This window comes from Myroides sp. C1519 (assembly GCF_038039755.1).
Lineage (GTDB): Bacteria > Bacteroidota > Bacteroidia > Flavobacteriales > Flavobacteriaceae > Flavobacterium > Flavobacterium phaeum_A.
Window position 1 is genome coordinate 115,343 of record NZ_JBBPHM010000002.1, and the last position, 169,056, is coordinate 284,398.

At 33.2% G+C, this 169,056-nt stretch carries 148 protein-coding genes and 8 tRNA genes (1 of these 156 running past the window's edge); 122 read left to right on the forward strand and 34 right to left on the reverse strand.

From position 1 onward, the window contains the following. The 3 genes in view from porN to AABL81_RS01930 are tightly spaced (at most 60 nt apart) and all read left to right on the forward strand, a layout consistent with a single transcriptional unit that may run on beyond the window. Positions 1-456 carry the 3' portion of a type IX secretion system ring protein PorN/GldN gene (porN, locus tag AABL81_RS01920; RefSeq protein ID WP_158209477.1) on the forward strand. Its footprint begins 429 nt before the window's first position, so the window shows 456 of its 885 coding nt (coding positions 430-885); its start codon lies beyond the left edge, outside the window; it ends in the stop codon at positions 454-456. A 60-nt stretch (positions 457-516) separates the two neighbouring features. Continuing rightward, positions 517-1,581 (forward strand): NAD(P)/FAD-dependent oxidoreductase, encoded by a 1,065-nt coding sequence (locus AABL81_RS01925; protein ID WP_090405079.1) that lies wholly within the window; start codon positions 517-519, stop codon positions 1,579-1,581. A gap of 9 nt (positions 1,582-1,590) precedes the next feature. After that, positions 1,591-3,504 carry an ABC-F family ATP-binding cassette domain-containing protein gene (locus tag AABL81_RS01930; protein WP_158209476.1) on the forward strand — a complete coding sequence of 638 codons (1,914 nt, stop codon included), beginning with the start codon at positions 1,591-1,593 and terminating at the stop codon, positions 3,502-3,504. A gap of 125 nt (positions 3,505-3,629) precedes the next feature. On the opposite strand, the gene AABL81_RS01935 is transcribed toward AABL81_RS01930, so the two are convergent. Together AABL81_RS01935 and AABL81_RS01940 are read right to left on the reverse strand one after the other, a co-directional pair. Continuing rightward, positions 3,630-3,702, reverse strand: a tRNA-Met gene (locus AABL81_RS01935). A gap of 353 nt (positions 3,703-4,055) precedes the next feature. Further along, positions 4,056-4,128 (reverse strand) — tRNA-Met (locus AABL81_RS01940). A 269-nt stretch (positions 4,129-4,397) separates the two neighbouring features. Here AABL81_RS01940 and AABL81_RS01945 point away from each other — a divergent pair. Beyond that, the gene (locus tag AABL81_RS01945; protein WP_341340244.1) at positions 4,398-5,240 is read left to right on the forward strand and encodes an HAEPLYID family protein; all 843 of its coding nucleotides are present in this window, start codon (positions 4,398-4,400) and stop codon (positions 5,238-5,240) included. A gap of 131 nt (positions 5,241-5,371) precedes the next feature. On the opposite strand, the gene AABL81_RS01950 is transcribed toward AABL81_RS01945, so the two are convergent. Together AABL81_RS01950 and AABL81_RS01955 are read right to left on the reverse strand one after the other, a co-directional pair. Then, a tRNA-Met gene (locus AABL81_RS01950) sits at positions 5,372-5,444 on the reverse strand. Between the two features lie 395 nt (positions 5,445-5,839). After that, positions 5,840-5,912, reverse strand: a tRNA-Met gene (locus AABL81_RS01955). 118 nt (positions 5,913-6,030) lie between these two features. Between AABL81_RS01955 and era the strand changes: the two genes are divergently transcribed. From era to AABL81_RS01970, 3 genes are all read left to right on the forward strand, one after another. Then, on the forward strand, positions 6,031-6,918 hold the full coding sequence (gene era / locus AABL81_RS01960) for a GTPase Era (protein WP_090405088.1): 888 nt from the start codon (positions 6,031-6,033) through the stop codon (positions 6,916-6,918). 66 nt (positions 6,919-6,984) lie between these two features. Beyond that, the gene (gene der, locus AABL81_RS01965) at positions 6,985-8,295 is read left to right on the forward strand and encodes a ribosome biogenesis GTPase Der (RefSeq protein WP_158209474.1); all 1,311 of its coding nucleotides are present in this window, start codon (positions 6,985-6,987) and stop codon (positions 8,293-8,295) included. 64 nt (positions 8,296-8,359) lie between these two features. Next, the gene (locus tag AABL81_RS01970; RefSeq protein ID WP_341340245.1) at positions 8,360-11,092 is read left to right on the forward strand and encodes a TonB-dependent receptor; all 2,733 of its coding nucleotides are present in this window, start codon (positions 8,360-8,362) and stop codon (positions 11,090-11,092) included. A gap of 101 nt (positions 11,093-11,193) precedes the next feature. On the opposite strand, the gene AABL81_RS01975 is transcribed toward AABL81_RS01970, so the two are convergent. From AABL81_RS01975 to AABL81_RS01995, 5 genes are read right to left on the reverse strand one after another with little or no spacing between them, the layout of a single operon-like run. After that, complete coding sequence (locus AABL81_RS01975) at positions 11,194-12,033, reverse strand: TPM domain-containing protein (protein ID WP_341340246.1); 840 nt, start codon at positions 12,031-12,033, stop codon at positions 11,194-11,196. 5 nt (positions 12,034-12,038) lie between these two features. After that, positions 12,039-12,479, reverse strand: a complete 441-nt coding sequence (locus AABL81_RS01980) for a TPM domain-containing protein (protein WP_158209471.1) — start codon at positions 12,477-12,479, stop codon at positions 12,039-12,041. A 2-nt stretch (positions 12,480-12,481) separates the two neighbouring features. Further along, the gene (locus tag AABL81_RS01985) at positions 12,482-13,078 is read right to left on the reverse strand and encodes a LemA family protein (RefSeq protein ID WP_090405102.1); all 597 of its coding nucleotides are present in this window, start codon (positions 13,076-13,078) and stop codon (positions 12,482-12,484) included. Between the two features lie 13 nt (positions 13,079-13,091). Further along, complete coding sequence (locus tag AABL81_RS01990; protein ID WP_090405104.1) at positions 13,092-13,421, reverse strand: MerR family transcriptional regulator; 330 nt, start codon at positions 13,419-13,421, stop codon at positions 13,092-13,094. Beyond that, the gene (locus AABL81_RS01995) at positions 13,421-14,398 is read right to left on the reverse strand and encodes a M23 family metallopeptidase (RefSeq protein ID WP_341340247.1); all 978 of its coding nucleotides are present in this window, start codon (positions 14,396-14,398) and stop codon (positions 13,421-13,423) included. Before AABL81_RS01995 ends, AABL81_RS01990 begins: the two co-directional genes overlap by 1 nt. A gap of 220 nt (positions 14,399-14,618) precedes the next feature. Between AABL81_RS01995 and alaS the strand changes: the two genes are divergently transcribed. The 3 genes from alaS to AABL81_RS02010 are packed head-to-tail and all read left to right on the forward strand — an operon-like array spanning position 14,619 to position 18,898. Then, entirely contained in the window at positions 14,619-17,246 is a 2,628-nt protein-coding gene (gene alaS / locus AABL81_RS02000) for an alanine--tRNA ligase (RefSeq protein ID WP_158209470.1), read from the forward strand. A gap of 60 nt (positions 17,247-17,306) precedes the next feature. Then, the gene (locus tag AABL81_RS02005) at positions 17,307-18,263 is read left to right on the forward strand and encodes a GSCFA domain-containing protein (protein ID WP_341340248.1); all 957 of its coding nucleotides are present in this window, start codon (positions 17,307-17,309) and stop codon (positions 18,261-18,263) included. Between the two features lie 2 nt (positions 18,264-18,265). Then, the gene (locus tag AABL81_RS02010; RefSeq protein ID WP_158209468.1) at positions 18,266-18,898 is read left to right on the forward strand and encodes a DUF4230 domain-containing protein; all 633 of its coding nucleotides are present in this window, start codon (positions 18,266-18,268) and stop codon (positions 18,896-18,898) included. On the opposite strand, the gene AABL81_RS02015 is transcribed toward AABL81_RS02010, so the two are convergent. Then, the gene (locus tag AABL81_RS02015) at positions 18,893-20,644 is read right to left on the reverse strand and encodes an aromatic amino acid hydroxylase (protein WP_341340249.1); all 1,752 of its coding nucleotides are present in this window, start codon (positions 20,642-20,644) and stop codon (positions 18,893-18,895) included. The genes AABL81_RS02010 and AABL81_RS02015 overlap by 6 nt on opposite strands. A gap of 357 nt (positions 20,645-21,001) precedes the next feature. On the opposite strand from AABL81_RS02015, the gene AABL81_RS02020 reads away from it, so the two are divergent. Together AABL81_RS02020 and AABL81_RS02025 are read left to right on the forward strand one after the other, a co-directional pair. Beyond that, entirely contained in the window at positions 21,002-22,132 is a 1,131-nt protein-coding gene (locus AABL81_RS02020; protein WP_341340250.1) for a hypothetical protein, read from the forward strand. Positions 22,133-22,850: 718 nt separating this feature from the next. Further along, positions 22,851-23,981, forward strand: coding sequence for a hypothetical protein (locus AABL81_RS02025; RefSeq protein ID WP_341340251.1), 1,131 nt, complete (start codon positions 22,851-22,853; stop codon positions 23,979-23,981). A 100-nt stretch (positions 23,982-24,081) separates the two neighbouring features. Here the strand turns inward: AABL81_RS02025 and AABL81_RS02030 are convergent, their stop codons facing one another. Continuing rightward, positions 24,082-24,630 carry a DUF4136 domain-containing protein gene (locus AABL81_RS02030; protein ID WP_158209465.1) on the reverse strand — a complete coding sequence of 183 codons (549 nt, stop codon included), beginning with the start codon at positions 24,628-24,630 and terminating at the stop codon, positions 24,082-24,084. Between the two features lie 19 nt (positions 24,631-24,649). Next, positions 24,650-26,635, reverse strand: a complete 1,986-nt coding sequence (locus AABL81_RS02035; RefSeq protein ID WP_158209464.1) for a urocanate hydratase — start codon at positions 26,633-26,635, stop codon at positions 24,650-24,652. A 178-nt stretch (positions 26,636-26,813) separates the two neighbouring features. Between AABL81_RS02035 and AABL81_RS02040 the strand changes: the two genes are divergently transcribed. From AABL81_RS02040 to hemL, 4 genes are read left to right on the forward strand one after another with little or no spacing between them, the layout of a single operon-like run. Continuing rightward, on the forward strand, positions 26,814-27,149 hold the full coding sequence (locus tag AABL81_RS02040) for a hypothetical protein (RefSeq protein ID WP_158209463.1): 336 nt from the start codon (positions 26,814-26,816) through the stop codon (positions 27,147-27,149). Then, positions 27,142-28,020, forward strand: coding sequence for a 1-aminocyclopropane-1-carboxylate deaminase/D-cysteine desulfhydrase (locus AABL81_RS02045; protein ID WP_158209462.1), 879 nt, complete (start codon positions 27,142-27,144; stop codon positions 28,018-28,020). Before AABL81_RS02040 ends, AABL81_RS02045 begins: the two co-directional genes overlap by 8 nt. A 12-nt stretch (positions 28,021-28,032) precedes the next feature. Then, positions 28,033-28,908, forward strand: a complete 876-nt coding sequence (locus AABL81_RS02050; RefSeq protein ID WP_158209461.1) for a glucosaminidase domain-containing protein — start codon at positions 28,033-28,035, stop codon at positions 28,906-28,908. 1 nt (position 28,909) lies between these two features. Then, positions 28,910-30,190 (forward strand): glutamate-1-semialdehyde 2,1-aminomutase, encoded by a 1,281-nt coding sequence (gene hemL / locus AABL81_RS02055; RefSeq protein WP_158209460.1) that lies wholly within the window; start codon positions 28,910-28,912, stop codon positions 30,188-30,190. Between the two features lie 231 nt (positions 30,191-30,421). Here hemL and AABL81_RS02060 read toward each other — a convergent pair whose 3' ends face one another. Next, positions 30,422-31,021, reverse strand: a complete 600-nt coding sequence (locus AABL81_RS02060) for a ribonuclease HII (RefSeq protein WP_158209459.1) — start codon at positions 31,019-31,021, stop codon at positions 30,422-30,424. 344 nt (positions 31,022-31,365) lie between these two features. Between AABL81_RS02060 and AABL81_RS02065 the strand changes: the two genes are divergently transcribed. The 7 genes from AABL81_RS02065 (at position 31,366) to AABL81_RS02095 (ending at position 48,394) form a co-directional block, all read left to right on the forward strand. After that, positions 31,366-34,413 carry a SusC/RagA family TonB-linked outer membrane protein gene (locus AABL81_RS02065; protein ID WP_158209458.1) on the forward strand — a complete coding sequence of 1,016 codons (3,048 nt, stop codon included), beginning with the start codon at positions 31,366-31,368 and terminating at the stop codon, positions 34,411-34,413. A 3-nt stretch (positions 34,414-34,416) separates the two neighbouring features. Next, the gene (locus tag AABL81_RS02070) at positions 34,417-35,916 is read left to right on the forward strand and encodes a RagB/SusD family nutrient uptake outer membrane protein (protein ID WP_341340252.1); all 1,500 of its coding nucleotides are present in this window, start codon (positions 34,417-34,419) and stop codon (positions 35,914-35,916) included. A gap of 591 nt (positions 35,917-36,507) precedes the next feature. Next, entirely contained in the window at positions 36,508-39,714 is a 3,207-nt protein-coding gene (locus tag AABL81_RS02075) for a SusC/RagA family TonB-linked outer membrane protein (RefSeq protein ID WP_341340253.1), read from the forward strand. A gap of 21 nt (positions 39,715-39,735) precedes the next feature. Continuing rightward, the gene (locus tag AABL81_RS02080; RefSeq protein ID WP_341340254.1) at positions 39,736-41,238 is read left to right on the forward strand and encodes a RagB/SusD family nutrient uptake outer membrane protein; all 1,503 of its coding nucleotides are present in this window, start codon (positions 39,736-39,738) and stop codon (positions 41,236-41,238) included. Positions 41,239-41,541: 303 nt separating this feature from the next. Then, complete coding sequence (locus AABL81_RS02085; protein ID WP_158209455.1) at positions 41,542-44,661, forward strand: SusC/RagA family TonB-linked outer membrane protein; 3,120 nt, start codon at positions 41,542-41,544, stop codon at positions 44,659-44,661. Between the two features lie 8 nt (positions 44,662-44,669). Beyond that, positions 44,670-46,322: a SusD/RagB family nutrient-binding outer membrane lipoprotein gene (locus AABL81_RS02090; protein ID WP_158209454.1), complete on the forward strand. Its 1,653-nt coding sequence runs from the start codon at positions 44,670-44,672 to the stop codon at positions 46,320-46,322. An 89-nt stretch (positions 46,323-46,411) separates the two neighbouring features. Beyond that, entirely contained in the window at positions 46,412-48,394 is a 1,983-nt protein-coding gene (locus tag AABL81_RS02095; RefSeq protein WP_158209453.1) for a putative porin, read from the forward strand. Between the two features lie 66 nt (positions 48,395-48,460). Here the strand turns inward: AABL81_RS02095 and AABL81_RS02100 are convergent, their stop codons facing one another. After that, positions 48,461-50,143, reverse strand: a complete 1,683-nt coding sequence (locus AABL81_RS02100; protein WP_341340255.1) for a GLPGLI family protein — start codon at positions 50,141-50,143, stop codon at positions 48,461-48,463. Positions 50,144-50,218: 75 nt separating this feature from the next. On the opposite strand from AABL81_RS02100, the gene AABL81_RS02105 reads away from it, so the two are divergent. From AABL81_RS02105 to AABL81_RS02120, 4 genes are all read left to right on the forward strand, one after another. Further along, positions 50,219-51,499, forward strand: coding sequence for a DUF2851 family protein (locus AABL81_RS02105; protein ID WP_341340256.1), 1,281 nt, complete (start codon positions 50,219-50,221; stop codon positions 51,497-51,499). Between the two features lie 34 nt (positions 51,500-51,533). Continuing rightward, entirely contained in the window at positions 51,534-51,755 is a 222-nt protein-coding gene (locus tag AABL81_RS02110) for a PspC domain-containing protein (RefSeq protein ID WP_158209450.1), read from the forward strand. A gap of 64 nt (positions 51,756-51,819) precedes the next feature. Then, positions 51,820-52,725 (forward strand): ComEA family DNA-binding protein, encoded by a 906-nt coding sequence (locus AABL81_RS02115; protein ID WP_158209449.1) that lies wholly within the window; start codon positions 51,820-51,822, stop codon positions 52,723-52,725. Between the two features lie 11 nt (positions 52,726-52,736). Beyond that, positions 52,737-53,879, forward strand: coding sequence for an acyl-CoA dehydrogenase (locus tag AABL81_RS02120; RefSeq protein ID WP_090405176.1), 1,143 nt, complete (start codon positions 52,737-52,739; stop codon positions 53,877-53,879). Positions 53,880-53,910: 31 nt separating this feature from the next. Here AABL81_RS02120 and AABL81_RS02125 read toward each other — a convergent pair whose 3' ends face one another. Together AABL81_RS02125 and AABL81_RS02130 are read right to left on the reverse strand one after the other, a co-directional pair. Then, on the reverse strand, positions 53,911-55,092 hold the full coding sequence (locus AABL81_RS02125; protein WP_199269104.1) for a dicarboxylate/amino acid:cation symporter: 1,182 nt from the start codon (positions 55,090-55,092) through the stop codon (positions 53,911-53,913). A gap of 38 nt (positions 55,093-55,130) precedes the next feature. Beyond that, positions 55,131-56,297, reverse strand: coding sequence for a dicarboxylate/amino acid:cation symporter (locus AABL81_RS02130; protein ID WP_158209448.1), 1,167 nt, complete (start codon positions 56,295-56,297; stop codon positions 55,131-55,133). A 536-nt stretch (positions 56,298-56,833) separates the two neighbouring features. On the opposite strand from AABL81_RS02130, the gene rpsU reads away from it, so the two are divergent. The 17 genes from rpsU (at position 56,834) to AABL81_RS02215 (ending at position 71,640) form a co-directional block, all read left to right on the forward strand. Beyond that, complete coding sequence (gene rpsU / locus AABL81_RS02135) at positions 56,834-57,028, forward strand: 30S ribosomal protein S21 (protein ID WP_090405199.1); 195 nt, start codon at positions 56,834-56,836, stop codon at positions 57,026-57,028. Between the two features lie 65 nt (positions 57,029-57,093). After that, entirely contained in the window at positions 57,094-57,990 is an 897-nt protein-coding gene (locus AABL81_RS02140) for a tyrosine-type recombinase/integrase (RefSeq protein ID WP_158209442.1), read from the forward strand. Between the two features lie 24 nt (positions 57,991-58,014). After that, positions 58,015-58,314, forward strand: a complete 300-nt coding sequence (gene hpf, locus AABL81_RS02145; RefSeq protein ID WP_090405205.1) for a ribosome hibernation-promoting factor, HPF/YfiA family — start codon at positions 58,015-58,017, stop codon at positions 58,312-58,314. Positions 58,315-58,409: 95 nt separating this feature from the next. Beyond that, positions 58,410-58,483: transfer RNA gene (locus AABL81_RS02150), tRNA-Thr, on the forward strand. Positions 58,484-58,516: 33 nt separating this feature from the next. Continuing rightward, positions 58,517-58,597 (forward strand) — tRNA-Tyr (locus tag AABL81_RS02155). Between the two features lie 18 nt (positions 58,598-58,615). Then, positions 58,616-58,687, forward strand: a tRNA-Thr gene (locus tag AABL81_RS02160). Between the two features lie 58 nt (positions 58,688-58,745). Continuing rightward, entirely contained in the window at positions 58,746-59,933 is a 1,188-nt protein-coding gene (gene tuf / locus AABL81_RS02165; RefSeq protein ID WP_090405208.1) for an elongation factor Tu, read from the forward strand. Between the two features lie 63 nt (positions 59,934-59,996). Beyond that, a tRNA-Trp gene (locus AABL81_RS02170) sits at positions 59,997-60,067 on the forward strand. A gap of 16 nt (positions 60,068-60,083) precedes the next feature. Beyond that, positions 60,084-60,281, forward strand: coding sequence for a preprotein translocase subunit SecE (secE, locus tag AABL81_RS02175; RefSeq protein WP_090405211.1), 198 nt, complete (start codon positions 60,084-60,086; stop codon positions 60,279-60,281). 18 nt (positions 60,282-60,299) lie between these two features. Further along, a complete protein-coding gene (nusG, locus tag AABL81_RS02180; protein ID WP_158209441.1) occupies positions 60,300-60,854 on the forward strand; it encodes a transcription termination/antitermination protein NusG in 555 nt (184 codons plus the stop codon). Between the two features lie 55 nt (positions 60,855-60,909). Beyond that, positions 60,910-61,347, forward strand: coding sequence for a 50S ribosomal protein L11 (gene rplK, locus AABL81_RS02185; RefSeq protein ID WP_090405216.1), 438 nt, complete (start codon positions 60,910-60,912; stop codon positions 61,345-61,347). A gap of 18 nt (positions 61,348-61,365) precedes the next feature. Continuing rightward, positions 61,366-62,055 carry a 50S ribosomal protein L1 gene (gene rplA, locus AABL81_RS02190; protein ID WP_090405218.1) on the forward strand — a complete coding sequence of 230 codons (690 nt, stop codon included), beginning with the start codon at positions 61,366-61,368 and terminating at the stop codon, positions 62,053-62,055. Positions 62,056-62,078: 23 nt separating this feature from the next. Further along, entirely contained in the window at positions 62,079-62,567 is a 489-nt protein-coding gene (rplJ, locus tag AABL81_RS02195) for a 50S ribosomal protein L10 (protein WP_090405220.1), read from the forward strand. Positions 62,568-62,653: 86 nt separating this feature from the next. Next, positions 62,654-63,022, forward strand: coding sequence for a 50S ribosomal protein L7/L12 (gene rplL, locus AABL81_RS02200; protein ID WP_090405223.1), 369 nt, complete (start codon positions 62,654-62,656; stop codon positions 63,020-63,022). Between the two features lie 128 nt (positions 63,023-63,150). Then, positions 63,151-66,963, forward strand: a complete 3,813-nt coding sequence (gene rpoB / locus AABL81_RS02205; RefSeq protein WP_158209440.1) for a DNA-directed RNA polymerase subunit beta — start codon at positions 63,151-63,153, stop codon at positions 66,961-66,963. 69 nt (positions 66,964-67,032) lie between these two features. Continuing rightward, positions 67,033-71,328: a DNA-directed RNA polymerase subunit beta' gene (gene rpoC, locus AABL81_RS02210; RefSeq protein ID WP_158209439.1), complete on the forward strand. Its 4,296-nt coding sequence runs from the start codon at positions 67,033-67,035 to the stop codon at positions 71,326-71,328. A gap of 3 nt (positions 71,329-71,331) precedes the next feature. Then, the gene (locus AABL81_RS02215; RefSeq protein ID WP_158209438.1) at positions 71,332-71,640 is read left to right on the forward strand and encodes a DUF3467 domain-containing protein; all 309 of its coding nucleotides are present in this window, start codon (positions 71,332-71,334) and stop codon (positions 71,638-71,640) included. Between the two features lie 179 nt (positions 71,641-71,819). On the opposite strand, the gene AABL81_RS02220 is transcribed toward AABL81_RS02215, so the two are convergent. Both AABL81_RS02220 and AABL81_RS02225 read right to left on the reverse strand, forming a co-directional pair. Beyond that, positions 71,820-72,197 (reverse strand): hypothetical protein, encoded by a 378-nt coding sequence (locus AABL81_RS02220; protein ID WP_341340257.1) that lies wholly within the window; start codon positions 72,195-72,197, stop codon positions 71,820-71,822. Position 72,198: 1 nt separating this feature from the next. Further along, positions 72,199-72,789, reverse strand: a complete 591-nt coding sequence (locus AABL81_RS02225; RefSeq protein ID WP_341340258.1) for a superoxide dismutase — start codon at positions 72,787-72,789, stop codon at positions 72,199-72,201. A 454-nt stretch (positions 72,790-73,243) separates the two neighbouring features. Here AABL81_RS02225 and pdhA point away from each other — a divergent pair, with 454 nt between their 5' ends. The 6 genes from pdhA (at position 73,244) to AABL81_RS02255 (ending at position 79,379) form a co-directional block, all read left to right on the forward strand. Continuing rightward, positions 73,244-74,242 (forward strand): pyruvate dehydrogenase (acetyl-transferring) E1 component subunit alpha, encoded by a 999-nt coding sequence (pdhA, locus tag AABL81_RS02230; RefSeq protein WP_158209435.1) that lies wholly within the window; start codon positions 73,244-73,246, stop codon positions 74,240-74,242. Positions 74,243-74,251: 9 nt separating this feature from the next. Continuing rightward, positions 74,252-75,892 carry a 2-oxo acid dehydrogenase subunit E2 gene (locus AABL81_RS02235; RefSeq protein WP_341340259.1) on the forward strand — a complete coding sequence of 547 codons (1,641 nt, stop codon included), beginning with the start codon at positions 74,252-74,254 and terminating at the stop codon, positions 75,890-75,892. Between the two features lie 143 nt (positions 75,893-76,035). Beyond that, positions 76,036-76,968, forward strand: coding sequence for a M28 family metallopeptidase (locus AABL81_RS02240; RefSeq protein WP_341340260.1), 933 nt, complete (start codon positions 76,036-76,038; stop codon positions 76,966-76,968). A 1-nt stretch (position 76,969) separates the two neighbouring features. Then, a complete protein-coding gene (locus AABL81_RS02245; RefSeq protein WP_341340261.1) occupies positions 76,970-77,647 on the forward strand; it encodes an SDR family NAD(P)-dependent oxidoreductase in 678 nt (225 codons plus the stop codon). Positions 77,648-77,659: 12 nt separating this feature from the next. After that, a complete protein-coding gene (locus AABL81_RS02250; RefSeq protein ID WP_341340262.1) occupies positions 77,660-78,283 on the forward strand; it encodes a SprT-like domain-containing protein in 624 nt (207 codons plus the stop codon). A gap of 7 nt (positions 78,284-78,290) precedes the next feature. Continuing rightward, entirely contained in the window at positions 78,291-79,379 is a 1,089-nt protein-coding gene (locus AABL81_RS02255) for a mannose-1-phosphate guanylyltransferase (RefSeq protein ID WP_341340263.1), read from the forward strand. Positions 79,380-79,593: 214 nt separating this feature from the next. On the opposite strand, the gene AABL81_RS02260 is transcribed toward AABL81_RS02255, so the two are convergent. The 3 genes from AABL81_RS02260 to AABL81_RS02270 all read right to left on the reverse strand — a co-directional run bounded on the left by AABL81_RS02260 (position 79,594) and on the right by AABL81_RS02270 (position 82,042). Beyond that, positions 79,594-80,370, reverse strand: coding sequence for an ABC transporter ATP-binding protein (locus AABL81_RS02260; RefSeq protein WP_341340264.1), 777 nt, complete (start codon positions 80,368-80,370; stop codon positions 79,594-79,596). Positions 80,371-80,373: 3 nt separating this feature from the next. Next, the gene (locus AABL81_RS02265; protein WP_158209428.1) at positions 80,374-81,120 is read right to left on the reverse strand and encodes an MlaE family ABC transporter permease; all 747 of its coding nucleotides are present in this window, start codon (positions 81,118-81,120) and stop codon (positions 80,374-80,376) included. Between the two features lie 67 nt (positions 81,121-81,187). Next, positions 81,188-82,042, reverse strand: a complete 855-nt coding sequence (locus AABL81_RS02270) for a glycosyltransferase family 2 protein (protein ID WP_341340265.1) — start codon at positions 82,040-82,042, stop codon at positions 81,188-81,190. A 121-nt stretch (positions 82,043-82,163) separates the two neighbouring features. Between AABL81_RS02270 and AABL81_RS02275 the strand changes: the two genes are divergently transcribed. After that, the gene (locus AABL81_RS02275; protein ID WP_341340266.1) at positions 82,164-83,633 is read left to right on the forward strand and encodes a lipopolysaccharide biosynthesis protein; all 1,470 of its coding nucleotides are present in this window, start codon (positions 82,164-82,166) and stop codon (positions 83,631-83,633) included. Positions 83,634-84,532: 899 nt separating this feature from the next. On the opposite strand, the gene AABL81_RS02280 is transcribed toward AABL81_RS02275, so the two are convergent. The 3 genes from AABL81_RS02280 to AABL81_RS02290 all read right to left on the reverse strand — a co-directional run bounded on the left by AABL81_RS02280 (position 84,533) and on the right by AABL81_RS02290 (position 87,973). Next, positions 84,533-85,450, reverse strand: a complete 918-nt coding sequence (locus tag AABL81_RS02280; protein ID WP_158209425.1) for a DMT family transporter — start codon at positions 85,448-85,450, stop codon at positions 84,533-84,535. Between the two features lie 302 nt (positions 85,451-85,752). Further along, entirely contained in the window at positions 85,753-86,958 is a 1,206-nt protein-coding gene (locus tag AABL81_RS02285) for an MFS transporter (RefSeq protein WP_341340267.1), read from the reverse strand. Between the two features lie 94 nt (positions 86,959-87,052). After that, positions 87,053-87,973 carry a helix-turn-helix domain-containing protein gene (locus AABL81_RS02290; RefSeq protein ID WP_341340268.1) on the reverse strand — a complete coding sequence of 307 codons (921 nt, stop codon included), beginning with the start codon at positions 87,971-87,973 and terminating at the stop codon, positions 87,053-87,055. A gap of 231 nt (positions 87,974-88,204) precedes the next feature. Between AABL81_RS02290 and AABL81_RS02295 the strand changes: the two genes are divergently transcribed. After that, the gene (locus AABL81_RS02295) at positions 88,205-88,384 is read left to right on the forward strand and encodes a hypothetical protein (protein WP_158209423.1); all 180 of its coding nucleotides are present in this window, start codon (positions 88,205-88,207) and stop codon (positions 88,382-88,384) included. A gap of 76 nt (positions 88,385-88,460) precedes the next feature. On the opposite strand, the gene AABL81_RS02300 is transcribed toward AABL81_RS02295, so the two are convergent. Together AABL81_RS02300 and AABL81_RS02305 are read right to left on the reverse strand one after the other, a co-directional pair. Next, positions 88,461-89,519, reverse strand: a complete 1,059-nt coding sequence (locus tag AABL81_RS02300) for a 3-oxoacyl-ACP synthase III family protein (protein WP_341340269.1) — start codon at positions 89,517-89,519, stop codon at positions 88,461-88,463. Between the two features lie 167 nt (positions 89,520-89,686). Then, a complete protein-coding gene (locus AABL81_RS02305; protein WP_341340270.1) occupies positions 89,687-90,754 on the reverse strand; it encodes an alpha/beta hydrolase in 1,068 nt (355 codons plus the stop codon). A gap of 139 nt (positions 90,755-90,893) precedes the next feature. Here AABL81_RS02305 and AABL81_RS02310 point away from each other — a divergent pair, with 139 nt between their 5' ends. From AABL81_RS02310 to AABL81_RS02325, 4 genes are all read left to right on the forward strand, one after another. Then, positions 90,894-91,196, forward strand: coding sequence for a hypothetical protein (locus AABL81_RS02310; protein ID WP_341340271.1), 303 nt, complete (start codon positions 90,894-90,896; stop codon positions 91,194-91,196). A 17-nt stretch (positions 91,197-91,213) separates the two neighbouring features. Next, positions 91,214-91,492, forward strand: a complete 279-nt coding sequence (locus tag AABL81_RS02315; protein WP_341340272.1) for a hypothetical protein — start codon at positions 91,214-91,216, stop codon at positions 91,490-91,492. A gap of 435 nt (positions 91,493-91,927) precedes the next feature. Continuing rightward, positions 91,928-96,340, forward strand: coding sequence for a DEAD/DEAH box helicase (locus AABL81_RS02320; protein ID WP_341340273.1), 4,413 nt, complete (start codon positions 91,928-91,930; stop codon positions 96,338-96,340). Positions 96,341-96,423: 83 nt separating this feature from the next. Further along, complete coding sequence (locus tag AABL81_RS02325; protein ID WP_158209418.1) at positions 96,424-96,912, forward strand: hypothetical protein; 489 nt, start codon at positions 96,424-96,426, stop codon at positions 96,910-96,912. Positions 96,913-96,984: 72 nt separating this feature from the next. On the opposite strand, the gene gcvP is transcribed toward AABL81_RS02325, so the two are convergent. Continuing rightward, the gene (gcvP, locus tag AABL81_RS02330; RefSeq protein WP_341340274.1) at positions 96,985-99,837 is read right to left on the reverse strand and encodes an aminomethyl-transferring glycine dehydrogenase; all 2,853 of its coding nucleotides are present in this window, start codon (positions 99,835-99,837) and stop codon (positions 96,985-96,987) included. A gap of 123 nt (positions 99,838-99,960) precedes the next feature. Between gcvP and AABL81_RS02335 the strand changes: the two genes are divergently transcribed. From AABL81_RS02335 to AABL81_RS02375, 9 genes are all read left to right on the forward strand, one after another. Then, the gene (locus tag AABL81_RS02335; RefSeq protein ID WP_341340275.1) at positions 99,961-100,797 is read left to right on the forward strand and encodes a hypothetical protein; all 837 of its coding nucleotides are present in this window, start codon (positions 99,961-99,963) and stop codon (positions 100,795-100,797) included. A gap of 57 nt (positions 100,798-100,854) precedes the next feature. Next, positions 100,855-102,246 carry a leucyl aminopeptidase family protein gene (locus AABL81_RS02340; RefSeq protein WP_341340276.1) on the forward strand — a complete coding sequence of 464 codons (1,392 nt, stop codon included), beginning with the start codon at positions 100,855-100,857 and terminating at the stop codon, positions 102,244-102,246. A gap of 574 nt (positions 102,247-102,820) precedes the next feature. Then, positions 102,821-103,228 (forward strand): hypothetical protein, encoded by a 408-nt coding sequence (locus AABL81_RS02345; protein WP_341340277.1) that lies wholly within the window; start codon positions 102,821-102,823, stop codon positions 103,226-103,228. After that, the gene (locus tag AABL81_RS02350) at positions 103,218-103,418 is read left to right on the forward strand and encodes a helix-turn-helix transcriptional regulator (protein ID WP_158209413.1); all 201 of its coding nucleotides are present in this window, start codon (positions 103,218-103,220) and stop codon (positions 103,416-103,418) included. The genes AABL81_RS02345 and AABL81_RS02350 overlap by 11 nt, the downstream gene beginning before the upstream one ends. A gap of 74 nt (positions 103,419-103,492) precedes the next feature. After that, entirely contained in the window at positions 103,493-104,026 is a 534-nt protein-coding gene (locus AABL81_RS02355) for a GNAT family N-acetyltransferase (RefSeq protein WP_341340278.1), read from the forward strand. Between the two features lie 188 nt (positions 104,027-104,214). After that, on the forward strand, positions 104,215-104,760 hold the full coding sequence (locus tag AABL81_RS02360; RefSeq protein WP_341340279.1) for a HugZ family pyridoxamine 5'-phosphate oxidase: 546 nt from the start codon (positions 104,215-104,217) through the stop codon (positions 104,758-104,760). Positions 104,761-104,870: 110 nt separating this feature from the next. Then, positions 104,871-105,185: a hypothetical protein gene (locus tag AABL81_RS02365; RefSeq protein WP_090405313.1), complete on the forward strand. Its 315-nt coding sequence runs from the start codon at positions 104,871-104,873 to the stop codon at positions 105,183-105,185. Between the two features lie 68 nt (positions 105,186-105,253). Continuing rightward, entirely contained in the window at positions 105,254-105,547 is a 294-nt protein-coding gene (locus tag AABL81_RS02370) for a hypothetical protein (protein WP_341340280.1), read from the forward strand. 47 nt (positions 105,548-105,594) lie between these two features. Then, positions 105,595-105,828, forward strand: a complete 234-nt coding sequence (locus tag AABL81_RS02375) for a hypothetical protein (RefSeq protein ID WP_341340281.1) — start codon at positions 105,595-105,597, stop codon at positions 105,826-105,828. Positions 105,829-105,905: 77 nt separating this feature from the next. Here AABL81_RS02375 and AABL81_RS02380 read toward each other — a convergent pair whose 3' ends face one another. After that, positions 105,906-106,805 carry a DMT family transporter gene (locus tag AABL81_RS02380; RefSeq protein ID WP_341340282.1) on the reverse strand — a complete coding sequence of 300 codons (900 nt, stop codon included), beginning with the start codon at positions 106,803-106,805 and terminating at the stop codon, positions 105,906-105,908. Between the two features lie 355 nt (positions 106,806-107,160). Between AABL81_RS02380 and AABL81_RS02385 the strand changes: the two genes are divergently transcribed. The 4 genes from AABL81_RS02385 to AABL81_RS02400 all read left to right on the forward strand — a co-directional run bounded on the left by AABL81_RS02385 (position 107,161) and on the right by AABL81_RS02400 (position 116,572). Next, the gene (locus AABL81_RS02385) at positions 107,161-108,726 is read left to right on the forward strand and encodes a M20/M25/M40 family metallo-hydrolase (protein WP_341340283.1); all 1,566 of its coding nucleotides are present in this window, start codon (positions 107,161-107,163) and stop codon (positions 108,724-108,726) included. Between the two features lie 122 nt (positions 108,727-108,848). Continuing rightward, the gene (locus AABL81_RS02390; protein WP_341340284.1) at positions 108,849-114,917 is read left to right on the forward strand and encodes an alpha-2-macroglobulin family protein; all 6,069 of its coding nucleotides are present in this window, start codon (positions 108,849-108,851) and stop codon (positions 114,915-114,917) included. A 120-nt stretch (positions 114,918-115,037) separates the two neighbouring features. Further along, the gene (locus AABL81_RS02395; RefSeq protein WP_341340285.1) at positions 115,038-115,913 is read left to right on the forward strand and encodes a pirin family protein; all 876 of its coding nucleotides are present in this window, start codon (positions 115,038-115,040) and stop codon (positions 115,911-115,913) included. A gap of 113 nt (positions 115,914-116,026) precedes the next feature. Next, the gene (locus AABL81_RS02400) at positions 116,027-116,572 is read left to right on the forward strand and encodes a hypothetical protein (RefSeq protein WP_341340286.1); all 546 of its coding nucleotides are present in this window, start codon (positions 116,027-116,029) and stop codon (positions 116,570-116,572) included. Between the two features lie 66 nt (positions 116,573-116,638). Here AABL81_RS02400 and AABL81_RS02405 read toward each other — a convergent pair whose 3' ends face one another. From AABL81_RS02405 to AABL81_RS02415, 3 genes are all read right to left on the reverse strand, one after another. Continuing rightward, positions 116,639-118,669 (reverse strand): M3 family metallopeptidase, encoded by a 2,031-nt coding sequence (locus AABL81_RS02405; RefSeq protein WP_341340287.1) that lies wholly within the window; start codon positions 118,667-118,669, stop codon positions 116,639-116,641. A 580-nt stretch (positions 118,670-119,249) separates the two neighbouring features. Further along, positions 119,250-119,729 carry a 5-(carboxyamino)imidazole ribonucleotide mutase gene (gene purE, locus AABL81_RS02410; protein ID WP_090405342.1) on the reverse strand — a complete coding sequence of 160 codons (480 nt, stop codon included), beginning with the start codon at positions 119,727-119,729 and terminating at the stop codon, positions 119,250-119,252. Between the two features lie 2 nt (positions 119,730-119,731). Further along, positions 119,732-120,886 carry a 5-(carboxyamino)imidazole ribonucleotide synthase gene (locus tag AABL81_RS02415; RefSeq protein WP_158209403.1) on the reverse strand — a complete coding sequence of 385 codons (1,155 nt, stop codon included), beginning with the start codon at positions 120,884-120,886 and terminating at the stop codon, positions 119,732-119,734. Between the two features lie 655 nt (positions 120,887-121,541). Here AABL81_RS02415 and hpt point away from each other — a divergent pair. From hpt to AABL81_RS02465, 10 genes are all read left to right on the forward strand, one after another. Next, entirely contained in the window at positions 121,542-122,078 is a 537-nt protein-coding gene (gene hpt / locus AABL81_RS02420) for a hypoxanthine phosphoribosyltransferase (protein ID WP_158209402.1), read from the forward strand. Between the two features lie 30 nt (positions 122,079-122,108). Then, entirely contained in the window at positions 122,109-122,684 is a 576-nt protein-coding gene (locus AABL81_RS02425) for an adenylate kinase (RefSeq protein ID WP_158209401.1), read from the forward strand. A 91-nt stretch (positions 122,685-122,775) separates the two neighbouring features. Next, on the forward strand, positions 122,776-123,783 hold the full coding sequence (obgE, locus tag AABL81_RS02430) for a GTPase ObgE (protein ID WP_158209400.1): 1,008 nt from the start codon (positions 122,776-122,778) through the stop codon (positions 123,781-123,783). A gap of 129 nt (positions 123,784-123,912) precedes the next feature. Beyond that, positions 123,913-126,066, forward strand: coding sequence for a S46 family peptidase (locus AABL81_RS02435; protein ID WP_158209399.1), 2,154 nt, complete (start codon positions 123,913-123,915; stop codon positions 126,064-126,066). Positions 126,067-126,231: 165 nt separating this feature from the next. After that, positions 126,232-127,158, forward strand: a complete 927-nt coding sequence (locus AABL81_RS02440; protein WP_341340288.1) for a hypothetical protein — start codon at positions 126,232-126,234, stop codon at positions 127,156-127,158. After that, positions 127,118-129,436, forward strand: a complete 2,319-nt coding sequence (locus AABL81_RS02445) for a hypothetical protein (protein WP_341340289.1) — start codon at positions 127,118-127,120, stop codon at positions 129,434-129,436. Before AABL81_RS02440 ends, AABL81_RS02445 begins: the two co-directional genes overlap by 41 nt. Before the next feature lie 470 nt (positions 129,437-129,906). Next, positions 129,907-131,265, forward strand: a complete 1,359-nt coding sequence (locus AABL81_RS02450; RefSeq protein WP_158209395.1) for a UDP-N-acetylmuramate--L-alanine ligase — start codon at positions 129,907-129,909, stop codon at positions 131,263-131,265. 1 nt (position 131,266) lies between these two features. After that, entirely contained in the window at positions 131,267-132,754 is a 1,488-nt protein-coding gene (locus tag AABL81_RS02455; RefSeq protein WP_341340290.1) for a potassium/proton antiporter, read from the forward strand. Between the two features lie 53 nt (positions 132,755-132,807). After that, positions 132,808-133,500, forward strand: coding sequence for a RadC family protein (gene radC, locus AABL81_RS02460; protein WP_158209393.1), 693 nt, complete (start codon positions 132,808-132,810; stop codon positions 133,498-133,500). A gap of 55 nt (positions 133,501-133,555) precedes the next feature. Next, entirely contained in the window at positions 133,556-134,254 is a 699-nt protein-coding gene (locus AABL81_RS02465; RefSeq protein ID WP_158209392.1) for a YjjG family noncanonical pyrimidine nucleotidase, read from the forward strand. A 30-nt stretch (positions 134,255-134,284) separates the two neighbouring features. Here AABL81_RS02465 and AABL81_RS02470 read toward each other — a convergent pair whose 3' ends face one another. Continuing rightward, positions 134,285-135,562: a replication-associated recombination protein A gene (locus AABL81_RS02470; RefSeq protein ID WP_341340297.1), complete on the reverse strand. Its 1,278-nt coding sequence runs from the start codon at positions 135,560-135,562 to the stop codon at positions 134,285-134,287. Positions 135,563-136,317: 755 nt separating this feature from the next. Between AABL81_RS02470 and AABL81_RS02475 the strand changes: the two genes are divergently transcribed. Next, the gene (locus AABL81_RS02475) at positions 136,318-137,145 is read left to right on the forward strand and encodes a rhomboid family intramembrane serine protease (protein ID WP_341340291.1); all 828 of its coding nucleotides are present in this window, start codon (positions 136,318-136,320) and stop codon (positions 137,143-137,145) included. Between the two features lie 30 nt (positions 137,146-137,175). Here the strand turns inward: AABL81_RS02475 and AABL81_RS02480 are convergent, their stop codons facing one another. Together AABL81_RS02480 and rlmB are read right to left on the reverse strand one after the other, a co-directional pair. After that, entirely contained in the window at positions 137,176-138,246 is a 1,071-nt protein-coding gene (locus tag AABL81_RS02480; protein ID WP_410505296.1) for a hypothetical protein, read from the reverse strand. After that, positions 138,221-138,955 carry a 23S rRNA (guanosine(2251)-2'-O)-methyltransferase RlmB gene (gene rlmB, locus AABL81_RS02485; protein WP_158209390.1) on the reverse strand — a complete coding sequence of 245 codons (735 nt, stop codon included), beginning with the start codon at positions 138,953-138,955 and terminating at the stop codon, positions 138,221-138,223. Before rlmB ends, AABL81_RS02480 begins: the two co-directional genes overlap by 26 nt. Before the next feature lie 457 nt (positions 138,956-139,412). On the opposite strand from rlmB, the gene rpsL reads away from it, so the two are divergent. The 42 genes from rpsL (at position 139,413) to AABL81_RS02695 (ending at position 168,955) form a co-directional block, all read left to right on the forward strand. Next, positions 139,413-139,793, forward strand: a complete 381-nt coding sequence (gene rpsL / locus AABL81_RS02490; RefSeq protein ID WP_090410210.1) for a 30S ribosomal protein S12 — start codon at positions 139,413-139,415, stop codon at positions 139,791-139,793. Between the two features lie 25 nt (positions 139,794-139,818). Next, positions 139,819-140,295, forward strand: coding sequence for a 30S ribosomal protein S7 (gene rpsG, locus AABL81_RS02495; protein WP_090410211.1), 477 nt, complete (start codon positions 139,819-139,821; stop codon positions 140,293-140,295). A 21-nt stretch (positions 140,296-140,316) separates the two neighbouring features. Next, positions 140,317-142,452: an elongation factor G gene (gene fusA, locus AABL81_RS02500; protein ID WP_341340292.1), complete on the forward strand. Its 2,136-nt coding sequence runs from the start codon at positions 140,317-140,319 to the stop codon at positions 142,450-142,452. Between the two features lie 16 nt (positions 142,453-142,468). Next, positions 142,469-142,774 carry a 30S ribosomal protein S10 gene (rpsJ, locus tag AABL81_RS02505; protein WP_006259497.1) on the forward strand — a complete coding sequence of 102 codons (306 nt, stop codon included), beginning with the start codon at positions 142,469-142,471 and terminating at the stop codon, positions 142,772-142,774. Between the two features lie 105 nt (positions 142,775-142,879). Beyond that, on the forward strand, positions 142,880-143,497 hold the full coding sequence (gene rplC / locus AABL81_RS02510) for a 50S ribosomal protein L3 (protein ID WP_090410213.1): 618 nt from the start codon (positions 142,880-142,882) through the stop codon (positions 143,495-143,497). Next, the gene (gene rplD / locus AABL81_RS02515; protein ID WP_090410214.1) at positions 143,497-144,126 is read left to right on the forward strand and encodes a 50S ribosomal protein L4; all 630 of its coding nucleotides are present in this window, start codon (positions 143,497-143,499) and stop codon (positions 144,124-144,126) included. Before rplC ends, rplD begins: the two co-directional genes overlap by 1 nt. Positions 144,127-144,133: 7 nt before the next feature. Then, complete coding sequence (gene rplW / locus AABL81_RS02520) at positions 144,134-144,424, forward strand: 50S ribosomal protein L23 (RefSeq protein WP_090410215.1); 291 nt, start codon at positions 144,134-144,136, stop codon at positions 144,422-144,424. 10 nt (positions 144,425-144,434) lie between these two features. Then, entirely contained in the window at positions 144,435-145,259 is an 825-nt protein-coding gene (rplB, locus tag AABL81_RS02525) for a 50S ribosomal protein L2 (protein ID WP_090410216.1), read from the forward strand. Between the two features lie 11 nt (positions 145,260-145,270). Beyond that, positions 145,271-145,549, forward strand: coding sequence for a 30S ribosomal protein S19 (gene rpsS, locus AABL81_RS02530; RefSeq protein ID WP_090410217.1), 279 nt, complete (start codon positions 145,271-145,273; stop codon positions 145,547-145,549). A gap of 9 nt (positions 145,550-145,558) precedes the next feature. Next, positions 145,559-145,969, forward strand: a complete 411-nt coding sequence (gene rplV / locus AABL81_RS02535; protein WP_090410218.1) for a 50S ribosomal protein L22 — start codon at positions 145,559-145,561, stop codon at positions 145,967-145,969. An 8-nt stretch (positions 145,970-145,977) separates the two neighbouring features. Further along, a complete protein-coding gene (rpsC, locus tag AABL81_RS02540) occupies positions 145,978-146,697 on the forward strand; it encodes a 30S ribosomal protein S3 (protein ID WP_090410219.1) in 720 nt (239 codons plus the stop codon). A gap of 18 nt (positions 146,698-146,715) precedes the next feature. After that, positions 146,716-147,135, forward strand: coding sequence for a 50S ribosomal protein L16 (gene rplP / locus AABL81_RS02545; RefSeq protein ID WP_090410220.1), 420 nt, complete (start codon positions 146,716-146,718; stop codon positions 147,133-147,135). Between the two features lie 12 nt (positions 147,136-147,147). Further along, positions 147,148-147,339 (forward strand): 50S ribosomal protein L29, encoded by a 192-nt coding sequence (gene rpmC / locus AABL81_RS02550; RefSeq protein ID WP_090410221.1) that lies wholly within the window; start codon positions 147,148-147,150, stop codon positions 147,337-147,339. Positions 147,340-147,356: 17 nt separating this feature from the next. Further along, positions 147,357-147,614 (forward strand): 30S ribosomal protein S17, encoded by a 258-nt coding sequence (gene rpsQ / locus AABL81_RS02555; RefSeq protein ID WP_090410222.1) that lies wholly within the window; start codon positions 147,357-147,359, stop codon positions 147,612-147,614. A 2-nt stretch (positions 147,615-147,616) separates the two neighbouring features. Next, entirely contained in the window at positions 147,617-147,985 is a 369-nt protein-coding gene (gene rplN / locus AABL81_RS02560) for a 50S ribosomal protein L14 (protein ID WP_090410223.1), read from the forward strand. A 12-nt stretch (positions 147,986-147,997) separates the two neighbouring features. After that, entirely contained in the window at positions 147,998-148,312 is a 315-nt protein-coding gene (rplX, locus tag AABL81_RS02565; RefSeq protein ID WP_090410224.1) for a 50S ribosomal protein L24, read from the forward strand. 2 nt (positions 148,313-148,314) lie between these two features. Beyond that, positions 148,315-148,866, forward strand: coding sequence for a 50S ribosomal protein L5 (rplE, locus tag AABL81_RS02570; protein ID WP_090410225.1), 552 nt, complete (start codon positions 148,315-148,317; stop codon positions 148,864-148,866). 2 nt (positions 148,867-148,868) lie between these two features. Next, positions 148,869-149,138 carry a 30S ribosomal protein S14 gene (gene rpsN, locus AABL81_RS02575; RefSeq protein WP_090410226.1) on the forward strand — a complete coding sequence of 90 codons (270 nt, stop codon included), beginning with the start codon at positions 148,869-148,871 and terminating at the stop codon, positions 149,136-149,138. Between the two features lie 22 nt (positions 149,139-149,160). Next, positions 149,161-149,559 (forward strand): 30S ribosomal protein S8, encoded by a 399-nt coding sequence (gene rpsH, locus AABL81_RS02580; protein WP_090410227.1) that lies wholly within the window; start codon positions 149,161-149,163, stop codon positions 149,557-149,559. Between the two features lie 17 nt (positions 149,560-149,576). Next, complete coding sequence (gene rplF, locus AABL81_RS02585) at positions 149,577-150,119, forward strand: 50S ribosomal protein L6 (RefSeq protein ID WP_158209388.1); 543 nt, start codon at positions 149,577-149,579, stop codon at positions 150,117-150,119. 11 nt (positions 150,120-150,130) lie between these two features. Next, positions 150,131-150,481, forward strand: a complete 351-nt coding sequence (gene rplR / locus AABL81_RS02590; RefSeq protein ID WP_158209387.1) for a 50S ribosomal protein L18 — start codon at positions 150,131-150,133, stop codon at positions 150,479-150,481. A 6-nt stretch (positions 150,482-150,487) separates the two neighbouring features. Further along, the gene (gene rpsE / locus AABL81_RS02595) at positions 150,488-151,012 is read left to right on the forward strand and encodes a 30S ribosomal protein S5 (protein WP_158209386.1); all 525 of its coding nucleotides are present in this window, start codon (positions 150,488-150,490) and stop codon (positions 151,010-151,012) included. A gap of 12 nt (positions 151,013-151,024) precedes the next feature. After that, positions 151,025-151,207, forward strand: coding sequence for a 50S ribosomal protein L30 (rpmD, locus tag AABL81_RS02600; RefSeq protein WP_090410231.1), 183 nt, complete (start codon positions 151,025-151,027; stop codon positions 151,205-151,207). Between the two features lie 11 nt (positions 151,208-151,218). Then, positions 151,219-151,671, forward strand: coding sequence for a 50S ribosomal protein L15 (gene rplO, locus AABL81_RS02605; RefSeq protein ID WP_090410232.1), 453 nt, complete (start codon positions 151,219-151,221; stop codon positions 151,669-151,671). A gap of 16 nt (positions 151,672-151,687) precedes the next feature. After that, positions 151,688-153,034 carry a preprotein translocase subunit SecY gene (secY, locus tag AABL81_RS02610; RefSeq protein WP_090410233.1) on the forward strand — a complete coding sequence of 449 codons (1,347 nt, stop codon included), beginning with the start codon at positions 151,688-151,690 and terminating at the stop codon, positions 153,032-153,034. Positions 153,035-153,040: 6 nt separating this feature from the next. After that, complete coding sequence (gene infA / locus AABL81_RS02615) at positions 153,041-153,256, forward strand: translation initiation factor IF-1 (protein WP_090410234.1); 216 nt, start codon at positions 153,041-153,043, stop codon at positions 153,254-153,256. Between the two features lie 13 nt (positions 153,257-153,269). Next, positions 153,270-153,386 (forward strand): type B 50S ribosomal protein L36, encoded by a 117-nt coding sequence (gene ykgO / locus AABL81_RS02620; protein WP_002987490.1) that lies wholly within the window; start codon positions 153,270-153,272, stop codon positions 153,384-153,386. Between the two features lie 2 nt (positions 153,387-153,388). Then, a complete protein-coding gene (rpsM, locus tag AABL81_RS02625) occupies positions 153,389-153,763 on the forward strand; it encodes a 30S ribosomal protein S13 (protein ID WP_158209385.1) in 375 nt (124 codons plus the stop codon). An 11-nt stretch (positions 153,764-153,774) separates the two neighbouring features. After that, entirely contained in the window at positions 153,775-154,158 is a 384-nt protein-coding gene (gene rpsK / locus AABL81_RS02630; RefSeq protein ID WP_090410236.1) for a 30S ribosomal protein S11, read from the forward strand. Between the two features lie 86 nt (positions 154,159-154,244). Next, the gene (gene rpsD / locus AABL81_RS02635) at positions 154,245-154,850 is read left to right on the forward strand and encodes a 30S ribosomal protein S4 (RefSeq protein ID WP_158209384.1); all 606 of its coding nucleotides are present in this window, start codon (positions 154,245-154,247) and stop codon (positions 154,848-154,850) included. Between the two features lie 25 nt (positions 154,851-154,875). Further along, a complete protein-coding gene (locus AABL81_RS02640; RefSeq protein WP_158209383.1) occupies positions 154,876-155,868 on the forward strand; it encodes a DNA-directed RNA polymerase subunit alpha in 993 nt (330 codons plus the stop codon). Positions 155,869-155,899: 31 nt separating this feature from the next. After that, positions 155,900-156,361: a 50S ribosomal protein L17 gene (gene rplQ / locus AABL81_RS02645; protein WP_158209382.1), complete on the forward strand. Its 462-nt coding sequence runs from the start codon at positions 155,900-155,902 to the stop codon at positions 156,359-156,361. A 97-nt stretch (positions 156,362-156,458) separates the two neighbouring features. Then, entirely contained in the window at positions 156,459-157,577 is a 1,119-nt protein-coding gene (gene carA, locus AABL81_RS02650) for a glutamine-hydrolyzing carbamoyl-phosphate synthase small subunit (RefSeq protein ID WP_341340293.1), read from the forward strand. Between the two features lie 103 nt (positions 157,578-157,680). After that, on the forward strand, positions 157,681-158,970 hold the full coding sequence (gene eno / locus AABL81_RS02655; protein WP_158209380.1) for a phosphopyruvate hydratase: 1,290 nt from the start codon (positions 157,681-157,683) through the stop codon (positions 158,968-158,970). Positions 158,971-159,344: 374 nt separating this feature from the next. Continuing rightward, positions 159,345-160,631, forward strand: coding sequence for a citrate synthase (locus AABL81_RS02660; RefSeq protein WP_158209379.1), 1,287 nt, complete (start codon positions 159,345-159,347; stop codon positions 160,629-160,631). Positions 160,632-160,751: 120 nt separating this feature from the next. Beyond that, the gene (locus tag AABL81_RS02665) at positions 160,752-161,666 is read left to right on the forward strand and encodes a dimethylarginine dimethylaminohydrolase family protein (RefSeq protein ID WP_341340294.1); all 915 of its coding nucleotides are present in this window, start codon (positions 160,752-160,754) and stop codon (positions 161,664-161,666) included. A gap of 14 nt (positions 161,667-161,680) precedes the next feature. Further along, entirely contained in the window at positions 161,681-162,616 is a 936-nt protein-coding gene (ctlX, locus tag AABL81_RS02670; protein ID WP_341340295.1) for a citrulline utilization hydrolase CtlX, read from the forward strand. 140 nt (positions 162,617-162,756) lie between these two features. Then, complete coding sequence (locus tag AABL81_RS02675) at positions 162,757-164,880, forward strand: TonB-dependent receptor plug domain-containing protein (RefSeq protein WP_158209376.1); 2,124 nt, start codon at positions 162,757-162,759, stop codon at positions 164,878-164,880. 12 nt (positions 164,881-164,892) lie between these two features. After that, entirely contained in the window at positions 164,893-166,329 is a 1,437-nt protein-coding gene (locus AABL81_RS02680; RefSeq protein WP_158209375.1) for an HmuY family protein, read from the forward strand. 353 nt (positions 166,330-166,682) lie between these two features. Continuing rightward, on the forward strand, positions 166,683-167,249 hold the full coding sequence (gene xpt, locus AABL81_RS02685) for a xanthine phosphoribosyltransferase (RefSeq protein ID WP_158209374.1): 567 nt from the start codon (positions 166,683-166,685) through the stop codon (positions 167,247-167,249). A 121-nt stretch (positions 167,250-167,370) separates the two neighbouring features. Then, the gene (locus tag AABL81_RS02690; protein ID WP_158209373.1) at positions 167,371-168,384 is read left to right on the forward strand and encodes an LLM class flavin-dependent oxidoreductase; all 1,014 of its coding nucleotides are present in this window, start codon (positions 167,371-167,373) and stop codon (positions 168,382-168,384) included. A 22-nt stretch (positions 168,385-168,406) separates the two neighbouring features. Then, positions 168,407-168,955: a hypothetical protein gene (locus AABL81_RS02695; RefSeq protein ID WP_341340296.1), complete on the forward strand. Its 549-nt coding sequence runs from the start codon at positions 168,407-168,409 to the stop codon at positions 168,953-168,955. Positions 168,956-169,056 lie beyond the last annotated feature (101 nt).

Sequence of the window (169,056 nt, forward strand, 5' to 3'; positions counted from 1 at the left end):
AACGCAGGAGAAGCTATTCCTGATGAGTACATTCAAAAGGTTGAATTACGTGCTTCAGATGTAAAAGAATATCACATTATGGGTATGTGGTATTTCGATAGAAATGAAGGACAATTAAAATATAGATTATTGGGTATTGCTCCAGTAGTTGCGGATTTATATACTAAAGGGTCAGCAAATGAGAATTATGTAGAGTTATTCTGGATTCTTTTTGCTGATGCTCGTGAAGTATTATTCCAGAATTATGCATTTAATCCTAAGAATCCAATGAATCCGATTAACTTCGACCATTTGTTGAATTCAAGAAGATTTAGTTCTACTATTTATAAGTCTGATAATGTATACGGAAACCGTCGTGTAGATGAATACATTAAAAACAATGAGTTAAAATCACTTATGGAAGGTGAAAGAATCAAAGAATTGATTCGAAACCTTGAAGATGATATGTGGAATTAGTAATTTTGTAATTCTAATTTAGAAAGCTCTTATCTATTAAATTAGATAAGAGCTTTTTTAATGCTTTATGTTATGGTAGATTATATTGTAGTAGGAACTGGTTTAGCTGGTATCTGTTTTACAGAGAAGTTAGCAAGCGAGGGAAAGAGTTTTATTGTTATAGATAATGAAAAACGTTCTTCGTCATTGCAAGCAGGAGGGATGTACAATCCTGTAGTGCTAAAACGCTTTACAGAAGTTTGGAAAGTAGGTGAGCAATTAGCTATAGCAAAGCCTTTCTATGCTAAATTAGAGGAGAAATTGGGTGCTAAATTTATGCACGAAATACCATTGTATCGTAGACTTGTTTCTATTGAGGAACAAAATAATTGGTTTCAAGCAGCAGATCGACCTAATTTAGAGAGTTATTTGTCATCTAATTTAGATCGTCAAGAAATCAAAGGAGTACTTTCTCCTTATGGTTTTGGTGTCGTAAATGAAACTGGTTATGTTGATACAAAAGTATTAATAAGTAAGTATAGGGCTTTATTGCATCAAGAAGGAGTCTATCGTGTAGAAGCTTTTGATTTTGATCAACTAAGTTTTGATAATGAAAAGGTAGTTTACAAGGACATAGAAGCAAAACATATTGTGTTTGCAGAAGGATTTGGAATGTTGAATAACCCATTCTTTAAAGAGTTGCCTTTAGATGGAACTAAGGGTGAGGTTATGGTCGTAAAGATTCCAGATTTGAATATCGATTTTATCTTAAAAGCAAATGTCTTTTTAATTCCTTTGGGAGATAATCACTATAAAGTAGGTGCTACTTATAATTGGGAAGATAAAACAGATGACGTTAGTAAAGAAGGTTTAGAAGAACTTATTGCTGGGTTAAAAGAAGTAGTGGACTTAGATTTTGAAGTAGTACAGCATAGTGCAGGTGTAAGGCCAACGGTTAAAGATAGACGACCACTTTTAGGAAGAAGTTTGCAGTCAGATAGAATTCATGTGATGAATGGTCTGGGTACAAGAGGTGTGCTTTTAGGACCATTTTTAGCAGATAAATTATATAATAATATTGAAAATAAAATGCCTTTAGAAGAGAATTTGTCAATTCATAGGTATAAAAAATTTAAACTTAAGTAGAATCATAGTATGTTAAATATACATAATCTTTCAGTTTCTTTTTCTGGAGAATTTTTATTCGAGAATGTAACATTCCGTATTGGAGCTGGTGACCGTGTTGGTCTTGTAGGAAAAAACGGAGCTGGAAAATCAACAATGATGAAGTTGTTATCAGGGGATATGGAACCTGATACAGGAAGTTTGGCGATGGAAAAGGATCTTCGCATTGGATTCCTAAGACAGGATATTGAATTTACGCCAGGTCGTACGGTATTAGACGAAGCATATCAGGCATTCGTTGAAATTAAAAAAGTTGAGGCGGAATTAGAGAAAGTGAACAAAGCTTTAGTTGAGCGTACGGATTATGAGTCTGATTCTTATTCTGAATTAATAGAAAAGTTAAGTGACTTAACGCATCGTTTTGAATTAATCGGAGGATATAATTACGTTGGAAATACGGAGCGTATTCTTCAAGGACTTGGATTTAAAAGAGAAGAGTTTAATAATCTTACAGATACTTTTTCTGGAGGTTGGCGTATGCGTATTGAGTTAGCTAAGTTATTACTTCAAAATAATGATGTATTATTACTGGATGAGCCTACTAACCACTTGGATATTGAAAGTATTATTTGGTTAGAACAATTCCTTAGAACTTACCCAGGTGCAGTAGTTATTATTTCTCACGATAAGATGTTCTTAGACAATGTAACGAATCGTACGATTGAGATTTCATTAGGGAAGATATATGATTTTAATAAGCCTTATTCAGAGTATTTAGTATTAAGAGAAGAGCTTAGAGAGATGCAATTGGCAGCTCAGAAGAATCAAGCTAAGAAGATCGAGGAAACAGAGAAGTTAATTGAGAAGTTTCGTTATAAAGCGACTAAAGCATCAATGGCACAATCTTTAATTAAGAAATTAGATAAGGTAGAGCGTATTGAAGTGGATGAAGATGATAATGCTGTAATGAATATTTCTTTCCCTGTTAGTATTGAGCCAGGAAGAGTAGTTCTTGAGATAGATAAGGTTACTAAGAAGTATGGAGAGAAAGTAATCTTTAAAGATATTTCATTGCTTGTTGAGCGTGGTTCTAAGATTGCTTTTGTAGGACAAAATGGGCAAGGTAAGTCAACGTTGATAAAAGCTATTATTAACGAGTTTGAGTATGATGGAAGTATTAAGTTAGGTCACAACGTTCAAATAGGATATTTTGCACAAAATCAAGCTGATTATCTTGATGGGGAAAAGACTATTTTGGATACAATGTTAGATGCTGCAACTGATAGCAACCGTGTTAAGGTACGCGATATGCTTGGTTCTTTCTTGTTTAGAGGAGATGACGTTGAGAAAAAAGTAAAAGTATTGTCTGGAGGTGAAAGAAACCGTCTTGCACTATGTAAAATGTTGTTGTCGCCAATTAACGTACTTTTAATGGATGAGCCGACCAACCACTTGGATATTAAATCTAAGAATGTGTTGAAGAATGCTCTTTTAAACTTTAAAGGAACATTAGTGCTTGTATCTCACGACCGTGATTTCTTACAAGGTTTAACGGAATTTGTTTATGAGTTCAAAGATCAACGTATTAGAGAGTATTTAGGAGATATTAATTATTTCTTAGAAGAGAGAAATGCTCAAGATATGCGTGAAATTGAGAAGCGAACAGATGCTCCAGTTAAAGAGAGTAAAGGTGAGGTTAAGAAAGAAAAAACACTTAGCTATGATGAGCAAAAGAAACAGAAGTCTTTGCAAAATAGAATTAGCAAAATAGAGAGTGAGATTAACGAGCTTGAAAAGAAAGTTGCTAAAGATGACGAGCGTTTGGCTGTTGACTATGAAAAGTTAATACAAGACACTGCTTTCTTCAGTGATTATGAGAAAAAGAAAAAAAGAATTAACGATTTAATGGAAGAGTGGGAACAAATCCAAGAAGAGTTAATGTAATAGCATAAGAGTAAAAATAACAAAGGGAGTACTTGTAAAGTACTCCCTTTTGTTGTTAGTAGGCGTTATAAAGCTATTTATTAAAAATAAAAAAGACCACTTCTTTTGAAAGTGGTCTTGCTTAGTAGCGGGAACAGGACTCGAACCTGTGACCTTCGGGTTATGAGCCCGACGAGCTGCCTACTGCTCTATCCCGCGCTATTGTGGTGCAAATGTAGAATAATTATTTGAATTGACAAAATAGGGCTATGCCTGAAGACGGTGTATTGTTCTTGTTGAGTAGTACTTTTAAGAGGTAATGTTGAGTTTAAATTGAAGTAAAGTGTATTGAATCAGGTAGGTGCTTTTTTACTTATACTTTTATCTTTTTAAAAATAAAATATAGAATTAGTGTGTTTATTTTTAAAAAGGATGAGTATTAATGAGAGCAGTGCAGTTTATTTTGACCTTGAAGCAGGAAGAAAGTAGGTGATATTGTATCAGTCTTTACAATGTACACAAGAAAAGTATAAGCATAAAAAAAGCCACTTCATTTGAAGTGGCTTACTTAGTAGCGGGAACAGGACTCGAACCTGTGACCTTCGGGTTATGAGCCCGACGAGCTGCCTACTGCTCTATCCCGCGATATAGTGGTGCAAATATAGTACGAATAATTGAATTGGCAAGAATTGATAGGAAATATTTTACTTTTTTTTGAGTCGTGTTGTTTTTGAATCAGAGAAAGCTCTTGTTTAAAATGAGTAATTTGTCTTATTTTTAAAAAGGATAGAATTATGTGTTGTTGATTTTTAATTAGTTAAGGTTTGTGAATTTCAAGTTTTGTATTAGAATAGAAAAGATTTGTACTATTTAGTAAGTAGGTTTGCATTGTAACTTGCGCCAAAATAATTTGAATGAGATATTACAGTAAGAAGTTACAAGTAGCACTATCAGTGCTTTTTTTATTTATAGGGTATGTTAGTATTGCTCAAGAAGCAAAAGATAGTCTAAGCGGAGAAAAGAAGTTACTACCTAAAGTTGAACACGCAGAGCCTTTGTTTAATGATTTGATGAGAGATTTAGGTGCTCGAAAGGGAGAGGCAGAGTTCAATATGGGGTTTGGTGTTGCAGATCATAAACATTATAACGAGTATTTTGGATTTATTGAATATGAATGGGCTGTTGCTAATAGGTTAGGAGTAGAAGTAGAGATTCCATTTTCTTTTAATAGTAAAGAAAAGGGGATAGGAAATCAAATGATTCCTAATAATCGAATAGAAGGGATAAAATTAGCTACTCAATATACTTTCTTGGTAAATGAAAAAGCTCAGACTTCGATGGCAGTAGCTTATATTCACGAATTTGAAATGAACTACTTGAAGAAATTAGATGGTGATGGGAAGTTTTTTACAGGAATGCGAATGAATCCTATTTTAGTTGTTGCTAAGAAGTTTAATAATTTCAATGCAATGGTATTTGGTGGACCAGTATTTGAGAATACATTTGATACAGGAGAGACGTGTGTGTTAGGTACAATTAATGCGAGTTTACTTTATGTTTTACCTAATTCTAAGAACTTTATTGGTATTGAGAATAATATTGATTTCAGACAAGATAGGTTCCAATATGTATTACACCCACAGATAAAAGTTGCTTTATTGCATAATCTTGCGGTAGGTTTTGTTACAGGGATACCATTGTCAAGTTATAAAGAGATGAAGATGGATTTCTTAACTCGTATTATTTGGGAACCGTAGAAAGAAGATAAAGGATATATCCTTTTTGTGTATATAGTTTTAAGTAAAAGCTGTTGTATTTTATATAACAGCTTTTTTTATGGTATATGGTAAAATAAAAAAAGCCACTTCGAATGAAGTGGCTTGCTTAGTAGCGGGAACAGGACTCGAACCTGTGACCTTCGGGTTATGAGCCCGACGAGCTGCCTACTGCTCTATCCCGCGCTATTGTGGTACAAATATAGAATGAATTATTCTAAAAAGAGCAACTAAAGGAGATTAATATTCTGTAATAGTTGAAGTTTAACATTTTTGGTTTTATAAGTTGTTGTATTGTAGTTTGTAAGAGTAATTTTGTTTTTAAATGTTAAAGCTTGTTTTATAAGCTATAGCTGTTCATAAATTGATTTGACGTATAATATTGAATTAAAAGTGATATAAAGTAAGGATAAATGAAGTGATATAAAATCGATAATTTGTAGGGAATATACTTGTATATCTCAGTACGTGATGTAAAGTTTACGCTGTTTTTGAAAAAGTGCGAATTAAGAAAGATGATTTTACTAAGTATAAAAGTATAAGCATAAAAAAAGCCACTTCATTTGAAGTGGCTTACTTAGTAGCGGGAACAGGACTCGAACCTGTGACCTTCGGGTTATGAGCCCGACGAGCTGCCTACTGCTCTATCCCGCGATATAGTGGTGCAAATATAAGATGATTATTTAGAATGACAAATTTATTCTGCTTTTATATTTTTATTTTTCCTATGTCGTTGATATAAACTACCTTTGCGCCAGAAAATAAATTAAATATGACGCATAAAGCAGGTTTTGTAAACATTATAGGTAATCCTAATGTAGGAAAATCAACGTTAATGAACGCATTAGTAGGTGAAAGACTTTCAATTATCACCTCTAAGGCACAGACAACTAGACACAGAATTTTAGGAATTGTAAATGGAGATGATCATCAAATTGTGTTTTCTGATACACCTGGTATAATTAAACCTGCATACGAATTGCAACAGTCTATGATGGACTTTGTGAAGTCTGCATTTGAAGATGCCGATCTATTAATTTATATGGTAGAGATAGGTGAGAAGGAATTGAAAGATGAAGAGTTCTTTAATCGTATCACTAAAACAAGTACGCCAATTCTGTTGTTATTAAACAAAATTGATAGATCTAACCAAGAACAGTTAGAAGAACAAATGCAAATGTGGCAAACTAAGGTTCCTAACGCTGAGATTATTCCAATTTCTGCTTTAGAGAAATTCAATACGCAAACTGTGTTTGATCGTATTGTAGAATTGTTGCCAGTTTCACCTCCTTATTATCCTAAAGATTCATTAACAGATAAATCTGAGCGTTTCTTTGTAAGTGAGATTATCAGAGAGAAAATACTTTTAAACTATGACAAAGAGGTTCCTTATGCTGTAGAAGTAGAAGTGGAAGAGTTTAAAGAAGAGGAAAATATCATCCGCATTAAGTCTGTTATTATGGTTGAACGTGATAGTCAGAAAGGGATTATCATTGGACATAAAGGATCTGCACTTAAAAAAGTAGGTATTGCCGCAAGAGAAGAAATGGAAAAATTCTTTTTGAAAAAGGTACACTTAGAGTTGTTTGTGAAAGTGAATAAAGATTGGAGAACAAACGATTTTCAGTTGCGTCGTTTCGGATACAATCAAAAGAAATAAGGAATAGTAAAATTATAATTAAAATATCGCATTGAAATACTAACTTTGCGACATATTTAGATATTTATGAGTAGTATAGTAGCCATAGTTGGTAGACCAAACGTAGGGAAGTCAACTTTTTTTAATCGTTTGATTCAAAGAAGAGATGCTATCGTAGATTCGGTTAGTGGTGTAACACGTGATAGAAACTACGGCAAGTCAGAATGGAATGGACGTGAATTCTCTGTTATTGATACAGGAGGATACGTAAAAGGTTCTGAGGATATTTTCGAAGGAGAAATTAGACGTCAGGTAAGTCTTGCAATTGACGAGGCAGACGTAATTATATTTGTGGTAGACGTGGAGCAAGGAATTACTCCAATGGATGAAGAAGTTGCACGTTTATTACGTAAAGAAACAAAGCCTATTCTTGTTGCAGTAAACAAAGTTGATAGTGCTAAACGTATGGATGATACTTTCGAATTCTACAATTTAGGATTAGGAGAAATTTATCCATTTGCAAGTATTAGTGGTAGTGGGACAGGAGATTTATTAGATGCTGTTGTTGAGGCATTACCAGTAGAAGAGGAAGTTGAAGCAGAAGAAGATGAGTTACCAAGATTTGCAGTGGTTGGAAGACCTAATGCTGGTAAGTCAAGTTTTATTAATGCTTTAATCGGGGAGGATAGATATATCGTTACAGATATTGCTGGTACTACTCGTGATTCAATTGACACTCGTTTTACACAATTTGGTTTCGATTTTAATATTGTAGATACTGCAGGTATTAGAAGAAAAGCAAAAGTAAAAGAAGATTTAGAGTTTTATTCTGTTATGAGATCTGTACGTGCTATTGAACATAGTGACGTTTGTATCTTAATGATTGATGCTACTCGTGGATTTGAAGGACAAGATCAAAGTATTTTTTGGTTAGCTGAGAAGAATAGAAAAGGAGTTGTTATTTTAGTGAATAAGTGGGATCTTATTGACAAGGATACAATGACTGCTAAACAGTTTGAAGAGAAAATTCGCGAAGAGATTGCTCCATTTACAGATGTGCCAATTATCTTTACTTCTACAATTACAAAACAACGTTTATTAAAAGCGTTGGAAGCAGCTGTTGAGGTTTTTGAAAATAGAAAACAACGTATTTCTACTTCGAAATTTAACGAAGCGATGTTGCCAATTATTGAGCATACTCCACCTCCAGCAATTAAAGGAAAGTATATCAAGATTAAATACTGTATGCAATTGCCTACAGATACGCCTCAGTTCGTATTTTTTGCTAACTTGCCTCAATATATCAAAGATCCTTATAAGAGATATATTGAAAACAAGTTAAGAGAAATGTACAACTTTAGTGGTGTGCCAATCGATATTTATTTCCGTCAGAAATAATAAGTTTCAACTTGAACAATATTCTAAGCGGTCTTTGTGTTAATACAAAGACCGCTTTTTTATTATGAAAAATATATTTTGTTTACTGTTTATACTTACATCTGTAAGTTTATTAGCTCAGAATACTACGTCTATTAAAGGGAGAGTAGTTGATTCGTTAAATAATCCTATTGAAGCCGTTACAATTTTCTTATCTAAGGAGAAGGATTCTACTTTGGTTGAATATACTGTAAGTGATTTAAAAGGCTATTTTGATTTGAAGTTTAATAAGGTAAATACACCTGTTGTATTTAAAGCCTCAATGATTGGTTTTAAAGAGTTCTCTAAAACGTTTAAAGAAGGAATAGAGCAAGAAGTTGATTTAAAAAATATCATCTTAAAAGAGTATGGTCAGAATTTAGATGAGCTTGTAATTGTTGCTGAAGCACCACCAATTCGCATTAAGAAAGACACTTTAGAGTTTAATGCTTCTTCATTTAAGGTAAGACCAGATGCTAATTTAGAGGAGCTATTAAAACAGTTGCCAGGAGTTCAGATAGATGAGAATAAAAAAATCACAGTAAATGGAAAGGCTGTCAACGAAATACTAGTGAATGGGAAACCTTTTTTTAATGAAGATGGGCAGATTGCTCTTGAAAACTTACCATCTGATATCATTAAAAAAGTACAAGTAACAGATAAAAAGTCTAAAAAAGAACGTTTTACAAAAGAAAGAAGCAAGACAAATGATGCGAGTATTAATATCACCATTGACGAGGATAAAAATAAAGGGTATTTTGGGCGAGTATCTGCAGGATATGGGTCAAATGATCGTTATGAAAGTGCTTTGTTCTTAAATAGCTTCAATAAGCGTCGACAAGTAAGTGTCGTAGGATCTGCAAATAACATAAACGCAAGTGGTTTCTCTATGAATGAAGTCTTTGATAATATGCGTACCGGTAGGTCTTCAGGAGGCATTACAGAGTCAAGGATGCTTGGAGTCAATTTTGTTGAGAATGTTTCTGATAAGTTAAATGTAAACGGTAGTTATAATTATAATTTTGCTGAAGTAGAGAATTGGAATAAGTCTATAATTACGAAGTTTCTTCCTTCAGGAGAGTTTACGAATAATTCAAATTCATCAAGCAATAGTGGCAGCGAAGGGCATAGAGGAAATGTGTCTGTAGATTACACAGGTGATAAAGATGCGTTTTATTTTAGTCCTACTTTTAATAAAAGTCATAATTACTCAAATAGTATAAGCGATCAAGTGTCTTTTGATGAAAAGGGAGAATTGTTGAATGAAAGCAATTCACGTTCTTATACTGTAGGAGATTCTTATAATTTTGGAAGTTCTGCACGTTATATTAGAAACTTTAAAAAAACAGGGCAGTTTTTAAGTATTGAATTAACTAATTCTAATAGTAATAGCAACAATGATATTTTGTCAGAATCTGATACGAAGTTTTATCAATCAGAGAAAGAAGATGATGAGCGTAAACAATATCAAAAAAGCATTAATTCCTCAGATAATTATGGAATATCTGTAGAGTATAGTCAACCGATTACAGATTCATTGGTTGTGTCATTCGGTTCTAATTGGAATCGAAATCAATCTATTTCAGATTTAAAGGTTTATGATTTTAGTGAACTTACTGGTGGGTATAGCGAATTAAACACATTACAGACAAATCATTATAATACAGTGCAAAACGAGGTCGTACCTTTTGTAAATTTCACTCTTGTTAAGAGTAAGTTTAATGCAAATTTAATGACGCAAACAAAGATTGTGAAGAATTCAGCAAGTGCTTTATATAATGCTAAGACGTATAGTTTAGATAAGTATTATATTGACCCTAATATTAATGCATTGTTTAATTATCAATTTAGTAAAAAGAACAATATTTTTGGATTTTATAATTACAATGTAACATATCAAAGTGCAGCTCAACTGTTAGATATTACAGATATTTCGAATCCCCTTAATACGTCTATAGGTAATCCTGATTTAAAACCAACGGGGACTCATAATATTAATATGAGTTATCGTTCGTATGATTTTCAAACTCGAGCAGGTTATACAATTTCGGCAAGTACAACAATTTATAATAATAGTATTGTAAGTGCTGTAGAGTATGACGAAGATAGAAAGAGTATATCTACTTTTAAAAATATATCAGGTAATTATCAATGGTCTGTTTCAGGTGATTGGTATCGAAGTAACAAGTGGGAAGAGCATAGTTTACGATATGGAGTAGGAGTGCGTTTTAATCAATCAATAAGTAAAGGATATATAGATGGTGAAACTTACGATGCAACTTCAAATACTATTTCGCCAAGAGTCTATTTGACTTATGATTATGGTGATTTTCTTACTTTAAGACCTTCTTATACTTACAATCACTATTCAAGTAGTTATACTAACTTCTCTGTAGATAAAGCAAGTAATTTTACGCACAGGTTTAACTTACAGACGACTTCTTATTGGCCTAAGAGTATTATTTTCGGAAATGATTTTGCATACACTTATAATTCACAGATAGCTAAGGGGTTTAAACGTGATTTCTATATGTGGAATGTAAGTTTAGCTTATGAATTCTTTAAAAAGAAATTTAGAGCAAAAGTTAAAGTGTATGATTTATTAAATCAAAATACTAGTTCAAGAAGAACAATTGATCCGATGCAAATCGTAGATTCAGAGAGTTTAGTATTAAAGAGATATGTAATGTTTTCTTTGACTTATAAATTAAATGAATTTGCAGGTAAAAGAGGAAAAGGAAGAGGAGGGATGCGTTCGATGCGCTCAATGAGAATGTAGTGAAATGATAGATATACCAATATATATAAAACAACAAAGGGCAGATAATTCTGCCCTTTGTTGTTTTATATATTGTTTGCAATAATATTATTTGTGTTAGGTTACCAGCTTCCGCTTGATCCTCCACCAGAGAATCCTCCTCCGCCAAAACCACCGAAGCCACCGCCTCCACCACCGCCGAAGCCGCCTCCGCCGCCGAAGCCTCCACCCCAGCTACTTCCGCCACTACGTCGGCCCATATTGCTTAATATGATAATATCAGCTAAGTCACTTCCAAAGCTTCTTTTTCCACGACCGCCACCGCCATTTCCTCCCCCATTATTTTTACTGAATATAATGGTTAAGAATATGATAATGATAATTAAAAATAAACAGCCTAATCCACCAACTTCGTTATCACCTTCTAACCGAGTAGGATTGTCATTAGTATATGTTCCTAATAGCATCTCACTTACCCCATCAACGGCCTCATTGATACCTCCGTAGTAATCTCCAGCTTTAAAATTTGGAATTACTCTACTTCTAATAAGGTCTCCTCCTTGACCTGCAGTAATTTTCTCTTCTGCTCCATAACCAGGGTAAATACCGATTTGGCGATCTTTTACTGCCATTAGAATAACTACCCCATTATCTTTTCCTTTTTGACCAACTCCCCATTCATGTCCCCAACGTGGACCAAGTAAACCTATGTTTTCTCCCTGTAGAGATGGGATGACAATAACTAGAATCTGTGTTGAGGTTTCATTGCTATAATCAATTAGTTTTCGCTCAAGTTGTTTTCTTTGTCCTCCATCTAATAAATTAGCATAGTCATAGACTAAAGTTTGTTCAGAGCGAGCAGGCTTAGCAGGGATATCAAATTGAGCATAGTTTACTTGCGATAGTAATAAGAATACTGCCGTAAAAAAGAAATGATATACTTTTTTTGTTAGTTGCATCATAAGTGCTATGCTTTTGAAATTTCGTTTGGTAATTCGTTTTTGTTATCTCCTTGTGAAGGGAAATACACTTTTAATTTACTACCTGCTTTAAGGATGCCATATATAAGTCCTTGTTTATATAATCCCTGTTTAAAGTGATTAATAACAAGTTCTTTAGTTCCTTCCCAAAAGTTTTCGTTTTTGACTTTCTCGTCTATTGCTTTATCTCCTAAGATTACGAAAGCTTTTGAGTTGATACAGATATAAAACAAAACACCATTTTGTTGTGATGTTTTATTCATGTCTAATTCAAAAAATACTTCCTGCGCTCTTTGCATAGCTTCTTTTTTAGTAGAAGTTTCTATGTGAACTCTTATTTCGCCTGAAGTATTTTTTTCTGCTTGCTCTATAGCTTTTATGATTTCATTTTCATCTGCAGTAGATAAAAAATCAGAGATTGTAGCCATAATTAAAATTCAAAGTTAACTTCTACTGGTTTTTCAGCACCTTCAACAGCATTAAAGAAAGATTTTTCTTTATAGCCAAACATACCAGCGAAAACAGAATTAGGGAATCTTAATACATAGTTATTGTAATTCATTACTGCATCGTTAAAACGTATTCTTTGAGTTTGAATAGTATTTTCTGTACTTGCAATTTCATCTTGTAATTTCAAGAAGTTAGTATTTGACTTTAATTCAGGATAGTTTTCAGAAACCACTAATAACTTTGAAAGACTTGAAGATAACTGACTTTGTGCTTTATTGAATTGCTCAAAGTTTTCAGGAGTCATATTTGTTGGGTCAATAGTTACTTTAGTAGCATTAGCACGAGCATTAATAACGCTTTCTAAAGTGCTTTTTTCAAAATTAGCTGCCCCTTGTACAGTTTTCACAAGGTTACCGATAAGGTCGTTTCTTCTTTGGTAAGCTGTTTGAACATCAGCCCATTGTTTTTGTTCTGTTTGTGTTAATTCTAAAGCGTTGTTTTTGATACCAACTCCATAACTAAATAGACCGATAAAGATTACAACTAATACGACGATAGGTACTAAAGCTTTTTTCATTTGTTTTTACTGTTTAAAGTTCATTTTTAATATTAATAAGGGCATTCTTAATTCCCTCTAACTTTTTTATAATTTCGAAATTGTCTGCAATTTCTTTTGGTTTGCTTTTAAGGTAATCTTTTGCACCATCAAGAGTAAATCCTCTTTCTTTCACAAGGTGATAGATTAATTGTAAGTTCTCAACATCTTGAGGAGTGAACATACGGTTTCCCTTAGCATTTTTCTTTGGCTTGATTATATCAAATTCTTTTTCCCAAAAGCGCAATAAGGAAGCATTTACATTAAAAGCTTTTGCAAGCTCTCCAATGCTGTAATAACGTTTGTCAGGTAAATTTAATTCCATTAGTCAAGTGATTGATTTTCTTGGTTAGCCTCTTGTGCCATAAGCTCAAATTCTTTAGCTGAAATTTCGCCGTAATAGTAATTAAGAGGGTTTACTACATTTCCTAAATAATGTACTTCATAGTGTAAGTGTGGTCCTGAACTACGACCACTACTACCTACGTATCCGATTATGTCTCCACGTTTAACGGTTTGTCCAGCTCTTGCATTATATTTGCTTAAGTGGGCATATCTTGTTAAGTATCCATAACCGTGGTCTATTTCAATAAGATTACCATATCCTGATAATTCATTATTAGCTCTAATTATTTTTCCATTTCCTGTTGCGAAAATAGGAGTGCCTATTTCTGCAGAAAAATCCATACCAGCGTGGAATTTTTTAATCTTTGTAAAAGGGTCACTTCGGTATCCATAACCTGAAGCCATTCTTTTCAAGTCTTCATTTTTTACAGGTTGAATTGCAGGAATAGAAGCGAGAAATTCTTCTTTCTTTTTAGCTAACTTGATGATGTCATCTAACGATTCAGACTGAATAGCAACTTGTTTTGTTAGCTGATCAATCTTCATATTTGTTTCTGTTAAGAGTTTTTCATTATTTAAGCCAACAAAAGAACGATATCTGTTTATTCCTCCTAAGCCCGATTTTCGTTGTTCTTCAGGAATTGGTGAAGTATTAAAATAAGCACGGTAAATATCGTTGTCTCTAACTTCTAATTCATCAAGAACTTCAGCTACAAGGTCTAATTTTTTATTTAGTAGAACATAATTTGTTTTAAACTCAGCAAGTTCTCTTTCTTGCTTTTTTTCTTTAGGCGTTTGTAATATGTTTGTATTGATCATGACAAATAGGCCTAAAACACCAAAAATAGCTGCAGACAAGATAAATAAGAAAATATTACTTATTTGTTTGAACTTTTTAGGGCGTATTTTTAGGAACGCTAATTTTTCGGGGTCGTAATAATATTTTACCTTAGCCATATTTTAAAAAAACACTATTTTTGCACTAAAATTTTTTAATCCTTCAGTTTTTAAATATCGTTAGCTAACAAATTTAAAAAATGTTTTTGGTTTATTGATGTTTTAAGTCAACAAGGATAGATAAAAGAAAAAGGTTATTCACTAATTTACAAAATGTTTAACAAGTAAAAGAATAGCTTTATATTAACAATAGAATAGATAAATTTAGTTTCCATAGGATATGAAATCACAAGAAATTCGTCAGAAGTTTTTAAGCTTTTTTGAAGAAAGAGAACATTTAATTGTTCCTTCTGCTCCGATCGTTTTGAAAGACGATCCAACTTTAATGTTTAATAACTCTGGGATGGCCCAGTTTAAAGAATATTTCTTAGGGAACGCCAAGCCAAAAAGTAATCGTATCACTGATACTCAAAAATGTTTACGTGTATCAGGAAAACACAATGACTTAGAAGAGGTAGGTATTGATACTTATCACCATACTATGTTTGAGATGTTAGGGAACTGGAGTTTTGGTGATTATTTCAAGAAAGAAGCTATTAATTGGGCTTGGGAATTGTTAACAGAGGTATATAAAATACCGAAAGACATTCTTTATGTTACTGTTTTTGAAGGTAGCAAGGAAGAGAATGTTCCATTTGACCAAGAAGCTTATGATATTTGGAAAGGATTAATTTCTGAAGATAGAATTCTTTTGGGTAACAAGAAAGATAATTTCTGGGAAATGGGAGATCAAGGGCCTTGTGGACCATGTTCTGAAATTCACGTAGATATTCGTTCAGCTGAAGAGAAAGCAAAAATAGCAGGTAAAGATTTAGTAAATGCAGACCATCCTCAAGTAGTTGAGATTTGGAATAATGTATTTATGGAGTTTAATCGTAAAGCAGATGGTTCTTTAGAGAAATTACCAGCACAACACGTAGATACAGGTATGGGGTTTGAACGTCTTTGTATGGTTTTACAAGGAGTACAATCAAACTATGATACAGATGTGTTCACGCCATTAATTGCTAAGGTTTCTGAATTAACTGGAGCTAAATACACTATAAAGGCTGCTAATGAGGAAGAAGATAAGGTAAATATTGCAATTCGTGTTATTGTTGACCACGTAAGAGCAGTTGCTTTTGCTATTGCAGATGGGCAGTTGCCGTCAAATAATGGTGCAGGATATGTAATCCGTCGTATTTTACGTCGTGCTATCCGTTATGCATTCACTTTCTTAAATAAGAAAGAACCATTTATTTACCAATTAGTTGATGTGTTGAGTACTCAAATGGGAGATTTCTTCCCTGAGATTACAAGCCAAAGAGACTTAGTTAAGAATGTAATTAAAGAAGAAGAAGCTTCTTTCTTAAGAACATTAGAACAAGGATTACACTTATTAGACAATGTAATTGCACAAACAGAAGGTAAAGTTGTTTCTGGAGCTAAAGCTTTTGAATTATACGATACTTTTGGTTTTCCAATTGACTTAACAGCATTAATCTTACGTGAAAAAGGATTAGAACTTGATGAAGCTGGTTTTGATGCTGCAATGACAGAACAAAAGAATCGTTCTCGTGCTGCTTCAGAAGTATCTACAGATGACTGGACAATGTTAGTGTCTGGAAATGTTGAGCAGTTCGTTGGATATGATCAATTAGAGAATGACGTTAAGATTACTCGTTATAGAAAAATTGATAGTAAAAAAGATGGTAAGTTATTCCAAATCGTATTAGATGCTACTCCGTTCTATCCAGAAGGAGGAGGACAAGTAGGTGATTGCGGAGTTTTAGTTTCAGCTAATGAAACTATTAAAGTAATTGACACGAAAAAAGAGAATAACTTAATTCTACATATAGTAAAAGAATTACCAAGTAATGTAAATGCAAGTTTAGTAGCAAAAGTTGATGTAGAGGCAAGAAAGCTTTCAATGGCAAATCACTCTGCAACGCACTTGTTACACCAGGCATTGCGTACAATATTAGGTACTCACGTTGAGCAAAAAGGTTCGTTAGTATCTCCTTCTCACTTGCGTTTTGACTTTTCACATTTCGCTAAAGTTACAGAAGAAGAGTTACAACAAGTTGAAGATTTTGTAAATGATCGCATTCATGAGCAATTACCTTTAGTTGAACGTAGAAGTATTCCAATGGCTCAAGCTATTGCAGAAGGTGCTATGGCGTTATTTGGAGAGAAATATGGAGATGAGGTTCGTGCTATTCGTTTTGGAGAGAGTATGGAATTATGTGGAGGAACACACGTAAATAATACAGCAGACATTTGGCAGTTTAAAATTGTTAGTGAAGGAGCTGTTGCAGCGGGTATTCGTCGTATTGAAGCTATAACTAACAAGGCAGCACGTAATTTCTATACAGAACAAGAAGATACGTTAAAAGAGCTTAAAATAGTTTTAAAGAATCCACAAGATACTTTAAAAGCAGTAGTTTCTTTGCAAGATGAAAATGCTAAGTTGAAAAAACAAGTAGAGCAGTTGTTGAAAGAAAAAGCTAAAAACCTTAAAGGAGAATTGAAAGGACAAATTCAAGAAGTTGATGGAGTTTCTTTCTTAGCTGTTGAGGTAGATTTAGATGCATCTGGAGCAAAAGATTTAGCTTATGAATTAGGTAATGAATTCACTAATCTGTTTGTGTTATTTGGAAGTGTTAGTAATGATAAACCAATGTTGACTTGTTATGTTTCAAAAGAGATTGTAGAAACAAAAGGATTAAATGCTGGTCAAATAGTACGAGAACTTGGTAAGTATATCCAAGGTGGAGGTGGAGGTCAAGCCTTCTTTGCTACTGCAGGTGGTAAGAATCCAGCAGGAATAGCGGAGGCTGTTTTACATGCTAAAGATTATTTAAAATAAAAACTTATTAAAAAAAGATTCTCATTGAGAATCTTTTTTTATACTTAATTATTTCAACTTATGAAGTTTAGTACAGTAGTTCCTATAAAATCAGTAAAGAAGCCAATAACATATAATGATAAAATAGTGTCATTAGGTTCTTGTTTTGCTGTGAATATGAGTGAGAAGTTTAAATCATTTCAATTTCAAAGTATAGTAAATCCTTTTGGGATCTTATTCCATCCTATTGCCATTGAGCGTATTTTAGAATATGCAAGCAATGGATACAAGTTTACTGAAGATGATGTGTTTTGTCATAATGAAGTTTGGAGTTCTTTTATTGCTCATTCAGATATGAATGAATTAGAACAAGAAGATATTATTACTAAGTTAAATGTAAAGTTATTTGATTTACAAGTAGCCTTAAAAGAGTCTTCTGTTATAGCTATTACTTTTGGAACCGCTTGGGTTTATGAACATAACGAAACAGGTGTAGTGGTAGCTAATTGTCATAAAATACCACAATCTAATTTTACTAAAAGGTTATTGACTTACCAAGAGTTACTAAATAGTTACTTGAAAATCATTAAATTAGTAAAAGAAATTAATCCAGGGATAGAAATAATCTTTACAATTTCTCCAGTACGTCATTTTAAAGATGGTATTGTTGAAAACCAAAGAAGCAAATCTTTATTGTTTACAGCATTACATGATGCTATAGAACAGGTAGGAGTTAATAGTATTAATTATTTTCCATCTTATGAAATTATGATGGATGAGTTGAGAGATTATCGTTTTTATAAAGCTGATATGTTGCATCCAAATGAACAAGCTGTTGATTACATTTGGGAGCGCTTTGTTAGTACATACATACATCCTGATATGATTACTATTATGCAAAAGGTTCAGGAGGTTCAAAAAGGACTTAATCATAGACCTTTTAATCCTACTGCTGAGCAACATTTAGCTTTTTTAGATACGTTGATTGCTAAGATTGATTATTTGTTAGAAAAATATCCTTTTATGAGTTTTAGATAGTTATGAGAAAAGTACTAAGAGTTATTTATGCACTATTTATAGTGTTGTTTTTTATGTTTTCAGGTGCAATATTATACAATTCTTTTTTTAAAAAGGACAGTGATAATATGCAGTACAATTCTATGTTGATTCAAGAACAATTGAAAAACGTAAGTAAATTAGTTGTTACAGAAGCCCACTACTCTCAAGTAATGACGTACAAAGATCAGCAGAAATATTTTTTAAACTTACTCTCTTTTGATAAGAAAGCTGTAGTCATAGTGAATGCAAAAGCAACAGTAGCATACGATTTAAGTCAATTAAAATATCAAATAGACGAGAAAAGGAAAGTAGTTCAATTGTTATATATTCCAGAAGCAGAAGTTCAAATTTATCCTGATTATAAGATTTACGATGTAGAACAAAGTACATTCAATCCTTTTATAGGAGATGATTACAACAAAATAAACCAAAAGATAAAAAAAGATATTGCAACTAAAATAGAAAAGTCCACTTTAAAAACGAATGCTGAGAATCGTTTAATAAGTGAACTTTCCAAGATATTAATTTTGACTAATACATTAGGTTGGACTTTAGAGTATCAAGGTAATGTAATAAGTACAGATAATGATTTAATGATGGATTTAGCTTTATAAATTATTTAAAATAATATCCATACCATCTTTTATTAAGTGAGCTACCTCAGGTCTTTTTAATTGTAAAGACTTCAGGTGGCTCATTGCTTTTTCCGTTAATTCGTTATTGTTGTTAGTATGAGCAAGCTCTAATATTTCTATTGACAATAACCAATCATTAGCATATTCGTTGATAACTATATCTAAAACATTGTTTAAATCACAAGAAGCTTGTTTCTCTCTATATTCTCGAATTGAGGCATACAAGCTTTCTAATTTTATTCTTTGTTCATCTCGTTTAGCTTTAATAGTATGAGATGATGGTACGTGGTTTATTAAATCGAAACTGTGGTAGTCAGCAGGACCTGAGAAAGCTGAGATAATATTGGCTCCTACGGCCATATCGTAAGTTCCCCATTCAGGTTGGAATAATACTTCATCGTAATGTTTAACAGTACAGTCTTTAAAACTAATTAAGATGATTTTACCATGAATATTTCTAATACCTGTAATATTTGTTCCAGAAACAGTAATTCCTCCTTCAAATTCTAAGGTTACAGGTTTGTTTTCGTATAGGTTATAAGCTTTTAAGTCACGAGGACTCATATCTTCAATAGCAAGGTTGATTCCTTTTAGTCTACCTAAAGCTGTTCCAAAGCCGTGAGGATGTGTTTCTGTACCGTGGCCTACTAATTCTTTTTCTCTATATGCTAATGCCGTTTTACCTGTTGTTTGTACGTATGCAGGTTTCCCTTCATCCTCTATAACTCTTGTGAAAACTCCAGAAATTTGTATACCAGTATTTAATTCAATAGTCCCTAAAGCTTTAGAATCAATTAGCTTTTTAATTCCCATTAAACCTCCTTTTCTCAAAGCCATTTTATTAGCAAACTCTTCCAAAACTTCACTTAAATAAGCAAAGTCAGGTGTAACATATAATTGAGGTTGAGGTTTTGTAATATCAAAACCTTGTTGAGCAGCTTCAATTGAATAAGGGAGCTTTTTTACATTATCTGTCATACACCAAGCGCTCTCTCCAATAGAAGAAAGTAATCCAGCACCATATATTTTAGGGTTGTTAACCTCACCGATTAAACCATATTCAACAGTCCACCAATGAAGATTTCGCACTAAAGCCATTTCAGAAGGTTCTCCTGCATTATTTTGTAAGTACTCAACTCTTTCTTCAGCAGCATCAATTTCTTTTTGATCAACACCTTCTGCTTCCTTTAAAATAGATAATAGACGTATTGCTTCATATATTTCATAGTCGCGACCAGAAGAAATGGCTTTACAACCAATTTCTCCGAAACGTCTTAAATATTCAGCATATTCTGGATTTGCAATAATAGGAGCGTGACCAGCACCTTCATGAATAATATCAGGAGCAGGAGTATATTCTATATTTTCAAGTTGTCTAATGTCTGATGCAATTACAAGAACTTTATATGCTTGAAACTCCATAAATGCATTGGGTGGAATAAAACCGTCAACTGCCACAGCAGCCCATCCTATTTCTTTTAGGATACGATTCATCCCATACATACTTGGAATACTTTCAACTGAAATACCAGTTTTTTCTAAACCTTCAAGATATGATTCGTGAGCAACTTTAGAAAGATAATCAACATTTTTACGCATCACATATCGCCATACAGCTTGATTAATCGGATTATAATCTTCATAATTCTGTGGTTTGATAAATTGCTTTAAATGATTAGGTAATCTTTCAATTAATTCATTGCTTTCATATTCTTGAGGTTTCATATGTGATATTTATTAATGTTCATTGTAAATATAGTAAAAAACAATAGTTAGTACTTTTATTGGTTATTTTTTTTGGCTTGTTGTTAGAATTTAAATTTATGATTTGCAATAGTTACCAATGATACTATTTTAATATTTTTTGTAATTAAGTTTGTTTGAGACTTTTGAAATGTATTAACTTTAATCAATAAGTTAATTTTTTAATTATATCTTTTATATAGTGTGTTTATTTTAATGTTTTTACTTTTAATAATATTTGGTAAAAACTTAATTAAGATATTTTTTAACTTAATATTTTGTAAAAGAAAAAAAGTTTATATCTTGTGATCGAATTAATTAACTAATAAACTAATACTTATGAAGAAATTATTTATGTTTTTAGCTGTAGCAGGGTTAGCTACATTTGGAGCATCTTGTAGTAGTGATGACAATTCAGATGAACCAGTTAAAGTAGAAGCAGGTCAATTAGCGGTTAAAGCTGATAAGACTGAAATTAATGCAGGAGAGTCTGTAAAGTTCTCAGTTACTTTAGATGGTAAAGAAGAAAAAGGATCGGAGCTTTTTATTGGAGATGAGCAAATTTACACACCTCATAAATTTGAGAAAGCTGGTGAATTTGAAGTTGTAGCTAAGAAAAAGGGTGCTAAAGATAGTGCTGCTGTAAAAATTACTGTTAAAGGTGAAAGTACAGGTGAACCTCAACCAGGGGAGGAAACTTTAGTTTTAAAAGGAGTAACTGAAGCTGGAGAAGTTAAAGTGGGTGCTAAGTTGGCTTTCTCATTTACTGATGCAGAAGGAGTTAATGTAGATGGTGCTAAGTTGCATAAGAATGGTGTTGAAATCGCAGGTACAGAATATGTAGTAACTGAAGCGGACGCTAAAACTACTTTAAAATTTACTGCTAAAAAAGGAGAATTAGTTAGTAACGAGATAGTTTATACTGTAAAAGCTCTTCCTACTAAACTTACAACTAACTTTTTTAGCTATGATGGAGTTCAATATGAAGTAGATAAAGCTCTTTTTTCATATTTAGGATCTCAAGATTTCCAAGGTACACCTATTGATTTGTATACTATGATTCTTGCAAAAATGAATGGTGATAAAATTGAAAATAGAATTATGGGTAATGTTGCTTTCAAAAGAATTGACGGGGCGGTACAAATACTTCCTATGGATGGTGATATAAAAATTGCTGCTTATGGAGGATTCTCTTTTGAAGGTGAAGGGGAAGATATTGCTACTCCTGTTGTTACAAATGAGACAATAATTACTCTTTCAGGAATGAATTTAGTTGATCTTGATACTGGTATTAAAGCTGCAAGTAAAGGAAAAGTTGTATTTGAATTTGGATTAACAGGTACTAATGATAAAGTTTCTGGTTTGTTTGAAGGACAAATAGTTGTTTTTACTGAAAAACAAAAAACTAATTCAATCAACGCTACTAATTTTAATGGAGTGAAAACAGTTGAATTATCAAGAAAAAAGTAATTTAAGATACTAAAAGTACTACAAGATAAACTTTTAAAGTAATCTGCTGGAAAAAGCTTAGGGAAAATTATAATTTTCTCTAAGCTTTTTTTATTTATAAAATTATGAGAGAGGTTAACATCATAATAGTTTTTTTTATGTTTATTAGCTTTGAAAATAGGTTTTATAGGTGCTATTGGAGAATTTAATTTATAAAGAGTATTCCTATTGTTTATTATCGATTTTTTACGGTGAAAGTACAAATACGTTGGCATATAAGGGGTTAAAATAATTCCTTAATACTTAGTTATTTGTTTTGTAATGTTTTTATTAGAGTAATATCTTTAAGGATTTAGTTAAATATCCTTTATGTACAAATTGAACAAAAAGTGAAAGGTAGTAATCGCTACGAGAATACGAATTATACAAAGAGTTTTTTAAAAATAATTCGTTATTTACTGAAGAACGAAGACCAGGAATTCTAAAGTAAATGTAATTTGATATTGATCGATTCATATACTTGAAGTGAATAATAATTGTATAGATTGTTTTGTTATAATAGTTTGAGTAAGATTTGTGTTTTAAATTTGTTTTTATATTGTTAAAACTGTGTGGTTAATTGTTTAAAAGTGGTTAATTTATTGTTTTTGTGTTTAAAACTGAATATTTGTCATTTCCAAACTGTTAATATTGGATTAAAAATTGTTAATTTGTACTTAAAATATATTAATTAATAATTATGAAAAAATTAGTAATGTTTCTTTTTGCAATGGGGTTAGTTGCATTTGGAACATCTTGTAGCAGTGATGATAATTCTGAAGATATTATCGTTACAATCAATCAATTAGAATTAAAAGCTGACAAAACTGAAATTAATGTTGGCGAGTTGGTTAATTTCTCATCTTCTGTAAATGGTAAAGACGTAAGTGACTCACAGTTATTTATTGGAGAGAAACAAATAAAAAGTACTCATTTATTTGAAGAAGAAGGAGTATTTGAAGTTGTAGCGAGAAAAGAAGGGTTAAAAGAGAGTATGCCTTTAAAGATTAAAGTTAATGCTGAAACTGAGTCTGATAAAGATAAAGAAAATAAAAAATTAGTATTAAAAGCTAATGTGTCAGAGATAATTGTAGGAGAGGAAGTTTCTTTTAGTGTGACAGATGGTGATAAAGTAGTTAATGATGCTGAAATCGTATCAGACAATGGTTTGCGTTTAAAAGAAGGTAAATGGAAAAGTAGTGAAGTTGGTGTGTTTAAGTTCAAAGCAAATAAAGAAGGGTTTGTCGATAGTGATGAAGTGACAGTTGTTGTTTCTGAAGCTCCTGGTACTCCTACTACCGAAGGTAACTTTGTAACAGTAGGAGATAAAGCGTATGAAATTAATAATGCTATTTTACGTGTAATTGGTAATGACCAAGGGCAAGCTCTTGTTTTTACTACAGAGTCGGGGATTGATTATTTAGAATATGTTCTATATACTAATTTTAACGAATCCGATTTTGCAGTTGTTTATTTAGCTGTTATTCTGCCTGAGAATGCCAAAGAAATAGTTTGGCCACAAGATGTACAGAAAAAAGATATTCAAATTATAGATGCCTTTGTTGCTAAAGATAAGAAACTTGTTGCTAACTTAGTAGAAGGCGAAGAAGTTAGTCTTAACTTTAATTGGGGTAAGAAGCCTAATCCAAGTACTGGTTTAGGTGGGCAATTTGCAATGACATTAAAAGCGTTAAGCTTCGCGGTTAATTATGATGGAGAGTATTCAGGATTATATATTCAGCCAAAAAAAGCTGGTAATGCTGTTGCAAATTTATCTTCATTAAATAAGTTTACAAAAGAACAAGCTAAGTATATTAAATTAGCGCGCTAAGTAAGTTGAAATGTAAATCTGTTAGATATTTTATATTTATAACCTTATAAAGCAAAAAGGTCGGTGTAATTATTACACCGACCTTTTTTATTTTAATAGATTACTTCCCTTTAGTTGGAGGAAAATTTTCTAAGATTTTTTGAGCAAACTCTTTAATCTTAGCTTCTTTTTTTTCAGTATTGTAATTTTTACCTAATACCCCGGTACCTATTCCTTGCCAAACAAGGGATTTTTTCTTTGTATCTAAAATATCAATATAAAGTATTCCTTGCGTTGATGTACTTACTGTTGTATTGTTAGGTCCCCAATAAGGTCCCCATCCATAGTAACCCCATGGCGAATAAAAATTGTTATTATTTGTAATATCAACTCGTTTTTGAGCCTTAGTGAAAATATTGATTAAGAAGTCAGGATTTGCATCTGATTTTTGTAACCCTTTTTCAGTTAAAGTTTGATCTATAGCATTTAGAATACGTTTCTTATCAATGTCGTTTAATTCAACATGATCAATTCCTTCTTTAAAAAAAGCGTAAGTCTTCAAATTATTAAAGTTTACGTCTTTGTCATAATCAGAAGTAACCTGTATACTACTACAAGCGGTTACAAACAGCATTATGAAAGCAACGGGTAATAATTTCAATGTTTTCATAAGATTTATTTTTTTGATATTATAAAAGTTTTTCGTCTACTATATTTGGTAAAGTAACTTTTAATAATGGTTCAGCTTCCATTGCTCTTTTAATAGCAAATATAGCCTCGTCATTTCGTGCCCAACTTCTACGTGCTATACCATTATTAACATCCCAAAACAGCATTGATTTTAATCTGTTCTCAGCATCTTTAGTACCGTCAAGTACCATACCAAAACCTCCGTTAATAACTTCTCCCCAGCCTACACCACCACCATTGTGGATAGAAACCCAGGTAGCACCTCTAAAGCTATCTCCAATTACATTATGGATTGCCATATCAGCAGTAAATTTAGAACCATCATAGATATTCGAAGTCTCTCTGTAAGGAGAATCTGTTCCTGATACATCATGGTGGTCACGTCCTAAAACAACTGGTCCGATTTTACCTGCCTCAATAGCATCATTAAAAGCCTTTGCAATTTTAATTCTACCTTCAGCGTCGGCATATAATATTCTTGCTTGAGAACCTACAACTAATTTATTTTCTTGAGCTCCTTTTATCCATCGAATATTGTCTGCCATTTGTTGTTGAATCTCTAAAGGAGAGTTAGCCATCATTTCTTCTAAAACTTGACAAGCAATTTCATCTGTTTTAGCTAAATCTTCCGGATTTCCAGATGCACATACCCAACGGAAAGGACCAAAACCATAGTCAAAACACATTGGCCCCATAATATCCTGTACATAACTTGGATATTTAAAGTCAATTCCATTTTCTGCCATTATATCTGCCCCAGCTCTTGAAGCTTCTAATAAAAAGGCATTTCCATAATCAAAGAAGTACGTTCCTTTAGCTGTATGTTTATTAATTGCTGTAGCTTGTCTTCTAAGAGATTCTTGTACGTGTTCTTTAAACTCAACAGGATTGTTTGCCATCATATCATTAGCCTCTTCAAATGACAATCCAACAGGATAATAACCACCTGCCCAAGGGTTGTGTAAAGAAGTTTGGTCAGAACCTAAATCTACATATAAGCCAACTTCATCAAATTTCTCCCATACTTCTACAATATTTCCTTGGTAAGCAATAGAAACAATTTCTTTTGCATCTTGTGCTTTCTTAACTCTTGTTACTAATTCATCAAGATCTGTAATCACTTCATCAACCCATCCTTGAGAATGTCTTGTATGAACTGCTTTAGGATTTACTTCAGCACAAACAGTAATACAGCCAGCAATATTTCCTGCTTTAGGTTGAGCTCCACTCATTCCTCCTAAACCAGAAGTAATAAATAATTTACCAGCTAAGCTTTCGCCATTTTTCGCTATTTTTCTACCTCCGTTTAACACTGTAATGGTTGTTCCGTGTACGATACCTTGAGGTCCAATATACATATAACTACCAGCAGTCATTTGTCCATATTGTGTAACTCCTAATGCATTAAATTTTTCCCAGTCATCTGGTTTTGAATAATTAGGAATCATCATACCATTTGTAACCACAACACGTGGTGCATTTTTATGAGAAGGGAATAATCCCATAGGGTGACCAGAATACATTACTAATGTTTGTTCATCTGTCATTTCAGATAAATATTTCATTGTTAGTAAATATTGAGCCCAGTTTGAGAATACACCTCCATTACCACCATAAGTGATTAATTCGTGTGGATGTTGTGCTACAGCGTAGTCCAAATTATTTTGGATCATTAGCATAATAGCTTTTGCTTGCAATGACTTTCCTGGATATTCATCAATAGGTCTTGCATATATTTTATAGTCAGGACGAAATCTATACATATAAATACGTCCATACTTTTCTAATTCTTCTTTGAACTCTGGCAATAAAGTTGCGTGATGTTCAGGTTCAAAATAACGCAATGCATTTTTTAATGCTAATTTTTTCTCTTCATCAGAAAGAATTTCCTTGCGTTTAGGAGCGTGGTTTATTGTGGCGTCATAATCTTTCTTCGCAGGAAGTACTGTTGGGATGCCCTGCTGAATAAGCTCTTTAAATGTCATTTTATATGTTTTTTGTTCGTTTATGTATTTTATTTGGTAAGTACGCCTATTACAGCAAATCATTAAGTATTTTTGTGTACAAATTTACTGATGTGATTTACTTCATATTTGTGATGGTAATATAGTAATAAAGTTAGAAAAAAAAGCAAGGAGAATTCTTAAATCTAAATTAAAGAAGATGGTTGTTGTATGTCGATTTATGGTGCCTAAGAATTATGATGGAATAACGCTTTTTCCATTTATATTTTTGCGTTCTCAAGAGATGAAGCAGGATGCGGTGTTGTTAAATCACGAGAGGATACATTTAAAACAACAAATAGAACTTTTAGTTGTGTTTTTTTACCTTTGGTATATCCTATCTTTTTTTTGGAACTTAATTAATAAAAAAGATGTCAGAGAAGCTTATAAAGCTATTTGTTTTGAAAAAGAAGCATATAGTTTTGAAAGTGATTTTACATATCTGCAAAGCAGAAAATCATTTGCTTTTTTAAATAAAAATAGAAACAATGTTTGATAATGAAAATGTGTATAACCAACATATAGCAATAGAATTGCCATATGATATTGAGTTATATATTAAGAGAGAAGACTTATTGCATAAAGAGGTTTCTGGAAATAAATTTAGAAAGTTAAAATACAATATAGCTAAAGCAAAAGAGTTAGGATATAATAAACTATTGACATTTGGCGGTGCTTATTCAAATCATATTGCTGCTACAGCTGCAGCAGGTAGAATTTGCGGTATTGATACAATAGGGATTATTAGAGGTGAAGAGTTGGCAACGAAGTACAAGGATAATCATACTTTAAGTAAAGCTGTAGATGACGGAATGGAACTCGGTTTCTTATCGCGTTCAGATTACAGATTAAAAAGCGAAGAAGAAGTGATTAATCGTTTACGTATTCAATATGGCGACTTTTATTTAGTGCCTGAGGGAGGTACAAATAGTGAAGCTATAAGAGGCACCGAAGAAATTTTAAAACCAACAGATTGTGATTTTGATTATGTTTGTACTGCCGTAGGAACAGGGGGTACTATAGCAGGAATTATTAATAGTTCACAAGCACATCAAACTGTATTAGGGTTTCCTGCTTTGAAAGGAGATTTCTTATATAACGATATAAAACTGTATACCGATAGAACAAATTGGGACTTAATATTAGACTATCACTTTGGAGGCTATGCTAAATATACAGATGAGTTAATCAATTTTATAAAGCATTTTCAAGAAGAAACAGGAGTCCTTTTAGATCCTATTTATACTGGGAAAATGATGTTTGGAGTGATTCAGAAAATTAAAGAAGGTTACTTTAAAGAAGGAAGTAAAATACTTGCAATTCACACAGGTGGATTACAAGGGTGGAGTAGTAAAATTAAAAATTAGCAACATTTATTTATGTTAAGAAAAATCGGCTTTTTATTTTGTATTGTTTTATTTGTTAACTGTGGAAGCAAAAAGAGCACATTAACAGGGAAAAAAATTAAAGAGAAGGAATTAGTGTCTAAGACACAGTATAGAACACAACTGAAAAAAGTTGAGGTAGAGCGCAAAAAAGAGGAACGTGAGATTTTAGAAGCTACTTCGAGATTGAGTGTAACAACTGATATGATTAGAGATTATATCATTAAATATAAAGATGTAGCTAAATCAAATATGACTGATCATGGTATTCCAGCGAGTATTACTTTAGCTCAAGGGGTTTTAGAATCAGGATCAGGACAAGGAACATTAAGTAGAAATGCAAATAACCACTTTGGAATTAAATGCCACCAAGGTTGGGAAGGTGAGTCAGTACGTCATACAGACGATGCTCCTGACGAATGTTTTAGAAAATATGCTAATCCAGAAGAATCATATCGAGACCATTCGCTTTTTTTAGTTGGTCGTTCACGTTATAATGATTTATTCAGATTAGAGAAAGATGATTATAAAGGTTGGGCGCATGGACTTAAAAAGGCTGGTTACGCTACTGATCCACGTTATGCAGATAAGTTAATTAGTATAATAGAACGTTATTCTTTATATGATTACGATATTGAAGTGGTTGGCAAAAGATCAACTGCTGCTGCTGTAGTTTCAGAATCAACTACTCCAGTAAAAGAAACAAAGAAACCTACGGTTGCGTCTAAGAGAAACCAACACGTAGTACAAAAAGGAGAAACGTTATATTCTATTTCTAAAAAATATAATATGACAGTAGCTCAAGTACAAAAGATAAATAAGTTATCAAGTACATCACTTTCAATCGGACAAATTTTAAAATTAAAATAATATGTTATACCAAAGAAGTAGTAAGCTTTTTGCAGAGGCTGAAAAAGTAATTCCAGGAGGGGTGAATTCACCTGTAAGAGCTTTTAAATCTGTAGGAGGAACTCCAATTTTTGTAAAAGAAGCTAAAGGTGCTTATTTATACGATGAAGATGGTAACAGGTTAATTGATTATATAAATTCTTGGGGACCTATGATTTTAGGTCATGCTTATGCTCCTGTAGTAGAAGCAGTAATAGAAAAAGCTAAATTGGGTACTTCTTTTGGAATGCCAACAGAAATCGAAACAAAGATTGCTGAGTTAGCTGTTTCTATGGTTCCTAATATTGATAAAATTAGATTTGTGAACTCTGGGACAGAGGCTTGTATGAGTGCTGTTCGTTTAGCAAGAGGATATACAGATCGTGAGAAGATTATTAAGTTTAAAGGATGTTATCACGGACACTCTGATTCTTTTTTGATTTCAGCAGGTAGTGGTGCTGTTACTTTTGGTTCTCCGAATAGTCCTGGTGTAACAGCAGGAACGGCTAAAGATACATTATTAGCTAATTATAACGATTTAGCAAATGTAGAGTCAATCTTAAAAGCTAATGAAGGGGAAGTAGCAGCAATCATTGTAGAACCAGTTGCTGGAAATATGGGGTGTGTGCCTCCTCAAAAAGGATTTTTAGAAGGATTAAGAGCATTATGTAATACATATGGAGCTCTTTTGATTTTTGATGAGGTAATGACAGGATTCCGTTTATCTAAAGGAGGAGCTCAGGAGTTATTTGGTGTAAATGCAGATATTGTTACTTTCGGAAAAGTTATTGGAGGAGGACTTCCAGTAGGTGCTTTTGCGGCAAGAAATGAAATTATGGATTACTTAGCACCAGTAGGACCAGTTTATCAAGCAGGTACATTGTCAGGAAACCCATTAGCTATGGCTGCAGGATTAACAATGTTGCAAGAGATAAATAAAGATGCAGAGTTGTTTAATCGTTTAGAAGAAAAAACAGCTTATCTTGAAAAAGGAATGCGAAAAGTACTTACTGATAATAATGTACCATTTACAATCAACAGAGTAGGATCAATGATTTCTGTTTTCTTTGATGAAAAAGAAGTAGTCGATTTTGAAACAGCAGGTTTTGGAAATAATGACACATTTAAAAAGTTCTTCCATGGCTTATTAGCTGAAGGAGTATATATTGCTCCATCATCATACGAAACTTGGTTTATTACTGATGCATTAACGTATGAAGATTTAGATTATACAATTAATGCTGTAAATAAGATTTTTTCATAATCCTTACAGTTATAAAATACAAAAGCTCCTCTTAATTTAAAGAGGAGCTTTTTTTTTGATATTTATTTTATACAAAGAGTAACATATAGTTGACATAGCTTTATGTGTGATTGGGATTAAGCTCGAGATAAGTTCGACATTCGTTCGGGATATCTTCGGAAAAAAGGCTTATTTCCGAAGGTCTGTGGGAAGAATGTCGAAGGAATGTCGAATTTGGTCTTAATAAAGCTTTTATAATTCTAATTTTAATTGTTCAGGTAGAAGTTTAAAAGACATTCTATGGTATTTACAAGGACCATATTTTCTAATAGCGTCTCTGTGTTCTTTTGTAGGATATCCTTTGTTCTTTTTCCAATTGTACATTGGAAATTCTTCGTGTATTTTATCCATATAATCGTCTCTATATGTTTTAGCAAGAATAGAAGCAGCAGCTAAGCTTAGATACTTCATATCTCCTTTAACAATTGTTTCGTGAGGAATATTTGGAATAGCTGTAAACTTATTTCCATCTACAATTAAGAACTCTGGTTGTGGGTCTAAAGCCAATACAGAATCTTGCATTCCCTTAATTGAAGCGTGTAAAATATTTAGATCTTCAATAATCGCTTCAGAAATATGTGTTACCTTATAGGTAAGTGCTTTTTCTTCAATCAGCTCTCTAAGAGAATAGCGAAGTTTAGCTGTGATTTTTTTAGAGTCATTTACAAATTCATTCTCAAAATCCTTTGGTAATATAACAGCAGCAGCTGTAACTGGACCTGCAATACATCCACGGCCAGCTTCATCGGTTCCGGCTTCAAGTATAAGTCCAGAAAAATTCTTTAATAACATATCTGTAATTTGGAAGAGCAAAGATAAAAGTCTTTATGAAATGTTGTGTAAGGGTACTCGAAGCTTTTGTTGTTAAAATTAAAGGTTGTTTTAGTTTTTTTTATCTTAATGTTAAAAATTGCAACATGAGATTTTTTTTGTTTAGATAAAATTAATTTTCTCATTTGATGAATTGTTTGTTTTAGAATGAGAATATTATGTAAAGTGTAACAATTTGTCATTATTTGTATTTTAGTTGGTATTTAGTTATGCTTTGAAAAGTGTCTTAAAGTTAATAAACATAAGGGTTTGTTAGTTTTTAGATTACTTTTTTAAGTTTGTGTACTAACTAATTCAATTTAATAATGATATCAAAGTTTAAGTGGACTTTAGCACTAATCCTGGTGCTATTTGTGCAGATTTCTTTTGCACAAACGAAAACACTATCTGGTGTTGTTACTGACGGTGATTTTCCCTTACCAGGAGTTACTGTTGTAATTAAAGGAACACAAGATGGGTTACAAACAGATTTCGATGGAAAATATTCCATTGTTGTAAAACAAGGACAAATTGTAACATTCTCATTTATTGGAATGGCAGATATTGAGTATAAAGTAGGAGCATCTACTACTCATAATGTTGTTATGAAATCAGATGAAGAGATGTTAGAAGAGGTTGTAGTATTGGCTTATGGTCAAACTAAAACTAAAAATGAAGTTACAGGTAACGTTGTTGCTGTTAAGGGAGATGTAGTAGCTCAAACTCCAGTAGCATCTGTTGACCAAGCTTTACAAGGACGTGTAGCAGGACTTCAAATTGCTACTACTTCTGGTTCTCCAGGAGCGCAACAAAATATTAGAATTCGTGGTCGTAACTCTATGTCTGCGACAAACGAACCATTATATGTAATTGATGGAATGCCTATTATCACTGAGAACTTATCAGGAGATTCTAAAGGAACAAGTTTATCTGCATTATCTGGAATCAACAGTGATGATATTGAGTCTATGACTGTATTGAAAGATGCTGCTGCTACTGCTGCTTATGGTGCACGTGGTGGTAATGGTGTAATTTTAATTACTACTAAAAAAGGAAAAAGAGGTGAACCTTCTTATACTTTTAAATCATCTATCGGTATTCAAAATTTTGCTCGTAAGGGGCCTAAATTTTTAAGTGGTGAACAGAAAAAAGAATTATGGTTAGAGGCTAACTATAATGCTTATGGTGAAGAAGATGGATTTACTAAAGATGAAGCTTTAGACTGGTATGTGGGCGAAAATGGTTATGGACCAAATAACGTTTTGTCTAAATGGGTTGCTAATGGATCTCAAAATTACGATTGGAGAGATGCAGTACAGAATAAAAATGCAATTATGTCTTCAATTAGCTTAGGTGTTAATGGAGGAGATGAGAGAGGTTCTTATTACGCAAGTTTAGGACACGATAAATACGAAGGTGTTGTTATCGGTTCTGATTTTAGAAAAGTAACTGGATCATTTACTATGAATCGTAAATTAAACGAAAAACTTGATTTAACGGTTGGTGCAAATGTTTCTAATATTAAACAAAATGGTATTCCAGAAGGAGGGGCATATTTTTCTAACCCTAACTTAACAGGTATGTTTATGAGTCCTTGGACTGCAATTTATAATGCAGATGGAACACCAAATTTAAGTACTTCAGCAGGTTTACATAACTCAATTTACACTATGGCAAATAATGTAAATGAGAATGATGTAACTCGTGTTATTTCAAACAATAGTTTAGGATATAAAATTTTAGATAACTTAAAGTTCGAGTCAAAAATTGGATTGGATTATACGTTAGCTAACTATAAAACATTTAGTAATCCAGTACACGGAGACGGGAAAGCTTATAAAGGTTCTTCAAGTCAAAACGAAAGAAGAATTTTCAACTACGTTTGGCAAAACTCTTTAGATTATAAATTTTATTTAGGAGATTCTCATCGTTTTAATGTAAAAGCGTTAGTAGAATACCAAAAAAATAAGTTGAACGAATTAGAAGGTCGTGGTGAGGTTCTTCCTCCAGGTATGATTAGTTTAGGTACTGCAGCTGCAAACTATACTGCTCATGCTGATTTCTATGATTGGTCACAGTTTAGTTACTTAGGTATGTTAAACTATGATTACCAAAATCGTTATTTATTAGATGTTACTTTCCGTAGAGAAGGTTCTTCAAGATTCTCTGAAGATGACAGATGGGGTAATTTCTATGCAGTAGGTGGGGCTTGGAATATTAGCTCTGAAACATTTATGCAAAATGCTTTTGCTGTAAGTTTATTGCGTTTAAGAGCTTCTTACGGTACAACTGGTAACTCATCTATCAGCCCTAACTTATTTATGCAACAAATTGCTGCAGGTACCTACAATAATGAGTCAGCTTTATTAGCATCTCGTTACGGAGGACCATTAGGTTGGGAGAAACAAGAGAAATTTGACGCAGGTGTTGAATTCGGATTCTTTAATAATAGATTATCAGGAAGTTTAACTTACTATAAAAGTAAGAGTAAAGACTTATTATATGCAGTACCATTATCTCTAACTTCAGGTTATGATTCACAATGGACTAACATTGGAGATTTATCAAACAGTGGTTTTGAGGCTGAATTAAACGTTGATATTTTCAGAGGAGATGATTTTAACTGGTCTGTAGGTGCAAACGTTGGTACTGTTAAGAACAAAGTTACTCGTATGCCTATCGTTAAAGGTGAGCGTTTAGAAGTGTTATCAAGTTTCACTGGAACTGTTGAAGGAAAACCTTACGGAACTTGGTATTTGCCTGAGTATGCTGGTGTAGATCTTCAATCAGGAAATCCTTTGTGGTATACTGCTGATGGAGGTACAACTTCTACTCATTCAGATGCTGAAAAACGTTTCCAAAATACAAGTGCTTTACCTAAAGTAACTGGAGGTTTTAATACTCACGTTGATTTCAAAGGTTTCTATTTAGATGCTTTATTCTCATTTGCAACTGGATATTCAGTTTATGATTCTTGGGCTGAATTTACAAATTCAAATGCTAAGAACTCAATTTATACTTACAACGGTACAACTGAGTTAATGGATAGATGGCAAAAACCTGGTGATATTACAGATGTACCTAAGTTAAGTACATCGAATTCTTCTACATATACAGCACCAAGTACAAGATGGTTGTATAAAGGAGATCATATCAGATTGAGACAAGTAACATTTGGTTACAATTTAAGCAAACAAGCTGTTAAATCTATCGGAGTTGATGCTATTAATATTTCTATGGCAGCAATGAATCCATTTGTATGGGTTAAAGATAATAGATTGAAATGGGATCCAGAGGTTGATTCATCAGGTTACATTGAGTTAGCTACTCCTCCATTAAAATCAGTAGTGTTTACTTTAAACGTTAAATTTTAAGAAATGAAAAGATTATTTAGAATATTATATATTGCTGGTTTTCTTACGCTTGGAGTAACATCTTTTACTTCTTGTTCGTTAGATCCGAAGCAATCGAATTATCAAGATGGTGAGGAGCCAATTAAGACTGCTGATCAATTATTGGCTACTTTGAATGGTGCTTATGCACGTATGACTAATTCTGCTTATTACGGAAGAGATATTATTGCTTTTTCTGAGGCAAGATCACAGTACATGTATTCAACAAATGCTACAGGACGTTTTGGTTCTGTTTCTGGTGCTACTGTACAGCCAACTCATAACTACTCTGTAGATACTTGGAAACAGATTTACAAAACTATTACTAATGCTAACAGAGTACTTGAAGCAAATCAAGTAGTTGTAGCTAAAAATGGTGATGCTGATTTAATTAACTTCTATAAAGGTCAAGCTTATATTTTAAGAGCTTTAGGACATTTTGATTTGGTTAAAGTTTATGGACAACAATATGTTGAAGATAAAGGACTAAATGGAATGGGAGTTCCTTATAAAACTACAACGAGAGATGCTAATGAATCTATTAGTCGTCCTACAGTTAAGGAAAACTTAGAATTAATTTTTGCTGATTTAGAAAAAGGTATCGCTTTATTAGAAGAAAGTACACCTAAAGTTAGTGGGAATACTTCATCTGTTCGTGCTCGTATTAATTTAGCATCAGCTTATGGTTTTAAATCTCGTATAGCATTATTTGCATCTCAGTTTGATAAAGGTTATTATGATGTAGTAATTACTGCTTCTGAAAAAGCTATTGATAGTTCAAAAAGACAAGTTGCAACACGTGCTGGATTTATCGACGGATATAAAAGTGAAGAGGTTATGACAAACTCATTGTTTGAATTGACTCAAACAGGAAGTGATAACCAATTTACTGCGAGTTTATTCTATGTATATTTCACAGATGGTTCTTTAGGATATGGAGACTTAATTTGTATGCCTGCAAAGGTTGATGCAATTTTCGATGCTAAAGCTGTTGCTGATGGTAAAAAAGTAGAAGATATTCGTAGAACTGTAATGGAAGAAGACGTTACGAGTGATAAAAGTTTACGTAATATGAAAAAGTATACTGCTCGTACATCTAACATTCGAATTATGCGTATTGAAGAGATTATGCTTAATTACGCAGAAGCTGCTTTAGAAGCGTCTAATGGAGATAAAGCAAAGGCATTAGCTTATGTTAATGAAATTGCTGCAAAACGTTATTTGATTGATGATAAACAAGATGATCAAATCTTCAAAACATTAGATTTAAAAACAGTTCGTTCTGAGCGTACTAAGGAGTTGATGTTTGAAGGATTCAACTTTGAAGACATAATGCGTTGGAGAGGAACTGTATCAAATCCTGCAATTAAAGGTAATGATGATATAGACGGAGATACTATTTCTTTTGGAAATCCATTGTTGGCATTACCGATTCCTCAAAAGGAAATCAATGTAACAGGTATTGATCAAAATAAAGGTTACTAAACTATAGTATAATTTAGAAAACTGTACAATTATTTATCCCCTTGTAGTAGACGTGAGTCTATTACAAGGGGATTTTTTTTGCTCTATATTTTGTAGAAATAGATTCGTTGAAGTACAGTTTTGTAGTATGTTATAAGTAGTTTATGAGTATTATCACTTGTAATGTGTAAAATTGCTTAGCTTGATTAAGAGCCTTTTGGCAATTTTTCTTAAATATTAATCTATCGCTTCAATAATTAGAACAATTTTAAATAATGTGCTTTATGCGATTATGTAAAGTGAATAGTTTCTTTTTTATTCGCTAATTATGCTTTTATGTTTGTGTAATTATGTATAATGAGATTTATTTTCTGTAATTATGATTTTATTTTTAATTTAATTTAAGATTTTAACTATTTTAATTATTAACATATTGAATGGCTTTGTGATGTTGTTATTTGGTAGTGTTTTAAAATATTATTTGTTGTTATTGTAGTGTTTCGGTTATTTTAATTGTGTTATTTATTGTTTTTTAACTTTTTTGTTTTGCTTGTTGTTGATTTATTGGTATAGTTTTTTCTGTTAATCAGTTTTACTAACTAATCAATTTATATGATGAAATCAAGACTTAATTGGTTTTTGACTATCCTATTTGTACTAAGCCTTCAAATGGGATTTGCTCAAAACAAAACACTTACAGGAGTTGTGAGTGAGGATGGATTGCCATTGCCAGGTGTTTCTGTTGTAATTCAGGGTACGCAAGAGGGTACGCAAACAGATTTGGATGGTAAGTATTCTTTAAATGTTAAAGCAGGAGATGTTCTTGTATTTTCATTTATTGGAATGAATGATGTTACGTATAAAGTAGGCGCTACACCTATTCACAACGTGACAATGATGTCTGAAGACAATATGTTGGACGAAGTAATTGTAGTAGGATATGGTACAGCTACAAAGGAATCATTTACAGGTTCTGCTTCACAAGTAGAAGCAAAGCAAATTGAAAAAAAGAATGTTTCTAATGCTGTTGCTGCATTAGCCGGTGAAGCTGCAGGTGTGCGTGTTATTGCCTCAACAGGACAGCCAGGTGCCGAACCTACTGTTCGTATTCGTGGATTTGGTTCTGTGAATGGTAATAGAAGTCCTCTTTATATTGTAGATGGTGTTCCATACTTTGGAAATATTAGCTCTATTAATCCTGCTGATATTGGTTCTATGACTGTATTGAAAGATGCTACTGCAACTGCAATTTATGGTTCTCGTGGAGCTAATGGTGTTGTTATTATTAATACTAAAACAGGTAAAGGAACTTCAGGTTCATTTATTGAAGTTGACATGAAAACAGGTGTTAACTGGAGAGCATTACCGGATTATGATGTGATAACTTCTCCTGAACAGTATATGGAGTATTCTTATGAAGGATTAACAAACTATGGTAAAATCAAAGGGAATTTTACAGATGATCAAGCTAATGTTTGGGCAGGTAATAATTTATTTGGACAACGTTACGGTATAGATCCTCGATATAATATGTGGAATGTAGCAGATGGAGGGGAATTAATCGATCCTGCTACTGGAAAAATACGTGAAGGAGTTACAAGAAAATATAATCCTGAAAACTGGAGAGACTATGCTTTTCAATCTTCAAGACGTATTGAAGCTAATGTTAATATGGGTGGATCTGCAGAAAAGACATCTTATTTTTCTTCTTTAGGGTATTTAAAAGATGAGGGGTATTCAGTAAATTCTGATTATGAAAGATTAACTGCTCGTTTAAATTTACAGCATAAACCAAAAGAATGGTTAGATGCAAAGATGAACATTGGTTATACACACTCACAAAGTAACAATGCAGGGCAGTCAAGTGATTCAGGAAGTGTATTCTGGTTTACCAATAATATTCCTTCTATATATCCTTTATTCTTACGCGATGAAGATGGAAATTTTGTAAAAGACGTTTATGGAGGTAATCAATATGATTATGGTACAGGACGTGGTTTTGGTGCTTTAACTAACGCTGTAGGAGATGCAACTTATGGTAAAGATAGAACCACGCGAGATGAAGTAAGTGCTAATGCTGCTTTTACTGTAAGTATTGCAGATGGATTAACATTTGAAACTAATGTAGGAGGACAATATTATAATAATACAAGAGATCGATTAAATAATAGATATTATGGTTCTGCTGCTACAATGGGAGGATCAATCTTTAAGGTTAAAACAGAACTATTTACTTATAACTGGTTAAAGTTATTACGTTATAAAAAATCTTTTGGTGCACATGGATTTGAAGTTCTTGCTGCTCATGAAAATAGCTATTATGAGTCAAGATATAACGATATAAGTAAAAATAATTTGGCTGATCCAAATAGTACTGAAATTAATAATGGATCAAGTTCAAGCCCTTCTTCAGGTTACAAAAATAGATATGCTATTGAAAGTTATTTTGGGCAATTGAATTACGATTATGCAGGAAAGTATTTCTTATCAGGAACAATTAGACGTGATGGTTCTTCAAGATTTAAAAATGATAAATGGGGAACTTTTGGTTCTGTCGGTTTGTCTTGGGTTGTTTCAAGGGAAGAGTTTATGCTTAATCAAGATTTGATAAGTAATTTGAAATTGAAAACAAGTTATGGTCTAATAGGAGATCAAGGTGTTGGGAGTAATCATCCAGGAGAGAATTTATGGCAAGTTGGTACTTATGGAGGTGATTTAGCAATTTATGAATCTGTTGTTGGGAATCCTGATTTAACTTGGGAAAAATCAAAAATGTTTCAGACAGGTGTTGAAGTTAGTTTGAAAAAATATTTAGATGTATCGGTTGATTATTATTTAAAAGATACTGATGATTTAATTTTTACCCGTAGAGTAGGTCCATCGGCTGGTTATGCATTGATGACAGTAAATGATGGTAAATTGAGAAATCAGGGGGTAGAATTTAATGTAGTTGGACACGTATTACAAACTAAGGATGCTTATTTTGATATTGCGATCAATGGTGAGTATTTAAAAAATAAGTTAATCAATATGCCAATAGACCCTTCTACAGGACAAGAAAAAGTGCTTGATATTGATGGCTTGTATGGACGTTCAGCGGGACATTCAATTGCTGATTTTTATATGAGAGAATGGGCTGGAGTTGACAGTGAGTCTGGAAGAGCACAATGGTATACATATACTTATACTGACGGAAATGGGGAAAAACAATATGTTGCTTCATTAACTGATTTCTTAGTAGCTAATCCAGATAAAGAGGGTCAGTTAACTAAAGAAAAAACTTTTAACTATGCTGAAGGTACACAACAGTATGTTGGTAAATCTGCTATTCCAAAAGTGCGTGGTGGGATAAACTTGAGTGGTGGATTAAAAGGATGGGAGTTATCTGTTCAAATGCTTTATAGTTTAGGAGGTTATTCTTATGATAGTGCTTATGCAAGTTTGATGCATAATGATAAAGTAGGTGGAAATAATTGGCATAAAGACATTGATAATAGATGGCAAAAACCTGGAGATATTACTGATGTACCTCGAATTTCAAGTGATGCTGATGCAAGTGTAAATGGTACCTCTACTCGTTTCTTAACTAAATCTGATTTCTTGAGCATTAATAATATTCGTTTAGGTTATACATTACCTAAATTATTTGTAAAACAATTGGGGTTAGCAGACTTAAGTTTTTATGTTTCAGGAGACAACCTATTCTTATTTGCTAAACGTGATGGATTCAACCCTGCTACATCTGAATTTGGACAATCTTCAACATATCAGTATGCTCCTTTAACTACAATCACAGGGGGAGTGAAAGTTAAATTTTAATCACTAATTAATCGAAAAGACATGAAAAAAATAATATTATTAGCTTTAAGCGTAGGACTTATGTTTGGAGCTTGTTCAAAAGATTTCTTAGAATTGTCAGCAACTGATACTATTTCAAAATCAGATATAGATAAAGTTTCTGAGAACTCACCTCACTTAGGAGCGGCTACTTTAAATGGTTTGTACGCTTATAATGTTAGAGCTTTTTCTGGTGGAACAACTGGACACGATGATTTTGGACAAAAAGGTTTTGACATTTATACAGATATGCTTGCTGGAGATGTAAATCTTAATAGTGCAATTTATGGTTGGTATAGCAGAATTGCTAATTTGCAAAATATAACCAACTTTACAAGTAATGAAAATTATAAGCCTTGGAGGTTTTATTATTATATGGTACGAGGTACAAATAATGTAATTGCACCATATGATGGAAAGGAACTTAATAATACAGAAAAAAAGGTTTTAGCTGAAGCAAAAGCTTTAAGAGCATATATGTATTATAATCTTGCTGTAATGTATACAAAAGGTTATGATGCAAATGAAAAACTACTTCCTATTTATGAAGCTCCTGTATTAGAAAATTTGGCAGCAAAGACTACTCAAGAAGTTTTTGATTTTATGATTAAAGATTTAAATGAATCGATTCAATTGTTTGAGGAGGCTGGTGCAGTTGGAAAAGAAAAGAACGTAAATTACTTGGTTACAAAAGGAATACTTGCCTATGTTTATGCAGCTAAGGGAACAAACGATGCTTTAATTGAAGCTGGGAAATTAACTGATGACATTATTCTAAGTGGTGCTTATCCTCTTGCTTCTAAAAATGGACTATTAGCAGGTTTTAATAAAATGTCAAGTAACCCTAACTGGATGTGGGGAGCTGTTTTGACTTCAGAGAACAATTTGGATTTGGTTTCTTGGTGGGGCCAAATGGATGTTTATACATACAGCTATGCATATGTTGGTGACACAAAAGGTATGTCAACAGAATTGTATAAAGCAATATCAGATAAAGATGTTCGTAAACAACAATTTGTTAGCAATATTGTAACAGATGTAACAGGAGAAGAAATGAAAATTGGAAAAGAGAATACTGTTCCTGCAAATAAATTTTATTCTGCTAAAGGGAAACTTTTTGGAGGACAACGTATCATTGAATCTGATTATGTATTTATGAGAGTTGAAGAAATGTACTTGTTAAATGCTGAAGTAAAAGCAAGACTTGGACAGGAAGCAGCAGCAAAAGAAATATTAAAAGAATTTTTAGCTGTAAGAGTTGCAGATGTAACATTCGTTGATAATTTAAGTGGTAATAACTTAAAAGAACAGATTTTATTACAAACACGTATTGAACTATGGGGTGAAGGGAAAGCTTATGCTGCTATTAAACGAAATAAGGCAGATTTTAACTATGGAAGCAATCACCTTTATTTTGCAAACACTAATTTTAGTTATGATGATTCAAAGATGACTTTTATGGTTCCGCAAAATGAAATATTGAATAATCCTGTTTATAATAATTAGATATTGAATTAATAATAAAGAAGCCACTCAATTGAGTGGCTTCTTTTGTTTTAGAGGGATTGATTTATTTAATATCAATTTTGTAATGTTTTTTATGTTAAAACCCAATGCTTGTAAGGGATTGGTGTGATTCTCGGTATTGTGTAATTTATATATTTATGATTGTATTATTGTTTTTTTGATACATATGGGTGTTTATCTTTAAACTATATTTATTCTGATTGCTAAAAAAATCTAACAAAAGTTAATGTTATTTAAAATCTTTTGTTAGATTTGTTATACTAACTAATCAAAATAATTATAATGAAATCAAAGTTTACTTGGATCTTTATGTGTATTCTGACCCTATTTGTACAGGTTGGTTTCGCACAAGAAAAGACTCTTAGCGGAGTTGTAAGCGAAGAGGGGCTTCCTCTTCCTGGGGTTTCTGTTGTAATCAGTGGTACTACAAATGGTACACAAACTGATTTAGATGGGAAGTATTCTCTTAAAACAAAAGCAGGAGATGTTCTTGTTTTTTCTTTTGTGGGAATGAAAGACGTTAAACACACTGTCGGTGCTGCATCAATTTTTAATGTTGCAATGGCAAGTGATGAAGAAATGCTTGATGAAGTTGTAGTAACAGCTTTGGGTATTAAGCGTGACAAAAAGAAACTTGGTTATTCTTCTCAAGAAGTTAAAGGAGATGAATTATCAGGAGCTGGACAAACAAATGCTGTAAATGCATTGTCTGGTAATGTTGCTGGTTTACAAGTAACTTCTCCATCTTCAATGGGAGGTTCTGCTCGTATCGTTTTACGTGGTATTAAATCTGTAACAGGAAACAACCAACCTTTAATCGTTGTTGATGGGGTACCTTTGGATAATAGTAACTTTGGGGATACTAATATGCAAAGAGGTGCTGGTGGACGTGATTATGGTGATACTTCTGCGGATATAAATCCAGATGAAATCGAATCTGTAACTGTATTAAAAGGAGGACCTGCTTCTGCTTTATATGGAAATAGAGGAGGTAATGGTGTAATCATTTATACTACTAAGTCTGCAAAGAATGGTCGTACAGATATTGAGGTTAACACTGGAATTACTTTTGAGAGTGTAAACATTATGCCGAAAATGCAAAACTCTTATGGAGGTGGTTCTTCTCCAGAGTGGTCACAAGTTGAGATTGACGGGAAAATGTATAACATCCCAGAATATTCTACTGATGAAAGCTGGGGACCTAAGTTAGATGGTACTATGTATTTACCATGGTATGCTTTTGATCCTGAATTTTCTAACGATTATATGAAAGAAGTACCTTGGGTAAAATCTAAAAATGATGTAAGATCTTTCTTTAGAACAGGTATTACACATAATCAATCTGTAGCTGTAGGTAAGTCTTATAAAGATAGTAATGTAAGAATGTCTTTTAGTAATAATGTTACTGAGGGGGTTGTTCCTAATTCTAAATTACAGAAAAATAACTTTACTGTAAATGCTTCTACTCAGTTAACGGATAAGTTAAAAGCAGAAACAAACATTAGTTATGTTTATACTAAAGGATTTAATAGACCTGAAGTTGGGTATGGAGATAACTCTGTTGCTCAGAAATTCTTCCAGTGGTCTCAAAGACAATTAGACTTTAAAAAGCTTAAAGACTATAAATTAGAAAATGGTAATCAAAGATCTTGGAATAGAAATGATTGGAATGATGCAAGACCTGCATATTCTGATAACCCTTATTGGGTAGTTCATGAAAATACTTCTCAAGATGTTCGTAATAGAACTTATGGAAATGTGAAGTTGACTTATAACTTTAGTGATAAATTATATGCTGTAGGTACTGTGTATGGAGATCGCTATAGTTTTACAGTAGAAGAGCAAGTTGCTGTTGGTTCTCAAGCTACTTCAAGTTATAGTATATTGAAACGTAATATTTCTGAATATAACTATGAAGGTCGTTTACATTATGATGATCATTTTGGTGATTTTGGGTTAAACGCTTTTGTTGGAGTTAATAGAAGTGAGAAAAGAAGAGATTATTTATATGGAACTACAGTAGGAGGTTTAGACTTACCTAACTTGTATAATTTAAGTAATAGTAACTCTCCTGCACAATCTTCAAATGATAAAACTCATATGAGAACAAACAGTGTGTTTGGTTCTGTTAGCTTAAACTATAAGGAGTTTTTATTCTTAGAAGGTACAACACGTACAGATTGGTTCTCTACTGTGAAAAAGTCAGTTACTTATCCTTCTGTAACAGGTACATTTATTTTCTCAACTTTATTACCAGAAGTTGATTGGTTATCGTTTGGTAAATTGAGATTAGGATGGGCACAAGTTGGTAATGATACTGATGCTTATAGAACAAATGATTACTTTAATTTAGATGGGCCTTTCTTAGGTTCTCCTACGTATTCATTAAGTGCTACGGCTAACAATCCTGACTTAAAACCAGAGATGATGACTACTAAAGAAATCGGTTTAGAGGCTGCATTCTTAAATAATAGAGTAGGTTTCGAGGTTTCTTATTACCAAATTGACACTAAGGATCTTATTACAAGAGTACAGTATGACCCAGCTACAGGATTTGCTTATAAATGGTTGAATGCTGGAGATATGAAAAACAAAGGGCTTGAGGCTACAGTTAATTTAGCTCCAATTAGAACACCTGATTTTTCATGGGATATTTCTTGGAACTTCTCTAAAAATAAAAATGAGTTAACAAGATTAGCTGATGGAGTTGAGTCAGTTGAAATAACAAGAGCTCCATTTAACGTTTCTTTACAAGGAAAAGTAGGTGAGGCTTATGGACAAATTTATGGTAAAGATTATGTAAGAGATGCAAATGGTAATAAAGTAGTAGGAGCGAATGGTTTATATAAATCAACAGGAGTACAAGCTTTAGGTTCATATTTACCTGATTATAATATGGGTATTCGTAACAGCTTCCAATACAAAAATTTCCGTTTAGGAGTTTTACTTGATATTCAAAAAGGAGGTAAATATTACTCTACTTCTCATATGTTCGGAATGTACTCTGGTATGTTAGAAGAAACTGCAGTTGATGGTATCCGTGAGAAAGGTGTGATTTTAGATGGTGTTAAAGAAGATGGAACTAAAAATGATAAAGTTGTAGATGCAATTGATTGGGCTAAAGCTCATCAAACTACAGTTGATGCACAGAACATTTTTGATGCAGACTATGTGAAATTACGTGAGATATCTTTAGGATATGATTTACCTACTAAGTGGGTTGGGCCTTTTAAAGGAATTACTATTTCTATGTTTGGTCGTAACTTATTTACTTGGAATCTTGCTTGGAAAGGTATGGATCCTGAAATGGCTTCATACGGAAGTGGAAACATCCAAGCTATTGAAGGAGCTTCTTTACCTTCTACAAGAACATACGGAATGAATGTTAAATTTAAATTCTAAAGAGTATTATGAAAAAGCTTATATATAAATTGTCTTTCATTGCTTGTGTACTTACTTTAGTAAGTTGTGATAAGGATTTAGAAGACATAAATGTAAACCCAAATAAACCAACAGAGGTTCGTACAACGGGAATTTTTAATGGTGCTAACAAGGCTTTAATGACTAATACAAGAGGAGGTTTCCCTTCTGCTCGTATGGCTCTACCTTGGGTGCAGTATTCAGCACAAAGAAACTATACAGCAGAAGATAGATATCAGTTTAGAGTTGGTGTAAATAATAGTTTATACCGTGATATCTTTTTAGCAGTAAAGAAATATAAAACAATTATTGATATTTTAGAAGATCCAGCAAACGAAGCAAAGATTGCAGCATATGGAGATCCAAAAAATCAATTAGCAGCAGCACGTGTTATGATTGCGTATGCTCAGTTACAAGCTTTAGAAATTTATGGAGATATTCCTTACTATTCTTATGGTAGTGATGATCCAGATTTCGAAGGAATGACTATTGGAACTGAAAATGAAAAAGCTACACCAAAGTTTGCTCCTCAAGAAAAAATTTATAAAGATTTGATGAAGGAGTTGAAAGAGGCTGCTGAATCTGTGAATTTACAAGCAAATAATGTGTTCTCAAGTGGAGATAACTTGTTTAGAAGACCAATCGTTTTAAAACGTTTTGCTAATTCATTAAGATTAAAGATTGCTAACCGCGTGAAAAATGTTATTCCAGAAGCTCAGGCTCATATTAATGAGGCTATAGCAAGTGGAGTGATGGAATCAAACGATGATAACGTAATCCAAGTATTTCAAAATGATAAGATAAATCCTGCACCATTCTATACAGCAGCATTTATTGATAATCGTAATGACTTTGCACCGACGAATACATTTGTTGAATTATTGAAAGGAGAGACTAATGTTTTTGCAGGAAAAGTTGATCCACGTTTATTTAGAATGGTTGCTCCTAAAACTAATCTGAAAAAAGATGATGATGGTGTAGAAAATGAAGTAAGAGTATTATTTTATTCTGATCCTGAAGATACAAGTGCTCCAAGCGTTGAGGTTGGAAACTATGTTGATCGTGAAGCAAGTTTCTATACAGGATTCCCTATCGGATTACAAGATAACTTTACTGGATCACAAAGAGGAGCTGCTTCTCAATTTGGTGCAGCAGTTTATAAAGCTGATTATGGTGAAGTTTTAATGGAGTATGCTGAGGTTGCATTTTTAGTTTCTGAAAATAAAAACTGGGATGATGCAGAGTATAAAAAAGGAGTTTCTGCTTCTATGGCTCGTTGGGGTGTGGCTCAAGCTGATATTGATGCTTATGTAAACACATTACCTGCAGCAAGTGAAGAGACGGTTTTAACACAAAAGTACATTGCACTTTATTTACAACCTTACGAAGCTTGGGCAGAGTATAGAAGAACAAAGTATCCTAAAACGCTACTTTTACCAGGTCAATCTCATGATTTGATTGCTAAAGGGCCTAATGGAGAAACGTCTTATACTTTTGTACCTTTAGAAAACTTAACTGATTTACCAGAGAGAATTACTTATCCAAGTGATTTAGATCTTGTGAATAAAGCTAATAAAGATGCTGCTGCTGCTCGAATGGGTGGTGACAAAATGAATTCTAAATTAATATGGGCTAAAAATTAATTAGTCAAAATGAAATAAGAAAGCCATCTTCGGATGGCTTTTTTTATTTAATTAAAAAATAAAATTACCTTTGTCCAAATTTAGTTTGTATGCGAAAGTACTTAGGTGTTTTTCTGTTTCTATTCTGTTTTATAACTTCTTATGGGCAATTCCAAAACTTGGGAGAACAAAGTAGTTATCGTCCAGACGAAGAACAAGATAACAATGGTAAAAAAGAAATAGGGAGTCTAAGAAAGAAAGTCAAGAAAGACTCTGTTGCGCCTATTCGAGATTATAAAATCATTTCAATTAAAAATGATACAATTGCTGTTGACACTGCATTAAGTGTAAAGAAATATTATACGTTTAATTATTTAAGAAAAGATATTTTTGGCTTGTTGCCTTTTGCAAATGAAGGTCAAACTTATAATGTCTTAAAGTATAATTATAAGGAGAACAATGTACTCCCTGGTTTTGGTTTTGAAGCAAAACAATTTGCATACTTAGATGCGGATGATATTAACTATTATTCCTCTCCTACGCCATATACTGATTTGTATTATAGAAGTGTTATGAAACAAGGCCAAAACCTTGATGCATTTATTACTCTAAATACAAGTGAGAATTTAAATTTATTTGTAGGGTACAAAGGATTGAGATCTTTAGGAAAGTATATTAATCAATTGTCTTCTACAGGTAATTTTAGAATAGGGTCAAGTTATATTTCTCCAAATAAAAAATATTTGCTTAGAACGCACTTTACTTTCCAAGATATAATGAATCAAGAAAATGGAGGTATCCGAGATTTAGATTTATTTGAAGAGAGTAAGGCTCCATATAATAAACGTGAACGATTAAATGTTTATTTCCGCGATGTAGAAACTATGTTAAAAGGGAAACGCTTTTATCTTAATCACCAGTATCAGTTAAACAAGTCTTTTAAGAATGGTATATTATTGACTCATGAGTTTACTTATGAAGATAAATTCTTTGAGTATAAACAAGGAAATGTCAATAGTCAGTATGATGATAAAACAAGATTCGGAGATGCTTTTCAAAGTGAAATAAGTAATAAAACACGTTATTATAATTTATTTAATCGTGTTGGAGCTGCCTATCAATCTGATGTTGTTGGACGTTTTCAATTCTTTACAGACTTCTATAAATATCGCTATTATTATAAAAGTATAGCTCATATTGAAGAAGGTATTGTGCCTGATCAAATTGAAAAGAATATTAATATGATTGGGGGTAAGTATACTTATCACAAGAATAATTGGAAAGCAAATCTATTGTTGAGTACCTCTTTGGGAGATGATAATACAAGTAATATAGAAGCTGATGTTTTTTATAAATTATCTGACAATATTTCTTTTGATCTTGGATATCAAAAGTTGAATAGAATGGGTAATTTAAGTTACTATTTATATCAAAGTGACTATGTTGGATACAACTGGTATAAAGAGTTTAATAACGAAAAAATAAATCAATTTGATGCTACTATTAATACACCTTGGGTTTCTATCTCAGGAAGCTATTCTGTATTAAAAGATAAATTGTATTTTTCAAATGATGCAACGGAGTATAATGATTTTGGAATTGCAAATCAATTGTTAGTTTCTCCTAAACAATATGGGAAAACAATAAACTATTTATCATTACAACTTTCAAAAGATATTCAAGTTGGTAAGTTTGGTTTAGACAATACTTTCTTATACCAAAAGGTAGATCAAGCAGACAATATTTTGAATGTTCCTGATTTTGTAACAAGAAATACATTGTATTACTCTGACGCTTTTTTTGATAAAGCATTAAAGTTTCAAACAGGTATTACTTTTAGTTACTTTACTAAATACTATGGAAATGATTACAACCCTTTGTTAGGAGATTTCTTTGTTCAGGATAAAGTAAAAATTGGTGGTTATCCAGTGTTTGACTTTTTTGTAAATATGAAAGTGCGTACAGCACGTATTTATTTAAAACTTGAACATTTTAATTCAAGTATGAGTGGGTATAATTACTACTCAGCACCAAATAATCCATATCGAGACTTTATGTTTAGATTTGGAATTGCTTGGAACTTCTTTACATAATTATTTCTTTACGTATTGGTAGTAAAAAAATACAAAAAAGGGACTTCATAAATGAAGTCCCTTTTTTTATTCGCTAAATAATACACCTGATATATTCCAGTAACTGAAACTTTTTCCTTCTGGTTTGCCCATTGGAATTTTGATTTGCAAGGTATGTGTCCCTTTTGGGATATCACCTAACGGAATCCAAATAGGTGGAGTAATAGTGCCAGGACACCAGTTTGATCTACTTAAATCAGATGAGGATAGTCCCGTCTCAAAATTACCTGAAGCGAGATTGTAATCTCTGTAAGAACCACAATCTTGTCGCCACGGTAAATAATCAAGAACTTTAGTGTTGTTTAAAAGGATTGTGTTTGGTTTAGGATTAAACTCATCTCCATTTGCCCAACCACCGTGACCTGTTGCAATGTAGCGTAAACGCACATTCTTCATATCTGTTGTAGCTGTGAATTCTATTTTAAGACCTTCTGAACTTGAAAACATTGTAGGGTAGTTTTGCCCTGCCATCTCCATTACATTTGTTGTATTGAAAAGAGGCATCATATTAATTACCTCACTTTGTTTACTTCCGTTGGGGTGAATTGTTATATCTGCACTTATTTTATGACCTCCTTTGTCGTAGTTTCCAATATATACACCAATATACCATTCACTATTGCTTATAAGTGGAGCAAACTCTGTAATCTCTTGTCTGTAAAAAGCCTTCTCTTGCCATTGGTAATCTAATACTTCAATATGATTAAAACCTTTTACTCCAAAAGGAGTAAAGAATCGCATTAGCTCAATTGGAGGAGTATAGTTGTTTGTAGCAACGACTCCTTGATATTTATTAGAAGACTCTTTGTTTTGATAAACGGGTAAAATATCTAAGCCTCTTTCCAAAGCATCCATCAATGATATTTCATGATAATAAGGTATCAAAAATAGACTACCAGTTCTATCATAAGCATCACCGTTTGATTGTTCTGTAAGGTTTACAAATACTTGATCTGTATTATTTATTTTAGGGAATTTTACTTTAGTTACGAGAAGTGTTCCTTTAGCAAATCGTAGTAAGTTAGGTTTGTTTATTAGGGTGTCAGAATAATTAACAAGGTCATTTTCAAAAAGAGGAATTGTTTTGAATCTACTTTCCCATAATTTCTTTTGGTAAAGCTTTAGGTCTACCATTTCGCTTCCCTCTAATTTTAGATACGGATTGATATCTATAGAAAGGTTTTGAGTTATTTTCTTAGCGGTTATTTTATAAGTACCATTTCTGTCTATTTCCAATACAAGCCCTAAGTTAGCCCCTAATAATAGTGGACTCCCTTTAGCTTTAATTACATCAGTATACCATAACGTATACTTGTTGGAGTTTATTTCTATTGTTGCTTTTTTACAAGTGTATCCTGCAATTTTTTTAGTTTCTCTACTCAGTAGAAAATTAGTATAGCTATTAGTTGCTGTTGTTTTGATTCTTGACTTTAAATCAAGTTGAGCAAGGGATAAGTATTCTTGCTTTTTAAAATCAATATAAGTTTGTTCGAACGGATAATTCTCAATACCTACATCAAGGTGCTTTTTCTGATATAAAAAAGCGTAATCTAAATTGCTAATAAGCATAAGTGGATTGTCTTGATTAACAATTTTATTATTTATAAAGCTTTCGTATTCAACTAATATATTTTGGTTAGGTTTTTGTGCAAATAAATTGAATGATAGACAAATAAATAGTATTTGAATAAAACTTAATTGTATTCTCATAATTAGAAGATGTTTGGAATAGTTTTATAAAAGTACCTAAAAGGAATTAGATTAACCATAATAGCCCTTTATTTTATGAAAGAAGCATTCCTTCACTATGTGTGGGCAAATCAACTTTTTAACTCAAATGAGTTGCGCACTGCTAATAATGAGAAGATAATAATATATTCAATAGGAATATTTACGGGATTAGATGGTCCTGATTTTTTTAATGCTAAACTAAAAATAGATGAGCAAGTTTGGGCAGGTAATGTAGAAATTCATAAATGTGCTTCAGAATGGTATGCGCATAATCACGAGAAAGACAATCGTTATAACAATGTTATTCTACATGTAGTTTGGGAGTATGATATGCCTGTTTTTAGGAAAGATGGAACAGAGATTCCTGTCTTGATTTTAGAGAACTATGTAAACGTTAAACTTGTAGAGAAAAGTAATCATTTATTGTTAGGTAGAAAGCCTTTAAAATGTGAGGAATTTATTAAAGAGATTGATGCTTTGAGTTGGATGTCTTGGCGAGATAGATTGTTTATTGAACGGTTAGAGTATAAAGCAAAACCGATAGAGTTGTTGTTAGCAGAGACGAATTATCATTGGGAACAAGTATTCTTTTGTTTTTTAGCGAGAAGTTTTGGTTTAAATTCTAATGGAGAGGTTTTTTTTGATGCAATGCGTCAATTGCCTGTGACTATAGTATACAAACAAGCTAATTCATTAATACAAATAGAGGCATTGTTTTTTGGTGTGGTTGGTTTATTGCATACAGGTGATGAGGTTGATGATGAGTATGTAAAGCTGTTAAGAAGTGAATGGCAATTTCTAAAGTATAAACATAATTTAAAAGAAAGACCAAGTGGTGAACTTCAGTTTTTTCAATTGCGCCCTCAAAACTTCCCTACTATTCGATTAGCACAATTAGCAAGTTGGTATTATCACCATAAGAGGGTTATTACGCAGATTTTAGAAGTCACTAATATAGAAGAATTATACCGTTACTTTAATGTTGAGATAAGTGATTATTGGCAGAATCATTATGTTTTGAATAAGGAAAGTAAAAGACAGGTAAAGCGGATGACAAGAAGTTTTATAGATCTATTAATAGTAAATGTAATTCTTCCTATGCAGATAGTATATAAGCGGAGTAAAAATATAGAAGATTATGATTTAGCTGAAATAATAGAGATAGGTATGAATATACAGGCTGAGCAAAATAGCATTGTAAGTTTGTTTGTAAAGAATAATATAAAAGTAGAAAATATTGTTGACAGTCAAGCGCTTGTTCATTTGAAGAAAAAGTATTGCGACGAGGGGAGGTGTTTAGAATGTATTGTTGGAAAGAGGTATTTGAAACAATAATTTGTATTTTTGATAAATAATTTAAAAAATAGATATGATAACCAACTTACGTCACTTTTTTGAAAGATATGGATTTAAAGTTTCTACGCGTGTTGCAGATAGACTTGGAATGAGGGCTACAAGTGTTAGATTGTTTTTTATATATCTTTCTTTTTTCACATTAGGTTTAGCTTTTGCATTATATGTTACATTAGCATTCTTCGCTAAAATAAAGGACTTTTTTTACACTAAGAGAACATCCGTTTTTGATTTGTAAAAGATATTTGATTAGTGTATTTTTTTGACAGATAGAATGATTAACTTTCTGTAAAAAGAAACCTATGTTATCTTCTGTCAAACAAAAGTTTTACTATTATTCTAAATCTCAAAAAAGAGGACTAATAATATTGATTGTTTTATTGGTTATTATTCAAAGTAGTTTATTGGTTTTATTCTTGTCTATTAAGAGAAGTGGCAATAGACAAGATGCTACCTTTATTTCATCATCTTATCAATCTAAAGTTCTATTGATAGATAGTTTATATCAATTACAAAGCTTTAAACAAGATACTATATACCCTTTTAATCCTAACTTTATTAGTGATTATAAGGGTTTTTTATTTGGAATGACTAAGGAAGAGATAGATAGATTACATCAGTTTCGAGATAAAAATTTATATGTAAACTCAGTACGGGAGTTTCAGAATGTTACACAGGTATCAGGTGAGTGGTTAGAAAAATATAGTCCTTATTTTAAATTTCCTAAATGGGTTAATCAACAGAAAGGGGAATTAAAGTATGAGAAAAAAGGGGATACTAAAAAGGATAGAGAAGAGATTATTGAGCCAATTTGTATTAATTCTGCTACTAATGATGATTTACAAAAAGTAAGAGGAATTGGTCCTGCCTATGCAGATAGGATATTAAAAGAGAGAGCACGCTTAGGAGGATTTGTGTCAATTGAACAGTTAAAATTTGTAAAAGGTATACCAGAGGAGACAGTGGTAGAATTATCAAAATATTTCATATTAAAGACCTCTCCGGCATACACTTTATTGAATATAAATGAAGCTACAATTAATCAAATCAAAGAATTACCTTATATGAATTACTTTATAGCAAGGGAAGTTGTAAAGTATAGGAGTATGAATGGAGATTTTGTTAATAAACAGGATTTAGTGAAAATTGAGAAATTCCCTATTGACAAAGTAGATATAATTAGTTTATATTTGAAATTCACGAATTAAAACTATCAACTATGAATTTTGAATACAACGAAACTCAAGCAATGATTGCGCAATCAATCAGAGATTTTGCAGAACAACATATTCGTCCAAATATTATGGAATGGGACGAAGCACAAATATTCCCAGTAGACTTGTTTAAGAAATTAGGGGAAATGGGATTTATGGGTGTACTTGTACCAGAAGAATATGGAGGGTCTGGACTTGGGTATCATGAATATATCACGGTAGTTGAAGAGATTTCAAAAGTAGATTCATCAATCGGATTATCTGTAGCGGCGCATAATTCATTATGTACAAATCACATCTTAACTTTTGCCAATGAAGAACAAAAGAAAAGATGGATTCCAAAGTTAGCAACAGGAGAATGGATTGGTGCTTGGGGATTGACAGAACACAATACGGGTTCTGATGCAGGAGGTATGAGTACAACTGCAGTAAAAGATGGAGATCATTGGGTATTAAATGGAGCAAAAAACTTCATTACACACGCAATTTCTGGTAACGTAGCTGTAGTAATTGTACGTACAGGAGAAAAAGGAGATTCACACGGTATGACAGCATTTGTTGTTGAGAAAGGAACTCCAGGTTTTTCAAGCGGTAAAAAAGAGAACAAATTAGGTATGCGTGCTTCAGAAACAGCAGAGCTTATCTTTGATAATTGTCGCGTACCAGATGCTAACCGTTTAGGTGAAGTAGGAGAAGGGTTTATCCAAGCAATGAAAGTATTGGATGGTGGACGTATCTCTATTGGTGCTTTATCTTTAGGTATTGCTAAAGGAGCTTATGAAGCTGCTTTAAAATACTCAAAAGAAAGAGTTCAATTTGGTAAACCTATTAGCTCATTCCAAGCGATTGGATTCAAATTAGCTGATATGGCTACAGAGATTGAAGCTTCTGAGTTATTATTACACAAAGCTGCATTCTTAAAGAATAACAACAAGCCTGTTACTAAATTAGGAGCAATGGCTAAGATGTATGCATCTGAAGTATGTGTGAAAGTTTCTAACGAAGCAGTACAAATTCACGGAGGATACGGTTATACAAAAGACTTCCCAGTTGAGAAGTTCTACCGTGATTCTAAATTATGTACTATTGGTGAGGGAACTACAGAGATTCAAAAATTAGTAATCTCTCGTAATATCTTAAAAGACTAAGTTTATTTTAAACAGCATAAAAAAAGGGAAGCTAATTAGCTTCCCTTTTTTTATGCTGTTTATCGTGAAATGTTGTTACCATTAAACTAAGTGCTCCATCTCCTACAATGTTGCAAGCAGTACCAAAACTATCTTGTAGTGCAAAAATGGTCAGTGTTAAGGCTATTCCTGCATCGTCAAATCCTAATAATTGAGTAATTAACCCGAGAGAAGCCATTAACGCACCTCCTGGTACTCCAGGTGCCCCTAAAGCAAATATTCCTAATAATACTATAAATAGAATTAGTGTAGTTACATCTGGTAGATGGCCGTATAAAACTAAGGAAACTGTCATTACAAAGAATGTTTCTGTTATCATAGCTCCACATAAGTGAATGTTAGAAAAGAAAGGTATTGTAAAGTTAGATACCTCAGGTTTCAATATTTTACTTTTGTGAGCAGATTGTAATGCAACCCCTAAACTGGCCGCAGATGACATTGTTCCTAATGCTGTTAAGTAAGTAGGGCCATAATGCTTTAATACTTCCCAAGGATTTTTACGCGCATATAAGCCTGCTATAGTATATAAGATCGCAATCCAAACAACGTGAGCAACAATAACAATAGCAATTACTTTGATAAAAACAGGTAACTGTGATTGTATTGAACCTCTATAGCTAAGTAATGCAAAGTTACAGGCGATGTATAGGGGGAGAAGTGGAACAAGAACTCTATTTACAAGTAAAAGAACGATTTCTCTAAAGTGATCAAAGGCTTTTTCTAATTCTTTAGACTGTATCCATAAAATTCCTAAACCAAGCATCAAGGCTAATACCAAAGAAGTCATTACATCGAATATAGGAGGAATGTCTAATTTGAAAAGCATAGCAGGTAATTCATTTAATGTAGAAGTAGATTTAGGAACATCTATCCATGGAAGTATATTATATCCTAAAGAAGCACTAAATAATCCGGCTCCTACACTTGAAGCGTAAGCAATGATTAATGAAAATCCGATAATGATCGAAGAGTTTTGATCTAATTTAGCAATAGAGGAAACAATAAAACCTAAAATGATTAAGGGAACTAAGAATAAGATTAGCTGGCCTAATATATGTTTTGCGGAAAGAATTATTTGCAGTAATCCATCCGTTAGATAAGGACCTACAATAAGTCCTAATACAACGCCAGTTAATAATCTGAATATGGTATTGTTTAAAAGTTTTTTAATCATTTTATGTCTATTGTAAACCACATAGTAATTTATAGAGACTATGCTGTTTGTTTATTATCACTATATTTTGTTACCATTAAACTAAGCGCCCCATCACCTGCGATATTACAAGCGGTACCAAAGCTATCTTGTAATGCAAAAATAGTCAATGTTAAAGCAATCCCTGCATCATCAAAACCTAAAACAGAAGCGATGATTCCTAATGAAGCCATTACTGTTCCTCCCGGTACACCAGGAGCTCCAATTGCAAATATTCCAAGAAGTACAATAAATAAAATCATTGTACCAATATCAGGTACTGAGCCATATAATACTTGAGATACTGTCATTACAAAGAAAACCTCAGTAAGAACAGAACCACATAAGTGAATATTTGAAAAGAATGGAATAGTAAAGTTAGTGATTTCTGGTTTTAGAACTTTGCTTTTATGGGCAGATTGTAAAGCCATACCTAAAGAAGCCGCAGACGACATTGTTCCTACTGCTGTTAAATAAGCAGGTGGATAATGTTTGATAACTTCCCATGGATTTTGTTTAGAATAGATTCCTGCGATAGTGTATAGAAATGCTAACCACACAAAATGCGCTATAATTACAATAATAATTACTGTTAAAAATACAGGAAGCTGTGATTGAATAGAACCTTCATAACTTAATAGGGCAAAGTTTGCCATAATATAAAAAGGTAAAATAGGAACAAGTACTCTATTTACCAATAGGAGTACAATATCTTTAAAATGATCGAAAGCTTTTTCTAACGGTTTTGATTGAGTCCATAAAATTCCAATACCAATCATAAGTGCTAATGTTAGAGAAGTCATAACTCCAAAAACAGGAGGGATGTCTAATTTGAAAAGCATAGCAGGTAATTCTTTTAAGCTATTCGCTTTATTCGCTATTTCTAAATGAGGGATAATGTTGAATCCTAAAGCCGAGCTAAAGAATCCGGCACCTATGCTCGATAGATAAGCAATAACGATGGAGAATCCAATTACCTTAGTCGAATTAGTATTAAGTTTTGTAATTGATGAAACAACAAAACCTAAGATAATTAATGGCACTAAGAATAAGATAATTTGTCCAAGTACGTGGCGAGAAGATAAGATTACTTGAAGTAAACCATCTGTTAAGTAAGGGCCAATGATTAAGCCAACTATTACTCCTAAAAGTAATCTTACAATTGTATTGTTAAGTAATTTTTTCATTTAAATTTTAAAGTGTTTTATTTTAACGGGGAGTTTCTAATTAATTGCAAAAATAAGTATTGTATCTTTTTTATAGGTAGTAGATAATGAAAATACCATATATATGGTAGAAAACGAAATTTTGTTAATCCATAAAGAGAGATCATAATTTACTGTGATAGAGTGTTATGGTTTGTGATAGAGAAAGAATAAGGTTACTTATAGACAATAGTATTTTTTATTTGAAGTATGCTTCGTTGGAGTTTTATTGTTTTGATGAGGTGAATTTGCTTTAAAAGTTAGTATCATAATGCTGTCTTTTTATGGTTAGACTATGGGAGTATTAAGTTTATATTGTGGTAGCATATGGATGTAGGTTGCTATAAATTTCAGGGAGTTGTCAGCTTGAGATTAGGAAATAATAATTTTCATAGAGGAAAGTAGGTTAGTGAATTTATAAGCTGATTAATAAATAATTAAAAAAAGTGTTTTTTTTATTGTGCTGTATAAAAAAAGGATTACTTTTGCACCACAAACGAGAGGAGGTGTATGAAAACATGTTGATCATTCCAATTAAAGATGGAGAAAATATTGATAGAGCACTTAAGCGCTACAAAAGAAAATTTGACAGAACTGGGACATTACGTCAGTTAAGATCTCGTCAACACTTCTCAAAACCATCTGTTTTAAAAAGAGACAAAATGCAGAAAGCTGCATACGTTCAACACTTACGTGATTCAGTAGAAATCTAGTAATGTGAACAAATTTATACTAAACCGTTATAATAAAGTACTAACTTTGTTGTAACGGTTTTTTTATGGATAAAAATTTAGAAAGATTTATCGAGTATTTGTATAAAGAGAAAAATTATTCTGCTGAAACAATTAAGGCTTATGAATATGATATAGTTACTTATGTGGATTTTTTAGCATTGAAAGATTTAGATTATTTGACTGTTAAGTATGATGGTGTGCGATTGTGGATAGTAGAATTATCTGAGCAGGGAGTTAGTAATCGTTCGATTAATAGAAAAATGAGCTCGTTACGTTCTTATTACAAGTTTTTGCAAAAAATAGAAGAAGTAGAGGTTAGTCCTTTGCAACTTCATCGTTCGTTGAAAGTAGAGAAGAAACTTCAATTACCTTTTTCTGTAAATGAAATTGATGCAGTGAGAGAGATGTTAGATGGGTTAGAGGATTTTAACTCGATTAGAGATTTACTAATTGTAGAAATGCTTTATTGTTTAGGTTTACGTAGAGCAGAGTTGGTAGCATTGAAAATAAGTGATGTGGATTTTTATCAGCATCAAGTTAAAGTTCTTGGAAAGGGAGATAAAGTCCGTGTTATACCTATGGTTCAGGTAGTTGAAAAAATACTAAAAAAATATATTAGTGTTAGAGGCTTGGTTATGAGTAATATGGCTAAAAATGACAGTTTGTTGGTTAATGAAAAAGGTAACAAAATCAATGAAATGTTTGTTTATCGGGTTATAAATCGCTACTTTAGTAATGCAACAACGAAGGAGAAGAAAAGTCCACACGTGTTGCGACATTCATTTGCTACACATTTATTAGAGAATGGAGCAGATATCAATTCGATAAAGGAGTTGATGGGGCACGAGAGTTTGGGAACAACGCAAGGTTATGCGCAAATAAACTTGAAAGAGTTGAAAAAAGTTTACCAAGGGGCTCATCCTCGAATGAAGAAAAAGTAAAATTAACCATTTAATTAGTTATTTATGAAAGTTAACATTCAAGCCATTAATTTTAATGTAGATCGAAAATTAGTAGATTTTGTAAATGAGCGTTTATCTAAACTTGAAAAGTTTTATGATAAGGTAATTTCAGTAGATGTGTTTTTGAAATTAGAAAATACCAATGAGAAAGAAAACAAAGTAGCAGAGATGAAATTACTGGTACCAGGAGATGAAATGGTTGTTAAGAAAACTTGCAAGAGTTTTGAAGAGAGTGTGGATGCAGGAACCGATGCCTTAGAGCGTTTAGTTGTGAAATTCAAGGAGAAAACGAAATCACATTAATGTAAAAAAATAAGTAAATTGTTTTTTTTAATCAATAAAATATATACATTTGCAGTCCGTTAGAAATAGCGGACTTTTTCTATTGAGAAGAAAAAGCCGGTGTAGCTCAGCTGGCTAGAGCAGCTGATTTGTAATCAGCAGGTCGTGGGTTCGAGTCCCTCCACTGGCTCAAAAGAAAAAAAATATCAAACAAAATGTTTGAGGGGAGATACTCAAGCGGCCAACGAGGACGGACTGTAAATCCGTTGGGTAACCTTCGCAGGTTCGAATCCTGCTCTCCCCACAGAAATAAGAGGCATTAGCCGGTGTAGCTCAGGGGTAGAGTGCTTCCTTGGTAAGGAAGAGGTCACGGGTTCAAATCCCGTCATTGGCTCAGGTTTTTTTATTATATTTGAACACTAATTATATAACTAAGATTAAATTATTAAATCATGGCAAAGGAAACTTTTGACCGTTCGAAACCGCACTTAAACATCGGTACTATCGGACACGTGGATCACGGTAAAACTACTACTACTGCTGCTATTACTAAAGTTTTAGCTGAAGCAGGATTTTCAGAAGCTCGTTCGTTTGATTCAATTGATAACGCACCAGAAGAAAAAGAGCGTGGTATTACAATTAATACTTCTCACGTTGAATACCAAACAGCTAATCGTCACTACGCGCACGTAGACTGTCCAGGTCACGCGGATTACGTTAAGAACATGGTAACTGGAGCAGCGCAAATGGATGGAGCAATTTTAGTAGTTGCTGCAACTGATGGTCCAATGCCACAAACTCGTGAGCACATCTTATTAGGACGCCAAGTTGGTATTCCAAGAATTGTTGTATTCATGAACAAAGTTGACTTAGTAGATGACGCTGAGTTATTAGAGCTTGTTGAAATGGAAATTAGAGATTTATTATCTTTCTACCAATACGACGGTGATAATGGACCAGTAGTTAAAGGATCTGCTTTAGGAGCTTTAAACGGAGAGCAAAAATGGGTTGATGCATTATTAGAATTAATGGAAGAAGTTGACAAATGGATCGAAGAGCCAGTACGTGACAACGAAAAACCATTCTTAATGCCAGTAGAAGACGTATTTACAATTACAGGACGTGGAACTGTTGCTACAGGACGTATCGAAACTGGAGTTGCTAATACAGGAGATGCTGTTGAAATCATCGGTATGGGAGCTGACAAATTAACTTCTACTATTACAGGAGTTGAGATGTTCCGTAAAATCTTAGACCGTGGAGAAGCTGGAGATAACGTAGGTTTATTATTGAGAGGTATTGACAAAACTGATATCCGTCGTGGTATGGTTATTTGTAAACCAGGTTCAGTTAAACCACACGCTAAATTCAAAGCTGAGGTTTATATCTTGAAAAAAGAAGAAGGTGGACGTCACACTCCATTCCACAATAACTACCGTCCTCAATTCTACGTTCGTACAACTGACGTAACTGGAACAATCCAATTACCAGAAGGAACTGAGATGGTTATGCCTGGAGATAACTTAACTATCACTGTTGAGTTATTAAGCCCAATCGCATTATCAGTAGGTTTACGTTTCGCTATCCGTGAAGGAGGTAGAACAGTAGGTGCTGGTCAGGTTACTGAAATTATTGACTAATCTTTCTGAGATTAAACATAAATTAGAAAGTCAGTGGTTTAGGCCACTGACTTTTATTAACAAACGGGTGTAGTTCAAGGGTAGAATAGCGGTCTCCAAAACCGTTGATGGGGGTTCGAATCCCTCCACCCGTGCAAAAACAATATAATCATGGCAAAAGTTTTTAATTACATATCAGAGGCTTTTACGGAGTTAAAAAGTAATGTTACTTGGTCTCCGTGGTCAGATGTTCAACGATACACTATAATTGTTGCTGTCTTTGCTATCTTATTTTCCCTTGCAACTTGGGGAGTAGATTCAGGGTTTGGTAAAGTTTTAGGAGTGTTTTATAGTTGGGCGAGAGCATAAGGAAATAAAAAAAATATTATGGCTGATACAAGTGTCAAAAAATGGTATGTGGTTCGTGCGGTAAGTGGACAAGAGAATAAGGTTAAAAATTATATTGAATCTGAAATCTCTCGCTTAGGTTTAGCTGATTACTTATCACAAGTTTTAGTACCAACTGAGAAAGTTGTTACAATTAATAAAGATGGTAAAAAGAAAACTACAGATCGTGTTTACTTCCCAGGCTATGTAATGATTGAAGCAAGTTTGACAGGTGAGGTTCCTCACGTTATTAAATCAATCAATGGAGTTATCGGTTTCTTAGGTGAGACCAGAGGTGGAGAACCAGTTCCATTGAGAGAATCAGAAGTAAACAGAATGTTAGGTAGAGTTGATGAGTTAGCTGTTAAAGTTGACAAAGGAGCAATCCCTTACACTGTTGGTGAGTCTGTTAAAGTTACAGATGGACCATTTAATGGATTTGATGGTACAATCGAAAACATTAATGAAGAGAAACGCAAGCTTGAAGTAATGGTTAAGATTTTCGGAAGAAAAACACCATTGGAGTTAAGCTTTACGCAAGTAGAAAAATTATAATGTTACATACATACACATCTTGCTTCCAATTGAGATGTGCCAAATTTTTTAAGAAATGGCAAAAGAAATTAGTAAAGTAGTTAAACTACAAGTTAAGGGAGGTGCTGCGAATCCTTCGCCACCGGTTGGACCTGCTTTGGGGGCTGCTGGAGTTAACATCATGGAGTTCTGTAAACAATTCAATGCAAGAACACAAGATAAACCCGGTAAAGTTTTACCAGTACAAATTACTGTGTACAAAGACAAATCATTTGACTTTGTTGTTAAGACGCCACCTGCTGCTGTTCAATTATTAGAGGCTGCGAAAGTGAAAACTGGATCTGGTGAGCCTAATAGAAAAAAAGTAGCAAGCGTTACTTGGGAACAAGTACGTGCTATTGCGGAAGACAAAATGCCTGATTTAAATGCATTTACTGTTGAAGCGGCTATGAGTATGATAGCTGGTACTGCAAGATCTATGGGAATAACAGTAACAGGAAATGCTCCTTTTTAATTGTAAAAGAAAGAAGAAATGGCAAAATTAACGAAAAAGCAAAAAGAAGCTGCTGCAAAAATTGAAAAGAATACTTTATATTCTTTGAAAAGTGCATCTGTATTATTAAAAGAAGTTGCTTCTGCAAAATTTGACGAATCTGTAGATATCGCTGTACGTTTAGGTGTAGACCCTCGTAAAGCAAATCAAATGGTGCGTGGTGTAGTTACTTTACCTCACGGTACAGGTAAAGATGTTAGAGTGTTAGCATTAGTTACTCCTGATAAAGAAGCTGAAGCTAAAGCTGCTGGTGCTGACTATGTTGGACTAGATGAGTACCTTCAAAAAATTAAAGACGGTTGGACAGATGTTGATGTTATCATCACTATGCCTGCTGTTATGGGTAAATTAGGTCCTTTAGGTCGTATTTTAGGACCAAGAGGTTTAATGCCAAACCCTAAGACAGGTACAGTTACTATGGACGTAGCGAAAGCTGTTCAAGAAGTAAAAGCTGGTAAAATCGATTTTAAAGTTGATAAAACTGGAATTGTTCACGCTTCTGTTGGTAAAGTGTCTTTTGATGCTGATAAAATTACTGAGAACGCGGCTGAACTTATTCAAACATTAATCAAATTAAAACCAACTGCAGCTAAGGGTACTTATATCAAGTCTATTCATATATCTAGTACTATGAGCCCTGCTATTGCTTTAGATCCTAAAGCAGTATAATTGGTAAATAAAAAATTTCACGTATGACTAGAGAACAAAAAGCAGTAGCGATTGAAGAGTTAAAAGCTAAATTAGCTGAATCAAACATCTTCTATATCACTGATATATCAGGACTTAATGCGGAAGTTACTTCAAACTTTAGAAAAGCTTGTAACAAAGCTGGAATTAAATTAGAAGTAGTTAAAAACACTTTGCTTGCAAAAGCAATGGAGTCTTCTGACAGAGGTTATGAGGAGTTACCTTCTATCTTAAAAGGAAATAGTGCTATTATGTTTGCTGATGTTGCTAACGCACCAGCTAAAGTTATTAAAGAGTTCAGAAAGAAAGCTGAGAAACCAGCTATCAAAGGAGCTTACATCATGGAAGAAGTGTATGTAGGTGAGAACTTATTAGAGACATTAGTAGCTATTAAATCTAAAGAAGAAGTTATTGGAGAAATCATTGGATTACTTCAATCTCCAGCTCAAAGAGTTATTTCAGCTCTTAAAAACCAATTTAAAGACGAAGAATAGTCCTTGTACTACACTAAGTTTTTAAATGTTCAAGATGAACGCACATTAATAAATTATATTTTTACAAATCATTAAAAGATAGAAAAATGGCAGATTTGAAACAATTCGCAGAACAATTAGTTAACTTAACAGTTAAAGAAGTTAACGAATTAGCAACTATATTAAAAGACGAGTACGGAATCGAACCAGCTGCTGCTGCTGTAGTAGTTGCAGGTGGTGCTGAAGGTGGTGCTGCTGAAGAGCAAACTGAATTCACAGTTGTATTAAAAGAAGCTGGTGCTTCTAAATTAGCTGTAGTTAAAGCTGTTAAAGAATTAACAGGTTTAGGATTAAAAGAAGCTAAAGATATCGTTGACTCAACTCCAGCAAACATCAAAGAAGGTGTTTCTAAAGATGAGGCAGAAGGTCTTAAAAAATCATTGGAAGAAGCAGGAGCTGTTGTTGAGCTTAAATAAGCTTTTTTCAAATAATATTTTAGGTTTAGGTCTTGGGATGCGTCCCAAAGGCCTAAACCATTTTGCGTCTAATATATTTTGGGCGCAAAATTCTATTTAAATTCTTAATCAAAATTTTTTGTCCATTGATGATCACAAATCAGACTGAAAGATTAAATTTTGCCTCTACAAAGAACATTCCGGCTTATCCAGATTTTTTGGATATTCAGGTAAAGTCTTTTAAAGATTTCTTTCAATTAGAAACTAAATCTGAAGAGAGAGGTAAGGAAGGTTTATACAATACCTTCATGGAGAACTTCCCGATCACTGATACAAGAAACCAGTTCGTATTGGAGTTCCTTGATTACTTTGTTGATCCTCCTCGTTATTCAATCGAAGAATGTATTGATAGAGGACTGACTTATAGCGTTCCGTTAAAGGCTCGTTTGAAGTTATACTGTACTGATCCTGAACACGAAGATTTTGAAACTATAGTTCAAGATGTTTATTTAGGAACAATACCGTATATGGCTCCAAGCGGTACTTTCGTAATCAATGGTGCTGAGCGAGTTGTTGTGTCACAGTTACACCGTTCACCTGGTGTTTTCTTTGGACAGTCATTCCATGCAAATGGAACTAAGTTATATTCGGCGAGAGTAATTCCTTTTAAAGGATCATGGATTGAGTTTGCTACCGATATTAATAGCGTGATGTATGCTTATATCGATAGAAAGAAAAAATTACCTGTTACAACATTATTCCGTGCAATTGGATTCGAAAGAGACAAGGATATCCTAGAGATTTTCGACCTTGCAGAGGAAGTTAAAGTATCAAAAACAGGTCTTAAGAAATACATTGGACGTAGACTTGCTGCACGTGTGTTAAACACATGGCATGAAGACTTCGTTGATGAGGACACTGGAGAGGTTGTGTCAATTGAGAGAAATGAGATTGTTTTAGACCGTGATACAGTCCTAGATAAAGACAATGTCGAAGAAATCATTGACGCTAACGTTAAAACTGTTCTTTTACATAAAGAAGACAATAATCAGGCAGATTATGCCATCATACATAATACATTACAGAAGGACCCTACTAACTCTGAAAAAGAGGCAGTAGAGCACATCTACCGTCAATTGCGTAATGCAGAACCGCCTGATGAGGAGACTGCACGTGGTATTATTGATAAATTGTTCTTCTCTGATCAACGTTACAATCTAGGTGAAGTTGGTCGTTACAGAATGAACAAGAAATTAAATCTTGATACTCCAATTGACAAACAAGTTTTAACAAAAGAGGATATTATCACTATTGTTAAGTACTTGATTGAATTGATTAACTCAAAAGCTGAGATTGATGATATTGACCACTTATCAAACCGTCGTGTTAGAACAGTAGGTGAACAATTATCTGCTCAGTTTGGTGTTGGTTTAGCTCGTATGGCAAGAACAATTCGTGAGCGTATGAATGTACGTGATAACGAGGTGTTTACTCCAATCGACTTGATTAATGCTAAGACTTTATCATCAGTTATTAATTCATTTTTTGGAACTAACCAGTTATCTCAGTTTATGGACCAAACGAATCCATTGGCAGAGATTACACACAAACGTCGTTTATCAGCTTTAGGACCTGGAGGTTTATCAAGGGAAAGAGCAGGTTTCGAGGTGCGTGACGTTCACTATACTCACTACGGACGTTTATGTCCTATTGAGACACCAGAGGGACCAAACATTGGTTTGATTTCGTCTTTAGCTGTTTATGCTAAAGTAAATAATATGGGATTCATCGAAACTCCTTACCGTCCTGTTGTAAACGGACAAGTGGATATCGTTAATGATCCTATTTATTTAAGTGCTGAAGAAGAGGAAGGTAAATTAATTGCGCAAGCTAACGTACCTGTAGACGCTGTTGGTAATATGACTGACGAGCGTGTAGTTGTTAAAGAGGAGGGGGATTTCCCAGTAGTTGAACCGAAAGATATTCATTTTACTGACGTTGCTCCTAACCAAATTGCTTCTATTTCTGCATCTTTGATTCCTTTCTTAGAGCATGATGATGCCAACCGTGCATTGATGGGATCTAACATGATGCGTCAAGCGGTTCCTTTATTACGTCCTGAATCTCCAATTGTAGGTACAGGATTAGAAAGACAAGTAGCTTCTGATTCTCGTGTTTTAATTAACGCTGAAGGAGAAGGTACTGTTGAGTATGTTGATGCTCAAAAAATCATTATTAAATATGACCGTACTGATGAAGAACGTCTAATTAGTTTTGATCCAGATGAGAAAACATACAACTTAATTAAGTTTAGAAAAACTAACCAAAGTACAAGTATCAACTTGAAACCGATTGTAAGAAGAGGTGATAGAGTTACTAAAGGTCAAGTACTTTGTGAAGGTTATGCTACTCAATTAGGAGAGTTAGCTTTAGGTCGTAACTTGAAAGTGGCGTTTATGCCATGGAAAGGGTACAACTTCGAGGATGCTATCGTAATTTCTGAGAAAGTAGTACGTGAAGATATCTTTACATCTATCCATATTGATGATTATACATTAGAGGTTAGAGATACTAAATTAGGTAACGAAGAGTTAACTAATGACATCCCTAACGTTAGTGAGGAAGCAACAAAAGATTTAGATGAAAACGGTATGATCCGTATCGGTGCTGAAGTAAAACCTGGTGATATTTTAATTGGTAAGATTACTCCTAAAGGAGAATCAGATCCAACTCCAGAAGAAAAATTACTTCGTGCAATCTTCGGTGATAAAGCTGGAGACGTTAAGGATGCTTCATTAAAAGCTTCACCATCTTTAAGAGGGGTTGTTTTAGATAAGAAATTGTTCGCAAGAGCAGTAAAAGATAAACGTAAACGTTCTAAAGATAAAGACGAATTGGCTTTATTAGAGACTAAGTTTGAAGTTAAATTCAACGAGTTAAAAGAGCGTTTAGTTGAAAAATTATTCTTCATCGTGAATGGTAAAACATCTCAAGGTGTATTGAATGATTTAGGAGAGGAAATTTTACCAAAAGGTAAGAAATTCACTCAAAAAATGTTATATGCTGTTGATGACTTCGCTCATTTAACAAAAGGACAATGGACAACTGATGAGGATACTAATGGTATGATCACAGACTTGATTCACAACTACAAAATTAAATTAAACGATCTTCAAGGAGTTCTTAGAAGAGAGAAATTTATGATTACTGTAGGAGATGAGTTACCATCAGGAATTTTGAAATTAGCAAAAGTTTATATAGCTAAGAAACGTAAATTACGTGTAGGTGATAAAATGGCAGGACGTCACGGTAACAAAGGTATCGTAGCGAGAATCGTTAGAGACGAGGATATGCCATTCTTAGAAGATGGAACACCAGTTGATATTGTGTTGAATCCACTTGGGGTACCTTCTCGTATGAACATCGGTCAGATTTATGAAACAGTATTAGGATGGGCTGGATTAAAACTTGGTAAAAAGTTTGCGACACCTATTTTTGATGGTGCTGAATTAGATCAGATTAATGCGCTTACAGATGAGGCAGGAATTCCTCGTTTTGGACACACTTATCTGTATGATGGTGGTACAGGAGAAAGATTCCACCAAAGAGCAACAGTTGGTGTTATCTACATGCTGAAATTAGGACACATGGTTGATGATAAGATGCACGCGCGTTCTATTGGTCCTTACTCATTAATTACGCAACAACCATTAGGAGGTAAGGCTCAGTTTGGTGGTCAGCGTTTTGGAGAGATGGAGGTATGGGCTTTAGAAGCATACGGAGCATCAAGTACACTACGTGAAATCTTGACGGTAAAATCGGATGACGTTATTGGTAGAGCGAAAACTTACGAAGCAATCGTTAAAGGAGAAACTATGCCAGAGCCAGGATTACCTGAATCATTCAATGTATTGATGCATGAATTAAAAGGTCTTGGATTAGACATCAGATTAGAAGAATAAACTAAGATTATAGGGTAAGCAGTTAACGCTGCTTACTCTTTATCATACACTTTAACAAGTAAGTTTACCATGAATAAAAATAAAGAGAAAAATACCGTAAAAAGGTTTAATAAAATCTCAATAGGTTTAGCTTCTCCAGAATCTATTCTAGCAGAATCGAGAGGTGAGGTTTTGAAACCTGAAACAATTAACTATCGTACTCATAAACCAGAACGTGATGGTCTTTTCTGTGAACGTATTTTCGGTCCTGTAAAAGATTATGAGTGTGCTTGTGGTAAGTATAAAAGAATCCGTTACAAGGGGATCGTATGTGACCGTTGTGGGGTTGAAGTTACTGAGAAGAAAGTACGTAGAGATAGAGTTGGTCACATCAATTTAGTTGTGCCTATCGCTCACATTTGGTACTTCCGTTCTTTACCTAACAAAATTGGTTATATCTTAGGACTTCCGTCTAAGAAATTAGATATGATTATTTACTATGAACGTTATGTAGTTATTCAAGCTGGTATAGCTAAGAACGTTGATGGTGAACCTTTAAATCGTTTAGATTTCTTAACTGAAGAGGAGTATTTGAATATCTGTGATACTCTTCCGATGGAAAATCAATATTTAGATGATACAGATCCTAATAAATTCATCGCTAAAATGGGTGCTGAATGTATTATGGATTTATTAGCTACTACTGACTTAGATAAGTTATCTTATACTTTACGTCACGCAGCTAATAATGAAACATCTAAACAAAGAAAAACTGAAGCGTTAAAACGTCTTCAAGTTGTAGAGTCTTTCCGTGAGTCTAATTTAAACCGCGAGAATAGACCTGAGTGGATGATCTTGAAAGTAATTCCTGTTATTCCACCAGAATTACGTCCATTAGTTCCATTGGATGGTGGTCGTTTTGCTACTTCTGATTTGAATGATTTATATCGTCGTGTAATCATTAGAAACAACCGTTTAAAACGTTTAATGGAGATCAAAGCTCCTGAAGTAATTTTACGTAATGAAAAACGTATGCTTCAAGAAGCTGTAGATTCATTATTTGACAACACAAGAAAATCTTCTGCTGTTAAAACTGAATCTAACCGTCCTTTGAAATCTCTTTCTGATTCATTGAAAGGTAAACAAGGTCGTTTCCGTCAAAACTTATTAGGTAAGCGTGTTGACTATTCTGCTCGTTCGGTAATTGTTGTTGGACCAGAATTGAAATTATACGAATGTGGATTGCCAAAAGATATGGCAGCTGAATTATACAAACCTTTCGTTATTCGTAAGTTAATCGAAAGAGGAATTGTTAAGACAGTAAAATCTGCTAAGAAAATTATAGATAAGAAGGAACCAGTTGTTTGGGATATCTTAGAAAACGTGATTAAAGGACACCCGGTATTATTAAACCGTGCTCCTACGTTACACAGATTGGGTATTCAAGCTTTCCAACCTAAGTTAATCGAAGGTAAAGCCATTCAATTACACCCATTAGTGTGTACGGCATTCAACGCCGATTTCGATGGTGACCAGATGGCAGTTCACTTACCTCTTGGACCAGAAGCAATCCTTGAGTCTCAATTATTGATGTTAGCTTCTCACAATATCTTGAACCCTGCGAATGGTGCACCTATTACTGTACCGTCTCAGGATATGGTTCTTGGTTTATATTACATGACTAAGTTACGTAAGAGTACTCCAGAAGAAATTGTGTTAGGTGAAGGATTGACTTTTTACTCTGTAGAGGAAGTACATATTGCAATTAATGAAGGTAAATTAGAATTAAATGCTGGTGTTAAAGTTCGTGCAAAAGACTATAATGAAGCAGGAGAATTAGTTTACCAAATCATAGAAACAACTGCAGGTAGAATTTTATTTAATGAAGTTGTACCAGAAGTTGCAGGTTATATTAATGAGGTATTGACTAAAAAATCTTTAAGAGATATTATTGGTCGTATTCTTAGTATAACTGATGTACCAACAACTGCTGCGTTCTTGGATGATATTAAGAGCATGGGATACGGTTATGCATTCCGTGGTGGATTATCATTCAGTTTAGGAGATATTATTATTCCTCCACGTAAGCAAGAGTTGATTGATGATGCTAACCAACAAGTAGATCATATTACTATGAACTATAATATGGGGCTTATCACAAATAACGAGCGTTACAATCAGGTTATTGATGTTTGGACTTCTACAAACGCAATGTTAACTGAATTAGCGATGAAGAACATTCGTGAAGATAAACAAGGATTTAACTCAGTATATATGATGTTGGATTCTGGAGCGAGGGGTTCTAAAGAGCAGATTCGTCAGTTAACAGGTATGCGTGGTTTGATGGCTAAACCTAAAAAATCTACTGCTGGTGGTGGTGAAATTATTGAGAATCCAATTCTTTCTAACTTTAAAGAAGGTCTTTCGATTTTAGAGTATTTCATTTCTACTCACGGTGCTCGTAAAGGTCTTGCGGATACGGCGTTAAAAACAGCGGATGCTGGATACTTAACTCGTCGTCTACACGACGTTGCACAGGATGTAATTGTTAATTCAGTTGACTGTGGTACTTTAAGAGGAATTGATGTTAAGCCACTTAAGAAAAATGAAGAGGTTATCGAATCATTAGGAGAAAGAGTTTTAGGACGTGTTGCTCTTAATGCTGTAGTTAATCCTTTAAATTCTGAAGTGATTGTTGGTGCTGGTGAAGAAATCACTGAGGCTATCGCAAAAGCTATTAACGCTGCTCCAATTGAATCAGTTGAAGTTAGATCTCCACTTACTTGTGAAGCTAAAGTTGGAATCTGTGCTAAATGTTACGGACGTAACTTAGCAACTGCAAGAATGGTTCAAAGAGGTGAAGCTGTTGGGGTTATTGCTGCTCAGTCTATTGGTGAGCCTGGTACACAGTTAACATTAAGAACATTCCACGTAGGGGGTACTGCTGGTAACATTTCTGAAACATCAAGTATTAAAGCTAAGTTTAAAGGTCGTCTTGAAATGGAAGACTTAAAAACTGTAGCAGGTGAGGATAACGAAGGAAATGCAATTAATATTGTAATTTCTCGTTCTACTGAAGCTAAATTATACGATGCTAACACAGGAATTTTATTAACTACTAATAACATCCCTTACGGTTCTACTATTTACGTTAAAGATGGTGACGTTGTTGAAAATGATACTGTAATCTGTAAATGGGACCCTTATAATGGTGTAATTGTTTCTGAGTTTACTGGTAAAGTTGCTTATGAAGATATCGAACAAGGACAAACGTTCATGGTTGAAATTGATGAGCAAACAGGATTCCAAGAAAAAGTTATTACTGAATCAAGAAACAAAAAATTAATTCCTACTTTATTAATTTATGGTAAAGATGGTGAGTTAATACGTTCATACAACTTACCTGTAGGTTCTCACTTAATGGTAAATGATGGAGATAAAATTAAAGCTGGTAAAGTTTTAGTTAAGATTCCTCGTCATACATCAAAAGCAGGGGATATTACTGGAGGTTTACCAAGAATTACGGAGCTATTAGAAGCTCGTAATCCTTCAAACCCAGCTGTAGTATCTGAAATTGATGGTGTAGTGTCATTTGGTAAGATCAAAAGAGGTAACAGAGAGATCATTGTTGAATCTAAAACAGGAGATATTAGAAAATACTTAGTTAAGTTATCTAACCAAATCTTAGTTCAAGAGAATGACTATGTGAAAGCTGGTTTACCATTATCAGACGGAGCTATTACTCCAGACGATATTTTAAGAATTCAAGGACCATCTGCTGTTCAACAGTATTTAGTAAATGAGATTCAAGAAGTATACCGTCTTCAAGGGGTAAAAATTAGTGATAAACACTTTGAGGTGGTTATCCGTCAAATGATGCGTAAAGTTAAAATCCAAGATCCAGGAGATACATTATTCTTAGAAGATCAATTAGTTCACGCAGGTGACTTTATCCAAGAGAATGATAGATTGTACGGAATGAAGGTTGTAGTTGACGCTGGAGAATCTGATAACCTTGTAGAAGGACAGATTGTTACAACGAGAGAACTACGTGATGAGAACTCTTTATTGAAACGTGAGGATAAAAACTTAGTAGTAACGCGTGATGTTATGCCTGCTACAGGTACTCCAATGCTTCAAGGTATTACAAGAGCATCGTTACAAACTAAATCGTTCATCTCTGCTGCATCGTTCCAGGAAACAACTAAGGTGTTAAACGAAGCTGCTGTTGCAGGTAAAGTTGACGGCTTAAACGGATTGAAAGAGAACGTTATTGTTGGTCATAGAATTCCTGCTGGTACAGGGATGCGTTCTTACGAAAGCATCGTTGTAAGTAGCTTGGAAGAAGATGGTTTTTTAGATAAAGAAAACGAATTAAATTTCTAAGAAATGAATGAGGAACAGAATCAATTCAATATTGAATTGGATGAAGTAACTGCTGAAGGTACTTTTTCAAATTTGGCTATTATTAATCATTCAAACACTGAGTTTGTAGTTGATTTTGTGAATATCATGCCAGGTGTACCTAAGGCAAAAGTGAAGTCGAGAATTATTTTGACTCCACAACATGCAAAAAGGTTATTAACTGCTTTGCAAGATAATATTCAACGTTTCGAAGCAAGTAATGGCGAAATAAAGGATGTGGATTCTCCACCAAGTTTATCAACTATTAACTTTGGTCCCAAAGGACAGGCTTAATCGTTAAGACATAAAGAAAAAGGTCTACTATTTATAGTAGACCTTTTTTTATTTAGTAAGAGTATAAAAAAAATAAAATAATACTGATAGTTGTAAGCTAATAGACTTAGTTTTATTATGGCTTTCGTAAAATTAAGAAAGGAATATACCTTTGATTTCTATTGGCTTGAAGACTCTTACTATTTTCTTATTTGGATAATTATTTGCTTAAACAGATCATCAATTTTTAATTGTATTATAAGATTAACAGGTAGGTTTTGCATCAAAATAGATAGTGTTTTTAAAGCTTTAGATAAGATATCTTTTTCTTTTTCATATTGTCTATTTGCTCTATATAGTTTTGCTAAACTTAAACATGTTGTTACATAACAATCACAAAAGGGTATGTTTTCATTTAAACAGTTCCAAATGTTAATTTGTAATATCTCAGCTCTAATCAGTGCTTCTGTATATGTATTTATAGCGTGTATATGTTGTCCTTCATTAGCGAGTTGAATGGCTTTTTGAGTTTTCTTTTTCCAACTATTTTCGATTAATACTAAACATTCTGCACTCATATTATTCTAAATTTTTAGAAACGAATTTCCAATTAACGTGATTCCAGAATTGTTCAATAAATTTTGGTCTCGCATTTCGATGATCGATATAGTATGCGTGTTCCCAAACATCTATAGTCAATAATGGTTTTTTATTGAATATAATTGGTGTATCTGCATTGCTTAAAGCTATGATTTCTAATTTTCTTTCAGGTGTTAAAACTAACCAAGTCCATCCTGCACCAAATAATTTGGTAGCTGTGTTACTAAACTCTTCTTTGAAAGATTCTATAGATCCAAAATCTCTTATTAGTAGTTCTAACAATTGTTTAGAGGGCATCTGTGTAGAATTAGGAGTGATACAATTCCAGAAAAAACTATGATTATAGTGTTGAGCTGCATTGTTATAAATTGCCGTCTGCTTTTTTATATAAGCTTCTTTTATAATAGTATCAAGGTTGTAATTTTCCCATTCAGAATTTTCTATTAGTTTGTTTAAGTTCGCAATATACGTTTGATGATGTTTTCCATAGTGGTAATCAAACCCCTCTTCAGTGATGAAATTTTTAAAGGCGTCTTTCGAATAATTTAATGTTGGTAAATTGAATTTCATTGTCTTGTTTATTTGTATTAGTTGTGTAAAAATATAATTTTAGATTAGACTAAAAAAATAATAATCAATAAATATTATTTTACATTGTAAATCAAGATGGGTTTTAATTGCAATATTGAGAGGTGTATATGGAATTAAAATTGCTTTATTAGAAGTGTAAATAGTATTTGATAAAATCGTTTTTAGCATAAGTGTATAATTGACTATATGCCATTTGTTTTAAGAAATAAATGAGTATTTTTAGTTTTCGTTTTAAGTGTTTTTTGCATGTGTTTATGTTTTAAATATAATATTTTCTTAAAAAAAGTTTAACTATTGCTATCGATTCCAAAATATTTCAAATAAATTTTCCATTGTAAAGTAGATGTACTACTTTTGCTATTCCACAGTATTGTGGAGAATTGAGAAAGTCTGTATTTTGAGCGGAAAAGCCGCTTACGAAAAGTAAAGTCATATGAAAGAAATTACAAAAGAAGTTTATCTAAAATGGTATGAAGACATGCTATTTTGGAGAAAGTTTGAAGACAAGCTAGCCGCTTTATATATTCAACAAAAGGTAAGAGGTTTCTTGCATTTATATAACGGACAAGAAGCTGTCTTGGCAGGAGCTTTACACGCAATGGATTTGTCGAAAGACAAAATGATTACAGCATACAGAAACCACGTTCAACCAATTGGTTTAGGTGTGGATCCAAAAAGAATTATGGCTGAGTTATTAGGAAAAGGAACTGGAACATCTCAAGGTTTAGGTGGATCTATGCACATTTTTTCTAAAGAGCATAATTTTTACGGAGGACACGGAATCGTTGGAGGACAAATTCCTTTAGGAGCAGGTCTTGCATTTGCTGACAAATATTTTGATAGAAAAGCTGTTACAATGTGTTACTTCGGTGATGGTGCAGCACGTCAAGGTTCATTACATGAAACATTTAACATGGCAATGAATTGGAAACTTCCTGTTGTATTTGTTATCGAAAATAATGGATATGCAATGGGTACTTCTGTTGAGCGTACTGCAAATCATACTGATATTTGGAAACTTGGTTTAGGGTATGAAATGCCTTCAGGTCCGGTTGATGGTATGAATCCAGTTAAGGTTGCTGAAGCAATGTACGAAGCTATTGAAAGAGCTCGTCGTGGAGATGGTCCAACATTGTTAGAAATGAAAACTTATAGATATAGAGGACACTCTATGTCAGATGCTCAACACTACCGTACAAAAGAGGAAGTTGAAGAATACAAAAAAATAGACCCTATTACTCAAGTTTTAGATATAATTAGAGAGAAAGGGTTCGCAACAGAGGCAGAGATAGAGGCTATGGATCAAAGAGTAAAAGAACACGTTTTAGAATGTGAGCGTTTTGCTGAAGAATCTCCATATCCAGAGAAAAATGTTATGTATGATGTAGTATACGAACAAGAGAATTATCCTTTTTTACCTCATAGATTATAAAAAAAAGTTATGGCAGAAGTAATTACAATGCCACGCTTAAGCGACACTATGACAGAAGGTGTTGTGGCTGCATGGTTAAAAAAAGTTGGAGATAAGATTTCTGAAGGAGATATCTTAGCAGAAATTGAAACAGATAAAGCAACAATGGAATTCGAATCATTTCACGAAGGAACATTGCTATATATCGGATTACAAGAAGGAGAGTCTGCTCCAGTAGATTCATTACTTGCTATTATTGGTAATGAAGGAGAAGATATTTCATCTTTAGTAAATGGAGGTGCTAAAACTGAAGTGACTGAAGAAAAAGTAATCGCTCAAGAAGAAGTTAAAGTTGCAGCTCCTGCTCCAAAAGCAGCAATGCCAGCAGGTGTTAAGATTGTAACTATGCCTCGTTTGAGTGATACTATGACTGATGGTACAGTTGCGTCTTGGATCAAAAAAGTTGGAGATAAAGTAGAAGAAGGTGATATTCTTGCTGAAATTGAAACAGATAAAGCAACAATGGAATTTGAAGCATTTGAGTCTGGAATTTTATTGTATGTGGGAATTCAAGAAGGTGAGACTGCTCCTGTAGATAGTGTATTAGCTATTTTAGGACCAGAAGGTACTGATGTTTCTGCTGTACTTAATAATATTAATAATGGTGGTGCTTCTGAAGCAGCTCCAGCACAAGAGGCTTCAACTGTTGTTGAGTCTGTTAAAGAGGAAGTAGCTGCTGCTCCAGTTGTTGAATCAACAACTACTTCTGGTAGAATTTTTGTTTCGCCTTTAGCTAAGAAAATTGCTGAAGAAAAAGGTGTTAACTTAAATGAAGTTAAAGGTTCTGGAGAGAATGGACGTATCATCAAGAGAGATGTTGAGAATTTTGTTCCGGCTGCAAAAGTTGCTGCTCCTGCTCAAAATGTACAAGCTCCTGCTGCAAAAACTGAAGTAAAAACTGAAGTGAAAACTTTTGTTCCTGCTGGTGAGGTTAGTGTAGAAGAAGTTAAAAACTCTCAAATGCGTAAAACTATTGCTCGTCGTTTAGGTGAGTCTAAGTTTACTGCTCCTCATTACTATTTAACTATTGAGATTGATATGGATAATGCTATGGCATCTCGTAAAATTATCAATGATTTACCTGATACAAAAGTATCATTTAATGATATGGTAGTTAAAGCGTGTGCAATGGCTTTGCGTAAACACCCTCAAGTAAATACACAATGGAGAGAAGACGCAACAGTTTATAATCACCATATTGCTATTGGTGTTGCTGTAGCTGTAGAGGATGGTCTTGTTGTTCCTGTATTACCTTTTACAGATCAAATGTCATTAACGTCTATTGGAGGAAAAGTAAAAGAATTAGCTGTAAAAGCTAAGACTAAAAAACTTACACCTGCTGAAATGGATGGAAGTACATTTACTGTATCTAATTTAGGTATGTTTGGAGTTCAATCATTTACTTCTATTATTAATCAACCTAACTCTGCTATTTTATCAGTTGGTGCAATTATTGAAAAACCAGTTGTTAAAAATGGACAAATTGTTGTTGGTAATACTATGACTGTAACTTTAGCTTGTGATCATAGAACAGTAGATGGTGCAACAGGTGCACAATTCTTACAAACATTAAGAAGTTATATTGAGAATCCAGTTACAATGTTGGCATAATCAATATTATAAATATTACTAAAAGCTCATTTCAAACGAAATGGGCTTTTTTGTTTTATAGATTTCGTCTTTTTACGCGTTTTCAACTTGAATTGTTTTCTTAAGTTAAAGTGCTTTTTGTATTTTTGATAAAAATATTTTAAATGAAATTATATAGTTTTCTGGTTGGACTATTGTTAGTAGGATGTTCTACTATGAAGTCATCTTCAACAGAATTAGTAAGAGCAGATAAAGAGCGTATTTCAAATACTTTATATTATTTAGCATCAGATGAGTTAGAGGGACGTGATACTGGTGCAGAAGGAAATAGAAAAGCTGCAAGTTTTTTAAGTGAACACTTAGCAGGTTATGGTATCTCTCCTTTCTTTACCTCATATAATGATACTTTAAGTAATGTAAATAATAGTTGGAATGTTGTAGGTGTTATTCCAGGAAATGATAAAGTTTTGAAGGATGAAGTAGTTGTGTTGGGGGCTCACTTTGATCATATTGGCATTCAAAAAGCGATAGATGGTGATTCAATTGCTAATGGAGCAAATGACAATGCTGCAGGTAGTGCAATTATGCTTGAATTAGCCAGAAACTTAACTAAAATGGATAATAAGAGAACTATATTAGTTGCTTTTTTTACTGGTGAAGAAAAGGGATTATGGGGATCAAAACATTTAGCAAAACGATTAAAAAGTGAAAATGTAAATGTGGTTTCTATGCTTAATTTTGAGATGTTAGGTTTAGCTATGAAGCGTGATTATATGACTTACTTAACAGGTTATGATGAATCAAATCTTGCTGAGAAATTGAATGAGCTTGCAGGTGAACCATTGGTAGGCAAGCTTGAAAAGGCAGAGGAGTTTAAACTATTTAAACGTTCAGATAACTATCCGTTTTATTTAGAATTTAAGATTCCAAGTCAAAGCTTTAGTTCATTTGACTTTGAGAATTATGAATATTATCATCATGTAAAAGATGAGGCTCAATTTATGGACTTAGATTTCATGACTTCATTTACTAATAAATTAATACCTGTAGTTAGTAAACTAGTTAATTTACCTACAGGAGATATAAGATTGAAATAATATGAAAAATATAATTGTAACAGGTACTAGTAGAGGTATTGGATTAGAAACTGTGAAGAAGTTTGCTGCATTAGGACATAATGTTTTAGCTATCTCACGTAAGGTTTCTGAAGAATTATTAGGAATGACTAATGTTATTTGTTTGTCTGTAGATATTACAAAGGAAGAGGACTTAAAGAAAGTTTCTATTTTTCTTGAGGACAATTGGAAACACGTAGACGTTCTTGTAAATAATGCTGGAGCTATTGTTAATAAGCCATTTGAACAACTTACGAAGCAAGATTTTGATAGTGTATACCAAGTAAATGTTTTTGGTGTAGCACGCCTAATTCAGCTTTGCATTCCATATATGAAAGTAAACAGCCACGTTGTTACCATTAGTAGTATGGGAGGAGTTCAAGGAGTAATGAAATTTGGTGGTTTAGCTGCTTACAGTTCGAGTAAAGGAGCTGTTACGATTTTGAGTGAATTATTAGCTGAAGAATATAAAGACAAAGGAATTTATTTCAATGTTGTAGCTTTAGGTGCAGTGCAAACAGAAATGTTAGAAGAAGCATTTCCAGGTTATCAAGCACCAATAACTCCAGAAGAGATGGCAGATTATATTTGTAATTTCGCTATCAATGGTAATAAGTTTTTTAATGGGAAAGTGCTTCAAGTTTCAAGTACAACTCCTTAAAAGTAAATAAAATTGATAGAAAAGTTAAGACCTTACATACCAGAACAAGCATTAGGAGGGGTATTTGAGTTGATTAAACATTATGAGGTACATCTTAAGATAGTAAATGAACGTGTTACAAGACACGGTGATTATACTAGAAATACTGATGGAAAGCATTTAATTACTGTAAATTCAAATCTTAATCCTTATCGGTTTTTAATGACCTTAATTCATGAAATAGCGCATTTAGTAGCTTTTCAGAAATATGGTGGTCGTATAAAGCCACATGGTGTTGAATGGAAAAAGACTTTTCAACTATTAATGTTACCTTTTTTAAGACCAGAAGTTTTTCCAAATGCTTTATTACCGCTCTTGGCTAATCACTTTAGGAACCCATCAGCGAGTAGTGATACAGATGATAGGTTGTCTATAGCAATGAGAAGGTACGATGTTCAGGATAAAAGTGATAACACGTGTTTTATATATGAGATTCCATTAGGAAGTCATTTTAGAACGCATAATGGGAAAATATTTAAAAGAGGACCTTTAAGAGTTAAAAGGTTTGAATGCTTAGAAGTATCAACGGGTCGTATTTACACTTTTAAAGCGAATGCTGAAGTAGAAATATTGACTCATTATGTTGTAAATAGATAATATATATATGAGTTCAAATTACTATGCTGTTATAATGGCAGGAGGAGTAGGGTCACGTTTTTGGCCGGTTAGTACTCCTGAGTTTCCAAAACAGTTTCACGATATGCTTGGTTCAGGGGATACTCTGATTCAAAAGACTTTCAAGCGTTTGTCGCAACTTATTCCTCAAGAGAATATTTTGATACTTACGCACGAGAATTACAAGGGTATTGTAAAGGAACAATTGCCATTAGTAGCTGACAATAATATTATATTGGAACCAGCAATGAGAAATACAGCACCTTGTATTCTTTATGCTGCTATGAAAATTAAAAAGAACAATCCAAATGCTGTAATGGTAGTTGCACCAAGTGATCATTGGATTGAAGATGAGTTACAATTCATTTCGAATTTACAGCGTACATTTGATGTTTGTGAACGAGACAGTGTTTTAATGACATTGGGTATTTTACCAACCTTCCCGAATACAGGCTATGGTTATATTGAGTTTAATAAGTTAGATTCAAGACCTATTAAGAAAGTAGTTCAGTTTCGTGAAAAGCCTGATTATGCAACTGCACGTAAATTTGTTCAAAGTCGTCATTTCTTATGGAACTCCGGTATTTTTGTATGGAGTGTAGGAGCAATATTGGATGCATTTTCTGAGTTTCAACCTGCGATGTCGGAGCTTTTCGACCAAGGATTTGAAAAGTATAATACAGCTGATGAAAAGTCGTTTATAGATGAAAACTATTCAAAGGCAGAGAATATTTCTATTGACTATGCTGTAATGGAGAAAGCAAACAATGTATATGTGCTACCAGCTACTTTTGATTGGAATGATTTAGGTACTTGGGGATCCTTGTATGATAAGTTACCAAAAGATAATTCTGATAATGCCATAGTTAACGCACAGGCTTTCTTTAATAATGCTACAAATAACGTAGTACGTACAGATAAAGATAAGACAGTTGTTATTGATGGTTTAAACGATTATATCATAGTTGATAAGGAAGATATCTTATTAATTTATCCGAAGAGAAAAGAACAGGAAATTAAAAATGTTAGTCGTTATGTAGAATCTGAATTGGAGAAGAAAAACAAGTCAGAAGATTAAGCGATAAACATCGATTATATTTTAAAACAAAAGGCTTAGAGATACCTCTAAGCCTTTTGTTTTATCTGCACTCTAATATTAAGTAAACAAAAGAAAGTGGTTTAAAAAGGGGTTTATTAAGCTTCTTATGTCTTTTGTGTACTTGCTAACGGGAGTCTATTTTGTAATATAAAAAAAGGCTCAGTTTTTTACTGAACCTTTCTTACTTAATATATTATTTATTCTCTTTTCCAATGTGTCTTATTGCTTCACGCACCATTCTAAATAACTCAGAAGAATAAACGAAATCTACAACATCTTCATTATTTGTTTGAATGATTTCTTTGTTGTTACCAGACCAAGCTAAAACCCCGTTTTTAAGGAATACTATATGTTCTCCAATTTCAAGAACAGAGTTCATATCGTGTGTATTAATAACGGTTGTAATACCATATTCGTGGGTGATCTCTTGAATCAAGTTATCAATTACAATAGCTGTTTTGGGATCCAATCCTGAGTTAGGCTCATCACAAAATAAGTATTTCGGATTATTTACAATTGCTCTTGCAATAGCAACCCTTTTTTGCATACCACCTGATATTTCAGCAGGTCTTTTTTTATGAGCATTGATTAAATTAACACGTTCAATTACCTCGTCAACACGCATTTTAATCTCTTTCTCTGTTTTTGTAGTAAACATTTTAAGAGGAAAAGCAATGTTTTCTTCAACAGTCATTGAGTCAAAAAGTGCACTACCTTGGAATACCATTCCAATTTCAGTACGTAAGTCTCTTTTTTCTTTTCGTGTCAAATTAGCATAAATACGCCCATCAAAAGAAATATGACCGCTATCAGGAGTATGAATACCTAATAGTGTTTTAAGTAATACTGTCTTACCAGAACCACTCTGTCCAATAATTAAGTTTGTCTTTCCTGTTTCAAATGTAGTACTGATTCCTTTTAAAACCTGAGTACCATCAAATGATTTAATTATATCTTTTACTTCAATCATATCTTAATTACTTAAAAGAAGAGAGGTTAATACGTAGTTTGTCAAAATGATAGCTACACTTGTCCATACGAAAGCAGTTGTACTCGCTTTACCAACTTCAAGAGCTCCACCTTTCATATAATATCCAAAGTAAGACGGAATGGTTGCTAAAAGGAAACCAAATAACGCTGTTTTAATAAAAGCATATGCAACGTGGAAAGGAATGAAAGTGTCTTGTAATCCAATTATAAATTGTTCTGATGTAACAAAATTACCCATTACACCGCCAAACCATCCTCCTAAAATACCAAGGAACATACTAATTCCAATAACGAATGGGTATAATAAAACAGCAACTAATTTTGGAAAAACTAAGTAGTTTAATGAACTAACCCCCATCACTTCCAAGGCGTCAATTTGTTCAGTAACTCTCATCGTACCGATGCTTGATGTGATGAAAGATCCCATTTTACCAGCCATAATGATTGATATAAAAGTAGGAGCAAACTCAAGAATTACTGATTGTCTTGTTGCAAAACCAATAAGGTATTTTGGAATTAAAGGATTTGTTAAGTTTAAAGCTGTTTGGATTGCAACTACACCTCCTACGAAGAAAGATAAGAAACAAACAATTCCTAAAGAACCGATGATTAAGTCATCAATTTCTTTAAAAATAAGCTCTTTCATAACTTTCCATTTAGTCATCTTGCTAAAGATTTCTTTTAGCATAAGAAAGTACTGTCCTATATGTGTTAATCCAGATTTGATCATAAAAATTAAAATATCGGCTAAATTACCAATTACAAATGAGTTTTGAGTTTATTAGAGCAAAAAAAGACTAAAGCAGTTTAGATTTTATCTTCTGCCAGCGGTATTTTCTAATGAATTTACCTTGTTCTTCATTCACTAAATAAGGTTGTTTTTCTCTTTGTGCTTTGAAGTACCCTTTCAGATAATCTACAAAAAGAAGTGTTTTTTTCTTTTTAGTTGCCAATTTTAAACCAGCGATTGCTGTAATAACTAAACCATAGTGGAGTCTGTAAAAAGCCTCACCTTGTTTATATCTTGCAGACTTATCATAATTAGCACCTGTAGGTTTAAGATGTTTCACTTTGAGAGATTCAATTGTTACTACTTTCCAATTGTAAAAACGACATAGTAATTCATCGACAGTGTCCCATCCCATAGCTGTTCTCAAACCGCCAATTTGCTCAAAGCACGATTTTCTATAGGCTTTAAACGCACCACGGATATGTTCTTTATCAGTTAATTTTTCTAAGATCCATTGTCCGCTTTTCTCAATATACGCAAATCCTCCGACCATACCGATTGTATTATCTACTGCGAACGTATTAGCAATAGTTTCAAAATAGTCAGTAGGTAAGATTAAATCTGCATCTAATTTTACAATAAAGTCATAATCTAATACAGGGGCAAGAGAATCTAAACCATAGTTAAACGCTTGAACAACCTTACTACCCGGTAAATGAATGGCCTCAGATTGTTTGTTGACAAGAGTAATCCAAGAATAGTTGTTAGCATACTGTTGAACAATAGTTGCTGTATTATCAGTAGAATTGTCATTGACCACGATGAGTTGTACGGGAGGCAAAGTTTGCTGTACCATACTATCTAATGTTTTGGATATAAAATCCGCCTCATTAAACGCAGGCATAATAACAATATAGTTCATTATCTTTAAGTCTTGAAAATTTAGATTAATAGTCTAAGATAACCATCAAAAGACAAATTTAAAAAAAATAGTAGTTAAGCATTTATTAGGAAGTATATTTGTAAGCATAATAAGTTAATTAATGGGGAGTAAGATTTCTACAAAACAAGCCTTTTTGTTTACCGCGATTAATTACATCGGGGTATTAATAGGTGTAATATCTACTGTTTTAATTTACCCTCAAGACAAAGAAATGCTTGGTATCATTCGCTTTGTTGATGCTTGTGCACAAATACTATTTCCTATCATTGTACTTGGAAGTACACACGCGTTAATTAACTTCTATCCCAATTTAACCGAAAACTTACAAAAAAAACTATTCAGTTTTAGTTTACTATCCTTAGGGAAGCTCGCTTTGGTAGTAGGTGGACTTATTTATGTTGGCTCTTTTTTCTACAAAGGAGATGACATTAAATATGTCTATATGGGATTTCCATTGGCAATAGCAATGGCTTATATTGAGCTATTCAGAAGACAAGCTACCAATTTGCAGAAGTTGTCTTTTCCCACATTCTTTGAAAAGATAATTCCTAAAATAGCTTTACCTGCCGTTTTTTTAATGGTGATTTATGCCGGTTATACAATTAATCAAGCTATAGGATATTACATTATTGCCTATTATATCGTTGCATTTGTAATAGGGGTTTATATTTATAAGCACTTCAAATACAACTGGCATTGGAATTATAAAGACTTATTTCAATCCGTCAGTAAAAAAGAATATTACTCTTATAGTCTATTCGCATTTGCAGGTAGTTTTGGTTCTTTTTTTGCCTTTCGAGTAGATTCACTAATGATACCATATTTCATTTCTTACGAAGCCAACGGAACATATAATATCGGAGTTACCCTTGCCTCAACCTTAGCAATTCCAGCTACAGGTGTGTTTGCTTTATATGCTCCTGTCATTTCAGATTTGATTAAGAGAGTTCAATTACGTGAACTTAACCAGAAGTATAAAGAAGTGGCTCGTAATTTATTCTTTATAGGAATGCTATTGTTTACGTGTGTAGCAGTCGGAATAGAGCCGTTGTTTAGATTACTACCTACTTATGATAAGTTAGCCCCATCTATCCCTATAATCTATTTATTGGGAGTAAATGTGGTTATAAATATGTCAACAGGATTCAATAGTGAAATAATTTCTTACTCAAAATACTATCGCTTTAACCTTGTGTCCATATTAAGTTTAATGGTATTAAATGTAGCTCTGAATTACTTGTTGTTGACACAAACTACACTTGGTATATTTGGAGTAGGGTTAGCTTCTTTATTGTCATTAACCTTATTTAATATTGCAAAGACATACTACATCTATCACAAGATGAAACTATGGCCTTTCGACCTTCAGTTCTTCAAACTATTGATGACAATGGTGTTGGTTGTTTTAGGAGTATTTGCAATACCGATGGATATTCATCCTTTATTCGAACTATGTATTCGCGTAGCACTTGTTTTAGTTATCAACGGGTATTTTATCTTCCGCACCAATTGGGTAATTGGAATAAGACAAGTTTTAATGAAGTTTATTAGTAAGTTTTTAAAACGATAAGGATGAGGTGTAAAAGTTACACACTAAGCATACATATCCCTTTTCTAAAATAAACGTAGATTTAAAATGTAAAGCATTGGATTTTGCTTGCAATAAAGAACACATTAAAGTGTAGTTTTAAATACACCATGTTCGAGACATCTACCACACAAGTACCACAGAGGCTCGGAAAAGGAGGCTTTTTACCGAAGGTGTCTGGTATTTGTGTGGTACTTGTCTGAAACAAGTACAAAAGAAGCTTGTAATGACAATACTTTAAAACCTCTCCTTTTAGTTAATAGAGCTACTAAAAACCAAGCATTAGCCAGGTCTCGTCATCTTCTAAACAAATGTCAACACAATTAAACTGAAGTTTAAAAAGAAAGAGCGAGTAGTTATTACTAAACTTACTCATTGGTTTAATATTGTCTATTAAACTTCTCTATAATCTTTTAATACTGCTTTAAAGACTTTCGAATACAATACTGAGAAATTATTAATTACTTTAATACTATAAGTAGGAGTGTTTCTGCAGAATCCTTTAATGCGAAAGTTAAGCATTGGAGAAGTGATGGAGATAGAGTCTTATCTATTTTAGATTAACTAAAGTTTTTGCTTAACCTCCATCTTTTATTGTTGATCTAAGGATGATTTACTTATTATACTTTGCTTTTACAGGTTTTGTTACCTCTTAATTAGACTACTTTTCTTCGTTTATTGGATCTCTGTGATAAAGATTAAGGTTGTGCATTGTTAGTAAACAGAATAATAATTAGACAACACACAATTAGGAACAAAGGGAGAAGGAGGTAAGTTGTGATATTGGCTACTGTGAAATTGAAAAACATAGTATGCATATAAAAAATAAGGCGATGTCTTAAAGAAGACACCGCCTTAGAGCTATATTGAATTGATTTGTTTTAAAGTTCTGGTTCTGGCAATACTTTTTTCTTAATCATAGTAAGTAGTATAATTGTAACAATAATACACAAACTACCTAACCAATCCATGGTATGGAACTGTACTCCGAAATAAGTAATTGCTATAAACGTAGCAGATAATGGTTCGGCACAGGCAAGTAAACTTGCACGTTGTGGCCCAATATTTTTAATAGCATTTAAGAAGATGTAGAATGGAATTAAAGTTCCTAAAAACACGATAAATGCAACTACTAAATAAGTATCTGTATCCCAAATACCTTCCAATTTATGAGGAGGGTGAATGATACTCATTGCTGTTCCTGCGATTAACATACTCCAACCAATAATTGAAATTGGACTATATCTGTTTAATAAATGCACAGGCATAATTGTATAAGCCGCTAATGCTAAAGCAGAAGCAATACCCCAGCTCAATGCCGTTGGTGTAATGTTTAAACTTGTAATATCTCCGTGGGTAACTAATAAGAACGTTCCCAACATAGCAAGACCAATAGCTAAAAATTCAATAGGCTTAGGCCATTTTTTTAATCTTAATGCTAAGTAAATAGCAATAAATACCGGACCTGTATATTGTAAAACAGTTGCTGTAGCAGCATTTGAATGTAAGATTGTTACAAAATATGTATATTGAACAGTTAGCATTCCAAGGATACTAAACACAACTAAGTTGATTGCGTCTTTTTTATCCTTCCATATTTTCCACACATCAGGATTTTTTTGTAGAATACCGAAAATCAGCATAAGTATTCCTGAAACTAATAATCTAACGGTTACTAACCATTCGGCGTTGAATTCTTTTTCTGTAAAAAGAAATTGTGCGAAAGTACCTGATACACCCCAAAGCATCGCTGCGAAAATAGCAGATGCAAAGCCTAAAAATTTGTTGTTTAATTGCATTTTATATAACGTACGTCTAATACATTAAGAGTTAAAAAAAAGAAATATTCCCTATTCGAAATATTGCGCAAAAGTACATAATTAAAAGCCTGAATACTCAGATAATATAGTGGATGAAGCGTTTTATTTAGTATGCATTTTTTGGTTTATTTCTTTGATGGAATTAATGCAATAAATCTTGAATGCTTACTTATTGTTTAAGATATTATGCTTTTTTGATTTGATTGGTATTCTTTAGCAAAAAGAAAACAAGACAGGTGTGAGTAATCTTGTTTTCTTTTAGTCTTTTTTTGCCTAAAGTATTATTTACTTATTGCATTTTTTGTTGCTTGTATGCGAATTGCAATAATTGCCATTAATAAAGCTAATGCCATAAATAAATAGCGCCATACCAAACCTGCTTGTGTGTCAATCACCCCACTTGATGAGATAATAAAACTTGTGATTGATGTTAATATGTAAACTAATCCGCCCATTAATCCCCCTGCTGTTCCTGCATTGTTAGGGAAGAACAACATAGTTGAGGTAAAGAAATTATTAAAGATAGTTCCTGAGCAAATGTGTATAATAAACAAGAACGGCATTAAAATAAGTAAGCTTTGGAAGAACTGGCTTAGGATAAGCAATGCTATAATTAAGGACATTTGGATAATGATAGGGCGTGTAATTCGTTGTTTAAAGGGAACGTGCATTCTGCGTTTACCAATTAATCCACCAATCATCCACGAAAAACCAAGAATCAGTGTACAGTAACCAATAGTAACTGAGTTGAAATGAAATGAGTTTTCAATTAAGAAGGGCCCTGCAATATTAAAGATCATAATGATTGAGTAGCTAAAACCAAGGATTAAGATACCTGTCATAAACATTTTATTAGACAACATCATTCCGTATAAAGCCATTGTTTCTTTAATATTGAACTTCTTTTTTTCGGGGATACTCTCTGCGCCTACCCATAAGTCAAATAGTAAAATTACGGCGGAGTAAATAGCTAAGAAGTAAAAATTTGCGTGCCAAGAAAACAGTTTTTCTAAGTAACCTCCTAAAAAAGGAGCGATGATAGGACCACACGACCAAGCAACCGTAAAGTAACTTAAGAAATAAGTACGTCTTTTTTCATCATATATATCAATAAATATGGCTCGCGTTGCCACAACTAATACGGCAATAGCAATACCTTGAATAACGCGAATCAAACAAATTAATAGGATATCATCTAAAAATGTGATTGCTAAATTAGTTAGGATTAAAGATAACAAAGCAAGTAAACGGGGTTTGTAACGACCAATATTATCCAATAAGGTACCTACAAATAATTGTGATATTCCGTAGCTAAGCAAGTAACACGTTAGCGTTAGTTGAATGTCTTTTTCAGAAACGACCAATCCTTTTGCCATAGAGGGAAAAGATGGTAAGTAGATATCAGTTACAAAACCTGATAGGGGGACAGAACAAAAGGCTAAAATAGTGGCTATTTTTTTTCTTTGCTCAGAAGCTTCTCTTAACATAAGTGTTTGAATTGTTGTTTGTGCGTGCAAAATTAATTGCACAAGAATAGTTTGACATTAAAAAAGTCAAAGGGATAATTACGAAAATCAAAGATTAGTGTTTCTGTGCTGTTCGAAACTGCAAGGGAGTGATTTCTGTATGTTTTTTAAAAAAGTTATTAAAGTGTGAGGGTTGATCAAAACCAAGTGTATAACCAATTTCATTGATATTCCAGTTTGTGTGTATCAAAAGACTCTTCGCTTCACCTAATATTCTCTCTTTAATTAATTGAGTTGTTGTTCTTCCGGTTGCCGTTTTTATAGCTGAGTTTAAATGGTTGATATGCACATTTAACTTTTGTGCAAAGTGAGCAGGGGCAGTCATTTGCAAAGGGTAAGCAGGCGAGTCTAATGGGAATTGATTATTTAGTAACTCATCAAATTGTCTAAACAATCTTGATGCATTTGTTGATTCAGAAATTTCAATATCAGTAACACTAAGTTGTAAAGCTTGGTGAAGTATCAGTGCTAATAAATTTCTAATGATTTCAAACTTTAGAGGATAATTGCTATTAGAAGAGTCATATATCTGTTTGAAATAGGTGTTTATCAACAACAGTTCCTCATCATTTAAGAACACAAGAGGTTTGCTCCATTCTTTGAAAAGAGATGTTTTTTTAAAAACGTCAATACTGTTGTGTTCGTTAAAAAACTCTTGATTAAACAAACAAAAAAAGCCTTCTTGTTCGGTACTATGGCAAATCCATTCATAAGGAGTAGTAGGACAAGGGAGAAATAGAGCAGGTTTGTCAATAAAGATTTTGTGTTGTCCATATCTTAATTCACCTGTTCCTATGATTAAGCAAATTTTGTAGAAGTCACGTCTGTTATAGGGAGTTGGAAAACTGCAATATTTTCGTTTGTTGATGTTGAAATGAGATTTTCCTGATTGGTATTCCTCTACAATAAAAGAGTAGTGCTGTTTTGTTTTTGCAAATCGGTAGTAATCAGAAAGCGTTTGTAATTTATCACTCATCAAAATAGATTTGTCATTTTAGGGGGACAAAATTACTAAAATCAAATTTATGGGACGCTGTTAAGATGATTATTTGTTCTTTTTATTGTTTGTATGGTACAAAAGGTTGTTTTCGAACTAAGACACATTGTTTAGTAAAGAAATGGCAAAGAAATTGAGAAAATAAATTTTGTGTAGCTCTTTCTTTTAACCAATAAGGAGAGGGTTTAGAATAATAAAAAAGAGAAGTAAATGGATAAGTTAAGTAAATTAATGGTAGCATTAATTATTATGTCAACAGTAGTATTGTTGATAGATTTGTTTGATGTTTTCGCAAGAGAAGGGATTAGATTTTTTTGTTACGCTATATTATTGGTAGCAGGAATAACTTTTTTCTTTGTAGATAGGAATAGTGTTGATAGTGAAGAATAGTGATTTTATTGTAAAACATAGCCCCCGTAAAGTTTAACTCTACGGGGGCTATGTTTATTTTAGGGTACTTGTAGTTCTAAATTTGATAAGTAAAAGCATTAATGTTCATTCCAGCTCCTACAGATGAAAAAAGTATTATATCACCTGTTTCAAAGCTGTGGTTTTCTATTTCTTTATTGATAATCATATCGTATAAAGTAGGAAGGGTAGCTACACTACTATTACCTAATTTTTGAATATTCATAGGCATAATATATTCTGGCATTTCCATATCGTATAATTCGTAAAAGCGTTTTACAATGGCTTCATCCATTTTTTCATTCGCTTGGTGAATCATAACCTTTTTAATTCTCTTGATATCAATTCCACTTTTATCAACACAACTCTTCATTGCTTTAGGAACATTTAGAAGAGCAAACTCGTATATTTTACGTCCATACATTTTGATGTACTTTGTGTCTTTATCAAGATCTGGATTATATGATTTTCCGAAGTGAATAAAGAAAGCTTCTTCTAATGTATGACTTGCACTTTCAACAGATAAAATACCTCCACCATCGTGAGTACGCTCAAGGATAGTAGCACCTGCTCCGTCAGCGTAAATCATAGAGTCGCGATCGTGTAGGTCAATAACTCTTGATAACGTTTCAGCTCCGATTACTAAACAACGTTTAGCCATTCCAGCATTCATAAAAGCATAGGCTTGAATTACTCCTTGTAACCAACCAGGGCAACCAAATAAAACGTCAAAAGCTACGCAACTTGGATTAGCTATTTTCAAGTTGTGTTTAACTCTTGCTGCTAAGCTTGGTACAATGTCAGATTGAATAGTACCGTGTTTAATATCTCCAAAGTTGTGTGCAAAGATTATATAGTCAAGAGTTTCAGGGTCGATATTTGCATTTTGAATTGCGCGTTGAGCAGCAATTGTTCCGATGTCAGTTGTTGTTAGATTATCCTGTACATATCGTCTCTCTTCAATTCCTGTAATTTGTTGAAGTTTTTTAGCTATGCGTTCATTATTATCTTTTAATGGTAAACCATTTTCATCTCTAAAATCAAACTGACCAAAGTCTTGATTGCCTATTACTTTAGTAGGAATATAGCATCCAGAACTTACAATTTTAATATTCATATTGTTATTGTTGGTTAATATCTTAGTAAACTTATGTTTTTCATTTTTAAAAATGAAGTAATTTGCTTTGTTTTTTAGCATATTAACGACCAAATGTATGCCATTATTGCTTTTTTATAGTTTATTTCTTTATTTAGTTTTAAAAAACAAATAATACAGGATGATTATTACTTTTCTTTTTTGTTAATAATCATACATTTAGGATAATGTTTTTCTTTATATTGAATTAAATAATCAACGACTGCAATTTCATTATTTTGTTGGAAATATTTTATGATAGTTGTTAGGTATTGCTCATTAGGGACTAATATAAAGTGAATGTTTTTGCTTAGAGTATTAAAGGAATTCTCTAATAAGTGATGATCTGTTTTAAGCTGTTTAAAGTTTATTTTGTATCCATCAAAGATATATCGCAAGCCGTCTAAATTTCCTTTCATTGGGATACTGCCGTGGTCTTCTCCTGCATATTGTATGTATTCGTATTGTAGATTTAATGGTGGATTATTCGTAACGAATTGATCAAATTCTTTAATAGCATTATAGTGTTCAGCAAGATGGTCTGTATTTTCTTTTTCATCTACTTGAGTTAAAAATAACTTTCTGTTTTGAAAGTCATAATCTTTAGCGTTGTGATAGTTTTGTAAGATAATTTTATTGTCCCACCAAATACTTGGGTCGTGTACAATGTAAGCATTAAACATAGAGGTTCTCGTTAGTAGGTTATTTAATGCTGTTATTCCTCCAAAAGAATGTCCTATTAGTATATTGTAACCTACGGTTCTAAAATTTGTATTGATGTATGGAAATAGCTCCGTTTCAATGAAATCAAAGAATAAGCTATTTCCTCCAGAGTCTCCTTTAATTTTACTGCTTTGTTCTTGGGACATAGCAGCAGTGTTTTGTGCTGTTGGCGTTAGATCCCTTGTTCTATTTGTATTGACAATTCCTACAATTATCATCTCAGGAATTGAAGGATAGGGGTATTTAGATAGTTTTTCAACATAAGCGGATAAGTAGTTAAAGTTAGATTCACTATCCAGTAAATAGATGACGGGATAGTGTTGAGGTGTTAATGTACTATCGTTATAAGATTTCGGTAAGTAGATTTGTATTGTTCTATTTTCTTTTAAAACAGATGATGAAATAGTATAGGATGTTCCTATGGTAATAGGTTCTTGTGCAGTAGAGACAAACGAGAGTAAAAAAGTAAATAAGAGAATGATATAGTATTTCATAAATAAGAAAAATAAGGTTGTTATGAGTACAAATATAGCTCCTTGTTTAAAATCATTCTAATCTATAAGGAGTGTTTTTTGACAATAATGCGGTCAAATAATTGTAATTTTACGGTTAGTGAATAAATTAGGTTTGATTATGAGTAGATTAGTTTTTTCGGTTATTCTTTTTGCTTGTTCCATTATGGGGTTTGGGCAACAGAATAAACCTAAAGTTGAAGTAATAGTTTTAGATTCTAAGGTTAAAGATAATAGCTTGGTTACAGTTGTTTTGTTAAACAATACAAATGATACCTATTGGTTTCCGTGGGATACTTCAGACTTAGCATATAGTGCGAGTATTGGAAGTACTTATGAAAATATGGTGTTTTTATTACAACAAAAAGTTTACAATGTTACTGAAAAAGTAGACGAGCCAGTTTTGATTCATCTTCAATTTTAGCAAAATGGCAAGAAAAGGTGAAAAGTAAGACTGTGAATGATTATGTAATAGTTAAACCTAAAAGCCACATTCAATTACGACTTCCCTTTAAAGTTGTGAAAGAATTGGTTCCCGCTTGGTATGCCCCACAAGAGAAAGTAGTAGAAGGAGGTTTTGAATATTATGTAAATTATAATTTGATTCCTAAGAATGTTGAACAGTTAGTAGGAGAGAAGATATTTAATCAAGTAAGTGCAAAAGGATATAAATTATACACAGAGCCTTTAAAATCTAATAAGGTGCCGATTGTAAAGTAAGTGAAATAAAAAAAGAGAAGCTGACTAACCTCTCTTTTTTTAATTTAGTAAAATAAAAATAATACCTTCCTTTGGCTTATGTAAAAGTAGGACCATATTTTAGGTCAAATTATGATAGCTGTCATTTTTTTAAATGTTTTAATTCTTTAATTAAAAAGACGGTTAGAATCACAACTACTGATTTGCATTGATTTGTTATGTTTTATGTAGGTAATGTGTTTGATTCGTGATATTTTAAAAGAAAAATACTTTCTATATTTGATATAGAATGTGATTTGATTCATACAGAGGTGATTTATTTTTTGTAAAGGGAGAACTTTAAGAGTGTTCTCCCTTTTTTGTTGCTGTGATTTAATCGTATATTGAAGTACGAATTATTGTATAAATCATTTCTGTATTATCTTTGAAAAATATTACAAGAATTACTTCATAGGCATGTTAGATAATAAACAAACAACTTCTTTTTTTACTTCGTTATTACAAGTTTACGTAGGAAAAGACACTTCAATTATAACTAAGTATAAAGTGTTGAGAAGTCTGTTAAATAAGATTACGAAGAATATTACTGCGAAAGAAGTACTACAGTTTTCCAATCTATTTTCTCGTTTATCATTTATCTGTAATAAATACCAAGTTTCTAAAAACATTCATTCGTTTCGAATGATTAGCAATGAGCTTCGAGAAGTTAGTACAGAAGAATTAGACTTGTTTTTTCCTACCTATTGGAAAGATATCAATGAGTTTGTATCTCAAGTTTACAATGTACCAGTTCCAGATTTAAATCGACTTGCTTACCCTGAAAAAGAGAGAAGACGAGAGAGAAAAGAAGAGGAGTATAGTGGTTTTGTTGATAAGCTTAAAGTAGTTGTTGTTCATAAGCAACCAGATATTTTAATCTGTGAGGTTGAAAATACTACGACAGAACAACATATTCGCGTTCGCATAAATGAATTTGATGTTAATGATGTTTTTACAACGTGTAATCACTTATGGGTTGGCGCCACTATCTATTTAATTAATGTGGGAATTGATGAACATCAAATTTACCATCCAAAAATTGTGGTACTTGAACCAGATTATTTAATCGACGTTTCTGCTATTGCCGAGTGTTTTCAAGATTTTGGTACTTCTCCATTACTATTTTTAAAAGCGAAGTTTGAACCAATATCCAATAATAAGTATTTACTGATTGGAAACTTTGCTAATGCTGTTATGGATGAATTAGTGAGTTCTGAGGATGCGCGTACTGTTGAATTTGACAGCATCTTTGTAAAGCATTTTGAGACTTATCCTTTTGAACATACTGCGTGTAGCGATATTTTTTCATCTGAAGAATTTAAACAATATGCCTTTGTCTGTCGTTCTCATTTTAATACAATTAAACGTGTTTACTTAAATGAGTTTCAACAATACGGCATATCAAGTCAAGGGAACATTTCTTTAGAACCGAGTTTTTTGAGCAATGTTTACGGAGTACAAGGGCGTTTAGACGTATTGCATACAATTCCTTCGAAAGATGATAAGACTACAATTGTAGAGTTAAAGTCGGGAAGTACTCCATTTCCTGATGATGGCTTTAGTGTTAAACCGAATCACTCTGTGCAGCTCTATCTATATCATCTGATGCTATCTGTTGTAAATAACATAAACTTTCAGGATATAGGAAATGAGCAGTATTTAAGTGGGTTTATTTTTTATAGTAAAACAACAAATGGCAATCTTCGTACAGACCATATTACTCTGGCTCGTGTGCAAGAGATATGTAATGTTCGCAATCAAATTATCTTAAACGAGCAGATCTTAAAGTCAGACGATTTAGAAGCTATACAAAATTTAATTGGTAAGGTTAATCCGGAAAGGCTAATTAGCAATCCAATAAACGGTAAGTTTAAAGATATACTTACTAAGCAGTTCAATGCATTTTTAAAGCCATTACACAATGCGAGTGAGTTAGAATTGACTTACTTCTATTCCTTTGTGAGCTTTATTGCAAGAGAACAATATATTAGTAAACTTGGCATTGGGAATTATGAAGGGAATAATGGTTTAGCCAGTTTATGGTTAGACGATTTAGACGATAAAATTGAGAAATATAGTATTTTATTTGACTTAGAAATAAAAGAAAATCGCATATCTACAGATGAGAAATTGATTGTTTTTAACCGAACAATTACAGATGATTTTGTGAATTTTAGAGAAGGGGATATATGTGTTTTATACCCCAGAGAAACAGAGAAAGACATTGCTGTTTCTCATCAGATATTCAAATGTTCTATTAGAAAGATTACGAAGGATACAGTAGTGGTTGTGTTTAGACATATGCAACGCAGTATTGCTTATTTCAAACAATTTAAGTATTGGGCACTGGAACGGGATTTTATGGATAGTTCCTTTACCAGTATGTATAAGGGAATGTATTCATTTATGAATGCTCCAGCTAAACATCGTCAGGTGATGCTAACACAATTACCTCCTGCTTTAGGTGTGTCTTATGGTTTTAATAAACAAACATTGTCTGTTGAACAAAACCGCATTTTAAATAATGCATTGAGTACAGAGGATTACTTTGTTTTGAACGGACCTCCTGGTACTGGAAAAACGTCTCATATCATCAAAGAGTTGGTGAGGGAGTTATACGTGAATAGCAATCAAAATATTTTACTGCTTGCTTATACTAATAAGGCAGTCGATGAGTTGTGTGAAACTATTAATGAAGCACTAAGTGATATTACCTCAACAAACAACTATAAGTTTATCAGAATAGGGAGTTCACTCTCTTGTAATAGTAGTTTTCATAATTGTTTGTTGGACAATATTATTATAGAGAAACGCCAACAACTTGCATTAGACGAGGAGAAGTTTACTCGTGGTAGTTTAGCAAAAATAATAAGTAGTAATAGGATATTTGTTTCTACTGTAGCTTCTATGTCAAGTAAAGATGACGTGTTTAATTTAAAGCGATTTGATACCTTGATAATTGATGAGGCTTCTCAGATATTAGAACCACAGATTATCGGAATGTTGCACAAGTGTAAGCGATTTATAATGATTGGCGATCATAAGCAGTTGCCAGCAATTGTTGTTCAAGATGAGGTAAGTTCAAAAACGAATAATGTCTTGTTACAAGATATGGGGCTGGGAGATAGACGAAATTCGTTGTTTGAAAGATTATTTAATTATTGTAAAGACAATGGGTTTGATTATGCTTGTGATACGTTGACTTATCAAGGTCGAATGCACCAAGACATCGCTTTATTTCCAAATATCAATTTCTATGATGGACAATTGAAAGAAGCCTATCACTTAACTAATTTATCAGAAGGAGCAAAGAATAGTTTAGCTCGTCAAGTGCGTGAATTATCCTTAAATGTCCCTGGGGATTGTAATAGACAATTAGATACTGCTCTTGCAAATAAACGCCTCTTGTTTTTCAATAGTGAAGAAGAACAATTTGATCAATCAGGAAAGGTTAAGGACGGAGAGGCAGATTTGGTTGTACATATTATTCAGCGATTAATTGAGATTTATGCATACAATGAGCAATCATTTGATGTAAGCAGTAGAATTGGGATAATAGCTCCGTTTAAAAATCAAATAGCCTTAATTAAGAACAAATTGGAGGAAGCAGGTATTCCAGGGTTTGATTTAATAACAGTAGATACAGTAGAACGATTTCAAGGAGGGCAACGCGATATAATTATTTATTCGTTTGCAGTAAATAATTTATCTCAATTAGAAAGTGTTGTAAACTTGAATGAAGATAAAACAGTAGATCGTAAGTTGAACGTAGCTTTAACCCGTGCAAAAGAACAAATCTTTTTAATTGGTAATGCGGGAATATTGAGTCAAAACGATGTCTATTATAAGTTGATTGAGTTCATCAGAGAAAAAGGAGGCTTTGTAGAAAATACTATTCAGGAGCTTCTTTTACAAGAAACAATTGATAGCGTACAAAGTACTATAAATGATGAGGTGCAAAGTTGTCCTGTTTTTGATACGTTGTTTAAGAGTGAAGTTGTCTTGCCTTTAAAAGAAAAGGGAATATACACTGATAATCGGATTTATAATAGACCAGCTTTTTATATACAAAACAATGTGTTAGCGTATGGTCGTACTGATTTTAATACGGGATATGATGAAGAGGGATTTTCTATAACTGAAGAGGCAAAAGTTGATTTGTTTTATTTATTACAAGGAGAGGAATCATATTACGGATACCAAACAATTTGTAATCGAGTAGAACTATTTTTAGCGAATGAAATAGACAATTCGAACGGAGGAATTTCAATAGTAGATTTTAGTTCATTGGCGGGAATTTATTCTATTTGTGTTCATCAACAGTTGCTTAAAGTTATTAACAATACTGTTGATAAGTATGTTGATAACTGTGAACAAGCTGTTAGTATAAAGGTGTTTAATGTTAATAAGTATAAAGCAGTTACTAACAAAGCAAAAGAACTTATCAATGCTTATGCAAGTGAACACTCAACAAGTGAGCTATCTCTTGAATGTATTGATTTTACTGGGATAGAAGAGTTTAGTTTGGTTTTAAGACAATCAGGAGTCGTTATTTTTAATGTCGATGAGAGTTGTTTTACAACTGATTATACGATGTTTGAATTGTTGATAAAAGTTATTAACAATGCTGTTAGTAGCTTAAAATATAGTAGTTGTATTATAGTGTATAAAAAGCAATACAATAGCAGTTTTCACTTAGAACAATTAAAGCGAATCATACAAGATGATTATCACGTAGTTACTAAAGAAAATAAGAATGTAACTTATTTGAATACTATCTTAGGAGAAGAAAAAACACAAGCATTAAACTATGAAGTTTTATGTTTTTAGTAGAAGTAATATTTTTACATCATAAGGGGAGTTTTGTTTACGATAAACAAATGAGATACTTTTGTGTTTAAATATACGTAGATATGAAGAAAATTATAATAGGTCTATTTGCAGGTTTGTTCTTATTAACTTCTTGTAAGAATAGAGAAGCTGATTTGAATTTAAGTGTTTCAAAGTGGAACTCTACTATTTCTAAAATGGAAGCTGTTTACAACATAGAAAGCAGAATAGAAAAGCCATCAGATTTTGTTGTAATCAAAGGAAGAGCAACAGAAGCTAAAGAATATATTGCCAATTCAATTGAAGAGTACTTGGCAATGGACTTAGAGGAGGATGTAAAGCCAATGAGAGACGCTTTGATCTCTTATATGAGAGGAAGTGATGCAACATTAGATGTTTACTTAGAAATGAGCGCAAAAGCAGATAGTTTAACTAATAGCGATATGCAACACTATTATACGAAGTTAGAAGAGCTGTCTATGGAATTAAATCACGATGCGATTAAGTTGAAAGATTTACAACGAGAGTTTGCTAAAGAACATCACATCAGAAATTATATTATAGAAGAGTAAAAAATCTCTATTGAGCATAAAAAAAGCACCATCATCAGATGGTGCTTTTTCATATCTATAAATCCGTTAGGATTAGTTTTCCATATATACTTCAATAGGAGCACAAGAACAAACTAAGTTTCTATCTCCGTATGCATCGTCAATACGACGTACAGAAGGCCATAATTTGTTTTCAGCTACATAAGGTAGTGGATAAGCCGCTTTTTGTCTTGAGTATGGTAAATCCCAATTATCAGCAGTTAATAAAGCTAATGTATGAGGAGAGTTTTTCAACTCATTCACTGGGTTTTCAATAGTAGCATTCTCAATTTCTTTACGGATAGAGATCATTGCATCACAGAAACGGTCAAGCTCTTCTAAGCTTTCACTTTCTGTTGGTTCAATCATCAATGTACCAGCAACAGGGAAAGATACCGTTGGAGCGTGGAATCCGTAGTCGATTAAACGTTTAGCAATATCAGTAACTTCAATTCCTTTGTCTTTAAACTCACGTACATCAAGAATCATTTCGTGTGCAGCACGACCTTTTTCACCAGTGTATAGAATAGAATAATGCTCTTCTAAACGAGTTTTAAGGTAGTTAGCATTTAAGATTGCTTGTTGTGTAACTTTCTTCAATCCGTCTGTTCCTAACATCGCGATGTAACCATAAGAGATTAAACATACTAATGCAGAACCATAAGGAGCAGCAGAAATAGAAGTGATAGCATTTTTACCACCTACTTTTACTATTGGGTTAGAAGGTAAGAACTCAACTAAGTGTTCTGCAACACAGATTGGTCCTACACCAGGTCCACCACCTCCGTGAGGAATAGCAAATGTTTTGTGTAAGTTTAAGTGACAAACGTCAGCACCAATATTTGCTGGGTTTGTAATAGCAACCTGTGCGTTCATATTAGCACCATCCATATACACTTGTCCTCCATTATCGTGGATGATTTGAGTAATCTCCATAATAGCAGATTCGTAAACTCCGTGTGTAGAAGGATAAGTAACCATTAAACAAGACAAGTTGTCTTTGTATTGTTCAGCTTTAGCTTTCAAGTCTGCAACGTCAATATTTCCTTCAGGAGTAGTTTTAGTAACTACAACTTTCATTCCAGCCATAGCAGCAGAAGCAGGGTTAGTACCGTGAGCAGAAGCAGGGATTAAAGCGATATCTCTTTGGAAATCTCCTCTTGCGTGGTGGTAAGCACGGATAGTCATAAGACCAGCGTACTCTCCTTGTGCTCCTGAGTTTGGTTGTAATGTTGTACCAGCAAAACCAGTAATAACACTTAATTTATCTTCAAGGTCTTTCAACATTTCTAAGTACCCTTGTGCTTGATCAGCAGGAACGAATGGGTGAACATTATTCCATTGTGGGTTACTTAAAGGCAACATCTCAGCAGCCGCGTTTAATTTCATTGTACAAGAACCTAAAGAAATCATTGAGTGATTCAATGCTAAATCTTTACGCTCAAGTTTTTTGATATAACGCATTAATTCTGTTTCAGAGTGGTAGCTATTAAAAGCAGCGTGTTGTAAGAACGTAGAAGTACGTTTTAATTTAGCTGGGTATTTAACAGTAGTTTCGTCTAATGCAACAACTTCAAAAGCATCTTTACCTACAGCCTTAGCAAAAATAGCTACGATTGTGTTGATGTCTTTTAATTCTACAGTTTCGTTTAAAGAAATAGAGATTGTGTTAGCATCGATATAATTGAAGTTAATTTGATTTTCAAGAGCAATTGCTTTTACTTTTTCAGCATCAGCTTTTACAGTGATTGTATCAAAGAAAGCAGCATTTGTTTGTTCAACTCCTAATTTCTCTAAGCTTGCAGCTAAAGTAACCGCTTTTGCGTGTACACCGTTAGCGATTGCTTGCAATCCTTTTGGTCCGTGGTACACAGCGTAGAAACTTGCCATTACAGCTAACAATACTTGAGCAGTACAAATGTTAGAAGTAGCTTTCTCACGTTTGATGTGTTGCTCACGAGTTTGAAGAGCCATACGTAAAGCTGTATTACCATCAGCGTCTTTAGAAACACCAATAATACGTCCTGGCATACTACGTTTGTATTCTTCTTTAGTAGCGAAATAAGCAGCGTGAGGACCTCCATATCCTAATGGAATACCGAAACGTTGTGTAGTACCTACTACAACGTCAGCTCCCATTTCTCCTGGAGGAGTTAAAGAAACTAAAGATAAGATATCAGCAGCTACAGCTACTTTGATGTCTTTAGATTTTGCAGTGTGAATAAAATCAGCGTAGTCATTTACGATACCGTGTTTTCCAGGGTATTGTAACATTGCTCCAAAGAATTCTTCAGAGAAGTCAAACTCTTGGTGATTACCAACAACTAATTCAACTCCAAAAGGTGTTGCTCTTGTTTGTAATACAGATAAAGTTTGAGGTAAAATCTCTTCAGAAACGAAGAACTTAACAACGTTGTTTTTCTTTTGATCTCTTGTTCTAACGTCAAATAACAAGATCATAGCTTCAGCAGCAGAAGTTGCCTCGTCTAAAAGAGAAGCGTTAGCAATCTCCATTCCTGTTAATTCTATTACAGTTGTCTGGAAGTTTAACAAAGCCTCTAAACGACCTTGTGCCACCTCAGCTTGATACGGCGTGTACGCAGTATACCATCCTGGGTTTTCAAATACATTACGAATAATAGCTGCAGGTACTACAGCCTCGTTGTATCCTAAACCGATAAAAGAGCGGAATATTTTATTTTTGTTACCCAATGCTTGAATATGTGATAAGTATTCATATTCGTTCATTGCTGGAGCAAGATTTAAATCTTCTTTTAAACGAATAGCGTTTGGAAACGTTTCGTCAATCAGTTGCTCGATGTTTTCAACCTTTACAGTCTTAAACATTTGTGCTAAGTCCTCAGGACGAGGACCAATGTGTCTTAAAGCAAATGCGTTTGTTTTCATTTGGACAATTAAATATTAGTTGTGTTAAGCACACAAAAATAACCATTAATCTGACATTTTGTCGAATATTACTTTTAATTTTGAAAACTTATAATACTATTTGATAATTATTTCAGAATACTTATGGATTTGATGAAGAACAAGGGAATTGATTTTTATTTAAATGGAAGTATTCACGTATCGGTTGCAGTTTTCGCTCTGGTACAAATGACCTTTTACTTTTGTCGTTTGCCATTTGATGGTGTTGTTTCTGCTATGGCGTTCACAGGAACACTTTTTTCATACAACTTTATTAAATATGCCGATTTTGTATATCGTCATAGATATAGCTTATCTCGTAAATTCAAGACGATAGTTGCTGTTAGTTTATTAGCATTAGTTGTAGGTACAATCTGTTTTTTCTTGCTTAATTTAAAGGCACAATTAGTAACGGTTAGTCTCCTATTACTATCTGTTTTTTACGCTATTCCTATCAATGATAAAATACCGAACCTCCGCAATTGGGCAGGGTTAAAAGTTTATATAGTTTGCCTTTGTTGGGCAACAGTTACTTTGATAGTTCCGATTGTTAATGCAGGATTGGAATTGAGTTGGGACATTGGAATTAAGTTTGCACAACGCTTTATCTTGGCGCTGATATTAATAGGAATTTTCGAGATAGTGGACTTGCAATTTGACGATAATAAATTAAAAACATTACCTCAAACTTTAGGGGTTGTCAATACCAAATGGATGTTGACATTATTGTTAATTCCCTTTTATGTAATCGAATTTTTCAAAGTAGGTTATCAACCTATCCAAGCTTGGAATAATCTTGCTATTGTGTTGCTAACTCTTTTCTTTATTTGGTATGCTTCAAGAGAGAGAACGAAGATATACACCCTTTTTTGGGTTGAAAGTGTACCTATTGTATGGTGGCTTTTGGTGGTGTTGGAAAGCTTTTCTGAAACTCAAGTATAGTGTTTTTTTAGTTGAGTCTAAAAAAATGTATATTTGCAATAATATAAATACACAAAGATGATACAACTTGTAAATGACGTTAAGACAAACGGAAATGTAGTTTTCGTTTTAAGTAAAGACAATAAAGGAGCTGTAGTTGTTCCTGAGTTTTTAAATGACTTCGTAAAAAGCTTTGAAGAAAGCAAAAAAGAAGAGGACTTCGCTAAAGTAGGAAGTCAATATTTCTTCTTCGTAAAAGAGAATACAGATTTAGAAAAAATGCGTTTAGCAGGATTTAATATCCGCAAACAATTAGATAAAAAAGCAGATAACTTAAGCATCGTTGGTAACGGTGAAGCTACTTTAGCATTGACTGAAGGGTTTATGTTGTCTAACTACCAATTCTTGAAATACTTCAAGGAAGCAGAAGAAATGAAATATGCTTTAACTAATGTTGAGGTAAAAGGAGATTTCACTGCAAAGCAAATCGCTGACTTAAACAATACAATCAAAGCTGTTTACTGGGCACGTACAATGGTAAATGAGCCGGTAAACTTTTTAACTGCAACACAATTATCGAAAGAGATTGAATTGTTAGGAAAAGAAGCTAATTTTTCTGTAAAAGTTTTAGAGCGCAAAGAAATTGAAGAGTTGAAAATGGGAGGTTTATTAGCTGTAAACAGAGGTTCTATTGAGCAACCAACATTTACAGTAATGGAGTACAAACCTGCTAACCCAATCAACAAAAAACCAATCGTATTAGTTGGTAAAGGTGTTGTATATGATACAGGAGGTTTAAGTTTAAAACCAACAGCGGGATCTATGGACTCAATGAAGAGTGATATGGGTGGGGCTGCTTGTATGGCAGGTACTATTTATGCTGCGGCATTAAACGAAGTAAACGTTCACGTAATTGGATTAATTCCTGCTACTGATAACCGTCCTGGTGGAGATGCTTATGCACCTGGTGACGTTATCACAATGTATGATGGAACTACAATTGAAGTATTGAACACAGATGCAGAAGGACGTATGATTTTAGCGGATGCTATTGCTTATGCTAACCAATACGAACCAGCAGTTATTATTGACGCAGCTACATTAACAGGAGCAGCATTAGTAGTAGCAGGAGATATGGCTTCTTGTATTATGGGTAACGAAGAAAAAGTTATTCAAGACATCGTTAAGTCTGGTTACAACGTTCACGAACGTTTAGCACAATTGCCATTCTGGGATGACTATAAAGATTTATTAAAATCAAACGTAGCAGATATGAAGAATATTGGAGGACGTTTTGCAGGTACTATTACGGCAGGTAAATTCTTAGAGCACTTCGCTAAGCACCCTTATGTGCACATTGATATTGCTGGTCCAGCTTGGATGGATTCTCCGAGAGATTATAAAGGAAACGGTGGTACTGGTAGTGGAGTACGTACATTAGTTGACTTCTTGACAAATTACAAAGGATAATTTTGTAGTTAAACGTTATATAATTTGGATAAGGGCTGTATTCTAAAATGAGAGTACAGCCCTTATTTTTTTGGTTAAATAGTTTATTGTCTTAACCTTAGTTTAAATTGAGGGTAATAGGAACTATTTTAGTCTTTTTTTGAAACTAATATGATGTAGCTGTTTACTTTTTTAGTTGTTTTCGATCTATTATAAAGGGAAATGGGATATTTTTAGTTAGGAATTTAAAACTTTATTTTTGTGATATACTGCTTTTAACCACTTGTAGAGGTAGATTCGGAATGTTAGTATAACCAATATATAGATGGAATATAAGTAGCTTGTTCAACAATTATCCGACAATTGTCCGACATTTGTTCGTGTATAATCCCAGTATAGCCCGAAAATACTGGGATAGAATTATTTTTGTCGGAGAATAGTCGGACAATTGTGGGAGGATTATCAAGTAATCGTAGGGTTAGAGATAGTAAGTATGTTTTGTGTGTGACATCATTAATGTATTGTTTTTGATGTAAAGTTTGTTTGTCTAATTGTAAAGTTTATTTTACATTTGTGACTATAAAATTTAAAACTTATGAGAAACTTACCTTTATTTCCAAACTACTTTAAATGGGTAGTAATTGCTATAATATTATTAGACATTATTATAGCTTTTGTGTTTAGAGATTTTCTAAAACAATATGGAGATTACAGCAAAGAAATTATGCTTACAATTATCAGTTTAGCTTTGTTGATATTGTTTTGGACAAAAAGAAAAGAGGATGACGAAATGTTTGTGCAGTTGAGATTAAACACGATGACAGGTGCTATTGTTTTTTTGATAATATATGTGTTAATAAATAATATTTTTAGCCTTGTTGCAGACGAAGAAGAGATTGGGCGGATATCAGCAGGAATGGGAGTATTTACAATGATGGTTTTTATAACTTTAATGTTTGAACTGCAATTGCGAAAATTGAAAAAAAGTAACAATGAAGAATAACGTAAAAATAGAACGTACTCGTTGCGGATTAACCCAGCAGGAATTAGCTGATTTGTTAACTGTTTCTCGACAGACAGTTAATTCTATAGAAGCGAATCGGTATGTTCCTTCTACTGTATTAGCCTTAAAACTGAGTAAGTTTCTCAAGACTACAGTTGAGGAATTGTTTAGTTTGGAGGAGAGTGATTGATTAAAAAAGTATTTCATACTTGATAAACAAATCGTATTCTTGTTATTCAGAGTTAATATAACAATTACATAGTTATGCAAATTAATATAGCAGCAGATGGTACTATTATTAGTACAACCAACGGTTTCCATTTAGTTGATAAAAATAATGTTCAATTAATTCGCCCGTTAGCAGATAAGATTTGGCCAAAGACTTATGGTACAATTATTACAGAAGAGCAGATAGCTTATATGTTGCCAATGATGTATAGCAACGAGAGAATATTTGGAGAAATAGAACAAGGCTATGTATGGGAATTGTATGTTGAGAACAACCAACTATTAGGATATTTGGACTACAAACTGATGGAAGACAATCGCGTATTTCTTTCTAAGATATATGTAGATACAGACCAACAACAAAAGGGAGTAGGTAAGGTGATGTTGGCGCGTGTTATTGACTATGCCAAAGCACAAAAGGCTACTGCTGTATACTTAACAGTGAATAAGCAAAACACCAAAGCAATTAGCTTCTATGAGCGAAATGGGTTGAAATGTATCAAGTCAGAAACATTTGATATTGGCAATGGGTATGTAATGGATGATTATATTTATCAGTACGATATTTAAAAGGTTTTGAAGATGTTTTTACATATAACAAAAGCGAGGGATTATTTCTTCGCTTTTGTTGTTTTAAAAAGCTTTTGTGCTAATTAACACTTAGTTAAATTTTAAAAAATAGGATAAATACAGATATAGTTATTTTTATTTAGTTTAAATAATTTATTATATTCGCATTATAATTAAATAGCATAATCATGAGCACAAATACAACAAACCCAAATTTCGACCAAAGTAAAGTGAAACCAAAAGCTCCAAAAGTAGAAGAGTTAATTAATGAATGCAAGTCAATTATGATGGCTACAATCAATGAAGATGGAACTCCTTTGGTAAGTACTGCACCTTATTCAAGAGTTGGAAATGACTTTCAAATCTTAGTTTCTTTTATGGCTAAACACACAAAGAACTTGAGAGATAGAAAGCAAGTATCTTTTATGTTTGTAGAAGATGAGAGTGCTTCTAAACAATTATATGCAAGACATCGTCTAACTTTAGATACAGTTGCAGAATTAGTGGAAAAAGAGAATCCATTATATGAAAAGGCAATGGTAGACTTAAAAGAAAGACACGGTAAAGTTGTTGAGGTATTAGGTGACTTAGAAGACTTTATTATGTTCAACTTCAAACCAGTAAAAGGATCTTATGTAAACGGATTTGGTAGTGCGTATTTCGTTGATGAGAACTTAGAAGTAATGGAACACAGAAGAGGAATGCACGGAGCACATAATGCTCATACAAAATAGTAGATGTAATTAGCTTTATATATTTTATCGAAAAAGTCTTTGTATAGTTATGTACAAAGACTTTTTTATTTTAATGTAAAAATGTAGTTTTGAACAGATTTAAATAAAAGATGTCAAAAGGTCAAGTTCATATTCGATGTTATAACTGTGGAGAGTTCAATGCTAATGCTGAAGAATGTGAACATTGTGGTGCTATACTTGATTTAGTAAAGCGTCGTGAGCAAGAAAGACAAGACTACATCAAAGAGAAAGAACGCATCGAAATATTAAAGGGACCAAGTAAAGTGGATCGCTTTTTTAGTGCAATGACTAATCATCGTTGGTTATTGGTAAGATTAGTGTTTAAACTCATCTATGGTGTTTGGATAGTATTTATGGCAATAGTGATGTTTATTGCTTGGTTTATTGGAGTGGTAGTAGCGTGAGAATATTAAAACATAGGTTGTTTATCGGTATGTTGCTTCTTGGAGTTATAATATATGTACTGCAACGATTGGGGATAGTACTACCTTCTTTTGTCAATAATTATCTCAACGATTTATTAGCAGTACCTCTTACTGCGTGGCTTACTTTAGCCATTTTAAAACAGTGGAAAGGAGATACCTTTCTATTATCTCCTTTGATGATTATGACTATTGTCTTTTATTTTTCAGTGTATTTTGAATGGTATTTACCTCAGCATAATCCCAGATATACTGGTGATTTCATTGATGTTCTCTGTTATATCGTAGGTGGTATTGCTTTTTATTTTATCCAAAAGAAGTATATTTCATCTTCAATGAAGTAATTCAAAAGAGTTTTTTTTCGTATTTTTAATTCTCAGAAGATTAACATATGAAAAAGATTTTTTACTTAATACTGCTTATATCATTATTAGTTTTCCTTGTTTTATATAGCTTTTATCAATTTTATTTTGAGGGAAAAGGAGTATCTGTTTTTGATTATAATACTTACTTAAAGGCAGTAGATTTTTATGTTTATTTAGGTATTTCACTATTGTTTGAAGGTGCTTTAATATGGCTGGTACTTACTTTAAGTAAAGGGAAAGGACAACTTGAAATGAAGTAAATATTTAATTACCCTATAAAAAAACTCCGCTTCGGTTTGATACTGAAGCGGAGTTTTTGTTGTTATATAAAGGTGCCTTAAGTAGGCTTTTTATTAAATAGAATAACAAGTGTTACAGATAGTAAAACAAACATTAGTCCAATACCTGAGATAAAATCAAAGTGTTCAGCAAAGAACAATGTACCTACTAAAACAGCTACTACAGGTTCCATTGAACCTAAAATAGAAGTAATTGTTGATCCCGCGTGTTTTACTGCTAATACTAAGCATAAATCAGATATAAACGTTGCAAAGAAACCTAATAAAATTAAGTTCATCCAATCGTTTTTTAAAGTGATTGGTTCTATACCTGTTGTTACCAAACAATAGAATAAGAAGATTAAACAGCCCATTAACAAAACATAGAACGTAAGAGAGTCAAAATTCATATCTGCAATTCTCGACTTGTTTAAACCGACGATATATAGTCCGTATGTAAAGATTGTTATCGCAGCTAAGATAAGTCCTTTAAACAAAGCCGGAGATGGTTCTCCGTGCCAACACATCATTCCAACTCCTAATAGAGAAAGTAAAGAAGCGATTAATAAGACTATTGATTTCTTTTCTTTGTAGAAAAGAATCATCACTATACTCACAAAAATGGGATATAAAAAGTGAACTGTTGTTGCTAAACCACTTGCGATGTATTCATAAGAGTCAACAATAAACTTGGCTGTTGCGGCATACAATAACGCCAAGAAAAAGACGACTGCTAAATCTTTAATAGATATTTTTAAACTTGTTTTCTTATACACACATACGGCTCCCATTGTAGCAGAAGAAAATAAAAATCTGTAAAATAGGATGGTCGGTATGCCGATAGCTGCCACCCCTTCTGGTCGCAATTCAGGTACAATTAACGGTAAGGAGAACAAAGGCACCAAACCAAATGTACCAGAAGAAATTAATGCGAAAAAAATTCCTTTCAGGTTTTTCATTGTTTTAAAAGTTACTTATTAAAAATTTGGGGCAAAGATACGGCATCTAATAGCGGTAGAAACGATGATGTAAATATTTGAGAATCTCTTAAATAATATAGATTATAGGTATTCACGTTACTAATGAATAAGAGTTTTGAAAAATAAAAAAGCAAAGAGTTTCTGAATTATATTCAGATTGAATAATGTACTTTTTATAATTCTATGTTTGTCATTAAATTGATAAAAGAAGACTGTAAGAATTGTTGAGGTGATAATTTTCACTGTGTTTAATTGATAATACAGAAATAAAAAGGGTTGTACACCTTAGCTTAAATATGTATTTTGGCCATTCAAACTAATAGATCAATCAACTATGAGAATTAATTTAAACTTGAATACTGTGGTAAAACATAGTGTTCTTGGTATTGCACTTATGACAAGTGTTATGGCATCTGCACAGAAAGCTGATCCGATAGTAGATGCTATCGTGAAAGAGGGAACAGAAAATTCACAATTAAAGAACTATGCTTTTGAATTGATGGATGTAATTGGGCCTCGTTTAGTAGGAACACCGCAAATGATGGATGCACATAATTGGGTTGTTAACCAATACCAAGCAATGGGACTTGAAGCTCGTAATGAAGCGTATGGAACTTGGAAAGCTTGGGAGAGAGGTACTACTCAAATTACAATGACATCACCACGTATAAAGTCATTAGAGGGAACACAATTAGCTTGGAGTCCGGCTACCAAGAAGAATGGTGTGGAAGGAGAGGTAGTTGTTTTAGTAGATGCTAAGAATAAAGCAGAGTTTGACGCTTGGTTACCAAAAGTGAAAGGTAAGTTTGTAATGATTTCTCAACATCAGTTTTCTGGAAGACCAGATTACCAATGGAAAGAGTATGCAACAGCTGAGTCTTATGATAAGATGAAGGAACAACGTAGAACGGATGCTGAAGAATGGAACCAGCGAATTGCTAATACAGGATATTCAGCTAAGGAATTACCTAAAGTTTTAGAAGAAGCTGGAGCTGCTGGTATTGTTATGTCATATTGGACAGGTATAATGGGGGCAAATAGAATTTTTGGAGCAGAAACAATGAAAGTGCCTACGATTGACTTGTCAGTGGAAGATTACGGATTATTGTTCCGTTTAGCAGAGAATGGCAAAGCACCAAAGATTAATGTGAATGCCCAATCTAAAGATTTGGGTACTGCAAAAACATACAATACTATTGCTGAGTTAAAAGGTGGTGAGAAAGCTGATGAGTACGTTATTTTATCGGCACACTTAGATAGTTGGGATGGAGGAACAGGAGCTACTGATAACGGAACGGGTATTATCACAATGATGGAGGCTACACGTATTTTGAAGAAAATATTGCCTAATCCTAAGCGTACTATTTTAATCGGTAATTGGGGAAGTGAAGAACAAGGGTTAAATGGTTCGCGTGCTTTTGTTGCTGATCATCCAGAATTGCACAATAAAATACAGGTTGTATTTAATCAAGATAACGGAACAGGTCGTGTTGCTAATATTTCAGGACAAGGTTTTTTAAACTCATACCAGTATTTGACAGATTGGTTACACGCAGTACCAGCTAAGTATAAGAATGAAATTAAAACACACTTTCCAGGTTCTCCTTCAGGAGGAGGTTCTGATCACGTATCTTTCGTAAGTAAAGATATTCCTGGATTTATGTTGAGTTCTCTTAGTTGGGGGTATGGAGGATATACTTGGCATACAACAAGAGATACGGCAGATAAGATAGTTTATGACGATGTACAGAGCAATGCTATTCTTATTGCGATCTTAGCTTATAAAGCAAGTGAGGAAGAAGAATTGGTAAATAGAGATAAGATTGTCTTGCCAATGAATGATAAAGGGCAACGTCAAGAATGGCCTGAAGCAAAAGGTCCAAAGCGTACTGTAAATTAAAAAAATACTAAAATTCAAGAGGTGCTATACTATAGCGCCTCTTTTTTTGTTTATAGAATATAGTATTGTAGAGATAAAGACTTATTTTTATCTAAAAGTAATTTGAACGGATTATGAAAAAAATGAATATATTTTTAATGATACTCGCTCCAATAGTAGGGTTTGGACAATCACCAAATCCTAAAATTAAGGCATTGTGGGAGAGTATTGCTAAAAAAGAACAAGGCTACGAAGTAAAAAGCCTTGCGCCAGAGGTTAAGGAAGTACTTGACTTATCGCGTAAAGAAAAAGACTACCCAAGTGTATTGAAAGCTCTTTTTTATCAAGCTAAGATTGATATAGCAACTAAAGATGATAGTGAGTTTAATGTAAACGAAGTTTTTCAGGTATTTGAAAAAGAACGCAAAACTGCTACTGGGGTTTATGCTGCGATGCTTGATGCTTATCAAGGGCAGTTATATACGATTTACAAAAGTGAAAACTCATATAAGTTTAGAAATAGAACAGAGCAAGAAACAGATAGTGCTACTGATGTTCGTTTTATGACGTTAAGTCAATTAGAACAACGTGTTGATAAGTTCTATTCAAGTGCTTTGACGCTTTTGAAAAAGAATCCAACTGTATTAGTAAAGGATTGGAAGGATATGTTTGTTTATGACAAAGACAGCAAAGTAGACTTTTCTAATTATACCTTGTATGAGGCAGTGCGTTTAGATTACGCTTCTGTTTTGTTGAATGGACTTTATAGCTTCGTTCCTCAAGCAGAGCAAGACTTGAATAGAGACAAGGCTTATAAGTTAATCGATGAGGTTAAAAAAGAAGTGGCTAATCGCAAGAATGTAGATTTAGTAGTGTACACTGCCTTGTTTGAATTAGATTTTAGATATGATTGGACAGCAACTACTAAAAACGATAAGTACAAACAATTGCTAAAAGATTATCCGTTGAATCTGGATCTATCAAAAGCATACTTACAATTTTTGTACAGACAGTTTGAACAGACGAATGAAAATTCGGAGTTAAAAGTAGAAGGAACAGAGGTTATTGCTTATGCTCAAAAGGCATTAAGATTGTTTTCTTTGTCAGCAGATAAGGGGCAATTAAAAATGTTTACAGATTATCAAAAGCTTGTAACTAATCCTGACTTGAGTATATCTACAATTCAAATGCTCGATGTTAATGAGATTGCTCCATTAAACATCAGTTATAAGAACACTGATAAAGTATTTGTACAAGTAGTTAAGATAACTGAACCTGTTGCAGATTATGAGTTTAAATATGATGTACACGAAAAAGAGGGGTATCAGTATATTTCTACGAAAGACAAAGTAGTAGATAGTTATACTATTGATGTTAAGAAGTATGATGATAACAAAGTTCATAGTACACGTATTGCATTGAAACCATTAACAATGGGACGTTATGCTATTATGGTAAGTACAGCTCCTTTTGATAGATTAGAGAAAGAAAAAGATGTAGTAAGTTATACAGAGCTTAGTGTTTCTTCTAATGCAATTATTTTAGGAGAAAACAAACTTCGTGCGTATAACCGTGCTACAGGAGAACCCTTAGTGAATAAGCGTATTCGTGTATCAAATAGTATTTCTAATAAGAGAGATAAGAATTATTGGGAAACAGTAATTACTACGGATTCAAAAGGAGAACATACACTTACTCTTGATATGCAATCTTCTCAACGTATTTATTCGATTGATGGGGAAGACGTGTTTTATAGAAATTATTATTATAACCCAAGAAAAGATAAATACAGCGATGATGTAGAGAGTATTTCAAGTAAATTATTTACTGACCGTGGTATATATAGACCTGGGCAAACAGTTTATTTTAAAGCCATATTAACAGAAATAAAAGGACTTACTGAGAAAGTGTCTACAAATGTGAAATATACTCTTGAATTGGTTAATACAAACAATGAAGTAATCAATAGTATTGACGCTATTTCAAATGAGTTCGGATCATTACAAGGGTCATTTGCTTTGCCTGCTTCTGGTAAGTTAGGAAACTTCTATATCAGAGTAAAAGGAATAGGTGGCTCTAAGATGTTTAAAGTAGAAGAGTACAAACGTCCAAAGTTTGAGGTAACAATGGATAAGGTAACAGAAAGTTTTCAGTTAAATGAAAAAGTATCTGTTAAGGGAAGTGCTGTTGCTTTTTCAGGTGCTAATATCGATAAGGCTAAAGTTACGTATAAAGTAACACGTGCTACTTTATGGCCTTACTTACCTTGGTATAGACGTATGTTTATGCGTTATGAAAAACCAGAGCAGATTACACAAGGAGAAACAATCACAGATAAGGATGGTAAGTTTGTTATAGACTTTACTGCTATTCCTGCTAATGAGAAAAAGGATAAAGATAATCCTCGTACGTATCGCTATGTGGTAAATGTTGAGGTAACGGATGTCAATGGAGAAACACATACAGAGTCGTCTTCTGTTACAGTAGGAGATAGAGGTGTATTGCTTGACTTAAAAGTAGGGGCTAATGTAACAGTAACCGACTTAGAAACAATCAAATTAAATACAACAAATCTGAATGGTGTTGATTATCCTGCTAAAGGAGAGGTTGTAATCTATGAGTTGAAAGCACCATATCCAAAGCGTATGCTAAATACAGGTTTGAGATCTGGAAATAAAGAGGAGGCATATACATACGATGAGTTTGTTAAGTTGTTCCCTTATTTACCTTATGGACAAGAGTTAGATCAAGCTACTTGGAAAGAAGGAGCTCAAGTTTTTAAAGCGAGTTTTGATACTGCACAAGCAAAAGAGCTTAATTGGAAAGATGCTTCTAAGTTAGCAAGTGGTACTTACATTGTAAAAGGGTTTGTAATTGACAAGGATGGAGAAAAGATAACAGTAGATAAACAAGTCAATGTTGTAAATACAAATGAGAAAAATCGTCAAGTGTATGACTTGCTTGATGTACAAGGAGGAGATGGCGCTTACAAAGTAGGTGATAAGGTAACGTACTCTTTACAGTCGGGAGAAGAGAATACAATTGTTGTTGTTTCTGTGATTTCTAAAGAAAGTGTTGTTACTCAAAAAACATTGAAAGTAGGTAAGAAGGCTGTGAAGTTTGAAGTACCTGTTAAAGATGAAAATACTATTTCAGTGTATTTCTCAGCAGTGAAACACAACTTCTACCAAAATGATAGAAGGTTGATTAGTGTTAACAACGAAATAGGTAAACTAAATATCGAGGTTGGCTCATTCAGAGATAAGTTGACACCAGGTCAGAAAGAAACGTGGACATTGACTATTTCAGGATTGGACAAAGACAAAGTGTTGTCGGAAGTATTAGCAGGAATGTATGATGCTTCTTTAGATGAGTTTGCTTCTAATTCATTTTCTTCTTCTTTTTACAAGAGAAAGAAATACTATACTAATAACGATAGATTCAACTTCAATAATGCGTTCAATAATATTACATACACAAGTAACGCTGTAGGAAACTACTTTAGTTATGAGTCGGTGTATTTTGGTATGCCAATTACGTTAGAGACTTTCAATATTGGATTTGCAGATACACAACGTATGATGTACAGAACGATGGCTATGAGTGCTGATGCAAATTATGTAATGGAAGAAAGTGCTGTAATGGCTGCACCAAGTACACAAAAAGTACGTGGAAAAAGTGAAATATCGTTTGGAAGTGGAGATGCCAATAATTCGCCTCTTCAAATTATAGATGGAGTAGTTGCAGAAGAAGGTGTGGAAGTAGATAGAAAAAATATAGTTGAAATGAAAGTATTGTCTCCAGAAGAGGCTACGGCTTTATATGGAGTTAGAGGTGCTAAAGGTGCAGTATTGATTACAACGAAAGAAGGTGCTTTGGCAGAATTAGGGAATGTGGAAACAAGAACTAATCTGAATGAGACTGCCTTTTTCTATCCACAGTTAAAAACGGATAAAGATGGCAATATCAAGTTAGAGTTTACAATGCCAGAAGCGTTAACGCAATGGAAGTTTATGGCTTTGGCTCACAGTAAAGATTTGCGTACAGGTTATATAGAGAAAAAAGTACGCACACAAAAAGACTTGATGGTTGTTCCTAATATGCCAAGATTCTTACGTCAAGGAGATGAGGTTGTCATTTCTAATAAGACAACAAATCTTTCTGATAAAGAAGTGAATGGAACAGTTGCTTTATTGCTGTTTGACGCATTTACAATGGAACCAATTGACGCTTCATTTGCTAATGATGACAAGGTAAAAGCAATCGCTGTAGGCAAAGGAGAATCAACAGTAAGTACGTGGACTATAAAAGTGCCTAATGGTATTCAAGCTGTGGTTTATCGCGTGGTTGCAAAAGCAGGTGACTTTAGCGATGGAGAGGAGTCGGCATTGCCTATTCTTTCAAATCGTATGATGGTAACAGAAACAATGCCTATCTATGTGAAAGAAGGACAAAACAAGTTCTTCACGTTAGATAAGTTGAAAGAAGGTAATTCATCAACACAAGACAATTTCTTGTTGACATTTGAAATGACTACAAACCCATTGTGGAATGCAGTATTTGCGCTTCCATCGTTGAGAGATTATCATTCGTCAAATGCCAATGGAATGTTCAATAAGTTTTACGGGAATGTAGTTTCTACTTCTATTATGAATAGCAATCCTCGTATTAAAAGTGTATTTGACAATTGGAATTCTAAAGGAGAGTTGGTATCTCGTTTAGAGAAAAATAAAGAGTTGAGAAATATCTTGATTGAAGAAACTCCTTGGTTAATGCAAGCAGAAAGTGAAGAAGAACAAATGAAGCGTATTGCTTTATTGTTTGACTTGAATAAAATGCAACAAGAGCGCACAGAGTCTTTTGATAAATTGCTTGAAATGCAAAATGCAGATGGAGGTTTCCCTTGGTTTAGTGGTAGTAACTCTAATTTATACATTACACAATCTATCGTAGAAGGTTTTGGGAACTTGAAAAAGATGGGAATGTTAAGTGAAGATATGGGAGTTGCTTACAAGGGAATGTTAGATAGAGCAATTCGATTTGTAGACCAAGAGCAGTTTGTAGTGTATAATGAATTACTGAAAAAGGCAGAGATGGGCTACAACCCAATTAATCTTCATTATTTGTATGTGAGAAGTTTCTTTAAAGATGACTTTAAAATGAAAGAGGAACACGGTGTAATGCTTAATTTCTATTTAAAGAATTTAGAGGATAGTAAACTTAATGTAGGTTTATACAGCAAAGCAATGCGTGCGGTAGTAGCTAAACGATATGGTAAAAACCAGTTGGCAAGTACAGCAATTAAGAGCATAATGGAGTTGTCAGTAGATTCGGACGAGATGGGAATGTATTGGAAAGAGAATAAACCTGGATGGTTCTGGTATGACTCGCCTGTAGAAACACAAGTGATGATTATGGAGGCTTACAGTGAGGTTGTTTCTAAAGAAGACAAAGCGTTAGAAGAAATGAAAGTGTGGTTGTTGAAAAACAAACAAACAACAGCTTGGAACTCTACAAAGGCTACTACTCGTGCTATTTATGCTTTATTGAATATTGGCAAGTCTTGGGCAGATTCTGATAAGGGAATTGCAGTAAAAGTTGGTGGTACGCCAATTGACTTAACAAAAGATAGTCAAATGGGAAGTGGTTACGTAAAACAGTCTTGGTCTAAAGGAGAAATAACTTCTCAAATGGCAACTGTTGAGGTAGAAAAAACTTCTCCTGGTGTAGCTTGGGGAGCAATGTACTGGCAGTATTTTGAGGATTTAGATAAAATCACAGCAGCACATACAGGAGTTAAGTTCAATAAACAATTGTTCTTGCGTGTGAATACAGACAAAGGAGAAGTCTTGAGACAGATTACAACAGATACTCCAATTAAGGTTGGTGATAAAGTAGCAGTACGTTTAGAAATCGTTGTAGATAGAGATATGGACTTTGTTCACATTAAGGATATGAGAGCAAGTGGTTTTGAACCAACAAATGTTTTCTCTGGTTATAGATGGAGAGGAGAGTTTGGTTATTACGAGGAAACACGTGATGCATCAACAAATTTCTTTATCTCTCGATTAAACAAAGGAAGCTATGTTTTTGAATATGATTTAAGAGCAAATACAGCAGGTTTCTTCTCTAATGGTATTACTACATTACAAAATATGTACGCTCCTGAAATGAGTGCACATAGTGAAGGAATAAAAGTAGAGATTAAGTAATAGGTATAAGTGAATACCAAATAAAGAAAGGCGAACCAATGTGTTCGCCTTTTCTTGTTGTAGGTTAAGTGTAAAAGGGAAGGTGTGGTTGTAACTTTGTAGTACAAAAAACAAAGAGATATGAAAACAAGAAATATTAAACAAGTAGTAGCACCACAACCTGCACACTTTGTAGGAGATGGTTTTAGAGTACATAACTTTATTCCAGGTATGCCAAATATGAGTATGCAACAAATGGATCCGTTCATTATGTTTGATTATAACTCAAAATTCGTGTTTCCACCTTCTCAAATTCCAAAAGGTGTTGGTGTTCATCCACACAAAGGATTTGAAACGGTTACAATTGCTTATAAAGGGCGTGTTGAACACGGAGATAGCAGTGGTGGAGGTGGTATCATTGGTCAAGGAGATGTACAATGGATGACTGCTGCATCAGGTGTTTTACACAAAGAGTTTCACGAAACAGAGTGGAGTAAAACAGGAGGAGAGTTTCAAATGGTACAGCTATGGGTAAACTTGAAAGGAGAAGACAAAAAAGGACCTGCTAAATACCAAGCGATTGAAAATGATAAAATGGCAAAACATCAATTGCCAAATGATATGGGATTGGTTGAGGTAATTGCTGGTGAATTTGAAGGAACAAAAGGAACAGCTTCTACGTTTACACCAATGCATATGTTTAATTTAAAAGCTAAAAAAGGTGCTAAAACCACCTTTACTTTTCCTTCTCATTTCACTACAATGTTGTTAGTTTTAGAAGGAGAAATTAAAGTTAATGGTACTACAATTGTAAAAACAGACCACGTTGCACATATGGCAAAAGATGGAGAAGCATTTACTGTTGAGGTTTTAGAAGATGCAGTAGTGTTAGTGTTGTCAGGAGAACCGCTAAACGAACCAATTGCACACTACGGACCTTTTGTAATGAATACAAGAGATGAGTTAATTGAGGCTGTAAATGACTTCAATGCAGGTAAGTTTGGTGACTTAGAATAAATAGTATAAACAAAAGATAGTTGTGTCTTTATAGAGATTTGGTTTGGTTAAAGGAGAGATAAGTTTTTTATCTCTCCTTTTCTTTTTTCTTATACATTTGTTTTTTTTAAAGTATGAAAAAAGTAGGATTAGGATTATTGACCTTTGCGCTATGTGTTGCGAGTTGTCAAGATAAGAAAGTTGAGGTTCCAGTAACAGAAGAGGCCACTGTAGAGAGTATACAAGAAACTGTAGAAACCAAAGAATTGAAATTGTCTGGTGAAACGATGGATACGTATATGGATTCAGAAGACGCGATGATGACTTCTTTAGTAGAGAAAGACCAACTGCGTCTACAAAAAGCAATTCAGATTATCGGAAATATGAATATATTTTATACGGAAGATGAAGGTATAGATAACGATAAAACAGATGCTGCTTTTTTAAAGATTGTCGGAGGTAAAACATTTAAGCAAGTTTGTGATACTGCTGAAAGGTATTTAAAAGCAGAACAAAAACAAGAATTAGATCGTATTCAAAATTTATTAGGAACGATAAAAGATCCAAAGGCTGCTTCGGAAGTAGATAAGTATAATGAAGCGCAACAAAATCTTAAAGAAGTAAATCAAATGCCGATTACGCTTGATGATTATACGTATAACGAAGAGTGTTTTCTATAAGCCGTTTTTATAGAACAAGCATAATAATAAGAAAGCCCATTGTTTTTTGACAATGGGCTTTTTGTTTTATTTAATCAAACCAGCTCTTTTAAGTAAAGCATCTGGAGTAGGTTCTTGTCCTCTAAATTGTTTGTATAATGTCATTGGGTGATCTGTACCTCCTTGAGACAATACATTGTCTTTAAATTTTGTTGCAATTTCTTTATTGAAGATTCCGTTATCTTTAAAGAAAGCAAAAGCATCAGCATCTAAAACCTCTGCCCATTTGTAGCTATAGTATCCAGAAGAATATCCCCCTTGGAAAATATGAGAGAAAGAAGTACTCATAGCATTTTCTCTTACGTCAGGATATTGAGCAGTAGCTTCAAATTGTGCTACTTCAAAGTCTTTTAAGCTTGTGATTTTAGTAGGATCTTGACCGTGCCATCCCATATCTAATAATCCAAAGCTCAATTGACGTACCGTTGCCATTCCCTCTAAGAAGCTTGCACTTTCTTTGATTTTTTCAACTAATTTCATTGGAATCGGTTCTCCTGTTTGGTAGTGTTTTGCAAATAATGCTAAAGCCTCTTTTTCAAAACACCAGTTTTCCATAATCTGACTTGGTAATTCTACAAAATCCCAGAATACATTAGTTCCCGATAAACCTGGATAAGTTGTATTAGCTAACATTCCGTGTAAAGCGTGTCCAAACTCGTGGAATAAAGTAGTAACCTCATTAAAAGTTAATAATGATGGTTTTGTAGCCGTAGGTTTAGTAAAATTACATACAATAGAAATATGAGGTCTTTCATTCACGCCATTTAAAACGTATTGATTTTTGAAAGACGTCATCCAAGCTCCGTTTCTCTTTCCTTTACGTGGGAAGAAGTCAGAGTAGAACACAGCAACAAACTCTCCTTTGTCATTTGATACTTCAAATGTTCTTACATCTTGGTGGTATTTGTCTATATCTTGAACTTCAGTAAAAGTTAATCCGTATAATTTATTAGCTACTTGGAAAGCACCATCCAATACATTTTCTAATTGGAAATAAGGTTTTAATAACTCATCATCTAAACTAAAGCGCTCTTGTTTCAGTTTTTCAGAATAGTAAGAACCATCCCATTTTTCTAATTGGTCGATATTATCTAATTTTTTTGCAAAAGCAGTAAGCTCTGCAAATTCTTTATCTGCTGCTGGTTTAGCTTTTGCCAATAACTCATTTAAAAAAGCATTCACTTTATCCGGAGATTGTGCCATACGCTCTTCTAACACAAAGTGAGCGTGTGTTTTGTACCCTAATAAATTAGCTCTTTCATGGCGTAATTTTACAATGTTAAGCACATTAGCTTCATTGTTGTGTTCGTTATCTTGGAAAGCCTTTTTACCAGCAGCAATAGCCATTTCTTTTCTCAATGCTCTATTATCAGCATAAGTCATAAATGGAATATAGCTTGGATAGTCTAAAGTAAATAACCAACCTTCTTTACCTTCTTGTTCCGCTAAGCTTTTTGCTTCTTCAATAGCTCCTTCAGGTAAACCAGCAAGGTCTTTTTTATCTATAATATTTAGTTGGTATTTATGTGTTTCTGCCAACACATTCTCTCCAAAAGTAAGCGATGTCTTAGATAATTCTGCATCAATTTCACGCAGTCTATTTTTTTTATCTTCAGGTAACAAAGCACCATTTCTTACAAAACTTTTGTAGTTTTTAGTCAATAGTGTTTTTTGTTCTGTATTTAAGTTCAAGTTGTCGATTTGCTCATATATCGTTTTCAAACGTTTAAACAATTCTTCATTTAAAGAGATATCATTGCTAAGAGCAGAAAGTAAAGGAGCAACTTCTTGTGCAATCTTTTGCATATCATCATTAGTCTCCGCTGAGTTTAGGTTGAAAAAGATATTAGAAATAATATCTAAACTCATACCTGAATACGCTAAAGCTTCTATTGTATTTTCAAAAGTAGGAGCTTCAGTATTTGAAGTAATAGCATTAATCTCCTCTTTAGTTTCGTTGATTGCTTTTTCAAAAGATGGTTTATAATCTTCTGTTTTTATTTTAGAAAAGGGAGCAGTCCCGTGTTTTGTATTGAATTGGGTATTTAATAGTGACATATTATATGTATTCAATTTTAATGTTCGTAGTCTTTAAAACATAAAAGTAAGTTTTTTTAGAAGAATGTGTTGTTAAATAAAATGGAATATTTTATAATAGTTTTTTAATCAGTTACTTGTGTTTTTAGTTAAAAGACAAGAAATTACTTTTTACTACTCTATTAATTCTATTTAAGTTTTCAAGTGTGCGATAGGTTCTTATAGAAGTGAACTATAAAGTTGTAAACTATTAATAGTAAAGGTGAAGCTGAGATAGAGTATACTTAAAGTAGTATTAGTAGTGTTTTGTATATACCATGTTCGGGACATCTACCACTCAAGTCCCACAGTAGTTCGGAAAAAAGCTCTTTTACCGAAGGTGTGTGGTAGGAATGTGGTACTTGTCTGGTATATGATACGTATAAGTCTTTGTATATGGGTGATTGAGAGGTGTTTTTGGAGGTGTAAAAGAAAAATAAATGCTATAGCGTGTATTTTTTTAACTGCTGTTTTCTTTTGGAAGTAAGCTATGTTTTATAAAAAAGAAACGCCGAAATAGAGAATCTATTTCGGCGTTTATATTATGCTGTAAAATGAAGGTTTACTTGATAGATTCAGCAGCTTTTAAAACAGCGTCTCTTAATCCATTTTTATACTCAATCATTTTGTTTAGTACTTCTTGGTTTTGGCTACCTAAGATTTGCAAGGCTAATAAACCTGCATTTTTTGCTCCATTTAAAGCAACTGTTGCAACAGGAACACCACCTGGCATTTGAAGTATAGATAATACACTGTCCCATCCATCAATAGAGTTAGATGATTTTACAGGTACTCCAATTACAGGAAGTGGCGACATAGAAGCAACCATTCCTGGTAGATGTGCTGCTCCACCTGCACCCGCAATAATTACGTTTATTCCTCTTTTATGAGCATTTGATGAAAAGTCAAATAACTTTTCTGGAGTTCTATGAGCAGAAACAATATCTACTTCAACGTCAATTCCAAATTCTTTAATAATATTAATGGCGTCTTGCATTACAGGCATATCTGAAGTACTGCCCATTACTACTGCTATTTTCATAATTATTTGCTGATTACTTTGATGGTTTCTTTTACTTGTTGAGCAATTGCTCTTGCTTTAGTCATATCTGGATTAACGATAGTAACGTGTCCCATTTTTCTGAAGGGTCTTGTCTCTCTTTTACCATAAATATGAGGTGTTACCCCATTAATGGCTAAGATTTCTTTCATCCCTTCATAATATACTTGTCCTGTATATCCTTCGGCACCTACTAAGTTAACCATAACACCAGCAACTTTGCTATCTGTGTCCCCTAAAGGTAAATCAAGGATAGCTCTGATGTGTTGTTCAAATTGTGATGTATAACTTGCTTCAATAGAATAGTGTCCCGAGTTATGTGGACGAGGAGCAACTTCATTAACTAAGATGTCATCATCTTCTGTTTGAAACATTTCAACTGCAAGTAAACCAACGTGGTTGTATTTTTCTGATACTTTTAAAGCAACCTCACGTGCTTTATCAGAAACTGCAGAAGGAATTCTGGCAGGGCAAATCACATATTCAACTTGATTTGCTTCTGGATGAAATTCCATTTCTACAACTGGGTAAGTTTTTATTTCTCCTGATACTGATCTTGCTACGATAACAGCTAATTCATTTTTAAAAGGAATCATTTGTTCTGCAATACATTCTACATTAGGTAGTTTGTCTAAGTCAGCCACAGAACGTACAACTTTTACTCCGTTTCCATCATATCCAAATTGAGCTGCTTTCCATACAAAAGGAATAGTAGCTTCATTATTGTTAACAGCATCTTTTAGAGATTCGATGTTATCAAATCTTTTATAAGGTGCGGTAGGGATGTTGTTCTGAGTATAGAAGTCTTTTTGTTTTCCCTTGTGTTGAATTAAACGTAGGGTAGAAGGAGAAGGAAATACGTTTAAACCTTCTTTTTCAAGTTGCTCTAAAGCATCAAGGTTAACGTTTTCTATTTCAATAGTTAAAGTGTTTACTGTTTTTCCAAAGCGGTAAACAGTTTCAAAATCCATTAGATCTCCTTGAAAGAACTTGTGAGCACCAAATTGTGCGGGTGCATCAATACTTGGATCTAAGACATTAGTTGCAATGTCAAATTTTCGAGTATCATAAAGGAGCATTTTGCCAAGTTGGCCACCTCCTAAAATTCCCAAACGGAAATCAGTTGAAAAATAATTCATTGTGTTGTTGTATAGTTATAACGACAAAGATAATTTAAAAAAGAATGAAATAGAATTCTGATGTATGATTTTAGAATTAACAGTAAATAATTGTGATAATGATGTTTTAATGAGTAATTGATTTTTAACAGAGTGTGTTTTAAGCTTTTATTGGTTAATTTTTAATATTAGTGTTTTTATTTTGAGTATAGTTTAAATATTGGTAAATAAATATGAATTATAATTTAAATTGAATTTTAATATTTTATTAATAAAATATTTTTTAGTTAAAAAAATTAACTTATATTTGAATTGTGATTGAGTGTTAATCATAGTATAGATAGTGGATGTATAAATGATATTTAAAAGTAATCTCAACGATAGAACTATTAACTTTGGTTTTAGAGTTAGATTGAATTAGTTTGTTTTAACGTAGCGTTTTATAACGCTACGTTTTTTGTTTATACCTTAAAATATTTATTCTAAAAGGGATTAAAATCTTGAGAAATATTTTAACTTTTAGAATAAGATTTTAATCATTATCTTTAAAAAGTAGACTTTACTTATCCGGTAGGTGGAGTGAGGTTTTTTTGTGTTTTCAGGCAATTCCTTTGCGTAGAAACTAATAAAGGTTTATTCTTTTTGTATATTTGCAAATTACGTATAACACAACACAATGGAAATACAAGTTTTAGATAAGGTTTTTGTTCCGTTTATTTCAAGGGAACGTATCGACAACAGATTAAAAGAAATCGCACAACAAATGGTGGTAGATATGAATGGGGAAGTACCTGTTTTTATCGGTGTTTTAAATGGATCATTTATGGTGATTTCTGATTTAGTGAAACACTACACAGCACCTTGCGAAATGAGTTTTGTGAAGATGGCTTCATATATTGGAACACAATCTACAAATCAAGTAAATCAATTATTGGGATTAGATATTGATGTAACGGATCGTAGAGTTATAATCGTTGAAGATATTGTTGATACCGGAAATACGTTGGTGGCTTTGAAAAAGTTATTTGAACAACAAAGACCAAAAGATATCAAAATTTGTACTTTATGTTTAAAACCTGAAGCGTACACAAAAGATATCCCGTTAGATTATGTAGCGTTTGAAATCGAGAATAAATTTATAGTAGGGTACGGAATGGACTATGATAAACACGGTCGTAACTTGCCTGAGATCTATCAAATAAAAGAACAATAATTAATACACTAACAGTATAAAACATATATAATGATTGCAATAGTTTTATTTGGAAAACCTGGTGCTGGAAAAGGTACTCAAGCTCAATTTCTTAAAGAAAAATACAATCTTACTCATATTTCAACAGGAGATGTATTTCGTTTTAACTTAAAAAACGATACTGAATTAGGAAAACAAGCAAAGGTTTTTATCGATAAAGGGGAATTAGTACCAGATGAAATCACAATTAATATGCTTGCTAATGAAGTAGCTAATAATATGGATAAAGCAGGTTTCTTATTTGATGGTTTTCCTCGTACAATTAAACAAGCTGAAGCTCTTGAAGAATTACTAAATGAAAAAAATATCAAGTTCGTAGCGACAATCGGAATTGATGCTGATGATGAAATTCTTGTTTCAAGAATTTTAGAAAGAGGTAAAACAAGCGGAAGAAGCGACGACCAAGATGAAAATAAAATCCGTAACCGTTATACTGAGTACAATGAAAAAACTGCTCCATTAATCAAGTATTATGAAGAGAAATCTAAATATACTGCTGTTGATGGAATAGGTGCTATTGAAGAGGTTACAGAAAGATTAAGTAAAGTTATTGATACATTAATATAGTGTAAACTATTTAATATTCATTAAAAAATATTACATTTGCCGCCCAATTCCTATGGCATAGTGCTTTAGGGTGGGGGAAAAACTTAAGGAAATGACTGAAGGGAATTTTGTCGATTACGTTAAAATATATGTAGCTTCCGGTAAAGGAGGTAGAGGTTCTACACACTTACACCGTGAAAAATTTATTGAAAAAGGTGGTCCTGATGGTGGAGATGGAGGACGTGGAGGACACGTTTATATCGTAGGGAATGAAGGTTTGTGGACGTTGTTTCACTTGAAATTTGCACGCCATATTAAAGCTGGTCACGGTGGTGATGGTGGTAGTTCAAGAAGTACTGGTTCTGATGGTGATGATAGAATTATCGAAGTTCCATTAGGTACAGTAGTTAAAGATAAAGAAACTGGAGAGGTATTGTTCGAAATCACTGAACACGGTGAAAAGAGAATTGTAGCTGAAGGTGGAAAAGGTGGTTTAGGTAACTGGCACTTTAGAAGTTCTACAAACCAAACACCAAGATATGCACAACCAGGTATGCCAAGTACTGAGTTAGATGTTATTTTGGAATTAAAAGTATTGGCTGATGTTGGATTAGTGGGATTCCCTAATGCGGGTAAATCTACTCTTCTTTCAGTAGTTACTTCTGCTAAACCAAAGATTGCTGATTATCCATTTACAACGCTTAAACCAAACTTGGGAATTGTAGCTTATAGAGATTTTAAATCTTTTGTAATAGCTGATATTCCTGGTATTATTGAAGGGGCTGCAGAAGGAAAAGGATTAGGACATTATTTCTTACGTCATATTGAGCGTAACTCTACGCTTTTATTTATGGTTCCGGCAGATGCTGACGATATTACTAAGGAGTATAATATTCTTTTAGATGAGTTAAGACGTTATAACCCTGAAATGCTTGATAAGGATCGTTTGTTAGCAATTACTAAATGTGATATGTTAGATGACGAATTGAAAGCAGAAATGAAAGAACAATTGGATGCTGAATTAGAAGGTGTTCCTTATATGTTTATTTCTGCAATTGCAAATCAAGGTATGCAAGAGTTAAAAGATAAGCTTTGGAAAATGCTTAACAGCTCTAAATAAATAGATTTAAATAATATTACCATATAAAACCGATCTGAATTTCAGGTCGGTTTTTTTTATTCTTGCAATTGTTGCATCTGTTTTTGAAGAAAAAAACTATCTTCGCAATCTAACACAGTATTTTAATTTATGAAAAAAGTCATTTTATTTTTAACTGCATTTTTGTTAGCGCTACCTTTTCAGGTAAAAGCTAATGAAGGAATGTGGTTTTTGATGTTCATTGATCGTTTAAATCAACGTGATATGGAAAAGATGGGACTGCAATTAACAGCAGAAGAAATTTATAGTATAAATAATCACTCATTAAAGGATGCTATTGTGCAATTTGATGGTGGGTGTACAGCAGAAATTATTTCTAACCAAGGTTTAGTGTTGACTAATCACCACTGTGGATATGATAAAATTGCTGACTTATCTACTCCAGAAGATGATATCTTAACAAATGGTTTCTGGGCTAAAGACAAAAATACAGAGCGTTCTGCAAAGAACTTATCTGTACGTTTTTTCGTTAGAATGGATAATGTGACAAGTCGTATCTTAAGCGTTGTTAGAGATTCAATGACTGAAGCAGAAAGAGAAAAAGCAATCAATCAAGAAATTGCTAAAATTCAGAAAGAGAATGATGGAGATGGTAAATACACTGTATCGGTTAAATCATTCTTTCAAGGAAATGAATTCTACTACTTCGTTTACCAAGATTACAATGATGTACGTTTAGTAGGTACTCCTCCTAATAGTATTGGTAAATTTGGTGGAGATACTGATAACTGGGAGTGGCCACGTCATACAGGTGACTTCTCTTTGTTTAGAGTTTATACAGATAAAAATGGAAACCCAGCAGAGTACTCTCCTGAGAATGTTCCGATGACTCCTAAGCATTATTTACCTGTTTCTATAACAGGAATTCAAGAAGGTGACTTCTCTATGATTTTAGGTTACCCTGGTAGAACTAATCGTTGGATGCCAGCACAAGGTGTAGAGCAAAATATTAAGTTTGCATACCCAGCTTGGGTTGAAGGTTCTAAATTAGGAATGGATGTAATGAAGAAACATATGTCTTTAGATGACGCTGTTCGTTTAAACTATGCTTCTAAATACGCAGGGGTTGCTAACTATTGGAAAAACCGTCAAGGTATGATTGATGCCTTAACGCAACATAATACAGTTGGTTCAAAAACTGAAGCTGAAAATGCTTTTAATAAATGGGCTAATAAAAAAGCTAACAAAGCAAAATACGGAAACGTAATCCAAGACATTAATAATTTCTATGCAGCTACAAATGAAAAAGCTCGTCATGATAATTACTTAATGACAATGATGCGTACTTCTATTTTAGCAGCAGCTCCTTATCGTTTAGCTGGAGGTATGGAAGCATACGCTTTAGGTGATGATAAGAAAAGAGATGAAATGCGTGAAGATTTTACAGCGTATGTTGAGAGTATTTACAATAGTGTAAGTGAGCCTTTAGAGCGTGAAATGTTAGCTAAACAATTAGCATTATATGCTTCTAAATCGGAAGGGTATGCTATTGCTCCATACATTGCTCAGATTGAAAAAGAGTATAATGGTGATTTCGAAAAATTCGTAAATGAAGCTTTTGATAAGAGTGTATTTGCTAATAAAGCTAAGATTGAAGCTTTCTTAAAAGATCCAAAAGATATTGTTGTATCTCGCGATCCTTTATTGAAATTGTCTTCTGCTATTATGGATAAATACAGAGAGAAATCAGATGCTTTAAGTGCTTTAGAAGATAAATACCAAAAAGCATATCGTTTATTTGTAGATGGTGTTCAGAAAAGTAATCCAACAGGAAAATACTATCCTGATGCAAACTCTACTTTGCGTTTAACTTATGGTACTGTAATTGGATTACCAAGAGGTAATAAAGTAAATGATGCAAAAGAAAATTGGTTTACAACATTAAAAGGAACTGTTGCAAAACACGTACCTGGTGATGAAGAATTTGAAGCTCCTCAAAAGTTAATCGACTTATACAATAGTAAAGATTATGGAATGTATGCTGATAAAGATGGTCATATGCCTGTAAACTTTTTAACTAACCACGATATTACTGGTGGTAACTCAGGTTCTCCAGTATTGAATGGAAAAGGGGAATTGATTGGTTTAGCATTTGACGGAAACATTGAAGCTATGGCAGGAGATGTTATCTATGATCCTAAATTACAAAGAACAATCAGTGTTGATATTCGTTATGTGTTGTTTATCATTGATAAGTTTGCAGATGCAAAACATATCGTTGACGAAATGACTTTAGTGAAATAAGACAATTTTAAAAAATATGAAGAATGCCTAATTTATTAGGCATTTTTTTTTGCACTTTTGTTAATCTAAATAAGAGGTAATAAAATGAGGTATTTAATTTGTTTGTTGAGTTTGTTTTTATTGCTCGGATGCGATTTTAAAAACAATAAAAATTCAAAAACATCATTGTCATATTATTATTGGCGTACGTCTTTTCAGTTAGATAGTATAGAGAAAAAGTCATTGGAAGAATTGAATATAAAGAAACTTTATATAAGGTATTTTGATGTCGTTCTTCAAGGCAATCAAGCTATACCTGTTAGTCCAATCATTTTTAAAGAACGGCTACCTCAGTTAGAAGTTGTACCTGTTGTTTATATTAAGAATGAAGTTTTAATTAACGAGCAGACTAACTTGTACACATTGGCAGAGAAGATAGTTGATTTTATTAGACAGGTAAATGATGTGAATGATGTAGACTGTCAAGAAATTCAATTAGATTGTGATTGGACTTTACAGTCTAAAGATCGTTTTTTTAAGTTGATCGAGTATATTAAAAAAGATATTGATTGGAAGTTGACATCAACAATCCGATTACATCAAGTTAAGTATGCATCAAAAACAGGAATACCTGATGTTGATGGTGGAGTACTAATGTATTATAATATGGGAACTATTGCTTCTGATAGTTTGAATTCTATTTATGATAGAAGCATAGCGAAAAAGTATATAGGAGGATTGAAAGATTATCCTCTAACATTAGATTATGCTTTTCCAATTTACTCTTGGGTAGTTCAAAGTAGAAATGGAAAAGTAATAAAGTTAATAAGTCGTGTACGCTTAGATGACTTAAAGGAAAAAAGTGGACTAAAGCAAATCAGTGAATTTGTTTTTAGTGTTCAAGAAGAAGGACTTTATTTTGGGGAGTATTTTCAAGTGGGAGATCAAGTAAAACTTGAAAGTATTAAACCAGAACAGTTGCAAGAAATGAAACAAGATTTGTATCAGGCAAGTGGTAAATGTCCATCTGAAATAATATTATATGATTTGAATTCAAAAAATGTGCGTTTTTATGAGAAAGAAGTTTTGGAAGAATTGTCTCTATGCAAGTAGCTTTTCTTTAATAGTAGGAATGGGAGCCTATACTTATGCGTGTGCAGACGATTGGTTTAGTTATTCGTCTGTATCGTCATTTGCACCAGAGGCTTTTGTTGATAATTCATATAAACCAATGTTTTTTGCGCCGAATGAGCGTTTTTATAATTGGGGTTATATGGATAATGTTTCTATGTTCAACGACCAAATTGTTGAAGATTGGAAAGCTTATTTAGGGAGTAGTGTACCTGAACACGTCATCAAAGAATACTTAGTAGAAAGTACGGATACAACTGATAATATACGTGATTTATATAATGATGTATTAAAGAAGAAAGCAAAAACGGGAACTTATAGTTTAAACCTGAAAGATGAAAAGGTTAGAAACTTTATTACATTCTTATATTTTGCAAAGGAGATAGAAACTTATAGTGCACAAACTATTAATTATTGGGATTACGAAAATCATATTGCGATTACAGCTTCTGATAGAGTGGTTAATGAAGTAGAGTCGTATTATAATAAGTTGAGTAAAAACGACACTTTCTTTACAAACCGTATGTGGTTTCAAGTAATGAAAGCCAAATTTTATTCTAAGGATAGAGCTTCGGTGATTTCTTATTTTGAGCGTACAGCAAACGGGCAAGTTAAGAATACTCTTTATTATCGCGCGTTGGGCTATGTTGCTGGTGCTTATTATCAACAAGCTAATTACATAAAGTCTAACTTGTATTATGCAGAGGTGTTTAATGCTGAACCTTCAATGAGACAAGTGGCATTGTATAATTTCAGACCATTAGACAATAAACAACTTCAGAATGTTATTAATAGTACCAATGATAAAGAAGTAAAAGCCGCAATTTGGGCGATTACTGGTTATTATAAAAGTTCGGCTGAAGCAATGAAAGAAGTCTATGCTATAGATCCAAATAGTAAGCATATAGATTATTTATTGACTCGCTGGGTGAATGAACAAGAGAGTGCTGTAAATGTTTTTGTAGATAGTAGTTTTAAGTCGAAGGATGAGTATTTCAAGGCTATAAAGAAGAAGATTGACATAAATACATTGAAATGGGTAAAACAAGTTGCTAATGATACAAAAGGTGTTCATAACCCTGTATTGTGGAAGTTGGCAGCAGGTTATATGGATGTGTTTCAAGGTAATTATAGCGAAGCAGAGAAATTAATAAAGGAGGCGAAAAGTTTTGTAAAAGGAGATGATAAACTATTGGCAGATCAAGTGAGATTGTTTGCTTTGATAAATACTGTTTCACAAGTTAAGAAGATTGATAAAACAGTTGAAAAATTGTTGATAACAGATTTAAAGTGGCTTTATAATGATTTGCCCAATGGTGATTATGAAGGAGCTTTTAGATATGACTATGCATCAAATTGGATACGCCAATTTTTATCTGCGGTTTATAAGGAACAAGGTAATTTAATTATGTCTGAACTATTGCTTAGTGATGGTAGTTCTTTCTACCAAGATGTGAAACGTTCTAATGAAATGGTAGCCTTTTTTAAAAAAACGAATAAGTCTGAAATAGAAAGTTTATTTGCTTCTCATTACAGGTTTAATTTGAGTGATATTTATGAAAGCCGTGCTATCTATTTGTATTATCAAGATAAGGTAGAAGAGGCTATCGTAGAAATGGAAAAGGCAGAGCCAGTTAGAAAGTGGAGTAGTTTTTACAATGAAGAAACGGTTGATGCATATAAAGAAGCTGAATTGTATGGAAACCCGTTCAATGGTAAGATAAAGGACTGTAATGACTGTGATCACGCTGCTAAGCAAAGTGTAAAATACAGCAAGCTTGCTTTCTTGAAAAAGGTAAAAGAAATGCAAGATAATGTTAAGAATGGTAACGATGTGTTTAACAATGCTATGTTGTTAGGAAATGCTTATTACAACACAACTTATTTTGGTAATGCAAGAATGTTCTATTATAATAATATTGTTGGAGAGTCAGGAAGTAATAGTATAATGTCAGAAAACAAATCGTTTTTGTTAAGTATGAAATTAGCTCAAAAATATTACAATATTGCTAAAGCTAATGCTACAACAAGAGAACAGAAAGCAAAGTTAGCTTACTTTGATGCTAAAATAGAACGCAATACATTTTATGTAGGGAAGTATCACGCAGATAGTTATTACTACGGAGCTTGGGGAGATGACACTGTGTTTAAAAAGTGGAGTGGATTTGCCGAGTTACAAGAAAAGTACAGCGATACTAAATACTATAAAGAAGTAATTAATGAATGTGGATATTTTAGAAAGTATCTTGGAATGGAATAATAAATAATAGAAACTCTGGGTAACTTAGGTTATTCAGAGTTTTTTATTTGGTTAAAGCTAATAGGATAACAAGGTTTAATCCGATTGAAATTGTAATTGGAAAAAGTGATATCACAATTGCAAATAGAGAAGGGGTGAGCTTATTGTTTATCTTTTTAGATTTGTTGTAAGAGAGAATTGAAAACAATAAAGCTGTACAACCCAAGATGAATGCGATTATATTAACAATTGGTATAAATGAAATAATGATTGCGATAAACGAACAGATAAATGATAAGAGATTATAGACAAAGCAAGTACTTGCTATATTCGCTTTCTCATAATTTGTAAGTTGCTTGTTCATTAGAAAAGACTTAATAGTTAGATATTTTAGTCCTAATATAGCTGTATTTTGATTAAAAATAAGTATGTTTTCTTTTTAAAATTGTATTTTTACGCTAAGTTGAATTTATTGATCAAAATAGAAAATAATGCGTGTACATTTTATCGCAATAGGAGGGAGTGCAATGCACAATTTAGCTCTGGCATTGCATGCAAAAGGTGATGTTGTATCGGGTAGTGATGATGCTATCTTTGAACCTTCAAAAACAAGACTTGCTCAACAGGGACTATTACCAGAACAAGAAGGTTGGTTTCCTGAGAAAATAACTTCAGATATAGAGGCTGTAATTCTTGGTATGCACGCTAAAGGAGATAATCCTGAATTAGCGAAGGCAAAAGAATTAGGCTTGAAAATATATTCTTATCCAGAGTTCATTTACGAACACTCAAAAAATAAAACGCGTGTTGTAATTGGTGGTTCTCACGGAAAAACAACCATTACATCTATGATTCTTCACGTTATGCATTATCACGGTGTAGAAGTGGATTATTTAGTTGGTGCTCAATTAGAAGGGTTTGACCGAATGGTAAACTTAACTTCTGACAATGAATTTATGCTAATAGAGGGAGACGAATACTTATCGTCTGCTTTAGATTTACGCCCTAAATTTCACTTGTACCAACCTAATATTGCTTTGCTTAGTGGTATAGCTTGGGATCATATTAATGTGTTCCCAACTTTTGATAACTACGTGGAGCAATTCAGCATCTTTGTTGACAAAATTGTTAATGGAGGAATCTTAATCTACAATGAGGAAGATGCAGTTATCAACGAAATAGTTGAAAATACTAAAAACCCAATTCGCAAATTACCTTATGCAACTCCGGAATATTCAATTGACGGAGGGGTTACTTATTTAGAGACTCCAGAAGGACCAATGCCTTTAGAGGTATTTGGTAAACACAATTTAAGCAACTTGAGTGGGGCTAAGTGGGTTTGTCAAAATATGGGTATTGATGAAGAAGATTTTTATGAAGCTATCGCCTCTTTTAAAGGAGCATCAAAACGCTTAGAGAAGTTATGTGATAATGGAAGTACTGTTGTATTTAAAGATTTTGCGCATTCTCCAAGTAAAGTGATTGCTACTACTGAAGCTGTAAAAATGCAGTATCCAAACAAGAAGGTTATCGCGTGTTTAGAATTGCATACTTACAGTTCTTTAAATGCAAACTTTTTGAGTGAGTATGAAGGAGCACTTGCTAAAGCTGATGAAGCAGTTGTATTTTACTCTTTAGAGGCTTTGAAAATTAAGCGACTTGATGAAATCTCATCAGAGCAAATGGTTAATGCATTCAAGAAAGATAATCTTGTAACGTATACCAATGCTGCTGATTTTAGAACGTATTTAGATGCTTTAGATTTAGATAATACCGTATTACTATTTATGAGTTCTGGTAATTACGGAGGATTAGACTTAAACGAATTTGCCAATAATTTGATTACATAATATGCACACTATTACTCCTGAAAATATTTTATTAGTAGGATCTGTTCTTTTATTTGTTAGTGTTTTAGCAGGTAGAACTTCATTCCGTTTTGGAATTCCAGTTCTTTTAATGTTCCTTTTTATAGGAATGCTTGCAGGTTCGGAAGGACTTGGTGGAATTCATTTTGATAACCCACAATTGACACAGTTTATAGGAATTGCATCGTTGAATTTTATTTTATTTTCAGGAGGATTAGATACGCATAAAGATGATATACGCCCCGTCGCCGCAAAAGGAATAGTACTCTCCACTTTAGGAGTGTTACTTACTGCTTTTGCGGTAGGGGCGTTTGTTTTTTACATATCTCCATTCACCTTTTTAGAGTCATTATTGTTGGGGTCTATTGTGTCTTCTACAGACTCTGCTGCTGTATTCTCTATACTGCGTTCTAAAGGATTAGGCTTGAAGAATAATATCAGACCAATGCTTGAGTTAGAGAGTGGTAGTAATGACCCAATGGCATATGTTCTTACGATTACAGTTTTGAGCTTTATGCAGATTCCGGATATGAGTTGGTTTTCCATATTAGAGTCGTTTGTTTTACAAATGTTAGTTGGTGCTGTTATGGGATTTGTAATGGGGAAAGCTGGTCGCTATGTATTGAATAAATTAGATTTAGGGTATGAAGGCCTTTATATGGTAATTGTACTTGCACTAATGTTCTTTACTTTCTCTTTCACAGATGTAATTCGTGGAAATGGATTCTTAGCTGTTTATATTGCAGGATTAGTCTTAGGTAATTCGAAGGTTGTTCATAAAAAACAAATCATACGATTCTTTGATGGAATGGCTTGGATTATGCAAATTGTCTTGTTCTTGACCTTAGGACTTTTAGTGTTCCCATCTGAAATTATTAATGTTGCTGGAATCGGTATTGCTGTTTCAATCTTTATGATTTTGGTAGCAAGGCCTATTGCAGTCTTTATATGTTTATCTTTTTTTAAGGTGGATATTCGAACCAAAACATTTGTGTCTTGGGTTGGTTTAAGAGGAGCAGTTCCTATTGTATTTGCTACTTATCCTTTAGTAGTAGGAGTTCCTCAAGCTGATGTTATTTTTAATATAGTTTTCTTTATTACACTTATATCTATTTTATTCCAAGGGAGTACAATTTCTTTGTTTGCTAAGTGGTTAAAATTAGATTTACCAGAAGAAGATAAGGTTAAGGAACAATTGACATATGATTTAGATAATCGTGAAATGACCTTAATGGCAATTGTAGATGTTAAAGAACATTACCCTGTTGTCTCAAAGAGCTTGGTTGATATTGATTTGCCATCAAGTGTTATTATAGCAATGATAAGAAGAAATAAACGATTCTTTATTCCAAGTGGTTCTACTGTTATTGAGGCAGGAGATAAGATTGTACTTCTGGCAAGTGATCGGGAAGAGAAGCGAAAAACGACTGCTTTTTTTAGAGGAGAAGGTTTTTTAGGTGTTGAAGAATAAGTAATTCAAGGCTTGATTTTTGATAGTGATAAGTTGCTATTAAAATATCAAAAATGGAAAAACAAAGGATTACTATCAAAGAATGGGCTGAAGACGACCGGCCACGAGAAAAATTAGTTTTAAAAGGAAAGGCATCGTTAAGTGATGCCGAATTACTGGCAATACTTATTGGTTCGGGAAATAAAGAAGAATCAGCAGTTGAGCTATGTAAGAAAATATTACTTACCTATAATAATAACTTAGGATTATTAGCACGGCAAAGTTTAAGCCAATTGACTTCATTTAAAGGAATAGGAGAGGCTAAAGCTATTTCAATTATTGCTGCATTAGAACTTGGTCAACGTAGACGAATGAATGAACAATTAGATTTGTCTAAGATTACATCAAGTAAAGATGTTTTTGAAATTATGAATCCGATTATAGGAAGTTTAGATCACGAAGAGTTCTGGGTTATCTTTCTGAATAATTCAAATAAGATTAAGTTTAAAACGTCTTTAAGTAAAGGGGGAATGACAGGAACGGTTGTTGATATTCGCGTCTTATTTCAAATTGCCTTAGAGCAAAAAGCGACAGGAATTATCTTGTCTCACAATCATCCAAGTGGGAAACTTAAACCCAGTGAGGCAGATATTTCAATCACCAAAAAAATAAAGGAAGCAGGAAAAGTAATGGATGTTCAGGTGTTAGACCACGTTATTGTAACTGAATATAGTTACTATAGTTTTGCAGATGAAGGTTTGTTATAGTGCTTACTAAATTTAGAATACTTAATTTTGTCGCTAACACAATGAAATTATAGGTATGAGTTTTGGAGGTTTTTCTGGAAAGACAAATATATTTTTTGATTTAGATCACACTTTATGGGATTTTGAAACAAATTCAGCAAAGGCTTTTGAGCAGGTAATAGCTGAGTCTAATTTTCCTTTTACAAGTGAACAGTTTTTAAATTATTACATAGATATTAATGCTGTTTACTGGGATAAATATAGTTTGAATCAAGTAACAAAAGAGGAGTTAAGGGTAGGACGTATTCGCGATACATTTGAGGCTTTGGACTACGAAAGTAGTGTAGAGGGAATTCTGAAATTAGGAGATGAATATATACGTACTTTACCTAATTTTAATCATCTTTTTGATGGGGCTGTAGAATTGTTAGACTATTTACAACAAAAATATAGATTACATATAATCACAAATGGATTTAGTGAAGTTCAACAAAAGAAGTTGTCTAATTCAGGAATTGAAGATTATTTTATTACGGTTACTAATTCAGAATTAGCAGGAGTTAATAAACCAGATCCACAAATATTTCACTTTGCTATGAATCAAGCGAAAGCAAAAGTGGATGAAGCGGTGATGGTAGGGGATAACTTATTAGCAGATATTAAAGGTGCTTTAGGTGTAGGAATGGATGCTATTTATTATAATCAATTTGATAAAGAAGTATCGCCGGAGATTATACAAGTAAATGAACTAATAAAAATAAAAGACCTACTTTAAGAGTAGGTCTTTTATTTTATAATTAGAGTCTTAATAGTTATATTTTATCTGCCATCTGTTTTTCAAGAATTCACGAGTACTCTTTTCTCTGCTATTATCGCCAGGTTCATAAAGTACAAGACCACTAATCTCATTAGGTAAGTATTCTTGCTCTACGAAGTTGCCAGAATAATCGTGTGAGTATTTGTAGTCCTCACCATAACCTAACTCTTTCATTAATTTAGTTGGGGCATTTCTTAAGTGAATAGGAATCGATAAATCGCCAGTTTGTTTCACTACTTGTTGTGCTTTTCCAATAGCTAAATAGGTTGAATTACTTTTAGGCGATGTAGCTAAATAAATAGCGCATTGGCTTAGTAATATTCTACTTTCAGGATAACCAATAACAGAAACAGCTTGGAATGTATTTGTTGCCATAATTAAAGCAGTAGGATTTGCATTTCCGATATCTTCAGATGCAGAAATAACAAGCCTCCTTGCAATGAACTTTACATCTTCACCTCCTTCAATCATTCTTGCTAACCAATAGACAGCACCATTAGGATCACTTCCTCTAATTGATTTGATGAATGCTGAGATGATATCATAATGTTGTTCACCAGTTTTGTCATACAAAACAGTATTTTTTTGAACAACCTTCATAACCATTTCATTCTTGATTTCAATCTTGTCATCCGTTGTTGCGTTGACAATAAGTTCAAATGTGTTCAAAAGTTTACGGCCATCACCACCAGATAATCTAAAAAGAGCTTCTGTTTCTTTTAAGGTTATCTCTTTTGATTGTAAAAATTTGTCTTTAGCAATAGCTCGAATAAGTAGTGCGTTTAAATCTTCTTTGGTGAAAGCATTAAGGGTGTAAACCTGGCATCTTGAAAGTAAAGCAGGTATTACTTCAAAACTTGGATTTTCTGTGGTTGCACCAATTAGAGTTACCCATCCACGTTCAACCGCAGCAAGCAATGAGTCTTGTTGAGATTTGCTAAAACGATGGATCTCATCAATAAATAAGATTGGATTTCGAGCAGCAAATAAGCCTGTATTTTGTTTAGCTTTATCAATTACTTCACGAATATCTTTTACCCCAGCATTGATAGCACTTAATACATAGAAAGGACGTTCACTTTCTTTAGCTATAATTTCCGCTAATGTAGTTTTACCAGTACCAGGAGGTCCCCAAAAGATAAGGGAAGGAATAAATCCCATTTTCAATTGATTGGTCAGAATACCTGTTTCTCCCACTAAATGGGATTGACTGATATAATCTTCTAATGAATGCGGTCTGACTCTCTCTGCTAAAGGTGCTTCCATAGTATCTTTCTTAATAACTTTATTCACAAAAATACAACGCTTTTTTAAACTTCATCAACAATCTGTTTATTATGATTACATCAACAGCTTTTAGTTGTGATTGAATATGTTTAAAAATAGAAAACTTTAATGACTGGAAGCATCAATTGTGATTGCTAATTAGCTGTATAGTGCTGAACGCGATGATTTATTTTAAATAAAAAAAGCTAATCTTAAACGTATTTTTGTTTAAAAACTGGACTTGTAAATACTTTTTTAGTCAAAAAAATGCCTGTTTTTAAAGATTATAAGTGCTATTTTAGAGATAATATTACTTTTATAGAACAATATTATTTTACTTTTTTGAGTCTGTTTTTTAGAGTTATTTATCCGTAAGCCCTTTAAGTACGGAGATTAATAGATTTATCTTATGCAATATTTCTTGTAGATTTTTTATAGAATTATCTGAGGGGTGTCTGAGTATTGTCCGACAATGGTCCGACTTTAAGGCCCTCAACCCGTGTAAACACGGAAAATTCTCAGATGAGAGTCAGAGAATACTATTTTAAGATATTGTCAATGGTTTGTTTAAGGGAGTGTTGAATGTGAGTTTAATTATAGTAGTTCCTTTGTTGATGAGGGGGGAGAGCTGTTTATAAAGGTAGTTTTAAGATATTAAGAAGTTGGCTTTTGCTTTAATTGATAGATATGATCAAGAATTACAATTAAAGTTTCTTTTGTTATTTAATATTCACAATAGTTACTAAATTAGGAGGATGAATCAAAAGAATCCACCCTTTACAATTTCGCTTTTGTTATTACCTCTTTTTGCTGTGGTAATTATATGGGGTGTTTACTGGGCTGATTGGACCTACTATTTAGAATTATATAGGTATGGTGTTTATCCTCGTACTTTGAGCGGATTGCGAGGTATTCTGTTTAGTCCTTTTATTCACGGAGGGTTAAAGCATTTATATAACAATTCAGCTGCATTATTTGTATTGCTAACGTTACTTCAATACTTCTATAAAAAACAAGTATGGGCTGTACTTGGCTTTGGTATTATACTTTCGGGTATTGGTACTTGGCTAATAGCAAGAGAGAGCTTTCACATAGGGGCAAGTGGTTTGGTTTATGTTTTAGTGAGCTTTATCTTTTTTAAAGGAGTACAAACCAGATATTTTAGATTGATGGCTTTGTCATTAGTAATAGTTGTTTTGTATGGTGGTACTGTCTGGTATATGTTTCCAGAGATAGAAGAAGGGATTTCTTGGGAAGGACATTTAAGTGGTTTTATAACTGGTTTAATATTGAGTTTTGTTTTGTCTAATCCAGAAATGCCTGAAAAGTATTACAAATACGAATGGCAAAAACCAGATTATGATGAAAGTAGAGATCCATTTATGCAATGCTTTGATAAAGATGGGAACTTTATAATAATTCCCAAAGAAGTAGTTGTTGAAAGAGATTATAAGAATCCTTTTCGTTCTTCGTTACCCATTATATATAATAAGCTATATCCTATAAAACAAAATAAGGATTTGCAAGAAGGGTTAATTAAGTTGTTGATGATTGCTCTTGATAAAAGAGAGATTACTAAATAGTAACAAGATCAAAATAAAAAAGCGTCTTCATTAAAAGACGCTTTTATAATTTTTAATGACATAGTTTATCATAGTCTCTAATATTTCTCCCATATTAGAGCAGTATTTAAATTGTTTGTCTTTGCTCAAGTTGTACAAATCGAGTTTGAGATGATCTATATTTTCGAGAGTTGAAATGGTGTCTTTTTTCATTACCTCAATTAGGTCATCAAATCGTTCTTTGTTACTCAAAACTCTTCTGACTAAAACGGAACGGACTTCTTTTCGATACTGTTCTATTGAATTGTCTTTTAGTTTGTCTAAAACCATCATGACTACCGTACTATTTTCTTTGAAAAACTGGGGCATATAAAACTTTAAATTGCCTTCATAATTTTGCTGATCAAAGTCAATAGGACGTATTCTATAAACTACTTGGTCAAAATCGTGGGTAGGAATGATAACGTAATTATACGATCTCATATCACCTAATAAGCCAAGTAGACATCTTTCATTGAACTTTACAAATTCTTTAGAGATTTGTGCTTTTTCTAATTCAGTACATTTTGGCAAGTGGTCTTTTATAAACACATCAGCAGGAATTCCTAAGATGTGCTCTTCAATTAAAGTTTCCTTATAAACCAAAAAGTTCATTGGGTAAGGAGAGAGCATCTCTTCTAATTCTAACCCGTATATTCTTGAAGCATCGGCTCTTTTTATATAAAGATTTGTAAAGTTGTCATTCAGAATATTTCTTACTTTAATTCTAAAGGGTTTTGAATTGCCAAACGAACAAAAGTCAATGCTGTCAATTGTTAAGAATGGCAATGTTTGTTCATCTCCATCAGAATGAAGTAAAGTGTATATTTTTGTTAGACTTGCTTCAATTTCTTTGTATTCGTGTTCAGGATAATAAACTCTTAACCAAAGTGTATCATTTCCTTTAGAATCTTCTAAATTGATAAAACCACAAAAGCGCATTAAGTCATCATAGAAAATACTGGTCTTAGTAATACGGTTGTATTTTTCTAAGTACGCTTCAAGTTCTTGATTAACTGGAAAATTAGGTTTTTTTTGTAGTTTAGTCTTTTTCAAATTATCTTCTTTGTCTGATAGTTTCATACAAGAAAGCACCACAAGCAACAGATACGTTTAATGAATCAATTACACTAAACATCGGTAGTTTTGCTTTCTCGTCGATGATTTTTAATACAGAAGGGTTGATTCCTTTATCTTCACTACCCATAATAATAGCTAAAGGTACGTTTAGATCTACGTCGTAAATTTCTTTCTCAGCTTTTTCAGTAGCTCCTAAAGTGATTACACCAGAACCTTGTAAATAGAATACAGCATCTTTAATGTGATCAACTTTACAAATAGGAATATTAAAAACAGCACCAGCAGATGTTTTAACAGTATCTCCATTTACTGGAGCAGCACCATTTTTACCAACGATGATTCCGTCAGCACCACAACATACAGCAGTACGTATAATAGCTCCAAAATTACGAGCATCTGATAATTGGTCTAAAATAAGGAATAGAGGTTTATCTTTTTTCTCTAAAACAGATTCAACTAAAGTTTCTAAAGCAACAAATGCAATAGGGGCAATGTTAGCAATAGCACCTTGGTGATTCTTTTTAGTAAGTCTGTTTAATTTTTCAATAGGTACATATGAAAAATTAATATTATTCTTTTTTAAGTTTTTGATAAGTTCATTCATTAGCTCACCTTGAGCGTCTTTCTGAATAAAAACTTTATCAATGTCTTTTCCTGCTTCTATGGCTTCGATAATTGCGCGAATACCAAATATTTGATTGTCCTGTTCCATTTTGCAAAGGTAAATATATTTTGTGTTCAACAATACAAGAAAGTTTAAATGCTCTCTATATTATAAGGAGAGAGAATTATTGGAATGTTTTTTGTGTTTTGTTTTTTTGTAAAATGTTGTTTTTTAGATTTTTGTATTCAATTTTAGGTTTTGTTTTGACAATGTGAAAAGCTTAAATAAGATGTTTTTTTGGTTTTGACGATTATTTTTCTTATATTGAATATGCAAAAAGTATTTCTATTAAAAACTAAAAATACAGGATAAATCTAAGTAATATGGGGGTTTGAAAAACGCTCAGGATAAACACGTTCTTTTTTGTATTAAAAGGAATAGGTAAAAAAAATTAATTCTGTTGAAAATTAGTGTTTTGAGATTTGAATAATTAAAAAATAGTTATACATTTGCAACCCCGTATATAGTGCGGAATAATATATTGTAGAAATTATTAATAAACATTATGCCAACAATTCAACAATTAGTAAGAACAGGGAGAACCCAATTGACTAAGAAGAGTAAATCGGTTGCTTTGGATTCTTGTCCTCAAAGAAGAGGTGTTTGTACGCGTGTTTATACTACTACACCAAAAAAACCTAACTCTGCAATGCGTAAAGTTGCAAGGGTACGTTTGACAAATGGTAATGAAGTAAACGCTTACATCCCAGGAGAAGGACACAATTTACAAGAGCACTCGATAGTATTAGTTAGAGGTGGAAGGGTGAAAGACTTACCAGGTGTTAGATACCACATCGTTCGTGGAGCTTTGGATACTGCAGGAGTAAGCGGTAGAACTCAAAGAAGATCTAAATATGGTGCTAAACGCCCTAAAGACAAAAAATAATCGTATAAACGTTTAAGAAACAGACATGAGAAAAAGACAGGCTAAAAAGAGACCTCTTTTACCAGATCCAAAATTTAATGACCAGTTAGTAACTCGTTTCGTTAATAACTTGATGTGGGATGGAAAAAAGTCTACAGCGTTTAAAGTTTTCTATGATGCTTTAGAAATCGTAGAAGAAAAGAAACAAGATGAAGAAAAAACTTCATTAGATGTTTGGAAAGATGCATTAACTAACGTTATGCCACACGTAGAGGTTCGTTCTCGTCGTGTTGGTGGAGCAACATTCCAAATTCCAATGCAAATTCGTCCGGATAGAAAGATCTCTATGGCAATGAAATGGATGATTTTGTATGCGAGAAAAAGAAATGAGAAATCTATGGCTGCAAGATTAGCATCTGAAATTTTAGCTGCTGCTAAAGAAGAAGGAGCTGCTGTTAAAAAGAGAATGGATACTCATAAAATGGCTGAAGCTAATAAAGCATTCTCTCACTTTAGATTTTAATCCATACAGAAACTATATACAATGGCAAGAGATTTAAAATATACAAGAAATATTGGTATCGCTGCTCACATCGATGCTGGTAAAACAACTACTACAGAGCGTATTTTGTTCTATACAGGTAAAAACCATAAAATGGGAGAGACTCACGAAGGATCTGCTACTATGGACTGGATGGAGCAAGAAGCAGAAAGAGGTATTACAATTACTTCAGCTGCAACTACTTGTACTTGGAGTTTCCCAACGAATCAAGGGGTAAAATTGCCTGATTCAATGGAATACCACTTCAATATTATTGATACTCCAGGACACGTTGACTTTACAGTAGAGGTTAACCGTTCTTTACGTGTATTAGATGGATTAGTATTCTTATTTAGTGCTGTTGATGGTGTTGAGCCTCAATCAGAAACTAACTGGAGATTAGCTGATAATTACAAAGTACCTCGTATGGGGTTTGTAAATAAAATGGACCGTCAAGGTGCTAACTTCTTAGCTGTTTGTCAGCAAGTTAAAGATATGTTGAAATCAAATGCAGTGCCGATTGTTTTACCAATTGGTGATGAAGCTGATTTTAGAGGTATCGTTGACTTAGTTAAAAACAGAGCAATCGTATGGCACGATGAGAACCACGGTTCTACATTTGATGTTGTTGAGATTCCTGCTGACATGGTTGATGATGTTAAACAATACAGAGGTCAATTAATCGAAGAGGTTGCGGCTTATGACGAAAACCTTTTAGAAAAATATATGATGGATGAGGAATCAATTTCTGAGGACGAAATCCACGCTGCATTAAGAGCTGCAACTTTGGATATGAGTATCATTCCAATGACTTGTGGATCTTCATTCAAAAACAAAGGTGTTCAGTTTATGTTAGACGCTGTTTGTCGTTACTTACCTTCTCCAATGGACAAGGAAGGTATTGAAGGAACAGATCCTGATACTGAAGAGCCAATCGTACGTAAACCATCTGTAACAGAGCCGTTCTCTGCATTAGCGTTTAAAATTGCTACTGACCCATTCGTAGGTCGTTTAGCTTTCTTTAGAACTTATTCAGGACACTTAGATGCAGGTTCTTACGTATTGAATACTCGTTCTGGTAATAAAGAGCGTATTTCTCGTATCTACCAAATGCACGCTAACAAACAAAATCCAATCGAATATATTGAGGCTGGAGATATTGGAGCTGCTGTAGGGTTTAAAGATATCAAAACTGGAGATACTCTATGTGATGAGAAAAACCCAATCGTTTTAGAAAGTATGATTTTCCCAGATCCTGTAATTGGTATCGCTATTGAGCCAAAAACAAAAGCGGATATGGATAGAATGGGTACTGCTTTAGCTAAATTAGCTGAGGAAGATCCAACGTTCACAGTGAAAACTGACCATGCTTCTGGACAAACAGTAATTTCTGGTATGGGAGAGTTACACTTAGACGTGTTAATCGACCGTATGAAACGTGAGTTTAAAGTAGAAGTTAACCAAGGTGAACCACAAGTAGAGTACAAAGAGGCTCTTACACGTGATGCACAACACAGAGAGGTTTATAAAAAACAATCTGGTGGACGTGGTAAATTCGCTGATATCGTTTTCAAAATTGGACCTGCAGAAGACGTTGATGGTAAACCAGCAGTTGGATTACAATTCGTTAATGAGGTTAAAGGTGGTAACGTACCAAAAGAATATATTCCTTCAGTAGAAAAAGGATTTAGAGAAGCAATGAAACAAGGACCTTTAGCAGGATTCGAAATGGATTCTATGAAAGTTACTTTAACTGATGGATCTTTCCACGCAGTTGACTCTGATGCTTTATCTTTCGAATTAGCTGCTAAAATGGGATATAAAGAGTCTGCAAAAGCTGCAGGAGCTGTTATTCTTGAGCCAATTATGAAGTTAGAAGTGTTAACTCCAGAAGAAAACATGGGTGATATTGTAGGTGACTTAAACCGTCGTCGTGGACAAATCAACAGCATGGATGATAGAGCTGGTTCTAAAGTTGTTAAAGCTTCAGTTCCATTATCAGAAATGTTTGGTTATGTTACTACATTAAGAACATTATCATCAGGTAGAGCTACTTCTACAATGGAGTTCTCTCATTATGCAGAAACACCTTCTAATATTTCTGAAGGAGTTATTGCAAAAGCTAAAGGAAACGCATAATCTTAGTTAGAGAAAAATGAGTCAAAAAATCAGAATAAAATTAAAATCTTACGATCATATGTTGGTTGATAAATCAGCTGAGAAAATCGTAAAAACTGTAAAAAGTACAGGTGCAGTAGTAACAGGACCAATTCCGTTACCAACACACAAAAAAATATTTACTGTTCTTCGTTCTCCTCACGTGAACAAAAAAGCAAGAGAGCAGTTTGAATTAAGTTCTTACAAAAGATTGTTAGATATCTATTCTTCATCTTCTAAAACAATTGATGCTTTAATGAAATTAGAGTTACCAAGTGGAGTAGAAGTTGAAATCAAAGTGTGATAAATAACGCTTAGTTCGAAACAAAAATTTTATAACTAAGTATTGAGGTAATTGCCTCAATACTTAGTTCTTTTAAATTGAAAAATAAATTTTAAATAAATATTTATGTCTGGGTTAATTGGTAAAAAAATCGGCATGACAAGTATTTTCGATGAAAACGGGAAAAACCTTCCTTGTACAGTAATCGAATTAGGTCCAAATGTCGTTACCCAAGTCAGAACCAATGAGGTTGACGGGTATGAAGCGTTACAACTTGGTTTCGATGACAAGACAGAGAAACATGCTACTAAAGCTGAGTTAGGTCACTTTAAGAAAGCTGGAACATCTGCTAAAAGAAAAGTTGTTGAAATCAAAGAATTCGAAGGTGATTACAAATTAGGTGATGTTATCACTGTTGATTTGTTCGCTGAAGGTGAGTTTGTAGACGTTCAAGGTGTGTCTAAAGGAAAAGGATTCCAAGGGGTTGTTAAACGTCACGGTTTCGGTGGAGTAGGTCAAGTTACTCACGGACAAAAGAACCGTTTAAGAGCACCAGGATCTGTAGGAGCTTCTTCTTACCCATCAAGAGTATTCAAAGGAATGCGTATGGCGGGAAGAACTGGAGGAGTAAATGTAACAGTACAAAACCTTAGAGTTTTAAAAGTAGTTGCTGATAAAAATCTACTTGTTGTTAAAGGAGCTATTCCTGGACACAAAAACTCTTATGTAATCGTTCAGAAGTAATGGAAGTAAAAGTTTTAGATATCACAGGAAAAGATACTGGAAGAAAAGTTGAACTTTTAGATTCAGTATTCGGTATAGAACCAAACAATCACGCAGTATATCTTGATGTTAAACAATATTTAGCAAATCAAAGACAAGGTACTCATAAAGCTAAAGAAAGAGCTGAGATATCTGGTAGTACTCGTAAGATTAAAAAACAAAAAGGAACTGGTACAGCGAGAGCGGGAAGTATCAAGTCTCCAGTTTTCAGAGGAGGGGGAAGAATCTTCGGACCAAGACCAAGAAACTACTCTTTCAAATTAAACAAAAGTTTAAAACGTTTAGCGAGAAAATCTGCTTTCTCTATCATGATGAAAGAATCAAATTTAATCGTTGTTGAAGACTTTAATTTCGAAGCACCAAGTACTAAAAAATTCATTAACGTTTTGAATGCTTTAGGGTTGGAAAATAAAAAATCTCTATTTGTGTTGGGTGAATCAAATAATAATGTATATTTGTCATCACGCAATTTAGAGAAGTCTGCTGTTGTAACTAACTCAGAATTAAGCACTTACGCTGTTTTAAACGCAGGTAGTTTAGTGTTAACTGAAGGATCTGTAGCAGGAATTGTTGAAAATTTAAGTAAATAATAGGAAGATGAGTGTTTTAATTAAGCCTATAATTACAGAAAAAATAACTAAAGACGGCGAAATTTTCGGCCGCTTTGGTTTTGTAGTTGATAGAAAAGCTAACAAAATTGAGATTAAAAAAGCTGTTGAGGCAGCTTATGGAGTTACTGTTGTTAGTGTAAATACTATGAACTACGGTGCTGAGCGTTCTGTTAAGTACACTAAAAGTGGAATGATCAACGCTAAAACTAATGCTTATAAAAAAGCAATAGTTGAATTGAAAGAAGGAGAAAGTATAGACTTTTATTCAAATATCTAATTAATAAGTAATGTCAGTTAGAAAATTAAAACCTATTACCCCAGGTCAGCGTTTTAGAGTTGTAAATAGTTTTGACGCTATAACAACTGATAAGCCGGAGCGTAGTTTACTAGCACCGAAAAAAAAATCTGGAGGTAGAAATAGTCAAGGAAAAATGACCATGCGCTACATGGGTGGTGGTCATAAGCAAAGATACCGTGTTGTAGATTTCAAAAGAACTAAAGCAGGTATCCCAGCTACTGTTAAGACAATTGAGTATGATCCAAACAGATCAGCGTTCATTTCATTGATCGCTTATGCAGATGGAGCTAAATCATACATCATTGCTCAAAGCGGTATGAAAGTTGGACAAACTGTAGTTTCAGGACCTGATGCTTCACCAGAAGTTGGAAATGCAATGACTTTAAAAACTATTCCATTAGGAACAGTTATTTCTTGTATCGAGTTACGCCCTGGACAAGGTGCTGTTATCGCTCGTTCAGCAGGAACTTTTGCTCAATTAGTTGCTAGAGATGGTAAATATGCTACAATCAAAATGCCTTCTGGAGAAATCCGTTTGATTTTGTTAGAGTGTATGGCTACTATCGGAGCTGTTTCTAATCACGATCACCAATTAATCGTTTCAGGTAAAGCTGGTAGATCAAGATGGTTAGGAAGAAGACCTAGAACTAGACCAGTAGCAATGAACCCAGTAGATCACCCAATGGGAGGTGGAGAAGGTCGTTCGTCAGGAGGACACCCACGTTCTAGAAATGGAATGCCTGCTAAAGGGTACAGAACTCGTTCTAAAGTTAAGGCGAGTAATAAGTATATCGTTGAACGTAGAAAGAAATAAAAGATTAAGACATGGCACGTTCGTTAAAAAAGGGACCTTATGTTCACTTCAAATTAGAGAAAAAGGTTCAACAAAATGTTGAAGCTGGTGGTAAAGGAGTTATCAAGACTTGGTCAAGAGCTTCTATGATTACTCCAGACTTCGTTGGACAAACTATTGCAGTACATAATGGTCGTCAATTTGTTCCTGTGTATGTTACAGAGAACATGGTAGGACATAAATTAGGTGAGTTTTCGCCAACAAGATCTTTTAGAGGTCACGCTGGTGCAAAGAATAAAGGTAAAAAATAATAAGAAGCTATGGGAGTTCGTAAAAGAGAAAGAGCAGAGCAAGTTAAAGAAGCTAATAAGCAAGTTGCTTTTGCTAAGCTAAACAATTGCCCTACTTCTCCTAGAAAAATGCGCTTAGTTGCGGATTTAGTAAGAGGTCAGAAAGTAGAAAAAGCTCTAAATATATTAAGATTCAGTTCAAAAGAAGCTTCTCGTAAATTAGAGAAATTACTTTTGTCTGCTATTGCAAACTGGCAAGCGAAAAACAGTGATTCAAACATTGAAGAAGCTGGATTGATCGTTAAAGAAATCAGAGTTGATGGTGGTATGATGTTGAAAAGACTTCGTCCAGCACCTCAAGGAAGAGCACACAGAATCAGAAAACGTTCTAATCACGTTACAATCGTATTAGGATCTAATAATAACACACAAAGCAATTAGTAAACAGTATGGGACAAAAAACTAATCCAATCGGGAATCGCCTTGGTATTATCAGAGGATGGGACTCAAACTGGTATGGTGGAAACGACTACGGTGATAAAATCGCTGAAGATCACAAAATCAGAAAGTACATCCATGCTCGTTTATCAAAAGCTAGTGTATCTAAAGTAATCATTGAGAGAACTTTGAAGCTTGTAACCGTTACTATCACTACTGCTAGACCTGGTATCATTATCGGAAAAGGTGGACAAGAGGTAGACAAGTTAAAAGAAGAATTGAAAAAGATTACTGATAAGGAAGTTCAAATCAACATCTTTGAAATCAAACGTCCTGAGATTGATGGATATTTAGTGGCTGCTAGTATCGCTCGTCAAATCGAAAACAGAATTTCTTACCGTAGAGCTATCCGTATGGCTATGGCTGCAGCGATGAGAATGAATGCAGAAGGAATCAAAGTAATGATTTCTGGTCGTTTAAACGGAGCTGAAATGGCACGTTCTGAAACATTCAAAGAAGGAAGAATTCCATTATCAACTTTCAGAGCTGATATTGATTATGCACTTGCAGAAGCTCACACTACTTACGGTAGAATGGGAATCAAAGTGTGGATCATGAAAGGTGAAGTTTACGGTAAAAGAGATCTTTCTCCGTTAGCTGGTATGGATAAAAAACAATCCAAATCATCAGGGTCTCCAAAAGGTAAATCTAACCCACGCAAAAGAAAGTAATTTTTAAACTGAAGAAAAATGTTACAGCCTAAAAGAACAAAATACCGTAAGGTACAGAAAGGTAAAATGAAAGGGATTTCTCAAAGAGGGCATGAACTTTCAAATGGTATGTTTGGAATCAAATCTATGGACTCTGCATTTATTACTTCACGTCAAATCGAGGCAGCGCGTATCGCTGCTACTCGTTTTATGAAACGTGAAGGGCAGTTATGGATTAAAATTTTCCCAGACAAACCGATCACTAAGAAACCTCTCGAAGTACGTATGGGTAAAGGTAAAGGTGCAGTAGAATACTGGGTTGCTGTGGTAAAACCAGGAAGAATCATGTTCGAAGTTGGTGGAGTGCCAATTTCAGTAGCTAAAGAAGCTTTGCGTCTTGCAGCTCAAAAACTTCCTGTAAAAACTAAATTTGTAATTGCTAGAGATTTCGAAGCATAATAAAATTTTATCATGAAACAATCAGAAATAGTAAATCTATCTGTAGCTGAATTACAAGATCAACTAAACCAGTTGACTAGCACATATAACAGCTTAAAGTCTTCTCATGCAGTTTCTCCAATCGAGAATCCTCTTCAAATTAAATCAATTAGAAGAAGTATTGCAAGAGTTAAAACTGAACTAAGCAAAAGAGAGTTACAATAATTGTATTTTGCCGAAAGATGGAAAATAGAAAATTAAGAAAAGAAAGAATAGGTGTTGTTACTAGCAACAAAATGGAGAAATCTATCGTTGTAGCTGAAGTAAAAAGAGTTAAACACCCATTATATGGTAAGTTCGTGTTGAAAACGAAGAAATACGTTGCACACGACGAAACAAATGACTGCAACATTGGAGATACAGTTAAGATTATGGAGACTCGTCCAGTATCTAAATCTAAATGTTGGAGATTAGTTGAAATCATTGAAAGAGCGAAATAATTATGGTACAACAAGAATCTAGACTTAAAGTAGCAGATAACACAGGAGCAAAAGAAGTTTTGACTATCCGTGTTTTAGGAGGAACGAAACGTCGTTATGCCTCTGTAGGTGATAAAATTGTAGTTTCTATTAAAGAAGCAACTCCAAACGGAAGCGTTAAGAAAGGAGCTGTTTCAACTGCAGTAGTTGTGCGTACCAAAAAAGAAGTGAGAAGAGCTGATGGATCTTACATCAGATTCGATGATAACGCTTGTGTATTATTGAATGCTGCAGGTGAGATGAAAGGAACTCGTGTTTTTGGTCCAGTAGCAAGAGAACTTCGTGAAAGACAATTCATGAAAATTGTATCATTAGCACCTGAGGTGTTGTAATTCGTTCTAAACATGATTAAGCTAAAGATAAAAACAGGAGATACAGTACGAGTTATCGCTGGAGATCACAAAGGATCAGAAGGTAAAATCGTACGTGTATTACGTGAAAAGAACAAAGCTATTGTTGAAGGAGTTAACATGATTTCAAAACATGTTAAGCCAAGTGCTTCTAACCCTCAAGGTGGAATTGTTAAAAAAGAAGCTCCGATTCATATTTCTAACTTAGCGATCGTTGATCCTAAGACTAATGAAGTTACTAAAGTAGCTATCAAAGAAGAAAATGGAAAAAATGTAAGAGTTTCTAAAAAATCAAATCAAGTATTATAGTTATGGCTTATATACCAAGACTTAAAGAAGAATATAAAAGCAGAGTTATCTCTGCTCTTACTGAGGAATTCGGTTATAAAAACGTAATGCAAGTTCCTAAACTTGAGAAAATCGTTGTTAGCCGTGGAGTTGGTGCTGCTGTTTCTGACAAAAAATTAGTTGATTACGCTGTTGAGGAGTTAACTAAAATTACAGGACAGAAAGCAGTTGCAACAATTTCTAAGAAAGACGTTGCTTCTTTCAAATTAAGAAAAGGAATGCCAATTGGGGCAAAAGTAACGTTACGTGGAGAGAAAATGTACGAGTTTTTAGACCGTTTAGTTACTTCAGCTTTACCACGAGTTAGAGATTTTTCTGGTATTAAATCTGATGGATTTGACGGAAGAGGAAATTATAACTTAGGTGTTACTGAGCAAATTATTTTCCCTGAAATCAACATCGATAAAGTAAACAAAATCGCTGGTTTTGATATCACTTTCGTTACATCTGCTAATACAGATAAAGAAGCGAAATCTTTACTTGCTGAATTAGGATTACCTTTTAAAAAGAATTAAGTATGGCTAAAGAATCAATGAAAGCCCGTGAGGTTAAAAGACAGGCATTAGTAGATAAATATGCTGCTAAAAGAAAAGCTCTTTTAGAGGCAGGTGACTACGAAGGATTACAACTGTTACCTAAAAATGCTTCACCAGTACGTTTACACAACAGATGTAAATTGACAGGTAGACCAAGAGGGTATATGCGTCAATTCGGTATTTCTCGTGTTACTTTCCGTGAGATGGCAAACAATGGGTTAATACCTGGTGTTAAAAAGGCAAGTTGGTAATTAAGATTTAAAGGTAAAAACAATGTATACAGATCCAATAGCAGATTTCCTTACAAGAGTTAGAAACGCTGTTAGAGCAAACCACAAAGTGGTTGAAATCCCAGCATCTAATTTCAAAAAAGAAATCACAAAAATTTTATTCGATCAAGGATATATCTTAAGCTATAAATTTGATGACAGTACAGTTCAAGGTACAATCAAAATAGCTCTAAAATATGATAAAGACACGAAAGAGTCTGTAATTAGAGATATCCAAAGAATTAGTAAACCAGGTTTGCGTAAATACGCTTCTGCAACAGACCTTCCAAGAATCTTAAATGGTTTAGGAATCGCTATCGTGTCAACTTCAAGAGGATTGATGACAGGAAAACAAGCGAAACAATTAAACGTTGGTGGAGAAGTAGTTTGTTACGTATACTAATTTAAAAAGACTAAGAGATGTCAAGAATAGGAAAAAGTCCAATAGCAATTCCTGCTGGTGTAACTGTAACAGTTAACGAAGGAGAAGTTGTTGTAAAAGGTAAATTAGGAGAACTTACTCAGAAATTTAATACAGTTAGTGTTAAAGTTGAAGAAAATCAAGTTATTGTTGAGCGTTCTTCTGATGCAAAAGAAGAAAGAGCACAACACGGTTTATACCGTAGTTTAATCAATAACATGATCACTGGTGTTTCTGAAGGATTTACTATCAGTTTAGAATTGGTTGGGGTAGGATATCGTGCTTCTAACCAAGGACAAAAATTAGATTTAGCTTTAGGATTCTCTCACAATATTGTGTTGAATGTTGCGCCAGAAGTTAATGTGGAAACTATATCTGAAAAAGGTAAAAACCCTATCATTAAATTAACTTCATTTGACAAACAATTAGTTGGTCAAGTTGCAGCTAAAATCCGTTCATACCGTAAACCAGAACCTTACAAAGGTAAAGGTATCAAGTTTGTGGGTGAAGAGTTAAGAAGAAAAGCAGGTAAATCAGCTTAAAAATTAAGACTATGTCATTAACAAAATCTGAGAGAAGACAACGTATAAAATTCAGAATCAGAAAGACAGTTAGCGGTACTCCTGCTCAACCAAGACTTTCTGTTTTCAGAAGTAATAAAGAAATCTATGCACAAGTTATAGATGACGTGAATGGAGTAACTCTTGCTGCTGCATCTTCAAGAGAAGCAGGTATAACAAGAGGAACCAATATTGAAACTGCTGCATCGGTTGGGAAACTAATTGCAGAGAAAGCTTTAAAAGCTGGGGTTGAAACTGTATCTTTTGATAGAAGCGGTTATTTATACCACGGACGTGTTAAATCATTAGCAGAAGGAGCTAGAGAAGCTGGATTAAAATTCTAATTAGTTATGTATCAAAATTATAAAAACGTAGAATTTGTAAAACCAAGTGGTCTTGATTTAAAAGATCGTTTGGTTAGTGTAAATCGTGTTACCAAAGTAACTAAAGGGGGAAGAGCTTTTGGATTCTCAGCTGTAGTTGTTGTAGGTGATGAAAACGGTGTAGTGGGTCATGGTTTGGGTAAATCAAAAGACGTTTCTGAAGCAATCGCTAAAGCAGTAGAGGATGCTAAGAAAAATCTAGTTAGAATTCCTTTAAACGGACATACTATTCCTCACGAGCAAAAAGGAAAATTTAGTGGAGCAAGAGTTTTATTGATGCCTGCATCTTTAGGTACTGGAGTTATCGCTGGAGGTTCTGTTAGATCGGTTGTGGAATCTGTAGGAATCACGGATTTATTATCTAAATCTCAAGGTTCTTCTAACCCACATAACGTGGTGAAAGCTACTTTCGATGCTTTATTACGCCTAAGAAGTGCTTCTACAGTTGCAAAACAAAGAGGAATTTCTTTAGAAAAAGTATTTAAAGGTTAATTTGAAAGAATTATGTCAAAGATTAAAGTAAAACAAGTAAGAAGCCAAATTAATTGTCCTCTTAATCAAAAGAGAACATTAGAGGCTTTAGGACTTCGTAAAATGGGACAGGTAGTAGAACATGAGTCTACATCTGCTATTTTAGGAATGGTAAATAAAGTTCAACACTTAGTTTCTGTAGAAGAAATTAAATAATATTGTAAAGTATGAATTTAAGTAATTTACAACCAGCTAACGGTTCAGTACACAACCAAAACAAACGTGTTGGTCGTGGTGAAGGTTCTGGAAAAGGAGGAACTTCTACAAAAGGACATAAAGGAGCTAAATCACGTTCAGGATATTCTAAAAAGATCGGATTTGAAGGAGGGCAAATGCCACTTCAAAGACGTGTTCCTAAATTTGGTTTCAAAAATATCAATAGAGTAGAATATGATGTTATTAACTTAGAGAAATTACAGTCTTTAGTTGATAGCGGAGTGATTACAGATACTGTTGATTTCGCTCTTTTAGTTGAGTTAGGATTAACTTCTAAGAATAGTTTGGTTAAGGTTTTAGGGCGTGGAGAAATCAAAGCAAAATTGAAAGTTTCTGCACACAAGTTTTCAGCATCTGCTATTGAAGCAATCGAGGCAGCTGGAGGAGAAATTGTAAAGTTATAAAATCTTAATAAACAAGATGAAGAAGTTTTTTGAAACATTAGCCAGTATTTGGAAAATAGAGGAGTTGAAGAACAAAATCTTGATAACATTGGGATTATTACTTGTGTACCGTTTTGGTACACAAGTAACCCTTCCAGGTATTGACGCAACGAAATTGCAAGCTTTAACAGAGCAAACTGACCAAGGTATTGGTTGGTTGATTAATGTTTTTACAGGTGGTGCATTTTCGCAAGCATCTGTATTTGCATTAGGTATTATGCCTTATATTTCTGCTTCCATTGTTGTTCAGTTGATGGGAATCGCGGTTCCTTATCTTCAGAAACTCCAAAATGATGGGGAAAGCGGTAGAAAGAAAATGAACCAGATAACAAGATGGTTAACTATTGGTATTACTTTATTACAAGGACCTAGCTATATCTATAACTTGTATGTCCAACTACCATCAGATGCATTTTTGTTAGGTTTCAATTCTTTCTCATTCTTGTTTTCTTCAGTAATTATACTAGTTACCGGAACTATTTTTGCAATGTGGTTAGGTGAGAAAATTACTGATAAAGGTATTGGAAATGGTATTTCATTATTGATTATGGTTGGTATTATTGCAAGACTTCCAATGTCTTTCATCCAAGAATTCCAATCAAGAATCACTGATAATAATGGAGGACCAATGTTGGTGGTTATAGAAGTAATTTTATGGTTGTTAATCATTGTTGCTTGTATCTATTTAACTCTTGCAGTGAGACGTATACCGGTTCAATATGCAAGAAGAAGTGCTTCGGGGACTTATGATCAATCTATGTTAGGCGGTAATCGTCAGTGGATCCCTTTAAAGCTAAATGCTTCAGGAGTAATGCCGATCATTTTTGCTCAAGCAATTATGTTCGTGCCAGCTGCAGTAGCTGGTTTATCTACTTCTGATACTGCTAAATCAATCAGTTCTACATTCCATAATGTGTTCGGATGGCAGTATAATTTACTTTTTGCTTTATTAATCATAATTTTTACGTACTTTTACACCGCAATTACAGTACCTACTAATAAAATGGCAGACGATCTTAAGAGAAGTGGTGGATTTATCCCAGGTGTTAAGCCAGGATCTGACACTGCTGATTACTTAGATAGAATTATGTCGTTAATTACATTCCCAGGGTCTCTTTATCTGGCTTTGATAGCAATTTTTCCTGCTATTGTAGTTAGTTTATTAGGAGTTCAACAAGGTTGGGCAATGTTTTACGGTGGAACGTCGTTATTGATTATGGTTAGTGTTGTAATCGATACAATACAACAAGTTAATTCATACTTGCTGAATAAACAGTATGATGGTATGATGACGAGTGGTAAAAATAGGAAAGCAATAGCTTAATTTTTTATGGCAAAACAATCAGCAATAGAACAAGACGGTTCAATCATTGAAGCATTATCAAATGCAATGTTCCGTGTGGAATTAGAAAATGGACATATAGTAATCGCTCATATATCTGGAAAAATGCGTATGCACTACATTAAGTTGTTACCAGGTGACCGAGTTAAATTGGAAATGAGCCCTTACGATTTGACCAAAGCAAGAATTACTTATAGATATTAAAGAGGCTATTAAAATGAAAGTAAGAGCATCAGTTAAAAAAAGAAGTGCCGAGTGCATTATAGTACGTAGAAAAGGTAGACTTTACGTTATTAATAAAAAGAATCCTAGATTTAAACAAAGACAAGGATAATTATGGCAAGAATCGCAGGGGTAGACATACCTAAACACAAAAGAGGAGTTATTGCTTTAACTTATATTTTCGGAATTGGTTCAAGCAGAGCTAAAGAAATTCTTGGAAGAGCGCAAGTTAGCGAAGATAAAAAAGTTCAAGAATGGAATGATGACGAGATCGGAGCTATTCGTGAAGCCGTTTCTCATTTCACTATTGAAGGTGAATTACGTTCTGAAATTTCATTAAATATCAAACGTTTAATGGATATTGGATGCTACAGAGGTATCCGTCATAGAGTTGGTCTTCCTTTAAGAGGACAAAGAACTAAAAACAACTCTAGAACAAGAAAAGGTAAAAGAAAAACTGTTGCTAACAAGAAAAAAGCAACTAAATAATAAGTAGTAATATGGCTAAAGCGAATACAAAAAAACGTAAAGTACTTGTTGAAGCAACAGGTGAAGCTCATATTAATGCGACATTTAACAATATCATCATTTCATTGACTAATAAAAAAGGTGAAGTGATTTCTTGGTCATCAGCAGGTAAAATGGGATTCAGAGGTTCTAAAAAGAACACGCCTTACGCTGCTCAAATGGCTGCAGAAGATTGCGGTAAAGTTGCACTTGAGGCAGGATTGAAAAAAGTAAAAGTTTATGTTAAAGGACCAGGTAACGGAAGAGAATCTGCTATCAGATCTTTACATAACAACGGAATTGAAGTAACAGAGATTATCGATATTACTCCAATGCCACACAACGGATGTCGTCCTCCGAAAAGAAGAAGAGTTTAATTTTATAGTATAACCTAAGGTAGGAATAGATTATCGAAGGAAAGTGACCTGAATTCATAATCCCTACCTTTTTTTAATTTTTAGAAATGGCAAGATATACTGGTCCACAAACGAAAATCGCTCGTAAGTTCGGTGAAGCAATTTTTGGTGATGATAAATCATTCGAAAAAAGAAATTACCCTCCAGGGCAACACGGATTAGCAAAAAAGAGAGGTAAAAAATCTGAGTACGCTGTCCAATTGATGGAGAAACAAAAAGCTAAATATACTTATGGTATTTTAGAAAAACAATTCAGTAATTTATTCAAAAAAGCATCTGCTGCTCGTGGAGTAACAGGTGAAGTTTTGATCCAATTATGTGAGTCAAGATTAGATAACGTTGTTTACAGAATGGGTATCGCTCCTTCTCGTAGAGCTGCACGTCAAATCGTTTCTCACAGACATATTACTGTAAATGGAGAATTGGTTAACATTCCTTCATACCAATTAAAACCTGGTGATAAAGTAGCTGTTCGTGCTAAATCAAAATCTTTAGAAACAATCGAACGTTCATTATCTAATTCTAGTGCTGTTTATGAATGGATTACTTGGAATCCTGAAACTTTAGAAGGTACTTTCGTTTCTGTACCTCAAAGACTTCAAGTTCCTGAAAACATCAAAGAACAGTTAATCGTAGAGTTGTACAACAAATAATAATTGACATTCAGTCGAAACAAATATGGCAATATTTAATTTTCAAAAGCCCGATAAAGTTATCATGATTGATTCGACCGATTTTAAGGGTAAATTCGAATTTAGACCTTTAGAACCGGGATATGGATTGACTATAGGTAATGCATTAAGAAGAGTTCTTCTTTCTTCACTTGAAGGATATGCTATTACTTCAGTTCGTATCGAGGGTGTGGATCATGAGTTTTCTACTATCGCTGGTGTAGTTGAGGATGTTACTGAAATCATTCTTAACTTAAAACAAGTTCGTTTTAAACGTCAAATAGAAGATGTAGATAATGAAACTGTAAGTATTTCTTTCTCAGGAAAAGAACAGTTAACTGCAGGAGACTTCCAGAAATTTATTTCAAGTTTCCAAGTTCTGAACCCAGAATTAGTTATCTGTAACTTGGATAGTAATGTAACTATTAATATGGATCTTACTATTGAGAAGGGAAGAGGTTATGTACCAGCTGAAGAGAATAGAAAACCTAATGCACCTATTGGTACTATCTTTACTGACTCAATTTATACTCCAGTTAAGAACGTTAAGTATGCTATAGAAAACTATCGTGTTGAACAAAAAACTGACTACGAAAAGTTAGTTTTTGATATCATTACAGATGGTTCTATTCATCCAAAAGATGCGTTAACAGAAGCTGCAAAAACTTTAATCCACCACTTTATGTTATTCTCTGATGAGAGAATTACTTTGGAGGCTGATGAGATTGCACAAACTGAATCGTATGACGAGGAATCTCTTCATATGAGACAGCTTCTTAAAACTAAATTGGTAGATCTTGATCTTTCAGTTAGAGCATTGAATTGTTTGAAAGCGGCTGAAGTAGATACATTAGGAGACTTAGTTTCATTTAACAAAAATGACTTAATGAAGTTTAGAAATTTCGGTAAGAAATCTCTTTCTGAATTAGAAGAGTTAGTAGCTGTTAAAGGACTTAATTTCGGTATGGATCTATCAAAATACAAATTAGATAAAGAATAATATAGACTTTAAGTCTAAATTCTAGAAAGAAATGAGACACGGAAAGAAAATAAATCATTTAGGTAGAAAAGCTGGACATAGAAATTCTATGTTGGCTAATATGGCTTGTTCTTTAATTGAGCACAAGCGTATCAATACTACTGTTGCTAAAGCTAAAGCTTTAAAACAGTTTATTGAACCATTAGTAACTAAATCTAAAACTGACGATACTCATAACCGTCGCGTTGTTTTCTCTTATTTAAGAAGCAAAGAGGCTGTTACTGAACTTTTTAGAGAGGTTGCTCAAAAAGTTGGAGATCGTCCAGGAGGATATACTCGTATCATTAAGTTAGGTAACCGTTTAGGTGATAACGCTGATATGGCAATGATCGAATTAGTAGATTTCAATGAAATCTATAATGTTGCTAAGAAAGATGCTAAAAAATCTAACACTCGTAGAGGTAAGAAAAAAGCAACTGAAGCTCCTGCAACTGAAGCAAATACTAATGAATAGTTTTTTTAAAATTATTTATTATTAATTATATTAAAGGACACCCTTTTAGGGTTGTCCTTTTTTTTTATTTTTGTAATTCATACAACACAACTTTATTATGGAATATATAGAAAGAAAAAAGGCTCTTTTAGTTTTAAAAGATGGAACTGTTTTTTATGGTAAATCAATTGGTATAGAAGGTACTGCATTTGGTGAAATCTGCTTTAATACGGGTATGACGGGATATCAAGAGATATTCACTGATCCATCTTATTTTGGTCAAATTATGTTAGCTACTACTGCGCATATTGGAAATTATGGAGTTAATAATAATGAAGTTGATTCGGATAGTATTAAGATAGCAGGTTTAGTTTGTAAGAATTTTAGTTTTAATCATTCACGTGTAGATTCTGATTCTGATTTGTTTACTTACTTAAAGGAGGCAAACTTGGTAGCTATTTCTGATGTCGATACTCGTGCTTTAACTGCTCATATCCGTGATAATGGTGCAATGAATGCAATTATATCTACTGATGGTAAGTCTGTTTCTGAATTGAAGGAATTACTAAGTAATGTTCCTTCAATGGATGGTTTAGAACTTTCATCAAAGGTGTCTACAAAAGAGGCTTATACTTTTGGAGATAGTTCTGCTACTTTTAAGGTTGCAGCAGTGGATTTTGGTATTAAAACTAATATTTTACGTTGCTTTGAAGAGCGTGATTGTTTTGTAAAGGTATTCCCTTATGATGTTTCTTTTGCTGAGTTAGAAGCTTTTGGAGCTGATGGATATTTCTTATCTAATGGACCTGGTGATCCTAAAGCTCTTGCATCACTTGGTGTTTTAGATACAGTGAATAAGGTTATAGATTCAGGTAAACCAGTTTTTGGAATTTGTTTAGGACATCAATTGATAGGTCTCTCACAAGGTGTTTCTACATTTAAAATGTTTAGTGGACATAGAGGTGTTAACCATCCTATTATGAATAGAAAAACAGGTAGAGGAGAGATTACTTCTCAGAATCATGGTTTTGCTATTGAAAAGTCTGCATTAGATAAACATCCAAAATTAGAATTAACACATGTGCATTTAAATGATGGTACAGTAGCTGGTATGAAAATGGTAGACAGAGATGTCTTTTCAGTACAGTATCACCCTGAATCAAGTCCTGGTCCACATGATTCAAGATATTTATTTGATGAGTTCGTACAGAGTATGACAAAAAAGAAAGGAGCTTAATAAGCTCTTTTTTTTTGGTTTTTTATTAGTATTTCGTTGAATTATAGGAATACCTCTTTTTTAATTTGTAAATTTGTTTATACTAAATTTTAAGACACAATATATGAGTACAATTGTAAGTGTGCATGCACGTCAAATCTTAGATTCAAGAGGTAATCCTACTGTTGAAGTTGATGTAATTACTGAGAATGGTTTTTTAGGTAGAGCTGCTGTTCCTTCTGGAGCATCTACTGGTGAACACGAAGCTGTGGAGTTACGTGATGGTGGAAAAGCATTTATGGGTAAAGGAGTTTTGAAAGCAGTTGATAATGTTAATAGTATTATTGCAGAACATGTAGTTGGTGTTAGTGTTTTTGAACAAAATACTATTGATCAACTAATGATTGAACTTGATGGAACTTCAAATAAAGGTAATTTAGGAGCAAATGCGATTTTAGGTGTTTCTCTTGCAGTTGCCAGAGCAGCAGCAGCAGAATTGAATATACCATTGTATCGTTATGTAGGTGGTGTTTCTGCTAATACTTTACCAGTACCTATGATGAATATTATTAATGGAGGTTCTCATTCAGACGCACCGATAGCATTTCAAGAGTTTATGATCATGCCTGTTAAAGCTATCACATTCACACATGCTATGCAAATGGGGACAGAAATTTTTCATCATTTGAAGAAGGTTCTTCACGAAAGAGGATTGAGTACAGCTGTTGGTGATGAAGGTGGTTTTGCTCCAACTTTGAAAGGAACTGAAGATGCATTAGACTCTATCAAAAAAGCGGTTGAAAATGCAGGATATAGATTTGGTGATGAAATTATGATTGCATTAGACTGTGCAGCGTCCGAATTTTATGTTGATGGGAAGTATGATTATACTAAGTTCGAAGGTGATTTAGGTAAAGTACGTACTTCTAAAGAACAAGCTGATTATCTTGCTGAATTAGCAGCAAAATATCCTATTATTTCAATTGAAGATGGAATGCAAGAAGATGATTGGGAAGGATGGAAGTATTTAACTGAAAGAATTGGAGATAAAGTTCAATTAGTTGGAGATGATTTGTTTGTAACAAATGTAGAGCGTTTATCAAAAGGAATTGAAGGTAGTATTGCAAATTCAATTTTAATTAAAGTTAATCAAATAGGTACATTAACAGAAACTATCGCTGCTGTTAATATGGCTAAAAATGCTGGTTATACATCAGTGATGTCTCATCGTTCTGGTGAAACAGAAGATAGCACTATTGCCGATTTAGCTGTGGCTTTAAATTGTGGACAAATTAAAACTGGTTCTGCTTCTCGTTCTGATCGTATGGCTAAATATAACCAATTGCTTAGAATTGAAGAGGAGTTAGGAGATGTTGCTTACTATCCTCAAAGCAATGCTTTTAAAGTGAAGTAATATATTTTATTTATTATATAGTAAAGAGCGATAACAATCAAATGTTATCGCTCTTTTACATTATTAGTTATTCTTTTTACTGTTATGAAACTTAGGTGAGCTATAAAAGCTTTCTTTTTTCTATTTTTTTAGGTTTTTGATTGTTTTGTTTTTTAAGATTTTTATTGAGAAAAATGAAATATACTTTAGGTTAAATTTCGATATGATGTCGTTCAATGTCAAAGCTTAATTTTTAAGTATAATTCTATGTGTTTAGGTTGTGTTTAAACTTGTATGTATGCATAATAAGTCGTATCTTTCCTTCTGAATTTCTTTGGTTTTTTAATAAATAGCAAAGATTTAATTTAGTAATGAAAAAATAAAATAATAACAATATGTCTAAAACAGCTTATATAGAAGTTGATGGTCAAAGACACGAGTTTCCAGTGTTAGTTGGTACAGAAGATGAAGTAGCAATTGATATCCTTAAATTACGTGCATTAACAGGGGCTATCACTTATGATCCAGGTTATAAGAATTCTGGGTCTTGTAAAAGTGCAATTACTTTTCTTGATGGTGAAAAAGGAATTTTAAGGTATAGAGGATACTCGATTGAAGATTTAGCTGGTAAATCAAACTTTTTAGAAGTAGCATATTTAATTATCTTTGGTGAATTACCTACTAAAGAGCAAATCGAGAAATTTGAAAATGATATTAGAAGACATTCTTTAGTTAATGAAGAAATGAAAAATATCATTGACGGATTTCCTAAAACTGCACACCCTATGGGGGTTTTAGCTTCTTTGACAAGTGCTTTAACTGCTTTTAATCCAAAGGTTGTAAATGCTGAATGTGAGAAAGATTTATATGATGCAGTATGTAAAACTATGAGTAAGTTTTTGGTTATTGCAACATGGACTCATAGAAAAGCTAAAGGTTATCCTTTAAATTATTATGATAATACTAAAAGTTATGTAGATAACTTTTTACGTTTGATGTTTGCTTTACCAACTCAACCGTACGAAATTGATCCTGTAATTAAAAATGCAATAGATAAATTATTTATTTTGCATGCTGATCATGAGCAAAACTGTTCTACGTCTACAGTAAGAATAGTAGGATCTTCTCACGCAGGTCTTTTTGCTTCTGTTTCTGCTGGAGTTTCTGCTTTATGGGGACCATTACACGGTGGTGCTAACCAAGCAGTTCTTGAAATGTTAGAAGCTATTCAAAATGATGGTGGTGATGTGGATAAATATATTGCAAAAGCTAAAGATAAAGATGATGCTTTTAGATTAATGGGATTCGGACATAGAGTTTATAAAAACTTTGATCCAAGAGCTCGTATTATTAAGAAGGCAGCAGATGAAGTTCTTAGTAAGTTAGGTGTTGATGATCCAGTTTTAGAGATTGCTAAAAAATTAGAAGAAGCTGCATTAAAAGATCCTTATTTCGTAGAAAGACACTTATATCCTAATGTTGATTTCTATTCAGGAATTATTTATAGAGCATTAGGTATTCCAACTGAAATGTTTACTGTAATGTTCGCTATTGGACGTTTACCTGGTTGGATTGCTCAATGGAAAGAAATGAGAATTAATAAAGAACCAATTGGAAGACCTCGTCAATTATATGTAGGGGAAGCTTTAAGAAGTTTTGTTCCAATTGATGAAAGAAAATAATTAGCTTTTTGCTATGTAAATTATAAAGCCACTTTTTAGTGGCTTTATTTATTTGCGACATTATTTATTGTCTTGATTATTCGGAGTCCTTTTTTGTTATATTTGTGGAAAATGACTATTATGTTAAAACTACATGTAACCAATGAAACTGCTCGTTTGCGGGCTGTGGTCCTTGGTACTGCTAACAGTATCGGACCCACACCTACGATTGAAGAAGCGTATGATCCAAAATCATTAGAACATATTAAAGCAGGGACTTATCCTGTAGAAGCTGATATGGTAACTGAAATGGATGCTTTTAATAATGTATTTAAGAAATATGATGTTCAGGTTTTTAGACCTGAGATAATTGAGGATTACAATCAAATTTTTACTCGCGATATTGGTTTTGTTATTGAAGATAAATTCATTAAGGCTAATATACTTCCTGATAGAGATCGTGAGCTCGAAGCTATACATTACGTTTTAGATAAAATTAATGATAATGATATTATATCCGCACCAGACGAAGTTCATTTCGAGGGTGGTGATGTAATGTTATGGGATGATCATATTTTTATCGGTTCTTATAAACGTCCAGATTATAAAGATTATATTACTGCAAGGACTAATGAAGCTGGTGTAAACTTTATAAAAGAACTATTTCCTAATAAAATTGTGAAGAGCTTTGACTTGGTTAAGTCTAAAGTTGAACCAAGAGATAATGCTTTACATTTAGATTGTTGTTTTCAACCAGTTGGAAAAGATAAAGCTATAATATATAAAGGTGGCTTTTATGATGAAAAGGAATATCAATATTTAGTTGATCTTTTTGGTTATGAGAATTTGTTTCATATCGAAAGAGAAGAAATGTATCATATGTTTTCTAATGTATTTTCGATAGCTCCAGATGTTGTTGTTTCTGAAAGAAACTTTAAACGTTTAAATGATTGGTTAAGAAATCATAATTTTATTGTAGAAGAAATTCCTTATGCAGAAATTGCTAAGCAAGAGGGATTATTAAGATGTTCTACTTTACCTTTGATACGTGATTAATAATATAAAAAGATATGAGTCAAACTACAAATAATATATTAATGATTCGCCCAGTTGCTTTTAGAATGAATGAGCAAACTGCTGTGAATAATTATTATCAAAAAGTTTTAGATAATCTAACACCTGCAACAGTTAACGCAAAAGCTCAAATTGAGTTTGATGCGTTTGTTGAAAAACTTAGAGCTGTAGGTGTGAATGTTATTGTTGTTGAGGATACAGTTGATCCTGATACTCCTGATAGTATTTTTCCTAATAATTGGATTTCATTTCATGAATCTGGAGAGATAGTTTTATACCCTATGTTTGCTGAAAATAGAAGAGGGGAACGCAGAGAAGATATTCTTGATGCATTAGAAGAACAGGGCTTTGTTATAAATGATGTATGGGATTATACATCAGCTGAGGAAGATGATTTGTTTTTAGAAGGAACAGGCAGTTTGTTACTTGATCGTGTAAATGAAAAAACATATTGTGCATTATCTCCTCGTGCAGATGAAGGTTTAGTAATAGAGTTTTGCGAAGACTTTGAAATGGACCCTGTGATTTTTGAAGCATTTCAAAATGTAAATGGTGAGAGAAAACATATCTATCATACAAATGTTATGATGTGTTTAGCTGAAACATTTGCCGTTATTTGCTTGGACTGTATTGATGATAAACAAGAGAAAAAGATTGTTTTAAATAATTTAAAAACGTCAGGTAAAGAAGTAATAGCAATTACTGAAGATCAAGTGAATAACTTTGCGGGTAATATGTTACAAGTTAAAGGAGCTAATGACAAGAAATATTTAGTAATGTCTACTCAAGCTTTTAATAGTTTAACACCAGTACAAGTTAAAAGTATAGAAAAACATTGTGAAATTTTACATAGTTCTTTAGATACAATTGAAGCTTGTGGAGGAGGAAGTGCTCGCTGTATGATGGCAGAAGTTTTTTTACCACAGAATTAATGTAATGTTATATAATTGAAACGGAGCTTTTAAGCTCCGTTTTTTTATTTTAAATATTATTATTTAAACTCATTTTAAATAATAATATTTCTTATATTTGCAATTGAGAATTTATCTTAATAAATAATAAGAAAATATTAATGAAGCGTAAGTTAATAATTGCACTTGGACTTTATTCAGTTTTTAGTGTAGGGGCAAGAGCACAAGTAAATGATACTATTGCTTCACCAGATCAAAAATTAGAAGAAATTGTTATTTCAGGTCAATATAATCCACAATCAATAAATAAAGCTGTTAATAATGTTACTATTTTAAATAGGCAAAGAATTGAAAATTTAGGAGCTGTAACTTTAGCTGATGCTTTAAATCAGGTAATGAATATCTCTATATTGCCTAACGGAGGTACAGGACGTTCATCTGTGAAAATGTTTGGATTAGACGCACAATATTTTACAATATTAATTGATAATGTGCCTATGATTAGTGATGAAGGATTTGGAAATAATACAGATTTGACTCAGATAAACCTGGATGATGTTGCGCAAATTGAAATTGTAGAAGGTGCAATGGGGGTTGATTACGGAGCGAATGCTGTTACAGGAATCATCAATATTATAACTAAGAAAAATAGTATTCATGATTGGAATGTAAAAACTTTTGTTCAAGAGGAAACAGTTGGAAAGGAATATAATCTCAAGAATAAAGGTAAACATATCCAAGGTATTACTATAGGACATAATATTAATGATAATGTATATGCAAGTATAAGTTATACTCATAATGATTTTAAAGGTTGGTATAACGATAGAGAAGGACAAAATTATTATGGAGATGTTGATAAAAGAGGACATGATTGGTTACCTAAAAATCAGAATAATGTTAAAGGATTATTGAATTATCATAAGGGTAAATATCGGGTTTTTTATAAGTTTGAATATTTCGATGAGCGTATGAAAAATTATTCTCATTTATATGAATTCAATGAAGATCCCATTTTTGAAACTATTGACCCAACAGCTAAAGATAAAATTACAAATACTAAACGTTGGTCTAACGTATTAAATACTTCTGGAACAATGGGAGATTTAATGTTTTTTGACCTTTCTTTTTCTTATCAAAAACAAGAAAGGAACATAGATACTTATCGTTACCGTATTAAGTATGATGAAAAGTTTGATAGAGAGTCTTTTAAAAATGAAAGTAAGGAAGTTTGGTTTTCAAGAGGAACTTTTAGTGATTTTATTAAATGGGAAAAAGCAAAGTTTCAAGTAGGTTATGAAATTTTAAATAATAAAGGGTATTCAAGTATGACTGAGTTATTAGGAGAGAAACCTAAAAAGAAAACTTTGGGAAGTTATGATTTTTATGCCTCTTCTGAAATTACAGTTACTCCTAAATTTATGGTGAGACCTGGATATCGTTTAATGACCTCTAATGTTTTTGAAAGTCAACATGCTTTTAGTTTAGTAATGAAGTATGTGTTTAATAAGGATTATGAATTACGTGCAACTGTAGGTACTTCTCCAAGATTACCTAATTATGAAGAACTTTATACTTACTTTGTAGATGTTAATCACGACTTACAAGGTAATCCCAACCTTAGTCCTGAGAAAGGAAAAACTCTTTTTGTAAATCTAAAGAAAGAGTATAATCTTTCTGACGATTTTAATGCTACAACGAGTTTAACTGGTCGATATCTTACTGTTCAAGATAAAATAGATTTGATTGAGATTGTTAGTCCAGATGGATTGAGATTTGAGTATGATAATGTTGATCGTTTTAGAAATATTGGTTTTACTATTTTGAATCAATTAAGTTATAAGCAGTTTGACTTTGGACTTGGTTTTACTATGTCAGGTACTGCTCAAGAAATATTTAATGCTCCTCAAGATGTAGATAAGTTTTTATATACACCTGAAGTTACTGCTAATATTAGTTATAGATTACCTAAAACAGGATCTGTTTTCTCGGTTTATTATAAGTATAATGGCGAGGAGTATAAGTATAAAAAGGAGAGTGATATTTTTGGAGAATATTATATTAAGGGAAAACAAGAGAGTTATTCAATGCTTGATTTAACCGCAAGACAACCTTTTTTAGATAAAAAGTTAATGTTAACTGTAGGGATAAGGAATTTATTTGATGTAAAATATTTGAAATCAACAACAAGTGCAGGAACAGCTCATGATGGTGGAGTTACGACAATTCCTTTAGGATACGGAACGAGTGTTTTTATGAAATTACAATATGATTTAGGTTTTTAGAAGAAAAAGAAAATGAAGAATTTTATTAAAATAAGTATATTATTATTGATAACGTGTTTTTTTGCTTCTTGCGAAAAGGATTCAAAAAATGGTAATAATGAAAGCAGAGATTTTATTGTAGCGTTTGCAGAACAGTCTATTTCGTATTTAGATATAAAGAGTACAAAAAATATTTCATTAATATTTTCTGATGTTGCTGTTGAAAGTGGAAGTGTAGAGATTCGAGTGAAAGCAATTAATGCTGAATATGGAGTTGATTTCGAAACTTTACCTGCTGTTTCAGATGAAGTTTTAATTATACCTTTTGTAAAAGGCGATAGAGGAGCTGAATTCACGTTTAAGAATATTGAATTTCCATGGAGACGTCAAGATATGACCATCCAATTTCAAATAGAAAGAATTAATTATAAGGGGGCTAATTCATTTATTCAAGGATACGATGTAATGGCTATTAGTTTTGATGCTGCATTAGGAGGGATTTTGAGTCCTGCTATTGGTGGACCAAGTCAGCCATTTCAAGTATATGTGGACTTAGGAGGTAAAGCTACTTATCCAATTAAACGTGATTCTTGGGACTTAGCTTTTTATTCTGGTAAAGAGGATGTGGTTAAGATAAATGGAGCTGTTTATATGGCAGCTGGTAAGTTAGCTTTTAATGATATTGATAAAGTGAATGAAGGTCATGTTAGTGAAATGAAAAAACAGGTTCAAATAGGAACTTTTGATGCTGCAAATACTGCTTATATTGATCATACTTCGGGTAGTTTAGATTTTACTGCAATAAACAAAGTAAGTGATAATGATGTAGAGAATAACGTTTATCTCTTAAATTTAGGATTTCTTCCTGGTACTGGAAATGTAGCACCTGGCTCTGTTAATATTACTGGTGATGAAAGAGGTTGGATGAAAATTCGTATTTTGAAAAGAAACGATGGTTATTTATTGCAGTATGCAAATTTGAGTGACCTAACGCATAAGGAAGTAGTTATTTCTAAAAAAGAAGCTTTTAATTTTCAATTTTTTAGTTTAAAAGACCTAAAGGTTGTAAATGTTGAGCCTTCTAAAAAGAAGTGGGATTTAAACTTTACTGTTTTTACAAATACAGTAGATCAAAATGGTACTCCAAAAGGGTCTTATGGTTTTTCGGATTTCATAGTTATTAATCGTTATGCAGGAGTTAAAGCATATAAAGTTGATATTCCTAAAGGTGATAAGAAATTTTATAAACAGTTTGCTAAACAAGATATTGTCGAAAGTAATTTATCTTCAGATTTAACCACTATTGGTGGTAGTTGGAGAGATGTTGCAAATGCTAAGGTTTTAAATAGAGATGTTTTTTATGTTATAAGGGATTCGAAAGGAAACTTTTATAAAATGAGGATGCTTGGTTTTATGAATGAGAAAGGGGAACGTGGTTATCCTAAGTTTGAATATAGCTTATTATATTAGAGAAGATATTACATAGAGAAATGTTGTCGCACTTTATGTATGTGATTCAATTAAATTGCCAAATGCTAATGTATTTGTTGTTTATTGAGTTGTTAGTTTATTTTTGTTAGAAGAACCCCAAGTTTGTCGCACTTGGGGTTTTTTGATATATGTAAGTATTATATTAAAAGTGTTTTATAGTATAATGAAGTATTAGGAGTGTATTTATTGCTAAATTTCAGCATAGTATTTTTTATAAGATATTCTATTATCTGTTTTGCATTGCTTGTTTGTTAGATTATGGTAAATTCGCAGACTAATAAATTTAGTGTATATTGATATGCTAAATCGAAAACATACAACACAACAAAAAAATGGAATTATTACGTCAACGTATTCTTCAAGATGGTAAATGTTTTGAAGGAGGTATTTTAAAAGTAGATAGCTTTATTAATCATCAAATGGACCCTGTTTTGATGAAGTCAATCGGTGTAGAATTTGTCCGTCGTTTTGCTTCGAGTAATGTTAATAAGATTATGACGATTGAAGCAAGTGGTATTGCTCCTGCTATTATGACTGGGTATTTATTGAATCTACCTGTGGTTTTTGCTAAAAAGAAAAAACCAGCGACTATGGAAAATATGTTGCATACACAGATTCATTCTTTTACAAAAGATAGAACTTATGATGTTGTTATCAGTGGAGACTTTTTAAAGCCTGGGGATAATGTTCTTTTTGTAGATGATTTTTTAGCTTATGGTAATGCTGCAATCGGAGTTTTAGATCTAATAGAGCAATCTGGAGCAAATCTTGTAGGAATGGGATTTATAATTGAAAAAGCTTTTCAAGATGGCAGAAAGCTATTAGAGGAGAAGGGAGTGAGAGTAGAATCACTTGCTATTATTGATGATTTGTCTAATTGTACAATTGATATTAGATAGTTATACAAAATCACTTCTTTGATGGAGTGATTTTTTTGTTTAGAATGGTATGTGTACGTTATTCATTTTTTAAAATAAAAATAAGTAACTTGTATTTTGTGTGAAATTATAAATGAATGTTATGGGAGATAAATCTAATAAAATACCTTATTCTTTTTTAGATCTTGCAATTGTAGGAGAGGGAAAAAGTATAACTCAAACTTTACATAGTGTTTTAAGGTTGGCTCAATGTGCTGAGAATTTAAACTATAGTAGATTTTGGATGGCAGAACATCATAATATGGCTAATATAGCTTCTTCTGCTACATCAGTTCTAATAGGATTTGTAGCAAGTGGCACGTCTAAAATAAAGGTGGGGTCAGGTGGAATTATGTTGCCTAATCATTCGTCTTTAGTTATTGCTGAACAATTTGGAACTTTAGATGCATTGTATCCTGGTCGTATTGATTTAGGATTAGGACGTGCTCCTGGAACAGATCAACTTACCGCCAAGGCATTAAGAAGAAATGATGTTCAAATAGCGGATTCATTTCCTAATCAAATTGAGGAGTTGAAGAATTATTTTAGCAATACAGATAAGCAATGTAAAGTTCGTGCTTTTCCAGGTGAGGGGGCTAATGTTCCTTTATGGATATTAGGCTCAAGTACTGAAAGCGCATATTTAGCGGCAGAGCTTGGATTACCTTATGTTTTCGCAAGTCATTTCGCTCCTCATCAACTTCAACAAGCGAGTAGGATTTATAAGAGATATTTTAAGCCATCTTCTCAATTGCAAGAACCTTATTTTGTTGCTTGTGTAAATGCTATTGTTGCAAAAACGTCTGAAAAAGCACAATTCTTAGCTACGTCTTTTTATAAAATGTTTTTAGGGATTATTAGGAATGATAGAAAGCCAATGCAAGAACCTTGTGAAACTATGAGTGGGGTTTGGACTGCTGAAGAAGAAGAGGCAGTATATAATATGACGGCTTGTTCTTTTATAGGAACTCCTGAAGATATAAGCGAGGATGTTCAACGTTTTTGTGACATCTTAGAGGTGGATGAATTAATGATTACATCACCTATCTATGATGAACAAGAAAAAATAATTAGCTTAGAATTATTTTCTGAGGTAATGAAGAAGTGTAGAAAATAAAATTTTTGTTGATAGTATAAATATGAGTTTGTTTACGAGAATAGGAGGATTAATTTTTATTGCCACTTTTTTTTTGAATTGTAGTGATAAAGTAGATGTTAAGGTTGTTGATTTTAATAATGAGTACTCTATAGAGTTACCAACTTATTTAAAAAGAGTTGAAGGTTTGAACTCTGAAGCATCATTACAATATATGAATACTATTAATGGTGTATGTGTAATGGTAATTGAAGAGCCTAAGTCTAATCTAACAAAGTTAATAGCATCATCTGCTTTTAAGGAAAGTTATTCGGATAGTTTAGAAGGATATGCGGATATTTTTTTGAACCAAATTGATAAGAAATTTAGTATAATTGGTAAGCCCATTATTCAAAATTCAACTATAAAAAACAATAAGTTTGTATTTCTTTCTTTTAATGTAAGATTGGTCGAGAATGATATTTATTATGATATTGCTTTAGTTGAGGGAACAGGAAAATATTATCAAGTATATACCTGGGTTCCTGTTAATGGAAAAGTAAAAGAACAAAATTCTATGAGGAAAGTATTGGAGTCATTTGAAGAATTATAAATTATATTTAGAATTTTTTGAAACGATATTATATAATATAAAAACAAAAAAAGCCACTTAACACTTGCGTTAAGTGGCTTTTTTGTTTGGCGTTAGTACAG

Coding starts and splice junctions, on each gene's coding strand:
- AABL81_RS01925 (WP_090405079.1), top strand. CDS start 517: ATGCTTTATGTTATGGTAGATTATATTGTAGTAGGAACTGGTTTAGCT.
- AABL81_RS01930 (WP_158209476.1), top strand. CDS start 1,591: ATGTTAAATATACATAATCTTTCAGTTTCTTTTTCTGGAGAATTTTTA.
- AABL81_RS01945 (WP_341340244.1), top strand. CDS start 4,398: ATGAGATATTACAGTAAGAAGTTACAAGTAGCACTATCAGTGCTTTTT.
- era (WP_090405088.1), top strand. CDS start 6,031: ATGACGCATAAAGCAGGTTTTGTAAACATTATAGGTAATCCTAATGTA.
- der (WP_158209474.1), top strand. CDS start 6,985: ATGAGTAGTATAGTAGCCATAGTTGGTAGACCAAACGTAGGGAAGTCA.
- AABL81_RS01970 (WP_341340245.1), top strand. CDS start 8,360: ATGAAAAATATATTTTGTTTACTGTTTATACTTACATCTGTAAGTTTA.
- AABL81_RS01975 (WP_341340246.1), bottom strand. CDS start 12,033: ATGATGCAACTAACAAAAAAAGTATATCATTTCTTTTTTACGGCAGTA.
- AABL81_RS01980 (WP_158209471.1), bottom strand. CDS start 12,479: ATGGCTACAATCTCTGATTTTTTATCTACTGCAGATGAAAATGAAATC.
- AABL81_RS01985 (WP_090405102.1), bottom strand. CDS start 13,078: ATGAAAAAAGCTTTAGTACCTATCGTCGTATTAGTTGTAATCTTTATC.
- AABL81_RS01990 (WP_090405104.1), bottom strand. CDS start 13,421: ATGGAATTAAATTTACCTGACAAACGTTATTACAGCATTGGAGAGCTT.
- AABL81_RS01995 (WP_341340247.1), bottom strand. CDS start 14,398: ATGGCTAAGGTAAAATATTATTACGACCCCGAAAAATTAGCGTTCCTA.
- alaS (WP_158209470.1), top strand. CDS start 14,619: ATGAAATCACAAGAAATTCGTCAGAAGTTTTTAAGCTTTTTTGAAGAA.
- AABL81_RS02005 (WP_341340248.1), top strand. CDS start 17,307: ATGAAGTTTAGTACAGTAGTTCCTATAAAATCAGTAAAGAAGCCAATA.
- AABL81_RS02010 (WP_158209468.1), top strand. CDS start 18,266: ATGAGAAAAGTACTAAGAGTTATTTATGCACTATTTATAGTGTTGTTT.
- AABL81_RS02015 (WP_341340249.1), bottom strand. CDS start 20,644: ATGAAACCTCAAGAATATGAAAGCAATGAATTAATTGAAAGATTACCT.
- AABL81_RS02020 (WP_341340250.1), top strand. CDS start 21,002: ATGAAGAAATTATTTATGTTTTTAGCTGTAGCAGGGTTAGCTACATTT.
- AABL81_RS02025 (WP_341340251.1), top strand. CDS start 22,851: ATGAAAAAATTAGTAATGTTTCTTTTTGCAATGGGGTTAGTTGCATTT.
- AABL81_RS02030 (WP_158209465.1), bottom strand. CDS start 24,630: ATGAAAACATTGAAATTATTACCCGTTGCTTTCATAATGCTGTTTGTA.
- AABL81_RS02035 (WP_158209464.1), bottom strand. CDS start 26,635: ATGACATTTAAAGAGCTTATTCAGCAGGGCATCCCAACAGTACTTCCT.
- AABL81_RS02040 (WP_158209463.1), top strand. CDS start 26,814: ATGGTTGTTGTATGTCGATTTATGGTGCCTAAGAATTATGATGGAATA.
- AABL81_RS02045 (WP_158209462.1), top strand. CDS start 27,142: ATGTTTGATAATGAAAATGTGTATAACCAACATATAGCAATAGAATTG.
- AABL81_RS02050 (WP_158209461.1), top strand. CDS start 28,033: ATGTTAAGAAAAATCGGCTTTTTATTTTGTATTGTTTTATTTGTTAAC.
- hemL (WP_158209460.1), top strand. CDS start 28,910: ATGTTATACCAAAGAAGTAGTAAGCTTTTTGCAGAGGCTGAAAAAGTA.
- AABL81_RS02060 (WP_158209459.1), bottom strand. CDS start 31,021: ATGTTATTAAAGAATTTTTCTGGACTTATACTTGAAGCCGGAACCGAT.
- AABL81_RS02065 (WP_158209458.1), top strand. CDS start 31,366: ATGATATCAAAGTTTAAGTGGACTTTAGCACTAATCCTGGTGCTATTT.
- AABL81_RS02070 (WP_341340252.1), top strand. CDS start 34,417: ATGAAAAGATTATTTAGAATATTATATATTGCTGGTTTTCTTACGCTT.
- AABL81_RS02075 (WP_341340253.1), top strand. CDS start 36,508: ATGATGAAATCAAGACTTAATTGGTTTTTGACTATCCTATTTGTACTA.
- AABL81_RS02080 (WP_341340254.1), top strand. CDS start 39,736: ATGAAAAAAATAATATTATTAGCTTTAAGCGTAGGACTTATGTTTGGA.
- AABL81_RS02085 (WP_158209455.1), top strand. CDS start 41,542: ATGAAATCAAAGTTTACTTGGATCTTTATGTGTATTCTGACCCTATTT.
- AABL81_RS02090 (WP_158209454.1), top strand. CDS start 44,670: ATGAAAAAGCTTATATATAAATTGTCTTTCATTGCTTGTGTACTTACT.
- AABL81_RS02095 (WP_158209453.1), top strand. CDS start 46,412: ATGCGAAAGTACTTAGGTGTTTTTCTGTTTCTATTCTGTTTTATAACT.
- AABL81_RS02100 (WP_341340255.1), bottom strand. CDS start 50,143: ATGAGAATACAATTAAGTTTTATTCAAATACTATTTATTTGTCTATCA.
- AABL81_RS02105 (WP_341340256.1), top strand. CDS start 50,219: ATGAAAGAAGCATTCCTTCACTATGTGTGGGCAAATCAACTTTTTAAC.
- AABL81_RS02110 (WP_158209450.1), top strand. CDS start 51,534: ATGATAACCAACTTACGTCACTTTTTTGAAAGATATGGATTTAAAGTT.
- AABL81_RS02115 (WP_158209449.1), top strand. CDS start 51,820: ATGTTATCTTCTGTCAAACAAAAGTTTTACTATTATTCTAAATCTCAA.
- AABL81_RS02120 (WP_090405176.1), top strand. CDS start 52,737: ATGAATTTTGAATACAACGAAACTCAAGCAATGATTGCGCAATCAATC.
- AABL81_RS02125 (WP_199269104.1), bottom strand. CDS start 55,092: ATGATTAAAAAACTTTTAAACAATACCATATTCAGATTATTAACTGGC.
- AABL81_RS02130 (WP_158209448.1), bottom strand. CDS start 56,297: ATGAAAAAATTACTTAACAATACAATTGTAAGATTACTTTTAGGAGTA.
- rpsU (WP_090405199.1), top strand. CDS start 56,834: ATGTTGATCATTCCAATTAAAGATGGAGAAAATATTGATAGAGCACTT.
- AABL81_RS02140 (WP_158209442.1), top strand. CDS start 57,094: ATGGATAAAAATTTAGAAAGATTTATCGAGTATTTGTATAAAGAGAAA.
- hpf (WP_090405205.1), top strand. CDS start 58,015: ATGAAAGTTAACATTCAAGCCATTAATTTTAATGTAGATCGAAAATTA.
- tuf (WP_090405208.1), top strand. CDS start 58,746: ATGGCAAAGGAAACTTTTGACCGTTCGAAACCGCACTTAAACATCGGT.
- secE (WP_090405211.1), top strand. CDS start 60,084: ATGGCAAAAGTTTTTAATTACATATCAGAGGCTTTTACGGAGTTAAAA.
- nusG (WP_158209441.1), top strand. CDS start 60,300: ATGGCTGATACAAGTGTCAAAAAATGGTATGTGGTTCGTGCGGTAAGT.
- rplK (WP_090405216.1), top strand. CDS start 60,910: ATGGCAAAAGAAATTAGTAAAGTAGTTAAACTACAAGTTAAGGGAGGT.
- rplA (WP_090405218.1), top strand. CDS start 61,366: ATGGCAAAATTAACGAAAAAGCAAAAAGAAGCTGCTGCAAAAATTGAA.
- rplJ (WP_090405220.1), top strand. CDS start 62,079: ATGACTAGAGAACAAAAAGCAGTAGCGATTGAAGAGTTAAAAGCTAAA.
- rplL (WP_090405223.1), top strand. CDS start 62,654: ATGGCAGATTTGAAACAATTCGCAGAACAATTAGTTAACTTAACAGTT.
- rpoB (WP_158209440.1), top strand. CDS start 63,151: ATGATCACAAATCAGACTGAAAGATTAAATTTTGCCTCTACAAAGAAC.
- rpoC (WP_158209439.1), top strand. CDS start 67,033: ATGAATAAAAATAAAGAGAAAAATACCGTAAAAAGGTTTAATAAAATC.
- AABL81_RS02215 (WP_158209438.1), top strand. CDS start 71,332: ATGAATGAGGAACAGAATCAATTCAATATTGAATTGGATGAAGTAACT.
- AABL81_RS02220 (WP_341340257.1), bottom strand. CDS start 72,197: ATGAGTGCAGAATGTTTAGTATTAATCGAAAATAGTTGGAAAAAGAAA.
- AABL81_RS02225 (WP_341340258.1), bottom strand. CDS start 72,789: ATGAAATTCAATTTACCAACATTAAATTATTCGAAAGACGCCTTTAAA.
- pdhA (WP_158209435.1), top strand. CDS start 73,244: ATGAAAGAAATTACAAAAGAAGTTTATCTAAAATGGTATGAAGACATG.
- AABL81_RS02235 (WP_341340259.1), top strand. CDS start 74,252: ATGGCAGAAGTAATTACAATGCCACGCTTAAGCGACACTATGACAGAA.
- AABL81_RS02240 (WP_341340260.1), top strand. CDS start 76,036: ATGAAATTATATAGTTTTCTGGTTGGACTATTGTTAGTAGGATGTTCT.
- AABL81_RS02245 (WP_341340261.1), top strand. CDS start 76,970: ATGAAAAATATAATTGTAACAGGTACTAGTAGAGGTATTGGATTAGAA.
- AABL81_RS02255 (WP_341340263.1), top strand. CDS start 78,291: ATGAGTTCAAATTACTATGCTGTTATAATGGCAGGAGGAGTAGGGTCA.
- AABL81_RS02260 (WP_341340264.1), bottom strand. CDS start 80,370: ATGATTGAAGTAAAAGATATAATTAAATCATTTGATGGTACTCAGGTT.
- AABL81_RS02265 (WP_158209428.1), bottom strand. CDS start 81,120: ATGATCAAATCTGGATTAACACATATAGGACAGTACTTTCTTATGCTA.
- AABL81_RS02270 (WP_341340265.1), bottom strand. CDS start 82,042: ATGAACTATATTGTTATTATGCCTGCGTTTAATGAGGCGGATTTTATA.
- AABL81_RS02275 (WP_341340266.1), top strand. CDS start 82,164: ATGGGGAGTAAGATTTCTACAAAACAAGCCTTTTTGTTTACCGCGATT.
- AABL81_RS02280 (WP_158209425.1), bottom strand. CDS start 85,450: ATGCAATTAAACAACAAATTTTTAGGCTTTGCATCTGCTATTTTCGCA.
- AABL81_RS02285 (WP_341340267.1), bottom strand. CDS start 86,958: ATGTTAAGAGAAGCTTCTGAGCAAAGAAAAAAAATAGCCACTATTTTA.
- AABL81_RS02290 (WP_341340268.1), bottom strand. CDS start 87,973: ATGAGTGATAAATTACAAACGCTTTCTGATTACTACCGATTTGCAAAA.
- AABL81_RS02295 (WP_158209423.1), top strand. CDS start 88,205: ATGGATAAGTTAAGTAAATTAATGGTAGCATTAATTATTATGTCAACA.
- AABL81_RS02300 (WP_341340269.1), bottom strand. CDS start 89,519: ATGAATATTAAAATTGTAAGTTCTGGATGCTATATTCCTACTAAAGTA.
- AABL81_RS02305 (WP_341340270.1), bottom strand. CDS start 90,754: ATGAAATACTATATCATTCTCTTATTTACTTTTTTACTCTCGTTTGTC.
- AABL81_RS02310 (WP_341340271.1), top strand. CDS start 90,894: ATGAGTAGATTAGTTTTTTCGGTTATTCTTTTTGCTTGTTCCATTATG.
- AABL81_RS02320 (WP_341340273.1), top strand. CDS start 91,928: ATGTTAGATAATAAACAAACAACTTCTTTTTTTACTTCGTTATTACAA.
- AABL81_RS02325 (WP_158209418.1), top strand. CDS start 96,424: ATGAAGAAAATTATAATAGGTCTATTTGCAGGTTTGTTCTTATTAACT.
- gcvP (WP_341340274.1), bottom strand. CDS start 99,837: ATGAAAACAAACGCATTTGCTTTAAGACACATTGGTCCTCGTCCTGAG.
- AABL81_RS02335 (WP_341340275.1), top strand. CDS start 99,961: ATGGATTTGATGAAGAACAAGGGAATTGATTTTTATTTAAATGGAAGT.
- AABL81_RS02340 (WP_341340276.1), top strand. CDS start 100,855: ATGATACAACTTGTAAATGACGTTAAGACAAACGGAAATGTAGTTTTC.
- AABL81_RS02345 (WP_341340277.1), top strand. CDS start 102,821: ATGAGAAACTTACCTTTATTTCCAAACTACTTTAAATGGGTAGTAATT.
- AABL81_RS02350 (WP_158209413.1), top strand. CDS start 103,218: ATGAAGAATAACGTAAAAATAGAACGTACTCGTTGCGGATTAACCCAG.
- AABL81_RS02355 (WP_341340278.1), top strand. CDS start 103,493: ATGCAAATTAATATAGCAGCAGATGGTACTATTATTAGTACAACCAAC.
- AABL81_RS02360 (WP_341340279.1), top strand. CDS start 104,215: ATGAGCACAAATACAACAAACCCAAATTTCGACCAAAGTAAAGTGAAA.
- AABL81_RS02365 (WP_090405313.1), top strand. CDS start 104,871: ATGTCAAAAGGTCAAGTTCATATTCGATGTTATAACTGTGGAGAGTTC.
- AABL81_RS02375 (WP_341340281.1), top strand. CDS start 105,595: ATGAAAAAGATTTTTTACTTAATACTGCTTATATCATTATTAGTTTTC.
- AABL81_RS02380 (WP_341340282.1), bottom strand. CDS start 106,805: ATGAAAAACCTGAAAGGAATTTTTTTCGCATTAATTTCTTCTGGTACA.
- AABL81_RS02385 (WP_341340283.1), top strand. CDS start 107,161: ATGAGAATTAATTTAAACTTGAATACTGTGGTAAAACATAGTGTTCTT.
- AABL81_RS02390 (WP_341340284.1), top strand. CDS start 108,849: ATGAATATATTTTTAATGATACTCGCTCCAATAGTAGGGTTTGGACAA.
- AABL81_RS02395 (WP_341340285.1), top strand. CDS start 115,038: ATGAAAACAAGAAATATTAAACAAGTAGTAGCACCACAACCTGCACAC.
- AABL81_RS02400 (WP_341340286.1), top strand. CDS start 116,027: ATGAAAAAAGTAGGATTAGGATTATTGACCTTTGCGCTATGTGTTGCG.
- AABL81_RS02405 (WP_341340287.1), bottom strand. CDS start 118,669: ATGTCACTATTAAATACCCAATTCAATACAAAACACGGGACTGCTCCC.
- purE (WP_090405342.1), bottom strand. CDS start 119,729: ATGAAAATAGCAGTAGTAATGGGCAGTACTTCAGATATGCCTGTAATG.
- AABL81_RS02415 (WP_158209403.1), bottom strand. CDS start 120,886: ATGAATTATTTTTCAACTGATTTCCGTTTGGGAATTTTAGGAGGTGGC.
- hpt (WP_158209402.1), top strand. CDS start 121,542: ATGGAAATACAAGTTTTAGATAAGGTTTTTGTTCCGTTTATTTCAAGG.
- AABL81_RS02425 (WP_158209401.1), top strand. CDS start 122,109: ATGATTGCAATAGTTTTATTTGGAAAACCTGGTGCTGGAAAAGGTACT.
- obgE (WP_158209400.1), top strand. CDS start 122,776: ATGACTGAAGGGAATTTTGTCGATTACGTTAAAATATATGTAGCTTCC.
- AABL81_RS02435 (WP_158209399.1), top strand. CDS start 123,913: ATGAAAAAAGTCATTTTATTTTTAACTGCATTTTTGTTAGCGCTACCT.
- AABL81_RS02445 (WP_341340289.1), top strand. CDS start 127,118: ATGAGAAAGAAGTTTTGGAAGAATTGTCTCTATGCAAGTAGCTTTTCT.
- AABL81_RS02450 (WP_158209395.1), top strand. CDS start 129,907: ATGCGTGTACATTTTATCGCAATAGGAGGGAGTGCAATGCACAATTTA.
- AABL81_RS02455 (WP_341340290.1), top strand. CDS start 131,267: ATGCACACTATTACTCCTGAAAATATTTTATTAGTAGGATCTGTTCTT.
- radC (WP_158209393.1), top strand. CDS start 132,808: ATGGAAAAACAAAGGATTACTATCAAAGAATGGGCTGAAGACGACCGG.
- AABL81_RS02465 (WP_158209392.1), top strand. CDS start 133,556: ATGAGTTTTGGAGGTTTTTCTGGAAAGACAAATATATTTTTTGATTTA.
- AABL81_RS02470 (WP_341340297.1), bottom strand. CDS start 135,562: ATGGAAGCACCTTTAGCAGAGAGAGTCAGACCGCATTCATTAGAAGAT.
- AABL81_RS02475 (WP_341340291.1), top strand. CDS start 136,318: ATGAATCAAAAGAATCCACCCTTTACAATTTCGCTTTTGTTATTACCT.
- AABL81_RS02480 (WP_410505296.1), bottom strand. CDS start 138,246: ATGAAACTATCAGACAAAGAAGATAATTTGAAAAAGACTAAACTACAA.
- rlmB (WP_158209390.1), bottom strand. CDS start 138,955: ATGGAACAGGACAATCAAATATTTGGTATTCGCGCAATTATCGAAGCC.
- rpsL (WP_090410210.1), top strand. CDS start 139,413: ATGCCAACAATTCAACAATTAGTAAGAACAGGGAGAACCCAATTGACT.
- rpsG (WP_090410211.1), top strand. CDS start 139,819: ATGAGAAAAAGACAGGCTAAAAAGAGACCTCTTTTACCAGATCCAAAA.
- fusA (WP_341340292.1), top strand. CDS start 140,317: ATGGCAAGAGATTTAAAATATACAAGAAATATTGGTATCGCTGCTCAC.
- rpsJ (WP_006259497.1), top strand. CDS start 142,469: ATGAGTCAAAAAATCAGAATAAAATTAAAATCTTACGATCATATGTTG.
- rplC (WP_090410213.1), top strand. CDS start 142,880: ATGTCTGGGTTAATTGGTAAAAAAATCGGCATGACAAGTATTTTCGAT.
- rplD (WP_090410214.1), top strand. CDS start 143,497: ATGGAAGTAAAAGTTTTAGATATCACAGGAAAAGATACTGGAAGAAAA.
- rplW (WP_090410215.1), top strand. CDS start 144,134: ATGAGTGTTTTAATTAAGCCTATAATTACAGAAAAAATAACTAAAGAC.
- rplB (WP_090410216.1), top strand. CDS start 144,435: ATGTCAGTTAGAAAATTAAAACCTATTACCCCAGGTCAGCGTTTTAGA.
- rpsS (WP_090410217.1), top strand. CDS start 145,271: ATGGCACGTTCGTTAAAAAAGGGACCTTATGTTCACTTCAAATTAGAG.
- rplV (WP_090410218.1), top strand. CDS start 145,559: ATGGGAGTTCGTAAAAGAGAAAGAGCAGAGCAAGTTAAAGAAGCTAAT.
- rpsC (WP_090410219.1), top strand. CDS start 145,978: ATGGGACAAAAAACTAATCCAATCGGGAATCGCCTTGGTATTATCAGA.
- rplP (WP_090410220.1), top strand. CDS start 146,716: ATGTTACAGCCTAAAAGAACAAAATACCGTAAGGTACAGAAAGGTAAA.
- rpmC (WP_090410221.1), top strand. CDS start 147,148: ATGAAACAATCAGAAATAGTAAATCTATCTGTAGCTGAATTACAAGAT.
- rpsQ (WP_090410222.1), top strand. CDS start 147,357: ATGGAAAATAGAAAATTAAGAAAAGAAAGAATAGGTGTTGTTACTAGC.
- rplN (WP_090410223.1), top strand. CDS start 147,617: ATGGTACAACAAGAATCTAGACTTAAAGTAGCAGATAACACAGGAGCA.
- rplX (WP_090410224.1), top strand. CDS start 147,998: ATGATTAAGCTAAAGATAAAAACAGGAGATACAGTACGAGTTATCGCT.
- rplE (WP_090410225.1), top strand. CDS start 148,315: ATGGCTTATATACCAAGACTTAAAGAAGAATATAAAAGCAGAGTTATC.
- rpsN (WP_090410226.1), top strand. CDS start 148,869: ATGGCTAAAGAATCAATGAAAGCCCGTGAGGTTAAAAGACAGGCATTA.
- rpsH (WP_090410227.1), top strand. CDS start 149,161: ATGTATACAGATCCAATAGCAGATTTCCTTACAAGAGTTAGAAACGCT.
- rplF (WP_158209388.1), top strand. CDS start 149,577: ATGTCAAGAATAGGAAAAAGTCCAATAGCAATTCCTGCTGGTGTAACT.
- rplR (WP_158209387.1), top strand. CDS start 150,131: ATGTCATTAACAAAATCTGAGAGAAGACAACGTATAAAATTCAGAATC.
- rpsE (WP_158209386.1), top strand. CDS start 150,488: ATGTATCAAAATTATAAAAACGTAGAATTTGTAAAACCAAGTGGTCTT.
- rpmD (WP_090410231.1), top strand. CDS start 151,025: ATGTCAAAGATTAAAGTAAAACAAGTAAGAAGCCAAATTAATTGTCCT.
- rplO (WP_090410232.1), top strand. CDS start 151,219: ATGAATTTAAGTAATTTACAACCAGCTAACGGTTCAGTACACAACCAA.
- secY (WP_090410233.1), top strand. CDS start 151,688: ATGAAGAAGTTTTTTGAAACATTAGCCAGTATTTGGAAAATAGAGGAG.
- infA (WP_090410234.1), top strand. CDS start 153,041: ATGGCAAAACAATCAGCAATAGAACAAGACGGTTCAATCATTGAAGCA.
- ykgO (WP_002987490.1), top strand. CDS start 153,270: ATGAAAGTAAGAGCATCAGTTAAAAAAAGAAGTGCCGAGTGCATTATA.
- rpsM (WP_158209385.1), top strand. CDS start 153,389: ATGGCAAGAATCGCAGGGGTAGACATACCTAAACACAAAAGAGGAGTT.
- rpsK (WP_090410236.1), top strand. CDS start 153,775: ATGGCTAAAGCGAATACAAAAAAACGTAAAGTACTTGTTGAAGCAACA.
- rpsD (WP_158209384.1), top strand. CDS start 154,245: ATGGCAAGATATACTGGTCCACAAACGAAAATCGCTCGTAAGTTCGGT.
- AABL81_RS02640 (WP_158209383.1), top strand. CDS start 154,876: ATGGCAATATTTAATTTTCAAAAGCCCGATAAAGTTATCATGATTGAT.
- rplQ (WP_158209382.1), top strand. CDS start 155,900: ATGAGACACGGAAAGAAAATAAATCATTTAGGTAGAAAAGCTGGACAT.
- carA (WP_341340293.1), top strand. CDS start 156,459: ATGGAATATATAGAAAGAAAAAAGGCTCTTTTAGTTTTAAAAGATGGA.
- eno (WP_158209380.1), top strand. CDS start 157,681: ATGAGTACAATTGTAAGTGTGCATGCACGTCAAATCTTAGATTCAAGA.
- AABL81_RS02660 (WP_158209379.1), top strand. CDS start 159,345: ATGTCTAAAACAGCTTATATAGAAGTTGATGGTCAAAGACACGAGTTT.
- AABL81_RS02665 (WP_341340294.1), top strand. CDS start 160,752: ATGTTAAAACTACATGTAACCAATGAAACTGCTCGTTTGCGGGCTGTG.
- ctlX (WP_341340295.1), top strand. CDS start 161,681: ATGAGTCAAACTACAAATAATATATTAATGATTCGCCCAGTTGCTTTT.
- AABL81_RS02675 (WP_158209376.1), top strand. CDS start 162,757: ATGAAGCGTAAGTTAATAATTGCACTTGGACTTTATTCAGTTTTTAGT.
- AABL81_RS02680 (WP_158209375.1), top strand. CDS start 164,893: ATGAAGAATTTTATTAAAATAAGTATATTATTATTGATAACGTGTTTT.
- xpt (WP_158209374.1), top strand. CDS start 166,683: ATGGAATTATTACGTCAACGTATTCTTCAAGATGGTAAATGTTTTGAA.
- AABL81_RS02690 (WP_158209373.1), top strand. CDS start 167,371: ATGGGAGATAAATCTAATAAAATACCTTATTCTTTTTTAGATCTTGCA.
- AABL81_RS02695 (WP_341340296.1), top strand. CDS start 168,407: ATGAGTTTGTTTACGAGAATAGGAGGATTAATTTTTATTGCCACTTTT.